Source organism: Bacillus sp. SD127, assembly GCF_058566445.1.
Window position 1 is genome coordinate 2,525,822 of the sequence record NZ_CP191226.1, and the last position, 230,686, is coordinate 2,756,507.

The 230,686-nt window shown below is 43.6% G+C and carries 233 protein-coding genes, 1 pseudogene, 2 riboswitches and 1 other annotated feature (2 of these 237 cut by a window edge); of the genes and pseudogenes, 24 read left to right on the forward strand and 210 right to left on the reverse strand.

Features of this window, described 5'->3' with window-relative positions:
• The 82 genes from dapA to ACQVGS_RS13545 all read right to left on the reverse strand — a co-directional run.
• A protein-coding gene (gene dapA / locus ACQVGS_RS13140) for a 4-hydroxy-tetrahydrodipicolinate synthase (RefSeq protein WP_024121442.1) crosses the window boundary here: on the reverse strand, positions 1-584 show its 5' portion. It extends 289 nt beyond the left edge of the window; the window shows 584 of its 873 coding nt (coding positions 1-584); its start codon is at positions 582-584; its stop codon lies off the left edge, out of view.
• A gap of 30 nt (positions 585-614) precedes the next feature.
• Positions 615-1,829 (reverse strand): aspartate kinase, encoded by a 1,215-nt coding sequence (dapG, locus tag ACQVGS_RS13145; protein ID WP_024121441.1) that lies wholly within the window; start codon positions 1,827-1,829, stop codon positions 615-617.
• Between the two features lie 91 nt (positions 1,830-1,920).
• A complete protein-coding gene (asd, locus tag ACQVGS_RS13150) occupies positions 1,921-2,961 on the reverse strand; it encodes an aspartate-semialdehyde dehydrogenase (protein WP_024121440.1) in 1,041 nt (346 codons plus the stop codon).
• Positions 2,962-3,086: 125 nt separating this feature from the next.
• Positions 3,087-3,689, reverse strand: a complete 603-nt coding sequence (gene dpaB, locus ACQVGS_RS13155; RefSeq protein ID WP_400152210.1) for a dipicolinate synthase subunit B — start codon at positions 3,687-3,689, stop codon at positions 3,087-3,089.
• Positions 3,690-3,691: 2 nt separating this feature from the next.
• Complete coding sequence (dpaA, locus tag ACQVGS_RS13160; RefSeq protein ID WP_024121438.1) at positions 3,692-4,585, reverse strand: dipicolinic acid synthetase subunit A; 894 nt, start codon at positions 4,583-4,585, stop codon at positions 3,692-3,694.
• Positions 4,586-4,776: 191 nt separating this feature from the next.
• On the reverse strand, positions 4,777-5,034 hold the full coding sequence (locus ACQVGS_RS13165; protein WP_024121437.1) for a YlmC/YmxH family sporulation protein: 258 nt from the start codon (positions 5,032-5,034) through the stop codon (positions 4,777-4,779).
• 78 nt (positions 5,035-5,112) lie between these two features.
• Positions 5,113-6,342, reverse strand: a complete 1,230-nt coding sequence (locus tag ACQVGS_RS13170; protein WP_024121436.1) for a M16 family metallopeptidase — start codon at positions 6,340-6,342, stop codon at positions 5,113-5,115.
• Between the two features lie 38 nt (positions 6,343-6,380).
• A complete protein-coding gene (locus tag ACQVGS_RS13175) occupies positions 6,381-7,340 on the reverse strand; it encodes a polysaccharide deacetylase family protein (protein ID WP_024121435.1) in 960 nt (319 codons plus the stop codon).
• A 115-nt stretch (positions 7,341-7,455) separates the two neighbouring features.
• The gene (gene pnp, locus ACQVGS_RS13180) at positions 7,456-9,573 is read right to left on the reverse strand and encodes a polyribonucleotide nucleotidyltransferase (protein ID WP_095713847.1); all 2,118 of its coding nucleotides are present in this window, start codon (positions 9,571-9,573) and stop codon (positions 7,456-7,458) included.
• Positions 9,574-9,746: 173 nt separating this feature from the next.
• Positions 9,747-10,016 (reverse strand): 30S ribosomal protein S15, encoded by a 270-nt coding sequence (gene rpsO, locus ACQVGS_RS13185; protein ID WP_003154182.1) that lies wholly within the window; start codon positions 10,014-10,016, stop codon positions 9,747-9,749.
• 156 nt (positions 10,017-10,172) lie between these two features.
• A complete protein-coding gene (ribF, locus tag ACQVGS_RS13190) occupies positions 10,173-11,123 on the reverse strand; it encodes a bifunctional riboflavin kinase/FAD synthetase (protein WP_106020724.1) in 951 nt (316 codons plus the stop codon).
• An 18-nt stretch (positions 11,124-11,141) separates the two neighbouring features.
• Complete coding sequence (gene truB, locus ACQVGS_RS13195) at positions 11,142-12,071, reverse strand: tRNA pseudouridine(55) synthase TruB (RefSeq protein WP_059335786.1); 930 nt, start codon at positions 12,069-12,071, stop codon at positions 11,142-11,144.
• 84 nt (positions 12,072-12,155) lie between these two features.
• Positions 12,156-12,509: a 30S ribosome-binding factor RbfA gene (rbfA, locus tag ACQVGS_RS13200; protein WP_010334286.1), complete on the reverse strand. Its 354-nt coding sequence runs from the start codon at positions 12,507-12,509 to the stop codon at positions 12,156-12,158.
• A 16-nt stretch (positions 12,510-12,525) separates the two neighbouring features.
• Positions 12,526-12,804, reverse strand: coding sequence for a DUF503 domain-containing protein (locus ACQVGS_RS13205; protein WP_003220950.1), 279 nt, complete (start codon positions 12,802-12,804; stop codon positions 12,526-12,528).
• Positions 12,801-14,951 (reverse strand): translation initiation factor IF-2, encoded by a 2,151-nt coding sequence (gene infB / locus ACQVGS_RS13210; protein WP_024121430.1) that lies wholly within the window; start codon positions 14,949-14,951, stop codon positions 12,801-12,803. The genes ACQVGS_RS13205 and infB overlap by 4 nt, the downstream gene beginning before the upstream one ends.
• A gap of 19 nt (positions 14,952-14,970) precedes the next feature.
• Positions 14,971-15,273, reverse strand: coding sequence for a YlxQ family RNA-binding protein (locus ACQVGS_RS13215; RefSeq protein ID WP_101863326.1), 303 nt, complete (start codon positions 15,271-15,273; stop codon positions 14,971-14,973).
• A gap of 1 nt (position 15,274) precedes the next feature.
• Positions 15,275-15,550, reverse strand: coding sequence for an RNase P modulator RnpM (gene rnpM, locus ACQVGS_RS13220; protein WP_010334283.1), 276 nt, complete (start codon positions 15,548-15,550; stop codon positions 15,275-15,277).
• Between the two features lie 13 nt (positions 15,551-15,563).
• Positions 15,564-16,682, reverse strand: a complete 1,119-nt coding sequence (gene nusA / locus ACQVGS_RS13225; RefSeq protein WP_095713844.1) for a transcription termination factor NusA — start codon at positions 16,680-16,682, stop codon at positions 15,564-15,566.
• A 33-nt stretch (positions 16,683-16,715) separates the two neighbouring features.
• Positions 16,716-17,186: a ribosome maturation factor RimP gene (gene rimP, locus ACQVGS_RS13230; protein WP_024121427.1), complete on the reverse strand. Its 471-nt coding sequence runs from the start codon at positions 17,184-17,186 to the stop codon at positions 16,716-16,718.
• A gap of 332 nt (positions 17,187-17,518) precedes the next feature.
• The gene (locus tag ACQVGS_RS13235) at positions 17,519-21,832 is read right to left on the reverse strand and encodes a PolC-type DNA polymerase III (protein WP_024121426.1); all 4,314 of its coding nucleotides are present in this window, start codon (positions 21,830-21,832) and stop codon (positions 17,519-17,521) included.
• A 107-nt stretch (positions 21,833-21,939) separates the two neighbouring features.
• Positions 21,940-23,634 carry a proline--tRNA ligase gene (gene proS, locus ACQVGS_RS13240; protein ID WP_106020719.1) on the reverse strand — a complete coding sequence of 565 codons (1,695 nt, stop codon included), beginning with the start codon at positions 23,632-23,634 and terminating at the stop codon, positions 21,940-21,942.
• A gap of 32 nt (positions 23,635-23,666) precedes the next feature.
• Positions 23,667-24,935 carry an RIP metalloprotease RseP gene (gene rseP, locus ACQVGS_RS13245; RefSeq protein WP_081638303.1) on the reverse strand — a complete coding sequence of 423 codons (1,269 nt, stop codon included), beginning with the start codon at positions 24,933-24,935 and terminating at the stop codon, positions 23,667-23,669.
• Between the two features lie 6 nt (positions 24,936-24,941).
• A complete protein-coding gene (dxr, locus tag ACQVGS_RS13250; RefSeq protein ID WP_024121423.1) occupies positions 24,942-26,093 on the reverse strand; it encodes a 1-deoxy-D-xylulose-5-phosphate reductoisomerase in 1,152 nt (383 codons plus the stop codon).
• Between the two features lie 60 nt (positions 26,094-26,153).
• Positions 26,154-26,963, reverse strand: a complete 810-nt coding sequence (gene cdsA / locus ACQVGS_RS13255) for a phosphatidate cytidylyltransferase (protein ID WP_081638302.1) — start codon at positions 26,961-26,963, stop codon at positions 26,154-26,156.
• Between the two features lie 3 nt (positions 26,964-26,966).
• On the reverse strand, positions 26,967-27,749 hold the full coding sequence (gene uppS / locus ACQVGS_RS13260) for an undecaprenyl pyrophosphate synthase (RefSeq protein ID WP_024121421.1): 783 nt from the start codon (positions 27,747-27,749) through the stop codon (positions 26,967-26,969).
• Positions 27,750-27,879: 130 nt separating this feature from the next.
• Positions 27,880-28,437 (reverse strand): ribosome recycling factor, encoded by a 558-nt coding sequence (gene frr, locus ACQVGS_RS13265; RefSeq protein WP_024121420.1) that lies wholly within the window; start codon positions 28,435-28,437, stop codon positions 27,880-27,882.
• A 1-nt stretch (position 28,438) separates the two neighbouring features.
• Complete coding sequence (pyrH, locus tag ACQVGS_RS13270) at positions 28,439-29,161, reverse strand: UMP kinase (RefSeq protein WP_010334275.1); 723 nt, start codon at positions 29,159-29,161, stop codon at positions 28,439-28,441.
• A 145-nt stretch (positions 29,162-29,306) separates the two neighbouring features.
• The gene (tsf, locus tag ACQVGS_RS13275) at positions 29,307-30,188 is read right to left on the reverse strand and encodes a translation elongation factor Ts (RefSeq protein ID WP_024121419.1); all 882 of its coding nucleotides are present in this window, start codon (positions 30,186-30,188) and stop codon (positions 29,307-29,309) included.
• Positions 30,189-30,287: 99 nt separating this feature from the next.
• On the reverse strand, positions 30,288-31,028 hold the full coding sequence (rpsB, locus tag ACQVGS_RS13280; protein ID WP_024121418.1) for a 30S ribosomal protein S2: 741 nt from the start codon (positions 31,026-31,028) through the stop codon (positions 30,288-30,290).
• Positions 31,029-31,171: 143 nt separating this feature from the next.
• Positions 31,172-31,675 (reverse strand): Swarming motility protein SwrB, encoded by a 504-nt coding sequence (locus ACQVGS_RS13285; RefSeq protein WP_106020717.1) that lies wholly within the window; start codon positions 31,673-31,675, stop codon positions 31,172-31,174.
• Positions 31,676-31,704: 29 nt separating this feature from the next.
• Positions 31,705-32,469 carry an RNA polymerase sigma-28 factor SigD gene (sigD, locus tag ACQVGS_RS13290; protein WP_010334270.1) on the reverse strand — a complete coding sequence of 255 codons (765 nt, stop codon included), beginning with the start codon at positions 32,467-32,469 and terminating at the stop codon, positions 31,705-31,707.
• A gap of 22 nt (positions 32,470-32,491) precedes the next feature.
• A complete protein-coding gene (gene cheD, locus ACQVGS_RS13295; RefSeq protein WP_106020715.1) occupies positions 32,492-32,992 on the reverse strand; it encodes a chemoreceptor glutamine deamidase CheD in 501 nt (166 codons plus the stop codon).
• On the reverse strand, positions 32,989-33,618 hold the full coding sequence (gene cheC, locus ACQVGS_RS13300) for a CheY-P phosphatase CheC (protein WP_024121415.1): 630 nt from the start codon (positions 33,616-33,618) through the stop codon (positions 32,989-32,991). The genes cheD and cheC overlap by 4 nt, the downstream gene beginning before the upstream one ends.
• Positions 33,619-33,636: 18 nt before the next feature.
• Positions 33,637-34,107: a chemotaxis protein CheW gene (gene cheW / locus ACQVGS_RS13305; protein ID WP_024121414.1), complete on the reverse strand. Its 471-nt coding sequence runs from the start codon at positions 34,105-34,107 to the stop codon at positions 33,637-33,639.
• 21 nt (positions 34,108-34,128) lie between these two features.
• On the reverse strand, positions 34,129-36,141 hold the full coding sequence (gene cheA, locus ACQVGS_RS13310) for a chemotaxis protein CheA (protein ID WP_106020713.1): 2,013 nt from the start codon (positions 36,139-36,141) through the stop codon (positions 34,129-34,131).
• Between the two features lie 5 nt (positions 36,142-36,146).
• The gene (gene cheB, locus ACQVGS_RS13315) at positions 36,147-37,214 is read right to left on the reverse strand and encodes a protein-glutamate O-methylesterase CheB (protein ID WP_106020711.1); all 1,068 of its coding nucleotides are present in this window, start codon (positions 37,212-37,214) and stop codon (positions 36,147-36,149) included.
• Position 37,215: 1 nt separating this feature from the next.
• A complete protein-coding gene (locus ACQVGS_RS13320; RefSeq protein WP_106020709.1) occupies positions 37,216-38,112 on the reverse strand; it encodes a MinD/ParA family protein in 897 nt (298 codons plus the stop codon).
• Entirely contained in the window at positions 38,103-39,200 is a 1,098-nt protein-coding gene (locus ACQVGS_RS13325; RefSeq protein ID WP_101863335.1) for a flagellar biosynthesis protein FlhF, read from the reverse strand. The genes ACQVGS_RS13320 and ACQVGS_RS13325 overlap by 10 nt, the downstream gene beginning before the upstream one ends.
• A complete protein-coding gene (gene flhA, locus ACQVGS_RS13330; RefSeq protein WP_024121409.1) occupies positions 39,200-41,233 on the reverse strand; it encodes a flagellar biosynthesis protein FlhA in 2,034 nt (677 codons plus the stop codon). Before flhA ends, ACQVGS_RS13325 begins: the two co-directional genes overlap by 1 nt.
• A gap of 32 nt (positions 41,234-41,265) precedes the next feature.
• Entirely contained in the window at positions 41,266-42,348 is a 1,083-nt protein-coding gene (gene flhB / locus ACQVGS_RS13335; RefSeq protein WP_024121408.1) for a flagellar biosynthesis protein FlhB, read from the reverse strand.
• Positions 42,348-43,127: a flagellar biosynthetic protein FliR gene (gene fliR, locus ACQVGS_RS13340; RefSeq protein WP_024121407.1), complete on the reverse strand. Its 780-nt coding sequence runs from the start codon at positions 43,125-43,127 to the stop codon at positions 42,348-42,350. The genes flhB and fliR overlap by 1 nt, the downstream gene beginning before the upstream one ends.
• A 7-nt stretch (positions 43,128-43,134) precedes the next feature.
• Positions 43,135-43,404 (reverse strand): flagellar biosynthesis protein FliQ, encoded by a 270-nt coding sequence (gene fliQ, locus ACQVGS_RS13345; RefSeq protein ID WP_010334259.1) that lies wholly within the window; start codon positions 43,402-43,404, stop codon positions 43,135-43,137.
• 14 nt (positions 43,405-43,418) lie between these two features.
• A complete protein-coding gene (gene fliP / locus ACQVGS_RS13350) occupies positions 43,419-44,084 on the reverse strand; it encodes a flagellar type III secretion system pore protein FliP (protein WP_024121406.1) in 666 nt (221 codons plus the stop codon).
• On the reverse strand, positions 44,077-44,736 hold the full coding sequence (gene fliZ / locus ACQVGS_RS13355; RefSeq protein WP_044155883.1) for a flagella biosynthesis regulatory protein FliZ: 660 nt from the start codon (positions 44,734-44,736) through the stop codon (positions 44,077-44,079). Before fliZ ends, fliP begins: the two co-directional genes overlap by 8 nt.
• A gap of 14 nt (positions 44,737-44,750) precedes the next feature.
• Entirely contained in the window at positions 44,751-45,113 is a 363-nt protein-coding gene (gene cheY, locus ACQVGS_RS13360; RefSeq protein WP_010334256.1) for a chemotaxis protein CheY, read from the reverse strand.
• A gap of 27 nt (positions 45,114-45,140) precedes the next feature.
• A complete protein-coding gene (gene fliY, locus ACQVGS_RS13365; protein ID WP_106020705.1) occupies positions 45,141-46,277 on the reverse strand; it encodes a flagellar motor switch phosphatase FliY in 1,137 nt (378 codons plus the stop codon).
• The gene (fliM, locus tag ACQVGS_RS13370; RefSeq protein WP_106020703.1) at positions 46,267-47,265 is read right to left on the reverse strand and encodes a flagellar motor switch protein FliM; all 999 of its coding nucleotides are present in this window, start codon (positions 47,263-47,265) and stop codon (positions 46,267-46,269) included. Before fliM ends, fliY begins: the two co-directional genes overlap by 11 nt.
• A gap of 33 nt (positions 47,266-47,298) precedes the next feature.
• Positions 47,299-47,721 (reverse strand): flagellar basal body-associated protein FliL, encoded by a 423-nt coding sequence (fliL, locus tag ACQVGS_RS13375; RefSeq protein ID WP_024121403.1) that lies wholly within the window; start codon positions 47,719-47,721, stop codon positions 47,299-47,301.
• Complete coding sequence (gene swrD / locus ACQVGS_RS13380) at positions 47,718-47,933, reverse strand: swarming motility protein SwrD (protein ID WP_010334253.1); 216 nt, start codon at positions 47,931-47,933, stop codon at positions 47,718-47,720. Before swrD ends, fliL begins: the two co-directional genes overlap by 4 nt.
• Positions 47,934-47,972: 39 nt before the next feature.
• Positions 47,973-48,767, reverse strand: coding sequence for a flagellar basal body rod protein FlgG (gene flgG, locus ACQVGS_RS13385; RefSeq protein ID WP_024121402.1), 795 nt, complete (start codon positions 48,765-48,767; stop codon positions 47,973-47,975).
• A 21-nt stretch (positions 48,768-48,788) separates the two neighbouring features.
• Positions 48,789-49,214 (reverse strand): flagellar hook assembly protein FlgD, encoded by a 426-nt coding sequence (gene flgD / locus ACQVGS_RS13390; protein ID WP_024121401.1) that lies wholly within the window; start codon positions 49,212-49,214, stop codon positions 48,789-48,791.
• Positions 49,211-50,677 carry a flagellar hook-length control protein FliK gene (locus ACQVGS_RS13395; RefSeq protein ID WP_106020701.1) on the reverse strand — a complete coding sequence of 489 codons (1,467 nt, stop codon included), beginning with the start codon at positions 50,675-50,677 and terminating at the stop codon, positions 49,211-49,213. The genes flgD and ACQVGS_RS13395 overlap by 4 nt, the downstream gene beginning before the upstream one ends.
• A gap of 11 nt (positions 50,678-50,688) precedes the next feature.
• On the reverse strand, positions 50,689-51,303 hold the full coding sequence (locus ACQVGS_RS13400) for a MotE family protein (protein WP_024121399.1): 615 nt from the start codon (positions 51,301-51,303) through the stop codon (positions 50,689-50,691).
• An 11-nt stretch (positions 51,304-51,314) separates the two neighbouring features.
• Positions 51,315-51,758: a flagellar export protein FliJ gene (gene fliJ / locus ACQVGS_RS13405; RefSeq protein ID WP_010334249.1), complete on the reverse strand. Its 444-nt coding sequence runs from the start codon at positions 51,756-51,758 to the stop codon at positions 51,315-51,317.
• Between the two features lie 3 nt (positions 51,759-51,761).
• Positions 51,762-53,078: a flagellar protein export ATPase FliI gene (gene fliI / locus ACQVGS_RS13410; protein ID WP_095713837.1), complete on the reverse strand. Its 1,317-nt coding sequence runs from the start codon at positions 53,076-53,078 to the stop codon at positions 51,762-51,764.
• Positions 53,075-53,827, reverse strand: coding sequence for a flagellar assembly protein FliH (fliH, locus tag ACQVGS_RS13415; RefSeq protein WP_106020699.1), 753 nt, complete (start codon positions 53,825-53,827; stop codon positions 53,075-53,077). Before fliH ends, fliI begins: the two co-directional genes overlap by 4 nt.
• The gene (fliG, locus tag ACQVGS_RS13420) at positions 53,820-54,836 is read right to left on the reverse strand and encodes a flagellar motor switch protein FliG (RefSeq protein ID WP_003231981.1); all 1,017 of its coding nucleotides are present in this window, start codon (positions 54,834-54,836) and stop codon (positions 53,820-53,822) included. Before fliG ends, fliH begins: the two co-directional genes overlap by 8 nt.
• 12 nt (positions 54,837-54,848) lie before the next feature.
• Positions 54,849-56,459: a flagellar basal-body MS-ring/collar protein FliF gene (gene fliF, locus ACQVGS_RS13425; protein ID WP_024121396.1), complete on the reverse strand. Its 1,611-nt coding sequence runs from the start codon at positions 56,457-56,459 to the stop codon at positions 54,849-54,851.
• Between the two features lie 45 nt (positions 56,460-56,504).
• Positions 56,505-56,825, reverse strand: coding sequence for a flagellar hook-basal body complex protein FliE (gene fliE / locus ACQVGS_RS13430; protein ID WP_024121395.1), 321 nt, complete (start codon positions 56,823-56,825; stop codon positions 56,505-56,507).
• A 10-nt stretch (positions 56,826-56,835) separates the two neighbouring features.
• Entirely contained in the window at positions 56,836-57,288 is a 453-nt protein-coding gene (gene flgC, locus ACQVGS_RS13435; RefSeq protein ID WP_044155899.1) for a flagellar basal body rod protein FlgC, read from the reverse strand.
• Positions 57,288-57,677, reverse strand: a complete 390-nt coding sequence (gene flgB, locus ACQVGS_RS13440; protein WP_010334244.1) for a flagellar basal body rod protein FlgB — start codon at positions 57,675-57,677, stop codon at positions 57,288-57,290. Before flgB ends, flgC begins: the two co-directional genes overlap by 1 nt.
• Positions 57,678-58,056: 379 nt before the next feature.
• Entirely contained in the window at positions 58,057-58,836 is a 780-nt protein-coding gene (gene codY / locus ACQVGS_RS13445) for a GTP-sensing pleiotropic transcriptional regulator CodY (RefSeq protein WP_003220850.1), read from the reverse strand.
• A 38-nt stretch (positions 58,837-58,874) separates the two neighbouring features.
• Positions 58,875-60,278 (reverse strand): ATP-dependent protease ATPase subunit HslU, encoded by a 1,404-nt coding sequence (gene hslU, locus ACQVGS_RS13450; RefSeq protein WP_024121393.1) that lies wholly within the window; start codon positions 60,276-60,278, stop codon positions 58,875-58,877.
• 16 nt (positions 60,279-60,294) lie between these two features.
• Positions 60,295-60,840 (reverse strand): ATP-dependent protease subunit ClpQ, encoded by a 546-nt coding sequence (clpQ, locus tag ACQVGS_RS13455; RefSeq protein ID WP_014663962.1) that lies wholly within the window; start codon positions 60,838-60,840, stop codon positions 60,295-60,297.
• 12 nt (positions 60,841-60,852) lie between these two features.
• On the reverse strand, positions 60,853-61,767 hold the full coding sequence (xerC, locus tag ACQVGS_RS13460) for a tyrosine recombinase XerC (RefSeq protein WP_188323730.1): 915 nt from the start codon (positions 61,765-61,767) through the stop codon (positions 60,853-60,855).
• A 67-nt stretch (positions 61,768-61,834) separates the two neighbouring features.
• Positions 61,835-63,142, reverse strand: a complete 1,308-nt coding sequence (gene trmFO / locus ACQVGS_RS13465) for an FADH(2)-oxidizing methylenetetrahydrofolate--tRNA-(uracil(54)-C(5))-methyltransferase TrmFO (RefSeq protein ID WP_151175024.1) — start codon at positions 63,140-63,142, stop codon at positions 61,835-61,837.
• Positions 63,143-63,217: 75 nt separating this feature from the next.
• Positions 63,218-65,293, reverse strand: coding sequence for a type I DNA topoisomerase (gene topA, locus ACQVGS_RS13470; protein WP_188323729.1), 2,076 nt, complete (start codon positions 65,291-65,293; stop codon positions 63,218-63,220).
• Positions 65,294-65,483: 190 nt separating this feature from the next.
• Entirely contained in the window at positions 65,484-66,383 is a 900-nt protein-coding gene (gene dprA / locus ACQVGS_RS13475) for a DNA-processing protein DprA (protein ID WP_188323728.1), read from the reverse strand.
• 60 nt (positions 66,384-66,443) lie between these two features.
• Positions 66,444-67,346, reverse strand: a complete 903-nt coding sequence (sucD, locus tag ACQVGS_RS13480; RefSeq protein ID WP_024121388.1) for a succinate--CoA ligase subunit alpha — start codon at positions 67,344-67,346, stop codon at positions 66,444-66,446.
• Positions 67,347-67,374: 28 nt separating this feature from the next.
• A complete protein-coding gene (gene sucC, locus ACQVGS_RS13485; protein WP_003238568.1) occupies positions 67,375-68,532 on the reverse strand; it encodes an ADP-forming succinate--CoA ligase subunit beta in 1,158 nt (385 codons plus the stop codon).
• A gap of 173 nt (positions 68,533-68,705) precedes the next feature.
• Entirely contained in the window at positions 68,706-68,987 is a 282-nt protein-coding gene (locus ACQVGS_RS13490) for a FlhB-like flagellar biosynthesis protein (RefSeq protein WP_095713833.1), read from the reverse strand.
• Entirely contained in the window at positions 68,984-70,714 is a 1,731-nt protein-coding gene (locus tag ACQVGS_RS13495; protein WP_491830291.1) for a hypothetical protein, read from the reverse strand. Before ACQVGS_RS13495 ends, ACQVGS_RS13490 begins: the two co-directional genes overlap by 4 nt.
• Before the next feature lie 28 nt (positions 70,715-70,742).
• Complete coding sequence (rnhB, locus tag ACQVGS_RS13500; RefSeq protein WP_106022039.1) at positions 70,743-71,510, reverse strand: ribonuclease HII; 768 nt, start codon at positions 71,508-71,510, stop codon at positions 70,743-70,745.
• 70 nt (positions 71,511-71,580) lie between these two features.
• Positions 71,581-72,429, reverse strand: coding sequence for a ribosome biogenesis GTPase YlqF (gene ylqF, locus ACQVGS_RS13505; RefSeq protein ID WP_010334231.1), 849 nt, complete (start codon positions 72,427-72,429; stop codon positions 71,581-71,583).
• A 144-nt stretch (positions 72,430-72,573) separates the two neighbouring features.
• Positions 72,574-72,921: a 50S ribosomal protein L19 gene (gene rplS / locus ACQVGS_RS13510; RefSeq protein ID WP_010334229.1), complete on the reverse strand. Its 348-nt coding sequence runs from the start codon at positions 72,919-72,921 to the stop codon at positions 72,574-72,576.
• A gap of 139 nt (positions 72,922-73,060) precedes the next feature.
• Complete coding sequence (gene trmD, locus ACQVGS_RS13515) at positions 73,061-73,792, reverse strand: tRNA (guanosine(37)-N1)-methyltransferase TrmD (protein WP_024121384.1); 732 nt, start codon at positions 73,790-73,792, stop codon at positions 73,061-73,063.
• Positions 73,789-74,313, reverse strand: coding sequence for a ribosome maturation factor RimM (gene rimM / locus ACQVGS_RS13520; protein WP_044155911.1), 525 nt, complete (start codon positions 74,311-74,313; stop codon positions 73,789-73,791). The genes trmD and rimM overlap by 4 nt, the downstream gene beginning before the upstream one ends.
• A 4-nt stretch (positions 74,314-74,317) precedes the next feature.
• Positions 74,318-74,704 carry a YlqD family protein gene (locus tag ACQVGS_RS13525; protein ID WP_024121382.1) on the reverse strand — a complete coding sequence of 129 codons (387 nt, stop codon included), beginning with the start codon at positions 74,702-74,704 and terminating at the stop codon, positions 74,318-74,320.
• Between the two features lie 121 nt (positions 74,705-74,825).
• Entirely contained in the window at positions 74,826-75,071 is a 246-nt protein-coding gene (locus ACQVGS_RS13530; protein ID WP_024121381.1) for a KH domain-containing protein, read from the reverse strand.
• Positions 75,071-75,343, reverse strand: a complete 273-nt coding sequence (gene rpsP, locus ACQVGS_RS13535; RefSeq protein ID WP_003220815.1) for a 30S ribosomal protein S16 — start codon at positions 75,341-75,343, stop codon at positions 75,071-75,073. The genes ACQVGS_RS13530 and rpsP overlap by 1 nt, the downstream gene beginning before the upstream one ends.
• A gap of 105 nt (positions 75,344-75,448) precedes the next feature.
• On the reverse strand, positions 75,449-76,789 hold the full coding sequence (gene ffh, locus ACQVGS_RS13540; protein ID WP_024121380.1) for a signal recognition particle protein: 1,341 nt from the start codon (positions 76,787-76,789) through the stop codon (positions 75,449-75,451).
• A 13-nt stretch (positions 76,790-76,802) separates the two neighbouring features.
• On the reverse strand, positions 76,803-77,135 hold the full coding sequence (locus ACQVGS_RS13545) for a putative DNA-binding protein (RefSeq protein ID WP_024121379.1): 333 nt from the start codon (positions 77,133-77,135) through the stop codon (positions 76,803-76,805).
• 177 nt (positions 77,136-77,312) lie between these two features.
• On the opposite strand from ACQVGS_RS13545, the gene ACQVGS_RS13550 reads away from it, so the two are divergent.
• Positions 77,313-77,798, forward strand: coding sequence for an Ig-like domain-containing protein (locus tag ACQVGS_RS13550; RefSeq protein ID WP_106020686.1), 486 nt, complete (start codon positions 77,313-77,315; stop codon positions 77,796-77,798).
• Positions 77,799-77,837: 39 nt separating this feature from the next.
• Here the strand turns inward: ACQVGS_RS13550 and ftsY are convergent, their stop codons facing one another.
• The 13 genes from ftsY to ACQVGS_RS13615 all read right to left on the reverse strand — a co-directional run bounded on the left by ftsY (position 77,838) and on the right by ACQVGS_RS13615 (position 92,895).
• On the reverse strand, positions 77,838-78,827 hold the full coding sequence (ftsY, locus tag ACQVGS_RS13555) for a signal recognition particle-docking protein FtsY (protein WP_044155917.1): 990 nt from the start codon (positions 78,825-78,827) through the stop codon (positions 77,838-77,840).
• A gap of 19 nt (positions 78,828-78,846) precedes the next feature.
• Positions 78,847-82,407 (reverse strand): chromosome segregation protein SMC, encoded by a 3,561-nt coding sequence (smc, locus tag ACQVGS_RS13560; RefSeq protein ID WP_095713825.1) that lies wholly within the window; start codon positions 82,405-82,407, stop codon positions 78,847-78,849.
• Between the two features lie 100 nt (positions 82,408-82,507).
• Complete coding sequence (gene rncS / locus ACQVGS_RS13565; protein ID WP_010334220.1) at positions 82,508-83,257, reverse strand: ribonuclease III; 750 nt, start codon at positions 83,255-83,257, stop codon at positions 82,508-82,510.
• A gap of 139 nt (positions 83,258-83,396) precedes the next feature.
• Positions 83,397-83,630 (reverse strand): acyl carrier protein, encoded by a 234-nt coding sequence (gene acpP / locus ACQVGS_RS13570; protein ID WP_003154310.1) that lies wholly within the window; start codon positions 83,628-83,630, stop codon positions 83,397-83,399.
• An 83-nt stretch (positions 83,631-83,713) separates the two neighbouring features.
• Positions 83,714-84,454: a 3-oxoacyl-[acyl-carrier-protein] reductase gene (fabG, locus tag ACQVGS_RS13575; RefSeq protein WP_101863348.1), complete on the reverse strand. Its 741-nt coding sequence runs from the start codon at positions 84,452-84,454 to the stop codon at positions 83,714-83,716.
• Positions 84,447-85,400 carry an ACP S-malonyltransferase gene (gene fabD, locus ACQVGS_RS13580; protein WP_095713824.1) on the reverse strand — a complete coding sequence of 318 codons (954 nt, stop codon included), beginning with the start codon at positions 85,398-85,400 and terminating at the stop codon, positions 84,447-84,449. The genes fabG and fabD overlap by 8 nt, the downstream gene beginning before the upstream one ends.
• An 18-nt stretch (positions 85,401-85,418) precedes the next feature.
• Positions 85,419-86,417, reverse strand: coding sequence for a phosphate acyltransferase PlsX (gene plsX / locus ACQVGS_RS13585; protein WP_024121373.1), 999 nt, complete (start codon positions 86,415-86,417; stop codon positions 85,419-85,421).
• Between the two features lie 13 nt (positions 86,418-86,430).
• On the reverse strand, positions 86,431-86,997 hold the full coding sequence (gene fapR, locus ACQVGS_RS13590) for a transcription factor FapR (RefSeq protein WP_106020684.1): 567 nt from the start codon (positions 86,995-86,997) through the stop codon (positions 86,431-86,433).
• Positions 86,998-87,104: 107 nt separating this feature from the next.
• Positions 87,105-89,153 carry an ATP-dependent DNA helicase RecG gene (gene recG, locus ACQVGS_RS13595; RefSeq protein WP_106020682.1) on the reverse strand — a complete coding sequence of 683 codons (2,049 nt, stop codon included), beginning with the start codon at positions 89,151-89,153 and terminating at the stop codon, positions 87,105-87,107.
• The gene (sdaAA, locus tag ACQVGS_RS13600) at positions 89,131-90,033 is read right to left on the reverse strand and encodes an L-serine ammonia-lyase, iron-sulfur-dependent, subunit alpha (RefSeq protein WP_024121370.1); all 903 of its coding nucleotides are present in this window, start codon (positions 90,031-90,033) and stop codon (positions 89,131-89,133) included. The genes recG and sdaAA overlap by 23 nt, the downstream gene beginning before the upstream one ends.
• A 23-nt stretch (positions 90,034-90,056) precedes the next feature.
• Positions 90,057-90,719 (reverse strand): L-serine ammonia-lyase, iron-sulfur-dependent subunit beta, encoded by a 663-nt coding sequence (sdaAB, locus tag ACQVGS_RS13605; protein WP_024121369.1) that lies wholly within the window; start codon positions 90,717-90,719, stop codon positions 90,057-90,059.
• 139 nt (positions 90,720-90,858) lie between these two features.
• On the reverse strand, positions 90,859-92,517 hold the full coding sequence (locus tag ACQVGS_RS13610) for a DAK2 domain-containing protein (RefSeq protein WP_106020680.1): 1,659 nt from the start codon (positions 92,515-92,517) through the stop codon (positions 90,859-90,861).
• Between the two features lie 15 nt (positions 92,518-92,532).
• Positions 92,533-92,895 carry an Asp23/Gls24 family envelope stress response protein gene (locus tag ACQVGS_RS13615; protein WP_024121367.1) on the reverse strand — a complete coding sequence of 121 codons (363 nt, stop codon included), beginning with the start codon at positions 92,893-92,895 and terminating at the stop codon, positions 92,533-92,535.
• A gap of 278 nt (positions 92,896-93,173) precedes the next feature.
• On the opposite strand from ACQVGS_RS13615, the gene rpmB reads away from it, so the two are divergent.
• On the forward strand, positions 93,174-93,362 hold the full coding sequence (rpmB, locus tag ACQVGS_RS13620; protein ID WP_003221548.1) for a 50S ribosomal protein L28: 189 nt from the start codon (positions 93,174-93,176) through the stop codon (positions 93,360-93,362).
• Positions 93,363-93,433: 71 nt separating this feature from the next.
• On the opposite strand, the gene spoVM is transcribed toward rpmB, so the two are convergent.
• The 17 genes from spoVM to ACQVGS_RS13705 form a co-directional block, all read right to left on the reverse strand.
• Entirely contained in the window at positions 93,434-93,514 is an 81-nt protein-coding gene (spoVM, locus tag ACQVGS_RS13625; RefSeq protein ID WP_003221545.1) for a stage V sporulation protein SpoVM, read from the reverse strand.
• Between the two features lie 83 nt (positions 93,515-93,597).
• Positions 93,598-94,242 carry a thiamine diphosphokinase gene (locus tag ACQVGS_RS13630; RefSeq protein ID WP_101861203.1) on the reverse strand — a complete coding sequence of 215 codons (645 nt, stop codon included), beginning with the start codon at positions 94,240-94,242 and terminating at the stop codon, positions 93,598-93,600.
• A 74-nt stretch (positions 94,243-94,316) separates the two neighbouring features.
• Positions 94,317-94,970 (reverse strand): ribulose-phosphate 3-epimerase, encoded by a 654-nt coding sequence (rpe, locus tag ACQVGS_RS13635; protein ID WP_101861202.1) that lies wholly within the window; start codon positions 94,968-94,970, stop codon positions 94,317-94,319.
• A gap of 3 nt (positions 94,971-94,973) precedes the next feature.
• Positions 94,974-95,876, reverse strand: coding sequence for a ribosome small subunit-dependent GTPase A (gene rsgA / locus ACQVGS_RS13640; RefSeq protein ID WP_024121364.1), 903 nt, complete (start codon positions 95,874-95,876; stop codon positions 94,974-94,976).
• A gap of 14 nt (positions 95,877-95,890) precedes the next feature.
• On the reverse strand, positions 95,891-97,840 hold the full coding sequence (gene pknB, locus ACQVGS_RS13645) for a Stk1 family PASTA domain-containing Ser/Thr kinase (protein WP_095713818.1): 1,950 nt from the start codon (positions 97,838-97,840) through the stop codon (positions 95,891-95,893).
• Entirely contained in the window at positions 97,834-98,598 is a 765-nt protein-coding gene (prpC, locus tag ACQVGS_RS13650) for a protein-serine/threonine phosphatase PrpC (RefSeq protein ID WP_024121362.1), read from the reverse strand. Before prpC ends, pknB begins: the two co-directional genes overlap by 7 nt.
• 6 nt (positions 98,599-98,604) lie before the next feature.
• Positions 98,605-99,696: a dual-specificity RNA methyltransferase RlmN gene (rlmN, locus tag ACQVGS_RS13655; RefSeq protein ID WP_024121361.1), complete on the reverse strand. Its 1,092-nt coding sequence runs from the start codon at positions 99,694-99,696 to the stop codon at positions 98,605-98,607.
• 3 nt (positions 99,697-99,699) lie between these two features.
• Positions 99,700-101,043, reverse strand: coding sequence for a 16S rRNA (cytosine(967)-C(5))-methyltransferase RsmB (gene rsmB, locus ACQVGS_RS13660; protein ID WP_106020676.1), 1,344 nt, complete (start codon positions 101,041-101,043; stop codon positions 99,700-99,702).
• Positions 101,030-101,983 (reverse strand): methionyl-tRNA formyltransferase, encoded by a 954-nt coding sequence (gene fmt, locus ACQVGS_RS13665; RefSeq protein ID WP_024121359.1) that lies wholly within the window; start codon positions 101,981-101,983, stop codon positions 101,030-101,032. The genes rsmB and fmt overlap by 14 nt, the downstream gene beginning before the upstream one ends.
• A gap of 4 nt (positions 101,984-101,987) precedes the next feature.
• Positions 101,988-102,470, reverse strand: a complete 483-nt coding sequence (def, locus tag ACQVGS_RS13670; RefSeq protein WP_101861200.1) for a peptide deformylase — start codon at positions 102,468-102,470, stop codon at positions 101,988-101,990.
• Between the two features lie 26 nt (positions 102,471-102,496).
• A complete protein-coding gene (gene priA / locus ACQVGS_RS13675; protein ID WP_400152247.1) occupies positions 102,497-104,914 on the reverse strand; it encodes a primosomal protein N' in 2,418 nt (805 codons plus the stop codon).
• Positions 104,911-106,131 (reverse strand): bifunctional phosphopantothenoylcysteine decarboxylase/phosphopantothenate--cysteine ligase CoaBC, encoded by a 1,221-nt coding sequence (gene coaBC, locus ACQVGS_RS13680; RefSeq protein WP_024121356.1) that lies wholly within the window; start codon positions 106,129-106,131, stop codon positions 104,911-104,913. Before coaBC ends, priA begins: the two co-directional genes overlap by 4 nt.
• A 78-nt stretch (positions 106,132-106,209) precedes the next feature.
• Entirely contained in the window at positions 106,210-106,413 is a 204-nt protein-coding gene (gene rpoZ, locus ACQVGS_RS13685; protein WP_003221520.1) for a DNA-directed RNA polymerase subunit omega, read from the reverse strand.
• 3 nt (positions 106,414-106,416) lie between these two features.
• Positions 106,417-107,031 (reverse strand): guanylate kinase, encoded by a 615-nt coding sequence (gene gmk / locus ACQVGS_RS13690; protein WP_024121355.1) that lies wholly within the window; start codon positions 107,029-107,031, stop codon positions 106,417-106,419.
• A gap of 7 nt (positions 107,032-107,038) precedes the next feature.
• On the reverse strand, positions 107,039-107,308 hold the full coding sequence (gene remA / locus ACQVGS_RS13695; protein WP_003154355.1) for an extracellular matrix/biofilm regulator RemA: 270 nt from the start codon (positions 107,306-107,308) through the stop codon (positions 107,039-107,041).
• 76 nt (positions 107,309-107,384) lie between these two features.
• Positions 107,385-108,260 (reverse strand): YicC/YloC family endoribonuclease, encoded by an 876-nt coding sequence (locus tag ACQVGS_RS13700; RefSeq protein WP_024121354.1) that lies wholly within the window; start codon positions 108,258-108,260, stop codon positions 107,385-107,387.
• An 84-nt stretch (positions 108,261-108,344) separates the two neighbouring features.
• Complete coding sequence (locus tag ACQVGS_RS13705) at positions 108,345-111,017, reverse strand: calcium-translocating P-type ATPase, SERCA-type (protein WP_255004515.1); 2,673 nt, start codon at positions 111,015-111,017, stop codon at positions 108,345-108,347.
• A 121-nt stretch (positions 111,018-111,138) separates the two neighbouring features.
• Here ACQVGS_RS13705 and rqcH point away from each other — a divergent pair, with 121 nt between their 5' ends.
• Entirely contained in the window at positions 111,139-112,851 is a 1,713-nt protein-coding gene (gene rqcH, locus ACQVGS_RS13710) for a tRNA modification protein RqcH (RefSeq protein WP_106020672.1), read from the forward strand.
• 38 nt (positions 112,852-112,889) lie between these two features.
• On the opposite strand, the gene sirC is transcribed toward rqcH, so the two are convergent.
• The 53 genes from sirC to ACQVGS_RS13975 form a co-directional block, all read right to left on the reverse strand.
• A complete protein-coding gene (sirC, locus tag ACQVGS_RS13715) occupies positions 112,890-113,378 on the reverse strand; it encodes a precorrin-2 dehydrogenase (protein WP_188323804.1) in 489 nt (162 codons plus the stop codon).
• Complete coding sequence (gene sirB / locus ACQVGS_RS13720; RefSeq protein ID WP_101863357.1) at positions 113,359-114,144, reverse strand: sirohydrochlorin chelatase; 786 nt, start codon at positions 114,142-114,144, stop codon at positions 113,359-113,361. The genes sirC and sirB overlap by 20 nt, the downstream gene beginning before the upstream one ends.
• Positions 114,145-114,918: a uroporphyrinogen-III C-methyltransferase gene (gene cobA, locus ACQVGS_RS13725; RefSeq protein WP_103671396.1), complete on the reverse strand. Its 774-nt coding sequence runs from the start codon at positions 114,916-114,918 to the stop codon at positions 114,145-114,147.
• 100 nt (positions 114,919-115,018) lie between these two features.
• Positions 115,019-115,612 carry an adenylyl-sulfate kinase gene (gene cysC, locus ACQVGS_RS13730; RefSeq protein ID WP_103671395.1) on the reverse strand — a complete coding sequence of 198 codons (594 nt, stop codon included), beginning with the start codon at positions 115,610-115,612 and terminating at the stop codon, positions 115,019-115,021.
• 12 nt (positions 115,613-115,624) lie between these two features.
• A complete protein-coding gene (gene sat / locus ACQVGS_RS13735) occupies positions 115,625-116,773 on the reverse strand; it encodes a sulfate adenylyltransferase (protein WP_106020670.1) in 1,149 nt (382 codons plus the stop codon).
• 48 nt (positions 116,774-116,821) lie between these two features.
• A complete protein-coding gene (gene cysP, locus ACQVGS_RS13740) occupies positions 116,822-117,886 on the reverse strand; it encodes a sulfate permease (RefSeq protein WP_024121348.1) in 1,065 nt (354 codons plus the stop codon).
• A gap of 11 nt (positions 117,887-117,897) precedes the next feature.
• Positions 117,898-118,599, reverse strand: coding sequence for a phosphoadenylyl-sulfate reductase (locus ACQVGS_RS13745; RefSeq protein WP_024121347.1), 702 nt, complete (start codon positions 118,597-118,599; stop codon positions 117,898-117,900).
• Positions 118,600-118,757: 158 nt separating this feature from the next.
• Positions 118,758-118,863: riboswitch (SAM riboswitch) on the reverse strand.
• 144 nt (positions 118,864-119,007) lie between these two features.
• Positions 119,008-119,640: an orotate phosphoribosyltransferase gene (gene pyrE, locus ACQVGS_RS13750; protein WP_286109222.1), complete on the reverse strand. Its 633-nt coding sequence runs from the start codon at positions 119,638-119,640 to the stop codon at positions 119,008-119,010.
• Entirely contained in the window at positions 119,637-120,356 is a 720-nt protein-coding gene (gene pyrF, locus ACQVGS_RS13755) for an orotidine-5'-phosphate decarboxylase (protein WP_103671392.1), read from the reverse strand. The genes pyrE and pyrF overlap by 4 nt, the downstream gene beginning before the upstream one ends.
• Positions 120,325-121,260, reverse strand: a complete 936-nt coding sequence (locus ACQVGS_RS13760) for a dihydroorotate dehydrogenase (RefSeq protein ID WP_151175012.1) — start codon at positions 121,258-121,260, stop codon at positions 120,325-120,327. Before ACQVGS_RS13760 ends, pyrF begins: the two co-directional genes overlap by 32 nt.
• On the reverse strand, positions 121,260-122,030 hold the full coding sequence (gene pyrK, locus ACQVGS_RS13765) for a dihydroorotate oxidase B electron transfer subunit (RefSeq protein ID WP_106020667.1): 771 nt from the start codon (positions 122,028-122,030) through the stop codon (positions 121,260-121,262). The genes ACQVGS_RS13760 and pyrK overlap by 1 nt, the downstream gene beginning before the upstream one ends.
• A complete protein-coding gene (gene carB, locus ACQVGS_RS13770; protein ID WP_151175010.1) occupies positions 122,027-125,242 on the reverse strand; it encodes a carbamoyl-phosphate synthase (glutamine-hydrolyzing) large subunit in 3,216 nt (1,071 codons plus the stop codon). The genes pyrK and carB overlap by 4 nt, the downstream gene beginning before the upstream one ends.
• Positions 125,227-126,321 carry a carbamoyl phosphate synthase small subunit gene (locus tag ACQVGS_RS13775; protein ID WP_024121341.1) on the reverse strand — a complete coding sequence of 365 codons (1,095 nt, stop codon included), beginning with the start codon at positions 126,319-126,321 and terminating at the stop codon, positions 125,227-125,229. Before ACQVGS_RS13775 ends, carB begins: the two co-directional genes overlap by 16 nt.
• Complete coding sequence (pyrC, locus tag ACQVGS_RS13780; RefSeq protein WP_101861193.1) at positions 126,318-127,604, reverse strand: dihydroorotase; 1,287 nt, start codon at positions 127,602-127,604, stop codon at positions 126,318-126,320. Before pyrC ends, ACQVGS_RS13775 begins: the two co-directional genes overlap by 4 nt.
• Positions 127,588-128,502, reverse strand: a complete 915-nt coding sequence (locus ACQVGS_RS13785) for an aspartate carbamoyltransferase catalytic subunit (protein WP_254518225.1) — start codon at positions 128,500-128,502, stop codon at positions 127,588-127,590. The genes pyrC and ACQVGS_RS13785 overlap by 17 nt, the downstream gene beginning before the upstream one ends.
• 146 nt (positions 128,503-128,648) lie before the next feature.
• Positions 128,649-129,956, reverse strand: a complete 1,308-nt coding sequence (pyrP, locus tag ACQVGS_RS13790) for a uracil permease PyrP (protein WP_024121339.1) — start codon at positions 129,954-129,956, stop codon at positions 128,649-128,651.
• 174 nt (positions 129,957-130,130) lie between these two features.
• The gene (pyrR, locus tag ACQVGS_RS13795) at positions 130,131-130,676 is read right to left on the reverse strand and encodes a bifunctional pyrimidine operon transcriptional regulator/uracil phosphoribosyltransferase (RefSeq protein WP_024121338.1); all 546 of its coding nucleotides are present in this window, start codon (positions 130,674-130,676) and stop codon (positions 130,131-130,133) included.
• Between the two features lie 183 nt (positions 130,677-130,859).
• Complete coding sequence (locus ACQVGS_RS13800) at positions 130,860-131,771, reverse strand: RluA family pseudouridine synthase (protein ID WP_024121337.1); 912 nt, start codon at positions 131,769-131,771, stop codon at positions 130,860-130,862.
• 1 nt (position 131,772) lies between these two features.
• A complete protein-coding gene (lspA, locus tag ACQVGS_RS13805) occupies positions 131,773-132,237 on the reverse strand; it encodes a signal peptidase II (protein WP_010334181.1) in 465 nt (154 codons plus the stop codon).
• A gap of 110 nt (positions 132,238-132,347) precedes the next feature.
• Positions 132,348-132,722, reverse strand: coding sequence for a sporulation-related RNA polymerase-binding protein YlyA (ylyA, locus tag ACQVGS_RS13810; protein WP_024121336.1), 375 nt, complete (start codon positions 132,720-132,722; stop codon positions 132,348-132,350).
• Between the two features lie 144 nt (positions 132,723-132,866).
• Positions 132,867-135,632 carry an isoleucine--tRNA ligase gene (ileS, locus tag ACQVGS_RS13815; RefSeq protein ID WP_491830292.1) on the reverse strand — a complete coding sequence of 922 codons (2,766 nt, stop codon included), beginning with the start codon at positions 135,630-135,632 and terminating at the stop codon, positions 132,867-132,869.
• A 51-nt stretch (positions 135,633-135,683) separates the two neighbouring features.
• Positions 135,684-135,911 (reverse strand) — a binding site (T-box leader).
• 62 nt (positions 135,912-135,973) lie between these two features.
• Positions 135,974-136,468: a septum site-determining protein DivIVA gene (divIVA, locus tag ACQVGS_RS13820; protein ID WP_010334179.1), complete on the reverse strand. Its 495-nt coding sequence runs from the start codon at positions 136,466-136,468 to the stop codon at positions 135,974-135,976.
• Between the two features lie 94 nt (positions 136,469-136,562).
• Positions 136,563-137,336 carry a YlmH family RNA-binding protein gene (locus tag ACQVGS_RS13825; RefSeq protein ID WP_095713801.1) on the reverse strand — a complete coding sequence of 258 codons (774 nt, stop codon included), beginning with the start codon at positions 137,334-137,336 and terminating at the stop codon, positions 136,563-136,565.
• Between the two features lie 61 nt (positions 137,337-137,397).
• Positions 137,398-137,670, reverse strand: coding sequence for a YggT family protein (locus ACQVGS_RS13830; protein WP_003221463.1), 273 nt, complete (start codon positions 137,668-137,670; stop codon positions 137,398-137,400).
• Between the two features lie 6 nt (positions 137,671-137,676).
• Complete coding sequence (gene sepF / locus ACQVGS_RS13835; protein ID WP_024121333.1) at positions 137,677-138,129, reverse strand: cell division protein SepF; 453 nt, start codon at positions 138,127-138,129, stop codon at positions 137,677-137,679.
• Positions 138,126-138,818: a YggS family pyridoxal phosphate-dependent enzyme gene (locus ACQVGS_RS13840; protein ID WP_127695275.1), complete on the reverse strand. Its 693-nt coding sequence runs from the start codon at positions 138,816-138,818 to the stop codon at positions 138,126-138,128. The genes sepF and ACQVGS_RS13840 overlap by 4 nt, the downstream gene beginning before the upstream one ends.
• A gap of 6 nt (positions 138,819-138,824) precedes the next feature.
• A complete protein-coding gene (gene pgeF / locus ACQVGS_RS13845; protein WP_127695277.1) occupies positions 138,825-139,661 on the reverse strand; it encodes a peptidoglycan editing factor PgeF in 837 nt (278 codons plus the stop codon).
• Between the two features lie 161 nt (positions 139,662-139,822).
• Positions 139,823-140,068 carry a YlmC/YmxH family sporulation protein gene (locus ACQVGS_RS13850; protein WP_010334173.1) on the reverse strand — a complete coding sequence of 82 codons (246 nt, stop codon included), beginning with the start codon at positions 140,066-140,068 and terminating at the stop codon, positions 139,823-139,825.
• 82 nt (positions 140,069-140,150) lie between these two features.
• Entirely contained in the window at positions 140,151-141,431 is a 1,281-nt protein-coding gene (locus ACQVGS_RS13855) for an acetylornithine deacetylase (protein ID WP_491830293.1), read from the reverse strand.
• A gap of 90 nt (positions 141,432-141,521) precedes the next feature.
• Positions 141,522-141,624, reverse strand: a riboswitch (TPP riboswitch).
• 8 nt (positions 141,625-141,632) lie between these two features.
• Positions 141,633-142,427: an ABC transporter ATP-binding protein gene (locus ACQVGS_RS13860; protein ID WP_151175006.1), complete on the reverse strand. Its 795-nt coding sequence runs from the start codon at positions 142,425-142,427 to the stop codon at positions 141,633-141,635.
• A 156-nt stretch (positions 142,428-142,583) separates the two neighbouring features.
• Complete coding sequence (gene sigG / locus ACQVGS_RS13865) at positions 142,584-143,366, reverse strand: RNA polymerase sporulation sigma factor SigG (RefSeq protein ID WP_010334169.1); 783 nt, start codon at positions 143,364-143,366, stop codon at positions 142,584-142,586.
• A gap of 139 nt (positions 143,367-143,505) precedes the next feature.
• Entirely contained in the window at positions 143,506-144,225 is a 720-nt protein-coding gene (gene sigE / locus ACQVGS_RS13870) for an RNA polymerase sporulation sigma factor SigE (protein ID WP_024121327.1), read from the reverse strand.
• 62 nt (positions 144,226-144,287) lie between these two features.
• On the reverse strand, positions 144,288-145,217 hold the full coding sequence (gene spoIIGA, locus ACQVGS_RS13875; protein ID WP_151175204.1) for a sigma-E processing peptidase SpoIIGA: 930 nt from the start codon (positions 145,215-145,217) through the stop codon (positions 144,288-144,290).
• 194 nt (positions 145,218-145,411) lie between these two features.
• Complete coding sequence (locus tag ACQVGS_RS13880) at positions 145,412-149,719, reverse strand: S8 family serine peptidase (RefSeq protein ID WP_400152264.1); 4,308 nt, start codon at positions 149,717-149,719, stop codon at positions 145,412-145,414.
• Between the two features lie 307 nt (positions 149,720-150,026).
• Entirely contained in the window at positions 150,027-151,175 is a 1,149-nt protein-coding gene (gene ftsZ / locus ACQVGS_RS13885; RefSeq protein ID WP_024121324.1) for a cell division protein FtsZ, read from the reverse strand.
• A 35-nt stretch (positions 151,176-151,210) separates the two neighbouring features.
• Positions 151,211-152,533, reverse strand: coding sequence for a cell division protein FtsA (gene ftsA / locus ACQVGS_RS13890; protein WP_127695283.1), 1,323 nt, complete (start codon positions 152,531-152,533; stop codon positions 151,211-151,213).
• 174 nt (positions 152,534-152,707) lie between these two features.
• On the reverse strand, positions 152,708-153,073 hold the full coding sequence (locus ACQVGS_RS13895) for a small basic family protein (RefSeq protein ID WP_010334164.1): 366 nt from the start codon (positions 153,071-153,073) through the stop codon (positions 152,708-152,710).
• 17 nt (positions 153,074-153,090) lie between these two features.
• A complete protein-coding gene (locus ACQVGS_RS13900; protein ID WP_095713794.1) occupies positions 153,091-153,798 on the reverse strand; it encodes a DUF881 domain-containing protein in 708 nt (235 codons plus the stop codon).
• A 21-nt stretch (positions 153,799-153,819) separates the two neighbouring features.
• Positions 153,820-154,515, reverse strand: a complete 696-nt coding sequence (locus tag ACQVGS_RS13905) for a DUF881 domain-containing protein (protein WP_095713793.1) — start codon at positions 154,513-154,515, stop codon at positions 153,820-153,822.
• On the reverse strand, positions 154,512-155,303 hold the full coding sequence (locus ACQVGS_RS13910) for a cell division protein FtsQ/DivIB (RefSeq protein WP_127695285.1): 792 nt from the start codon (positions 155,301-155,303) through the stop codon (positions 154,512-154,514). The genes ACQVGS_RS13905 and ACQVGS_RS13910 overlap by 4 nt, the downstream gene beginning before the upstream one ends.
• Positions 155,304-155,432: 129 nt before the next feature.
• On the reverse strand, positions 155,433-156,344 hold the full coding sequence (gene murB, locus ACQVGS_RS13915) for a UDP-N-acetylmuramate dehydrogenase (protein ID WP_024121317.1): 912 nt from the start codon (positions 156,342-156,344) through the stop codon (positions 155,433-155,435).
• A 31-nt stretch (positions 156,345-156,375) separates the two neighbouring features.
• Positions 156,376-157,467, reverse strand: coding sequence for an undecaprenyldiphospho-muramoylpentapeptide beta-N-acetylglucosaminyltransferase (gene murG / locus ACQVGS_RS13920; protein ID WP_044155976.1), 1,092 nt, complete (start codon positions 157,465-157,467; stop codon positions 156,376-156,378).
• Between the two features lie 123 nt (positions 157,468-157,590).
• Positions 157,591-158,691: a stage V sporulation protein E gene (spoVE, locus tag ACQVGS_RS13925; protein ID WP_003221421.1), complete on the reverse strand. Its 1,101-nt coding sequence runs from the start codon at positions 158,689-158,691 to the stop codon at positions 157,591-157,593.
• Positions 158,692-158,750: 59 nt separating this feature from the next.
• Positions 158,751-160,106, reverse strand: a complete 1,356-nt coding sequence (gene murD, locus ACQVGS_RS13930) for a UDP-N-acetylmuramoyl-L-alanine--D-glutamate ligase (RefSeq protein WP_059292826.1) — start codon at positions 160,104-160,106, stop codon at positions 158,751-158,753.
• Positions 160,107-161,081, reverse strand: coding sequence for a phospho-N-acetylmuramoyl-pentapeptide-transferase (gene mraY, locus ACQVGS_RS13935; RefSeq protein ID WP_024121314.1), 975 nt, complete (start codon positions 161,079-161,081; stop codon positions 160,107-160,109).
• A 111-nt stretch (positions 161,082-161,192) separates the two neighbouring features.
• Complete coding sequence (locus ACQVGS_RS13940; protein ID WP_151175002.1) at positions 161,193-162,677, reverse strand: UDP-N-acetylmuramoyl-L-alanyl-D-glutamate--2,6-diaminopimelate ligase; 1,485 nt, start codon at positions 162,675-162,677, stop codon at positions 161,193-161,195.
• A 174-nt stretch (positions 162,678-162,851) separates the two neighbouring features.
• Entirely contained in the window at positions 162,852-164,792 is a 1,941-nt protein-coding gene (locus ACQVGS_RS13945; protein ID WP_024121311.1) for a stage V sporulation protein D, read from the reverse strand.
• Between the two features lie 125 nt (positions 164,793-164,917).
• Complete coding sequence (gene pbpB / locus ACQVGS_RS13950; RefSeq protein ID WP_440152992.1) at positions 164,918-167,062, reverse strand: penicillin-binding protein 2B; 2,145 nt, start codon at positions 167,060-167,062, stop codon at positions 164,918-164,920.
• Between the two features lie 5 nt (positions 167,063-167,067).
• Entirely contained in the window at positions 167,068-167,421 is a 354-nt protein-coding gene (gene ftsL, locus ACQVGS_RS13955) for a cell division protein FtsL (RefSeq protein ID WP_003232200.1), read from the reverse strand.
• A 39-nt stretch (positions 167,422-167,460) separates the two neighbouring features.
• Positions 167,461-168,396 (reverse strand): 16S rRNA (cytosine(1402)-N(4))-methyltransferase RsmH, encoded by a 936-nt coding sequence (gene rsmH, locus ACQVGS_RS13960; RefSeq protein ID WP_044155985.1) that lies wholly within the window; start codon positions 168,394-168,396, stop codon positions 167,461-167,463.
• A 68-nt stretch (positions 168,397-168,464) separates the two neighbouring features.
• Entirely contained in the window at positions 168,465-168,896 is a 432-nt protein-coding gene (mraZ, locus tag ACQVGS_RS13965; protein ID WP_003221402.1) for a division/cell wall cluster transcriptional repressor MraZ, read from the reverse strand.
• 125 nt (positions 168,897-169,021) lie between these two features.
• Entirely contained in the window at positions 169,022-170,641 is a 1,620-nt protein-coding gene (gene bshC / locus ACQVGS_RS13970; RefSeq protein ID WP_106020657.1) for a bacillithiol biosynthesis cysteine-adding enzyme BshC, read from the reverse strand.
• Between the two features lie 70 nt (positions 170,642-170,711).
• Positions 170,712-171,608, reverse strand: coding sequence for a 2-dehydropantoate 2-reductase (locus ACQVGS_RS13975; protein WP_106020656.1), 897 nt, complete (start codon positions 171,606-171,608; stop codon positions 170,712-170,714).
• Between the two features lie 160 nt (positions 171,609-171,768).
• On the opposite strand from ACQVGS_RS13975, the gene ACQVGS_RS13980 reads away from it, so the two are divergent.
• Positions 171,769-172,251: an N-acetyltransferase gene (locus ACQVGS_RS13980; protein ID WP_127695293.1), complete on the forward strand. Its 483-nt coding sequence runs from the start codon at positions 171,769-171,771 to the stop codon at positions 172,249-172,251.
• A 53-nt stretch (positions 172,252-172,304) separates the two neighbouring features.
• Here the strand turns inward: ACQVGS_RS13980 and gerR are convergent, their stop codons facing one another.
• From gerR to ACQVGS_RS13995, 3 genes are all read right to left on the reverse strand, one after another.
• Positions 172,305-172,886, reverse strand: coding sequence for a sporulation-specific transcriptional regulator GerR (gene gerR, locus ACQVGS_RS13985; protein ID WP_106020655.1), 582 nt, complete (start codon positions 172,884-172,886; stop codon positions 172,305-172,307).
• Positions 172,887-173,030: 144 nt separating this feature from the next.
• Positions 173,031-173,210 carry a 50S ribosomal protein L32 gene (gene rpmF, locus ACQVGS_RS13990; protein ID WP_003154457.1) on the reverse strand — a complete coding sequence of 60 codons (180 nt, stop codon included), beginning with the start codon at positions 173,208-173,210 and terminating at the stop codon, positions 173,031-173,033.
• 21 nt (positions 173,211-173,231) lie between these two features.
• Complete coding sequence (locus ACQVGS_RS13995; protein WP_024121301.1) at positions 173,232-173,750, reverse strand: YceD family protein; 519 nt, start codon at positions 173,748-173,750, stop codon at positions 173,232-173,234.
• A 27-nt stretch (positions 173,751-173,777) separates the two neighbouring features.
• Between ACQVGS_RS13995 and ACQVGS_RS14000 the strand changes: the two are divergent.
• Both ACQVGS_RS14000 and ACQVGS_RS14005 read left to right on the forward strand, forming a co-directional pair.
• Positions 173,778-173,961 (forward strand): annotated as a pseudogene (locus ACQVGS_RS14000) (hypothetical protein).
• Positions 173,958-175,205 (forward strand): nucleotidyltransferase, encoded by a 1,248-nt coding sequence (locus ACQVGS_RS14005; RefSeq protein ID WP_151175001.1) that lies wholly within the window; start codon positions 173,958-173,960, stop codon positions 175,203-175,205. Before ACQVGS_RS14000 ends, ACQVGS_RS14005 begins: the two are co-directional and overlap by 4 nt.
• Positions 175,206-175,263: 58 nt before the next feature.
• Here ACQVGS_RS14005 and ACQVGS_RS14010 read toward each other — a convergent pair.
• The 3 genes from ACQVGS_RS14010 to ACQVGS_RS14020 all read right to left on the reverse strand — a co-directional run bounded on the left by ACQVGS_RS14010 (position 175,264) and on the right by ACQVGS_RS14020 (position 178,322).
• Positions 175,264-176,414, reverse strand: a protein-coding gene (locus ACQVGS_RS14010; protein WP_151175000.1) for an IS3 family transposase whose coding sequence is annotated in 2 segments (ribosomal slippage) — positions 175,264-176,141 and positions 176,141-176,414 — 1,152 coding nt in all. Because the reading frame shifts where the segments join, the coding sequence is not laid out codon by codon here.
• 98 nt (positions 176,415-176,512) lie between these two features.
• Positions 176,513-177,538, reverse strand: a complete 1,026-nt coding sequence (gene ddcP / locus ACQVGS_RS14015) for a protease DdcP (protein ID WP_151174999.1) — start codon at positions 177,536-177,538, stop codon at positions 176,513-176,515.
• A gap of 4 nt (positions 177,539-177,542) precedes the next feature.
• Positions 177,543-178,322 carry a patatin-like phospholipase family protein gene (locus tag ACQVGS_RS14020; RefSeq protein ID WP_024121297.1) on the reverse strand — a complete coding sequence of 260 codons (780 nt, stop codon included), beginning with the start codon at positions 178,320-178,322 and terminating at the stop codon, positions 177,543-177,545.
• A 180-nt stretch (positions 178,323-178,502) separates the two neighbouring features.
• On the opposite strand from ACQVGS_RS14020, the gene ylbJ reads away from it, so the two are divergent.
• On the forward strand, positions 178,503-179,729 hold the full coding sequence (ylbJ, locus tag ACQVGS_RS14025) for a sporulation integral membrane protein YlbJ (RefSeq protein WP_151174998.1): 1,227 nt from the start codon (positions 178,503-178,505) through the stop codon (positions 179,727-179,729).
• A 12-nt stretch (positions 179,730-179,741) separates the two neighbouring features.
• On the opposite strand, the gene coaD is transcribed toward ylbJ, so the two are convergent.
• From coaD to ACQVGS_RS14065, 8 genes are all read right to left on the reverse strand, one after another.
• Complete coding sequence (gene coaD / locus ACQVGS_RS14030; protein WP_044155995.1) at positions 179,742-180,227, reverse strand: pantetheine-phosphate adenylyltransferase; 486 nt, start codon at positions 180,225-180,227, stop codon at positions 179,742-179,744.
• A gap of 1 nt (position 180,228) precedes the next feature.
• Positions 180,229-180,786 carry a 16S rRNA (guanine(966)-N(2))-methyltransferase RsmD gene (gene rsmD, locus ACQVGS_RS14035; RefSeq protein WP_254518220.1) on the reverse strand — a complete coding sequence of 186 codons (558 nt, stop codon included), beginning with the start codon at positions 180,784-180,786 and terminating at the stop codon, positions 180,229-180,231.
• A gap of 323 nt (positions 180,787-181,109) precedes the next feature.
• Positions 181,110-181,382: a YlbG family protein gene (locus tag ACQVGS_RS14040; RefSeq protein WP_024121293.1), complete on the reverse strand. Its 273-nt coding sequence runs from the start codon at positions 181,380-181,382 to the stop codon at positions 181,110-181,112.
• A gap of 54 nt (positions 181,383-181,436) precedes the next feature.
• On the reverse strand, positions 181,437-181,886 hold the full coding sequence (ricF, locus tag ACQVGS_RS14045; RefSeq protein WP_010334140.1) for a regulatory iron-sulfur-containing complex subunit RicF: 450 nt from the start codon (positions 181,884-181,886) through the stop codon (positions 181,437-181,439).
• Between the two features lie 127 nt (positions 181,887-182,013).
• Positions 182,014-182,253, reverse strand: coding sequence for a YlbE-like family protein (locus tag ACQVGS_RS14050; protein WP_024121292.1), 240 nt, complete (start codon positions 182,251-182,253; stop codon positions 182,014-182,016).
• Between the two features lie 15 nt (positions 182,254-182,268).
• Positions 182,269-182,667 carry a YlbD family protein gene (locus ACQVGS_RS14055; RefSeq protein ID WP_101860695.1) on the reverse strand — a complete coding sequence of 133 codons (399 nt, stop codon included), beginning with the start codon at positions 182,665-182,667 and terminating at the stop codon, positions 182,269-182,271.
• A gap of 439 nt (positions 182,668-183,106) precedes the next feature.
• Positions 183,107-184,144 (reverse strand): CAP domain-containing protein, encoded by a 1,038-nt coding sequence (locus ACQVGS_RS14060; RefSeq protein ID WP_101860694.1) that lies wholly within the window; start codon positions 184,142-184,144, stop codon positions 183,107-183,109.
• 85 nt (positions 184,145-184,229) lie between these two features.
• Positions 184,230-184,676, reverse strand: a complete 447-nt coding sequence (locus tag ACQVGS_RS14065) for a CBS domain-containing protein (RefSeq protein ID WP_010334136.1) — start codon at positions 184,674-184,676, stop codon at positions 184,230-184,232.
• A 139-nt stretch (positions 184,677-184,815) separates the two neighbouring features.
• On the opposite strand from ACQVGS_RS14065, the gene ACQVGS_RS14070 reads away from it, so the two are divergent.
• Positions 184,816-185,178: a YugN family protein gene (locus ACQVGS_RS14070; RefSeq protein ID WP_081638298.1), complete on the forward strand. Its 363-nt coding sequence runs from the start codon at positions 184,816-184,818 to the stop codon at positions 185,176-185,178.
• A 33-nt stretch (positions 185,179-185,211) separates the two neighbouring features.
• On the opposite strand, the gene ctaG is transcribed toward ACQVGS_RS14070, so the two are convergent.
• From ctaG to cyoE, 6 genes are all read right to left on the reverse strand, one after another.
• Positions 185,212-186,105, reverse strand: a complete 894-nt coding sequence (gene ctaG / locus ACQVGS_RS14075; protein WP_106020357.1) for a cytochrome c oxidase assembly factor CtaG — start codon at positions 186,103-186,105, stop codon at positions 185,212-185,214.
• 26 nt (positions 186,106-186,131) lie between these two features.
• The gene (gene ctaF / locus ACQVGS_RS14080; protein ID WP_024121287.1) at positions 186,132-186,464 is read right to left on the reverse strand and encodes a cytochrome c oxidase subunit IVB; all 333 of its coding nucleotides are present in this window, start codon (positions 186,462-186,464) and stop codon (positions 186,132-186,134) included.
• Positions 186,465-186,466: 2 nt separating this feature from the next.
• Positions 186,467-187,090 carry a cytochrome c oxidase subunit III gene (gene ctaE, locus ACQVGS_RS14085; RefSeq protein WP_010334132.1) on the reverse strand — a complete coding sequence of 208 codons (624 nt, stop codon included), beginning with the start codon at positions 187,088-187,090 and terminating at the stop codon, positions 186,467-186,469.
• Positions 187,090-188,958, reverse strand: coding sequence for a cytochrome c oxidase subunit I (gene ctaD / locus ACQVGS_RS14090; RefSeq protein WP_127695305.1), 1,869 nt, complete (start codon positions 188,956-188,958; stop codon positions 187,090-187,092). The genes ctaE and ctaD overlap by 1 nt, the downstream gene beginning before the upstream one ends.
• Positions 188,959-188,990: 32 nt before the next feature.
• Complete coding sequence (gene coxB, locus ACQVGS_RS14095) at positions 188,991-190,061, reverse strand: cytochrome c oxidase subunit II (protein ID WP_106020359.1); 1,071 nt, start codon at positions 190,059-190,061, stop codon at positions 188,991-188,993.
• 240 nt (positions 190,062-190,301) lie between these two features.
• The gene (cyoE, locus tag ACQVGS_RS14100; protein ID WP_010334129.1) at positions 190,302-191,219 is read right to left on the reverse strand and encodes a heme o synthase; all 918 of its coding nucleotides are present in this window, start codon (positions 191,217-191,219) and stop codon (positions 190,302-190,304) included.
• A gap of 351 nt (positions 191,220-191,570) precedes the next feature.
• Here cyoE and ctaA point away from each other — a divergent pair, with 351 nt between their 5' ends.
• Positions 191,571-192,491, forward strand: a complete 921-nt coding sequence (gene ctaA / locus ACQVGS_RS14105) for a heme A synthase CtaA (RefSeq protein ID WP_095714822.1) — start codon at positions 191,571-191,573, stop codon at positions 192,489-192,491.
• Positions 192,492-192,908: 417 nt separating this feature from the next.
• Here ctaA and pyc read toward each other — a convergent pair whose 3' ends face one another.
• The 4 genes from pyc to glsA form a co-directional block, all read right to left on the reverse strand.
• Positions 192,909-196,355 (reverse strand): pyruvate carboxylase, encoded by a 3,447-nt coding sequence (gene pyc, locus ACQVGS_RS14110; RefSeq protein WP_105954174.1) that lies wholly within the window; start codon positions 196,353-196,355, stop codon positions 192,909-192,911.
• Positions 196,356-196,429: 74 nt separating this feature from the next.
• Positions 196,430-197,641, reverse strand: coding sequence for an FtsW/RodA/SpoVE family cell cycle protein (locus ACQVGS_RS14115; protein ID WP_106020361.1), 1,212 nt, complete (start codon positions 197,639-197,641; stop codon positions 196,430-196,432).
• Positions 197,642-197,843: 202 nt separating this feature from the next.
• Positions 197,844-198,125: an Fpa/YlaN family protein gene (locus ACQVGS_RS14120; RefSeq protein ID WP_003221339.1), complete on the reverse strand. Its 282-nt coding sequence runs from the start codon at positions 198,123-198,125 to the stop codon at positions 197,844-197,846.
• Between the two features lie 97 nt (positions 198,126-198,222).
• Positions 198,223-199,152 (reverse strand): glutaminase A, encoded by a 930-nt coding sequence (glsA, locus tag ACQVGS_RS14125; protein ID WP_106020362.1) that lies wholly within the window; start codon positions 199,150-199,152, stop codon positions 198,223-198,225.
• 103 nt (positions 199,153-199,255) lie between these two features.
• Between glsA and ACQVGS_RS14130 the strand changes: the two genes are divergently transcribed.
• On the forward strand, positions 199,256-199,741 hold the full coding sequence (locus ACQVGS_RS14130; RefSeq protein WP_103671640.1) for a hypothetical protein: 486 nt from the start codon (positions 199,256-199,258) through the stop codon (positions 199,739-199,741).
• Between the two features lie 4 nt (positions 199,742-199,745).
• Here ACQVGS_RS14130 and ACQVGS_RS14135 read toward each other — a convergent pair whose 3' ends face one another.
• The gene (locus ACQVGS_RS14135) at positions 199,746-201,074 is read right to left on the reverse strand and encodes a PhoH family protein (protein WP_024121278.1); all 1,329 of its coding nucleotides are present in this window, start codon (positions 201,072-201,074) and stop codon (positions 199,746-199,748) included.
• A 157-nt stretch (positions 201,075-201,231) separates the two neighbouring features.
• Between ACQVGS_RS14135 and ACQVGS_RS14140 the strand changes: the two genes are divergently transcribed.
• Complete coding sequence (locus tag ACQVGS_RS14140) at positions 201,232-201,861, forward strand: YhcN/YlaJ family sporulation lipoprotein (RefSeq protein ID WP_101865171.1); 630 nt, start codon at positions 201,232-201,234, stop codon at positions 201,859-201,861.
• An 86-nt stretch (positions 201,862-201,947) separates the two neighbouring features.
• The gene (locus ACQVGS_RS14145; protein WP_081638297.1) at positions 201,948-202,157 is read left to right on the forward strand and encodes a YlaI family protein; all 210 of its coding nucleotides are present in this window, start codon (positions 201,948-201,950) and stop codon (positions 202,155-202,157) included.
• Between the two features lie 58 nt (positions 202,158-202,215).
• On the opposite strand, the gene ACQVGS_RS14150 is transcribed toward ACQVGS_RS14145, so the two are convergent.
• Complete coding sequence (locus tag ACQVGS_RS14150) at positions 202,216-202,533, reverse strand: YlaH-like family protein (protein WP_024121276.1); 318 nt, start codon at positions 202,531-202,533, stop codon at positions 202,216-202,218.
• A gap of 55 nt (positions 202,534-202,588) precedes the next feature.
• A complete protein-coding gene (typA, locus tag ACQVGS_RS14155) occupies positions 202,589-204,427 on the reverse strand; it encodes a translational GTPase TypA (protein ID WP_010334118.1) in 1,839 nt (612 codons plus the stop codon).
• Positions 204,428-204,538: 111 nt separating this feature from the next.
• On the opposite strand from typA, the gene ACQVGS_RS14160 reads away from it, so the two are divergent.
• Positions 204,539-204,727 (forward strand): YlaF family protein, encoded by a 189-nt coding sequence (locus ACQVGS_RS14160; RefSeq protein ID WP_010334117.1) that lies wholly within the window; start codon positions 204,539-204,541, stop codon positions 204,725-204,727.
• A gap of 272 nt (positions 204,728-204,999) precedes the next feature.
• Positions 205,000-205,605 (forward strand): hypothetical protein, encoded by a 606-nt coding sequence (locus ACQVGS_RS14165; protein WP_101860687.1) that lies wholly within the window; start codon positions 205,000-205,002, stop codon positions 205,603-205,605.
• A 44-nt stretch (positions 205,606-205,649) separates the two neighbouring features.
• On the opposite strand, the gene ACQVGS_RS14170 is transcribed toward ACQVGS_RS14165, so the two are convergent.
• From ACQVGS_RS14170 to ACQVGS_RS14185, 4 genes are read right to left on the reverse strand one after another with little or no spacing between them, the layout of a single operon-like run.
• On the reverse strand, positions 205,650-205,943 hold the full coding sequence (locus ACQVGS_RS14170) for a zf-HC2 domain-containing protein (protein ID WP_095714831.1): 294 nt from the start codon (positions 205,941-205,943) through the stop codon (positions 205,650-205,652).
• Entirely contained in the window at positions 205,940-206,461 is a 522-nt protein-coding gene (locus tag ACQVGS_RS14175; RefSeq protein ID WP_255004459.1) for a sigma-70 family RNA polymerase sigma factor, read from the reverse strand. Before ACQVGS_RS14175 ends, ACQVGS_RS14170 begins: the two co-directional genes overlap by 4 nt.
• A complete protein-coding gene (locus tag ACQVGS_RS14180; RefSeq protein ID WP_255004416.1) occupies positions 206,461-206,721 on the reverse strand; it encodes a hypothetical protein in 261 nt (86 codons plus the stop codon). The genes ACQVGS_RS14175 and ACQVGS_RS14180 overlap by 1 nt, the downstream gene beginning before the upstream one ends.
• Positions 206,711-208,651, reverse strand: a complete 1,941-nt coding sequence (locus ACQVGS_RS14185; RefSeq protein ID WP_255004414.1) for a hypothetical protein — start codon at positions 208,649-208,651, stop codon at positions 206,711-206,713. The genes ACQVGS_RS14180 and ACQVGS_RS14185 overlap by 11 nt, the downstream gene beginning before the upstream one ends.
• Positions 208,652-208,939: 288 nt before the next feature.
• Here ACQVGS_RS14185 and ACQVGS_RS14190 point away from each other — a divergent pair, with 288 nt between their 5' ends.
• From ACQVGS_RS14190 to ACQVGS_RS14200, 3 genes are all read left to right on the forward strand, one after another.
• Complete coding sequence (locus ACQVGS_RS14190; RefSeq protein ID WP_095714832.1) at positions 208,940-210,505, forward strand: M4 family metallopeptidase; 1,566 nt, start codon at positions 208,940-208,942, stop codon at positions 210,503-210,505.
• A gap of 338 nt (positions 210,506-210,843) precedes the next feature.
• Positions 210,844-210,942, forward strand: coding sequence for a hypothetical protein (locus ACQVGS_RS14195; RefSeq protein WP_232350979.1), 99 nt, complete (start codon positions 210,844-210,846; stop codon positions 210,940-210,942).
• 232 nt (positions 210,943-211,174) lie between these two features.
• Positions 211,175-212,089 (forward strand): class I SAM-dependent methyltransferase, encoded by a 915-nt coding sequence (locus ACQVGS_RS14200; protein ID WP_254518219.1) that lies wholly within the window; start codon positions 211,175-211,177, stop codon positions 212,087-212,089.
• Between the two features lie 98 nt (positions 212,090-212,187).
• Here ACQVGS_RS14200 and ACQVGS_RS14205 read toward each other — a convergent pair whose 3' ends face one another.
• The 3 genes from ACQVGS_RS14205 to ACQVGS_RS14215 all read right to left on the reverse strand — a co-directional run bounded on the left by ACQVGS_RS14205 (position 212,188) and on the right by ACQVGS_RS14215 (position 213,753).
• Positions 212,188-212,643: a GNAT family N-acetyltransferase gene (locus tag ACQVGS_RS14205; protein ID WP_024121269.1), complete on the reverse strand. Its 456-nt coding sequence runs from the start codon at positions 212,641-212,643 to the stop codon at positions 212,188-212,190.
• On the reverse strand, positions 212,630-213,427 hold the full coding sequence (suhB, locus tag ACQVGS_RS14210) for an inositol-1-monophosphatase (RefSeq protein ID WP_024121268.1): 798 nt from the start codon (positions 213,425-213,427) through the stop codon (positions 212,630-212,632). Before suhB ends, ACQVGS_RS14205 begins: the two co-directional genes overlap by 14 nt.
• Before the next feature lie 137 nt (positions 213,428-213,564).
• Positions 213,565-213,753 carry a YkzI domain-containing protein gene (locus ACQVGS_RS14215; protein ID WP_010334110.1) on the reverse strand — a complete coding sequence of 63 codons (189 nt, stop codon included), beginning with the start codon at positions 213,751-213,753 and terminating at the stop codon, positions 213,565-213,567.
• A gap of 238 nt (positions 213,754-213,991) precedes the next feature.
• Here ACQVGS_RS14215 and ACQVGS_RS14220 point away from each other — a divergent pair, with 238 nt between their 5' ends.
• Positions 213,992-214,630 carry a YktB family protein gene (locus tag ACQVGS_RS14220; RefSeq protein ID WP_188323708.1) on the forward strand — a complete coding sequence of 213 codons (639 nt, stop codon included), beginning with the start codon at positions 213,992-213,994 and terminating at the stop codon, positions 214,628-214,630.
• Between the two features lie 36 nt (positions 214,631-214,666).
• Here the strand turns inward: ACQVGS_RS14220 and ACQVGS_RS14225 are convergent, their stop codons facing one another.
• Positions 214,667-214,933, reverse strand: coding sequence for a UPF0223 family protein (locus tag ACQVGS_RS14225; protein ID WP_024121266.1), 267 nt, complete (start codon positions 214,931-214,933; stop codon positions 214,667-214,669).
• A 185-nt stretch (positions 214,934-215,118) separates the two neighbouring features.
• Between ACQVGS_RS14225 and speA the strand changes: the two genes are divergently transcribed.
• A complete protein-coding gene (speA, locus tag ACQVGS_RS14230) occupies positions 215,119-216,591 on the forward strand; it encodes an arginine decarboxylase (protein WP_254518218.1) in 1,473 nt (490 codons plus the stop codon).
• Between the two features lie 36 nt (positions 216,592-216,627).
• Here the strand turns inward: speA and ACQVGS_RS14235 are convergent, their stop codons facing one another.
• Entirely contained in the window at positions 216,628-216,747 is a 120-nt protein-coding gene (locus ACQVGS_RS14235) for a GapA-binding peptide SR1P (RefSeq protein WP_010334106.1), read from the reverse strand.
• A 431-nt stretch (positions 216,748-217,178) separates the two neighbouring features.
• Between ACQVGS_RS14235 and slp the strand changes: the two genes are divergently transcribed.
• A complete protein-coding gene (gene slp, locus ACQVGS_RS14240) occupies positions 217,179-217,553 on the forward strand; it encodes a peptidoglycan-associated lipoprotein Slp (protein ID WP_024121264.1) in 375 nt (124 codons plus the stop codon).
• Between the two features lie 45 nt (positions 217,554-217,598).
• On the opposite strand, the gene lpdA is transcribed toward slp, so the two are convergent.
• The 5 genes from lpdA to ACQVGS_RS14265 form a co-directional block, all read right to left on the reverse strand.
• The gene (lpdA, locus tag ACQVGS_RS14245) at positions 217,599-219,011 is read right to left on the reverse strand and encodes a dihydrolipoyl dehydrogenase (RefSeq protein WP_044156025.1); all 1,413 of its coding nucleotides are present in this window, start codon (positions 219,009-219,011) and stop codon (positions 217,599-217,601) included.
• Positions 219,012-219,015: 4 nt separating this feature from the next.
• On the reverse strand, positions 219,016-220,344 hold the full coding sequence (gene pdhC / locus ACQVGS_RS14250; RefSeq protein ID WP_024121262.1) for a pyruvate dehydrogenase complex dihydrolipoyllysine-residue acetyltransferase: 1,329 nt from the start codon (positions 220,342-220,344) through the stop codon (positions 219,016-219,018).
• A 114-nt stretch (positions 220,345-220,458) separates the two neighbouring features.
• Entirely contained in the window at positions 220,459-221,436 is a 978-nt protein-coding gene (pdhB, locus tag ACQVGS_RS14255; protein ID WP_014113660.1) for a pyruvate dehydrogenase complex E1 component subunit beta, read from the reverse strand.
• Positions 221,437-221,439: 3 nt separating this feature from the next.
• The gene (pdhA, locus tag ACQVGS_RS14260; RefSeq protein ID WP_024121261.1) at positions 221,440-222,555 is read right to left on the reverse strand and encodes a pyruvate dehydrogenase (acetyl-transferring) E1 component subunit alpha; all 1,116 of its coding nucleotides are present in this window, start codon (positions 222,553-222,555) and stop codon (positions 221,440-221,442) included.
• 408 nt (positions 222,556-222,963) lie between these two features.
• Entirely contained in the window at positions 222,964-223,635 is a 672-nt protein-coding gene (locus tag ACQVGS_RS14265) for a YkyA family protein (protein ID WP_106020366.1), read from the reverse strand.
• A 218-nt stretch (positions 223,636-223,853) separates the two neighbouring features.
• On the opposite strand from ACQVGS_RS14265, the gene ACQVGS_RS14270 reads away from it, so the two are divergent.
• Both ACQVGS_RS14270 and def (ACQVGS_RS14275) read left to right on the forward strand, forming a co-directional pair.
• A complete protein-coding gene (locus tag ACQVGS_RS14270; protein WP_024121259.1) occupies positions 223,854-224,009 on the forward strand; it encodes a YjcZ family sporulation protein in 156 nt (51 codons plus the stop codon).
• A gap of 109 nt (positions 224,010-224,118) precedes the next feature.
• A complete protein-coding gene (gene def, locus ACQVGS_RS14275) occupies positions 224,119-224,673 on the forward strand; it encodes a peptide deformylase (RefSeq protein ID WP_044156028.1) in 555 nt (184 codons plus the stop codon).
• A gap of 41 nt (positions 224,674-224,714) precedes the next feature.
• Here def (ACQVGS_RS14275) and ACQVGS_RS14280 read toward each other — a convergent pair whose 3' ends face one another.
• Positions 224,715-225,488, reverse strand: a complete 774-nt coding sequence (locus tag ACQVGS_RS14280) for a Cof-type HAD-IIB family hydrolase (RefSeq protein WP_106020367.1) — start codon at positions 225,486-225,488, stop codon at positions 224,715-224,717.
• A 381-nt stretch (positions 225,489-225,869) separates the two neighbouring features.
• On the opposite strand from ACQVGS_RS14280, the gene rnpZA reads away from it, so the two are divergent.
• Both rnpZA and rnjA read left to right on the forward strand, forming a co-directional pair.
• The gene (gene rnpZA, locus ACQVGS_RS14285; protein WP_010334097.1) at positions 225,870-226,079 is read left to right on the forward strand and encodes an RNA polymerase subunit omega 1; all 210 of its coding nucleotides are present in this window, start codon (positions 225,870-225,872) and stop codon (positions 226,077-226,079) included.
• 5 nt (positions 226,080-226,084) lie between these two features.
• The gene (gene rnjA, locus ACQVGS_RS14290; RefSeq protein WP_010334096.1) at positions 226,085-227,752 is read left to right on the forward strand and encodes a ribonuclease J1; all 1,668 of its coding nucleotides are present in this window, start codon (positions 226,085-226,087) and stop codon (positions 227,750-227,752) included.
• Between the two features lie 34 nt (positions 227,753-227,786).
• On the opposite strand, the gene ade is transcribed toward rnjA, so the two are convergent.
• The 3 genes from ade to ACQVGS_RS14305 all read right to left on the reverse strand — a co-directional run.
• Positions 227,787-229,520, reverse strand: coding sequence for an adenine deaminase (gene ade, locus ACQVGS_RS14295; RefSeq protein WP_254518216.1), 1,734 nt, complete (start codon positions 229,518-229,520; stop codon positions 227,787-227,789).
• A 156-nt stretch (positions 229,521-229,676) separates the two neighbouring features.
• A complete protein-coding gene (gene ktrC, locus ACQVGS_RS14300; RefSeq protein ID WP_010334094.1) occupies positions 229,677-230,342 on the reverse strand; it encodes a Ktr system potassium transporter KtrC in 666 nt (221 codons plus the stop codon).
• Positions 230,343-230,413: 71 nt separating this feature from the next.
• On the reverse strand, positions 230,414-230,686 hold the 3' portion of the coding sequence (locus tag ACQVGS_RS14305; protein ID WP_106020369.1) for a gamma-glutamylcyclotransferase family protein. 558 nt of this gene lie beyond the right edge of the window; the window shows 273 of its 831 coding nt (coding positions 559-831); its start codon lies off the right edge, out of view — the gene reads right to left on this strand; its stop codon occupies positions 230,414-230,416.

Sequence of the window (230,686 nt, forward strand, 5' to 3'; positions counted from 1 at the left end):
GGAAGCGTCAAGGCGTCATCCCCAGAATAAACGGAGAAATCTTCAGGCGTTTCCGCAACAATTTTTGTAATCGCTTCGAGATCTCCGCTCGCTTCTTTGATCGCAACAACATTCGGAATATCTGCCGCCAACCGGATTGTCGTCTCAGGAGCAAGAGAAGCAACGGTGCGGCCCGGCACATTGTACAGCATAACCGGAAGAGATGTTTCAGAAGCAACAGCTTTAAAATGCTGATACATTCCTTCTTGTGAAGGTTTATTATAATACGGCGTAACAAGCATCACCGCATCTACGCCTGCTTCCTCAGCTTTTTTGGTCAGCTTAATGGAATCTTTCGTATTGTTGCTGCCAGTACCCGCAATGACAGGCACCCGGCCGTTCACTTCTTTGACCGTATATTCAAATAGCGCTATTTTTTCTTCTGTTGAAAGGGTTGGTGATTCTCCTGTTGTTCCCGCTACTACTAAAGAATCTGTTCCGTTTTTCAACAAGTAATCAATCAGTGTAGACAATTTTTGAAAGTCTACATTCCCTTTATTGTCAAAAGGTGTAATCATAGCTGTAGACACATTTCCGAAATTCATTTTTTTCACCTCATCATGATTCAATCACATTTACTTAGAAAGTTCAAACACTTCATGCAAAGCGTTTACAGCAGGAACCATGTCCTCTTCATGGACAAGCACCCAGATGGTCGTGTGGCTGTCCGCCGACTGCAGAATAGGAATCTCTTTCTCTGATAGAGCTGTCACAATTTTAGACGTTACACCCGGGACGCCCATGATACCGGCACCGACCGCCGAAACTTTTGCACAGTTTTTCGTCACCATCGGGTCATAACCCATATCCATTAAGATGCGCTGAGCTGTTTCCGTCTTGTTCCCAGCCACCGTATAAACGATTTCACTAGGTGTAATGTTAAAGAAATCAACGCTGATTCCTGCACTCGCCATCGCTTTAAAAACTTCAGTCTGAACGTTATACTGACCGATTTTTGAAGGCACTTTGAACTGTGTGACATCTTTGACATGGGCAATTCCGGTAATCAGCCGTTCAAAAACATCACTGCCGACATTGGAAGAATGATGTGATGTCACCAATGTGCCTTTATCTTTGGAATATGTTGAGCGGACGCGAATCGGAACCTTAGCCTGCATCGCAATCTCCACAGCTCGCGGATGAATCACTTTCGCTCCCTGGTACGCGAGGTTGCAGATTTCTGTATATGTTACCACAGGAAGCGGTTTCGCGTTTTCCACTACTCTCGGATCAGCAGTCATCACACCTTCAACATCTGTGAAAATATCGATGTATTCAGCGTCAATTGCCGCCCCAAGTGCAGCTGCAGACGTATCGCTGCCCCCTCTTCCGATCGTTGTTGTATCGCCCTTTTCAGTAGCGCCTTGGAATCCTGCGACGACTACTGCGTCATGATTCGCAAGCACACTGAATAAACGCTCCGGTTTCATTTCAAGGATTTTCGCATTTGTATGCTGATCATTCGTTAAGAACCCAGCCTGAGCCCCTGTCAGCGCAGATGCTTTTACACCGTTATCCAGCAGCATGCTCGTAAAGACGACAGAAGAAATCGTCTCTCCGCATGATAAAAGCAGATCCTGCTCTCTCGGGGAAATCGCAGACTGATCGCCGTAAAGCAGTCCCAACAGAGAGTCTGTTGCGTACGGATCACCCTTCCGGCCCATCGCGGAAACGACAACGACAACCTTATATCCTTCACTGATTGCTTCTTTAATGTGCTCTAAAGCCAGTTTACGGCCTTTGTCATCTTTTACAGATGTCCCGCCAAACTTCTGAACAATTATCTTCACTGTTTTCACTCCAAATTATTCGGACGTAACAGAAGAGAGCAGGCTATTTGCGCCTTACTCTCTTCTATTCGTCTTTGGGAAATTCTTTCTTTTATACGAGGTTTAGTTTTTTCAGGCTTTCTGCAATTTGAACAGAGTTCCATGCCGCGCCTTTTAATAGGTTATCAGAAACTACCCATAAATGAAAACCGTTTGCTCTGTCCAAGTCTTTGCGGATGCGGCCTACAAACACATCGTTTTTGCCGACTGCATCGGCAGGCATCGGATAAAGCTGCTGGCTCGGGTCGTCCTGAAGTGTAATGCCAGGAGCTTCTTTTAATAGATTTTTAATATCTTCCACAGTAGCGTCATCTCGGTCTACCTCGATGTAAACGGACTCTGAATGGCCGGTTTCAATCGGAAGTCTCACACATGTAGCCGCTACTTGAAGCTCAGGCATGTGCATGATTTTTTTTGTTTCATTTATCATTTTCATTTCCTCAAACGTATAGCCGTTATCTTGGAATTTATCAATTTGCGGAATCGCATTGAAAGCGATTTGATAGTGTTTTTTATCCCCTTTTACAGGCATAATCTCTGGTTTGATTTCTTCGTTGTTCAAAATCGCCTCTGTTTGGCTGTACAGCTCTTTTACAGCTTCATTTCCCGCTCCTGATACCGCTTGGTAAGTTGATACGATAACTTTGTTTAAGCCGTAAGCTTTGCGGATAGGTTCCAGCGCAGCCACCATTTGAATTGTAGAGCAGTTAGGGTTGGCAATAATGCCGTTGTGTTCGTGCAAGTCTGCCTCGTTAACTTCAGGCACAACAAGCGGTGTATTTTCGTCCATACGGAACGCACTTGTATTATCTATAACAATAGCGCCGCGTTTTACAGCTTCGGGTGCCAATGCCTGTGATACGCTTCCGCCGGCGCTGAACAAAGCAATATTTACCCCTTCAAAGCTTTCAGGAGAAGCTTCCTGTACAGTCAGCTCTTGGCCTTTAAATGTGACTTGGGTACCCGCAGAGCGTTTTGAAGATAGCAATGTAAGTGTGTCCATTTCAAAATTTCTGTCTTCAAGTGTTTTAAGCATTTGTTGTCCTACAGCTCCTGTCGCTCCGACAACAGCTACGTGTAAACCTCTTCCCATCTGTAAAACTCCTTCCGCCAATCAGCTTCATTGAATTGATTTGACTATAATTTTACGTTTTATTTTACCATAGAATATGCGGGTGATGACCGAATTTTTTTGTTTGGGAAAGATTTTCTGTATATTTAGTCATTTCCCAGATAATTATCAACGAGAATTGGTTGAAGCTGCTGATGCATCAGCGCCTTTTCAACGGTTTGAGGAAGCAGATCCATTTTGGCAACCATTGAATTCGGTTTTTTGAAGGGATCGTCTTGCCCAAATGGAATAAAGAAGATATTTTTGGTAGACATGAGCCTCATTAGGTTTGTGCCGTTTAAACCGAGAGCGTCATTTGTTGATATACCGAGAACAACCGGCCGATTGTTTCTGATTGTTGCTTTTGCAGCCATCAGTACAGGGCTGTCTGTCATGGCGTTGGCGAGCTTGCTCATCGAGTTTCCGGTTAAAGGAGCAATTACCATGCAGTCCAGCGGAAGCTTTGGCCCGAGGGGTTCAGCCTTTACAATTGAATCAATTGCCTCATATCCGGTAAGGTCTTCAATCTTTTTAACCCATTCCGCTCCCTCTCCAAAGCGTGTATCAGTCGATTTTACAGTAAATGTGACAACCGGCCGGACTTCCGCTCCTTCATTGACTAGCGTCTCAATTTGCGGAAACACCGCTTCATATGTGCAATGCGAGCCGGTCAGTCCAAATCCGATTCTTTTCCCTTTTAGTGACGACATTCTTATTTCCCCTCCTCAGCATGTAGTTCAGCCAAAAGCTTGCTCAAGACATTGGCGAGGATCTGCCCTGCTGTTTTAGGAGCGACAATCCCCGGCAAACCAGGGGCAAGGAGTGCCTTAATCCCTTGTTTTTCAGCATATTTAAAATCGGTTCCGCCGGGACGTGAAGCCAGATCCAATATTAAGGTTTTCGGTGTCATGCGAGAAAGCACAGTTTGATTCAAAATCATGCTCGGTATGGTATTAATACAAATATCTATATCTTTGACATGCTCTTTGAGTTCATCAGTGTGAAACGGGACGAGCCCCATTTCGGTGATGCGTGCCAGATGCGCTGAACTTCTTGCCCCGACCTTTACATTCGCCCCAAGCGCGGCAAATGTACGGGCGATCGTCATTCCGGTGCGTCCCAGCCCGAGAACCGCCACCTGAGATCCGTGTATCGTATAATCTGTGTGCTGAATGGCCAGCATGATGGTTCCTTCTACTGTCGGAATAGAATTGTATATCGCAATGTCATCCCGCTCAAACAGCTTAACAAGTTTTCTGTTTGCTTGAGCTGCAATGTTTTCTAAATAGGCGTTAGAAATCCCTGAGAAAATGACACAGTGTGCAGGCGTTTGGTCAAGGTGCTCCTGTTTTAAAACAACTTCTTCATTTGAAAATACGGTTGATACGACACCTTCTCCTGTTGTCGCAGACACAGGAAGAATGATACTGTCTATTTGCTGATAAGGAATTTCATCAATGTTGCATTTTACAGCTCCGGTAAAACCGTGATCCAATTGGTCAAAACCGACGAGATAGATGTCAGTCTGCTGTTCAGTGAGTTTTCTAATAATTTCGAGCTGTCTTGCGTCACCGCCGATAACTGCAATTTTCAATCCGGTTAACATGTTAAACGTTCACCTTCTTTGTATATACTGGATCCCTAGCTGTTAAGCTCCCCTTCATCTTATGATCAAAAGGAAATAGCGGTGAATTAAAACATACGCTTTTTTCACACAAAAAAACATCGGCTGACTCAGCCGATGTTTGGATGTTTTCATGAAAGCCCATAACCTGCAGAGTTGGGCCTTTTCTATAGTTACTCTTGGTGAGGAGAAATTTCCTCAGGGACATCTAAAATGATCATATCTGATCCGATCTTTTGAATATGATCCCAGGGGACACGAATGTCTTGACCGTGTTTTCTCAAACCAAACCATTTGACTGTCGGAATGAGGAGCGCTGTGATCTGACCATCCTGTTCATTGATTTCTAAATCGGTCTGACCCAGTACTCCCAGCCGTTCAGCTCTTTTGATGTCGACAATTTCCTTCCCGGATAATTCACTGAGCCGCATCTCTGTCACCCCCTTGTACTATGTATGATCAAAAGGATAAAAAAATGCCTGCCCCGTTTCAGGGCAGGCATTTCGGATTTATGACGGCATATTGCCGGAAGGGCTGATAAGAGCCAGAGAATAGTCATTCGTAAACATTTGTCTGGCAAGACCGTTGACACGTTCTAAGTTTACAGCGTTTAATTCATTAATAATTTCGTCTAATGTTTTGTGTTTTCCGAGCAGCAGTTCATTTTTACCGTTTCGGCTCATTTTGCTGTTCGTGCTTTCTAAGCTCAGCATCAAGCTTCCCTTCATTTGCTCCTTGCTGTTTTCCAGCTCTTTAGGCGTTATGCCGTCGCGCTTTAATGTTGCAAGGGTTTCTTGAATGGTTTCTGACAGCTGCTGAAGCTGATTTGCACCTGTTCCGCCATAAATGGTGAGCATGCCGCTGTCCTCATATGAGCTGTGATAGCTGTAAACAGAATAAGCGAGCCCTTTATCTTCACGAACATCTTGGAACAGGCGGCTGCTCATGCTGCCTCCGAGCACATTATTAAGGACGATCAAATCATAAATTTTTTCATGACCGACTTCCAGCCCTTTAAATCCCAGACATAAATGGGCTTGTTCTGTTTCTTTTTTTCTTGTGAGTTTTTCTGTATGGAATCCGGGCTTCTGTAGACCTGTCGCTTTTCCTTTTGCCTCATATGATCCGAACCATTTTTCTACATCTTTTATAAAGCTTTCTGAAATATTACCCGCTACAGAAATAACGACACGGTCCGGCGTATAATAATCATGCATGTATTGTCTGAGAGAGTCGCCGTTAAAGGAATCAAGCGTTTCTTCTGTGCCTAGAATCGGATAGCCTAAAGAATGATTCCCGTACGTGGCTTTGCTCAGTAAATCATGGACAATATCATCGGGCGCGTCTTCATACATTTTTATTTCTTCGTAAACCACATTTTTTTCTTTTTTCAGCTCGTTTTCATCAAAAGTTGAATGAAAGAACATATCTGCTAATACGTCAAGTGCGTAATTCGCATGCTCATCAAGCACCTTTGCATAATAGCAGGTATATTCCTTTGAGGTAAACGCATTGACCTGACCGCCAATACGATCAAAAGATTCTGCTATCTCACGTGCAGATCTTGTGCTCGTCCCTTTGAAGAACATATGCTCCAAAAAGTGGGAAATCCCATTTATCTCCGGCGTTTCGTGCCGCGAGCCTGTACCAATCCAAACGCCGATCGCGACAGAACGGACTGTCGGGTTATTTTCAAGCACAACTCTTACACCATTTTGACACGTATATCGTTTAATCAAATTTGTTCCTCCTATTCAAAGACTAGCTGCCTGCCCTGTTACTTCAACAGTCTTGTTTCATCCATTAGTTCAGTGACTGTTCCAAGCGCATATCCTTTATCTTTTATCTTTGTAATCAGCGCTTCAAGACTTTCCGCCGTGGGATCGGTCGGATGCATTAAAATCATGGCACCATTATGTATCTTGCTTAACACCCGGGTTTGAAGTGCAGACGGAGCCGGTTTTTGCCAGTCGATTGTATCAACCGTCCACATCACCGTTCCCATATGTTTCTCAGCTGCAATGTCAACAACCGCTTTCCTGAAACTCCCGCTTGGCGGAGCGAACCATTTCGGCTTGACGCCGAGCGTTTTTTCTATTTGCTCATTCGTCTTGTCGAGCTGTTCGGAAATTCTTCCTGTAGTCAGTTTGCTCATATCCGGATGATTGTATGAATGATTTCCGATTTCATGTCCTTTTTCCGCAATCTTTTTAGCCAGCTGTTCATTGTTTTTCACCCAATTGCCTTCCAGAAAAAACGTAGCCTTCACGTTATGCTTTTGAAGGACAGGGAGCATTCTTTCCAAATATTCGTTTCCCCATGCCACATTAATTAAAAAAGCCACCATCGGTTTTTCCGGATTCCCTTTGTAAATAGGCTCTGGCTGAAGAGACTCAAGATGAACGCTTGGTTTTACTTGACTGTACACTAAATCGTTTTCCCGAAACTCACCGTGCTTTTTCATTTTTTTATATGATTTTTCAATATTGACCTTTAAACCATTGTAACCGGGAATGCTTTTCCACACCTTGTCTATTCTTGCATTCTGAGGCTTTACTTCATAATCTGGCGCCTTTTGAAGCAATTCTTCATATAGCGGGTCTTTGGACGCCGAGACGGTCACCGTATCTTGTTTCATTGCCCCTATATAATCAAGTGTGTGCGGATTTTTCATCATCTCGAAAGAAACAAAAAAAAGAAATAGAAAAACGGCAAACGGTACAAATTTTTTGTACATGTTCTGTCCCCCCTCACCTCACATTATGAAGGAGAAGGACAAGGTAGAACCCGCTTGCTTTTTAAAGCGTCAAAATAAAGAAGCCGGGTCTCCCAGGCTCCTTTTATGTTTTCATTTAAGATTTTTGTTCTTCTTTTTCTTTCTCTTCACGGAGCACAGCTTTACGAGACAAGTTGACCCGTCCTTGCTTATCGATTTCAGTAACCTTCACAAGAATCTCGTCTCCGATTTTGACAACATCTTCAACTTTTCCTACGCGCTCAAGCGCAAGCTCTGAAATGTGCACCAAACCGTCTTTTCCGCTGAAAATTTCAACGAAAGCGCCGAACTTTTCAATTCGTTTCACTTTACCTAAGTAAAGCTGGCCGACTTCAACCTCTCTGACGAGGTCTTCGATGATTTTCTTCGCTTTTTGGTTGCTGCTTTCAACTGTCGACGAAATAAAGATTGTGCCATCCTGCTCGATATCAATTTTAACACCGGTCTCTTCGATGATTTTATTGATTTGTTTTCCGCTAGGTCCGATGACATCGCGGATTTTATCAGGATTAATAGCCATTGTTAAAATCTTAGGCGCATATTGAGAAAGCTCTTTTCTTGATTCGCTTAATGTAGCAAGCATACTGTTGAGGATTTCCATTCTTCCTTTTTTCGCCTGCTGAAGCGCTTCTTCAAGAATCTCTCTGGAGAGGCCTTCAATTTTAATGTCCATTTGCAGCGCCGTTACGCCCTTTGCAGTTCCGGCAACTTTAAAGTCCATGTCTCCAAGCGCATCTTCCATACCTTGAATATCAGTCAGAACAGTATAATGTTCGCCTGATTTGACAAGTCCCATTGCAATACCTGCGACTGGTGCTTTAATCGGTACACCGGCATCCATCATCGCAAGTGTGCTTGCACAGATACTTGCCTGAGAAGTAGAACCGTTTGATTCAAGCACTTCAGATACAAGACGGACAGTATAAGGGAAATCTTTTTCAGATGGAATAACAGGCTCAAGCGCACGCTCACCAAGAGCTCCATGTCCGATTTCACGGCGTCCCGGTCCGCGCATCGGTCCAGTTTCCCCGACGCTGAATTGCGGGAAGTTGTAATGATGCATAAACCGTTTCGATTCTTCGACACCTAAACCATCAAGGATTTGCACATCTCCGAGAGCACCTAACGTACAAACGCTGAGAGCCTGGGTCTGTCCTCTTGTGAACAATCCGGAACCGTGTGTTCTCGGCAAGAGGCCAACCTCAGAAGAAAGCGGGCGGATTTGATCGACTCCGCGGCCGTCAGGTCTTACTTTCTCTTCAGTAATAAGGCGGCGCACTTCATTTTTGACAAGCTTGGACAAAATCTGTTTGACTTGTTTGATTGTTTCCTCGTCATGCTCATCATCCTCGAATTTTGCCACAACTGTGTTTTTTACTTCATTAATGGCATCTTCGCGGGCATGCTTTTCATGAACCTGGATTGCTTTCAGCAGATCTTGCTCTGCTAAAGCCTTTACTTTTTCACTCAGCTCTTCATCAATTTCATAAAGCTTAATTTCTGATTTTTCTTTGCCGACAGCTGCAACAATTTCTTCTTGGAATGCAATCAGGCGTTTAATCTCATCATGGCCGAACATAATCGCTTCTAGCATCGTTTCCTCAGGAACTTCGTCTGCCCCTGCTTCCACCATGTTAATTGCATCTTTAGTTCCGGCAACGACAAGATTGATATCACTTTTCTCAAGCTGATCAACCGTCGGGTTAATAACAAATTGATTATCAATGCGTCCGACAGTTACCCCTGCAATCGGTCCTTCAAACGGGATGTCTGATACAGAAAGTGCAAGCGATGAACCGAACATAGCAGCCATTTCTGAAGAGCAGTCTTGATCAACACTCATGACGATGCTGATGACTTGAACTTCATTACGGAATCCATCGGCGAATAAAGGCCGGATCGGACGGTCGATTAAACGGCTCGCCAAAACAGCTTTTTCACTTGGACGTCCTTCTCTTTTAATAAACCCGCCAGGTATTTTACCTACCGCATACAATCTTTCCTCGTAGTTTACAGTAAGCGGGAAGAAATCAAGCGGTTTCGGTTCTTTTGAAGCGGTTGCTGTACTGAGTACTGCTGTATCGCCGTAGCGAACCATAACAGCACCATTTGCCTGTTTGGCAAGCTGGCCGGTTTCAACAGTAAGCGTTCTTCCGGCCCAATCTATGGTAAAGACATGTTTTTCTTGTCCCATACGATTACGAACTCCTCTCTTCGTTGTGTGAAATAATCAATTACTCCTATTATGAACGAAATTGATTGAACATATCAATGTCAAAGTAGTATGTAAAAGGATTTCAATGATTGATTATAAAAATTTTTCGCTTTTATACGATAAAAAAGCGGGAATCCTCCCGCTTTTTACGATTATCGACGTAAGCCTAGTTTGTTAATTAACTCACGGTAACGAGTTACGTCTTTATTACGCAGATACGTAAGAAGATTACGACGCTTACCTACCATTTTAAGAAGACCGCGACGTGAATGGTGGTCTTTCTTGTGAGTACGTAAATGCTCGTTCAAGTTGTTAATTGAATCAGTTAGGATAGCGATCTGAACTTCTGGAGATCCAGTATCAGATTCGTGTGTTTTAAACTCGCTGATGAGTTGGTTTTTACGCTCTTGAGTAATTGCCATCCTGTTTCACCTCCAAATAATATTTAGCCCCAGTTACCTAGCAACCGTCGGTGACTTCGGATTGCCAAGCAAAGGTTTTAAGACTACGAAAACTATCATACTAAAAATCGAGCCTATATGCAAATATTTTAGAATAAAATTTGTGTGCGCTGCATGTTATTTCCGCAAATTGCTGAAATAACGGATCGCTTGCTGCTTATCTTTCTCAATTTGCTCTGTTAATTCTTGAATGCCGTTGAACTTGCGCTCGCTCCGAATTCGTTTATACCATTCAATTTTTATAGCGGCTCCGTATACTTCTTGATCAAAATTAAATAAATTGACCTCAATTGAAGGCTGTTCCGGTCGTTTTTCATAAAACGTCGGCTTATAGCCGATATTGCAAACGCCGTTGTAAATCTCGCCGTTTATTTCCGCCTTGACGGCATATACACCGGTCGGCGGGACAATATAGCTGTTATTCAAGCCGATATTGGCCGTCGGAAACCCGATTGTCCGCCCTCTTTTATCTCCGTGAATGACAATTCCTTTAATAAAGTAGGGCTGTCCAAGCAAGACATTGGCCAGTTCAACGTCTCCGTTTTGAAGTGCAGTCCGAATATAGCTGGAGCTGATTTTTTTATCCTGCTCCGTCAATTTTTCCACCATTGTGCAATCAGCTTTTCCATCTAAATCAACCGGCATCGTTTCCATTGTTCCTTTGCCGTATTTTCCGTACGTAAAATCAAAGCCTGCCACTGCATGCTGTACATTAAGGCCTAAAATATACTGATCAACAAACTGCTTAGGAGTCAGAGAAGCAAACACTTCATTGAATTTAACGACATACAGTATCTCCGTGCCTAATTGTTCAATTTGGCTGATTTTATCTTCAAGAGGGGTAATCAGATCCTTTGGTTCCTGATCCCTGCCCAGCACATGGGAAGGATGGGGGTGAAAGGTCATCACAGCTAATGTCAGATTCTTTTCTTCAGCTGTCTGTTTAGCTGTGCCGATTACCTTTTGATGCCCTAAATGAACGCCGTCAAAATAACCTAACGCCATCACAGACTTTGGCTGCTCCTCTTTTATTAAATGATGCGGATGTGTAATATGTATCGTCTTCACAGAACGGTCACCTTTTTTCTATTGTTCGCTTTTTTGCATCAATACTTTTGCCGGCTTTAACAGCCCGTGTTTTGTAGGATGAGGGAAATAAATCGCCAGACAGCTTCCGGATTCCGTATAGACTGCGAGACGGTCGTCACTTGTCAGATCCGAGAATTGTTCTGGTGTTTCAAGCAAGGCCCCATTTTCTACTTTCTTAGCTAATGTATCACTTATGATCCATTTCGGCAAATGATTGAGCGCACGTTCAATAGAGACTGTATGGTCTGCTACAGTTCCGGACTCGGCTTGAGCTTCCAGCTCTTCAAACGTAAAGCATTCATCAAGAGAAAAGTCACCGGATGCCGTACGGATCAAATGAGACATATGAGCCGGATATCCGAGCTTTTCGCCAATCATAACCGCCAGTGTCCGCACATAGGTTCCTTTTGAACATGTTACTGTAAACCGGAAACTCGCTGTCTCTCCATTATGTTTAACCCCTGTAGTGAGCACAATATCTTCAATGGTAATAAGACGTTTTGGCCGTTCTACTTCAAGTCCCGCTCTTGCATATTCATATAATTTTTTGCCGTTTACCTTTACTGCGGAATACATCGGGGGAATCTGTTCTTGTTGTCCCTTTAAACTGTTTAAAACCTTTTCTACTTCTGCTTCATCAACAGCTTGATCTACTGGCTTTGTTTCAACGGTTTCTCCGGTTTGATCCTCTGTCGTCGTTGAAACACCAAGCGTAATTTCAGCATCATATGTTTTAGACTTCTCAGTTAAATATTCGACAATTTTTGTAGCCCGGCCCACACAAATCGGAAGCACACCTGATACCTCAGGATCAAGCGTTCCCGTATGTCCGACTTTTTTTGTTTTTAGCAGCTTCCGGATCTTCATGACACAATCATGTGATGTCATGCCGACCGGTTTATGTAAAAGGAGAACTCCGTTAACCATATGCCTTTCACTCCTTCTGTTGTGAGGATTTTCTTCAAAACGCAGAAAAGAGGACAGACGACGAACGCCTATCCTCTTCATTTGTTATTCAGACGGGTTCTCTGAATTCAATTGGTGAATCAATGTTTCGATTCGATTTCCGTAATCAATTGATTCATCGAACTCAAATTCAATTTCAGGCGTTTTACGAAGTCTGATGCGGCTGCCGATTTCAGAGCGAATAAACCCTTTCGCCTTAGCAAGCCCTTTCAGTGCTTCCTCCCGTTTTTTCTCGTCTCCGAGAACGGAAATATACACCTTTGCAATTTGTAAATCACCTGATACACGTACATCCGTTACTGTCAGAAAACCAATTCTCGGATCCTTCAGCTTTCGGCTGATAATATCACCGAGTTCTTTTTTCATTTGCTCGCCGACACGGTTTGCTCTCATACTCAATTCAATCACCTCTAAGTTAAAACCACTCTGTTCTAGTGATCGTCCGTTCAATTTCAGGAAAAGAGTCGATAAACGCAAGAACACGCTGCAACTCTTTTTCTGTCTGAACGCGAGAGGAAGAAACAGCGGCAATTCCAAAGCTGGTTCTTTGCCATGTGTCCTGATAGCCAATCTCCGAAATCGAAACATTGAACTTATTTTGAACCCTGGTTAAGATCCGCTTCAGAACGGCGCGCTTTTCTTTTAACGATCCTGCATCATAAATGATGCATTCACATTCCGCAAATCCGATCACGTTCTTTCAATTTCTTGCATGACATACGCTTCAAGGATGTCACCTTCACGAATGTCATTGTATTTCTTAATCGTTATACCACATTCGTAGCCTTGTGAAACTTCTTTCACATCGTCTTTAAAGCGTTTCAGAACGTCCACTTCACCTTCGAAGATTACGACGCCGTCACGAATTAAACGGAGGCCGCTGTCGCGCGTAATCGTTCCTTCAGTAACATATCCTCCGGCAATCGTACCGATTTTAGATACTTTAAATGTTTGGCGCACTTCTACTTGACCAATTACTTTTTCTTCATATTCAGGATCAAGCATACCTTTCATAGCTGCTTCAATCTCGTCGATTACTTTGTAAATAATACGGTGAAGACGAATATCTACGTTTTCAGCTTCAGCCGTACTCTTAGCATTACCGTCCGGTCTCACATTAAACCCGATAACAATTGCATTGGAAGCAGATGCTAAAATAATGTCAGATTCTGTGATTGCACCAACGCCTGTGTGGATGATTTTCACTTTAACGCCTTCAACTTCAATTTTTTGAAGTGCGGCTGTTAAAGCTTCGGCAGATCCTTGAACGTCAGCTTTTACGATGAGGTTGATGTCTTTTACATCACCTTGTTTAATTTGCTCGAATAAGTCGTCAAGACTCAGCTTTGCTTTATCGCTGCGCTGCTCTTCAAGCTGTTTGGAAGCACGGGCTTCTCCAACAGAACGAGCTGTTTTTTCATCTTTAAAGACAAGGAATTGATCTCCCGCTTGAGGCACGTCATTTAGACCGGTAATTTCAACCGGAGTAGACGGTCCCGCTGTTTTCACACGGCGACCAATGTCATTGACCATTGCACGGACACGGCCAAATGTATTGCCGACTACAATCGGATCACCGACATGCAGTGTTCCAGTCTGTACGAGCAATGTCGCAACTGACCCTCTGCCTTTATCAAGTTCCGCTTCAATAACAGTTCCTTTTGCCTGGCGGTTCGGGTTCGCTTTCAGTTCCTCTACCTCACTGACAAGCAAGATCATTTCAACGAGTTCATCAATGCCTTTTCCAGTTAAAGCGGAAAGCGGAACAAAAATCGTTTCTCCGCCCCAAGCTTCAGGCACAAGTCCGTATTCTGTCAGTTCTTGCATCACACGGTCAGGGTTTGCAGCTTCTTTATCAACTTTATTCACAGCAACGATGATCGGTACTTCTGCCGCTTTCGCGTGGTTGATCGCCTCTACTGTTTGCGGCATTACACCGTCATCCGCAGCTACAACCAGGATCGTAATATCGGTTACTTCCGCACCGCGTGCACGCATTGTTGTAAATGCGGCGTGACCCGGGGTATCCAAGAAAGTGATTTTCTTGCCGTTTTCTTCGATTTGGTAGGCTCCGATATGCTGAGTGATTCCGCCAGCTTCTCCTTCAACAACCTTTGTTTTACGGATGCTGTCAAGAAGCGTTGTTTTCCCATGGTCAACGTGACCCATGATTGTAACGACAGGAGGACGAATTTCAAGATCCTCTTCTTTGTCAGGCTCTTCGTATTTCTCTAATTCAGTTTCTTCAAGGACAATAACTTCTTCAGTTTCAACACCGTATTCTGATGCAATCAGTTCGATTGTGTCTTTATCGAGCTCTTGGTTAATGGTTGCCATAACACCAAGAAGCATCAGTTTTTTGATGAGTTCAGAAGGCTCTTTGCCAAGCTCTTCGGCCAGTGCGCCGACTGTTAAAGTGCCTGAGAACGTAATTTTTTCAGGAAGCTCTTTTTTCGGCTTCACAGGCTTTTGCTGATGTTGGTTTCTGTTGTTGTTATTGTTGCGTTTATTTTTTTTGTTGTTGTTATTCTTCTTGTTTTTGTTAAATTGATTATTCTGCACGTCATTCTTCTTTCCGTCTCGAATTTTATTTGGTTGATTTCCAGCAGACTGCTGATTTACCCCTTGCGGCTGTTTGTTTTTGTTCGTTTCCGCAGGCTTTTGAGATTTAACGGCTGCGCCGCCTTTTTTAAATTTGGCATCAAGCTGTTTAATGGCCTTTTCTTCAAGCATGGCCATATGATTATTCACTTCTAAATCCATGTTCTTCAGTGCGGTCAAAATTTCCTTACTTGAAACATTTAACGCTTTTGCATATTCGTATACTCTCATTTTAGCCATTCGTTCACCCCCAAAAATATTAATCGAGCAAGCTGATCAGCTTATTCGCAAAACCTTGGTCAGTGACGGCGACAACGACACGGGATTCTTTACCGATAGAGTGTCCAAGAATCGCGCGATCCGCGACTTTTTTATAAGGAACTTTATAATAATTGCACTTGTCGGTTACTTTCTTTGCTGTGTTAGATGATGCATCCTCTGTAAGCAGGACAAGCTTCGCACGCGCATTCCTGATTTCTTTAATAACCAAGTCCTCGCCTGACACGACCTTACGAGCTCGATTGGCCAGACCCAGCAAGGGAAACCATTCCATTCCAGACATTTTATTTTTTCACCTTTTCCGCCAGTTCCAGCAATTCTTCGAAAATCTGGTCATCGATTTGTGATTGAAATTGATTTTGCAAAGTGTTTTTCTTTTTTGCTGCTAAGATGCACTCTTTATCCAGCGTTAAATAAGCACCCCGCCCGTTCTTTTTCCCGGTCGGATCTACTGAGATTTCGCCTTCTTTTGAACGTACAACTCGGATTAGTTCCTTTTTAGGCTTCATTTCTCCAGTCACTACACACTTGCGTAACGGGATCTTTTTGTGTTTATTCACCTAAGGTCACCTCTTATTCATCCGATTCAGCAATTTCAGGCTCCGTAAAGAGCGGCTCTTCGTCGTCTTCTTCAAGTTCTCTCGGATAGATTCCAAGCTCTCTTGCGTCTGTTTCGCTCTTAATATCAATCTTCCAGCCTGTCAATTTAGCAGCTAAGCGTGCGTTTTGCCCTCTTTTGCCAATCGCCAGAGACAGCTGGTAATCAGGAACAATAACAGTTGTCGCTTTTTCTTCTTCATTCACGATGACATCCAGCACTTTCGAAGGGCTGAGCGCATTCGCGACAAATTCTACAGGATCATTCGACCAGTTGACAATGTCAATTTTTTCACCTTTTAATTCATTGACAATCGCCTGTACACGCTGGCCTTTAGGACCGACGCAAGAGCCCACCGGATCCACATCAGGATCATCAGTGCGAACAGAAATTTTCGAACGGTCGCCTGCTTCTCTGGCAACAGATTTCAGCTCTACAGTTCCATCATAAATTTCCGGCACTTCGATTTCAAATAAACGCTTCAAGAGGCCTGGGTGTGTTCTTGACACATAAATCTGCGGGCCTTTCGTCGTTTTTTCTACTTTTGTGATATACACCTTAATGCGGTCATGAGGCTTATAGCTTTCATTCGGCATTTGTTCATTAACCGGCAGCAAGGCTTCAATTTTGCCCAAAGACACATAGATAAATTTATTGTCCAGGCGCTGGACGATACCAGTCATGATGTCTTCTTCACGGTCAATAAACTCAGAATAGATCACACCGCGTTCAGCTTCGCGCACACGCTGTGTCACGACCTGCTTCGCTGTTTGGGCCGCAATGCGTCCGAAATCCTTAGGCGTTACTTCAATCTCTACAACATCGCCTACCATATATTCCGGGTGGATGCTTTGCGCCTCTTCGATTGAGATCTCCAGTCTTTGATCGTATACCTCATCAACGACATCTTTTCTTGCGAATACACGGATTGTACCTGTTTCACGGTTCAAATCCACCCGTACATTCTGCGCCTGATTAAAATTTCGCTTATAAGCAGAAATTAAAGCAGCTTCGATTGCTTCAATGATAATTTCTTTGCTGATGCCTTTTTCTTTTTCAAGAATGGTGAGAGCATCTAATAATTCACTGCTCATGTTAACGGTCTCCCCCCTTAAAACTTGTATTCATTAGAATGTTACAGCTAATCTTGCGTTAGCTATTTTTTCATACGGAATATCGATCCGTTTCTTTCTTGTTTTGATTGTCATCTCAACTGTCACTGTTTGTCCATCGAATTCAGCCAGCTGTCCTTCAAACACTTTTACGCCGTCAATCGGCTCATAGGTCTTAATGTATACATTTTTCCCAAGTGATTTTTCGAAATCGGCTTTTTTCTTTAATGGACGCTCAGCTCCCGGGGATGAAACCTCAAGAAAGTAATTTTGGCTGATTGGGTCTGCCTCATCAAGCTTCTCGCTTAGAGCTTCGCTTACTTTGGCACATTCCTCAATATCCACACCGTCATCGGAATCAATAAACACGCGAAGGAACCAGCTTTGACCCTCTTTGACAAATTCAATGTCAACGAGTTCGAGCTGAAGGCTGTCTACGATTGGCTGAGCCATTTCTTGAACGGTGTCAGTCACTTTTTTGCTCATGTTCTTCCTCCTTGTGCTGTCGATATCATATTCGTCTCGTCACTCTGCATAAAAACCCTGCTTCAAAAGAGCAGGGGCTTTAAAGTAAACGATGAACATGTCGAGACAAAATTGTCTTGTTCAATACAAAAGAGCGGGTTTCCCCACTCTTTGCCTCGGTAATCGTTAGCATTTCCAATAAAACTATACCATAACCATATTTTTATTGCAAATGGATATACGTTACCTTTACGCTGTTAAGCTGATCACAGGGGCTCTACTCATACGATTGCACTTTTGCCGCTCATGTATGCATAAAAGCCGAATTTCTTAAGAAATTCGGCTTTTATATGCTAAAACAGCGATAATTGGTTTTGATCCGGCAATGACTCCAAACAGCCGTGACGATCTAAATACTCTAAAATCGTTTTTGATACTTTCCCTCTCTTTTGCAAATCTTCTTTTGAGAGAAATTCTCCTTCTTCACGGGCCTTTACAATATTTAGAGCGGCGTTCGTACCTAATCCAGGAATAGAATTAAACGGCGGGATCAGGCTGTTGCCGTCAATAATAAATTCCGTTGCGCTGGAGCGGTATAAATCGACTTTTTGGAATGAATAGCCTCTTTCACACATTTCCAGCGCTAATTCTAATACTGTGAGAAGGTTTTTTTCCTTCGGCGACGCATCAAGCCCTTTGGAGTTGATATCCTCCATTACGGCTTTGATTGCTGTGGAGCCTTTGATCATTGTATCAATATCAAAGTCGTCTGCACGAACCGTAAAATAAGCCGCATAATACAGAAGCGCGTGATGCACTTTAAAGTAAGCTATACGGACCGCCATTAATACATAAGCCGCGGCGTGGGCTTTCGGGAACATGTATTTAATCTTTTTGCAGGAATCGATATACCAGTCTGGGACATTGTTATTTTTCATTTCTTCTTCCCATTCAGGCGTTAAACCTTTTCCTTTACGGACAAATTCCATAATTTTAAACGCCAGTGACGGCTCGAGCCCTTGATAGATTAAATAAACCATAATGTCATCACGGCAGCCGATCACCTCACTCAGCTCACAAATATTATTGTGAATGAGCTCTTGCGCATTGCCGAGCCATACATCTGTTCCGTGAGACAGCCCTGAAATCTGAACGAGCTCAGAAAACGTTGTCGGCTTTGTGTCTTCAAGCATTTGCCGGACAAAGCGGGTTCCGAATTCAGGAATTCCCAGAGTGCCCGTTTTACATCCAATCTGTTCCTGTGTGACACCGAGTGATTCGGTTCCTTGGAAGATTTTCATTACTTCAGGGTCATCTGTCGGAATCGTTTTCGGATCAATTCCGCTTAAATCTTGAAGCATACGGATTACCGTCGGGTCATCGTGCCCCAGAATATCAAGCTTCAGCAGGTTGTCATGAATGGAATGGAAGTCAAAATGAGTCGTTTTCCATTCAGAACCTGTCGCATCTGCCGGAAACTGAATCGGAGAGAAATCATAAATATCCATATAATCCGGAACTACGATAATACCGCCAGGGTGCTGTCCGGTCGTCCGTTTTACACCTGTACAGCCTTGCACAAGCCGGTCGATTTCGGCGCCGCGCATATGGAGATTATTGTCGCCGGCATAGCCTTTTACGTAACCGTAGGCTGTTTTTTCTGCAACCGTGCCGATCGTTCCCGCACGATATACGTTGTCTTCTCCGAACAATACTTTTGTATAATTGTGGGCCTGCGGCTGATATTCCCCTGAGAAGTTCAAATCGATATCAGGTACTTTATCCCCTTTAAATCCCAAGAACGTTTCAAACGGAATATCGTGCCCGTCTTTTTTCAAAGGCGTTCCGCAATGAGGACACATTTTGTCAGGCAGGTCAAAACCTGAACCGACAGATCCGTCATTAAAGAACTCAGAATGCTGGCATTCAGCACATATATAGTGCGGTGGCAGCGGGTTCACCTCTGTGATCTCAGTAAGTGTCGCAACTAATGAAGAACCTACCGATCCCCGTGACCCTACCAGATACCCGTCATCGAGAGATCTCTTTACGAGTTTATGAGAGATCAAATAAATAACAGCAAAGCCGTGGCCGATGATACTTTTCAGTTCTTTTTCAATACGCGCTTCAACGATTTCAGGGAGCTGCTCTCCGTAAATGCTTCGTGCACGCTGATAGCTCATTTCCCTGATCTCTTCATCAGCGCCTTCGATTTTCGGCGTATATAAATCATCTTTAATCGGCTTGATGTCTTCAATTAAAGACGCAACCTTTTGTGTGTTGGTGACAACGATTTCCTTCGCTTTTTCTTCTCCTAAGAAGGAAAAGGCTTCAAGCATTTCATCTGTCGTTCTGAAATGCACTTTCGGGAGTTCGTGTCTGTTCAGCGGATTCGCGCCGCCCTGAGAGGATACTAAAATCTTTCTGTAAATTTTGTCCTCATCATTCAAATAATGAACATTTCCTGTTGCGACAACAGGTTTATTAAGCTTTTCACCGAGTTTGGTGATATTCGTAATGATTTCTTTCAGCGATTTTTCATCGCGAACCAGTTCTAGCTCAAGCAAGTGGCGGTACACCTCAGGCGGTTGAACCTCGAGATAATCGTAGAATGACGCAACATCCTCCACCTCTTCCGGCGACTTTTGCATCATGCCTTCAAAAACCTCTCCTCTGTCGCAAGCTGAACCGATCAGAAGGCCTTCCCTGTATTTCTCAAGCTGAGACCTTGGAATACGCGGCACTCTGTAAAAATAATGAATATGGGAAAGTGAAACGAGCTTAAATAAGTTTTTCAAGCCTGTGCTGTTCACCGCCAGCACTGTTGCATGATACGGTCTTGACCTTTGATAAGCGTTGGACTGACCCATATTTTCATTCAGCTGGTCATGATACTGAATGCCCTTTTCAGCAGCATCCTCCAGCATTTTCAAAAGCAAATAAGCGGTTGCCTCGGTATCGTAGATCGCGCGGTGGTGCTGTGTAAGTTCAATGTTAAACTTTTTACACAGCGTGTTCAGACGGTGATTCTTAAATTCCGGATAAAGAAAACGGCCGAGCTCCAGTGTATCAATGACAGGATTTTTTGCTTTTTCAACTTGGAGAAGCTTTTTGAAAGCAACGTTTAAAAATCCCATATCGAAGCTTGCATTATGGGCGACGAGAATATCATCGCCAATCCATTCTCTGAAATCTCTTATCACGTCTATTACATCCGGCGCGTCGACCAGCATATCATCAGTGATGCCTGTCAGTTCAATGATTGTCGCCGAAAGCGGACGATGCGGGTTGGCAAATGACTCAAACTTATCAATGATCTCCCCGCCTTTCACTTTTACAGCCGCCAGTTCAATAATCGTATCATACACAGCGGAAAGTCCGGTTGTTTCGACGTCAAAAACGACATATGTTTCTTCATCAAGCAAACGGTGTGCGGGATTATAAGCAATCGGCACCCCGTCATCCACGATATTGGCTTCCATTCCGTAAATCATTTTAATTCCATGTTTTTGGGCAGCAGAATACGCATCTGGGAAGGATTGAACGACAGCATGGTCAGTCAAAGCGATCGCCTCATGCCCCCATTTTTTCGCCTGTTCAACAAGCTTTCCGATGCCTGTTACAGCATCCATTTGGCTCATTGGGGAATGCAGATGCAATTCTACCCTTTTTTCTCCTTCAGGCGCCGTGTCTTCACGGTTTTTTGCTTTTATCTCATTTACATCGTTTGCAATCATGACCAGATCTCGGACAAAGGTGTCGTTTTGAATGCTTCCGCGCGCTTTTACCCACATGCCCTTTTTCAGAGACTTCATCAAGGCCGCATCTTCTTTTTCTCTTGCAAACATTTTAATTAAGATACTATTTGTGTAGTCAGTAATTTTGAAGATGCACAGCGTGCGCCCGCTTTTCAGTTCTCTGGTTTCCACATCAAACACATAGCCCTGAACCGTAATTCTCCGTTCCTCGTCCATTATGCTGTCAAGTGTTCTGATTTCCTCGTTATCTTTAATTTGATAGCCGATAACAAGAGGCCCTGAAGGAGCTTGATCTTCATCACTTTCTTTATCTTTCTTCTCCATTTCAATTAAAGCCTGCATCGCCCGTTCTTGATCTTCAGCTAGCTTTTGTTCCCGAAACTTTTGCACTTCTTGATCAGATACAAATATTTCAGCATCAAGCTGAAAATCTGGAAACCCAAATTGACGGTATCCCGCTTGAATCATCGCACTGTATTTGTTCTTAAGAGCAGATGCTTCTGTATCCGTTTTTGTTTTGACAATCAGTTTGTTGCCCTTCAGCTTTGGTTTTTGCTGGCTTAAGAGACTGATAATCGGCGGTGAAATGCCTTGCAGCTCTTCAATGCAGCGTGTCCAGTAATCCTGCACGAGGCCTTCATCAACCTCGGCATCATGCACTTCGATTGAAGACGTCACTTTTGCAATATGGGCAAACGATTGCGTCAGCCTCATGGTTAACATGTCATATATTTGATAAGGCAGCAAAGATTTAAATTTAAAATGAAAATGCCAAGATTTAGATGCTTTGTGTATCGTCAGCTTTTTAATCTCGCCATCTTCAAAGTATGTCATGAAGGTATCATCTGTCATATTAATCTGCTGCAGAAGAATTTGAAACTGCCTTCTGTTTACTGATAACTGTTCCATTAAGACAGTATCCCCCCTAAAAACATCATAAGTGAAGGTACCTCAGGCAATGAGGTACCTTCTATTATTTCTATTTTAACATGTTTTTTGATAAATCGTTATGGTGTTTACTGCTTGCTGATAAAAGCAGATAACTCATCAACAGAAACTTCTGTTGACTCACCTGTTTTGCGGATTTTCACTTCCACAATTCCTTCATCAGCCCGTTTGCCGACAGTAATACGGATTGGAAGACCGATTAGATCCGAGTCAGCAAATTTTACGCCGGCGCGTTCCGCACGATCGTCATACAGCACTTCATAGCCTTTCGCCTTTAAATCAGCGTACAGCTTTTCAGCCAATTCTTTTTGCGCATCGTTTTTGATATTCAGTGCAAGAATATGAAGATCATACGGCGCGACGCTTTTTGGCCATATTAAGCCTTTTTCGTCGTGATGCTGTTCAGCAATAGCAGAAAGGGTTCTGGAAACACCGATTCCGTAACAGCCCATCAGCATTGGCTGTGCTCGTCCGTTTTCATCTAAATATGTCGCATTCATCGCTTCAGAATAACGAGTTCCAAGCTTAAAGACTTGTCCGACTTCGATTCCTTCTGCAAAACGGATCGTGCCTTTGCCGTCTGGTGACGGGTCGCCTTCCTTAATAAAGCGAAGATCGGCAAATTCTTTAATTTGCGCATCGCGGGTTACGTTGACATTTTTATAATGATAATCTCCTTCATTCGCACCGGCAACAGCATTAACCATTGCTTTAACAGCGAAATCTGCATAGACGTCAATCTCTTGATTCACACCGATAGGTCCGACAAAACCAGGCTCTGTTCCAAGCTGCTGAACGACCTCTTCATGAGAAGCAAGTTCCATAACCTCTGCATGCAGGAGATTCTTCACTTTAATATCATTCACTTCGTGATCCCCTCTTACAAGCACCAGAACAAAACGGTCATCCGCTTTAAACAATACCGATTTAATGCAGGCTTCAGCTGAAACCTGTAAAAATGCAGTCAGCTCATCGATCGTTTTCACATTAGGAGTGTGCACTTTTTCTAAAGCGATAGGCTCTTCATTTGAAGTGACTTCCTGATAAAGAACTTCAGCCATTTCGATATTGGCTGCATATTGTGATTCATCAGAGTACGCAATGGTATCCTCTCCGATTTCAGAAAGTGCCATAAATTCATGTGTATCTTTTCCACCCATGGCACCTGAGTCAGCGATAACAGGTCTTACATTAATGCCGCAGCGGGCGAAAACATTAGAATACGCATTGTACATTTTTTGATATGTTTCATCCAAGCTCTCTTCAGAAGCATGGAAAGAATAAGCATCCTTCATAATGAATTCGCGGCCTCTTAATAAACCGAAGCGCGGGCGTTTTTCATCCCTGAATTTAGACTGGATTTGGTACAGAGTCAGAGGGAGACGCTTATAGGATTTAACCTCATCGCGAACGAGTGAAGTGATCACTTCTTCATGCGTTGCCCCTAAAGCAAATTCACGGCCGTGACGGTCTTGAAGTCTCATCAGTTCAGGACCGTACGTATACCATCTGCCTGATTCCTGCCATGTCTCAGCCTGCTGCAGCGCGGGCATAAGCATTTCTACAGCGTCGATTTTTTCCATTTCCTCACGGACGATCTGCTGAATGTTTTGAATAACCTTATACGCAAGAGGCATATAGCTGTATACCCCGCTCGTATTCTGTCTGATAAATCCTGCTCTTAGAAGAAGCTGATGACTTTTCGCTTCGGCATCAGCTGGAACTTCACGGAGCGTAGGAATAAGCGTCAAGCTTTGTCTCATTTCTTCGCACCTCTGATTGATTTACTTTTCATTTACAAAAACAGCCGCTGGATATCGTTCCATGTAACGACCAGCATAAGAAGCATTAGGAAAGCGACTCCGATAAACACCACAAAGGCTTCTTTTTCTCTGTTGATCGGTTTGCCCCGAATGGCTTCTATAAATAGAAACAACAGTCTTCCGCCGTCAAGAGCCGGAATCGGAAGCAGGTTGACGATACCTAGGTTAATACTTAAAAATGCAGCAAACTGGAATAAATTAATGATTCCCGTTTTTGCCACTTGGTCTGTCATATCGTATATGCCGACAGGACCTGAAAGCATATCAATTTTAAATTGTCCTGTCACTAATTTACTGAGATTTGTTAATATCGCTTTTGTAACATCAACAGTTGATGTTGCACCATAAGCAACTGCTGAGAGAACGCCTTTCTCAGTAGGCGCGTAAGAACCAAAGCGGCCGATTGTTTTTTTGTTCTCATCTTTAACGGCTTCCGGAGTAACTGAAATGTGGAGCGTTTTGTTATCTCTTTTTACCTCAACGTCAATTTCTTTTTCCGGGTTTTCTTTTACCGCAGAGACAATGTCGGTCCAGGACCTCATCTTCTCTCCGTTAATGCTTTGAATGTAATCTCCTTCTTTTAGCCCTGCTTCGGCTGCCCGTCCGTTGTCTGTCAGTTGTCCAAGCATAGGCTCATTTGACGGAACACCCTGAATCAGCCCAAGCATCACTAAAATGACATAAGCCAATATGAAATTCATAATCGGACCTGCGGCAATCGCCTTAATTCGCTGCCACACAGGTTTGGAACCAAACTGGCGGTTATACGGCGCGATCTGAACTTCTTCTCCGTCTACAATGAAAAAGGAGGTTTCACTCACACTAAAGCTGGAAAGCTCATCCTCTTTCCCCTGTTCATAGCCGGTGATCTTCATGTCATGCTCTAGGTCCGCCGTTTCCACCTCGATAATTAAAGCATCCGGGTATTTTTCCTTTTGATTGATGATGACTTTTTCAACCTGATCCTCTTTGTTAAAAAGAAGCCCGATCGTGTAGCCAGGTTTCACCTCAATCATTTCCGGATCTTCGCCGGCCATGCGGACAAATCCGCCGACCGGGAGAAGTCTGATCGTATACACCGTTTCATTTTTTTTGAATGAAAAGATTTTTGGACCAAAACCGATCGCAAATTCACGGCACAAAATTCCCGCTCTTTGGGCTAACAACAAATGGCCCAGTTCATGGAAGAAAACGAGCGTTCCGAAAATAATGATAAACGCTATAACTGTATTCACGAACATACCACCTTATGTGAGTATTGAATTGACGTATCCCCGGGTATCTTTGTCCACTTCCTGAATGTCTGCCAAGCTAGGCTTTTGAATAAGCTGATGGCGGTTTAATGCCTTTTCGATACAGTCTTCAATCGCTAAAAACGATATCTTGCCCGCTAAAAAGGCGGCGACAGCCACTTCATTTGCCGCGTTTAGCACAGTCGGCATTGTTCCCCCTATTTTACCTGATTCAAAGGCAAATTGTAAGCAGCGGAACCTGTCAAAGTCAGCTTTCTCAAAATGAAGACTGCCGATTTCCCACAGCTCGAGCCTTTTGGCGTCTGGCAATGGCAATCGGTCGGGATAGGTGAGCGCATATTGAATCGGAACCCTCATATCAGGAGTGCCGAGCTGTGCAATCACACTTTTGTCATGAAACTCTACCATGGAATGGATGATGCTCTCCTTATGTAAGACCACATCGATTTGTTCGTATGGAATATCGAAAAGCCAATGCGCCTCAATCACCTCTAATCCCTTATTCATCATTGTAGCCGAATCAATCGTAATTTTTGCACCCATTGACCAATTCGGGTGCTGTAATGCATCTTCAATTGTAACTGATTCGAGCTGCTCCCGCGTCTTGTCCCGAAAACTTCCGCCGGACGCCGTAATGATAAGGCGATCAATGTTTTTAGCCTGTTCGCCTTGTAGGGCTTGAAAAATGGCTGAATGCTCACTGTCAACGGGCAGCAGCGGAACATTGTATTTCTTAGCATGTTCTTTAACTATATGCCCGGCAGTGACAAGAGTTTCCTTATTTGCAAGCGCAATTGTTTTTTTCTGTTCGATCGCCTTTAACGTAGGGATGAGACCGACACTTCCAAGCAAGGCATTGACAACAATATCGACTTCCTCCATAACTGCCGCTTCAATCAGGCCTTCTTCTCCAAGCCCGATCTGGCAATCAAATGAAAAAGAAACTTGTTTTAATTTGTGATATGTATCCAGATCACCGACAGATACAAACTTCGGCTGAAAGGCCTCTATCATCGGCACGGCCTTATCAATATTTTTGCCGAACGACATAGATACCAGCTGAAATTGGTCTTGGTGCGTACGCAATACGTCAAGAGTCTGTTCGCCGATTGATCCTGTTGCTCCTAAAAGACAAATATTTTTCAAAGTGCCACTACTCCTATTCTTTTTGCTGCATATTCAGTCTCATATTCATATTAGACTTTTTTATGAAAAAAGGGCAAGCAGAAAGTACAAGAAAGGCATGACAAACAAAAAACTGTCAAAACGGTCTAGGACACCGCCATGCCCGGGAAGGATCTTCCCAGAATCCTTTACATCGTAATGTCTTTTCAGAGCGGATTCTACTAAATCCCCAATCTGTCCGAAAACAGACAAAAACAGTGTGATCAAAAGCAGATAGAAGTATGGGATCGGCAGGTTTGCGACAAGCTGAAAAATCGTCGAAAGTACAAGTGCAATGACGATTCCGCCTACAAATCCCTCAACTGTTTTATTAGGGCTGATTTCAGGCCACAATTTTCGTTTCCCAAGCGATTTCCCGACAAAATATGCACCGGAATCAGTCGACCAAATCACGACACAGGCATAAAAAATGTATGTCAGCCCGTGCTGATCAAGGTTTCTGATTTCAATAAAATAATGAAAACACATTCCGATGTAAATCGTTGCAAGGGTAATAAAGCCGACTTCATCAAAGGTAAAAGTGTTCTTCACCAATACTGTGTACGTCAGTAAAATCAGTACTGCGAACAAAGCCGTTTCAATTTTCGAGATACCATTCGCTTCAAAAAAAGAATACTGGCTTGGCATTAAGAACATCCATAACAATAAAAGACTGATCAATCCAGGCAGTGAAACAAGCTTAAGTTTTTTCATCCGCAAAAGCTCAAAAAGTGCTACACTGCCCATTGCATAAACTAATATGGTGAACGGCAAATTCCCGACAATAACTAAAAATAAAAATACAATTGCTGCCAGAACACCTGTCAAAATTCTTTGTTTCATGTCCACCATCCTCTAAATTCCGCCAAACCTCCGGCCCCGTTGCTGATATTCTCCTAACGCCTGCAAGAAATGATTTTCTTTAAAGTCAGGCCACAGAACGTCAGTAAAGACAAATTCACTGTAGGCAACCTGCCAAAGCATAAAGTTGCTTAGTCTAATCTCGCCGCTCGTTCGAATTAAAAGTTCAGGATCCTGCAAAGATTCAGTCATTAAATGATTAGAAAAAAGCGATTCATCAATGTCTTCTATTTTCAAAGAACCATCCTTCACTTTTTCCGCGAGTGTTTTTGCAGCAGTGACAATTTCAGTACGCCCTCCATAGTTGAGAGCAAAATTAAGGATCAGCCCGTCATTTTGCGCCGTATCCTTTACAGCCTTTTCAATCGCTCGCATTGTGTGCGGCGGCAAGGCTGATTCATCTCCTATAATCCGGACCTGCACATTCTCCTCAACAAGTTCCGGTAGATACGTATTTAAAAACTCTTCAGGAAGCTTCATCAAAAAATCAACTTCCATTTTTGGCCGCTTCCAGTTTTCTGTTGAAAATGCGTACAGGGTCAGTACTTTGACACCCAATTCGTTAGCAAGCTTAGTTGTCCTTTTAACCACCTTCATTCCTTCGTGGTGGCCTGCAATTCGGGGGAGAGAGCGTTTTTTAGCCCAACGGCCATTTCCATCCATTATAATGGCGATGTGTTCGGGGATTTCTCCCTTAAGTATGTCTTCTTTTGTATAGCGTTCTAAGTTGGAAGCCGCAGTTTGCTGGTTCTTCCAATTTTTGAGTATGTTGAGCATGAGATTCCTCCGTCACCCAAAAAGGTTGCATTCCCTGCTGATAACTAATGTAATCAACAGTATTAACAAAAAAACCCCCTGTAAACATGAGAGGGTCTTTTCACTATTATCTATTGTACATAGTTTTTCATTAAACTTCCATGATTTCTTTTTCTTTGTCTTTTGTGACACTGTCAATTTTCGACACATATTCATCTGTCAGTTTTTGAACATCTTCATTGGAAGCACGCAGCTCATCTTCAGTGATGTCTCCGTTTTTCTCAAGTTTTTTGAGATCATCGTTCGCATCACGGCGTACATTTCGTACAGCTACTTTTGCGTCTTCAGCATATTTTTTTACAACTTTGACTAATTCTTTACGTCTTTCTTCTGTTAGCGCAGGAATCGCAATGCGAATCATATTGCCGTCGCTCGTTGGCGTTAAGCCTAAATCCGCTTTTAAAATTGCTTTTTCGATATCACCGATTGCTGACTTGTCGTATGGTGTTATGACCAGCATACGAGCTTCAGGCACGTTAATAGAAGACAGCTGATTTAAAGGTGTCTGCGCTCCGTAATATTCAACTGTTACTTTATCTAATAAAGATGGGTTCGCACGGCCTGCGCGTACAGTAGCCAATTCACGCTGATAAGCAGCAATTGCTTTTTCCATTTTTTCTTTCGTTTGTGTTAATACTTCTTTTGACACGTTATTTCCCCCTCACGATCGTTCCGATTGATTCGCCTGTCACGGCGCGTTTAATATTTCCTTCTTCCATAATAGAAAAGACGATTAGCGGAATGTCATTATCCATGCATAAAGATGATGCTGTTGAATCCATCACTTCCAAGCCGTCTTTTAAAACGTCAAGGTAAGAAAGCGATTCATATTTTACAGCTGATTCATCTTTTCTAGGATCAGCATTATACACACCGTCAACATTGTTTTTAGCCATTAAAATAACGTCTGCTTCAATTTCAGCAGCGCGCAGTGCAGCTGTCGTATCAGTTGAGAAATATGGGTTTCCTGTACCCGCAGCAAAAATAACGACACGTTTTTTCTCTAAGTGGCGTATCGCTTTTCTTCTGATATACGGTTCAGCAACTTGTCTCATTTCAATGGATGTTTGCACTCTGGACTGGATTCCGAGTGTTTCCAAGCTGTCTTGAAGAGCAAGCGAGTTCATCACTGTCGCCAGCATCCCCATATAGTCTGCAGTTGCGCGGTCCATGCCCAGGTCACTTCCTGTTTTTCCGCGCCATAAGTTGCCGCCGCCTACTACAACAGCCACTTCGACTTCAAGCTCAGCGATTTCTTTCACTTGCTTTGCAATGGATTGAATGACAGTAGGGTTAATTCCGTTACCCTGTTCCCCTGCCAATGCTTCCCCGCTAAGCTTTAATACGATACGTTTGTATTTTGGTTTTTCCATAATAACCTCCAAGTGTAAACATTGCCGTTTTCTATTATGCAAGAGAAAAAAAGGTTTGTAAATATAGTTTTAAAAATAGGGAACACAAAGTGTGTCCCCTATACTGCCTGAAAAGACGCGACTTGATCGCGACATCTTTTCACCATTATTTTTTCACTTGGTTCATTACTTCTTCAGCAAAGTTTTCTTGACGTTTTTCGATACCTTCGCCAACTTCATAGCGAACGAAAGTTTCAACAGTTGCGTTTTTCGCTGCAACAACTTGTTTCACTTTTTCATCTGGGTTTTTAACGAATGCTTGGTCTAAAAGACAAATTTCTTCGAAGAATTTGTTCAGACGGCCTTCAACCATTTTCGCTACGATGTTTTCAGGTTTTCCTTCTTGAAGAGCTTGCTGAGTTAAGATTTGACGCTCATGGTCTGTTTCTTCTTCTGATACTTGGTCACGAGAAATGTAACGAGGGTTAACCGCAGCAACATGCATTGCGATATCTTTCGCAGTTTCTTCGTCAGTTGTACCGTTAAGAACAGTTAATACGCCGATGCGTCCGCCCATGTGAAGGTAAGCACCGAATGCAGAGCTGTCATCTTTTGTAAGAACAGCAAAGCGGCGAAGCGTGATTTTCTCACCGATTTTAGCAACTGCACTTGTAATGTACTCTTCTACAGTAGAGCCGTTGTCCATTTTTTGGCCCATTGCTTCTTCAACATCTGCAGGAGTGTTTGCAAGAAGGTGGTCAGCCAATGTGTTAAGAAGCTCTACGAAGCCTTCGTTTTTCGCAACGAAATCAGTTTCAGAGTTTACTTCTAAAATAACACCTTTGTTGCCGTCAGTTTTAATAAGAGTTGAACCTTCTGCTGCGATACGGTCAGCTTTTTTCGCTGCTTTTGCAATTCCTTTTTCTCTAAGAAGGTCAATTGCTTTGTCCATATCTCCATCAGTTTCAGTTAAAGCTTTCTTACAATCCATCATACCCGCGCCAGTTTTTTGACGCAGTTCTTTTACTTGCTGTGCAGTAATAGCCATTTGTATTCCTCCTTATATGTTTAAACAAGATATGTATCATGACATTTTTCTTGAAAAAAGGTGATAAAAGGCAGTCCCTCTTATCACCTTTTGAATAGGTTACGCAGTTGTTGTTTCAGTTTCTGGTGCAGTTTCTTCAGCAACTTCCGCTTCTTCTTCGCCTTGCTTCGCTTCTAAGATTGCATCTGCCATTTTAGAAGTTAGAAGTTTAACAGCGCGGATAGCGTCATCGTTCGCAGGAATAACAACATCGATTTCATCAGGGTCACAGTTAGTATCTACAATTCCGATGATAGGGATGTTTAATTTGCGAGCTTCCGCAACAGCGATGCGCTCTTTGCGAGGATCGATGATGAACAATGCATCAGGAAGATCCTTCATTTCTTTAATTCCGCCTAGGAATTTTTCAAGACGCTCTAATTCTTTTTTCAATTGAACGACTTCTTTTTTAGGAAGTACTTCAAACGTACCGTTTTCTTGCATTTTTTCAATGTCTTTAAGACGTTTAATACGTTTTTGGATTGTTTCAAAGTTTGTTAATGTACCGCCCAACCAGCGTTGGTTGACATAGTACATGCCAGAGCGTTGAGCTTCTTCTTTAACAGAATCTTGAGCTTGTTTTTTTGTGCCGACGAAAAGGATTCTTCCGCCTTCAGCAGCAAGATTTTTAGTGAAGTTGTAAGCTTCCTCTACTTTTTTGACTGTTTTTTGAAGGTCAATGATGTAGATTCCGTTACGCTCCGTGAAAATGTAACGCTTCATTTTTGGGTTCCAACGGCGTGTTTGGTGACCGAAGTGAACACCAGCTTCAAGCAATTGCTTCATAGAAATGACTGACATGTTATTTCCTCCTAATATAATGGTTTTTTTCCTCCGCTTAGGTCATTTTTGTGCAGAACTGCCGCCTGCAGCACCCTCTGCATAAATCGTTAAGCGTGTGTATTTAACACCAAGACATAATATAACACAGCTTTATGCGACAATCAAGAATCCTTTACAGCTTTGGAGCGAAATTTTAAAAATAGCTCGATTTCTGTCTTTCCGCTTTTCAATTTCTGAGCAATTTCACCAGCTGAATATCCCTGTTCGTATAATGCCATAACTTCATCTTCAAATGATCGGGCATCGCTGTTTACGTTCTCTTCCGCCCTCTCAACCTCGTTGATCAGACCTTCGATATGCTCGGGAAGAGCGTTGTCTTCTTCCTGAACAGCACCTCGCTCTGAATGTTGTTCAGCCTGCTGATGCTCTTCCTTCTGTTTTTCTTCAGTTTGAACAGAAGGTACATCCAAGTTGTCTATCAACTTCTCATTTTCTTCTTTTAGTTCAAGAAGAAATGCCGCAAGTGTGTTCTCCGTCTCTTCCAGCAGCTTCTTTTGCTGTTTTTCTGTTTCTTTCACAGCTGCGAGCCTCATATACAGGATAATGACAGCGTACAGAAGAACGCCATGAAGCGTGAAGCTTAAAAGCCATAATAGTGTTGACATGTTTTTCACTCGCTAATCATGAGGATTCTTTATTGAATTACTTTTTCAAGCAGATTCTTTAATTTAAATAGTGCCTTTGAATGTATTTGTGATATACGGGACGTAGAAAGATTCAATACCTGTCCGATTTCCGTCAATGTCAATTCCTCTTTATAGAACAAACTGACCACAAGCTGTTCTTTTTCAGAGAGTTCGTGAATTTTGTCCGCAAGCTGCGCAATCAGCTCATCTTTCATGATCTTTTCTTCCGGCGGGACATTTTTGTCATCTCTGATCATGACCTGGATGTTTTCCCCGTCATCCTGATCATGAAGCTTTTCGTCAATTGACAGCAGATTTGCAAAAAAACCTTCATTCATTGTTGACACTACATCCTGTTCCGTCATTCCGAGTTCCTCTGCAATTTCTGCGGGCGATACATTCCGAAGATAGCGCTGTTCAAGCTTTTCAATCGCCGCTTCAACCTTCTTTGTTTTTTCACGCGAGGTTCTGGGCAGCCAATCCTCTTTACGAAGCCCGTCAATAATTGCACCGCGAATTCTAAACGAGGCGTAGGTATCAAATTTTAAGTCCCGGCTGGGGTCAAATTTTTCAAGGGCATCGTATAAACCAAGCATACCAAGGCTCATAAGATCGTCTTTATGCACTGATTTTGGCAGTCCGACAGAAATTCTGCCTACATGATATGTGACAAGCGGCATGTAACGGCGCATTAAATCATCACCGGCCTTAGGATCTTTCCACTCTTTCCAGCGCGACCAAAGCACCTGATCTTCATAATTCAAGGATTGCATTGTTATCCCCCTAATACCTTAATTAAATCGTTTTTTCACCTTGTTTAACAGTTCGAATATGCAGCATACAGGACTTCGGTTCAAATTCTATCGTACGGCCGCTTGAGCCTCCCGTATCTTCACTGATAATCGGAATATTATATAATGACAGCTGTTCCTTTATCGCTAAGACATTTCTCGGTCCGATCTTCATCAAATCATTCGTCATTTTAAATTTAAACATCTCTGATCCGCCGGCAAGCTTTGCTTTTAACGCAAACTTTCGGCAGCCCGCTTCTACCAGCATATCAATCGTAGCTTTTACAGCGGTATCGGCATATTTTGCCCGATTGAGTTCAGCTGTTTTTGATAACGTCGAATCCGGCAGCATGACATGGACAAGCCCCGCCGTTTGCTTTTCTTTATCGTAAAGCACCAGCCCTACACACGACCCTAAGCCAGACGTCCGGATTGAATCCGGGAAGCGGGCGATCTTCACGTCCGCAATCCCAACCTTTACAACAGCAGCCTCAGTTGTATTCATAATGAAGCACCCAAGGCGACAAAGAGCTTTTCAAATGAATCATAGTCCGGCAGCATAAACATATGCGCTTTTAGCTCCTGCTGATGGCTTTGGTCAAAAATTGACGTATCAACAACAATTGCATGTTCCCCAACCTGACTGAGCTCCATCAGACCTTCACTGATGACAGCACCGAACATGTCCAGTGAAACTTCTGGAACACTCGGGTAAAGCTGGAGTTTCGTCAAATCAGCCAATGCCGTTAAATATGATCCTGCTAAAATATTGCCCAGTTCATGCAAAGCGGAAGAACTCATATGATCTTCACCCAGGTTTTCTATATCAAAATCCGGGTTGCCGATCAGCTCTCTGATAAACTGCTCCGCCTGATAAAAAGGCATTATAAAGAACATTGAGCCCGTCAAATCGCCTTCCATTCTTAAAAAGATGCTGGCGACCGGCATTTCTGCTCCGCCGAAAAAGTCTACAAGTTCATCAAACGATAGTAACTTTGCAAACGGGACTTCCATATCAATCTTTCTATTTAACAGCTGGGCCATTGCAGAAGCAGAGTGGCCGGCTCCGATATTGCCGACTTCCCGCAAAATGTCCATCTGCTCTTCTTTGATTCCATTAAAAATACTCATGTCATAACCCCTTTAAGATTAAGCTTGATCGGGCACAGCGGACTGAGATGATTCTTTATCCAAAACCGCATTTGCATCAATAATATTTAAGAGCCTGTTCTCTTGTTTTACAATCTGTTTGATCGACACATACGTGTCTTTTTGAACACTTTCCGGAGCGGATTCTATTTCACTTTCATGAACTGTTATAACATCATTTGCTTCATCCACTATCCAGCCGACTTCAATATCACGATAAGCAATAATGATAATTCGTGTTTCATCGGTAATTTCATACTCAGGCAAGCTGAGACGCTTTCTTAAATCAATAACCGGAGTCACCACGCCGCGCAAATTGATCACTCCGCAAATATAAGGTTCAACGCCTGGCACTCTCGTTGGCTTTTGCCATTTCTCAATTGATTTCACCTGAGTGACAGAAATGGCATATTCTTTGCCATTTACCATAAAGACAATCATTTTTTCGCCTGTTTTAATTTCTGCAGTCATGTGAGACACCTCCTCGTATGGTTAAATAATCAGTGCATTACAATCGATAATGAGCGCTACTTCTCCGTCTCCTAAAATAGTAGCTCCGGAAATTGCAAAGACGTTTGTTAAATAATCTCCGAGTGATTTCAGCACAACTTCCTGCTGGCCAATAAAGGAGTCCACCACAAATGCAGTAGGTTTGTCGCCTTTTTTCACGACAATGATATGGAGCTGTTCCGCATCTTGTCTTGTATCTTCTATTTTAAACTCTTCTTTTAAATAAACGACAGGGACAATATGCCCTCTAAAATCGATTACTTCACGGTCATGCGTTTGCAGAATATCTTTTCTGTCTATAACTGCCGTTTCAATTATAGAAGAAATCGGAATCGCAAATGTCTCTTCTTCCAATTTGATCAGCAGAACTGAAATAATGGACAGTGTAAGCGGAAGCTGAATGCTGAATAGTGATCCTTGTCCTTCTGCAGATTTCACACTGACTGAACCGCCGAGTGACTCGAGTTTATTTTTCACAACATCAAGCCCGACACCCCGCCCGGAAATATCCGAAATTTGATCAGCAGTAGAGAACCCCGGAGCAAATATCAATTCATAAATTTCATTGTCTTCTAAGGTTTCAGCTTCTCTTTCTGTAATGACACCGCGCTCAAGCGCTTTTTCAAGGATTTTTTTGCGATTAAGGCCTGCCCCGTCATCCTCTACTTCAATAAAGACGTGATTTCCGCTGTGATAAGCTTTCAGCACAACTTTTCCAGACTCAGGTTTTCCTTTTTGCAAACGTGTTTCCGGAGACTCAATTCCATGGTCAATACTGTTTCTGATTAAGTGAACGAGCGGATCTCCAATTTCATCAATTACTGTTCGATCGAGTTCTGTTTCCGCACCGATGATGGAGAGTTCGATTTTTTTATTCAGCTCTTTTTGAAGCTGGCGAATCATTCTTGGGAAACGGTTAAAAACAGTTTCAACCGGAACCATTCTCATATTGAGAATAATAGACTGCAAATCGCCGGAAATTCTCGTCATTCGCTCGACTGTTTCAGTCAATTCATTGTGCTCAAGCTCTTTTGCAATCTGCTCAAGACGCCCGCGGTCAATGACAAGCTCTTCAAATAAGTTCATTAAAGAATCAAGCCTGTCGATATTGACACGAATTGTTTTAGACCCGCCTGATGTATGCTTCGACTGTTCATCGTTTTTAGCAGGCTGCTTTGGTTTGTCCTGCCTAACAGGTGCAGCAGCTGGTGTATCCACCTGAGGCTCCTCCGGTTTTTCAGCTGGTTGTAAAGGCGAGCCCTGAATAATTTCAACATGCTCGACCTCTGAAACTCCGTTGATGATCTGTTCAACGTCTTCAGCCGTTTGATTCGTTAAGAAGCACACCTGGAAGTCAGTGCCGAAATCTTCCGTCTCAAGCACTTCCGCACTCGGTATTGTTTTGGCTACTTCTCCGATCTCATTGAGCTTCTCAAAAACCATATATACACGAACCGCTTTTAACATACAGTCTTCTTTCAGAGAAATTGTGATTTCATACCGTTTGAAACCTTGCTCCTCCGCTTCTTCTATCACTGTTCGTTCAAACTCATCATATCCCCAATCAGATGCTGAACCCTTCGCTTCAGCAGGTTCCGCTGAAGCAGCAGTCTCAGCATGCGCACCGTTCACGTCAAGCTTTGCGCTCACTTCAGAGATGTCTCTTTTACCATCCCCGCCGTCAATAATAGACTGAACCATTGCTTCCAGATGATCCAGCGCTTCAAACAAGATATCCATCCAGTCTGATGTAACTGCCATATCTCCGTTTCGAAAAGCATCCAATACGTTTTCAAGCAGATGGGTTAAATGGGCTAAATCCGTATACCCCATCGTTGCGCTCATACCTTTTAATGTATGGGCAGCCCTGAATATATCGTGGACGAGCTGAAGGTCTGTCGGGTCTTTCTCTAAAAGGAGAAGCTTTTCATTACATGTTTGTAAATGTTCTTTACTTTCATCAATAAAGACATCTAAATATTGATTCATATCCATTTGAATCACACCCTCTCTTTTTTCACACAGCTTGTGATGGATGCTGCGATATCTTCCACATGTTTAATTTCATGAATAAGGCCCGCCTTAACGGCTGCTTTCGGCATCCCAAATACAACACAAGATTCTTCAGACTCTGCAATGGTTTTCACATTGCCGGACGCAAGCATGTCCTTAAGACCGGCAGTACCGTCACTTCCCATTCCAGTCATAATGACCGCTACTTTTTCATAGTCTGTAAGTTTGCCGACAGAACGGAACAAGTAGTCTGCTGATGGTTTATGACGGCTTGGCGTATCGTGATTATCAAGAACGATTTTAAGGCCGCCGCTGTTTTTGATAACGGATATGTTTTTTCCCCCCGGAGCTATGTACACACAGCCGTTAAGAGCTGCATCGCCATCTTTTGCTTCCTTTACACGAATGTCAGACAGATGGTTCAGCCGATCAGCCAGAGAAGCAGTAAAGCCTTCAGGCATGTGCTGTACAACGAGTACAGGCGCGTTTAAATCCTTAGGAAGCTTTGGTATCACCTTTTGAAGCGCTCTTGGTCCGCCCGTTGACGTGCCGATACAAACAATATGTCTGCCTGGGCCAGATTTTGACTGACTCAATACAGGCTTAGCGATACGTTTAGGCTCAGGCCGAATGACCGCCGGAGCCGCAGCTTTTTGCTGGCCGGAAAGTCCGGCTGCGATGACCCGCTCAACTAATTGTTCTTTAATTTTGTATAAATCTAAAGATATAGAACCAGATGGCTTTGTGATAAAATCAAAGGCGCCTATCTCTAAACAGTTAATCGTACACTCTTTTCCTTGCTGGGTCTGGCTTGAAACCATAATGACCGGCAGCTGATAAAGCTCAATAATTTTCCGCAGTGTGTCTGTTCCATTCATCACCGGCATTTCGATATCAAGTGTGATAACATCCGGTTTCAGCAATTCTATCTTTTTAAGTGCCTCTTCTCCGTTTCTCGCAGTTCCGATTACTTCTATCTGCTTTTCCTCGGTTAGAAAATCACTTATCATTTTTCTCATAAAAGCCGAATCATCAACTACAAGCACACGAATCAAATTAAGCCCTCCTCATTAAAAAAGAAGATAATTTCTCAATAAATGTCTGTTTTTCTTCTTTGTGTCTAGTTTCTTCTCTTTCAAACAAGGCGTCCGCTAGGAGACGGACTGACCGGCTGGCTTTTGCCTGAGGACTTTTTAATAAAAAAGGAACCTGTTCGACAACTGCTTTGCTCACGATCCCGTCGTCAGGGACTGAACCGGCAAACTGAACCGCTTCGCCTAAAAACATGTGAATGGTCCGGGAAAGGCGGATAAAAGCGTCAAGCCCTTCCTTTTGATCACGGCACCGATTGACAGCTACTTTCATTGAAAGCTGATTTCCTGTCAAAGCTAAATGTTTGACAGCGCTGTATGCATCCATAATGGCTGTAGGCTCCGGGGTTGTTATGATCAAAATGTCTTCTGCTGATAAAATAAAAGGCAGCTGGTCTTTTGATAGGCCCGCCCCCATGTCAAACAGTACATAATCGAACTGACTTAACGCATGAGAAAGCTCATTAGCAAAAAAGGTCCATTTTTTCTGGTCCAGCTGAAACATCACATCCAGCCCAGTTCCGCCAGATATATACCGAAGGCCCTTTGGCCCAGTAGATATGGATTGCATAAAAGGCTTGCGCTCAGTTAGAACGTCAATAATAGTCGCGGAAGACGAGTTTCCCATTAATATATCAATGTTCCCCATTCCGATATCAAGATCAATAAGCAGTACCTTCTTGCCTTTATCCTGCAGCGCAAGAGCCATATTTAAAGTGATGTTGGATTTTCCGACACCGCCCTTGCCGCTGATGACTGCAAGTGTTTTAGCTTTCTGTGCAAAAACAATCGGCAGATCGCGCTCACGCTTCTTCATTTTCGCCCGTAAAGTTGCTGCTTGGTCAAATCTGTTCATCTGCACAGCATCCCTACAAACTCCCGCGGCGAGACTGTCTGTATATCCTCCGGCACATTCTGGCCGTTTGTGATAAATCCGGCGCCTATCTTTGATTCTGCCAGTATACTGAATACAGATCCTAAGGAAGCAGTCTCATCTATTTTCGTAAAAATAAACTGATTGACAGGAACAGATGAAAAACGTCTGACAATTTGTTTCATATCTTCATATTTTGCAGTCGCTGACAAAACGAGAAATGACTGAATGCTGCTTTCAAAAGGAATCGTCTCTTTCAGTTCATCGATATATTGCTGTTCTCTGAAGTTTCTTCCTGCTGTATCGATAAATACATGATCATATTCAGCAAATAATTCTTTCGCCCGCTGAAATTCCTCTTTGGTATAACAGACTTCCAGAGGAGCCTGCAGCAGCTCGGCATATGTTTTCAACTGTTCAACTGCTGCAATCCGGTAAGTATCTGTTGTAATAAAAGCAATTTTTTTCTGTTTTTCAAGCAGAGAAGACGCTGCTAGTTTTGCAAGCGTTGTTGTTTTACCCGCGCCCGTCGAACCAAACAGCACGATATACTTCGAACGAATGGGCTCCTGCCACTTGTCTGCTGGAGGTAGTGCCCCGCACAGTATATCCTGAAGTTTACCGGCCACGTTTTCTTCTGTCAGTCCGCCCGATTCAACAGAGAATCGCAGTATTTTTTTCATAGTACTGGTCTTAATTGATTCATTAACGCCGGTTTCTCCCAAAAGCTGTTCGGCTTTTCTGAGCGGTTCAGGAAGTACGGATTGATATGCTGAAAAATCACCTGGCTCAGATTGAGCCGGAATTTGAGGGATTATCCTCTCCTCTATTTTCGGACTGCTGACAGGAGGTTTTGACGTTTGTTTCGGCTCTGCTGCCTTTTCAGCTGTTTTTTTCTCAAGAAAATCTTGATCCAATACGGCAATCACTTCAACAGCCGGTTTTTTTAAAAGCCCGAACCATTTACGCTTATTGATTTTTTTGGAATTTAGTATAACCGCTTCATTGCCTAGTTCTTTTCTGATAAGCTGTGCCGCTTCTTGCATTGAAGCAGCAGTAAATTTTTTGATTTTCATTAAATATCCACCACTCCAATGCTTTGAACTTCGACATTAGCCTCAAGCTCGTTATAAGAAAGAACAGGAAGATCCGGAAAATATCGTTCCAGAAGCTGTTTCACATACATCCTTACAGGAGGCGAGCAAAGAAGAATTGCAGTCTCTTGCCGTATTGAGAGCTGTTCGGCTTCTTTTGCAACAGAGCGCACAATGCTTTCCGACACATCTGGTTCAAGCGACAAATAGTTCCCATGTTCTGTTTGCTGTACACCGTCAGCAATTGCCTTTTCTACACGGCCGGAACAAGTGATCACTTTTAACACTTCATTTTCTTTGGCAAACTGGGCAGTAATTTGCTTAGCAAGTGCCTGTCTTGTGTACTCTGTCAAAAGATCAGAGTCCGTTGTCAGTTTTCCATAATCGGCAAGCGTTTCAAAAATGGTTACCAAATTGCGGATTGAAACTTTTTCTTTTAACAGTTTAGCCAGCACTTTCTGAATATCTCCGACAGATAATGGATTTGGCGTAACCTCTTCCACCAGGACCGGATACGTTTCTTTCAAATGATCAATAAGCTGTTTCGTCTCCTGTCTGCCGATTAATTCATGAGCATGCTGCTTAATTTTCTCTGTAATATGTGTTGAGACAACTGAAGCCGGATCTACAACTGTATAGCCCAGCATGTCAGCTTCATCCTTCACCGATTCGCCAATCCATTTGGCTGGAAGTCCAAACGACGGTTCTACTGTTTCGATCCCTTCAATCAGGTCGTCTTCAGGCGTAGGCGACATTGCTAGATAATGATCTAGTAATAGCTCGCCTTTTGCTACTTCATTTCCTTTAATTTTCAATCGGTATTCATTAGGCTGCAAAGCGATATTGTCTCTGATACGCACGACAGGAATGACAAGCCCAAGTTCAAGCGCCAGCTGACGGCGAATCATCACAATTCGGTCTAATAAATCCCCGCCCTGATTAGCATCCGCCAGCGGAATCAGACCATAGCCAAACTCGAATTCTATCGGATCTATATGCAGAAGCTGCACAACACTTTCGGGGCTTTTGAGCTCGTCAACTTCAGCCTCTTCCTCAAGAATCTCTTCCACTTCTTCTTTTTCCTTACCTGTTTTAGATAGCGTATAACCGCCAAAAGCAAGCAGCCCTGCAAGCGGCCCTGTTAGGAGAATACCAATTGGAGTAAACAAGCCAAGAAGCAGAATAGTTGCTGCTGTAACATATAAGAGCTTTGGATAAGCGAACAGCTGGCCTGTGATGTCATGACCTAAGTTTCCTTCGGAGGCTGCTCTTGTCACGACAATACCTGTAGCTGTAGAAATTAACAGCGCCGGAATTTGCGATACAATTCCATCTCCTACAGTCAGCATCGTAAAATGAGAGGCTGCCTCTTGTATCGCCATGCCTTGCTGCAGCATACCGATAATGATTCCGAAAATGATATTGATCATCACAATAATAATTCCGGCAATTGCATCACCTTTCACAAATTTGCTGGCACCGTCCATCGCACCGTAAAAGTCTGCTTCTCGAGCTACTTTTTCACGGCGGTGTTTCGCTTCCTGTTCGTTAATCATGCCTGCGTTTAAATCAGCATCAATACTCATCTGCTTCCCTGGCATTGCATCAAGCGTAAATCTTGCCGCAACCTCGGAAACACGTTCCGCGCCCTTTGTGATGACGATAAACTGAATAATAATTAAGATAATAAATACAACAAGTCCGACTAAAACATTTCCGCCGACAACGAAGTTACCGAAGGTCTCAACAACCTTCCCTCCTTCGCCGTGCGAAAGGATCGAACGCGTCGTTGACACATTCAAGCCCAGACGAAATAAGGTCAAAAGCAGCAGCAGTGACGGAAAAATCGAAAACTGCAGCGGTTCTTGCATATTCATTGTGGTGAGAAGCACGATCAACGCAAGAGAAATATTAATAATGATCAAAATACTTAACAGCCATGGAGGAAATGGTATCACCAGCATTGCCACAATGAGGACAACACTTATTAAAACGGATAAATCTCTTGTTGACATGCTGTTTTTTCTCTCCTTTTGAATCGTAAAATTCAATTTACTTTTTGTTTCGTTTTAAATACGTAAGCCAAGATTTCTGCCAAGACTTTAAAAAACTCTTCCGGTACTGCCTGGTCAATTTCAACCTGATCATATAACGCACGGGCAAGCGGCCTGTTTTCTACCATCATGACATCATGCTCTTTAGCTATCTTCCTTATTTTTAATGCAAGGTGGTCAACACCTTTTGCAACAATGTATGGCGCGTCCATTTTTTCTTCGTCATATTTAAGTGCGATCGCATAGTGAGTCGGGTTTGTGATGATGACATCAGCTTTCGGCACTTCCTGCATCATCCGCCTCATCGCCATTTCCCGCTGTCGTTGCTTAATTTTAGACTTAATAATCGGATCTCCCTCAGATTTTTTGTACTCATCTTTTATATCCTGCTTTGACATTTTGATATTTTTCTCATAGTCAAATCTCTGATACAAATAATCGAGTCCGGCAAGAATCAACAAAGCCCCTGCTCCGCTCAGCCCCATCCACAGGGTGAGTTTTGAAACAAAGGAAAGTGCTTCTTCAGGTGTCAGAAGCGGAAGGCGGAGAATTTCTCCATAGTGCATCCAAAGCACAACAAACGCCGCAAACCCTACAACAGCAATTTTCAGTATCGATTTAAGCAGCTCTACAATCGCCCTCATGCTGTATATCCGTTTAAAGCCTTTTATCGGGTCCAATTTTTCAAGCTTAGGCTGGATCACTTCCGTAGAAAATAAAAATCCCACCTGCATATAGTTGCTTACAACTCCTGCAACAAGGGCAACAAGCAGAATCGGAGCAAGTACAATGCCAGTATCCTTTAATAAGCTGATAAACAGGATATGCACATTTGATTCTGAGAGCTTCATTGTGAGTGACTCCGTGTAAAATGTCTCTATAAATGACAGCAGCCTGTCTCTCATATACGGGCCGATCGCAATAAACGAAAGGAAGATGACTAATAATGAAACGGCGGTATTCACATCAGAGCTTTTTGCAACCTGCCCTTTTTTTCTAGTATCCTTCCGTTTTTTCGGAGTGGCTTTCTCTGTTTTTTCTCCCGCAAAAAATTGGAGGTCAATTCTTAGCTTCATTAAGAAACACCGACCAATGCTAAAAGATTCCGCATCGTTTCAATCGTTAAGCCGAAAACATTCCGAACAACGACGAAGATAACGGACATACATACGATGAGCATGATAAAACTGACGGCAATCTTTAAAGGCAGACCGACGACAAATACATTTAATTGCGGAACTGTCCGGGCCACGATGCCTAATGCAAGATCCACAAGAAACAAACTGGCCACAACCGGCGCCGACATTTGAAATGCGATAATAAACATTGCATTAAAGCTTTTGGCGATAAGATAAGCAAACTTTTCATCGCCAAAATTCGGAAATGCCTGATCAACCGAAATATACTGAAAGCTGTAGTAAATACCGTCCAGCAGCAAATGATGCGCATTGACACTCAGCATAAACAAAAGAGCCATCGTATAGATAAACTGGCCGATCAATGGACTCTGTGCGCCCGTTTGCGGATCGATAACGTTCGCAATTGAAAAACCCATCTGAAAATCAATAAATGAACCGGCTATCTGAACGGCAGCAATCATCATATAAGCAATCAAACCAAGACACAGACCCACCAAAGCTTCTTTAAACGCCAGCAGCATATATTGCTCGTCAACCTCCAAAGACGGAGGTTTATCAATCGTGCTGAAGCAAATGACTGCAAGAAAAAAAGCAAATCCGATACGATGAACAGCCGGAACGTTTCTGTGGCCGTATAGCGGAACCGTTACAAAAAAAGCAGAGATTCTAATAAAAACCAATAAAAAAGCAGGAAATAAATCAATAATCGAATTCATCACTGTATTACCCTGCAAAACGATTTAAATTAGAAAACAGCTCTGTTGTGAACGAAAGGATGGTCGACAGCATCCATGGCCCGAAAAAAATCAGTGCCAAGAGGACTGCCACGATTTTGGGAATAAACGCCAAAGTCTGTTCCTGGATTTGAGTTGTCGCCTGAAAGATGCTGACGATTAATCCGACCAATAAAGCGATCGCAAGCAGAGGCGCGCTGATCATCAGCGTTACATATACGGCTTTTTCCGCCATAGAAATTACAAATTCTGAATTCACGTTTAGCACCTACCCTAAAAGCTCTGAAGCAAAGATTTCACAATTAAATACCAGCCGTCTACTAAAACAAAAAGTAAAATTTTAAAGGGCAGAGAAATCATAACTGGAGGGAGCATCATCATCCCCATTGACATCAGAACGCTCGCCACTACCATATCAATAATTAAAAAGGGGATAAAAATCATAAAGCCTATTTGAAACGCTGTTTTGAGCTCCGAAATGGCAAAAGCGGGAACCATCGTTGTAAGAGGAATATCTTTTAATGATTCGGGTTTATCCATTTTCGCGTAATTCATAAACAGTGCCAAATCCTTCTGCCTTGTGTGCTTACTCATAAATTCTTTAATCGGTTCCTCAGCTTTTGTATACGCTTCGTCCAAACTGATTTTATTGTCCATCAATGGTGTCAGCGCTTCTTTATTAATCTCTGAAAAAGTAGGAGCCATAATAAAAAATGTTAAAAATAGCGCAAGGCCGATAAGGACCTGGTTGGGCGGCATTGATTGCGTCGCCAGTGAAGTTCTGACAAACGACAGAACGATGACGATGCGGGTAAAACAAGTCATAAGAATCAATATTCCAGGCGCCACTGAAAATACAGTTAACAATAATAGTAATTTAACAGTTGAACTGACGTTACCCGGATCGCTAGAACTGAAAATATTTATAAACTCATTCATGATGACGTGGGCCTTTCTTTTTTCCTTCTGAACGGTTTTGTTTTAGCTCTTCAAGCTGCTCTTTTAATGCTTTTGAAAATGAAGGCAGCTTTTGCTGCGGCTGATTCTCAGAACCCTTTAGGGGTTTGACAAGCTTTTGCCACTCTATTTTGCTTGACATCGCCTCTTCATGCTGGCTGAGTATGACTTCGATTTCCTTTTCATCCTCAATTTCTTTAAGGAGCTGGATCGTCTCTCCTACCCCAACGACGAGAACACTGTTGCCGACTTTAATCAATTGGATAGATCGGTTTTGGCCAACCGATGTTCCGCCGATATTTTCAACATATTGAAAAGGCTTTAGCAGCCGGTTTCTTTTGTTCATAAGCTTAACAAGCCCGTAAATCAGCGCGATGACAAACAATAAAGCGAAAATCATTTTCACAAAATCAAAAGCTGAAACAGAAGGAGCAGCAGCTCCCTCCGTCTCATCAGCAGTTTGTGTCGTTTTTTCTTTCTTTTGCTCTGGCTTATCTGCGGTCTTTTCCTCTTTCTTTTGAAACCATTCGTTTACAGTTGAATCATCAGATGCCGCCGCATCAGCAGCAAGCGGATGCACACTGAATAAAATGAAAAAACATATAAAAGCAATGAAACATTGACTCTTTTTCAACAGTCGTACACCCTTTAGCTTAATGTTTTGTTGATTGCTTCAAGTACACGGTCCGCCTGGAAAGGTTTCACGATAAAATCCTTAGCACCGGCTTGAATAGCATCGATAACCATTGATTGCTGTCCCATGGCAGAACACATAATGATTTTAGCTTGAGCATCAATTTGTTTAATTTCTTTTAGTGCAGTAATACCGTCCATTTCTGGCATTGTGATATCCATTGTAACTAAGTCAGGAGAATGCTCTTTAAATTTTTCTACAGCCTGAGCGCCATTTTCGGCTTCTGCCACTACGTCAAAACCGTTTTTTACCAAAATATCTTTGATCATCATTCTCATAAATGCTGCGTCATCTACAATTAAAATTCTATGTGCCATAATTTTTTTCTCTCTCCTCGTGTTTCTTTATTTTAAATTATTAATGCGTTCTGCCTGGCTTAATATGTCAGTGACCCTTACTCCGAAGTTTTCCTCAATGACCACGACTTCGCCTTTGGCGACGATACGCTGATTCACTAAAATATCTACCGGCTCACCGGCTAATTTATCAAGCTCAATAATACTTCCGGCTGAAAGTTCTAAAATTTCTTTTACGCTTCTTTTCGTTCTGCCGAGTTCAACAGTGATCGAAAGCGGGATATCCAAAAGCATATCCAGATTGTTTATAGGAGCTTGTGAGCTCTCATTTGGATCAAATGATGAAAATTCCACTGGTGAAACTTGAACAGGCGCGGCTTTCTTCGGTTTCCCCTGCCTTTTAGCCGGCGCTTGCTGCTGCGGTTCGTTCCGCGGCTCGGGCATCACAGGCTCTTTCGGCTGTTCATATGTAACCTCAGGCTCCGGCGTTGTTTCTTCAGCTGGACTTTCCTCCGTGTTCATAAGGCTCGAGATCAAATCTTTAGCAAATGTCAGCGGATATAGCTGCATGATGTTAGAGTCTATTAACTCGCCCACCTTCAAGCGGAAAGAAACTTTAACCAGCATTTCATCAGCAGGAATACGGTCTGTTCCTTTTTCTTCATTTACATCAAGCAGTTCTACACGCGGGGGTGAAATATCAATTTTTTTACTGAATACAGTAGACATTGACGTTGCTGCCGACCCCATCATTTGGTTCATCGCTTCTTGAACCGCGCTCAAATGGATCTCTCCAAGTGAAGGATCTGCACCTTTCCCGTCTCCCCCGATCATTAGGTCCGCAATAATCGCCGCGTCACTTTGTTCGACGACTAGCAGGTTGCTGCCGCTGAAACCTTCCGTATAATTCACTTCAATTGCAACATACGGTTCAGGAAACGCATCACTGATTTTGCTTCTTGGGATGACAGTTACGTTTGGAGTCGTAATATCAACTTTTTGATTTAAAAGCGTGGATAAAGCTGTCGCTGAACTGCCGAATGAAATATTTCCGATTTCACCGATCGCATCACGCTCCATGTCCGATAAGTCATGCACTTCCGTAGCCTCAGGCTCGTCAGGTGTGCTGCTCGTGCCGTTAAGAAGCGCGTCAATCTCATCTTGAGATAATCTGTTATTCTCCATCTTGTTCACCTCTTATGTCGTGGTCTAAAATTTGCACTGCCTGTTTTCGATTCACCCGGCCGGCTTGTCCTAAAAATTTCGGCTTATCTCCGACCAATACAGTAAGAGGATCTGTTACTGATTTGTCCAAAGTTATGCAGTCTCCGACTTCTAAACTTAAAAACTCTTCTATTGTCAGTTCAGATGTGCCGAGTTCGGCCACGACAGGTATTTGTGCTGTCATGATACGTTTTTCAAGCGACTTTGTTTCCTCAGGTTTCGGTTCATTTCTTTCTGATTGCATCCAATAATGGACCGAAAGCTTTGGTATGAGCGGCTCGAGGACGATATGCGGGATACAAAGATTAATGACACCGCTGATTTCGCCGATTTGGGTGTTGAGTGAAATAACAACAACCGTTTCATTAGGAGATACCATCTGAACAAATTGCGGATTCACTTCAAACTCAGTCATTTCGGGTTCAATATCAGCAATGGACTGCCAAGCTTCTTTATAATTTCCCAGTGCATTTTCAAATAAATTAGAAATAATTCTTGTTTCAATTTCTGTTAAACTATCAACCTTATTATGACTGATCCCGATGCCCCCCATCACACGATCCATCATCGTATAGGCAATTGTCGGGTTAACCTCCATCATAATTCTGCCTTCCATCGGATGGACATCGAATAAATTCAGGATCGTCATATTCGGTATGGATCGGATAAATTCCTCGTATGGAACCTGATCAACAGAGCTGACCGATATATGGATATATGTTCTGAGCTGAGCAGAAAAGTGAGTTGTAAGAAGTCTTGCAAAATTGTCATGAATTCTTGTTAAACTGCGGATTTGGTCTTTAGAAAACCGCAGCGCGCGTTTGAAATCATAAACCTTTACTTTTTTCTCTTTTTCTTCTTTTTTCAGCTCTTCAGCATCCATTTCACCCGTTGATATTGCAGAAAGCAGTGCATCTATTTCATTTTGGGAGAGAACTTCTCCTGACATTTTCCTCACCTCCGTATTCTGTCAAATTATGCTTTATTGCAGATTAAAAGAGGTAATATACACTTTTTCTACTTTTCCTTCTTGGAGGTAGCTATTTACTTTATCTTTTAGTTCCTTCTTAAAGGTTTCTTTTCCCTTGTCTCCCTCAATCTCATCAGCATTCGTATCAGCCAGCAGTGATATAACAGCATCTTTCACTTGAAAATCACGTTTTTCAAGCTCTTCTTTTGATTTATCAGAGTCAGTTTCAAGTTTAATCGCTAAGCGAATAATGTTATCGGACTTTAAATTCGTTGTGATTTCTGCTACATCAACAGAAGATGCAACGATTTCATCAATACTTCGTTTTGCCTCACTTTTTTCGGACTTTCCGCCTAAAACAAAATAAGCCGCCGCCCCGAGAGCACCAATTACGATAAGAATAATTAGTAAAATGATCAATAATTTTTTCTTCATTCCGGTTCCTCTATTCCATGGTCCATTGAAAATATTTGTATTTTTTGATAGAAAGACACAATCTTCTCCAGAACAGCTTCTTCATCTTCTTTTACTACAAACTTCTTACCGTTCGACAGTGTGATTGTAGTATCCGGAAAGCATTCAATCTGTTCAATAAATAACGCATTCAGCGTAAAGGGCTGCCCATTTAAACGGGTTACTTTAATCATAAAACAGCGGAGAAGCGATTACTCGCCTCCCCTCCCTCCTTAACGTTTAAGGTTAACCAGCTCTTGAAGGATTTCATCCGATGTTGTAATAATCTTGGAGTTTGATTGGAACCCGCGCTGAGCAACAATCATTTCAGTAAACTCGTCTGTTAAATCAACGTTAGACATTTCTATAAATCCTGACTTCAAGGCACCTGTACCGCCATCACCAGGCTGATTAGCTGCACTAGCAGTTCCAGAGTTCAAAGATTCACGATACAAGTTGCTTCCGATTTTATCTAAACCGTCACTGTTTGCAAAAGTAACAATCCCGATCTGACCGCCATCTTGTGGTTTACCGCCAGCATCAACAATTGACACTTTTCCATCAGATCCGATACTAAAGCTTTGAGCATCTAGAGGAATTTTTATTGTTCCTCCCGTCATATTTAACACATGGTAGCCGTCACCAGTCACCAATGTTCCAGTATTATCTAAATAGAAGTTTCCGGCTCTTGTGTAAGCCGTTCCATCACCTGTATCGATTTGAAAATAACCGTCTCCGTCAATCGCTAAATCAAGCGTTCTTCCTGTGCTTTGTGTCGCGCTTGTTGAATGGATGGTATCAATTGTGCCAGATGATGAACCTAAACCGATCTGCTTAGAGTTTGTTCCGCCGATTGTTGCACCAGCAGCAGAACCGCCGGCAATCGTTTGACTCACCATATCTTTAAAGGTAACCCGGCTCTTTTTGAATCCCACTGTATTTACGTTGGCAATATTATTGCCGATAACATCAAGTTTTGTTTGAAAGTTTTTCATACCGCTGATTCCAGAATAAAGTGAACGTAACATAATATATTCCCCCAGATGTTTTTATTTAGAAGATTGTCCCACAGACATGACATTCGCCGGACTGATCTCAGTCCCATCATCAAGAACAAGATAATAATTTCCTTTAGAATGTTTAACAGAGCTTACTGTGCCTGTTTTATCTGTTGCACTTTTACCATCAGTCCAAGATACTTCTTTTCCCATCCAATCAACATACGTTGTAAACGGATCTTGGTTTTCAACGAATTTAGTCATCGTCGTATTCAGATTCATCATCTGTTCCAGGCTTGAAAAAGTCGCCATCTGGCTGATAAATTCTTTGTCATCAACCGGATTAAGCGGATCTTGGTTTTGGACTTGAGTCATTAATATTTTTAAAAACTCGTCTTTTCCCAGGCTGCTGTTGCTTGCAGCGGCAGTGCTGCTTGTTTTTTCAGGCAATTTATATTCTGAGCTTATTGATGTCATTCTTCTTCCTCCAATTCAACCATTGACACTTCATCAAGCAAGTCGCCAAACTCGTTTGATTGCTTTTTCTGTCTTTGCTGCTTCTGTCCCTCTTGCTGCTGTTTCTGTTCATCAGCAAGCTGGCCATATATCGGCTGGTCTCCGCTTTGAATCGGCAATGTAAAACGGTCTACTTGGACAGCCATATTCGGCAGTGATTGCTTCAGCTGAGGCAAATGTTGTTCGAGCAGCTCTTTTGCAGATTGGCTGGATGCAATGATTTTACTCTGGAACATTCCATTTTCATTTGTCAGCTTAATTGTGACAAATCCTAAATGTTCAGGGTTCAGCCGAATTGTAAAACTGCCGGTTGACCTCCCAAAGGGTGTATATTTCATCTGCTTCCATGCACTGATCACTTGATCAGCAACCGTTTTCGTTTCGGCTGCATGCAAATCAGATGAGAGCTGCAAATCAAGTGTCTGAACTCCTCCGGTGCTCCGGTAGCCTGAAAACATCATTTGAATTCCTGACTTACTATCTATAGGCTGAATACTTACAGAGGAATCTGCCGCACTTTTATTACCTGACGTCAGAGTGTCCGGCGAAAGGGCACGTTTTCCGACCTCTAGTGACGATTCGGATGATTTCGATAACAAGAAAGCTTTCAGCTGACTTTCAGCTATATTCCATTCCTTCGTCCCTTTTTGAGGAAGCACTGACATCTGTTCCATTAAGCTTTGAAAACTTTTCAGCTCTGACTTTGACATCGTATAAAGCTTTGAACTTGACTCGTCTTTTGTAAATATCTGCTGTTTAAGATCCTGAATAAGCTGTTCCGATATGCCCTTTTTATCTAATGCCGAAAGAAATTCATCTCCATTTTTGTAGACAGTATGGGCTTGATGATCACGGTCAGTCATTTTATTTCCTTCTAAAAGCTGACTGATAAGCATTTGGATATGAATAAGCGTTTTATCATCTTCTGCTGATGCCTCATTTTCCTGAACTTCTTGCTCTCTGTCAGACTTGAGTTCATCAGTAGCGGCATCACCAGCTGAATTCTTTGCAGTCAGAGCAGTTTTCTCTTCAGAAATGGTTTTGTCTGCAAGTATTTGCCCCATGTACAGTTGATCAGTTACGTCAGCCAATTTTAATTCAACTGCTTGCAGCAGATTCTGTAACATTTGCTGAGCGGATTCATCCAGCTGCTTTCCTGTTAGTTTACTTAACGTTTGCAGAAGATCGGCTTTTTCCTTGTCTTGATTTTCAGGAGTTGCATTTAGCCAATCACTGATCTTTTTACATGCATCTTTTAAAAGCTGATCGTCAGTCAGAGTCCCATTTCCTTGTGATGAAGGTTCTTTCGAGCCGGCTTCAGACATAAGCCAATTTTGAAAAACTCCCTGGCTATTTTTGATTGTTTTAGCAGCTGTCCCTGCTGTAGTTTGCAGCCGAGGTCCGGCTAATTCAAGCAGCTTCACCTTTATTCCCCCTATTCTTGGCTGGCAGCAATTTTTTCTGTATATGTTGCCGCTTGCTCAGGAGTCATTTTTGCCAAAATTTCAGCAAGCTGCTTTTTGCTCAGTCCATTCAATATTTTCAGCGCTTCTTTCTCCTTTAATTGGGCAATGATTTTGGCAGCCTTTCCGCTGTCCATGCTTTTATAAACACTGATGACTTTATCATCAGAAGCTTTATCAGAACTTGATGAATCTTCTGTGTTATCCTTCGGTGTCTTTTTTTGGTCTTCCGCTGTTTTTTCAAGAGAACGAATCTTTTGATTCAGCCTGTCTATTTCAGATTTGCTTGTATCCAAATCCTTATTCAATATACTGATCTCACTTTTTTGATCCTTAATGGTTTTTTCCAGAGCCGCCGTATTACTGTTATTCTTAGCTGTTGATGATGTATCTTTTTTATCTTCGGTCTCAGGAACCAATTCTTTAAGAACTGGCGTTTTGGCTGCAGCTTCCTGTATCGGCTTTAAGACATTGACACCAGCCGCCCAGAGAACAATCCCCCCTGCTATAAGCAGAAATATCAGCGGAAGGATAATGATCAGCAAAACCGATCGGAACTTACCTGATTCTTTCTTTTTGCCGGACATTACATTCGCTCCTAATGGCCTTGAATCATAAACTGCTTGATCGAAATATCGTCCATTTCTTTCATCTCTGCAGCTTTGTCTTCAAGAGCAAACATTTTAAACTGTTTTTCACGCATCTTTTCAAACTTCTTCACTTCAATATTTTTTTCTGTTAACACTTCTTGCTTTTGGTTCATTTGATTCCTTTTCATAATGACGAGCTTTTGGTAGTGATAAATGGTGTTTTCAAGATTTGAGACAAATTGCTGATAATGCCTCATCTCTTGAACGCTCATCCCGCTTTTCAGTTTGTTTTCTTTATTTTGCTCAAGCAATTCCTTTTTGCTCATATTCTCATATAGTTTCTCCGCTACAGTTTCAAATTCAGAAACTGATTGCTGATACTCAGACAAAGACTGGTCTTTTTCGTTCTCTTTTAGTTCCAGCAGCTTTTGGAATCTAAATTGATAGGCCACGTTCTATTCCTCATTTCCTGTCAAACTAGTTAATGCAGCAATGCTTTCTTCCAATGATGCTGATTCTTCTGTTCCCTGCTTCAGAAATTGAATAAGCTGCGGATAAAATTGTATCGCCTCATCAATTTCTCTTGAGGACCCTCTTTTGTAAGCTCCAATATTAATGAGATCTTCAGAATTTTGATACGTTGATAAAAGTTCACGGAATTTATTCGCTGCGTCTAAGTGCTGTTTTGTCGAGATGTTTGACATCACCCTGCTGATGCTTTTTAACACATTGACGGCAGGAAACTGGCCTTTATTAGCAAGAGCCCTGTCTAACACAATGTGTCCGTCTAAGATTCCGCGAACAGTATCAGCAATAGGCTCATTCATGTCATCCCCGTCGACTAACACTGTATAAAACGCTGTGATTGTTCCATGTTCATTTGCACCTGTTCTCTCTAGTAAACGAGGTAAAATAGCGAACACAGAGGGTGTATATCCTTTTGTCGTCGGGGGCTCTCCAGCGGCAAGTCCGATCTCCCTCTGAGCCATCGCCACCCTTGTGACAGAATCCATCATAAACATGACATTTTGCCCTTTATCACGAAAGTACTCAGCAATGGCTGTCGCCGTATAAGCGGCTTTCAACCTCGTTAATGCAGGCTGGTCTGAGGTAGCAACAACTACAATTGACCGCTTCAGACCCTCTGCTCCCAAGTCTTTTTCAATAAACTCCCGAACCTCTCGACCGCGTTCTCCGACGAGTGCAATTACGTTCAAATCAGCTTCGGTCTGTTTAGCGATCATTCCCATTAATGTGCTTTTCCCGACGCCGCTTCCTGCGAAAATACCAATCCGCTGGCCTTTTCCGACAGTCAGCAGACTGTCAATAGACCTGACTCCAACACCCATTTTTTCCCGGATAGGCGGGCGTTTCATCGGGTTAGGAGGTGATTGCTCCGTCGATACAGGCGAAAGTCCTTTCGGCAAAAGTTTTCCGTCGAGCGGTTCGCCAAACGCATCAATGACTTGTCCGATCAGACCGGCTCCTACCTTTACACGAAGAGATTCACCGGTGGCTTCAACAATGCTCCCGGGGGCAATGCTAGCGGCCTCTAAATAGGGCATTAACAAAATATTTTCTTCCTGAAATCCAACAACTTCAGCTTTGATGACTTTTCCTGATTGACCTTTTGCATAAATCAGGCACAGGTCGCCTATTGAGCTTGCCGGCCCCTTTGATTCGATCATCAGGCCGATCACCCGTTTCACTTTTCCATAACGCTTATACGAGTCTGTCATTTCTATGCAATCTATCAGACTCTGTGTCTTCATTGATCCGCACCTGCTTCCAGTGCTGTAAGGAGCTTATGCTTCAGTTGCACCAGCTGGGTATCAATGCTTGCATCCACTCTTCCAAAAGGAGTTTCTATATAGCATGATCCTTTTTCAGCTTTTTCATCGGCGTATAAACCCAGCCGGCATTCTTTGTAAAGAAGCTGCTGGATTTCGTCTTTATGCTGAAAAACTGTTTCATAGTAATAAGGGTCCACATATATTGATATATCGTCATATTCCTTTACTTCGTTTACCACCTGTTTCACAAGCAGGATAAAGGCCTCTTTATCATCAGATTTTTGCTGCCATACTTTTTTAGCTAACGCAACGGCAAGCTCAACGATTTCTCCGGAGGCATCTTCAAGCTTATCCTCTACAGCTTTTCTGGACATCTCTGTTATGCTGTTTGCCTGATCGATCAGCTCAGCATACTGTTGCAAGGCTTCAGCTCTCCCTAATGCCACACCTTGTTCGAAACCATCTGTTTTCGCTTCTTCAATAAGCTGCTGTTTTTCAGCCGCCCAATCATTTTTTTCCTTTTCAATTTGACGGCGGATGTCTTCCATCTGGCTGTTCGCTCGCTCGGAAATCCGATCAGCTTCTTCTTTGATCCGGGCCATTAACGCTTCCGGATTTTCTTCAGTCTGTAAAAGATGTGAATGATCGATCCGAACCTCTTGTAAAGAAAGCTTTCTTCTTTCCTGCTGTGGGGAAAAAGATGATTCTTGTTTAATGATATTAGACAATAATATCGTCTCCTCCGCCTCTTGCTATAACAATTTCACCGGCTTCTTCAAGCTTTCTGACGATGCTTACAATTCTTGATTGAGCCTCTTCTACATCCTTCAAACGTACAGGGCCCATAAATTCCATTTCTTCTTTGAATGTTTCAACCATACGCTGTGACATATTGTTGAATACAATTTCTTTGACTTCCTCGCTTGCCACCTTTAATGAAAGGAGCAGATCGTCGTTTTCAACATCGCGTATAACCCGCTGAATTGCTCGGTTATCAAGGGTAACAATATCCTCAAAGACAAACATCCGCTTCTTGATTTCTTCAGCAAGATCAGGATCCTGAATTTCTAAGGAATCCAATATCGTCTTTTCTGTTCCTCTGTCTACACCGTTTAACACTTCAACAACAGCTTCGATTCCGCCGGTTTGTGTATAATCCTGAGTAAATGCGGAGGATAATTTCTGTTCCAGAATCCGTTCTACTTCATTAATAATTTCAGGTGACGTTCTGTCCATTACCGCAATCCTTCTTGCGACTTCTGCCTGTACCTCAGGATTCAGCTCGGATAAAATTTGTCCGGCCTGCACAGGGTCAAGGTAAGACAAGATTAAAGCCATCGTTTGCGGATGCTCTTGTTGGATAAAATTTAAAATTTGTTCAGGCTCTGCTTTTCTGGCAAAGTCAAATGGTTTAACTTGCAGAGAAGAAGTCAGCCTGTTTAGTATGTTTTCAGCCTTATCTTCTCCCAGCGCCTTCTCAAGAACTTGTCTGGCATAGCTTAATCCGCCCTGAGAAATATAATCCTGGGCAATCGCTATATTATGAAATTCCTCTATAATTTCATCCTTTTTTTGATGATCGACACTTCTAACTCCTGATATTTCAAGGGTAAGCCTTTCAATTTCTTCATCGGTTAAATGCTTATATACAGAAGCTGACACATCTAAACCTAAGGAAATCATGAGAATGGCTGCTTTTTGTTTTCCTGTAAGCTTGTCTTGATCACGTCTCGCCATTTCTAATCCCTCCTAATCCTCGGCCAGCCAGCTTCTCAGCAGTTTTGCAAAGTCTTCAGGCTTATCTTTCGCCATCTTTTCAAGCTGTTTTCGTCTGACTGTTTCCTCTGTTTCATTTTCCTCTTCATTAATATCAGGCAAATTGATAGGCTCCTGAGGCACTTCGTACGTGTATTCCTCAAATTCATCCTCTTGAACGCGTTTCTTTCTGATAAACATAATGATCAGAATGATGATAACTGCGATCAATACGCCCCCTACGATATATACCCACATTGGGATACCGGAGGATTTTTCTGTATCAGTATCCAGACTTACTTTTCCGTCAAAAGGCTGAACGGAGACAACAATTTTATTATTGATATCTTCATCAGAAAGGTTCTGGTTCTGTGTTTCATCCTTATCCAATGATGTTCTGACAACAGTTGAAAGGATTTTTTGTATATCATCCTGTCTTTCAGTTGATAGCGACGCTGTGTTTTTGGCATCAGGCGGCTCTACCATTACTTGAATCCCTAAATCCCTTACCTTATAAGGGCTTTCAGCTATTTCTTTATGGATTCGATTAACCTCGTAATTGATTTTATTACTGCTTTTTTCGTAGTTCCCACTTTCGGTATTTTCACCGTCAGCTTGATAGTTTGTTACATCTTCATCACCGGTTCCGGCAGTTCCGCCATTAGCTGCGCCGTCTCCCTGATATGTTTCCGATACTTTTTCAGCACTGACCGCGATGCCTTCCATGTTTTCTTTGTCAACAGGCTCGACGATGTCTTCTGTGCGATTTTCTTTTGTAAAGTCAATATCAGCCGTGACAGAAACAACAACTTTGTCCTGCCCCATCATCGTTCCAAGCAATGACTGAACATGTTTTTGAATGTCTTTTTCAACTTGGGATTTAACTCCCTGCTGCGAAGAATAACTATCAGCGTAGGACCCTGAACCGCTGTCTGTTTTGTCATAGTATGTAGAGTTCTGGTCCATGATGACGATGTTATCTTCTTTTAAGTTCGGCACACTTTTTGATACCAGATGATATAATCCGTTGATCTGGCTTTGGTCCAGAGTGTAGCCAGGCTGAGTCTGCAGGACGATTGAAGCAGATGCTGCTGATTGCTCTTCACCGACAAAGACAGCGTCTTTCGGAAGGTTAATCATTACTTTTGAATTTTTGATACCGTCCATTTCATTAATCAGATTGGATAGTTCCGTTTGTGTGGCTTTGACTTTCACCATATCAAATTCATTATCTGTTAAACCAAAGCCGGCGTTCTGTCCAAAAAATGAGTAATCAATTGATCCGGTTTTAGGAAGCCCTTCTGCCGCCAGCTGAACTTTCAGTGAATCAACCTGATCTTCCGGAACCTTAATGACCGTACCGCCATTTGAAAGTTCGCTAGGCACTTTTTTCGCATCCAATTCCTCTTTGATCTGTCCGGCTTCTTCAGCTGACAAATCTTTGTACAGCGGCGCCATTTTCTGATTAGAAGAAAAAATACTGATAATAATGGCAAGAATGATAATTGCCGCTAAAGCACTAATCATTAAAACCTTTTGTAATTTAGATCTATTTTTCCAAAACTCACTCGTTTTGTTTTTCATTTGCATTAGAGTACGATTCATGTTAACCCCCGGTCATTCCACTCTTTCTCTTTCTCGTCAGACCCCCTACATTTGCATTCTCATAATCTCCTGATATGCTTCCACAGCTTTGTTGCGGAACTCAGTTGCAGCAGTCAGAGAGATGCTTGCTTTTTGAGCGGCGATCATGACCTCATCAAGATTCACATCTTTTCCTGCAGCCAAGGCATTAGTCATATTGTCAGAAGCTACTTGGGACTCATTTAACGAACTTATAGAGTTTTTTAAAAGCTCCGAAAAGCTTGTTTGATTTGAAGAGTCTGTTTTTTGGCTATTGTTTAATTGATTTGTTGCATTTTGAGTGTTTTGAGTATTTTGAACCTGAAAAGGAGAAATTGCATTGATCACATTCATCACCTTACTTTCCGATTTCTAGAGCCTTCATCAGCATTCCCTTTGAGGCATTCATCGCTGTGACATTGGCCTCATATGATCTCGTACTGCTGACAAGGTCTACCATTTCTTTTAATGGATCAACATTCGGCTTTTGCACATATCCTTCAGCGTTTGCATCAGGGTCAGTCGGATCATAGACCAGATTAAAATCAGAGTTATCTTCAGTGATTTTTGTAACCTTTACCCCATTTCCGACATTGCCGCTTCCGCTCATTTTAGAATTCAAAATCGACGAGAACGATTCACCTTTTGACTGAAGCGAAACCATTTTCCTTCTGTAAGGCACCCACTCACCGTTTACCTGCTTGGCTCTTGTCGTATCCATATTCGCCAAGTTAGACGATACAACATCCATTCTGAGGCGCTGAGCTGTTAAAGCTGATGCTGAAACATTTAAGCTTTGAAAAGCTGTCATTATTTTCCTCCTGTTAGCACGGTCTTCAGAGAATTGAATTTGCCGTTCATTCTTTCAACTAAAGCTTGATAGTTAATCTGATTTTCAGCTAGTTCTGTCATCTCTTTGTCAACGTCAACGTTATTTCCGTTTTGCTGATAAGATGTATCTCCGCTCGTTACAATTGAATAATTTGAATCAGCATCAGAAAAATCAACATGCCGATAGTCCGTTTTTATAGATTCGAGACGAGAGGATTCTTGATCTAATAAATTTTGGAAAGAGACTTTTTTTGCCTTATAGTTCGGTGTATCTATATTAGCAATATTATTAGTTATGACTTTTTGCTTAATATTCGCTCTGCCCAAGGCATTTTCAAGATTTTGTATCGTTCCAGAAAATAAGCTCAAATCCACTTACCTCCATTTCAGTTTTTTTCACCCTCAATATCCTTGTCGAGATTTGTAAAACCATATGCTTATTGTAAGAAATAACAGGCATAAAGTCTATGAAGTTCGTGTAAAAAAATGTCCTCATATATATCTATTTTACAACTAGGTACATAGTCCTAGATTATTTGAACTACGTTTTTTACATTGATATAAGGCTGAAAATAGCTGAATTTCTGTATTTTCCCCATTTATTTCGTCATTTTTCTGTTTTTATGAAGAAAATAATAAACTTTATTAAAATTATTACAAAGAAAGACTTTTCGCCCAGGAAATAAAGCTTATTGATTTCCTTTATTTGAATAAAAAAAGAACCCCTTTTAAGAGGTTCTTCTATTCATTAATGGGATTTCAGATTTTCTAATTCAATCAGGAATTTGTTGTTGAGCACTTTAATATAAGTACCCTTCATTCCTAATGATCTTGACTCAATTACACCGGCGCTTTCAAGCTTTCTGAGTGCGTTAACAATAACTGAGCGGGTAATGCCGACACGGTCTGCAATCTTACTTGCAACAAGGAGACCTTCGTTTCCGTCAAGCTCTTCAAAGATGTGTTCAATTGCTTCAAGCTCACTATAAGAAAGAGAGCTGATTGCCATTTGTACTACTGCTTTGCTTCTTGCTTCTTCTTCAATTTCTTCTGCTTTTTCTCTCAGAATTTCCATTCCGACAACTGTAGCGCCGTATTCAGCAAGTATTAAATCATCATCATTAAATTGATCCTGTAAACGTGAAAGAATGAGTGTACCTAATCTTTCTCCGCCTCCGATGATCGGCACAATTGTTGTTAAACCAGCTTGGAACAAGTCTCTGTTTTCAACAGGGAAAGCAGTATACTCACTGTTGATATCCAGGTTAGAAGATGTTTCAGGGACGTTGAACAGATTCTTCGTATATTCCTCTGGGAATTGGCGATCTTCAAGCATTTTTTTCATACGGTCATTTTCAATTTGCTGGTTGATAGAGTAGCCGAGCAGTTTTCCTCTGCGGCTCACAACGAAAATATTGGAATCAATTACATCCCGAAGCGTTTCCGCCATTTCTTTAAAGTTAACCGGTTTCCCTGCCGCAGCTTGCAGCATGGAGTTAATAATTCTTGTTTTTTGTAATAAAGCCATGATAAATGATCCTCCTAAACATTCCTCTTATTAAATTTTCACAATATAAATTGACTTAAATCTTTGTTTTTAGCTATCGTTCCGAGCTTTTCTTCCACATACTGCGGTGTAATCGTTATGTTCTCCATTGTTACATCCGGAGCTTCAAAAGAGAGATCTTCTAACAGACGTTCGAGTATTGTATGAAGGCGTCTCGCACCGATATTATCTGTTTCCTGGTTCACATGATAGGCGACTTCAGCAATCTTATGAATAGCTTCGTCAGAAAATTCAAGAGATATACCCTCTGTCTGCAATAATGCCTGATATTGTTTCAAGAGCGCGTTATCGGGTTCAACTAAAATTCTCACGAAATCGTCAACCGTCAGTTTGCTCAGTTCTACACGAATTGGAAAACGCCCTTGCAGTTCAGGAATCAGATCAGACGGTTTGGCCATATGAAATGCTCCCGCTGCAATAAACAATACATGGTCTGTTTTAACAGAACCGTATTTAGTGACAACGGTAGAACCCTCAACGATTGGGAGAATATCACGCTGAACACCTTCTCTTGATACATCAGCTGAAGATGACGCGCCACCGTTTTTTGCAATCTTATCAATCTCGTCGATAAAGATAATTCCGCTCTCTTCTGCCCGATGGACAGCTTCCTGGCTGACTTCATCCATATCGATGAGTTTGCTTGCCTCTTCATTCGTCAGGACTTTTCTGGCTTCTCTGACTGTCATTTTACGGCGTTTCTTTTTCTTGGGCATCAATCCGCTCAGTGCATCCTGCATATTCATGCCCATCTGCTCCATACCCGAGCCCTGCAGCATGTCAAACATAGAAGGCTGCTGCTCTTCAACTTCTACAGTAACATAGTGGTCTTCAAGCTCTCCTAATGCCAGCTGATGAGCCATGCGTTTTCTTTTTTCTTCAATGTTTGCTTCTTCCTGGCTTTCCGTTTCGTCCTCGCCGTTTGGCTGGCTGCCGCCGAAAAACATTTCAAACGGGTTTTTAACGCCTGATTGTTTTTTCTTCCCTGGGACTAGCAGGCGAACAATGCGTTTGTTAGCATTTTCTTCTGCCTGCTCCTTCACTTCGTTGATTTTTTCTTCCTTTATAAGACGAACAGAAGTTTCCACAAGGTCTCTGACCATTGATTCAACGTCTCTGCCTACATAGCCGACTTCTGTAAATTTTGTTGCTTCAATTTTGATAAATGGCGCACCAGAAAGCTTAGCGATTCGTCTGGCAATTTCAGTTTTCCCTACCCCGGTAGGCCCCATCATTAAAATGTTTTTCGGAACGACCTCGTCTTTCAGCTTTTCATCCAGGAGACTTCTTCTATAGCGGTTTCTTAATGCCACGGCGACAGCTTTTTTCGCGTTTTGCTGACCGACGATGTATTGGTCTAACCGATCTACAATCTGTCTTGGTGTTAACGGTTTTTTTTCCATGCGCCTCAAGTCCTTTCTATTCAAGCTCTTCCAGTATGATTTGATCGTTCGTGTATACACAAATTTCGCCTGCTGTTTCCAGCGCAGCTCTAGCAATCTCACTTGCAGTCATGCTCTCCCCGGCATGCTTTTTCAGCGCTCTTCCGGCTGCCAAAGCGTAATTGCCGCCTGATCCAATTGCCAGAATGCCGTCATCCGGCTCGATAACCTCACCAGTTCCCGATACGAGAAGCAAGGTATCTTGATTCATAACGATCAGCATGGCTTCAAGCTTTCTAAGCACTTTGTCGCTTCGCCATTCCTTTGCAAGCTCAACAGCAGCCCGTTTTAAGTTGCCATTATATTCTTCAAGTTTCGCTTCGAACTTTTCGAATAGAGTGAAAGCGTCTGCAACAGATCCCGCAAATCCTGCGAGAACCTTGCCGTTAAACAGTTTTCTTACTTTTCTCGCAGTATGTTTCATTACAACAGCCTGACCAAATGTAACTTGACCGTCTCCGGACATTGCGCTTCTTCCCTTATGCTGTACTGCAAAGATTGTGGTCGCATGAAAAGATGACATAAAGGGCCTCCTTTAATTTTTCTTAAAAGCTCTTGGATGGTGAGACATATATGTGTTTCTCAACATTTCCTTCGAAACGTGCGTGTATATCTGTGTCGAAGACAGATTGGAATGCCCGAGCAGTTCTTGAACGCTCCTCAAATCTGCTCCTTCGTTTAATAGATGAGTGGCGAACGTATGTCGAAGCATATGCGGATGGATATGTAAAGTGCCGGACGCTTTTTTGACAAGCCCGCTTAAAATGTGCCTAATGCCTCGGGCTGTAAGCGGTCCGCCTCTTTGATTCACGAATAATTGATCATGAGGTTCTTTTGCTTTTTTCAGCAAGCACTGTCTTCCGCTATTCATATATAACTCCAACGCTTCGCGGGCGTAAGACCCAAAAGGGATATAACGCTGCTTCTTGCCTTTCCCGTGAACAAGCACTGTATCCATAAATAAATCAAGATCGTGAACACTTATGGAAGAGCATTCACTGACCCTCATTCCGGTGGCATAGAGAAGCTCTAATAGCGCTTGATCCCTCATGCCGGTCGGCTGGCTTATATCTGAAACTTCAAACAGTTCCTCAAGCTCTTTTTGATATAGAAACTTCGGTATCCGTTTCTCTTGTTTCGGCAGATGAACAAGCTGGAACGGGTTATCATCAATTAGCTTTTCTCGCATCAGAAATTTGTAAAAGCTTCTCAATGCAGAAATTTTTTTGCTGATTGTTCTTCTCGATAAACCTTTTTCATAGGCTTCGGTCAAAAAAATTCTAGTATCTTGATATGCAACTTCTTCAAATCCATTTATACCTTGAACGCGCAGGAAAGTCTCGAATTCTTCAATTGAATCCACATAATTCACAATAGTATATTGTGAATAATTTTTTTCAATTTGTAAATATTCAACGAATAACTTTACGAAATTCTTAACATTCTCCATGCCAAATACCTCCCCAGGAAGGGCTTTTAAATGGTATCACAAATCGCGATCAAGTTGCAATCAATACCTATATTGTTTTCGAAATTGTTTGAATTGTCTCGATCGCCCGATTTGCGTACTGTTCATTACGCTCTTTTTTATTTTTAATTTTAACAGGCAAATCTTTCAAAAGCCCAAAGTTTGCATTCATCGGCTGGAAGTTCTTCTGGTTTGTTGTTGTAATATAGTGAGCCATACTGCCTATTGCTGTTTCCTGAGGAAAAGTGACAAGCTCTTCTCCTAAAACAAGTTTAGCCGCATTAATACCTGCTACAAGCCCAGAAGCAGCCGATTCCACATATCCTTCTACTCCCGTCATTTGTCCTGCGAAGAACAAATCGTTCCGTTTTTTAAATTGGTAAGTCGGCTTTAACAAGCTTGGAGAATTAATGAATGTATTTCTGTGCATAACACCGTATCTGACGATTTCCACATTTTCAAGTCCGGGAATCAATTTGAGGACTTCCTTTTGGTCTCCCCATTTTAAATGAGTTTGGAATCCTACAATATTATAGAGAGTTCCCGCCGCATCATCCTGTCTGAGCTGAACGACTGCATATGGACGTTTTCCGGTAACAGGATGCTCTAATCCCACTGGCTTCATCGGTCCGAAAAGCATTGTTTTCTTTCCTCGTTTTGCCATTACTTCAATCGGCATGCAGCCCTCAAAGAAAATCTCTTTTTCAAACTCTTTTAACGGCACAGTTTCCGCTGATGTCAAAGCTTCATGAAAACGGTCAAACTCTTCTTCTGTCATCGGACAGTTTAGATAAGCCGCTTCTCCTTTGTCATAACGGGATTTCAAATACACTTTATCCATATCAAGGCTTTCTTTCTCTACGATAGGCGCAGCTGCATCATAGAAGTATAAATAGTCCTCTCCAGTAAGCTCTTTTAACTGTGCAGACAATGATTCTGAAGTTAACGGACCAGTTGCGATAATCGTTGGTCCTTCAGGTATTTCTGTTACTTCTTCATTAACGACGGTAACATTGGGATGGTTTTTCACCCGGTTTGTCACACTTGCCGCAAATTCATGCCGGTCTACCGCGAGTGCGCCGCCGGCAGGCACTGAGCATTCGTCAGCCGCAGCAATAATTGCTGAATCAAGCGCACGCATTTCTTCTTTTAGTACACCTACAGCGTTAGCAAGTGTATTGGAGCGTAAAGAGTTGCTGCATACCAGTTCTGCAAATTTATCAGTATGATGGGCAGGCGTCTGTTTGACTGGGCGCATTTCATATAATCTGACTTGAATCCCCCGTTTGGCAAGCTGCCACGCCGCTTCACTGCCTGCGAGTCCGGCTCCGATTACATTCACTGTTTGTTGGTTCATCTTTCACATCTCCTAGTTTATTATTCATTGCTTTCTTTTAACACACAAAGAAGGTGAGCAAGACCCTGCTCACCGCTACTTCTGTGGTTCTTCCTTATAATCGCATTCCACGCATTGGACTTGTATGCCTTTTTTGAGCTTTTTCTCAACAAGCATTTTTCCGCATTTCGGACATTTTCGTTCAATTGGTTTGTCCCAGGAAACGAATTCACAGTCCGGATAACGGTCACAGCCGTAAAAAATCCGTTTCTTTTTCGATTTTCGTTCAACAATATTTCCTTCTCCGCAGCTCGGACACTTCACACCGATTTGTTTGACAATCGGCTTTGTATTCCGGCAATCGGGGAAATTGGAGCAAGCTAAGAATTTACCGTATCGGCCCATTTTATACACCATAGGAGAACTGCACAATTCACAATCTTCTCCGGCATATTCCGGTTCAATTTCTACTTCCTTCATTTCTGATTCGGCTTTTTTCACACGCTTTTCAAAATCGGTATAGAAGTTATCAATAATCTGTACCCATTCTATATTGCCTTCCTCAACATTATCAAGGTCTTTTTCCATTTTTGCCGTAAACTCAACGTTAATGATTTCAGGGAAAAATTCCATGATCAGCTCAAGCACGATCTGCCCTAATTCTGTGGGAACAAATCGTTTATTATCCAAACCAACGTACCCGCGCCGCTGAATCGTATCAAGCGTCGGAGCATAAGTGGAAGGACGGCCGATCCCGAGTTCTTCAAGCGTTTTAACCAAACGGGCCTCAGTATAGCGCGGAGGCGGCTGGGTAAAATGCTGTTCCGGTTCTATGTCCTTAGATAAAACAGTGTCTCCCTCTTGCAAGTCAGGCAGCATCCGGTCTTTTTCTTCCAATTGATCGTCTTTGCCTTCAACATACACTTTCATAAAGCCGGAAAACTTGACTTTACTTCCGTTTGCACGAAAAGTCAAACCGTTGTTTGTCAAATCAACACTCATTGTATCTAAGACAGCAGATGCCATTTGGCTGGCAACAAAACGTTCCCAAATTAATTTATACAGTCTCAGCTGATCTCTGCCAAGGACTGCTTTTAATTCGCTTGGTTTTCTGAGAACCGACGTCGGGCGGATCGCTTCGTGGGCATCCTGAGCATTTTCATTCTTTTTAGCGGGCTTTCTTTTGCCGCCTAAGTACTCTTTTCCGTACGTTTGATCAATAAACGCTGCCGCTTCATCAACTGCTGTATTGGAAATGCGGGTTGAATCCGTTCTCATATATGTGATCAGACCGACAGTTCCTTCTTTTCCAAGATCAATTCCTTCATATAATTGCTGCGCAATCATCATCGTTTTCTTCGCTCTGAAATTGAGCTTACGCGCTGCTTCCTGCTGAAGGGTGGAAGTTGTAAATGGCAAGGCCGGATTACGTTTACGTTCCTTTTTAGTTACTTTTTCAACTGTATACTTATTGCCTTTGAGCTGAGAAAGTATGTCCTTTACATCCGCTTCACTCTTTAAAGGGAGTTTTTTGCCGTTTTTACCGAAAAAGCCCGCTTCAAACGTCTCCTGTCCTTTTAAGAACGTGCCGTCTATTGTCCAATATTCCTCTGGCTTAAAGTCGTTAATTTCCTTTTCACGATCAATAATTAAACGGAGGGCAACAGATTGAACACGGCCAGCGCTGAGTCCCTTTTTGACTTTTTTCCAAAGGATTGGGCTGATTTTATATCCGACGAGCCTGTCTAATATACGTCTCGCCTGCTGTGCATCCACCAAATCCATATTGATCATGCGGGGATGCTTAAATGATTCTTTAATTGCATCTTTCGTAATTTCGTTAAACACAACACGGCAGTCTGAATGAAGATCTAAATCAAGGCTGTGGGCCAAGTGCCATGCAATCGCTTCCCCTTCTCTGTCGGGGTCGGCTGCGAGATAAACTTTTTTAGCTTTTTTGGCAGCCGTTTTCAGCTCTTTTAGTACCGGACCTTTACCTCGAATGGTTATATATTTCGGTTCGAAATTTTGTTCTATGTCAACTCCCATTTGACTTTTTGGAAGATCCCGGACATGTCCCATTGATGCTTTCACTTTATATTTTTTACCTAAGTAACGTTCAATCGTTTTCGCCTTAGCGGGCGATTCCACGATGACTAGATAATCAGACATTTTCATCCCCCTCAAGAGGTGTTCTCTCTCTTCAAGTATTTCAAATTTTATTTTATATTTGCAGCTGTCTTTATTTGGCTTTCAACATTTCATTCTTTATGATGAACGTCATTATTTAAATAGAAAACAATATGCAACTTTAAATCCTCACTATTATTAAATATTACAATGCTGTTTGTCAAACGATAATTCAAAAGGGTTCCGTATATTGAACGTTTTTCTCAGGAAGCTCTGCATAAATATCCTCTGCTGACCATATGGCTTTAGCCCCCTCTTGAATCAATTTTATAGGACCTCCGGCGTAAGGATCAAATACAGAACCGGGTACGGCAAATACTTCTCTCCCTTGTTCCAGCGCTTGGTATGCGGTAATCAAAGAACCGCTTTTTTCTTTGCCCTGCACAACAATAATGCCCTCACTTAACCCGCTGATGATACGGTTTCTCATAGGGAAATGCCATTTTTGGGGTTTGGTTTCAGGTGGATGCTCTGACAGAACAAGATGGTGTTTAGCCATGTGTTCTGCTAATTGAAGATTTTCTCGAGGATAAATGTTCTGAAATCCGCCTGCGATGACTCCGATTGTCCGCCCCTTCGCCTTAATACTTGCAGCATGGGACAATCCGTCAATCCCAGACGCCAGCCCGCTGACAATCACCCACTTTTTATGGCAAAGCTCTATTGTAAGATGATTGACAACCCGGATTCCATAGGCTGTCGGATGTCTCGTACCTACAATTCCTATTTTTCTCCCTTGAGAAAGAAGGGATATATCACCTTTTGCAAACAGCACGGGAGGCGGATCATAAATGGTTTTCAGCCAGAATGGATATTGATCTGAGGATATTGGGATGACTTTAATGCCTTGCTGTTGATATACAGAGAGTAAATGCTGAAGTTTTGGATATTGTTCTTCTATTTTATTTTTTAGTGCCGCAGCCTTTACTTTGCCGCGCGAAGCTGTTTCTAATGCACATGAAGGATTTGACAGTGACAATGACGGATCAGCTTTCCACCATTTTAATAGAAGAGACGGGGATAGTAATTGGTTGATTCTGCAAGTGATTAAACAGGCAGCGGCCTGATCCAATATGAGAACCTCCTTTTAACAGCAAAAGCAGGAACAGCCAAGATGGCTGTCCCTTCTCTATTAATGAGTTTTGCACGTTTCAAATAAATTCTTTTCTTTCAACACTTTAATTAATGTTTCTCCCATGACAGAAGGTGTCTCTGCAACTTCGATTCCGCATTCATTAAGTGTTTTGATTTTTTCATCAGCCGTGCCTTTTCCGCCGGAAATGATGGCGCCTGCATGCCCCATGCGCTTCCCTGGAGGTGCTGTTTTACCGCCAATGAATCCGACTACCGGTTTTGTCATGTTGGCTTTTACCCACTCAGCAGCTTCCTCTTCAGCTGTGCCGCCGATTTCGCCGATCATGATGACAGCGTGTGTTTCAGGATCTTCGTTAAACGCTTTTAAAACGTCAATGAAGTTGGTTCCATTTACAGGATCGCCGCCGATCCCAACGGCTGTAGACTGTCCTACACCCGCTTCTGACAGCTGATGTACTGCTTCGTATGTTAATGTTCCTGAACGCGAAACAACGCCTACATGACCCTTTTTATGGATATATCCGGGCATAATGCCGATTTTACATTCATCAGGCGTGATGACGCCAGGACAGTTCGGTCCTATTAATCTCGTTTTCTTGCCTTCCATGAAGCGTTTCACTTTTACCATATCTAAAACCGGGATATGCTCTGTGATGCAAATGACCAGATCAAGCTCCGCATCTACCGCTTCCATAATTGCATCAGCTGCAAACGGTGCCGGAACATAGATAACAGACGCATTTGCGCCAGTCGTATGAACTGCATCAGCCACTGTATTAAATACAGGTACCCCTTCCACTTCAGTTCCGCCTTTTCCAGGTGTCACACCGCCCACGATATTTGTGCCGTATTCAAGCATCTGCTTCGTATGGAATAAAGCGGTAGAACCTGTAATCCCTTGTACAATAACTCTTGTATCTTTATTGATAAAAACACTCATTATTTGGTCCCCTGCCTTTCATTCTTTCCTATACTAAAGATACGATTTTCTGCGCGCCGTCAGCCATGGATTCCGCAGATGTAATATTTAATCCTGATTCACTAAGGATTTTCTTCCCTAGATCCACGTTTGTTCCTTCAAGACGGACGACAAGCGGCAATGTTAAACCGACTTGTCTTGTCGCTTCAACAACCCCTTCTGCGATGACATCACATTTCATAATGCCTCCGAAAATGTTGACGAAAATCCCTTTAACATTTTGATCAGAAAGAATGATTTTAAATGCTTCCGTGACTTTTTCTGCGGTTGCGCCGCCCCCGACATCAAGGAAGTTGGCCGGTTCTCCTCCATAATGTTTAATGATATCCATCGTGGACATTGCTAGTCCAGCGCCGTTTACCATGCATCCGATATTTCCATCAAGGGAAATGTAGCTCAGATCGTATTTAGACGCTTCAATTTCTTTTGGATCTTCTTCGTCCAAATCTCTGTATTCCATAATATCTTTTTGTCTGTATAATGCGTTGCTGTCAAAATTTAATTTCGCATCAAGCGCCATCACATTCCCGTCTCCAGTTACAACGAGAGGATTGATTTCGGCGATTGAGCAGTCTTTCTCAACAAACGCTTTGTATAGTCCAAGCATAAATTTAGCAGCTTTCCCCACAAGCTCTTTTGGAATATTGATAGCGAATGCAATTTCTCTAGCTTGATAGCCTTGGAGGCCAACAGCCGGATCAATGACAGCCTTTTTGATTTTTTCCGGTGTTTTCTCTGCTACTTCTTCAATTTCTGTTCCGCCTTCTTCAGAGGCCATCAGAACAATTCTTGAAGTGGCACGGTCAAGCACTAATCCCACATAGTATTCCTTTTTAATATCGCAGCCTTCTTCAATAAGTAAGCGTTTTATTACTTGCCCGTCCGGACCTGTCTGATGCGTAACGAGGGTCTTACCTAAAAGTTCTTCGGCATACGCTTTTACTTCGTCTAATGATTTTGCTATTTTTACCCCACCAGCTTTGCCTCGACCGCCAGCATGAATTTGAGCCTTTACGACATAAACTGAGCTGGATAAGCTCTTTGCTTTTTCAACTGCTTCTTCTGCTGTAAAAGCCACTTTACCTTCAGGAACAGATACCCCATATTTTCTGAGGACTTCTTTTCCCTGGTACTCATGGATATTCATTTCCCATCCTCCTAACTTATGTAACAAAACTAAAAATAGACTGCGCTTTCATTCTATATAATACTGGAAGAATTGTCTAGAGTTCGATGCAAAATCTTAAAATCCTTCTAAACATTCAAACTTTTATTTTATTAAAAACATAAATTTCAAGCGGAGAATGGGGAATATTTTAGCTATTTTTTATTTTTTACACTTTCGTCCAATCTGTAAATGAAAGAAAAAATCTCGGCTACTGTTTCATAAAGTGCTTCCGGGATCTGGTCATCTACAGTCAAATGGCGCATTAATTCGACAAGGGTCCGATCTTCTTGGATCGGGACCCCCGCCTTTTTAGCTTCTTTGATAATGTTGTCAGCAACATGGCCCTTCCCGGTTGCAATTACTCTTGGCGCCTTGTCTATTTTTTCGTCATAATGGAGAGCTATGGCTTTTCTTAAAGGCGTTTGCTCGTTCATATTTTCACATCCACTCCCTGATCACTGATGCTTGTTATGTATTGATCAATTGTAGCCTTTTCATCAGATTGAAGGCGTTTTTTAGCGTTAACTCCTGAAAGACTGTAGCCCATTTCTTTGAGCGATTGCTTGAGGGCGGGCACCATCGGATCGATTGCCGGCTGAAGTTCAAAGTCCGTCTCAATTGTAATCGTCATGACTTGCTGCTGTATCAGGCAGTCAACAACTGTTTCTTTTAACGTATCTAATTGCAGTAAAAACAAGAGCCGGCAATGGGAAGGATCGAGCTTTCCATCCGCTTCTTTTTGTCCTTTAAACAGAACAGTCATGTCCTGAACCCCCGATTTTGAAAACATCGGAAATGACATCACAATTTGGCTGTAGGAAGGATGATCCTGCTGCATGAGAAGCTGACCGTTTAATTTATGGAAGAGCTGATCCGCTTCCTGTTTGACAGGTTCCGCTAACTCATGTGACGCTCTGGCAGCATGAAGAGCCATCTTAACTGATTGAATATCATCGGGCAGCACTGCGGCACCTTGTTCAAACGCTTTAATAAAAGCAAGCTCATCTCGAGCGCCTATTGCCATTTTCACTTTGGATAAGAAGGAAAGAACATCTGCCTTATCCGCCAAATTAGGAGCTGTCTGCTGAACAGCCTTTAAAAACACTTCTGCTTCTTGATCCGTGACTTGCGCGGCCTGCAAAGCAGATGCTGCTGACTCAGGCTTATTTTGACTAGAGGAAACAACAGCCTTTATCCAATTCGCTGCTTCTTTTACGATTGGATTGCCGTTTTTATCCGCAGCTTCCGTCAGTGTGGCCAGCAGCCTTCCTGCCTCTTTCATTGGAATGTCTGAGACAGTTTTAGCGGCACCGTCTCGTGTGTTTCGCTGCTGCTCCTGCGGGTTTGCAGGCGCCCAGTCTGCCTTTCCTGCGGAGCCGTCTGCTGCGCTAAGCTCCCGGCTTCCAGCTGTACTGACTGAAGAGGCAGATCTGTTATGATCCGTTAACAAGATAAGCTTCTCGATAAGACGTTCTGCATGGACATCTGTTTCGCTATTAAAAAGTGCCGTAACGGCTTCTTTTAGCTTTGTCAGCGCCTGGCTCGTCTGAGGATTTTGATGAATAGCCTGAATCAGCTGAGATAAGTGCTGATGGAGCGGTACAGGCGATTTGACAGCATGAACTCCGCTCAAAACATCGGGGTGAACGGGAAGATCCCGCTTTAAGGCAAATAAAACTGTTTCGATGGCTTTTTTTGTGTCTGTCGCAGGCAGCGTGTCCATCCAGCGGACGGCTGTTTTGATATCATTTTCTGTGATGGGTGTTTTGCTTTTCAGCATTGCGCCTGCCAGCATAAGGGATGCGTTTGACGGCTTCACTGAAATAGCGTTCAGAAGCTTGCCCGCAGCATCCTGAATGGTTTTGGGATTTTGGTCAAAGCTTTGAACAACCTGGAGACGGCCTGTCTGTTCCGCTGTTTTTTTTTCGTAGGAAAACCAGTAATACGCCTGAGGACGAAGCTGGGTTTCAAGTTTGCCTTGAATCGTTTGATTCCCTACTTGGATCAGTGCATGCTGGTCCCCTAATAAACGAAGCACTTTTCCTAAAAGGAGACGCTTTACGGTATTTGATTCGTCGGGTGTATTTGATGTTTCCTGCGGAGCTGCAGTGTTTCCAAAAAGGTTTTTGAGCGCCTGCTGTACATCATTTCGTATGTTCATTTCAAAAGGTGCCTCCTTGTCCATTAGATTATCTGTAAGATTGAACAGGAGCGAAAGTTTTCCGGTGCAAGTCGGTCGGTCCATAAGCTGCGAGCGCTTCAAGATGCTCTTTTGTCCCATAGCCTTTATTTTTTTCAAAGCCGTACTGCGGATACTTTTCGGCATATGCGCTCATCATCCGGTCTCTCGTTACTTTCGCAATACACGCACCTGCTGCGATAGACACGCTTTTGGCATCACCTTTTATAATTGAAGACTGAGACGTATCGAGCGGCAGTGTCATCGCGTCAACGAGCAAATAATCGGGTGTATCGGACAAATCGCGGATTGCTTCGACCATTGCCAATTTTGAGGCTTCATAAATATTGATCTCATCAATAACAGCTGCTTCTACAATTCCTATACCGACTGCCACAGCTTCTTTCATAATGAGATCGTAATATTCCTCACGCTTTTTTTCTGTAAGCTTTTTTGAGTCTGTGAGCCCAAGTATTTCGCATTTCTCAGGAAGGATGACTGCGCTGGCGACAACCGGCCCTGCCAATGGGCCCCGGCCTACTTCGTCTACTCCTGCAATAAAACGAAACCCCTTGTTTCTCGCAAGCCTTTCATAGGAGGTCATATTCACCCACTGTTCTTTTAGCGCTTTTTCCTTTGCGTTCTTTTTCAGCCATTGCTCTACAAGCGCTTGTACGCTTTTTCTCGGATCATTTTCACACTGGGCAAGAAATGGGTCCTGGTCATCTCTTACCTCTTGCAGACGGTCTCTAATGTCTTTTACGGTTAATGTATTCACTTTCTCTTCTCCCTTACTGTATGTATCGGTCCTGTCAGGAAAAAATAAAGACCCGCATTTCTGCGCGTCTTTACATCGTCGGCTGTTCGAATGACAGCCTCCCGAACTTTTCTGTGCGGATATCACGAATGATCACTTCAGTCGTTTTATCGTAGTTAATAAGCCCACCGCTCATGAGGCAGCCGCGTTTTTCACCTATTGCATCAAACAGCTCCGCGATGTCTTCGGGTATCTCATCGAGCCCGTAGCGTTCTTTAAGCCGTTCAGGATAATGTTCTTCGAGAAAACGGAGGCCAAACACGGCAACATCCTGAAGATTGATAATCGAGTCTTTAATAGCCCCTGTGACTGCCAGCCTCAATCCGACAAGCTCGTCCTCAAATTTAGGCCATAAAATCCCCGGAGTGTCTAAAAGCTCTAATTCTTTTCCGACTTTGACCCATTGCTGAGATGTTGTGATACCCGGTCTGTCTCCGGTTTTCGCAATGTTTTTCTTTGCCAGCCGGTTGATAAGCGTTGATTTTCCGACGTTCGGAATGCCGATGATCAGCGCCCGGATCGCTCTTGGCTTTACACCTTTTGCTCTCATCCGGTCAAATTTCTCCTGCAGGATATCTTTTGAAGCCGGAACGATTTGATTTAATCCTTGGCCATTTACAGAATTAATAGACAGAGAGCGGATTCCTTGGTTCTCAAAGTGCTCTTTCCACTGCTGTGTGACTGCCGCATCTGCTTTGTCAGCTTTATTTAACAGCATAATTCTCGGCTTATTTTTCAAGATGTCTTCAATCATTGGGTTTCTTGATGACATCGGGATTCTGGCATCTACCAGTTCATATACAATATCGATTAATTTTAATTTTTCGGTTACTTCCCGTCTTGCCTTTGCCATATGGCCAGGGAACCATTGGATTGTCATGTGACACGAACACCGCCTTTATCTTCTAAGTGTGCAAGATTCTTAGTTGTTCTTTATGTATTTTACGATGCCTGACCGGCATTTTCAAATTCTGTATAAAAAAAGAGCTTGTTACTGGTAACAAGCTCTTTTCGTTCGTTATCATTATCGTCTGATTTCTTTAATACGAGCCGCTTTTCCGCGAAGTTCACGCAGGTAGTAAAGCTTAGCACGGCGTACTTTACCGTAACGTACAACTTCGATTTTCGCGATTTTTGGTGTGTGTACAGGGAAAGTACGTTCAACGCCAACACCGTAAGAAATCTTACGAACTGTGAACGTTTCGCTGATTCCACCACCACGACGCTTAATCACAACACCTTCAAAGATCTGGATACGCTCACGGTTACCCTCAACAACTTTTACGTGTACACGTAAAGTGTCACCAGGACGGAACGTAGGAAGATCAGTACGAAGCTGTTCTTTTGTGATATCTTCAATTAGTTTTTGCATCGTTTTCAACTCCTTCCAACAGATGCTCTTGGCCTCAAAACCCGGCACAGCGGAACATCGTTTTCAAGCTTTCAACGGATAAGCCCGTTCAAGCCACAAGTAGTATCTTATCACAATTTCATAGCCTATGCAATAAAATCTATTCTTTTTCCCATTCAGAAATCCATTTTCTTTCTTGCTCTGTAAGCGGATAGTCTTTCAGAAGATCCGGGCGTCTTAAATAGGTTCTTCTGATCGATTCTTTATTCCGCCATTCTTTGATTTTAGCATGGTTTCCTGATAGAAGTGTTTCAGGCACTTTTAAACCTTTATAATCTGCCGGTCTTGTATAATGCGGATGCTCCAAGAGCCCCGTACTGAACGAATCCTCTATGTGGGAAGCCTCTTTGCCAAGCACACCCGGAAGCAGCCTGACGACACTGTCAGCAATCATCATCGCAGGCAGCTCACCGCCTGTCAGAACGAAGTCGCCAATTGATATTTCATCTGTCACCAAATGCTCGCGGATTCGCTCATCATAGCCTTCATAATGACCGCAGATAAACAGCAAATGCTCTTCCTTTGCCAATTCCTCGGCTTTTTTTTGAGTGAAACGCTCACCTTGCGGGCAGACGAGGATAACGCGCGGCGGACTGTCGGCTTTTGAGGCCAGATCCTCAACCGCGTCAAAAACAGGCTGAGGCTTCAGAACCATACCTGCTCCGCCACCGTAAGGATAATCATCCACTGTATTATGCTTGTTATCAGAATACTCCCGGAAATTGACGATCTGGAACTGCACTGCTTCTTTTTCTTGGGCTTTTTGAAGAATGGATGAACCGAGCACCCCTTCAAACATTTCAGGAAACAGCGTCAAAAAATCGATTTTCATTCGTCTATTAATCCTTCCATGAGTTGAATCTCAATTTTCTTTTCGCTGACATCAATCTGTTTAACGACTGATTCAATGTAAGGGATCAGCGCGTCTTTTTTACCTTTACGCCCGATTACCCATACATCATTGGCTCCCGGTGTTAAAATTTCTTTCACCTTTCCGATCAGTTCGCCTTCTTCGGTAAAAACTTCACAGCCGATAATTTCGTGGAAATAAAATTCTCCTTCATTCAGCTCACCCAAATCCTCTTCAGGAACTTTGATGATGGCGTTTTTCAGTTCCTCTACTTCATTCAGGCTTTGTCTTTCTTTAAACTGCAGCAGATGAAATTGCTTATGCAGCCTGTACGTGTTTACCGTTACTTCTATCGGTTCTTGGCGTCCGTCCATAAACAAATACAGCGTGTTGCCCGGCTTGTACCGTTCTTCGGCAAAATCCGTTTTTGAAATGACCCGCACCTCGCCTTTAATTCCGTGGGTATTTACAATTTTACCGACATTAAACCATCGCTTTGTCATATGATCACCTCTGGCGAATTTCAATTACTGTTCCGTCTTTTATGACGATGGTGTTTGCTGCTGTTTTCTCATGCCAGTCATCTCCGACTTCAATGGTCAGCAGCGCATCGATTTCCTTTTCTTTCATTTCACTGCCAAGCGGTAATGTATGTACTTGGGTAATTTGAAAATCGATCATTTTCATATTATCTTTTCGTTTTTCTATTGCCTTTTTAAATTGTTCAATTACATCTGGGTTCTGCTGTTCTTTTTCATGTTTTCTAAGCTGAAAATAGAGCTGGCTGCATTCTCGTTCAAGCATTTGCTTCTTTTCTGTGAAAGTAGATAAAAGCTTTTCTTTGCTGCGCTCGGTTAAGACTTGCATAACGGCTACACGGTGAATAATCTGCATCGCACCAAGCTCCCTGCTTTTAAAACTTTTTCAAGACCAGACTTTTCTATCTTGTCTTATCTTCTATCAGTTTACCCGTTTTTTGCGTGTAAAAAAAGGGGAGGTGCCGGCCCTCTCCCTTTTAGTCAAATATTTCAAATTGAACTTTCTTAGAAGACTGTGCGCCAGCTGCAAATACAGCTGTTCGAATCGCTTTTGCAGTCCGGCCTTGCTTCCCGATAACTTTACCGGTATCTGACTTATGAACAGATAAGCGCAGCGCAATCTTTTGATCGGTTTCTTCTCTTATGACCCGAATGTCATCTGGATGATCAACAAGCGGCGTCACAATCGTGACAATCAAATCTTCCAAGTGTTGATCAGTCATTACTTGCCTTGTTTAGCGTTGTGGAATTTTTCCATGATTCCTTGGCTAGAGAACAAGTTGCGAACTGTATCAGATGGTTTCGCTCCAGTTTGAAGCCATTTAAGAGCAAGCTCTTCATCGATTTTTACTTCCGCTGGTTTTGCAACCGGGTTGTAAGTGCCGACTGTTTCGATGAAACGGCCGTCACGCGGTGAACGAGAATCTGCTACAACAATACGATAGAAAGGAGATTTTTTTGCTCCCATACGTTTTAAACGAATTTTTACTGCCATTTTACTAGCACCTCCGAAAATATTTCAACAAGATAGTATATTAACAATGATAAAAGTGTTTGTAAAGTGTTTTTTCTTAACAACGGTTTTATCATGTATAACCGATTACATAAAAGGTAACTTAAATCCTTTTTTCTTTCCTTTTGACATGTTTGTCATCTGCTTCATCATTTTTTTCATTTCGTCAAACTGCTTAAGCAGACGGTTGACTTCCTGTACGGACGTCCCGCTTCCTTTCGCAATCCGCTTGCGCCGGCTGGCATTAATGATATCCGGCTGTTCTTTTTCAAGAACAGTCATCGATTTAATGATCGCTTCCACATGATTCAGCTGCTTTTCATCAACTTGAATATTTTTCAAGCCTTTCATCTTACCTGCACCCGGCATCATTTGCAGAAGCTCATCCAGAGGCCCCATGTTTCTGACCTGTCCGAGCTGCTCCAGAAAATCATCCAATGTGAAGCTCATTGTTCTCATTTTTTGTTCCAGCTCTTTGGCCTTGTCTTCATCGACGGTTGCCTGAGCTTTTTCAATCAATGTTAACACGTCACCCATGCCGAGAATCCTTGATGCCATGCGTTCAGGATGGAATGCTTCTAATGCATCAAGTTTTTCGCCTAAACCGGCGAATTTAATCGGCGTGTTTGTCACCGCACGAATGGAAAGTGCAGCACCCCCGCGCGTGTCTCCATCAAGCTTCGTTAACACAACACCGGTTAAACCGAGCTGTTCGTTAAAGCTTTTGGCTACATTCACGGCATCCTGCCCGGTCATTGAATCGACAACCAGAAAAATTTCTTCCGGATTCGCGATTTCTTTCACTTGGGTCAGTTCATCCATAAGCTCATGGTCGATATGCAAACGGCCTGCTGTATCCAAAATGACATAATCATAGTGTTCTTCCTTGGCTTTTTCGATAGCCTGCTTGGCTATTTCTACAGGGCTGACCTGATCGCCAAGGGAAAAAACAGGCATGTCGAGCTGCTTGCCTAGCGTTTCCAGCTGCTTGATTGCAGCAGGACGGTAAATATCGGCAGCAACCAGCATCGGTTTGCGATTATGCTTTTTGCGCAGCAGATTTGCAAGCTTACCGCTCGTTGTCGTTTTACCGGCACCCTGGAGACCAACCATCATAATAACAGTCGGCGGCCGCTTCGCGACGGCAATTTTGCTTTCTTCGCCGCCCATCAGCTCTGTCAGTTCCTCTTTAACGACTTTAATGACCTGCTGGCCGGGCGTCAGGCTTTTCATGACGTCTTGGCCTACAGCCCGTTCACTTACTTTTTTCACAAAATCCTTTACTACTTTAAAGTTAACGTCAGCCTCAAGCAGCGCAAGACGAACTTCACGCATCATTTCTTTTACATCTTGTTCGCTGACTTTCCCTTTTCCGCGGATTTTAGAAATCGTCTGCTGCAGTCGGTCGGCTAATCCTTCAAATGCCATAGTTTGCCGCCTCCTAATCTAATTTCTCAAGCGCTTCAATCAGAGCTGTAATTTCTTCCTCTTCTTTAGTACCGGAAGCAAGCTCCTTCAGCTTATTAAACATCTCTTTACGCTCCTGAAACTTTTTCAAAAGGAGCAGCTTTTCTTCATATTGTTCAAGCATCGCTTCTGTTCGTTTGATGTTATCATAAACAGCTTGTCTTGAAACCTCATACTCTTCGGCTATTTCGCCAAGGGAGAAATCGTCCAAATAATAAAGCGACATATAGCTCTTCTGTTTAGACGTCAACAACGACTGATAAAAATCAAACAGATAATTCATTCTCGTTGTCTTTTCGAGCGACATATGAGCTCTCCCCTTTGTTAAGTCAAATCCCTTTACGATAACTTAGTTTACATGGTTTTAATGTGAGTGTCAAGTTTTTATCTTGTCAAAGCAATGATCACTTTTTCCAATATTAACTAAAAATCTTCTAATTTATTCCGATATTGTATATGAACCCCACTTTAAAGGAGGATTCTCATGAAAAAAATCTGTTTGTTGGTTATGTTATGCTTGGCTGCCGTGTTACCATTTATTTTTCCAGCCCAGCAAGCAGCTGCAGCCGGAGCCCCTTATAGGGCCTCCATCTCAAATATTAGCACGGACGGAGGCGTGTACGGCAAAATCAATTACGGACAGGGCCAATTTTGGCGAGTCAAGTACAATATTACGATAAGCGGTACATTGCTCGACGAAAATGGAGCGCCAGTGCCAAACACACCAGTCAGCTTCGAAGCAGATACAAAAGTCGGGAATACAACACAGACAGCTGCGGGAACAACTGATGAAAACGGAAAGTTTAACGTTCCAATGTATTTAGGACCTGCTGCTGGATACTACACGTATTACACATCTGTTTCCGTTCATTACTATGACATTATTCCATTCAGGGTTTATTCAGGTGATGCGAGATTGCTATCCACTGATAACAGCCTTTATCATTTCGCCTATCAAGTGAGACGATAACAAAACAGCCCCCAATGCTTTTGGGGGCTGTCTGTCTTTTTAATCCTCCGCTTTTTCCACTAAATCTGAAAAGAGCCCGTATACGTAAGATTCAGCGTCAAACTCCTGAAGATCATCAACTTTTTCTCCTAAGCCGACTAATTTAACCGGAATATGAAGCTCGTTGCGAATCGCAAGGACAATGCCGCCTTTTGCAGTGCCGTCAAGCTTTGTTAAAGCAATTCCTGTAACGTTTGTTGCTTTAGAGAACTCCTTCGCCTGTGCCATTGCGTTTTGTCCAGTCGTGGCATCAAGGGCGAGCAGGACCTCATGAGGCGCTTCGGGCACTTCTCTTTCGATAACGCGCTTCACCTTTTCGAGCTCCTTCATCAGGTTTACCTTATTTTGAAGACGCCCTGCCGTATCACAAATCAATACATCTGCTTCTCTCGCTTTGGCAGCGTGAACAGCATCATAGATGACAGCCGCAGGATCGCTGCCGGCCGCCTGCTTAATGACAGGCACACCCGTACGTTCTCCCCATACTTCAAGCTGTTCAATCGCTCCTGCTCTGAAAGTGTCTCCGGCAGCGAGTACAACAGACTTTCCTTCTTGCTTTAGTTTATGAGCAAGCTTTCCGATCGTTGTCGTTTTGCCGACTCCATTTACGCCGACCAGGAGAATGACATTTAAACGCCCTTCCTGAATGTTCAGCTCAGAAATTTGTTCGTCTCCGCTGTTATAAATCTCCACCAGCTTTTCAGAAATAACAGACTGCACTTCCTGCGGATCTTGAATATTTCTGCGCTTCACTTCTTTCTTGAGCTCGTCTATCAGCTCCATAACCGTTGTAAAACCGACATCAGCACTGATCAGAACCTCTTCAAGCTCTTCGAAGAAGTCCTCATCAATTTTACGGTAACGGGACACGAGATCATTCACTTTGTTTTGAAAGGAGTTTCTCGTCTTTTCAAGGCCGTCCTTAAACTTTTCAGATACGGAATCTGTCTGCTTTGTGATTTTCTCTTTTAATTTTTTAAAAAAACTCATCTTATAACCTCTTTCCTCGTTACTGAACGAATTCTTTTGTCTCTTCCAGCTTCACTGAGATGACCTTAGAAACACCTGATTCCGGCATTGTCACGCCGTAAAGCACATCGGCTTCCTCCATAGTGCCTTTTCTGTGGGTAATCACAATAAACTGGGTATCGGCGCTGTATTTTTTCAAATACTGCGCAAACCGGAACACATTTGCTTCGTCAAGCGCTGCTTCTACCTCGTCAAGAACACAAAACGGCACAGGGCGCACCTTTAAAATTGAGAATAAAAGCGCAATAGCAGTAAGCGCACGCTCTCCGCCAGACAAAAGGTTTAAGTTTTGCAGTTTTTTTCCCGGCGGCTGCGCGATAATTTCTACCCCGGAATGCAGCAGATCATTCGGATCGGTAAGCCTTAATTCCGCTCGTCCTCCTCCGAATAAGGAGCGGAAGACTTGATCAAAGTGTGAGCGGATTTGAACGAATGTGTCGTTAAAGCGTTTCGTCATCTCTTCGTCCATTTCCTCAATCACTTGGAACAGGGTATTTTTTGCTTCTGTTAAATCTTCTTTTTGCTCTGACAAGAATTGATAGCGTTCGTTAACCCTCTCAAACTCATCTATGCTTCCGAGGTTTACCGTCCCAAGCTCTTCTATTGCGAGTTTAATCAGCTTCACGCGCTTTCGTGCTTCCTCAGGATCTGTTTCAAGCTGATATTTCTCTTTAGCTCCCTCAAAGGACAAGCTGTATTCTTCCCGCAAGTATTGCAGCAAATTATCAAGCTCGACTTCCATTCGGCCTAGTTTTACTTCTTCGTCTTTTAAGAGCGTTGTTTTTTGTTTATACAGGCGCTTCATTTCTTTCAGCTCACGCTCATACGTATCAAGCCCCTGCTGAAGTTTGATCCTCTGGTCACGCCTTAACGCAATCAATTCAATTGTTTTTGTTTTGTCATTCAATTTATGTTTCGCGGCCTCTTCCAGTTTTTCTTCGCCGCTTGTGCTTGATGACATTTCTGACGTTAAGAAGCTTAGGTCCTCTTTCGTCTCTTTTAAAGCAAGCTCTGTTTCTTGGAGCTCTTTCTTTAATCTAGCGAGGTTGTCCTCTTCGCTCTTACATGCTTGCTCTTTTTTCGCTGCTGCGATCTTCAGCTCAGTCAGCTCATTGGAGAGAGACTCTTTTGTAGAGGACTGTGTCTGTTTTTGTTTTGTCAGTCTATCAATATCCTCTTCAAGCTGTTTCATCTTTTCGGATACGGAAGAAAGCTTTTCTTCCAGCTCGCGTTTGCGCGCTTTCTTCTCTTGATCGCTTTCTGACAGAGCTGATTTTTCCTGATCATAGAGCTCTAAGTGAGTATTGATATTCTTCTCAGCGACTTGAAGCTCATACAGCTGGCCTTTCACATCCTGCTGCTTTACTCTTAAGCCTTCCCCGGCCTCTCTTAATTCAGCCAGTTTTTTCTCCATCTCCTGAATGGATTGCTTAAGGGTTTTGACCTCTTGTTCAAGCTGCGCTGTTTTTTCTTCCATCTCAGCGAGCCGCTGGGTGACATCCTCTAGTTCCCGGCTTCTTCCTAGCAGGGAGTTGTTTTTCTTTTTAACGGCGCCCCCCGTCATTGAACCTCCAGGATTCACGACATCGCCCTCGAGAGTAACAATACGGTAACGGTGTCCAAGCAGCTTCGCAAGCTCATTTGCACCTTTTAAATGCTCTGTAATCAGAACGGTGCCAAGCAGGTTTTGAATGATACGGCGATACGCCGGATCAAATGTGACAAGATCACTGGCAACCCCGAGAAATGACGGGTGCTGCTCCGCAGTTGCCGCGTCTCTGCTTTGAAGCTGACGGTCTTTGATGACAGAAAGCGGCAGAAATGTCGCCCGGCCGAACGAATTTTGTTTCAAATATTGAATCGCTTTACGTGCGGACTGTTCATCATCGGTCACGACATGCTGTGCTGAAGCTCCGAGTGCGATTTCAATGGCCGTTTCATACTTTTGTTCTGTTGAAATCAGCTCAAGGACTGCCCCGCGAATACCGCCAAGCCGCTCTTTCGCTTTCAGCACCTCTTTAACACCTTGATAAAAGCCGGAGAAATCTCCCTGCATCGTCTCAAGCATGTCTTTTTTCGATCTCGCCTGCTGGACGTATTGGTATGCTTGGTAAAGAGCAGATTCATTTTTCTCATATTGACGCTTTTTCTGCTCGTATTTGACCTGCATTTCACGATACGCGCCGACTTGGCTGTGAATCTCCTGCTCTATGCGCGCAAACTCGGTTTCACACGCAGCTTTTTGGGCGGAAATATCGCGCCGTTCCTGCAGATGCTTTTCATTATTATCAGCTAGCCTCTGCTGGGTAACGGCTGATTGGGACATCTGGTCATCAAGCAGCTGGAGCTCATTGCGAATCGACGCCTGGCTGTTTAACAGCTCAAAGTAATCGCTTTTCAGCTGTTCAATTTTCTCTTCGACATTTTCATTATGAAGACTGAGAGCCTGCTGCTTTTCCTTCACCTGTGCTTTTAAATCTTTCACTTCTGTCTGAAGCGTTTCGAAAACAGCTTCCTGCTTCGCAAGATCTTCTTTCAGCACAGCTTCTTTTTGCTGAAACTGTACGATGGCTTCTTCAAGCTGCTCTCGGTTTTGCACAGCGTTTTTTTTGCGTTCTTTCAGTACTTCTTTGCGCCCTTCCAGCTTTTCAAGCTCCTCACTTGTCACAAGTAAGACTTGCTGGAGCTCGTCCACTGATTCATCGAGGGCTTGAATTTTGTCTCGAGCATCTTCAATTTTCGCTTCTTTTGCTGAAATAGCAGACGATTCAGCAAGCTCTTCTTCCTTAGCGGCTTGCACTTTCTCCTGAAGGCTTGACCATTTGGCGTGCAGCTCTTCAATATCGTAAGCGGTCAGCGCAATTTCAACGTGCTCAAGCTCTTTCTTTTTCTCCAGGTAGTCTTTCGCGATTGAGGCCTGTATTTTAAGAGGTTCAACCTGGCCTTCCAGCTCATGTAATATATCTTCTACCCGGTTTAAATTATCCTGGGTTTCAAACAGCTTGTTTTCTGCTTTTTTCTTTCTCGTTTTGTATTTGAGCACCCCTGCTGCTTCTTCAAAGATACTGCGGCGATCCTCCGCTTTGCTGCTCAGGATTTCTTCCACTTTCCCTTGGCTGATAATCGAAAATGCTTCTTTTCCAAGTCCTGAGTCCATAAATAAATCAATAATATCTTTTAAGCGGCACGGCTGATTGTTAATTAAAAATTCACTCTCGCCAGATCTGTACACACGTCTTGTGACACTGACCTCATGGAAGTCAATCGGCAAAAAATGATCGTCATTATCAAGCGTAAGTGTAACTTCGGCAAGATTTAACCGTTTTCTCGAATCACTGCCGGCAAAAATAATATCTTCCATTTTCCCGCCGCGAAGGGAACGTGCAGATTGTTCTCCAAGAACCCAGCGAATAGCGTCTGTGATATTGCTTTTTCCGCTTCCGTTCGGGCCGACAACCGCAGTGACGCCTTTTACAAAATCAACGGAAATCCGTTCTGCAAATGATTTAAATCCTATAACGTCTAAACGTTTGAGGAACATAGCGATCCTCCTTATGTAATAAGTATTTCAATTTTATCATAAACATGGATGAAATAAGACGGCAAACATACTGAAATCCCCCTTATAACTTAGGGGGATTTTATTGTTTCGTATGGTGTTTTTGCAATTTAGCTAGAGCTTCCTGAGCAGCGTGCTGTTCGGCTTCTTTCTTTGAACGGCCGTTTCCGACTCCGAGTGGTTCACCTTTTAGAGATACGATGGCTTCGAATTCACGGTTATGGGCAGGTCCTTTTTCGTTGGATATTTTATACTCCAGCGAGCCCTTGCCGTCCCGCTGCACGTATTCCTGCAGCTGGCTTTTAAAATCCATCACATGAGAAAAAGCACCATCGTTTATTTTAGGGAACACATAGACTTTTAAGAAACTTTCGACCGGCTCTAATCCCTGGTCAAGATACAAGGCTCCGATAAATGCTTCGAAGACATCCGCCAAAAGTGCAGGGCGTTTTCTGCCGCCCGTCATTTCCTCGCCTTTCCCTAATAGGACAAGATCGCCGAATGACAGTTCGTGAGCCAATGAAACGAGAGACGGTTCGCATACAATCGCGGCTCTCAATTTCGTCAAATCTCCTTCACTCATAGCCGGATACTTGGCAAATAAGAATCTGGAGATCGTCAGTTCCAAAACAGCGTCACCTAAAAATTCAAGCCTTTCATTATCTTCATACGGCTTTTTCCGATGCTCATTCACATAAGATGAATGTGTAAATGCTTGATACAAAAGCTTTTCATTTTGAAAGTGAACCGAGATCCGTTCTTGAAACTCTTTAAATTGTTCTATTTTTTTATAGAACTTTTTCTTATCTTTATAATGTGAGTGTTTTGACATAGTAACCTCCATAGGCACATCAGGTTCACCGCGCTTCTCTGACTAAACCGGATACAGCGCGCGTAAAAGCGGCATGCTGTAATAACTGCACGAATAAAGGGCTAAAGCCCCGCGTTTCGGCGGGACTTTTAGCATCAGCTTATTGCTGGTTTTGTATGTAGTTCACAGCGTCGCCGACTGTTGCAATCTTTTCAGCATCTTCGTCAGAAATTTCCATATCAAACTCGTCTTCAAGTTCCATAACAAGCTCAACTACATCCAGGGAATCAGCACCTAAGTCTTCCTTGAAAGAAGCTTCAAGTTTGACGTCTGCTTCATCAACGCCAAGGCGATCTACGATGATTTTCGTTACACGCTCTAATGTATCTGCCATAGCAATTCACCTCCCCTCAAGTATTATAGTGGATTCGTTTTTAAAAAACTAGAGTAACTATGATGAAATTTTCGAGAAAAAACTTACATTACCATTCCGCCGTCAATATGAAGCGTCTGGCCTGTCATGTAACGCGCTCCCTCTGAAGCAAGAAACGTGACGACGCTGCTGACATCGCCGGGATCGCCAAAGCGAGCGAGCGGAATTTGTTTCAGCATTTCATCTTGAACGTCTTTAGCAAGTTTATCTGTCATATCAGTTGAGATAAATCCAGGCGCAATCGCATTAACTGTGATGTTGCGGCTTGCGAGCTCTTTAGCTGAAGATTTTGTTAAGCCGATCACACCTGCTTTTGCAGCCACGTAGTTGGCTTGTCCAGGATTTCCGCTGACGCCGACGATAGACGATACGTTAATAATCCGGCCTGAACGCTGCTTCATCATTTGTCTTGTGACAGCTTTCGTGCAGTTGAAAACACCCTTCAGGTTAATGTTAATGACATCATCCCACTCATCTTCTTTCATCCTCATGATGAGATTGTCTTTTGTAATTCCGGCGTTGTTCACTAGAATGTCAATCGTAGAGAAAACAGAAATCGCTTCTTTTATCATGTTTTGTACATCTTCAAGATTTGATACATCGGCTTTGACAGCAATCGCTTTTCTGCCCATTGATTTGATTTCATCTACGACTTCATTTGCTTTCGCTTCGCTGCCTGAGTAGTTAACGACAACGTTTGCACCGTTTTTGGCCAAGTCAAGGGCGATTGAACGGCCGATTCCGCGGGATGCGCCAGTGACAACAGCTGTTTTTTCATTAAGCATTCTCATTCTCCTCCTTAAGCGTTTGAATTGCCAGTTCAATCGTTTCCGGGTCTGATACGGCAATGGTTTTTAAGCGTCTGTTTACTTTTTTCACAAGGCCTGAAAGCACTTTGCCGGGACCGATTTCAATAAACGTCGTAACACCCTCTGCGATCAGCTTGTTAACAGTTTCCTCAAAACGAACCGGGGAGTACAGCTGCTCAATGAGTTTCTCTTTAATGTCTGCCTTATCTGTCATCACATCTGCAGAAACATTTGAGATCACCGGCACGTCTGCGTCTTTCAGTTCACAGGAGTCCAAGACTTCCTTCAGCTTATCAGCAGCAGGCTTCATCAGTTCAGAATGGAACGGACCGCTTACGTCAAGCGGAATCGCACGTTTAGCACCGTTCTCTTTTGCCTGTTCAGATGCAAGCTCTACTCCTTTTGCCGTTCCGGAAATAACGATTTGTCCGGGACAGTTGAGGTTGGCAAGCTGCACAAGGTGGCCATCCTCAGTGACTTTATCGGTTACTTGTTTCAATGCGTCGGCATCCATGCCGAGAATGGCAGCCATCGCTCCTTCTCCGGCCGGCACCGCTTCGTTCATGAACTCACCGCGTTTTCTGACAGTATAAACAGCGTCTTTAAAGCTCATTGCGCCAGCCGCCACCAGTGCAGAATATTCTCCAAGGCTGTGTCCGGCTGTGAAATCAGGTGTAATGCCTGATTCTTTAAATTTTTCAAGCACAGCCATGCTAGTCGTCAGCAAAGCAGGCTGCGCATTGTATGTAAGGGTTAATTCTTTGGCATCACCTTCAAAAATCAGTGAGCTGAGCTTTGTTTCCAATGTTTCGTCCGCTTCATCGAACAGACGTTTTGCAGCTGGAACCTGATCATAAAGCTCTTTCCCCATGCCGATAAATTGAGATCCCTGACCAGGGAATAAAAATGCAATCTTACTCATGATGTAAAAACCTCCAGACTATTCATCTGTTTTTTCTTCTTTTACTTCTTCCTGAATGAGCGCAGCCATGTTTTGGCTGACCATCTCTCTGGCTTGGCGGATCGCATGGTAAACCGCACGGGCATCAGAAGAGCCGTGTGCCTTGATTACCGGCGCTTTCAAACCGAAAAGACTTGCTCCGCCGTATTCGGAATAATCCATTTTCATTTTCATTTCCTTCATCTTCGGCTTCAGCACAGCGGCCGCAAGCTTAGATGTAAAGTTTGACGTGAGCGCTTCTTTCATCATTTTAAAAATGGACATCGCAGAGCCTTCAAGCGTTTTGAGTGTAACATTCCCGGTAAATCCGTCCGTTACTACGACATCTGCTACATCGTCTAAAAGGTCCCGTGCTTCCACGTTTCCGATAAAGTTGATGTTTGCCTCTTTTAATAATTGGAACGTCTGCTTCGTCAATTCGTTTCCTTTTTTATCTTCTGTTCCGACATTCAAAAGTCCGACTCTCGGTGAAGTCACGCCTCGGACTTGCTGGGAATAAACAGAACCCATAATGGCGTATTGAACGAGATGCTCAGGCTTGGCATCTACATTGGCGCCGACATCAAGGAGCAGAAATCCGCCGCCTGATACAGTCGGCAGTGTCGGTGCAAGCGCAGGGCGGTCAATTCCTTTAATTCTTCCCACAATAAACAGGCCGGCTGTCATTAGCGCGCCGGTATTTCCTGCTGAAATGCAGGCGTCAGCTCTGCCTTCTGCAACTTCCTGCGCCATCAGGACCATAGAGGAGTTCTTTTTTCTCCGCACGGCGCGGACCGGTTCGTCCGTAGGCTCAATCACTTCATCTGCGTGCAGCACCGTGATGCGGTCTGATGATGTTGTTAAATACGATTCTATTGTTGTCTTGTCACCGACAAGTGTAATATGAAGATCATCAAATGACTCTATACCCTTCATAACTCCGTCAATAACAGCTTTGGGAGCGTGGTCTCCTCCCATTGCATCTACAGCTATTCTCATGCATGCTCCACCTTTATGAATGTTTTGAACGGTACATGTCAAAGCGTCCAGAAAAAACAATTTCCTCTGCAACATAGCTGTTTACTTCGACAACCGTTCTTCCTTTTTCTTTCTCAACCGCCGTCACTTTCGCTTTCGCAACGACGCGCTCACCCTGCTTTACCTGCCTGGTAAAGCGGATATCTGCACTTGCAGTCAGCGCCAGTTCGTCATCTATAATTGCAACGGCCAAAGAATTCGCCTGAGCAAATAAATGATGTCCTCTTGCAATCTGATTCCGGCTGAATACATGCTCCTGTTTTATTTCTAAAATAGAAATCGCCTGATCATCCAGCTCAAGGTCAATAATTTCTCCGATGACTTCGTCTAGTGACAGGGACTTCACTTCATCTTCAAGCGTTTTCTCTGCCACGTTCTTAATTCTTTCTCTCAGCTCCGGTATGGAAAGCTCCAAGCGGTCCAAACGAATCGTCTGAATGCTTACTCCGAATTTTCCCGCTAATTCTTCATCTGTAATAAATGGGGTTGCTTTGATCGTCTGCTGAAGTAATTCCTGGCGTTCTTTCTTATTTCTTCTCATATCTAAACACCATCCGGCAAATTAAGACTAGGTACTAATAGTAGTATATAATTTCATAGATTGGAATGCAATGATTGTTTCTGGCTGAACACCAAAAACTTCTTACCTCAGCTCAATTTTTCCCCGTCCATGACTCCGCTTTTCAGCAAATGCTCTCTTAGCGCCCCATATTCAGGGTCGTTCCAGAACGCTTCCGAAGCCACCAGATTTGCAGCGTCCTGCCTTGCCGTTTCAAGCGCTCTGTAATCATGAACCATGTCCGCCACCTTAAAATCAGGCATTCCGCTTTGTTTTTTTCCAAAGAAATCTCCCGGGCCTCTCAGTTCCAAATCCTTTTCAGACAGTTCAAAGCCGTTATTGGTTTCCGACATGATTCTCATCCGTTCTTTTCCTGTTTCTGATTTCGGATCAGCCATAAGAATGCAGTAGGACTGGTGCTCGCCGCGGCCTACACGGCCGCGCAGCTGGTGAAGCTGGGACAAACCAAAGCGATCGGCGTCGTAAATGACCATAATCGTTGCATTCGGGACATTCACTCCGACTTCAACAACAGTGGTTGATACGAGAATTTGACACGTATTCGCGCTGAATTCCCTCATCACCTGATCTTTTTCATCGGAATGCAGTTTTCCGTGCATAAGACCGACGTTCCATTTTCCACGGAAAACCTCAGAAAGCATATTGTATACATCTATAGCGTTTTGCACATCAAGCTTGTCTGATTCTTCGATCAGCGGACAGATAATATACGCCTGTCTGCCCTGCTTTAATTCTTTTTCGACGAATGCCAGAATGCGGTCCAGCATGTCATGTTTCACCCAATAAGTCTCGATTTGTTTTCGCCCCGCCGGCATCTCATCAATGACGGAGACATCCATTTCACCGAAAACAGTAATCGCCAGGGTTCTCGGAATCGGAGTGGCTGTCATAAAGAGAACATCGGGATCCTGCCCTTTGTTCCGAAGCTTCTTCCGCTGTTCAACTCCAAATCGGTGCTGCTCATCCGTGATGACAAGACTTAGCGCTTTAAACTCGACCTCATCCTGGATTAAAGCATGGGTTCCTACAAGAATATCAATCTCTCCCGCAGCAAGCCGCTCAAGCAATTCCCTTCGGCGCTTCCCTTTTACAGAGCTTGTCAGAAGGGCAACATTGACATCCCACTTTTCAAACAGTGAAACAAGGGAATCAGCATGCTGTTCAGCAAGAATTTCTGTCGGAACCATAAGCGCTCCCTGATATCCGGATAAAATGGCCGCATAAAGCGCGATGGCAGCGACTGCCGTTTTTCCTGATCCGACGTCTCCTTGAAGAAGACGGTTCATTCTGTATGGGGAGGACATGTCTGCTGTTATTTCGCGGAGCACGCGGGACTGGGCGTTGGTGAGAGGAAATGGGAGGCTTTTGACAAATGTCATGAGTTCTTCGTTTGAAAAACGCTGCCGTATCCCTTGTGACTGCTCTCTTTCCGCCTTTCGGAACGCCTGCATTTTCAACTGAAATAATAAAAATTCTTCGTAAACGAATCGGCGTCTGGCCAGCTTTAATGCTTCTCTTGTTTCTGGCTGGTGCATCGCTTTTAACGCTTGATGATAGTCCGGCAGCTTATAGCGAACTTTAAGATTTTCCGGGAGAGGATCAGGTATTGAGTCCGCATATTGGGTCAGCCCGTGCTGAATAAAACGTCTCATCATTTTGACGGTGACATTTTCTTTCACGGAATAAACTGGTTCAATGCTTTTATCCTCTTGATGCGGCCCATTTTTTAATTCCTGAACGGAAATGGTCTGACGGTGCTTGTCCCATTTACCGGAAATCGTCACAACAGAGCCCAGCGAAAGCTTTTTCTTTAAATAAGGACGGTTAAAACAAATGGCAGTGATTAAATAATGGCCGACAAGAAGGCGAAATGTCAGCCTGTTTCGTTTTTTTCCGTAATAGGTAAGAGAAGGCTCTGAATGAACCTTCCCTTCAACTGTGACTCTTTCATCATGCTGTACTTCTTCTAAATCCCTCAGCTCGTAGTCATCATAGCGATATGGGAAATAATTCAGAAGATCAGAAATGTCATAAATACCGAGTTCATTTAATGTTTTTTCTGTTTCCGGCCCAATGCCCTTAATGTTGGCTATACTAGTTTGCTGATGTTGTTTCACTTGAACCCAGCGCTCCTCCGAATATTTTTTTCTCTAATTCTCTTCCCGTCGGTGTGGCCGCTAAACCGCCCTGGCCTGTTTCTCTAAGGGCAGTGGGCATCGTTTGGCCGATTTTATACATCGCATCGATGACCTCGTCACATGGAATCCGGCTTGTAATGCCTGCTAATGCCATATCAGCAGCAATCATCGCGTTTGATGCGCCCATTGCATTCCGCTTCACACAAGGCACTTCAACAAGGCCCGCAACAGGATCACACACAAGGCCGAGCATATTTTTTAATGTAATGGCCATGGCCTCCGCACTTTGCTCAGGTGTTCCGCCTGCCATTTCAACAATTGCCGCAGCTGCCATGCCCGAGGCAGATCCTACCTCTGCCTGACACCCGCCGGCAGCACCGGAAATACTTGCATTATTTGCTACGACAAATCCGAAAGCTCCGGCCGTAAATAAAAAGCGGATCATTTGTTCTCTTGTCGGGTTCAGTTTTTCTTTCACGGCAAATAACGTACCCGGCACTACACCTGCAGATCCGGCTGTCGGTGTCGCACAGATTGTTCCCATGGCGGCATTCACTTCATTTGTTGCCACAGCTTTCGATACCGCGTCTAAAATCAGCGCTCCCGACAGGCTTTTTCCAGATCGAATGTAGGCCTGTAATTTAACGGCATCCCCGCCTGTTAAGCCCGTTTGACTCGTAACCCCTTCAAGCCCTTTCTGAACCGCCGCTTCCATAACAGTCAGATTGTGATCCATCTGCTGAAAAATTTCTTCTTTTGTTTTTTCTGTTACTTCCATCTCTTGAGCGATCATGATGTCAGAGATGGACATTTGCTTTTCTTTCGTTATCTCAATTAATTCTTTTACATTACGAAACATAACTGGCTCCTCCTGACCCTTCGCTAGTCAGCAATCTTTGTCACTTGAATAATGTTCGGCAGCTTCGACAGCTCATCGAGAACATCATCGTCAATATTTTGATCCACTTCTATTGTCATCAGCGCAAGCTGACCAATATCCTTGCGGGCGACTTCCATATGGCCGACGTTGATTGAGAATTTCGCAAGGACATTGGCAACTCCTGCAATGGTGCCAAACTTGTCATTATGGACAACTAGAATGGCAGGGTGGTTTCCAGACAGACGGAGCTCAAAGCCGTTTAATTCTGTGATTTCAATTTTTCCTCCGCCTATCGAAATTCCCGTCAGTTCAAGTTCTCCCTTTTCATCAGAAATGCTGATTCGAGCTGTGTTCGGGTGAACCGGAACAGCGTCTTCGACTCGAAACTCTATATCAATTCCTTTATCTTCTGCAATTTGTATAGCGGTTTTAATCCGTTCGTCAAATGTATCAAAATCGAGCAGACCGCCGATGATTGCCACATCTGTGCCGTGACCCTTATATGTTTCAGCAAAAGAGCCGTAAAAGGACACAACGATGCGCTCAGGCTCTCTGCCAAATAAACTTCTGGCCACTCTCCCAATTCTCGCCGCTCCTGCTGTATGCGAACTGGACGGACCGATCATAACCGGGCCGATAATATCAAAAACGCTTCTGTATTTCATGCTATTCCTCCTTATGAATCAGAGCTTATAAGCGGCTTTGCTTCTAGACTAATTGATCGGATATAAAATGGCAAGCGGGCGCGTTACAGCGCTGCCGCACTTAAAAGCAGACATAAGAATAGAAGGGCGAATCGCCCTTCTATTCTGCAGAAACTATATACGAATACAGCGGCTGTTTTCCGTTGTGGATTTCAACCTCAATCTCTTCGTACTTGTCGTTGAGAAACGCTTCAAGCTCTTCAGCTTCTTCTTGAGACGCATCCTCTCCATAAAGAATGGTGACAATTTCGTCCTCTTCTCCGATCATCTCTGACAAGAGCATTTTTGCAGCACCCAGCTGATCTTCAGCACTGCCGATAATCGTTCCATTCAGAATTCCCATAAAGTCGCCTTTTTTTATGTCTTGTCCGTCAATATGAGTATCCCTGACTGAGTATGTCACCTGTCCGCTTTTTACTTGCTGAATGGCACTTAGCATATTGGCTTCATTTGCTTCAGGCTCTTGATCCGGATTAAATGCCAGCAGCGCTGACATCCCTTGCGGAACCGTTTTGGCAGGAATGACAAAAACTTTATCGCCTATCACACTTGCGGCTTGATTGGCAGCCATGATAATGTTGGAGTTATTCGGTAAGATAAACACAGTGTCTGCATTTACAGATCTTACAGCATCGACAATATCCTCAGTGCTTGGATTCATCGTCTGGCCGCCTTCAATCACAACGGAAGCGCCAATGCTTTTGAATAAATCAGAAATGCCTTCTCCCATCGCAACAGTCACAATGCCGTACGGCTGCTTTGCCGTTTTCTCGCTGTGAGCAGGCTCGCTGTCCTGGCTGATGATGGAAGTGTGCTGCTCTCTCATGTTTTCAATTTTGATTTTTATTAATTCACCGTAATTTTGAGCGTAGTTTAACACGTTTCCCGGCTCTTCAGCATGAATATGAACCTTCGCCAGAGACTCGTCTGCAATAACCAAAAGAGAATCACCAAATTGGCTGAGGTCATTTCTGAATGTGCCTTCATCAAATTCTCTTTTATTCTGATCGAGCCTTACCATCACTTCTGTACAGAAACCGAATTCAATATCATCTGTATTCATCATGCTCTGCGCGCTCTTATGATGCTCTGCGCTGACCATGTCATCAAGTGACGGAAGAACGGTTTTCTCAGGAACGGTCTCTCCTTTTAATGAAGCGAGGAAACCTTCATACACACAAAGCAGGCCTTTGCCTCCGCTGTCAACAACTCCTACTTCCTTCAGGACAGGCAGCAATTCCGGTGTCCGGTTTAAGGATGCCACAGCTTCCTTTGTCACCGATGTCATCAGCGCAATGATATCGGTTTCTTTTTCCGCCAGGGCCACCGCTTGTTTCGCAGCATCTTTTGCAACTGTTAAGATGGTGCCCTCCACAGGCTTCATGACTGCTTTGTAAGCCATATCGACACCGGCTTGCAGCGCGGCGGCAAACTCTTTTGCATTAATTTCTTTTTTTGTTTCAATGCTTTTACTGAATCCTCGGAACAATTGAGACAGGATGACTCCTGAATTCCCTCTTGCCCCCATGAGCAATCCTTTAGATAACGCGGAACCCACTTTACCGATATTACTTGTCTCCAAATGCTCCACTTCTCTTGCCCCGGAAGTCATTGACAGGTTCATGTTTGTTCCCGTATCACCGTCCGGCACCGGAAACACGTTGAGCGCGTCAACCGCACTCGCGTTTTGCGACAGATTCTGTGCACCTGCAAGAATCATCTCGGCAAAGGTTCTGCCGTCTAATGTTCTGATAGACAATCCTACTCCTCCTAACTACGGGTTCGTCACTCGTACGCCTTGGACATAAATATTGACAGAGTCCACTGCAAGTCCGACTGTTTGATTTACTGTGTACTTTACTTTTGTTTGGACGTTATGTGCCACTTCAGAAATTTTTGTGCCGTAGCTGACAATGATATACATGTCAATATGTATCTGTTCTGCTTCTTGGCGAACTTGAACACCTCTGCTGAAATTCTCTTTCCGAAGGATTTCAGTCAGTCCGTCTTTAATTTGGTTTTTAGAGGCCATTCCAACGATGCCGTAACAGTCAATCGCAGCGCCGCCGGCAACCATTGCAATGACTTCATTCGATATATCAATCTGCCCGTATTTCGTTCTTAATTCAATGGACACACTAGTTCCTCCTTCGAATGCATAGAGTTACAGCTATTCTACTATATGAATTCCATTATGAAAAGAAAAGACGCGACAAACGCTGCACGTCTCTTTACATATACTATAGCGCCGCTGTTTGTGCAAGATGTCAAGTGAATTTTCTTGAAAGATGATGAAACAATAGTTGCAAACGTTTTTTAGCTGTGGTAAATTATTTAAAGTATCCATATCGAAAGCATCTAAGAACATATGAAAGTGAAAAAGTAGATGTTTTGTGCAAGTGAGGAGGGAAACAAATGGCACGTAAATGCGTTATCACAGGTAAAAAAACAACAGCTGGGAATAACCGTTCTCACGCAATGAACGCTTCTAAGCGCACTTGGGGCGCGAATCTTCAAAAGGTTCGTATCCTTGTGAACGGAAAACCTAAAAAAGTATATGTATCTGCTCGAGCTTTGAAATCCGGTAAAGTTGAGCGTGTATAACAAAATGAACGCCTGCCCTGATATGTGGCAGGCGTTTTTATGTGGTGAAAGGGGGCTTGAACCCCTGGGCTTTAATCTTTTCTAAATGAGCCCAGCATCGCCCGGACAATTCCTCCTAAAAACTTCGGCAATTTAATGGTGTAAAATTTCATTTTTGTCCCCTCCTATAAGTCCCGTAACCGCCTGTTCATCGCTTTAAGGTTCATTAATTTCAACAAATGAGTGAAAGCAGAAGCTAATCCGTGCTTCTTATCATTATTAATATGCCTTTCGCAAACGAAAAAGTACCTCGTGAATGAATGAGTTCGTTACTAATACATAGTGTTGAACCAAGCGTAATATGACACTTATTTAGCGGATATTTAAAACCGATGAGAGTCAGCTCATCCACTTCTTCTGTAAATGGGATGAAGGAGATATACCGTTTGTTTTGATCGATAAGAAGAGAATATTCGCCTGGAGAGAACATCTGAATATCATTCTGTTTGTCTATAAGCTTCATTTTCGAATTTGTTTTTACTCCCCTGTACAGCAGCTGAATATTTCCTAAAAAGTGATCTGCTCTGCCTCCCGTAATACCGAAGATCTGAATGACATCCGGCTGCTTTTCCAGGGCCCAATCAAGAGCGAGGTCTAAATCAGTTTGATCTTTTTCTGCCTGGTACACATGGAGAGCGGGCGCGGCTTTTTCGATTTGCCGGCGTTCCTGCTCCGTAATGCTGTCAAAATCTCCGAAGGCTTCATCAGGAATGATGCCGGCATCTAAAAGCGTGACTGTGCCCTTGTCAACCCCGACCCAGATCGTGTGATCAGCCGTATAACCAGTCAGGTCAGGGATCAAATCTTTTGGGCCTCCCGCAACGATATTGATTTTTCTCATCTCTTTTTCCTTTCTGCTTCTGGGTACAGGAAAAAGAGCTCGGGCTAAATGCGCCCGGCTCTTTCTCCTGCTGCTTATTTGCTTCCTCTTATCTCAGAAATAGCTTTTTCGCGGTCAGTTTGGCCATAAACAGCAGAACCGGCAACAAGTAAATTTGCGCCCGCTTCGATGACTAGCGGGGCTGTTTCTTTGTTGACGCCGCCGTCTACTTCAATTAGCAGATCATGTTTCCCTTTTTCCTCTGCCATTCGTTTCACTTCTTTTATTTTCGGAAGAACAGAATGAATAAATTTCTGTCCGCCAAATCCAGGGTTCACCGTCATTAAGAGAACGAGATCAAGTTCTTCAAAAATATGCTCAATTACTTGAACAGGTGTATGCGGATTCAGGACAACGCCAGCTTTTACACCCTGCTCTTTCATAAGCTGGATTGTCCGGTGAAGGTGCGGACAGGCTTCGGCATGTACAGACAGGATATCTGCTCCAGCTTTTGCGAAAGCCGGTATATAACGATCCGGCTCTTCAATCATTAAATGTACATCCAGGGGCAGTTTCGTCACCGGACGAATGGCTTCTACAATCAGCGGCCCAATCGTAATATTCGGGACAAAATGGCCGTCCATGACATCAACATGAATGTAATCGGCTCCGCCTTTTTCTACATCTTGAATCTCTTTGCCTAAAGCGGCAAAATCAGCGGAAAGAATAGAAGGTGCAATCTTTACCATGATCTAATACCTCGGCTTTCTGTCTTTGATCTCTGTAATAAATTCAACATAATGGTCGTAGCGGTACTGCTTTAATTCCCCTTCTTCAACAGCTTGTTTGACTGCACATTTCGGCTCTTTCAAATGCAAACACCCTCTGAATTTGCATGATGCGCTTTTTTCTCTGATGTCAGGGAAGGTGTAGCCCAGCTCTCCTTCTTCTATGTCTGTAAACTCAAGAGAGCTGAAACCCGGCGTATCCGCAACCAGACCTCCGGACGTGTGAATGAGCTCCACATGGCGGGTTGTGTGCTTCCCGCGGCCTAAATGCTCGGAAATCTCGTTTGTTCTCAAACCCAGCTCGGGACTGATCGCGTTGAGAAGCGAGGATTTTCCAACCCCAGACTGACCGGCAAAGACCGTTGTTTTGCCGCGGAAATGCGGGATGATCTCCGTTAAACTGTCTTGGTCCTTTGAAGAGGTAAGATACACGTCATAGCCAATATTCCGGTAGTCTTCAGCATACGCTTGAATGAGCTTTTGTGTATGTTGATCTTCAATTAAATCCATTTTTGTAATACAAATAATCGGCTGGATGTCATTCGCTTCTACGAGAACCAAGAAACGGTCGAGCAATGCTGTGCTGAAAGATGGCTGCATCGCCGAGAAAACAAGCACCGCTTGATCAACGTTGCAGATCGGCGGCCTGATAAGTTCATTGGTTCTTTCTTTAATCTCCAGAAGATATCCTTCTTTATTATTTTCAGCTTGATAAACAACATAATCACCGACCAAAGGGGTGATTTTATTTTTTCTGAAAATGCCTCTTCCTCTGCATTGTATAACTTTTCCGTTATTTGAATCCTCTGATTCATCCAGTACGTAATAAAAGCCGCTAAGCGCTTTAATAATTTTGCCCTCAGGCATATTTTCCCTCCTTGTTATTCATCTTTCGGATACTCAATTGTTTTGTAGCTGACGACTTTATTATTTACCATCACTTGATAGTACCCTTTTTGGCCAGGTTCAATCTTCAGTTCGATCGTCCGTTCTACGGGCTCTTTAATCTTAAAATGTTCGTAAGTGTCAGAAATGCTGTGGTCCGCGTCGTCAATCGCGATTTGCACCTCCAGCTCGTCCCCTTCGTTTTCAGGCTCATATGGAATCTTGACTTTTTCTTTCACTGTTTTCGCCGGTTTTTTCTCAGGTCCGAGAGAAAATGTCACTTCGACCTCATTTCCCGGCTTTAGCGCCGTTCCCGCTGCCGGTTTTTGTTTGACAACCTGTCCTTCCGGAACGTCATCTGAGTACGCTTCTTTTTCCACCAGCTTGAGCCCGTTATCTTCCAGATATCCTGAGGCTGCTTCTTTACTGTATGTTTTTAAATCTCTGAGCGTAATATCTTCCGGCCCGATGCTGACTGTGAGCTTAACTTGATCTTCGTCCGGCACAAGTTCGGTCCCTGCTGACGGATTCTGGTCTATGACAGTGCCGGCGTCTTTCTCATCATTATTTACTTCATCCACCGTTACATTTTTAAAGCCCTGTTCCTTTAACACTTTTTTTGCCTTGTCGACTGATTGGTCCGTCACATCACCGATCTGCTTTTTTGCTTTACCTGTACTCTTATAAAGCGTAACCGTTGCTCCTTCTTTAACAGTGGACTCGGCTTTAGGATCGGTTTTGACCATCAGGCCTTCTTCGATCTTCTCATCTGAGATTTCCAAAACGTCTGAATCTACCTGCAAGCCTTCTTTTTCTAGAAGATCTGCCGCTTTCTCATATTCCATCCCTGCTACATCGGGTATTTTGACATCCTTAGGCATAAAAAGAGAAGGAAAAACAGTGACGGCGAGAACTCCTGCCGTGATAAAAATCAGGCATATGGTGAGCAAAATCCACGGCCATTTTTTTCTCTTAGCTTTTTTCTTCGTTTGGTTTTCTTGAGGAAATGTCATGTCAGCTTCGGTTTCATTAGAAGCTTTCGCAAGCTCTGCATCCTTAATAATCGGAATCGCTTTCGTCATTTCTTCATCATCTTGAATCGTAAATTTCTTTTCGTTGAGCCTGTCCGCGTCAAAAGCTGTTCGAATATCTTCTTCCATATCTTCAGCAGTTTCATAGCGATGAAAAGGATCTTTGGCGGTTGCCTTTAATATGATGTTTTCAACGCTTTGGGGTACTGAGGGATTCCACCTTTTCGCTGAAGGGGTTTCAGCCTGAAGATGCTTTAAGGCGATGCTGACAGCCGATTCTCCATCAAACGGGATTCGGCCGGTTAACAGCTCAAATAAGACAATCCCAAGTGCATAAATATCTGATTTTTTTGTGGCCAGACCGCCCCGCGCCTGTTCGGGGGATAAATAATGGACTGAGCCCAGCACAGAATTGGTGTGGGTGATTGTTGTCGAAGTCAGTGCAGTCGCAATTCCAAAATCCGTTACTTTGATATTGCCCATATGGTCGATCAAAATGTTATGCGGTTTAATATCCCTGTGGACAATATGATTTTGGTGGGCATGGGCAATGGCTGAGACAATTTGCTCCATGATGCTGAGCGCTTCTTTGGGGTGAAGCGGCCCATTTGCTGTTATGTATTCTTTTAGCGTCATGCCCTCTACGTATTCCATGACAATATAGTAAATGTCATCTTCCTCGCCCAAATCATAAATGCTGACAATATTCGGGTGATCAAGGCTTGATGCCGATTGGGCTTCTCTTCGGAAACGCCTGATAAACTCATTGTCATTCACATAGTCAAACCGCAGGATTTTGATTGCGACTTCACGATCAAGAATAATGTCCTCAGCTAAATAAACGTTGGCCATTCCCCCGCCGCCTATGGCACGGAGAATCTGGTAACGCCCGCTGATTCGCTTGCCGATTAGCACTGATCTTCACCCTCTTCAACATGTAAAGCAAGCTCAAGCAAAACTGCTGTAATATTGTCTTCCCCGCCATTCTCATTGGCTTTGTCCACAAGCAGGTTTACTTTTTCCTGAGGAGCTGAATCGCTTTGCAGGATGTCTTTTAATTCAGTGACTTCCACTTTATTCGTCAGTCCATCAGAACATAAAAGGAGTTTGTCTCCGGGTTCAATTTCGAAAGAACGTGCGTCAATACTGACAGATTGATCTGTTCCGAGCGCCTTCGTCAGCACATTTTTGCGCGGATGATGCTCAGCATCTTCTCTGGAGATTTCACCGGTGCGAACCAGTTCATTCACAAGAGAATGATCCTCTGTCACCTGAACGAAAAGATCGTCCTGAAGCAAATAGCATCTGCTGTCGCCTATATGAGCAACGGAAACCGTTTTGCCTGTAAAAAGAGCGCATACAATGGTTGTTCCCATGCCTTGGCATTCTTCGTGCGCTTGGGCATGATCGTAAATCTTGCTGTTTACCGCGAGAATCTGTTCAATGAGCCACTCTTCACACTCTGACGGCGCCGCAGGAACCGTATCTGCCTCATTCCATTTCTCTCCCATGGCTTTCACAGCCATCTTGCTTGCAACATCTCCAGCAAGATGGCCGCCCATGCCATCAGCGACAACCGCTAATACAAAATCGTCTTTCCCCTTAAAAATACCCGCATCATCTTCATTATGCTGGCGGATTTTCCCTGTATCTGTTTTTAAGGCTGTTAACAACCCTCATCACCTCGTCTCGTCTTGACGCTCCTTCGCGCGAAGCTGACCGCAGGCTGCGTCAATGTCATGGCCTTGCTCTCTTCGGATCGTGACATTTACTCCGCGGGATTTCAGCGTTTTCTCAAAAGCAAAAATCTGCTCGCGCGGTGTGCGGACGTAATCCCGTTCAGGCACATAGTTTACCGGAATCAAGTTCACGTGGCATTTTACGCCTTCCAGCAAGTCTGCAAGCTCTTCAGCGTGCTCGACCTGATCATTTACGCCGCCGAACAGACCATATTCAAAGCTGATCCGGCGTCCTGTTTTATTAATGTAATATTTAACGGCTTCCATTAAATCAGGCAGCTTGTACGCTCTGTTAATCGGCATCAAACGGCTTCTGATTTCTGTATTTGGCGCGTGCAGAGAAATCGCAAAGTTAATCTGCATTTGCTGATCAGCGAATTCGTAAATTTTCGGGATGATTCCGCTTGTAGAAACAGTAATATGGCGGGCTCCTATATTCAGTCCCTTATCATGGTTAATGATTTTTAAGAAGGCAAGCATTTCGTTAAAGTTATCAAATGGTTCGCCAATTCCCATGATGACGACAGAGCTGACGCGTTCATCCGTTTCATCCAGCGCTTTTTGAACTTTCACCACTTGAGCGACAATTTCGCCCGCTTCAAGATTTCGTTTTAAGCCGCCGAGCGTTGATGCGCAGAATGTGCAGCCAATGCGGCAGCCGACTTGTGTCGTTACACATACAGAATTACCATACTCGTGTCTCATTAAAACGGTTTCGATTGTATAACCGTCGTGAAGCTCGAATAAAAACTTCATCGTACCATCTTGAGAAGTTTGTTTAACTGCTGTTTTCAGCGTCGTTAATACGAAATGAGTGTTTAATTTCTCACGCAGATCCTTTGACAGGTTTGTCATTTCGTCAAAAGAAGATACTCGTTTTTCGTAAAGCCATTCAAAAATCTGTGCCGCGCGGAACGGTTTCTCTCCGTTGTCTGTCAGCCATTGTTTGATTTCGTCTAATTCAAAAGAATAAATTGAAGGACGCTCTGTCCGCAATTCTTTTCTGATCTTTGTTTTTTTAAGTTCTGTCATTGCTTATCCCTTCTTTCTCATGCTGCAAATAAAGAAACCATCTGTTCCGAAATAATGCGGAAGGATTTGAAGCCTCCCATCCCGAACAAAGGGTCTCGCCTTTTCGGGCAGCCGCTTTTCAAGAGACAAATCGGGTTCAAAATCAGGATGTTCTTGTATAAACGCATGGATAACTTCTTCATTTTCTGTCCGATCCATTGTACACGTACTGTAGACAAGAGTGCCACCTTTTTTTACTAATGGCGCAATTTCCCTTAAGATAGACAGCTGGATTTCAGCAAGCCGGGAGCTGTCATTCGGGGTTTTGGTGTACTTCATATCCGGCTTTCTTCTGATCACGCCAAAGCCTGAGCATGGAGCGTCAACCAAAATACGGTCAAACTGTACACTTTTAAACGTTTCTCCCGCTTTTCTCGCGTCCATTGTTTTCGCATCAATAATGGAAAGGCCAAGCCGTTCTGACGCTTCTTTGATCAGCTTCACTTTATGTTTGTGAAGGTCAAGCGATGTCACACTTCCCTTGTTCTCCATTAATTCAGCGATATGGGCTGACTTTCCGCCCGGCGCCGCGCACGCATCAAGCACCGTTTCACCTGGCTTAGGGTCAAGGGCCCGGGCAACCAGCATGGAGCTTTCATCCTGGATGGACACTTCACCGGTCTGGAAGAAGTGAGTTCCGGCGATTGTTCCCTTTACAAGCTTCACAGCATCCTCGGCGAGATCGCCTTTTTCTGCTTCGATTCCTTCAGCTGCCATTTGATCAAGTATCTCCGCTCTGTCTGTTTTCATTTGATTGACACGCAGCGTTTGCTTAGGCGGAATGAGATGAATGCGGCAAATCTTTTCAGCCGCATCAAATCCGTATGCGTCTGCCCACTCTTTCACGAGCCATTCGGGATGGCTTGTTTCTGTCGCAAGCCGGAGAACAGGATCTTCGATGGCGTCAAAGGAAGGGACTCCTTCGCGCTGAATAGAGCGAAGCACGCCGTTGACAAATGAGGCAATGCCTTTATGCCCGCGGTTTTTAGCAATCTCTACCGCTTCATGGATGACTGCCCGGTCCGGGATTTTTTCTAAATATTCCATTTGATATAGGGACAGGCGGAGAAGCTGGATAACCCACGGCTTCACCTTTTGCGGCTTGTTGATAAACGGCTTGAGCATATAATCCAGCGCGATTTTGTTTTGCAATGTACCGTACACTAGTTCAGTCAAAAGCCCCCGGTCCTGATCGCTCAGTTTATTGGATTTAATAACCGATTTCAGGAGCAGGTTACTGTATGACTGATTTTGTTCTAATTTGACCAGCGCCTCCAGCGCAATATCACGAACGCTATTTGTTTTCATTGTGCACTCCTAACATATCACCTGTCTCAACATGAGCGCCACGGACGAAGTCTTCGCCTCGCATGCGTTTTTTGCCGGCAGGCTGCAGCTCTGTTAATAACAGTGCCGTATCGTTTCCTGTGGCCACGATAATTCCTTCTTTTTCAATAGCAATGACTGTGCCGGGCTCGGCTTTTGCCGGCGCCGCTGTTTTCTTGGCCGCCCACACTTTCAGGTTTTGTCCATTTAAAGTCGTATAGGCAACAGGCCATGGGTTTAAACCTCGAACTTGATTATAAAGCTCTTCTCCTGCTCTGGACCAGTCAATCAGCTCTTGTTCTCTTTTAATGTTTGGCGCATACGTCGCTTTCTCGTCATCCTGCTTTTCAGGTGATATGTCGCCGGCTATAACTTGAGGAACTGTTTCAGACAGAAGCTTCGCGCCAGCAACGCTTAATTTATCGTGCAGGGTTCCGACATTGTCGGTTTCTTCAATGTCTACTTCCACTTTAGAAATCATATCGCCTGCATCTAATTTTTCCACCATGTACATAATGGTAACTCCGGTTTTTTTCTTTCCTTGGAGAATGGAATAATGGATAGGAGCCCCGCCTCTCAGTTCAGGCAAAAGAGACGCATGGACATTAATGCATCCGTACTTAGGGCTGTCGAGTAGCTCTTTAGGCAGAATTTGCCCAAACGCTGCCGTCACAATAAGATCCGGTTGTAACGCCAGCACCTTTTCTATTTCTTCTGTCAGTCTGACTTTCTCAGGCTGAAGAACCGGGATGCCGTGACGTAAAGCTTCTTCCTTTACAGGCGGAGGCGTGAGCACTTTTTTTCTGCCCTTCGGACGGTCAGGCTGCGTGACGACCCCCACTACTTCATATCCGTCATCTATCAGGGTTCTTAAAACAGGAACTGAAAAATCGGGTGTTCCCATAAACACGATTCTCGTCATCAAATCATCCTTCCATATCCGCTAGTTCATCTTCTGTATAATATTTGCTTATTTTTGATGTGAACAGCACGCCGTCCAAGTGGTCCATTTCATGCTGCACGGCTCTCGCGAAAAAGCCCCTTGCTTCAAGAATAAACGGTTTTCCCTGACGGTTATACGCCCGCACTTTCACATAATCGGCACGCGTGACATCTCCGTAGACGCCGGGAAAACTCAAGCATCCTTCAACTCCGGTTTGCTCGCCGCTTTGTTCAAGAATTTCCGGATTCACAAGGTCAATTCTGCCGCTTTCTTCTCCGATATCAACAACAGCCGCTCTTTTTAAAATACCGATCTGCGGCGCTGCCAGTCCGACTCCATCCATTTCGAGCATGGTATCGTACATATCATCAAGCAGTTTTTTTATCTTTTTATCAAAAACAGTCACGGTTTCCGCGGGCGTTTCCAAAACCTCCGCGGGATGTGTGACGACCTTTTTTACTGCCAATTCATTACCCTCCAAGACGTGAGATCTTACATCATCATATAAGGATTCATATCAATTGAAATCATTACATGTTTTTGTTCAATTTCGCGTTTATAATGTTCCAGTATCTTCTTCAATAAAGCTGATATCTGGGTTTCCTGTTTGTATTTTATCACGCATTGATAACGATATCTATCTTTGATCCTGGCGATCGGCGATGCGCTTGGACCAAGTATTTTCGTATCTGCCCCGCAGTTTGCTTTCAGAAAGTGTGCGATTTTCTCAGCGGTTACAGCCGCTTTTGCCACTTCCTCGTGAGAAACCGTCACAAGAGCCAAATAGTAATACGGCGGGTAGGATTGCTCCCTCCTGTGCGCCATTTCATGCTGATAAAACGTTTCATAATCATGCGTTTTCGTCAGCTGGATGCTGTAATGGGACGGTGTGTACGTTTGAATGATGACATTGCCGGGTTTTTCATGTCTTCCCGCGCGGCCGCTGACTTGTGTTAGCAGCTGAAACGTTTTTTCGGCAGATCTGAAATCAGGAATGTGCAGTGTTGTGTCAGCGCTTAAGACTCCGACAAGTGTCACATTCGGAAAATCAAGCCCTTTCGCAATCATTTGCGTTCCAAGAAGAATATCTGCTTTGCCTTCTCCGAAAGCAGACAATAATTTTTCATGGGCACCTTTCCGAGAGGTCGTATCAACATCCATCCGTATGACTCTTGCATGTGGCAGCACCTTTGTTAATTCTTCTTCCACTCTTTGTGTTCCCGTTCCGAAAAAACGGATATGATCGCTCCCGCATTCAGGACAAGTATGCGGAACAGGCTCTTCATGTCCGCAATAATGGCATTTCATCCTCTGGCCGGAACGGTGATACGTCATGGAAATGTCGCAGTGAGGGCATTGCGGGACATATCCGCAGTCCCTGCACATCACAAATGAGGAATAGCCCCTTTTATTTAAAAACAGCACAGCCTGTTCACCCTTGGCAATGGTTTCTTCAAGCTTTTCCATCAATTCTATTGAAAACATAGAGCGATTGCCGTTTCTGAGCTCCTCTCTCATATCCACAAGCGAAACCTCAGGCATCACTTGGTGATTGACGCGGTGTTTCAGCGAAAGCAGCTCGTACACTCCTTTTTGCGCCCGTGCATATGACTCTAACGTCGGTGTAGCACTACCTAACACAACCGGACAGCGATGGTGCTCCGCCCTCTTGATCGCTACTTCTTTCGCATGGTATCGCGGCATTTCCTCTTGTTTATAGGACGATTCATGCTCCTCATCGATGATAATCATCCCGAGATTTTCAAACGGGGCAAAAATAGCGGACCTCGCGCCAACGACAAGCCGTACTTCCTTGCGGTGGATTTTGCGCCACTCGTCATACTTTTCACCAGTGGATAACCCGCTGTGCATCACGGCTACCTGAGAGCCGAAGCGCCCTTTAAAGCGATGAACCATTTGCGGCGTTAACGATATTTCCGGTACAAGTACAATGGCTTCTTTTCCTTTCGCAAGCACTTTTTCAATCGACTGGAGATAAATTTCCGTTTTGCCGCTTCCTGTCACCCCGTGCAGGAGAAACACTTGATGTTCATTGTTATCTAACGTCCGGCGTATCGGCTGAAAGGCCGCGCTCTGCTCGTCTGTCAGCGGCAGAGGTTCTGTTTTTTTGAACATTTTGTCCTGATAGGGGTCTCTGTAAACCTCTTCATAGGTTTCTTTCAGAAGCCCCTTTTGGATCAGGGTCTTGATGGTGGCTGAGCTTGTGTCTGTTTTTTTGCACAGGTCCGCAGCAGGTATTTTCGTGCCTTCCGGTTCTGTCATGAAAAAGTGCAGGATCGCCTGCTGTTTAGCCGCTTGTCGGGATAAACCCTCAGCCTGCTTGGAGAGCTCTTCTTTACCGGCATTGGCCTGAATATACCTGACCATTTTTTTGTTCGCTTTTTGCGCCACTTTATAAGTTACATCGATATGGCCTTTTTGAACCTGCTTCTGGATGATTTTCAGCGTATCGTGATCAGGTATATCGGAATACAGCAAGCTCTTTGTTTCAGAAAACAGCCGTTCTACCTGCGGCGGGATATCCGCACCTTCCGCAATCTTCAGCTCTTTTTCATATTTTGCCTTTAATGCGGCAGGCAGCATCGCTTGAAGCGCCGTAATCTTAAAAGACAGCGTTTTGTCTGACAGCCATGAAGACAAATTCATCAGCTCTTCTGTCAAAACAGGCGTAAGATCTAATAAATCCTCCACTTCTTTGACAGATTTACCTGAGAGATCAGACGTATCTTTGACAGCTGTCACAAACCCTTGAATTTTACGGGGGCCAAACGGAACAATGACCCTCATTCCCGTTTTGATCATACCTTTAAGATGGTCTGGGATTTTGTAATCAAACGGCCTGTCTATATTTTTGGTGCTGACATCAACGATGACTTCGGCAAAATTCATGAGTGCTCTCCGGTTTGTTTTAAGAGGGCTGCGACTTCTCCAAGAATGTCAAACGAAACATCGAGCTTAGACATCTTCGGCAGCTCGCGTTTGCGCCCGCCTTTGAAAAAGAGCGTCACAATATTCGTATCAGCACCAAAACCGGCCCCTGCCGCTTTCACATCATTCGCCACAATCATGTCAAGATTTTTGGCAGAAAGCTTTTTGCGGGCGTAATGTTCCACATCTTGTGTCTCAGCAGCAAAACCGACTAACAGCTGATGCTGTTTTTTCTCGCCCAATTCTTTTAAGATGTCGACTGTTCTTTTTAATTCAAGGGTCATTCCGCCGTCTTGTTTTTTCATTTTTTGGTCAAATACTGTTTTTGGCGTAAAATCGGCAACAGCAGCTGTTTTTATGACGACGTCGCTTCTCTCATACACAGAGAGCACCGCATCGCGCATGTCCGCAGCCGATTGGACAGGGATAAACTGAGAAAGCCCTTTAGGGACATCAAGAGAAACCGGCCCTGAGATCAAGGTCACGTTTGCACCAAGCCGCACCGCAGCCTCAGCTAATGCGTATCCCATTTTACCCGTCGATTTATTCGTGAAAAAACGCACAGGATCAACTGCCTCCCGTGTCGGGCCTGCTGTGATCACCACTTGTTTGCCTTCTAAAGGCGCGTCTTTTTCTTCTGCAAAATGCTTTGCCGCAAGCTTCACGATGTTTTCGGGTTCTTCCAATCTTCCTTTTCCAACGTAACCGCATGCTAAATAGCCCTCGCTCGGTTCAATAAAACGAAAACCATCCTGATAAAGGACAGAAATATTGCGTTTGACTGCCGGATGGTCATACATATGCACATTCATGGCGGGCGCAATCCATACCGGCGCTGTTGCCGCTAATAAGGTTGTTGTCAGCATATCATCAGCAATGCCGTTGGCCAGTTTTCCAATCACATTGGCCGTAGCCGGCGCAACAATAATCAGGTCGGCCCAGTCAGCTGCGTCTATATGAGAGATGACGTTTGGATTTTGTTCTTTAAATGTATCTGTATATACTTCATGGCGGCTCAATGCCTGAAATGTCAGCGGTGAAACGAACTGGCACGCAGATTCAGTCATAATGACTTTAACATTTGCCCCTGCCTGCACCAGCTTGCTTGTCAGCGCACAGGCTTTATAAACAGCGATGCCTCCGCTCACGCAAAGTAACACATTTCGATTGTTCAGCAATGACTTCTCCCCCTCTGCAATTTAAAACAGCACGGAAAAAAATAACAACCTACATGATATAGGTTGCTACTTGTGCTACTATTCGCGGTCTTCCTTTTCAAACGAAAGCAGGCCTGCATCAATTTCTTCTAAAGCTTTGCCTACATATTTGTGTGAAATCGTATGTTCAATCATCTGGTCTTTTTTGATTTGCATTTCACGCGCGCGTCTAGCAGAAACGGTTACGAGCGTGTATTTCGAATCCAATTTATTCATTAATGAGTCAATTGACGGATCTAACATCAGTTATTCAACCTCCAGCATTTTCTTATATCTTGGTGCAACGCGCTCACGCTTCAAATGTTCAGCGAGAACGATTGCTTTGATTTTGTCGCAAGCCGTTTCGACATTATCATTTTCTACGACGTAATCATATGCGTCCATCATTTCGATCTCAGCTTTTGCGGCTTTCATGCGATTTTCAATCAGAGCATCTGTTTCCGTTCCTCTTGTCACAATTCTGTTCTTCAGTTCAGAAAGACTCGGAGGCGCAAGGAAAATAAACAGACCTTCCGGGAAAGCATTTCTCACTTGAAGAGCGCCTTGAACTTCGATTTCTAAAAAGACGTCTTTTCCTTCTTGGAGCGTCTGTTCAACATAATCGACAGGAGTGCCGTAATAATTGCCGACATATTCTGCCCATTCAAGCAGTTTATTGTTTGCAATCATTTGCTCAAATTCTTCTCTCGTTTTGAAAAAATAATCGACTCCGTTCACTTCGCCCTCTCGCGGGTTTCTCGTTGTTACTGAAATCGAATACTCGAATTTTGTGTCTTCTTGCGAAAAAATCGCTTGCCGAACCGTTCCTTTACCAACTCCTGAGGGACCTGAGAGAACGATTAATAACCCTCTTTCTTTCATGCGGCAATTATCCCTGCCCTTCATCCATAATTTCTTCTTTAACAGAAAGTCTGTGTGCAACTGTCTCAGGCTGGACGGCAGATAAGATAATGTGATCACTATCCATGACGACAACTGCACGGGTTCTTCGTCCGTATGTAGCGTCAATTAGCATTCCGCGGTCTCTTGCATCCTGGATCATCCGTTTGATTGGCGCAGACTCCGGGCTGACAATCGAAATCATCCGATTGGCGGAGATAATATTGCCAAATCCGATATTAATCAGTTTAATCGTCATCTTCTACGTTCCCCCTGTAAAATAGACGTCTCTAGTTTAGCCTAGCAAGTCCGTCTGTAAACAATACGCACAGTCACTATTCTATATTTTGCACTTGTTCTTTTATTTTTTCAATAGAACTTTTCATTTCGACGACAAGCTTTGTGATCTGGTGATCATTTGCTTTTGAGCCGATTGTATTTGCTTCCCGATTCAGCTCCTGGACAAGAAAGTCGAGTTTGCGCCCGACAGCTCCGCCTTCAGCTAATATATCACGAAACTGAGCGAAGTGGCTCTTCAGTCTTGTAATCTCTTCTGTAATATCAGAACGATCTGCAAAAATAGCGCATTCTGTAACAAGCCGGCTCTCGTCCAACACGTCTTCGGTCCATTCCTTTATTCTGGCGTACAGCCGTTCCCTGTAACGAGATACCGCATCGGCTGCCAAAGATTCGGTCTTTTCGGCCAGCTCTTCAAGCTGATCAATATGCATCAGACAGTCTTTGGCTAAAAGCAGCCCCTCTTTTTCGCGCATCTCACAGAGTCCTTTTACAGCTTCCTCTGCAGCAGCTGTTATTAACTCCTCAAGCTTTTCATTTTGAGTCTGTTCCTCATGAATCTGGACGACATGATCAAGCTTGAAGAAGTCCATGACATCAGGCTCTGCGGACAATTGATATCGCTTTTTCATATCCTCTGCAGCTGCGACAAACTCATCGAGAAGCGGCCAATCAATGTCAAGCCTTCTCTCTACAAGCATATCACTGTCAACGGAGACGAAAAGCTCAATTCTTCCGCGCTGTATGTACTGCAGAATCGTCTGTTTCAGCTTATCTTCTAAATATAGCAAAGGCCTTGGCAAACGAGCGTTCACTTCTTTAAACCTGTAATTCACAGATTTAAGTTCAACGCTTACAGAGAGATCATCTTGTGTTTTGCTTGCACTGCCGAAGCCTGTCATACTTCGTATCATAAATAAAACACCCAATTTCTTCCCTGTTCTCAAAATAAAAGGGCAATAGACATGCTATTACCCCTAAGATTATATCATATGAATTTATTTTTTTCTTGTCAAAAGTGACCCCGCCAGCAAAAAAGTAGGGATGGCCGACATGCCGATGACCAGCATCCAGTCTCCCGGCGTGATGGCAACCGTATGGAAAATCGGCTGAAGCGGCGGATAGTAAATGACCACCAGCATCAGTAAAATCGATGACAATACAGCGCCGATCAGATACAAGTTTTCAAACGGATTTCTGGAAAAAACGGACGTTTCGCTCCGGCAGTCAAATACGTGAATGAGCTGAGCCAGCACCAACGTCGCAAACGCAATTGTCTGCGCATAAGACAAATTCTCAGGATTGCGGTGATACACGATGATAAAAGCCAAAATCGTGGCAGCACCGATTAAAAATCCTCTGGAGACCACCTTCCATCCAAGCTTGCGGGCAAACACCCCTTCTTTCGGGTGACGCGGCTTCCGCTTCATAACGTCTCCTTCCGGCTGATCCATGCCGAGCGCCATTGCCGGCAATCCATCTGTCACCAAGTTGACCCACAAAATCTGAATCGGCACGAGCGGCAAAGGAAGGGCAAGCAGCATGGCGAAAAGCATGACCAGAATTTCTCCTACGTTAGAAGCCAGCAGGTATCGGATAAATTTTCTAATATTTTCATAGATGTTTCTGCCTTCTTTTATCGCTGATTTAATGGTTGCAAAATTATCATCTACGAGAATGAGGGATGATGCTTCCTTCGCCACATCCGTTCCTGTAATACCCATGGCAACGCCGATGTCAGCCTGTTTGATAGCCGGCGCGTCATTGACGCCGTCTCCTGTCATTGCAACGATATGTCCGTTTTCCTGATACGCTTTAACAATTTTCAATTTATGCTCAGGGGAAACGCGGGCAAACACATACACATCCTCCACTACGTCAGAAAGCTCTTCTTGCGAAAGCTCATTCAGCATCTGGCCGTCCATGATTTTTCCGCTTTTCGGGAGGAGGCGCAAATCTTTCGCTATAGCTTTTGCTGTCTCAACATGATCCCCTGTAATCATGACAGTCTTAATTCCCGCTTCACGGCATTCTTTAATCGCCTGTCTGACTTCAGGGCGCGGCGGATCTATGATGCCTGAAAGGCCAAGCATTGTCAGGTCTTTTTCCGCCTGCTCCATTGACGGTGTTTCCCCTGCTTTTACCGGTCTATAGGCAACCGCAATCGTTCGGAGCGCCTGGGAAGCCAGTTGCCGTAATACTGCCTCTGTTTCTGCTTTTCTCTCATTTGAGAAAGGAGCGGCAGAGCCGTCATAATAAATACGGGCAGACCGCTGCATCAGGACATCCGGCGCGCCTTTCGTAATGATATAGCGCTTTCTGTCCTGATCCTCTACAATGACAGTCATCATTTTTCGTGCTGAATCAAACGGAAACTCCTCAATCACCCGGTAATGGGATTCCACAAACTCCTTTGAAAAGCCGCCTTTTCTTGCCGCAGTGAGCAGCGCTCCCTCTGTCGGATCTCCGTCAAGCACATAGTCACCGTTTCTATTCTCAATATTCGAGTTGTTACAAAGCGCTCCGAATAACAGCATTTGCTCCAGCGGCTTATGCTCATTCACACTGACCTCTTTATCGTTCAGTGTGAAGCCTCCTTTCGGATCGTAGCCCGTGCCCGACACTCTCCACGTTTTCCCTCCGGACCATACATGTGTGACCGTCATTTTGTTTTGCGTCATTGTTCCTGTTTTGTCTGAACAAATAATAGAGGCACACCCAAGCGTCTCAACCGCGGGAAGCTTTCTCACGATTGATTTTTGCTTGATCATACGCTGTACACCCAATGACAGCGCTACTGTCACAATGGCTGGCAGCCCTTCTGGAATGGCGGCTACCGCTAGCGAAACACCGGCTAAAAACATACTGTACAGATCGTGTCCTTGGATCACGCCGACAGCGACAACAAGTACAGTGAGCAGCAAAGCGACAACAATTAAAATTTTCCCGAGCTGCTCGAGCCTTCTTTGCAGCGGGGTTGACATAGTTCCCGCCGATTCAAGCATGTCAGCGATTTTCCCCATAGCCGTGTTCATTCCTGTACCGACGACAACACCGACACCGCTGCCGCGGGTGACGATGGTTCCCATAAAGGCCATATTCGTAATATCCCCCAGCGACACATCGGGTTTTTTCAATTTATCCGCATGTTTCACAACCGGGATTGACTCTCCGGTTAACGCTGATTCTTCAATTTCCAGGCTTTTCGCTTCGACAATCCGGACATCTGCTCCAATCCGGTCGCCGCTTGTAAACTTCACAATGTCGCCCGGCACCAGTTCTTTAGAAGGGATCTTTGTCCAGCTTCCTTCCCTGAGCGCCATCACATGAGGAGTTGACAGCTCTTTTAATGCCTGAAGAGATTGCTCTGCACGCCGTTCTTGAAAGAACCCAAGTATGCCATTCACAAACACAATCGCAATAATCGCAACCGCGTCCACATATTCACCAAGAAACCCTGAAATTAATGTTGCCGCAAGCAGCACAAGCACCATGAAATCTTTAAACTGCGCCAAAAACAAGATAAGCGCTGATGTTTTTTTCCCTTCTTGAAGCTCGTTTGGCCCATGCTTGTCGAGGCGTTTTTTCACCTCTTTTTCAGTTAATCCTTGTTTCATGGACGTATTTGTTGCCTCTAATAAATCTGTTTGTCCCATTTCATGAAACTTCATTCCGCTCGTCCACTCCCCTGCTCTCTTATAGAGATATCACTCTATAAGCATGCTTATTCTGACTCGTCCCATTTCATGCTATAATTATCGAATGCAGGAAGAATGAGAGGGTGTATTATATATGTCGTTTGATGGCATGTTTACATACGGAATGACACACGAACTGAACGAGCGAATAATGGGCGGACGGATCACGAAAGTCCATCAGCCTTATAAGCACGATGTGATTTTTCACATCCGCGCCAATGGAAAAAACCAAAAGCTTTTATTATCGGCACACCCAAGCTATTCACGGGTGCATATCACGGCACAAACGTATGAAAACCCGAGTGAACCGCCGATGTTTTGCATGCTGCTAAGAAAGCATATTGAAGGCGGATTTATTGAAAAAATTGAACAGGCGGGCCTTGACCGCATTATGATTTTTCATATTAAAAGCCGTAATGAAATCGGCGATGAAACGCATCGAAAGCTTTATGTCGAAATTATGGGCCGCCACAGCAATATCATTCTGACGGACGGAGAGGAAAATGCGATCATCGACGGGCTGAAACATCTATCACCGTCAATGAACAGCTATCGCACCGTACTGCCGGGCTACGATTATAAGCTTCCGCCGGCCCAGGACAAGATCTCACCGCTAGAAGCGACTGAAGATGACATGTTGCGTCATCTCAGTTTTCAAGAAGGACGGCTAGATAAACAAATTGTTGACCATTTTTCCGGTGTTTCTCCGCTCTTCGCAAAAGAAGCTGTCCACAGAGCGGGCCTTGCCAACAAAGTGACACTGCCAAAAGCGTTGCTGGAGCTCTTTGCAGAGGTAAGGGAGCACCGTTTCAACCCTAACATTACGACTGTTAACGGGAAGGAATATTTTTATCTGCTGGAGCTAACTCACCTTAAAGGAGAAGCACGCCGATTCGATTCATTAAGTGAGCTGCTGGACCGTTTTTATTTCGGAAAAGCTGAGCGGGACCGGGTTAAACAGCAGGCTCAGGATCTTGAGCGGTTCGTTGTGAATGAACGGAAAAAGAACGCCAACAAAATCAAAAAACTAGAAAAAACACTGGAGTATTCGGAAAACGCTAAGGAATTTCAGCTTTACGGGGAGCTGCTGACTGCGAATTTATATATGATGAAAAAAGGCGACAAGCAGGCTGAAGTCATCAACTACTATGATGAGGAAAATCCGACAATCGCTATCCCGCTGAATCCGAACAAGACGCCTTCAGAGAATGCACAGGCCTATTTCACTAAGTATCAGAAGGCGAAAAACTCAGTTGCCGTTGTCGAAGAACAAATCAGGCTGGCTAAGCAAGAAATTGAATACTTCGACCAGCTGATTCAGCAGCTGTCGTCCGCTTCTCCGCGTGATATCAGTGAAATCAGAGAAGAGCTTGTGGAGGGGAAATATTTACGTCCTAAGCAGCAAAAAGGGCAGAAAAAACAAAAACAGAACAACCCTGTTTTAGAAACATACGAATCCTCTTCCGGTCACACTATTTTAGTCGGCAAAAACAACCGTCAAAACGAGTATTTAACGACCAAAGCAGCTGCCAGAGACGACATATGGCTTCACACGAAGGATATCCCGGGCTCCCATGTTGTCATCAGAAGCAGCGAGCCGGATGAACAAACAATTATTGAAGCCGCCACAATTGCAGCTTATTTTTCAAAAGCAAAAGATTCAAGTTCTGTGCCTGTTGATTATACAAAAATCAGGCACGTCAAAAAGCCGAACGGCGCAAAGCCCGGATTCGTGACTTATGACAGCCAGCATACCGTCTTTGTCACGCCTGATGCGGATACTGTCATAAGGCTGAAAAAAAGCTGATTCATATAAAGAAAAGCCAGAGCAGCAACTGCTCTGGCTTATTTATTTCTTCTGATCTGATAAAGCCTGTCTACTTCGCTGACAAAGTGGCCGTCAATGAGCACGTCCACTTTTTCAGCAAGTTCCTTCGTATGCTTTGGACTGGCTCCGTTTGTCGAAACAGAAACCGTAACATGCCCTCTTTTTACGATTTTCGGCATGTACACATTGCCCAGCTCAGCGTCACTGGCACAGTTGACAAGCTGGGAAGGCGATGCATTTTGCGCAATTTCTTTATTCACAGCGGCGTCATCCGTCGCGGCAATAATCAAAAAAGCATCGAGATAATCCTCTTTCTCAATCTTCCGGCTCAGCCACTTGATTTGGCGATTGTCTGCCATCTGCCTGATTTCCGGTTCCGCAACCGGACTGACAAGCGTAATATCCGCTCCCTCAGAAAGCACCGTTTTTAACCTTCTGAGCGCAATACTGCCGCCTCCTGCGATCACAACCTTTTTCTTCTGCAAACTAATGTGAAGCGGGAGCATATGAGCCTCCGTCAAAATTAAATTGCCCCTCATGGTTGTCAGCAGTTTCTTTCACACGATGTAAAAATGCCTTTTTCACATGCGGGTGGAAACCGATATAGGAAGAGAGGTAGACATTTGAATTTTCGGCCTTCAATTTCTGGACCTCACGTTCAATCTCATTCATCAGCATCCCGGTAAACAGCAAATACGGAACAATAAAGGTCGTCACGCCGTCATCTTTTTTCAGCTCAGAAAAAACCTCTTTGTAATTGGGACCGCATGCTGTCATAAAACATGGAATCACTTCCTTGACGGGCATGATGTTTTGGAGCAATCCGGCAATGCCGGTAACGTCTCTTTTTACATCTGGATCTGAGCTTCCCCTGCCGATGAGCACAACCTTGGCGTTTTCGTACGGAACGCCTATGTCTTTAACACGATGATAGACAGCTTTGACAACTTCTTCGTCAATCCCAATCGGACTTCCGTATGAGATATGGACTGAAGGATACCGGGATGCGGCACGGGCAATTTCTTCCGGAATATCATGTTTTGCATGAGCAGCCGTTAAAAGAAGCAGAGGCACCACTGCGATATGAGTGGCGCCTTGCTTCACACATGCTTCAAACCCTGTCTCAATTGCCGGCTCCTGCAACTCTAAAAAACTGATTTCCTGAACAGGGGCAGAGATGTGCGCTTTGCATCCTTCCAAAAATGCAGCGGCCTCTTGCTGAGCCTTTTTTACCCGGCTGCCGTGGCCGACATATAAAATCGCTTGTTTCATTTACAACGCCTCGCTTAAATCTTGTTTTTTCAGCTCAGATTCAAACCATTCCAGCTTATAGTGATAATTTACAACATTTCCAACAACAATTAAACTCGGATTTTTAATGTCTTCTTTTTTCACCGTTTCTGAAAGGGTGTCAACTGTACAAAAAACAGATTTTTGCTTGTCCGTTGTTCCCCAATGAATAAACGCTGCCGGAGTAGAACCGTCCCGGCCGTTTTCCAGGAGTTTTTTTTCGATCTGCTGCACATTTTTAATGCCCATATAGATGACAAGTGTATCAATCCCTGTGGCCAGCGCTTTCCACTTTTCCTCAAAATCCTCTTCTTTTTTATAATGCCCCGTTACAAAAGCCACGTTAGAGCCCGCGTCCCGATGAGTGACAGGAATCCCGGCATAAGCAGCCGCCGCGATTCCCGATGTGATACCGGGGACAATTTCAAACGGAATGCTATTTTCAGAAAGGCATTCCGCTTCTTCCCCTCCTCTGCCGAACACAAATGGGTCTCCGCCTTTCAATCTGACAACGGTTTTCCCTTTTTGCGCATACTTCACAAGAAACCGATTGATGGTTTCCTGCTTCATTGTATGAAAATCTGGAAGCTTCCCGCAGTAGATCAGGTCCGCCTGCTCCTTGGCATAATGCAAAATCTCTTTATTTACTAATCTGTCATATAGGATTACATCAGCTTTTTCAATGGCTTTCAGCGCTTTAATTGTCAGCAGATCAGGATCTCCGGGACCCGCTCCTACAATATATACTTTCCCCATCGTCTTTCCCCCGATCTATTCGAGTTCTTCCAGAACGTTCGCTGTGATGTTGTTCTTGTTTGCATTTTCGGCATCTGAGAAGAACACAGCTGAGCGGCGTTTAGCTCAGTTGCTGCTTTACAAACTCGATCAGCTGATTTTTGCACTCTTCACGATCATATTGTCCTGAGTCAAGGACGAGCTCAGGAGCTTCCGGTTCTTCATATGGAGAATCAATGCCTGTGAAGAACGGAATTTCTCCGTTTCTTGCTTTTTTGTAGAGCCCTTTTGGATCTCTTTGTTCACAAATATCGAGGTCGCATTTAATATAAACTTCGTTAAATTCGCCTGCTTCCACAAGCTGGCGAACCTGGTCTCTGTCCTCACGGAAAGGAGAGATAAAAGCAGTAATGACAATGGTGCCCTGCTGCACAAAAAGTTTCGCTACCTCTCCGATTCGGCGGATGTTTTCTTTTCGGTCTTCATCAGAAAAACCGAGATCTTTATTTAAACCGTGGCGAATGTTGTCACCATCCAGCACAATAACTTGGTAGCCTTGCACAAAAAGTTCTCTCGCAGCAGCATTGGCAATGGTTGATTTGCCTGATCCGCTTAAGCCCGTCAGCCAGAGAATGGAGCTTTTATGCTTGTTTTTTTTCTGATACTCTTCTTTTGTAATAGAGGCTTCATGCCATACGATATCGCGATTTGTCACTGCCAGTCCCCCTTAAGAAACGCCTGCTTCTTCTTTTTTCTTCATGCCTTTGATTAACACCTCTACAACTTCTGCGCGGCTGAATTCTGCAGGCGGCAGTACACCGTCTCTCAGCATCCCTCTTACCTTGGTGCCTGATAAAATCACGTGGTGCTCTCTGCCATGCGGACACGTTTTCGCTGTTCCCATATTTCCGCATTTTTCGCAGAAGAAGCTGTGCTCGAATTTCAGCGGTGTAATGCCGAGTTCTTCAGGTTTAAATGTGTCAAACAGCTCCTGGGCTTCGTACGTGCCGTAATAGTCACCGACACCGGCGTGATCGCGGCCGACAATGAAATGCGTGCAGCCGTAGTTTTTTCTGACAAGCGCATGGAAAATCGCTTCTCTCGGACCGGCATAACGCATTGCAGCCAAGAAAACGCCAAGGAAGACACGGTCTTTCGGGTAATAGTTGTCAAGAAGCACTTGATAGCTTTCCATCCGGACATCAGCGGGGATGTCATCAGATTTTGTTTCGCCGACAAGCGGGTTTAAAAACAAACCGTCCACTGTCTCAAGAGCCGTTTTTTGAATATATTCATGCGCTCTGTGAACAGGATTTCTCGTTTGGAAACCGACAATTGTTTCCCAGCCTTTTTCTGCAAACTGGCGTCTTGTTTCCGTCGGTTCAAATGTAAACTCAGGGAATTGTTTGGAAGCTTTTTTAATCAGTGTGATCGGACCGCCGACATATGTATCACCGCGGCTGAACAGCTTTTTTACCCCCGGATGAGCCTGATCATCCGTTTTATACACGTTAACAGCTTCTTTTTGTTTGTCAGGCACGTATAAGTCTTCGATTTGGATAACGCCGTATGTTTCTCCGTCATACGTTAATTTTACTGTTTCGCCGACTGACAGTTCGGCTGCTTTTTGTGCATCTACCGGCAGCGTGATCGGAATAGACCATACAACACCAGAAGCAAGACGCATGTTTTCAACAACAGATACGTAATCTTTCTCATTAAAGAAGCCTTCGATCGGGCTGTATCCTCCGATTCCGATCAATTCCAGGTCGGCAAAAGAAATCAAATCAAGTTCAATTTCTTTCTGAATGCCGCTTACCTCATATGACTCATTTACTCGGTTTACCAGTTTTCCTCCATGTGGTGCTAAGCTCATAATATTCATTTCCTCCTAGTTAACAGATAAAATAACTCAGATTAATAGTTAGATTCCCCCGCCTTGATCGTGGACAGAGCGTCTCTCTTTACGAATGGCTTTTGTCAGGCTGACGGCACCGCCTGCCGCTAAAAGCACACTTACCATGATAAAGATTGAATAATAATCCGCCTTTAAAAACATAGATACAAGCAGATAGGAGATGGATAAAGATAAAAACGGCGACACGATCCATACTTTCAGCATCGTTTGAACGACCTGTTTATGAAATACGTTTGGTCCGTTTTTCGCCATGCCTATTCCGATAATAGACGATGACGTTACTTGCGCCAAGGGCACCGGCATTCCAAATATAGAACTGATGATCACCAGCCCTGCTCCTGTTCCGGATAGGAGAATGCCTTCCCCTTTTGAAAACCGCGTGATTTTCTTCCCGTTTGTTTCTAACACCCTGCGGCCTAATATCAGTGCGCCCAGGGCTACAAAAACTCCCCCATACAGGGTTCCTTTCGCTACATCCAGTACGCCGGCAGCCACTAACGGTCCAACAGCATTCGCTACATTGTTCATGCCCGCAGAAAATGCTTCAAAAAAACCAGCGCATAGCAAAAGGATGCCAAGGATGTTTTGTTTACGGGAAGACGTAATTTCGATTTTAAAATAACGAAACAGCTTTGCTACAAAAAATGTAAAACCAAAAGCGAACAGCGGAACGAAAATCCAAAATGAAACAATAATCAGAAGATTGTTTACAAACAATACTTTGTACGCAACGCCCACACCGACAACCGCCCCGACCGTGACTTCACTTGTCGATAAAGGAATGCCGAGCAGATTAGCTGTAAAAAGCGACAGTGCAGCAGCCCCGATAATGATGCAAACAATCGTCAGCGTGATCGTCTGTTCCGGGATAATCCCAGAGCTGATGGTTTTCACAACTTCGCCCCCGCCAATGACAGCCCCGGCCAGAACACCAACGGCACATATGATCAAAGCGTAGGTTTTCTTTTTGACGGCCCCAGAGCCGTAAGCAACTCCCATTGAAGCTGCAGCGCCGCTTGCGCCAATATTCACTGCGAAAAACAAGCTAAATAAAATAGCGGCTAATTCCATTTTGCAGCTCCTTATTCATGCAGTCCGCATTCTGTTTTCGCCATACCGTTCCATCTGCCTGAGCGCAGGTCCTCTGCGGTAAATGCAGGTGACGTACAAGGCGCGCAGCCGATACTTGGATACCCTTGATCGTGGAGCGGATTGTAGTCCAGCTCATTCCGAGAGGTGTATCTCCAAATGTCTTTCCAAGTCCAATGGATAAGCGGGCAAACTTTTACTGATTTGAATTTCTCATCTTTGTTTAAGAAATTCGTATTGGCACGGCTTGGCCCTTGGTCGCGGCGCAGGCCGGAAAGCCATGCCGGGTGGCCGGAAAGCGCCTCTCTTAAAGGAACGATCTTTCTGAGATAGCAGCATTGGTTCGGCTCTCTTTCCCACAGTTTATCACCATGTTCTTCCGCCTGTTCCTCAAGAGTAAGGTTCGGTTTCTTCAGGATGATATTGAGGCCGGGATAGCGCTCTTTCACGCGTTCTATCGTTTCATAGGTTTCTTTAAAATGAAGCCCTGTATCGAGAAATACAATCTCTGCGTCTTTTTTCACTTTATAGATTAAGTCAATCAGAACGATTCCTTCAATTCCGAAACTGCAGGCATAAACAAGCTGATTGCCGTAATGGCCGTAAGCCCATTTTAAAACTGACAGCGCCCCTTTATAAGGATCGTCCTCCGGAAATGTAATCGTTGGTTCTTCCCAATTATCGTACGTTAACATTTCTTCTTTCCTCCTTTCGGAGACAAACAAACAGTAGCTTTCTGCCGGTTGTCTTTCCCAATTGTAATGTGATGCGGCTGCTGTTATCTCCGTAAACAGCCCCTCTTAAAATAAAAAACTTTCAATCCGGCGGAAAGAAAGACAGGAACTGCATGTAGCCCTTATCTTTCAAAATGGAATACATTTTGCTGGAAGTAGCACCTTACACATTGTGCAGGTTGCCGGGCTTCATAGGACCAGTCCCTCAGCCGCTCTTGATAAGTTTTTCAGATTTGTAGTAAATTTTAGCACAATTCTAACATAAGTCAACCCGAGTTTTTTTATAGGATTAATAAAAAAACAGACCCAAGGGCCTGTTTTCAATCGTGGCAAGGCATTAAAGCCCTTCACAATACTGAAATTTATTTTTTAATTTTTAAACCAATCTTTTGACTCGGGATTAGTTTTCCATATTTGCAGCTTCTTCAGGTCATCTGAATGAATATTTCCATTCTCAAGTGCAACCTCTGTCAGTGTGTCATAATCAGTTAACGAGTAGTATGGAAGATCAGCCTCAGCAAACGCTTCCTGCGCTTTAGGAAGTCCATACGTAAAGATTGATACCACACCAAGCACTTCACAGCCAGCGGTTTTCAGAGCTGCTGCAGCTTCGAGTACGCTGCCCCCTGTGGAAATTAAATCTTCTATGACAACTGTTTTTTGGCCTTTTTGAACTGCACCTTCAATTTGATTGCCTTTTCCATGTGCTTTCGGTTTGCTTCTCACATAACACATCGGCAGGTTCAAACGGTCAGCCGCCAATGCCGCATGAGGGATACCTGCTGTCGCTGTTCCTGCGATCATTTCAGCTTTCGGGAAATGCTCTTGGATAAGCTTGCTGATGCCTGCAGCAACATCATTTCTTACCTCTGGGAAAGAAAGGGTAAGGCGATTGTCACAGTAAATTGGGGATAATATGCCGCTCGCCCATGTAAACGGCTCATTCGGGCGTAAAAATACAGCTTGAATGTCTAATAGATGTTTTGCGATGATTTGTTTCATTGTTTGATTCCCTCCCATTCGAGTTTGACAGCTTCATAGGCTTTTAGCGGATTTGCAGCTTTTGTAATAGAGCGTCCCACAACAATTGCTGATGACCCTTTTTCTCTTGCTATAGAAGGCGTTGCAACGCGGACTTGATCATTCGCAGTGTCTGCTGACATACGGATACCCGGGGTCACCGTCAAAAACGACGGCGACACTGCTTCGTAAATGGCTTTCGCTTCATGAACAGAGCACACCACTCCATCAAGTCCGCTATTCTCCGCCAGTTTGCTGTAGTGTACAACCGTGTCGATGAGAGGCTTTCTGATCAGCAGCTCATCCTTCACCATTTGTTCAGATGTGCTTGTCAGCTGGGTTACCGCAATAAGTGACGGACGTTGTTTTCCTGCCGGCGTGCCTTCCTCTAAGCCTTCCAAGGCTGCTTCCATCATTTTTTTGCCTCCGGCTGCGTGAACATTGACGAGATCGACTCCAAGGCAGGCAAGCCGCTTCATTGCTTTATTCACCGTGGTCGGAATGTCATGTAGCTTTAAATCTAAAAAGATCTCACAGTTTCTTTCTTTTAATTGTGCAATGATAGCCGGGCCTTCTTGATAAAAAAGCTCCATTCCAACCTTCACAAATAACGGTTCCTTGTGAAAAGGCGCTAAAAACGACAGTGTTTCTTCAGCTGATGCAAAATCAAGCGCGATGATGGGCAGGTTGTTTTTCATGATTCCAGCTCCTTCCGATGCATTCTTCAACAGATTCATAGCCGTATTGGCGTAAAACAGCTGGGAGCTGCTCAATGATGTCAGGGCATGCGAAAGGATTCACGAAGTTTGCTGTTCCGACAGCAACCGCACTTGCTCCAGCCAGAAGAAATTCCAATGCGTCTTCGGCCGTCTGAACGCCTCCCATCCCGATAATCGGAATGCTGACAGCCTGGCTGACCTCATACACCATGCGGATGGCAACAGGCTTTACAGCAGGACCCGAAAGCCCTCCAGTTTTATTGGCTAATATTGGCTTTCCTGATTTTAAATCGAGCCTCATGCCGATTAATGTGTTGATCATCGTTAGACCATCCGCACCCGCTTCTTCGATCGCTACCGCAATTTCTGTGATGTTTGCCACATTCGGAGAAAGCTTCACATATACAGGCACATCTGACACTTTTTTAACAGCCTTCGTCAAATCAGCAGCCATGGCAGGATTTGTGCCAAAAGCAATTCCGCCTGTTTTGACGTTCGGACAGGAAATGTTCAATTCAAGCGCATGGACATTAGGCGCTTTGCTGATAAGTTCTGCTACTTCAACATAATCCTCGACCTGTGAACCGGCGACATTGGCAATAATAGGCGTATCAAATTGCTCAAGCCATGGTAGCTCATTTTCTAAGACGCTTTCCAGCCCTGGATTTTGCAGACCGATCGCATTGAGCATACCAGCGCCAGTCTCAGCTACCCTAGGCGTCGGATTCCCGAAGCGGGGCTCCTTTGTCGTAGCTTTGATCATGATTGCTCCGAGACAAGACAAATCATAAAAACGCGCAAACTCTTTTCCAAAACCGAAGCAGCCTGATGCGGGAATGATCGGATTTTTCAAATCCAGACCCGGCAATTTCACCTCTAGCATTACAGCGCCACCTCCTGAGCTTTAAATACAGGTCCGTCAAGACATACCTTTACATAGGATGTCTCACTTTCGTTTGTATGGCACACACAGGCGAAGCATGCACCAATACCGCAGCCCATTCGTTCTTCCATGGAAATGTAAACCTCTTTGTGGGCGTATTCTTGTTTGAGCGCCTTTAGCATCGGTGTCGGCCCGCAGCTGAGGAGAATGTCAAATTCAAGATTTTTTTGTTTGATGACATCTGTGACAAACCCGGTTTCCCCGTAGCTTCCGTCAGCTGTTGCTACATATGTGTCGCCGTACTGTCGGCATTCTTTTTCGTAAAAAACATCCTTTGCCGATTGGAATCCTAAAACGTGTATGACCTTTACGCCTTTTTCCTTTAAACGTTTCGACAGTTCTTGGAGAGGCGGGACTCCTACACCGCCTCCTACCAGCAAAGCCGTCTTTCCGGGTTGGACTTCATCTACTGGAAAGCCATTGCCCAAAGGCCCGAGGACATCTACGAGATCTCCCTTCTGCTTCAGCGACAAGAGTCTTGTTCCTTCCCCATCTACTCGATAAATCATGGTGACTTCATTTTTTTCAAAGTTAACATCAGCAATGCTGATTGGTCTTCGCAAAAGAGGCGTAACCGCTTCGCTCACTTTCAGGTGAAGGAACTGTCCCGGGACAGTAAACCCTTGGACAAGCTCCCCTTTTAGAACCATTTGATACACCCGGTCTGCAATTTGCTGGTTAGCACACACCGTCAAATTCGCTTTTTTCATATAGTGATTGCCGCCTCCTGATTTGTGTTGATTGCCGGCATTTGATCGGCACGGAACGTCATGCTTTCCAGCACCCGCAAAATGGCTTCTGCCGTATCTAAAGATGTTAAGCAGGCAACACCGTTTTCTACTGATTCACGTCTGATTCTAAATCCGTCTCTTGCCGGCTGCTTTCCTTTTGTCAGCGTATTGATGACAAACTGGGCTTCTCCGTTTCTGATCACATCAAGCAAGTTCGGGCCGTCCTGGCCGATTTTTCCGACGACCTTCGCTGGAATTGACGCTTCCTTGAGATACCCTGCCGTTCCTTCGGTCGCTAAAATGTTATACCCGATCGCATGGAATCGTTTAGCAATGGCAAGCCCTTCTTCTTTGTCCTTATCAGCCACTGTTAAAAGCACGGAACCGTAGTTTGGGATTTGAATGCCTGAAGCTATCAGGGCTTTATAGAGGGCCTTTTCAAGGGTTGAATCTTTGCCCATGACCTCACCAGTTGATTTCATTTCAGGCCCTAACGTAATGTCCACTCTTCTCAGCTTCGCGAAGGAGAAGACCGGTGCTTTTACAAATACGCCCTGCTGTTCAGGCTGCAGACCTTCATTGTAGCCAAACTCAGCCAGCTTTTGCCCGAGAATGACTTTTGTCGCGAGGTTCGCCATCGGGATGCCCGTGATCTTGCTTAAGAACGGCACCGTTCTGCTTGATCTCGGATTGACTTCAAGCACGTATACCTCACCTTGTGACAGGACGAATTGAATGTTGAGCAAGCCGACAATGTTCAGCCCTTTCGCAAGTGCGATCGTATATTGTTCAATTTTTTTCTTAATGTCTTCCGTCAGAGACTGCGGCGGATAGACCGCGATGGAGTCTCCGGAGTGCACGCCCGCACGCTCAATGTGCTCCATGATTCCCGGAATGACAACGGTTTGGCCGTCAGACACCGCATCCACTTCGATTTCTTTCCCAGTCAGATATCTGTCAATTAAGACTGGATGCTGCGGATTGATTTTGACTGCGTTTTTCATATAATGGAGCAGCTCTTCCTCATGATAGACAATTTCCATGGCCCGTCCGCCAAGCACATATGAAGGGCGCACCAGTACCGGATAGCCGATGTTGCTTGCGATGTTTACCGCCTGATCAACCGATGTCGCAGTTTTGCCAAGCGGCTGCGGCACTTGAAGTTCTTCCAGCGCCTGTTCAAACTTATCCCGGTCTTCCGCACGGTCTAAATCTTCTAATGACGTTCCAAGGATTTTGACTCCGCGTGCAGAAAGTTCGTCAGCAAGGTTGATTGCAGTTTGTCCGCCAAATTGCACGACAACGCCCATCGGCTGTTCGAGGTCAATGATATGCATGACATCTTCGATCGTAAGCGGTTCAAAGTACAGCTTGTCTGAGATACTGAAATCGGTCGACACGGTTTCCGGGTTATTATTGACGATAATTGCCTCATAGCCTGCTTGTTTAATTGCCCATACGGAGTGAACTGTAGCGTAGTCAAATTCAACCCCCTGTCCGATTCGAATCGGACCGGAGCCAAGTACGATCACGCTTTTCTTATCTGTAACAACAGATTCATTTTCTTCTTCATATGTGCTGTAGAAGTATGGCGTTTCTGATTCGAATTCCGCCGCGCACGTATCCACCATTTTAAATACCGGTGCGATTCCCGCTTGTTTTCTCATGCTGTAAAGCTCAGATTCTTTCATTTTCCACTCGCGGCTGATGTACTTATCAGAAAATCCGAGTTCTTTTGCCCGTCTCAGCACATCTGTATCGCCCGCATTTGCTTTCAGCTCTTTTTCAAACTGAACGATTCCGAACAGCTTATGCAGGAAAAAGAGGTCGATGGCAGAGAATTCATGAAGCTGCTCAACTGTGTAGCCCCTTCTGTACGCTTCAGCCAGGTAGAATAAACGCTCGTCTCCGGCTTTTTTAATCCGCTTCTCGAGAAGCTCATCTGAAATATCAGCGGCATCTTTTAATTCAAGATGATACACATCAGCTTCCAGTGAACGCACAGCTTTCAGCAGCGATTCTTCAAGCGTGCGGCCAATCGCCATTACCTCTCCCGTCGCTTTCATCTGAGTGCCGAGCCTTCTGTTTGCTGATTCAAACTTATCAAATGGCCAGCGCGGTATTTTAGATACGACATAGTCCAGCGCTGGTTCAAACGCTGCGTATGTCTTACCTGTCACCGGATTCATCATCTCGTCTAATGAAAGGCCGACGGCGATTTTAGCTGCGAGCTTTGCGATCGGATAGCCTGTCGCTTTTGATGCAAGGGCAGATGAACGGCTGACACGCGGGTTCACTTCAATGATGTAGTATTGGAAGCTGTCTGGATCTAAAGCGAGCTGTACGTTACATCCGCCTTCAATTCCAAGCGCACGGATCAGTTTTAAAGATACATTCCGCAGGAGCTGATATTCCCGGTCGCTGAGCGTTTGGCTCGGTGCGACGACAATACTGTCTCCTGTATGGATTCCGACCGGATCAATGTTCTCCATATTACAAACGACAATCGCATGATCTTGGCTGTCTCTCATGACTTCGTATTCGATTTCTTTGTAGCCGGCAATGCTTTTTTCAAGCAAACATTGGTGAACCGGGCTTAATTTTAAGCCGTTTTCAACAATTTCTTTCAGCTCGGCTTCAGTGGAGCAAATCCCTCCGCCTGTGCCGCCTAATGTATATGCAGGGCGGACAATGACAGGAAATCCGATTTGGCTGACGAAATTCTCGGCTTCTTCTAGCGAGTGAATGATCTCACTTTCAGGGACGGGTTCATTCAGCTCATTCATTAATGTTCTGAACAAGTCACGGTCCTCAGCTTGCTGGATTGCAGACAGCTTTGTGCCGAGCACCTCAACGCCGCACTCCTCCAGCACACCTTGCTCAGAAAGCTCAACCGCAAGATTCAAGCCTGTTTGCCCGCCGAGTGTAGGAAGAATGGCGTCAGGACGCTCTTTTCTGATGATCCGTGTCAGAAATTCAGATGTCAGCGGTTCGATGTAAACCCGGTCAGCCATTTCTGTATCGGTCATGATCGTCGCCGGGTTTGAGTTGACAAGAATAACCTCATAGCCTTCTTCTTTTAATGCAAGGCAGGCTTGAGTTCCCGCATAATCAAATTCAGCTGCCTGACCGATGATAATTGGTCCTGACCCAATTACTAAAATTTTGTTAATGTCTACGCGTTTTGGCATACCGCTTCCCCTTCTTTCTCTGTTGTTTCGATCATTTCGATAAATCTGTCAAATAGATGATTAGCGTCCTCAGGACCGGGTGATGCTTCCGGATGATATTGAACCGTAAATGCCGGCAGTGTTTTGTGTTTCAGCCCTTCAATCGTATCGTCGTTTATCGCGATGTGTGTGACTTCAAGCTCTGTTTCATTTATAGATGAAACTGTATATCCATGGTTTTGGGATGTTAAGGCAACTTTTCCGGTTGCAAGCTCTTTTACCGGATGGTTAGAGCCCCTGTGACCGAATTTCATTTTTTCAGTATCGGCTCCGCACGCCAGCGCAAATAACTGGTGGCCGAGACAAATTCCGAATAATGGCACTTTTCCAAGAACACCTTTTATCATTTCAATTGCTTCAGGCACATCTTTCGGGTCGCCAGGTCCGTTAGAAAGCATGATGCCGTCTGGCTTCAGCTGAAGGACTTCTTCTGCTGTTACATTGTAAGGCACAACAATGACGTCACATTTCCGTTTGTTCAGCTCTCTTAAAATACCGTGCTTCATGCCAAAGTCCACCAAGACAATGCGTTTGCCTCTTCCCGGACTAGGATATGCTGTTTTGGCTGACACTTGGGATACTTGATTTCTCGGCAGTTCAGTTTCGTTCAGTCTTTTCAGTACTGCTTCGATATCTTCATCAGGTGAGGCAAACGTTCCTTTTAGCGCGCCGGCCGTGCGGATCATTCTCGTCAGCTTTCTCGTATCAATTCCTTGCAGTCCAGGAATGTTTTTCATTTTTAAATACTCATCCAATGTGTAAGCTGAACGCCAGTTGGAAGGCAGTTCACATAATTCTTTTACAACCAATCCTTTAACAAAAGGCGTAATGGATTCAAAGTCATCACGGTTAATCCCGTAATTTCCGATAAGCGGATATGTTAACGTAACGATCTGCCCGCAATAAGAAGGGTCTGACAAAATTTCCTGATAACCAGTCATACCGGTATTGAAAACGACTTCTCCCATGCTGTGCTCCAAGCTCCCGAAGGCTTTTCCCTCAAATACCGCTCCGTTTTCCAGTACTAATCGTCTTTTCATTTCACAAGTCTCCCTTCTTCATAAGCAAGCGTTCCTGCTGCAATTGTAGCGACTGGCCAGCCGCTGCAGTTAAGGCCGTTAAATGGTGTGTTTTTACCTTTAGATAAGAATGTTTCTTTGTCTATAACTGCTTCTCTTTCCAGGTCGATTAACGTGATGTCAGCTGCTTGTCCCGTTTTCAGTGTTCCATATGGGAGACCAAACGCTTCGCAAGGCTTGATTGTCATATAATCAATCAGCTGTTTCAGCGTCCAGCTGCCGTTTTTAACAAAATGTGTGTAAAGAAGCGGGAACGCTGTTTCCAAACCGACAATTCCGAACGGCGCCAGCTTCATTTCTGTGTTTTTCTCTTCTTCTGTATGCGGCGCGTGGTCGGTTGCTATAAAGTCGATCGTTCCGTCTAAAAGTCCTTCAATCAGCGCTTCTCTATCCTCCGCACCGCGCAGCGGCGGGTTCATTTTATAGTTTGTGTCGAGCCCGGGAATGTCTTCATCACAAAGCAGTAAATGGTGAGGTGAAACTTCTGCTGTGACCCGAATTCCCGCTTTTTTCGCATCACGCACGACTCTCACAGATTCTTTCGTGCTGATATGGCATACATGGTAATGGCAGTTTGCCGCCTCAGCCAGTAACACGTCACGGGCAATATGAACCGATTCACACACAGAAGGAATGCCGTTAAGCCCGTTCGCTTTTGAAAACGTCCCCTCATGGACGCTGCCTCCGTAAATTAAGGAGTTATCCTCGCAATGTGCGACAATCGCTTTGTCAATCGCGGCTGCGCGTTTCATTGCTTCATACATCATTCCTGCTGTCTGTATACCGACGCCGTCATCTGTAAATGCAAATGCCCCAGCTTCTTTTAATGCTTCAAAGTTTGTCATCTCATCGCCAATTTGTCTGATCGTAATAGATGCATAAGGAAGGACTCTGACGCATGATGTTTCTTTAATGCGGTTTTGCACCCATTCCATCTGCTCCTTCGTATCAGGAACCGGCCGTGTATTCGGCATTGCTGCTACTGTTGTATAACCGCCGCGCGCCGCCGCTTTTGCGCCGGTTTCAATGGTTTCTTTTTTCTCTCCGCCAGGCTCTCTAAAGTGTACATGGAGGTCAACAAAGCCCGGTGACACGAGCAATCCTTTCGCGTCAATCACCGTTTCTCCATCTGCTGCATCAAGCTTGCCGATTTCTGAGATGACCTCTCCTGTCACCCGAATATCCTGTTCTGTTTTTTCACCATTTTCGTTAAGTATCCAGCCGTTTTTAATGAGATATGACATACGCTGCTTCTCCTCTTTTCGCATTGGTTTGTAAGGCTCGCTGTAACACTGCCATTCTGATAAATACGCCATTTTGCATTTGTTTGAAGATTCTTGATTTTCCACTTTCTACTAAGCTGTGATCAATCTCCACTCCTCTGTTCACAGGCGCCGGGTGCATAATAATCGCATGCTGCTTCATACGTTGAGCCCGTTCTACAGTCAAGCCGAATTCATTTAAATAGCCTTCATGGCTGACAGCTGACTGATGTCTTTCATTTTGAATACGCAGCAGCATGACAACATCCGAAGTCTCTACTGCTTTATCCATTGAGACATACGCGCCAAACGTATTTTCTTCATCCTGCCATTCCGGCGGACCGGAAAACAGAACGCGGGCACCGAGTCTTGTCAACACTTCAGCATTAGACCTCGCGACTCTGCTGTGCTTAATGTCGCCGTGAATGGAGACGGTAAGGCCTTTGAACGTATTGAATTCTTCATTGATTGTCATTAAATCAAGCAATGATTGTGTGGGATGCTGGCCGCACCCGTCTCCCGCATTCAGAATCGGGATATTTACATGTCCGACAAGCTCTTTGTAGTACTCATCCTCACTGTTTCTGATGACACACACGTCAACACCGATTGATTCGAGCGTTCGAATTGTGTCATATAAGGTTTCGCCTTTTTGTACGCTGGTGCTTGTTCCGTCGAGATTCAGGACATTCATGCCCAGTTTCTTTTCAGCTACCTCAAAGCTGAATCGTGTTCTGGTGCTTGGTTCAAAAAACAGATTCGCTGCAAATTTACCTGTCAGCTGATGGTCTGTTTTTCCGTTTTTGAGGTCTTGCGCAGTTTGAAGCAAATCTTTGATTTCCCCAGTGCTGAGTTCACTCATCGTCGTTAAATGCTTCATTTTCTTTCTCCTCTCATTTCAACTTGTTTAAGGCTGAAAAAACCCCGGTCTTGGATAGACTCGGGGTACGGTTAAATAGAGGAGCAGCGTGAAGCTTTCTTCTCTTTATAACCCTTCCAAGCCTCTCTGGACTTTCATTAAAAGGTTTAAATATGATGTTGTTCGGATGTGTCTGCCTGCTCTTCCTTCGCTTGTGGAAGAATCAGGTTTAAGATGACACCTACAATTGCCGCAAGCGCCATGCCTGACACTTGGAATCCTCCTTCAGACACCTGAATAAAAGCGCCGCCTACGCCGATTACAAGGATGACTGATGTGATGATGAGGTTTCTGTTATTTTCATAATCAATTTTGTTGTCAATCAGCATTCTCAAGCCGCTTGAAGCGATGATGCCGAACAGCAGGAAGGAAACGCCTCCCATAACCGCTGACGGGACTGAACTGATAAGCGCAGATATTTTGCCGATGAAGCCGAAGCAAAGGGCAATCACTGCCGCGCCTCCGATAACAAAGACGCTGAACACTCTCGTAATGGCCAGTACGCCAATGTTTTCTCCATAAGTTGTTGTAGGCGGGCCGCCAATCAAGGAAGCAAGGATTGTGGCCGCGCTGTCGCCCATTATCGAGCGATGGAGACCCGGTTTTTTAATGAAGTCTTGTCCTACAACTTTGCTCAGCACCATCTGGTGGCCGATATGCTCTGACATGGTAACAAATGCGACAGGGACCATTGCTGCGGCGATGCCAAGTGTCACTGACGGCGTATAATCTTTAAACGGGATGATAAATTCAGGGACTGCAAACCATTTCGCGTCAAGCACCGGCTGGAAGTTGACAATTCCTTGAGTCAAGGCAAACAAGTATCCGCCGATGATTCCGATCAAGACCGGGATTAAGCTTAAGAAGCCCCGCAAGAAAATCGCGCAAATGATCGTGATCGCTAAAGTGACACCTGCAACACTGAAATGTTTTAAGCTGTAAACCAGCTCACTGGCATTCGGATCAGCATACATGGCCATATTTACCGCTGTGCCGGCCAGACCCAGTCCAATGACGATAATAACCGGACCTACGACGACAGGCGGGAGAAGCTTCATCAGCCAGCCTGTTCCGAGCTGTCTGATCAGCAAGGCAATCAGCCCGTACACAAGCCCTGCCAGAAACGCACCAACCATTGCCGCTCCGGGTCCGCCGGTCGCTTTTACCAAGATGATCGGAGAAATAAAGGCAAAGGATGAACCGAGATACGCTGGTATTTGTCCTTTCGTGATCAGAAGGTAAGCAAGTGTTCCGATACCGCTCGTCACCAATGCAACAGCAGGACTCATTCCGACCAGCTTCGGAACCAAAATCGTTGAGCCAAACATCGCAAATAAATGCTGCAGGCTGAACGAAACCCAAGAGAAAGGTTTCGGGATTTCCCTGACTCCTAAATTAACTTTTTTCTTACTCATGATGATTTTCCCCCTGATTGATGACTTTTCATATTAGGATGACTTAATAACTGTATAAAAAAACCTCTTTGCTGTTTTTACGCAAAGAGGCATACAAAGACCGGCCGCATACTTTCGGGGCTTCGCTGTGCACCTCTTTGCAACCTCTCTGGATTACTTTAAAAAGGTGATACATTATTCATTTTCATAAATGGCGACGAGATCGTTTTTGTCAACCTCATCAAGCTGAACCATAACCTTTTCAGCTTTTGAAGTCGGGATGTTTTTCCCGATGTAATCTGCTCGGATCGGCAGTTCTCTGTGTCCTCTGTCAACAAGCACAGCCAGTTGAATTGAGGAAGGTCTGCCTACATCGACAAGGGCGTCCATTGCGGCTCTGACCGTTCTTCCTGTGTAAAGAACATCATCTACGACAATTACTTTTTGATCTGTGATGTCTACCGGTATATCTGCACCTTTCACGAGCGGTTCTTCATTGCTCGTTTTTTTGGATAGATCGTCTCTGTAAAGGGTGATATCAATTTCTCCAACCGTTACAGGATTCCCTTCAATCTGTTCTATCCGTTCGGCGAGGCGTTTTGCCAAGTAAATACCTCTTGTCTTGATACCGACAAGGATGCAGTTGTTCATCCCTTTATTGCGTTCAATCATTTCGTGAGCAATTCTGGTCAGCGCACGTCTGATTGCCTGTTCGTCGAGAATGACAGCTTTTTGATTCATTATGTGACACCTCACAGTTCATTTAGAAGAAAAAACCCCTCTTGCCATTGGCAGAGAGGGGTTTTAGGACAAGATGCGTGCATATACACGTATCCCGTCAATCCGTTATCCTTCTCAGCCTCTCTGGACTGTTTTAAAGAATCTATTCAGCTTCGTTTATTATTTCAGAAAAGAGATGCCCTGTCAACGGGTTTTTCTCAGATTTTCGATTAAAGCAGACATATCATCAGGAAGCGGTGCCTCAAATTCGATATATTCGTCAGTGCGCGGATGCTGAAAACCTAAAATTCCGGCATGAAGCGCCTGTCCGTTAAAATCGATCGTTTTTCTCGGCCCGTATTTCGGATCTCCTGCTAACGGGAATCCGATATACTTCATATGCACACGGATTTGGTGCGTTCTTCCTGTTTCAAGCTGGCATTCCACAAGCGTAAATTCCTGGAAGCGGTCAAGAACATGAAAATGAGTGACGGCGTTTTTTCCATCACGTGTTACAGTCATGCTTTGCCGATCTTTCTTATCCCGCCCGATCGGCGCATCAATTGTACCATCATCGTGAGAAATAAGCCCATGGACAACTGCCGTATATTTCCGCGTAACCGTTTTGTTGACCAATTGGTTTACAAGTGACTCGTGCGCCATATCATTCTTCGCCACCATTAATAAGCCAGACGTGTCCTTATCGATTCTGTGGACGATCCCCGGACGCATCACGCCATTTATTCCGGATAGGTCCGTACAATGAGCCATAAGGCCGTTTACAAGTGTACCCGTAAGATGCCCGGGAGCTGGGTGCACAACCATTCCGCGAGGTTTATTGACGACCAGCACATCCTGATCTTCATAGTAAATATCCAGATCCATAGGTTCTGCCAGCACGTCGAGCGCTTCAGGCTCAGGCACAGTGACAGTCACCTGATCCCCCGGCTGAATTTTATAATTCGATTTTACAGGGCTTCCGTTCACGACAACTTGTCCGTCCTTCACCCATAGCTGCACCTGGGTTCTCGACCAACCATTTTCAGTCGATGCCAGAAATTTATCAATCCGCTCACTTTTTTGTTCTTCTGAAGCGGTTATGTCAAATTGATTCATGCTATTGCTCCTTCTTCTTTTTCCCGCTGTCCAACAGCATTTGTATAAATAAAAGCATTACGCCGACACATAATGAAGAGTCCGCGATATTAAAAATCGGGTAATTGTAATTGACGATAATGACATGGATAAAATCCACCACTTCCTGTCTGACAGCCCGATCGATAAAATTGCCGATGGCGCCGCCAAGCATGAGTCCAAGGGAAACACCAAGAAGCTTTTGCCCTTTCGTATAACGCTGTATGTAATAAACAATACCAATAATGACTGCAGTTGTGATGAGGTAGAAAAACCACATCTGACCGGCTAATATCCCCCACGCCGCACCCGTATTGCGATGGGAGGTGATATAGAATACCTGATCAATGATCGGTATGCTTTGTCCAAGTTCCATGTTCTTGACGACAAGCCATTTTGTCAGTTGATCAGCTGCGATAATAAGTAGTGCGATAACGTAATACAGCACAAACGTTCCTCCATTATACGGTTACTTTAGTCCATTATGCATTTTATCAATAAAAAGCACTGGAGTAAAGAAATATCAGCCTCTATACAGACTTAATCGGAGAGGCGCTGTTATTCATACAGCGCCTGATCATATTCAATATCAGTTGATTTCCACAGAGGAAGTGTTTTTTTTTCAAATTGGACTGAATACAGAAAATCATTTGCTGTTCGCGCTGTCGGCAGCACAGCCAGCTTTGAAAGAGGAATGGGAGCTCCAGTTTCTTCACAGTATCCGAATGTGCCGTCCTCAATTTTCGACAATGCGAGAAGAACGTCTTGAAGCTCTTCTTTAATATGATAGATCAGAGTTGCTTTTTGTTTATGATTGATTGCTGCTTGCGGGCTTGTTGAAACCTGAAAGCAAGAATACTCAAATAATCTCGACTGTAATTCTTCTTTCATCAGAAGAAGTTCCGTATAAATTGCGGTCAGTTGATCATTCATTCATCACAACTCCTGCTCTTAACGTAATACCTATATTGTTACCTGTGAATGATGATCTAAAGCCCATAAGATTTTTCCTGCCATTCTAAACGATGTCACTCTTGGCACAAAAAAAGGCCCGGCTTTTGCGCCGGGCTCTTTTCATTAGTTCTGATAATACTTTTCAACGATTTCAGCGTTGCGCTGTGACAATGTAGGATATTTCGGGTTCGCACCTACATCTTTAGAAATCACACGGGATCTCTCACACATTTCGCCTTCAGCTTTCTCGACAGCGATTTTCCCTGTCTCAAAGCTTTGCGCATCGTTTGGCGCTTCATTTTCTTCGCTGATGGTTAATTCAGAAACAATAAACAGCTGAGAAAGATTTTCTTTAATAGAAGCTAATAGCTCTTTGTTTTCTTTATTCGGATACAATTTCAGGCTTGCTTCCAATGATTTACCAATGATTTTTTCATTTCGCGCTGTTTCTAACGCTTTTAGCACATCATCACGAAGAGACATAAAACGGTCAAACTTATCTTCTGTCGCTTCGCTGTTTGGAACCGCAATCGTTTCCGGCATGTCTGTCAGCTGAACGCTCTGCTCGTCAACGAATGTTAAGTGAGACCATAATTCGTCAGCGGTATGAGGCAGAATCGGTGCTGTAAGCTTCACTAACGCAAGCAGCGTTTCGTAGAATACAGTCTGCATGCTGCGTCTATCCGGATGATCCGCATGCTCAATGTATACAATATCCTTAGCGAAATCCAGATAGAATGAGCTTAATTCAATTGTACAGAAATTATGGATGCTGTGATACACAACCGCAAATTCGTACTCGTCATACGCTTTTTTCACTTTATCAATCAGTTTGTTTAGCTTAATCAGCATGTACTGATCGACTTCACGAAGATCTTCAACAGCCACCGCATTTGTTTTTGGATCAAAATCGAACAGGTTGCCGTGAAGGAAACGGAACGTGTTGCGGATTTTACGGTATACTTCAGCAACCTGCTTCAGAATCGCATCAGACACGCGAACATCCGCCTGGTAGTCAACAGAAGACACCCATAATCTCAAAATGTCGGCGCCAAGCTGTTTCATGACTTTTGCTGGAACGACGACGTTACCGATGGATTTACTCATTTTGCGTCCTTCTCCATCCAGTGCAAACCCATGGCTGAGCACACCTTTATATGGCGCTTTTCCTGTTACGGCTACTGCTGTTGATAGAGATGAGTTAAACCAGCCCCGGTATTGGTCAGAGCCTTCAAGGTATAAATCAGCCGGCCGAACGAGATCCTCGCGTTCTTCAAGCACCGCTTGGTGGGAAGAACCAGAATCAAACCAAACATCCATGATGTCCTGTTCTTTTGTAAAAGTGCCGTTCGGGCTTCCAGGATGCGTAAAGCCTTCCGGAAGAAGATCCTTCGCTTCTTTTTCAAACCAAATGTTTGAGCCATGTTGTCTAAACAATTCTGAAACGTGCTCAATCGTTTCATCTGTGATGATTGGCTCGCCGTTTTCAGCATAAAATACCGGAATCGGCACACCCCATGCACGCTGTCTGGAAATACACCAGTCTCCGCGGTCACGAACCATGTTGTGCAAACGCTGCTCGCCCCATTCAGGAACCCATTTGGTTTCTTTAATGGCATCCAGCAGGTCTGATCTGAAATCTTTAATAGACGCAAACCATTGCGCAGTTGCTCTGAAAATGGTTGGTTTCTTTGTTCTCCAATCGTGCGGATAGGAGTGTGTAATGAATTCAAGCTTCACGAGTGCGCCTTTTTCTTCGAGCTGCTGTGTGATCACTTTGTTTGCATCATCATAGAACATACCTTCAAAGCCAGGAGCTTCGCTTGTCATCACACCTTTTTCATCAACCGGACAAAGGACGTCTAAGCCGTATTTTTGGCCAATGATAAAGTCATCTTCCCCATGTCCCGGTGCTGTATGAACACAGCCTGTTCCGGCGTCAGTTGTCACGTGATCGCCAAGCATAACGAGTGAATCTCTGCCGTATAGCGGATGTTCAGCGATAATATTTTCGAGATCTTTCCCTTTGATCGTTCTTGTCACTTCATACTGCTCAAAGCCGCATGCAGAAGCTACAGCTTCAACCAGTGCACTTGCTACAACAAAGCGATCATCACCGACTGCAATCACGCTGTATTCCAGATCAGGATGAACTGAAATGCCGAGGTTTGCAGGAATCGTCCAAGGCGTTGTTGTCCAAATGATGATGCGCTCGCCATTTTCAAGCACGCCTTTTCCGTCTTTTACGCCAAAAGCAACGTAAATAGATGCTGAGCGTTTGTCTTGATATTCGATTTCCGCTTCAGCTAAAGCAGACTCACTTGAAGGTGACCAGTTAACCGGTTTAAGGCCTTTATAAATATAGCCTCGTTTTGCCATTTCACCGAAAACGCGGATTTGCTGCGCTTCATATTCCGGTTTCAGTGTCACATATGGATTTTCCCAGTCGCCGCGGACTCCAAGACGCTTGAATTGCTCACGCTGACCCTCAATTTGCTTCCATGCATATTCTTCGCATAGCTTGCGGAATTCAGCTACTGACATTTCTTTGCGGTTCACTTTTTTGTTTTTTGTAAGAGCTGTTTCAATCGGCAACCCGTGTGTATCCCAGCCCGGTACATACGGTGCGTTGTACCCGCTCATTGATTTGTAGCGGACGATGAAGTCCTTTAAAATTTTGTTAAGCGCGTGGCCCATGTGGATATCGCCGTTTGCGTACGGAGGTCCGTCATGTAAAACAAATTTAGGGCGGTCTTTCGTCCGTTCCTGTACTAGACTGTAGATATCCTGCTCCTCCCATTTCTTTTGCATGTCAGGCTCACGGTTTGGCAAGTTGCCTCGCATCGGAAAATCTGTTTTCGGCATTAAGAGCGTGTCTTTGTAATCCATTTTCATTCCTCCACCAATTTTTTCAGAAAATAAAAAAAGCCCTCTCATCCCATAAGGGACGAGAAAGCTTATCTCGCGGTACCACCCTTTTAGAAAAAGCCAGGCTTACGCTTTTTCCTCTCGAGCATCGTAACGTGATGAACGTCCTAACCTACTGTGAGTTCAGAAAGGAAACTTAAGGGCTGATCTACATGATTCCGGCCATCCCGGACTTTCACCATCTCCGGGTCGCTATGAAGGCATGATGGAAACATGACTGTCCCTTTCAACCGTCTTTTCATCTGAATTTATGAACGTATTATATTCGACAAGCTAAGAAAATGTCAAGGTAATCAGAGAATTTATTCCTTTTCCTCAAACACAGCGTCGACTTCATACTCAAGCAAATGATCCCAATCATCATTTTTCAGAAGATCAAGCTGCGCTTCAATCAGCATTTGGAAACGTGTTCTGAACACTTTAGACTGTTTTTTCAGCTCTTCGATTTCCATTGCGATTTTTCTTGATTTCGATAAAGATTCGTTGATGATGCGATCAGCGTTTTTCTCCGCTTCCCGAACAATCAGCTTTGCTTCCTTTTGAGAATTGCGCTTTACGTCCTCAGCTGCTTCTTGGGCAACCAGAATGGATTTATTCAGCGTTTCTTCAATGTTGGCAAAGTGTCCGATTCTTTCATCGAGCTCATTGACTTTCGCTTCAAGCTCTGTTTTTTTACGGAGAACAATTTCGTAATCTTTTCTGACTTGACTCAGAAATTCATTTACCTCGTCTTCATCATATCCGCGAAAACTTTTTGTAAACGTCTTGTTGTGAATATCATTCGGCGTTAATGGCATGATGCCACCTCCATTTTTTACATTTCAGTACGGTTATCTAGTTCACATTATAAAACAAATTTCGCACAGATGGAGAAAAAAACTGAAAAACCGACTATTTTTGTCGTTCAAACGTGACTCTCCACTTGTCTTTTTTGGTTTTCCCTTCGATTTTTGTCAGGCTGCAGCGGCCAAAGCCCCTGATAGAGAGCATATCCCCTTCAGCAACCTGGTAAGAAGGGTCTTCAACAACCTTCCAGTTCACTTTTACGAGACCGTTTTTCACCAGCGTTTGTGATTTCTGGCGTGATTGCCTGCTCATAGAGGCGCAGACCGCGTCAAGCCTTAAAGAAGAAACGGTGTCATCTCTTATTTCGACATCTCGTGCAGGAATTTCAAGGTCTGACAAGTCAATTTTCTCAAGCTTGACTGCAGCTTTTCCGGCTTGGGTAAGCTGAGCCGCAACAAAATCGGCTGTATCAGCTGAGACAATGATTTGCACCGCCGTCTCTGAAAACACTAAATCGCCAAACTTTTGCCGCTTCAGACCGATTCCCATTAACGAACCAAGGAGAGACCGGTGATCAACCGTCACAAATTTTTCAGCATAGCGAACGTCAAACGCCTGAAGCTCAAAATCCGATTCTTCCGGCGTAATGTACTCAGGATATAAAATGGCCCGTTTTCGCTCCGCTCTGTCATAGCCGCCGGAAAAAGCCAGTCCTACATCTGCCTGTCCCGTGACCGCAGCGAGAATGACCTGCTCCCGGGGATCTAAAAAGTCGGTCAGCTTCATCCGGTACTGTTCCTGGACAATTCTTTTCCATTCGAGCGCCTGATCGATAAAGGCACGCTCTTCTTTTCTGAAGTGCTGATAAATATCGCTCATCGTCTTTCCCTTCTATGTAAAGAGGCTTGGCTGCTGCCAAGCCCCCTATCAAACTGTCACCTTAAAACGCAATCATGCGATAAAGCCCCCACAAGCCGGTTGTTGCAAACCGCAGCACAAGAATGGCTACGATTGGCGAGATATCCAGCATTGCAATTGGAGGGATGATTTTTCTGAATGGCTCGAGATATGGTTCACAGATCGACGCTAAAAACCGTCCGACTGCTGTTTCCCTCGTACTCGGCACCCATGACATAAAAATATATATGATCAGGGCAAATGAGTATATTGTAATTAATAAGCTTAAAACCGAAAAAACTTGATAAAGGATCATCTCGCTTTACCACCTCTGATCGTCTTCAGATATGAGCTCAGAAATTGTGCCTGAAACATCTACGTTGTCAGGCGTGCATAGGAAAATATCTGAACCGATTCTTTGGATATCGCCGCCAATGGCATAAACGGTGCCGCTTAAAAAGTCAACAATCCGTTTCGCCTGGTCATGCTGTATCCGCTGAAGATTGACGACAACTGCCCGCCTGTTCTTCAGATGGTCGGCTATTTCCTGCGCCTCCGCATAAACGCGCGGCTCACTCAACACCACTTTAGAGGATTTCTGAACACTTTGCAAGCTTACTACATTCTGTTTGGCTGCTGGTTTACCAGCATTATAAGCAGGTTTTTCTTTTTGTTCCTGTTCTTCATGAGAATCCCGCTCAGTTTCAATATATTCGTATTCGTATTCTTCTTCATCCATTGAGAAAAAGTTTTTCAGTTTATTTTTCATACTCATTGCTGTACACCCCCTGTTTCATTTCCGACTAACGATGAGCCGATTCTAATATAAGTAGCCCCTTCTTCAATCGCGATTTCAAAATCATTTGACATGCCCATCGACAGTTCTGTACATGGAGCGTTCGGCTGTTTCAGCTCTTGAACCTGATCACGAAGTTCTCTAAGCGTTCGGAAACAGCTTCTAATCTCATCTTGGTCATCAGTCAGTGGAGCCATTGTCATCAGTCCGGCCACAACAATGTTGTCAAAGCCGGAAAGCTCCTGTATGAATGGTATCACTTCTTCTTTATTCATGCCGTGTTTAGAGGGCTCAAGCGAGGTATTGACCTGCACAAAGCATTGGACAGCACCTTCAGCCCGTTTTTCAATTTCTTTCGCTAATGAAAGCCGGTCCAGGGAATGAATATAGGAAACTGAATTGACGACAGCTTTTACTTTTCTTGATTGAAGGCTGCCGATAAAATGCCATTCCGGATTTCCTTTAATGATTTCCTGTTTGCGAAGCAGTTCGGCGTCCCGGTTCTCTCCGAGGCACTTGATGCCCGCATCGACCGCCTCCTGTGCTCTTTCAGGCGACACATATTTTGTGACTGCAATAACCGTAACTTCATCGGATCTGCGGCCCGATCTGTTACATGCTTCGTTTATTCGTTCGTTTATATGTCGTAAATGATCAACAACACGCAAGATCTTTTATGCCTCCTTCATTCCGATAAAGGACATCATCCGTCCTGTTTTCCCCTGATCTCGCCGATGGGAAAAGAAAAGTGACGGCTCACTTTCCGTACATAAACCGCTGACAGAAATCTGCTCATTTGCCAAACCGCTGTCAATCAGTATGAGTCGGTTCAGCTCTTTCAGGTCAAGCTGATACTGCCCCTGCCCCGCCTGATTCACGGCGCGATCTGCTGAAAACGGCAATGCGCGGACAGCATTCATCACACGGTCATCTACCGTATAGCGCGCACCGCAGATAGACGGTCCGACAACAGCGTATATATCAGAAAGCTTCGAGCCCTCCTGTTCGGTCCATTGCTTCACCATTTCTCTGCCAATCTGTTTGACCGTGCCTTTCCATCCGGCATGAGCGATCCCGACAAGCGATTTCACCGGATCGAAAAAGAATAGGGGCACACAATCAGCAAAGCATAATGCCAAAAATACATTTTTATCATTTGTATAGAGCCCGTCTGTTGCTTTAAAAGCTGAGTGATACTCACGGGCGCCTTTTCCCCTATCCCTCTGCGTCACTTTTTGGACGCGATTGTCGTGTGTCTGGTCAGCAAATACCCAAGACTGCAAATCAATATTAAACATATCGGCTATATATTCACGATTTTTAACCACATCTGCATCTTTGTCATGAACGTGCAATCCTGTATTTAACGACTCAAAAGGTTTTTGACTGACACCGCCGTTTTTCGTAGTAAATCCGGCAATGACTTCTGCATCGTTTTGATTCGTTTGTTTCCAGTCTTGTATCATGAGTGTCGAGGGGGTGGTGAGACTGAATGGGTGATATGTATTCATGATGATCCAACCTTTCGACAAACATTTATAAGGCGTAATTTCCCACTTATTTTACCACATCTTTCTGCATTCGTTTAGCGCCGATTTACATATTTCATAAATGAAATGTGCCGGAAGAGTTCAGACTTCCGGCATTTGACAATCAGCAGCAAAAAAGCAGGTTAAGCGTGGGATTCACTTAATCGGACTAAAATGACATCTTCTCCGATTTTAACTATATTTCGCCAAGGAATGACCATTTCCTCTTCCTTTCCAAAAAAACCGAGAACTTTTCCATTTCCCCCTAGTATAATCGCCTGAATTTTTCCTGTGGTGACATTGATATCAATATCACCGATGCTCCCTAATTTTTTTCCGTTAGAGACATTGACGACATCCTTTACTTGAAATTCTGAAATGCTGATCATCCCATCACGTCCTTTTTCGGTCCTTTTTTCTAGTATATGAACGGGCGGGCTGAACCTTGTCAGCAAGGAGAAATTTTCATGATCATTGTTCTTTTTTGCGGCTGCACCAGCTTATGATGAACGTGAGCATGATTTTCGTATAATCTACGAGCTGCTCAATCGATACCTCTTCATTAACGGCATGAGCATTATATAAATCGCCCGGTCCGTATATTACGCTTGGAATACCGGCATGATAAAGCCATCCACCATCGGTTACGGTTTGAGATACGTCAATGACCGGGCGTTCCCGTTTGATCTCCTCGTGTGACGCCGTAAGGGCTAAAACGCCGGGATGAGCCGGATCAACTTCCAAGGCCGGAAAAATTTCTCCTCTTTCTTCAATCATTGAAGAGCCTCCCCATTTGAAGACAGGACGGTTTTCCCTCAGCCAAATATCACTGTCACTCAGCCTGTTGATGTAATCTTCTATTTCAGCAGCCACTTCTTCATGCGTTTCATTGGGATAAAAATGGACGGTAATCCATAATCGGCACTCATCCGCTATAAAGGCCGCATGTCTGCCTCCTTCTATAACAGCGGGATTAATTGTGTTTGTACCGGGGGTAAAGCCAGGATAGCTTTTCATAATGGCCCAATGTCGCTCCAGCTCACCGAGTCCAGAAATGATTTTTGCCATTTTTTCGATTGCGCTCGCCCCGAAGGTTCCTCCGCCAGCGTGGATCATATTCCGTCTTGTTCCATCGTGAAACGTTTGACTGCTTTTCATTTCGATCCAGCCTGTAATCACTCCGCCTTGACCTTGAATATGCATATCGCTCGTATCCGCCACAACTGCAAAGTCTGCGTGATAGCCCTTTTTGCAGCATTCAAGCGTGCCGGCCTCTCCGACTTCCTCCCCGATGACCGATTGCAGAATCAAATCGCCCGGGAGCTCAACGCCCGCTTCACGAATCAGCTTTAAAGCAAACAGCACACAGGCCATTCCGCCTTTCATATCTGAAGCGCCCCGGCCGATTAAGAAACCGTTTTTCTCACTGGGACAAAATGGGTCATGCACCCAGTCCTCGCCCTCTTTTACCTCTGCCACATCGACATGCCCATTGATGATTAAACTTTGATAGGCTGCTGAATTTGTTCCCTTTAAAACACCCACAACATTGGGATCTCCTGGATAAACGTCCCATTTGTCGATGGAAAACCCCCGTTCAAGCAAAAACTGTGCAATCCATGTTTGGATGCTGTCTGTATTTCTCGCAGGCGGCGCCGGTGTTTTAAAAGAAATCAGCGTTTTCGCAAGCTCAATGAGCTCGTCTTTTTGTTCTTCCGCTTTTTTCAGTAAAGATTCTACTTGATCAATCATGTTATCCGCTCCTATTTTTAATAGAAAAAAGCCGTTTCATATTCATGAAACGGCTTAATAAAGAAAGCAGAGTGCAAGCTGCTGCATTCTCCGCTTTTTTCACCGCTTCCCTCCGCTGGTATGATCCAGATCAGGTCAATAAGGGTTGAGACAAGCGTCTCTCTCAGCTTCGAAAGCACCCCCAGGATGAATCGTATGTTGTTATGCATTTGTTACCGGCTCAGCTCTTGTTAAAAACGGACGATCCTGATTCCATAATACACGGATCGGCGTATCAAAAAAAGAAGAAAGTGATTCGTCTGTCAGCATGTCTTTCATGTGTCCTGACCTAAAGACTTCTCCCTTTTTTAACAAGAGGGCTTTATCAAAAATCGGCAAAATTTCTTCCGCATGATGCGTAACATAAAGAATAGACGGCGCATTTTCCCTGCTTGCAATGTGCGTAATCGTATCTAACAGTTTTTCCCGGGCAATAAAATCAAGTCCTGTAACTGGTTCGTCCAGTATAAGCAGCTCCGGATCAGCCATTAGCGCTCTTGCGATTAAAGCTCTTTGTTTCTCTCCTTGAGAAAGAGTTTCGTAGCGGCGGTCGGCATAATCAATGGCTCCTAAGTCCTCGAGCAGGGCAATCGCTTTTTCTCTGATTTCCGCACTTGGTGTTTCATACAAGCCAATCGAAGCATATGCCCCGCTCAGAGCAATTTCAAAAGCTGAATCTGCCGGATACAATTTTTGCTGAAGACCCGCTGAGACAAGGCCGATTTTTCGTCTGAGTTTATCTCCCAGCTCCGTTTTTCCGAATACATGACCAAGCACCTGCATCTCGCCTGTTGTCGGAAAATAGTAAGAGCATAGCATATTTAACAGCGCAGTCTTCCCTGCTCCATTTAATCCGTAAAGCACCCAGTTCTCCTTTTCTTCTACTTTCCAATGAATATCCTTTAGTATCCATTTTCCATTCCGTTTTAGTGAGACATTGTCAAGCTGCAAAATCATTGTGGTCCTCCTCTTTCCAAACCGAATAATTGTTTTAATTTTCACAAAACTGTGTACGGACTAGGATACCTTACTTTTTCGAAAACGTAAACCGCCCGCTTCTAAATAGAAAAGCCTTTAAAACAATTTCTGTTTTAAAGGCTTTCCACGTCCATGCTATTGATGAATATTCTTATTCATTTGTTTGATTGCTGCCTTTTCCAGTCTGGACACCTGTGCTTGAGAAATCCCGATTTCTTCGGCTACTTCCATTTGCGTTTTTCCTTGGAAGAACCGTTTTCTTAAAATCATTTTTTCCCTCTCGTTCAGCCTTCTCATGCCCTCTTTCAAAGCCAGCTCTTCAATCCATTGTGTATCTTTGTTGCGTTCATCACTGATTTGATCCATGACATAAATCGGATCTCCGCCGTCATTGTAGATCGGTTCAAAAAGAGATACCGGATCTTGAATGGCGTCGAGTGCAAACACAATTTCTTCGTGCGGTACTTCAAGAACTTTGGCGATATCCTCTGCCGTCGGCTCCTTGCTTGTCTCACTGATTAACCGTTCTCTTACCTGGAGTGCCTTATATGCGATATCCCTAAGTGATCTCGAGACACGTATCGGGTTATTATCGCGTAAATACCTGCGGATCTCTCCGATAATCATAGGTACAGCGTATGTTGAAAACTTAACATTGTGGCTTAGATCAAAATTATCTATGGATTTCATTAGTCCGATGCAGCCGACTTGAAATAAGTCATCAACATACTCCCCTCTGTTATTAAATCTTTGAATGACACTTAAGACAAGACGCAAGTTCCCGTTTACAAGCTTTTCTCTGGCTGAATCATCACCTTCGTCCTGCAATTGCCTAAACAGCTTTCTCATTTCTTCATTCTTGAGTACGGGTAATTTGGAGGTATCCACCCCGCAGATTTCGACTTTATTTCTCGACACTTTTTTCCCTCCCTACAGGAGCTGCTGTACAACGTTAAGTATCTCCTCGGGTGGGAAAAATATGCACTGCACTCAAACCGAAAAATAGTCATAATTGGGAAATCCTTGTAGAATCAAGGGATTAACCCGCAAAAATTTTTTACACCATTTTGTTGAATTCTTTTCGCAATCTTTTAATGATTCTTTTTTCCAGACGGGAAATATAGGATTGGGAAATCCCCATCATATCCGCAACATCCTTTTGGGTCTTTTCCTCTTCGCCGACGAGCCCAAAACGCAGTTCCATGATTTGTTTCTCCCTCTCATTTAACTGTTCGAGCGCTTTTTTTAGAAGCTTTTTATCTACATTTGCTTCAATGTCCTTTGTGATGATGTCGTCATCCGTGCCCAGCACATCAGAAAGCAGAAGCTCATTGCCGTCCCAATCAATATTAAGCGGTTCATCAAAAGAAACTTCTGAACGGATTTTGTTGTTTCTCCTTAAATACATCAGGATTTCATTCTCGATACAGCGAGAGGCATATGTAGCCAGCTTGATTTTCTTTTCCGGATTGAAGGTATTCACAGCTTTGATTAATCCAATGGTGCCGATGCTGATTAAATCTTCAATATTAATTCCCGTGTTTTCAAATTTCCGTGCGATATAGACGACAAGCCGCAGGTTGCGTTCGATCAAAATAGCGCGGGCCGCCTGGTCGCCGCTTGGGAGCTTCATTAATAGAACCTGCTCCTCGTCTTTTGATAATGGCGGCGGCAAAGCTTCACTCCCTCCTATGTAATACACTTCATCGCTTTTTAAGCCCAGTTTCATCAGCAGCTTATACCAGAGGTGCGTCAACCGCAATTTAAGTTTTTTCATCTTCCTCTCCCTTCTAAATGTCACGTCTTATGAGTATGATAAGTAACGGACATTTGCGAACATTAGGATACGTGCTTAATGGCCTTTCCGGACAGCATTTTCGGATGAATAATCGCGTCAAAATCTCCATCTGCCGACAGCTTTGACGTGCTGATGCCGATTAAGCATTTATCCGCGGAAATCATTTCATCTTTTGTCATAATCGTTACATGATCCGGTTTGATACATAATAAAAATTGATGCTGCTGGCCTACTCCCCGATATGGGATCAGCCTCATTTTATCTAAAAAACGAAACGAATCATCAAGCTGTTCAATCGCTTCCATCGGGTCTGCATTTCGGATAATCACCGTTTCAGCCTCTCCGAAAATTGGTTCAAGCTTATCAATGTGAAGAATCATGACCGGCGTTTTTGTGAGCGGATCATACAGCTGGTTGCCGGAATCCACCAGGCCTCTTGCGTGCAGTGTTTGGCCGCCCAGGTCCGCCTGTACCCTGACTCGTTCCTCATATTGAATGTTTTTTGTTTCAATATCTTCGATTCTTCTCTTGGAAAAAAACCATAATGCGGGAAAGCCAGCCACGATAAACATCCAGCTGATCGGGTCGCCAAATCCGGTTTGATTGGTGATCATGACACCGTTTCTGACAATAGAGTTTGACTGCAGCAATGAATGTGCTCCGATTATTCCCCCTCCCATTAGAAAAGTAGCAAAATAAAAGGAAAACAAATTTTGAAAGAAATAGCGAAACCGCTTAAAACCGAATGTCACGAGCACAATGACAACCGAAAAAGCGAGCTTTCCGGCCGGGTTCTCAACGATCGGCGAGAAAGGAGTAAACATCAAAAGGACAATACTTGACCCGATAAACGCGCCGCCTATCAATCTTCTTTTTTTTACATGGCGTTTCAAAATAAAAGCCGTCAGTAAAAGCAACAGTGCGTCAAAACAAAAGTTTAACAGCCAAATGACATCTAAATAGATTTTCACACCTGACCCCTTTCTTTCTTGCATCACGCTGTTCCCCTTCTTGTTTCATAAGTATAAAGCAAGCTCTGTGGGAAAGTCTGTCAATTAATGTTGAGAGGCCCATACAATTTTTCAGGGATAACTGCTTAATTTGTCGAGGGAATAAATGAGAGTATATAGAAAAAAAGCTGCCAAGAGCGGCAGCTTTCTTACACTTACTTTTCAGTATTGATATAAAGTTTTCCATTCGCTGTTTTTCTGGTTTCATTGCCGTAACCGTCTCGAACGATAACCTCTACTTTAGCTCCGTTTGCTTTAATAGAAGAAGTTGCTGTCCAGTAGCCTTCATATCGTCCCGGAGAAATTTCTCTTAACTGCAGCTCGGTAGCGTTTTGTACATTCGCTCTTGTATTTGTGAGCGGCAGGCGAATGACAAACGTTGCATCTGCACCTTTCGCGCTTGAAAAAGCGATTTTGACCGATTCACCGGCTTTTAAGGTTTTGTCCTCACCAGGAATCAGTCCGGTAATGACTGGCTGGTCAAAATTCACATCGACGACAGCTTTTTTCGTCGTTTTGTTGCCTGCTAAGTCAGTGGCTGTCACCTTTACTTCGTTGCTTCCGTTTTCCAAAAGGATACGGGCAGAGTAGGAACCGTCTGTGACCGTGGCTTTTTTGCCATTAACCTTTACTTCTTTCAAGTTGTCATCTGAAACAGTGCCTTTAACAGTCAGCGCTTCTTTATTGATTTTCTCGCCATCCTTTGGATTGTCGAGCGTCAGTTCAGGCTTGTCTTGATCAAGTGTGACCGTGACAGGACTTGAAGCATCTGTCGTTCCGGAGTCTGTTGATGCAGCCGCTGTCAGCTTGTTTTCCCCTTTACTGAGTGAAACTCCTGCCTCGAACGTGCCATCTTCGGCAGTTTTCGTTTCCCCTGCTTCTTTATCACCATTATAAAGGGTTACAGTCGTCCCCGGAGATGCCTTTCCTTTTACCGTGACGTTCTCCTTATTGGTGTATGCTTTATCTTCAGGAGAAGTAATGACAGGTACGGCAGCTTCATAATCGACTAACGCGCGAATCATATAGTTGCCGTCTTCTTTATCTCCTTTTTGCCATGTTCCGCTAACATACTGCCAGTTGCGATCTGAGTACTGCCCGGTTTCATCCATTGCCAAGCCTGGTGAATATGGATCGGGTTTTGACTGGATATATACAAGATAAAAGTCTTTATCGACCATAATCCCCTTCGAGCTGAGATCGACTTTCGTCCATTCGCCATTACGAAGAGCTTCCGCGTTATATGGTCCAGCAATTTTTTTGCCGGGTGCTCCATCTTTCCCTGTAGCATCGTAAACCTCGACCTTAAACTCTGTGCCGCCAGGATCAGGGAACTCCGTATCCCAGAATCTGAATAGCCCTCCTGTCAGCATGCCTTTTTCCTTGCCGTCAGCAAGTGACATTTTAACCGCCCATCCGTTTCCGGCCGCGAAATAGGAATTTGCATTCTCCGCTGTTCCGTCATCGTATCCGATCTCGCCTGGATAACCGACGAAAGGCTTCAGCACAGTTTCTTTCGTGATATCACCTTTTAAATCAACGGAAAATTCATCACTGTAATAGCCCGGTGCAGCCACTTTAATGGTGTAAGAGCCCTCGTAGGCCTCAAGTGTATATTCTCCTTTGTCGTTTGTAGTTGCCGGTTCAACAGCGGCATCCTCGATAACATAGACGGAAGCGCCTTTTACCGGCTCTCCTGTTGTTTTATTGATGACAGTGCCTTTTAATGTGCCTTTCTTTATTTCTTCTAACGTAAAATTAGCTTGGGTTGTCTGATCTGCCTGCAAAGACACTTTTTGCGTTTTTGATTGATAGCCGTAAGCTTCTGCCATAAGCGTGTAGTCTCCTGCTTTATGCGTCAGCTTGTACTGTCCGGTTGATTGGTCTGAATAGGTTGATTTTCCTGTTTCAACCACACTGACCTGTGCTCTGAGCGGCAATGCTTGCGGCTGCATATCAGCACTATGTTTTGTTTTGGCAGCTGTATTTGTTGATGGCTTAGCCTTTTTTGGATTAACCGCTTTTTTCTTTTGCTTTTCTGCCGGTTTTTGTACGCCCAGCTTATTCTTTTTGGCTGTTTTCCCGGAAGATTTGTCTGAAAGCTGAACATCATCAACGTACCAGCCCTCTTTTGCAATGCTTTCATCAGACTGAAGGTTAAACATCACTCGAATGTTTTGGCCTCTGTATGCGGATAAATTAATTTCTTCGCTGGTCCAGTTTGAAGTCTTTCCGTTATAGACCCCTGCCTGCTCCCAATTCGTTTCGCCTTCCGGTAAAACAAAAACGTAGCCATAATCAAAATCATTTTCCAGGTTGTGCCAGCTTTTAAATTGAAGAAACAGGCCGCCTGAATCAGGCACGTCAATTGGAGGCATAGTGAGATTCATATTCGCTCCATTGGCATAATTTCCAGTCAGGTTTGTCCCATATACTTTTTCTCCTGATGCAGCTGCATTAGGGCCTGATTCCGGAACTCCCCACTCCCAGTTATTATTTGTTCCGCTCGTAAGCCAGCCGCCTGGTTCTGTTTCAAAATCCTGCTTGTATCCAACAGTGATGCTAGGTTTCACGGTTACATCATATATGTCAGATTCGACAACATGGCCGCCAAAATCCTGAATGATCCACTTATAGCTTAATGCGGTCCCCTTTATACTTGGGATTTCCGCCTGGTACGTTCCTTTCAGATGATCTCCGCTGATTCGTTTAGCTTTGACCTCGTTCCATTCGCCTTGATCCAGCTTATAGGACAATTTCACGGATGTCACACTCACATTGTCTTCAGCTGTCAAGGTAAGCGGAAGGCTGGCACCTTCATAAGCTTCATTTACTTTCTCATGCTGATAGCCAGGCAGCTCCTCATCTTCCCCATCGACAGAAACTTGCCCTTCTGCTTTTCCTAAACCGTCTGTAACCGCTGATACGGCATCAAAAGCATTCACCAAACCATGACCGTATCCGTTATTCGGAGAGTCAGGGAATGTAGAATCCGTTAATGGCTCAGCCGTGCTTGTCAATATATCCTCCATCTCATCGACAGAAAGTGAGGCGTCTGCCTGCTTCAATAGCGCAGCAACAGCAGAAACATGCGGTCCTGCCATCGACGTGCCATCCCAACCGTCTTCATATGTCTGGCCGGGAACTGAAGACCGGATGTTTACGCCTGGAGCAGAAATTTCCGGCTTTGTTTCATCGTATGGCGACGGTCCCTGGAGTGAAAAATCGCCAAGCTTTTTGTTAATATCAGTCGCTCCGGTCGCAAACGCTTCCGGATAATTGGCAGGATTCGCAATAGAACCAGGTCCTCCCGGGTTAAAGAGGTCAGCATTTCCCGCAGAGAATTCCGGGAAAATGTCGGCCGCCCGCCACGCATTGACCATATCTCTGTACCATTCATCAAGGCCGGAGCCCCCGCCCCAAGAATTATTGACGACATCCGGAGCCATTTCCGGATGAGGGTTGCCCTCTGCGTCCTTTGGAGCTAAAATCCATTCACCAGCCTCCAAAATGTCAGCGTCTGTCCCGCCATCTTCAGAAAACGCCTTAACAGCAATCCATTTTGCGCCAGGTGCGACACCAATTTGATTCGTGCCATCAGGCTCAGAGCCAACCATTGTACCTGTTACATGAGTGCCGTGATCAAGATCATCGTATGGACTTGACTCGTTCGCTACAGCATCAAACCAGTTCATGTCATGATCAGGCTCATTGGGGCTTTCCGGATGAAACCCGCGATATTTTTCTTTTAATGCAGGGTGTTCCCATTCAACCCCGGTATCAATGGAGGCGACAACCGTACCCGTTCCGTCATAGCCAAGCTCCCAAGCCTTCGGTGCGTCTATTTGGTCTACATTCCATTCTACACCGTCAGTTGCTTTTATCGCTTTTTGTGCTTTTTTCATATTGAATGGGGAAGCGGATGACTTAAAAAGCTGCCGTTTTTCATTCGGAAGCACCTTTTCTACTTCAGGGAACTGCGCCACTTTCTCCATGACTTCTTTTGAAGCATGTACAGCAATTCCATTTACCACATAATAGGAGTGAATATCATCGGCGTTCCCTTTATTTTTCTGGCTGTTTAAATATTTCAAGACGTCTTTCTGAGCTTCATCAGCTGTCACTTTTAACGAAGACACGACGGCCGAACGCTTTTGATATTCCGTTTTAGCAGCGGTCAGCTTTTTAGATTTCGCTTTTTTGACAGCTGATTTTGCTGCTTTTTGGGTATCAGCTTGATCTTTAAATTTGATCAGAAAGGTAGTTTTTTCTTCTTTTTTAAAGCTTTTCTTTAATGAGCTGGAAATCTTGTTTTGAATCGATTCAGAAGATTGAAGCTCCTGTTTTACAGAAGAAGCAGCGCCTTTGCTGCTTGCCCCGGCTGCACCCGGAAACAGCAGTGAACTGACGACAACTGTACTCAAAACAGAACTGATCAGTCTGTTTTTCGTTTGTTTCCTCATTTTTTATCCCCCTTTTTTAAACCACTTTGTAAAAAAATGTCGTCCCTCCTTTAACATTCAATTTGTTTGTCAAAGCTTCGTTGTACGTTAACTGTAGACAATCTCAATTACAGATATTGTCGTTTTCTGTCATCTTATTTCCATATAAATGAAAATGATGATATGGTCATGAAATATCAGTAGGTATAATAGGTTGATTTGTTGTTATGTGTAGGAAGACATAGTGCAAAAGACATAATATATGAATGGAAATGGTTGAGGAAAAAATAAAAAAAGGACAAAATCGAAAACGATTTTGTCCTTTCAATTAGCCGCGTTTATTGCGGTTTCTTAAGAATGTCGGAATATCTAGCGTATCGTCAGCCGGCTGTGAGGTTTGACGGCTGACTGTGTTTTGATGCTGCGGTTCCTCTCGTTTCGGCTCACGTTTTGGAGCACTCTGATTATGTGATTTGATGTTCTGGTTTAATGATGGACGCTGGGGTTTCGTAACATCTTTCTCCTGTTCGATAAAACCAGTGGCAATTACCGTAACCACAATCTCGTCTTTAAGATTTTCGTTAATAACAGAACCGAAAATCATGTTTACATCCTGATCAGATGCAGAAGCGACAATGTCTGCTGCTTCCTGAACTTCATAAAGGCTCAGATTTGTTCCGCCAGTAATGTTCATTAAGACGCCTTGCGCGCCATCAATTGCTGCTTCAAGAAGCGGACTGGAAATGGCTTTTTTCGCAGCTTCTGCAGCACGGTTTTCTCCAGTCGCAATACCAATACCCATTAAAGCAGATCCTTTGTTTGACATGATCGTTTTCACATCAGCAAAGTCTAGGTTAATGAGACCAGGAGTAGCGATCAGGTCAGAAATACCTTGAACCCCCTGACGGAGTACGTTATCAGCTTCACGGAATGCTTCAAGCATCGGCGTGTTTTTATCAACAATTTCAAGAATACGGTCGTTCGGGATCACAATCAGCGTGTCCACCGCTTCTTTCATTGCAGAAATTCCGCCCGCCGCCTGCAGCTGTCTTTTGCGACCTTCGAACGTAAACGGTCTTGTAACGACTCCGACTGTTAATGCTCCTAAATCTTTTGCGATTTGCGCAATAACCGGTGCGGCACCTGTTCCTGTTCCGCCTCCCATACCAGCTGTTACGAATACCATGTCAGCGCCTTTTAGCGCTTCTTCAATCTGCTCCTTGCTTTCCTCTGCGGCTTTTTTCCCGACTTCCGGATTCGCACCTGCTCCCAATCCTCTAGTCAGCTTTGCGCCGATTTGCATTTTCACTTCCGCTTTTGACAGGTTAAGAGCTTGAGCGTCCGTATTTACCGCGATGTACTCTACTCCTTGCACTTCATTCTCAATCATTCGGTTGACCGCGTTGTTACCGCCGCCTCCTACTCCGATTACTTTAATTGATGCTAAGCCGTCTATGTTTGTTTCGAACTCCAACATGCTAAATCCTCCTAATCTGCCGAATGACTATCTATCTATTCCCAAAACATGCTTAATAGTTTTTTCATTTTGCTCTGTTTGTTATGTTCGGCTTGTGTTTTTTGTTTTCCTTTTGGCCGTTGCTGCATCTCATTTTGGTGATGATGCTGCTCTTGTTCCTCTGCTGATGAGACGGCGATTTCCTGTATCGCTTCTTCAGGCATCTTGAAGCCAATTTTTCTGCCTTGAATTCTTGCATTCCGGCAGGCGAATTGAATCATGCCAACTGCCGTCATATACTGAGGATCTCTTACACCGATATAATTCGGACTCGCCACTCTGACATTGTTTTGCAGCACATCCTGCGCTAGTGACATGGTACCAGGCATTGCTGCTTGTCCCCCTGTCAGCACGAAGCCTCCCGGCAGATCGCTAATTCCCATATTGCGAAGTTCTTCTGAAGCAATCTCAAGAATTTCTTCGACTCTTGCTTCTATGATATTCGCTGCTTCCTGCTGTGTAAATGTTTGTTTTTGATTGGTGCCTATAACGGTTACCTCAAATACTTCATCTTCTGAAGCCTCGTTATAGTAGGCATGTCCAAATTGTTTTTTCACACGTTCCGCTTCTTCTGTGGACGTTCTCAATCCGATGGAGATATCTTTGGTGATATTTTCGCCTCCGAGAGGAATGACACGGGTAGAAGTCAGGTGTCCGTTCTGGAACACGGCAATGGTGGTTGACCCTCCGCCTATATCAATGAGAGCCACACCGAGATTTTTCTCATCCTTTGACAAAGCAGCAGAACCGGCTGCCAGCGGCTGTAGACAAATATCAGTTATTTCAACACCGGCTCTTTCAACGCAGCGAAGCAAGTTATGTAATATTGTTTTTGAACCGGTGATCAGTGTGCCCTCTACTTCTAAACGCACACCTAGCATTTTTTTCGGGTCGGTAATTTCATCTCTTCCATCTACGATAAATTGTTTAGGAATGACGTCGACTATCAGCTGTTCATGCGGTATTGAAACAACCTGAGCCGCTTCCATGACGCGGCGGACATCTTCTACTTGAATTTCTTTATTTTCACTGGAAACTGCTACAACACCGTTTGTATCTTGAATATTGATATAATTTCCATTAACGCCGACAATAGCTTTTCTAAGCGGAAAACCTACCATTCTTTCAGCTTGGTCAAACGCTTTTCTTATAGAATGAACGGTCTCATCTATATCAACGATTGAGCCTTTTTTCAACCCTTCAGACGGTACATTTCCCACACCGATAATATTTAGGGAATCATCTGTCATTTCTCCGACGATCACTTTTGTATTGGACGTACCGATGTCAAGACTGACGTAAAGTTCATTGTTGTTCATTCTATGGCACCTCCTCACATTTCGATCATTTCTATTCTATTATTTGGGGAACAACAATACAATGAATGTGGCTTTACAAGTGTGTAACAAAAAATAACAACGGAATATTCCTTATGTGCTTTTCACATTTTATGTTTATTGAAAATATTCGTTATATCCTATGTATATCCTCTTTTATATCACATTTTTTTTATTTTTTTTAGAAAGAGTCCACTTTGTTAGTAGATTTCTTCTTATAACGGCTATATTCTGAAATAACCTGACTCCAAATGCGAATATACCTGCTAAATACAAGTCTACACCAAGATGGACTCCCAGAAAAGCTAAACTTATTGCCAATATAATATTAAAAAAGAAACCGGAAACAAATACCATTTCATCATATGTACCTTGTAAATGCGCCCTGATTCCGCCGATTAGAGTATCAAGTGCAGCAAGCACCGCAAGTGATAAATAATTTGAGTATTCACTCGGTATCGTTAAGTTTGTCATCAATCCGATCGTTATTCCGAGCACGAGTCCAAGCACGGGCAGCCACATGACAATTCTCCTCCCTTTTAGTCTTTCAGCGGTTTTAGCTGTTGTACGTCCACTGCTCTGTCATAAGCTTTTAAAGTCAGGCTGCTGTCAGATTTACCTGCTTTTAACGCTACATTTTCAGAAGCAAAGATATCCTCTAAATCGGACCCCTTTACCCTGCTGTACAGCTTGTCCGGATCTTCAGCAAGCACTTTTACTGTTAAAGGATAATCATCAAGGCTGTATCCGTCTATTTTTGTTGTGCCGTTTATGTCCCGTATCACTGAAGAATTCACAACTCTTCGCTCATTTATTGAGATATGCTCAGCACCATAGGAGTTGAGTTCATTGATCAGCTTCTTTAGTAAATCCGGCGGTGGATTTTTGATCGCCTCTCCAGTTACGCTTTCAGAAAAAAGCGGAGAAAGGGTGATGACAATTCCGCTACCTGTTATATCGGTCATGCCGGCTGTTTTTTTTAAGGTTTGTAATGTATTATTGAGCGCTGTTTCTTTTGTCAATTCTTTGTTTTGCGTATAGGTATTCAGCAATTTATCATACTTTTTAATTTCAGCCAGCAGCTCTTCCTGCTTCTTCTGCTCTGATGTAAGCTCTTCTCTTATATCCCACATATCTCTTGTATCTCGGACTTGTGGATGCTTTAAAGAATTAAATTGAACAGATATCATAAGGCCGAATATAACCATAAGCACGCTGATGCTAATGAAGGAACGCTTTATTTTCAATCACTTCACCCGCTTTTCCAGTCATTCCTTCGTTTTCAGAATGGGTTCCATTTGTACATTTTTCTTTTTTTCTGCAGTAACAGAAATATGATCCATAGAAAGCTGATCGATCAGGCCTCCTGCTATATTTAACGAAGGAAGCAGGACATCAGGATCTCCGATGGCAGAAACGACAAACGGGGCGGGGTGCTGCACCCCGTCCACCGTTACGACCGGCCCGTTGCACTTGATGTAGGAATCATGGGTCAGCCGCTGGCCGTTGACGGAGACGGCTGCCGCACCAGATATATACAGTTCATTTATGACTTGAAAGAGATGGCTTTCGTGAACGATGTAGCTGTTCACGTTCTCTCCTTCCGGTATGTAAGAAGCATCTTCCAAAGTCACTTGAACGCCCTCTCCTTGTACACCGACTTCCCCAATATACATTCTGTACTTTTCTACATCTTCCAGGACGTTATAGTATTCTGTTTTTTCGTTCTTCATCTTATTTTCAGTCTGACGGACTTTGTTCTGCTTTTGATACAGTTCTTTTTCAAGGTCCTTGTTTTCTTTCTCTTGTTTCAGCAGTTCATCCCGCAGGGCATATTCTTTTTTCCATTCTTCCGTCTCTGTCATGCTTTTGTGGTTTTCTCTTGTCGTCTGAAAAGAAAAAGAAATTAAAAAGCCGGCGATAAGCATAATCAAAGAAAGAAGGACGGCTGATTTGCCCCTCAATTTTCATCTTCCTTTTTGGCAGACGAATCGCTTTTTCCAAACTCCTCAAAATAGGTTGCAACTTCTAAATGAATAATCCCTTTTTTACTGCCGCTGAGCTGTGAAATAATAGAAGGATACGTTTTCATTCGGTCTGCAAAGGTTTTGATGGATGCAGTGACGACATACCCGTCGTTCATATATAATTTAATCCGGTTTTGATCCATTTTGACAGGAGTATAATACACTTCTGAAATCGATTGTTTTATAGAATTTGACAAAGCATCGAGCTGCTTGGCCATCTGAACACGTTTTTTAGCGTCTGTCCAATTCACCAAAATCGGTCCCGCATCATCCGGCGTTACTTCGTCTGGCAAAACTGAACCGTTTTCAAGGACTTCATAATACACATTGTCTTTTTCTAAATAAGCAATCGCTTTATATTCTTCGATCGCAATGTTGATTTTATTAGGAAGGGATTTGCTGATTTCTGCTTTTTTTACTAATTTATTTTGCTGAATCTTTTTTGCTGTTTTTTTCTTATCCAGACTCCAAAATTCAGTATCTCCGCTTTTGATATCGGAAAGAACAATAATTTCCTTTTTGGAAACATTCTCATTGCCGGTAACAGAGATTGATGAAATTTTACTGATCGGTGTCTGCAGATACACGATGATCAGCACCATCATAAAAAAGAGCATAATAAATGAAATAAGCCGGCGGTTTGCCTTCTGTTTTCTCTGCTCTTTAATTTTAGGGATCCGCTCTTCAATATTTACGATTTTTTCTCGGTCATGCCCCGGATTCATTGCCTGTTCACCTCATTCAAATGAAACAGCCTTAAAAGTCTGCCTATTCCAAAACAAACGGCATACTATGATGCCGTTTGTCGTTTGCTTACAGTATATCATATGAACAGCTTCAGTTCAGAACTTGAATCAGCGATTTTCACCGATGATTTCAACCTCTGTGTGCATCTCAATCTCGTATTTTTCACGGATCGTCTTTTTCACATGGTCGATCAGATCAAGCACATCTTTTGCTGATGCTCCGCCCGCATTGACGATAAAGTTCCCGTGCATTTCCGATATTTTCGCACCGCCGATTTGATATCCTTTTAAGCCTGCTTTTTCCACTAGATTGCCGGCATGGTTCGGAAGCGGGTTTCTGAATATGCTTCCTGCACAAGGGCTTGAATACGGCTGTGTATTCTTTCTGTAGTCTTTATTGCTTTGCATTTGCTGAACGATTGATTCTTTATCCTTTTGTTCAAGCTGCAGAACGGCTTCAAGACAAACACCAGGGCGTTTCTTTTGCAATACGGACGTTCTGTAGGTGAATTCCATCTCCTCATTTGTCAGCCACTCGATCGTGCCGTCTTCAAATAAAATATGCGCTTTGACAAGGATCTTACTCATATCAGACCCGTGAGCGCCTGCATTCATATAGACAGCTCCTCCGACGGATCCCGGAATTCCGGCAGCGAATTCTAATCCCGACAAGCCTTTTTTGCTCAACGATGTAGCAAGACGCACGACTGAATAACCGCCACCGACAGTGACTTGTTCCCCGTCAAGCTCCAAGTGGTCAAGACCCGCGCCCAGCTTGATGACCACGCCTCTGATTCCTTCATCTAATACAAGAAGGTTTGACCCGCGGCCGATGACTGTCCACTTTACTTCATATTTTTTCACAACATCCATGATGTCCTTGACAGCATCTACACTGCTTGGAATGACCAATACATCCGCAGGACCGCCGATTTTCATTGTTGTATGATTTGCGAGCGGTTCATTTGCAAGCACCTTGCCGACTTCGCGTTCTTTTAATTCTTGTATCACTTTCTCCATCGTAAACCTCCGCATTCCATTTGCTTTTCTATTATTTTTTCAAATCTTCGAGTACGCTGTATAAACGGGCAGCCGCATCAGGAACACCGAGTGACTTTGTCCGTTCGCTCATATCCTTTAATGTTTGTTCATCAAGCACAATCCGGTCAAGCGCTTCAATCAGCTTTTCCCCGCTGAGTTCTGTTTCTTTCAACACAATCGCAGCATCATGCTGACCGAGAGATCGCGCATTGACCTCCTGGTGATTCGCCGTTACGTACGGACTTGGAATCAGCACACTTGGGATTCCTAGTGCCGTAATTTCCGCAATGGTCGTCGCACCCGCTCTTGCTACAATCACATCAATTGCCTTTAAATATTCTGGCATCTGATGAAGAAACGGTTTTGTGACCATATTGTCAGCTGCACCCTTGTTTTTCAGCTCAGTCATTACTTTCTCATAGTGAACCTCGCCCGTAATATACAGTACTTGATACGCTCTTGATTTCAGCGCATCCTGCATATCAATGACCGCTCGGTTAATCGGTGCGGCGCCTCTGCTTCCGCCGAAGATTAATACGGTTTTTTTCTCTTCAGAGAGTCCGAATTCAGCCATTGAGCGGCCCGTCTTTATTGAGACGACCTCAGAGGCTCTCGGGTTTCCCGTAAATACAACTTTCTCACTTGGAAAATGTGATTTTGCTTCCTCAAAACATATTGCTACTTTATTAACATATTTTGAAAGAAACTTATTGGTGATGCCCGGCAGGCTGTTTTGTTCATGAACGATACTCGGAATCCCCATTTTTGCAGCCGCGTATACAACCGGCCCGCACACATAACCGCCCGTTCCAATCACGGCATCCGGCTTAAATTCCGCTAAATACGATTTGCTTTTTTTAACGCCCTTTAGAAAACGCATCACCGTTTTTACGTTTTCAAATGAAAGCTTTCTTTTAAAACCTGTAATTTCAATGGAACGAAACGGTATATTTTCCCGTTCTACAATTTTTTTCTCTAATCCGTTTTCTGTTCCGATATATAAAAATTCCGTATCAGGATGGCGGCGCTGCACCTCTTTGATAAAGGCAAGCGCAGGATAAATGTGTCCCCCTGTGCCGCCTCCGCTTATTGCAATTCGCATAACTCTTCCCCCAGTCTCAGTTTCTCTATAACATAACGATAACCCTGTTTTTATGGACAGGGTTATCGCTTCAATTGTTTCCCAGCTTCCTGTTTCATAGGATCGCTTTACTAATAACATTCATTAATACCTCGAGTACCGGCTCACGTTCAGCAGCACACCCACAGCCATCAGCATCAGAGTCAATGATGAACCTCCGTAGCTTAGAAACGGCAGCGTGATGCCAGTTACCGGAATAAGGCCCGTCACAACGCCGATATTGATCATAACTTGGATCGCGATCATTGAAATAATCCCCACAGCCACAAAGCTGCCATATAGATCTGGTGCACCGAGCGCGATCCTGATTCCTCTCCACAGCAACACGCTGAACAGAAGCAAAATAAGCGATCCGCCGATAAATCCAAGCTCCTCTGACAAGATGGCGAAAATAAAGTCCGTTTGCGGCTCAGGCAGATAAAAGAATTTCTGTCTGCTTTGGCCAAGCCCCATTCCGAACAATCCCCCAGGCCCTACCGCATATAGCGATTGAATGATTTGAAAGCCGCTGCCGAGCGGATCTTCCCATGGATTTAAGTAAGAGGTAATCCGTTTAATCCGGTATGGAGCCGACAGTACGAGCCCGACAAATCCGCTCAGGCCGATCAGCCCGAGAAAGACGAAATGGGCGATTCGCGCACCGGCTACAAAAATCATGACAATACAAGTACCGACCATTACCGTTCCTGTTCCGAGATCAGGCTGGCACATAATAATCAAAAATGCGGAAAACACGATGCCGAGCGCCGGGACAAATCCACGTCTGAATGATGTAATGTTTTTTTGCTTTTCAGAGAGAAATTTAGCAAGGAATGCTATCATCGCAAGCTTCATAAACTCTGAAGGCTGTATGCTGAATGCGCCGACTCCGATCCAGCTTCTTGAGCCGTTCCGCACCATGCCTACGCCTGGTATTAAAACAAGCACCAGCAAGAAAAAACAGATAACCATCAGCAATTTAGACCATGTCCGCCATGTCCAATAATCAACATTCATAATAAAGAACATGGCAATAACTCCGATGCCCGCAAACAGCAGCTGCCGTTTCGCGAAAAAGAATGAGTCGTCAAATTTATAATCCGCCCATACCGCACTCGCACTGTACACCATAATTAATCCAATTGTTAATAATAATAACGTAATGATGACCAATAACAAATCAGGCGATGTTTTTTTAGTAGTCAAATCAATCGACACCCCAAGCTTAAAGTCATTAGGGCTGCCGATTTCTCCAAGACAAGCCCTTACTTAAGCATATGCACGGCGTCTATAAACATGTCACCGCGTTCTTCAAATGTTTTGAATTGATCCCAGCTCGCACACGCAGGTGAGAGCAGAATGACATCTCCTTCATTTGAGAGCGCAAACGCCGCAGATACTGCTTGTTCAACATTATCGACACGTTTGACATGTTGTATTCCCAGCTCATTTCCGAGCTGTTCGAGTTTCGGTGCTGTCTGTCCGAATGTAAGCACCGCTTTGACATGCTTCATGTAAGGCTTTAAGTCGTCAAAGCCGTTTCCGCGATCCAGTCCGCCTGCAAGCAGGATGACTGGTTTTTCAAAAGCCGAAAGCGCCTTGCTTGTCGCCAAAACGTTTGTTGCTTTGCTGTCATTATAAAACTTACGGTTCTTCACCGTTGTGACATACTGGAGACGGTGCTTGACGCCGGTAAAGCTTGTCAGCACTTTTTTGATGGCCTCGTTGGACGCTCCAGCCGTTTTCACTGCCGCAATCGCGGCTAAAATGTTCTCCAGATTATGCGCACCTGGCAGCACAACCTCTTCCAGAGGAAGAATAGCTTCGCCGCTGTACATAATCATGCCGTCTTTTACATAAGCGCCGTGTTCAAGCTGTTTGCGTACTGAAAAAGGAACAATTCCGGCTTCTCCGGCTTCAGCCAGGCGCACGACTGTTTCATCATCCTGATTGACAATTGCTTTATCTGAAGCTTTCTGATGCAGATACACTTTCTGTTTCGCTTTTTCATAGTTTTCTCTCGTATGATGATAATCCAGATGGGCATCAAACACGTTTAAAATCAGGCTGATTTCAGGCCTGAAGTCGTGCGTTCCCATCAGCTGAAATGACGAAAGTTCCGTTACGATCCATTCATCTCCATCAGCGTGATAGGCAACCTCACTTGCGACTGTACCGATGTTTCCGGCGATCAGCGCCTTTTGAGAGTCTGCCTTCAGCATTTCATAAATCAGCGTTGTCGTTGTCGTTTTTCCATTCGATCCGGTAATCCCGATAAATTTGGCATTAGTCAGATGGTAGGCAAGCTCAATTTCTGTCCAAATCGGGATGCCTCTTTTTTCTGCTTCCTGAACCATAATATTTTCATATGGAATTCCCGGGTTTTTGATCAGTACAGTAATCTGATGCTGATCGAACAGAGAAACAGGGTGCTCTCCGCAGACAACTTCGACCCCTTTTTCAGAAAGTTTCTGGGCTGGTTCGTTCTCATCAAAAGGCTTTTGGTCGTTGACTGTAACATAAACACCTTTTTCATGAAGAATAGACGCCGCCGCAAACCCGCTTTTCGCGAGCCCAAGGACTAAAAAATGCTGATTTTGCAAAAATAGATCGTTTTCCACTTATAACCACACCTCGATGTAAATTCCTAATACGGCAAGCAAAAGTCCCGCAGCCCAAAATGTTACAACAACTCTCCATTCAGACCACCCGACAAGCTCATAATGGTGGTGAAGCGGACTCATTTTAAAGATTCGTTTACCTGTCGTTTTAAAGCTGATGACCTGCAGAATAACGGATAATGTCTCAATGACGAATACACCGCCGATAATGACCAGCAGGATTTCTAATTTCGTTAAAATGGCAATGGTGACGATTGCTCCTCCCAATGCAAGTGATCCTGTATCTCCCATAAACACTTTGGCTGGATGCGCATTGAATACCAGGAAGCCCAGCACCGCTCCGACAACCGCGACTGAGAAAATAGCAACATCATATTGGGATTGATTCCAAGCCAGGATGGCAAAGGCGCCAAAAGCAATAGCTGCCGTCCCTGATAATAAACCGTCAAGACCGTCAGTCAGGTTGACGGCGTTTGATCCGCCGACAAGCATAAATAGCACAAGGATAAAGTAAGCCCATCCAAGATCAAATGACAGATCAGTCCCAGGAATGCGGATATCCGTCGCAAAATTGTAGTAATGATACACCGCATAAAACACAATTGCGATGATAATTTGTCCGATCAGTTTTTGCTTTGACGTCAGACCAAGATTTCGTTTCATTACGACTTTGATGTAATCATCCAAAAAGCCGAGTAAACCGTAACCGATCGTGACAAACAGCAGCAGGAACATTTCCGGACTTATTTCTGAAAACTTCTGTGTCATCACAATAGTTGTCACAATGATAGACAGTATGATCATGACTCCGCCCATTGTCGGTGTCCCTGATTTTTTCTGGTGTGATTTCGGTCCTTCTTCTCTAATACTCTGGCCGAATTTTAATCTTCTTAAAAACGGAATAAGAATCGGAGAGAGCAGAACACTGATTAAAAAACCCATTAAAATTGTAAACAGAATGACTTGCTCAAGCATTGTCCTTTTCTCCTCCTGTTTCTTTCAAACGACATACGTAGTTATCATATTCATGTTTTTTTTCCATATGAAAAATCTTTTCAAGCTCCATCATTCAATAACATCTCTTTCCTATGAATTCGTCTTATTTTTATTCAGTTCGACAATCGCTCTTGCCGCCACTTCGGCATCGTCAAAGTCAAAGGTTTCGTTCCCAATCTGCTGATAGGTTTCATGGCCTTTCCCGGCAATGAGGACAACGTCGCCTTTTTTGGCGTTGGCAATGGCAAAGAAGATCGCCTGCTCGCGATTTGCAATGCTGTGGTAGTATTCGTTCTCTACCCCTGCTTCCATATCTCTTAAAATGGCACGCGGATCTTCGCTTCTTGGATTATCTGACGTGAAAATCGGTTCGTCAGCCAGCTCAACAGCGATTTTCGCCATTTTCGGGCGTTTCGTCTTATCTCTGTCTCCGCCGCAGCCGACAACAACAAAAAGCTTTCCTTCCGCCATGTCTTTGCATGTCTTCAGCACGTTTTCAAGGCTGTCCGGCGTATGCGCGTAATCAACAATAACCGGAAATTCCTGCTGCTGATTAACCAGTTCAAAACGGCCTCTTACGCCATGCAATTCTTCCACGGCTTCTGTGATGGTTTCAAACGGAATGCCTGCCGCAATACATGTCGTAACAGCCGCGAGCACGTTATACACGTTAAACTGTCCAACGAGCGACATCGTGATGTGCTTAGTGCCTTTGTTCGTCACCAGTTCAAAACTTGTGCCCTGTGCAGTAGTTTTGATATCTTTCGCCATTACATCAGCATTGTTTTTAATTCCATATGTAGAAATATGTGCCGCAGTCACCTTTTCAAAATAAGCGCTTGCCTCATCATCCGCGTTTAAAACAGCCCGTTTTGGATTTTCATGGTTGAATGCCCCGCCAAGCTGAGAAAACAGCAGGCTTTTTGCCTGTCGGTACTCATCCATCGTTTTGTGATAGTCAAGGTGATCCTGTGTTAAGTTCGTAAACACGGCAATGTCATAATCACAGCCGTGAACCCGTCCCAGTGACAAAGCGTGAGAAGAAACCTCCATGATGGCCGTGTCGACATGCTTGTCATTCATTTTTTTAAATGTTTGCTGCAACGTGACGCTTTCCGGTGTCGTGTTTTTAACAGGAAGTGTTTCGTCATCGATTTTAATGTACATCGTGCCGATTAAGCCTGTTCGTTTCCCCGCTTTTTTGAGAATCTCATCAACCATATGGGTCGTTGATGTTTTTCCGTTTGTGCCCGTTATTCCGATCAGCTGCAGTTTCTTTGTCGGCTGTCCGTAAAACGCATCAGACAAAACGCTGAGCGCCCGCAGTGACTGCCGGACAATGATGACAGGCACATCCACATCGAGCTCCTTTTCAGCCACAATAGCCGCTGCGCCGTTTTCAACTGCTTTTTGCGCAAAATCATGGCCATCTACCGTATACCCTTTTACACATACAAAAAGACTCCCTTTCTTTACTTCCCTGGAGTCCATCTCAATTGAAGTTATTTCAGGGTCTTGTGAGTCATTTACAGAAGGTTCGGTTGTTAAGTATGTAAGCAGCTTTGTAAGTTTCATCGTATCAAACCTCTCAACATTCTATTCGTTCTTTTTATCATTGAAGTCACATCAAATGATGTGATAATGACTTTTAAGCATACAGTTCATATTTTAGCGTAAAAAAAAGGATACATCCAGCTAATCTTGAAAGATATCAGCATTTTTCTGCAATAAAATAATAGGCAGCCCGAATCAATCGGCTGCCTCCTTTTCATCTTCTTCAGTCAAATAAACACGTATCTTAGAGCCCTCTTTTACTTTTGTTCCTGCAGCTGGTGATTGTTTGACGATTTTGCTTCCTTTTCCGGAAGCATCTATATTCAGATTCACCAAGAGTGACTCAAGATCTGAGACAGACATCCCTACAACATTCGGAACTTCTATTGTTTTTGTGTCGTTCCATTGGTATTTTTTTTCGATTTGATTTTTCCTAGGCTTAACACCAAGCTCCGGTAGGCTGTCTCTCATAATACTTCCCACAATAGGCGCTGCAACGGTTCCGCCAAACTGAATCGTGCCTTTCGGGTTATCCACCGCGACATAGACGACAAGACTCGGGTCGTCAGCCGGAGCGAAACCGATAAATGATACAATGTGGTTGTTTTCGAGGTATTTTCCATCTTTAACCTTTTGTGCTGTTCCTGTTTTTCCGCCGACACGATAGCCTTCGACAAACGCATTGCGTCCGGTGCCTTCTGCAACGACGCTTTCTAAAGCATAGCGGATTTGTTTTGATGTTTCCTTAGAAATGACTTGTTTCTTGGCGATTGGCGATTGTTTTTTGACAGTTTTTTTGGTGACCGGATCAAGCCACTCTTTTGCTATATAAGGTGTGTAGAGCGTGCCGCCGTTAACAGCGGCAGAAACGGCTGCAACCTGCTGAATCGGCGTGACGGATACTCCCTGTCCGAAGGCGGTTGTCGCTTGCTCAACCGGGCCTACTCTGTCAAGCGGAAATAAAATCCCTGTTCCTTCCCCCTGCAGGTCAATCCCGGTTTTTTGGCCAAATCCAAAGCCTTTTATATATTTGAATAGCTTTTCTTTGCCCAATCTCTCGCCCAATTCAACGAAGCCGGGGTTACAGGAGTTTTGCACAACTTCAAGGTACGTTTGCAGCCCGTGGCCGCCCCTTTTCCAACAGCGCAGTCTTGCTCCGTCTACTTCTGCATGCCCTTTATCATAAAATTGGTCACGTTTCAGGTTGACTTTCTGCTCCTCCAGAGCCGCCGCAAGTGTAATAATCTTAAAGGTAGAACCCGGCTCGTATGTGCTCCATACAGGGAGATTCCGATTGTAAACGGACGGGTCAACAGATTGGTAATCAGCCGGATCAAAGTCAGGTCTGCTTGCCATTCCAAGTATTTCTCCGTTTTTCGGATTCATTGCGACTGCAATCATACCGTCTGGATGATATTTAGCTTCAGCATTATCAAGCTCTCGTTCCATTATGGTTTGCACCTTCGAATCCACAGTCAGCTTCATATCGAGTCCATCCTTAGGAGGCGTGTAGTCATCCGCTTCATCGGGCATTTTCTTCCCTTTGGCATCTGTATAAAACTTAACAGAGCCTTTTTCTCCTTTTAAATCATCATCATAATAGGCTTCAAGCCCAAGAAGTCCTTGGTTATCAATACCGGCAAACCCAAGCACATGAGATAAAAAGCTGCCGAACGGATAATGGCGGATACTATCCTCCGCTACATACACCCCTTTTAAATCGAGCGCTTTGATTTCTTTTGCCTTCTCATTTGAAATTTTTCTCCCTTCTGGCGTAATCTTTTCTATCGATGCTTTTTTCGTAACGTGCTTATATACTTTTTCTTCAGACATATTTAATACCGCAGCCAGCTGTTTGCTCGTTTTCAGCGGATTCTGGACTTGGCGCGGCACGACAAATACGGTCGGTGCACTTTTATTTGTGGCAAGCTTAACGCCGTTCCGATCAAGGATCTCTCCCCGTTCCGGCTCAAACGGCAGGTTCCGGCTCCAAGAATCCTTCGCCAGAGAAGTCAGTTTCTCTCCCATGACAAACTGAACATACCCCAGCCTTGTATCAATGATCAGAAATACGATCACTCCAAAAAGCAAAACAAATAATAAACGTTTTCTAACCGTTACATTCGAGACGCGCAAGGCACCGTTCACTCCTTATTTAGGCTTGTTTCATTTTATGCCTGCGTATGGACAGGTAGAACGGTGCTCCTCTTTGGAGATATAAAAAAAGAAAGCTCACCCGACGGGGTAAGCTTTCTTTCTATTTAATCAGGATTCTTAAACTTCACCTTAATCACAGTTCCGTCTTTTATTTCTTTGTCCTTCTTAACGCTTTGGCTCACAGCGTAACCTTGTCCGCTCACTTCAATATGAATTCCTGCCAAATCGCCGTATTGAAGAACCTCTCTTCTCGACCAGCCTGTCATATCAGGCATTTTAATTTTGCCCCCCGTTTTCAGGAAAACCTTCTGATTGGTCAAAACTTCCTCACCCGCTTTTGGATATTGCTCTTTTACTGCAATATCACTTCCGATCACAATCGGTGTGAGGTTTTCGTCTTTCGCTTTCTTTTGAGCACCTGTTACAGTTTGATCTGTTAAGTCAGGCATCGCCTGCGCTTTCGTTTCTTCCTTATTTGAATCAGACGTTTCAGTCGGTTCAATGTTCAGGTAGTGCAGGCTGTTTTTCATTGTTGGGTTGAAGATTTCAGATACTGGATTAGAACCTGTTTCATCATTTTCTAATTGCGGCTGCTGCACTGCAACATAGATCAGCAGCTCAGGATCATCTTTAGGCGCCATTCCCATTACGGAAAATACGTAATTATCGCGTCCAGATAGATAACCGTTCTGTCCGGCAATTTGCGCTGTTCCGGTTTTAACAGCCACATCAAAACCTTCAATTTTATATGGCTGTCCAGTACCAATATCAGAGGTAACGACATCACCTAAAATATTACGAACCTTTTTAGCGGTATCCGCAGAAATTGGGGTACCGGCGGACTGAGGTTTATTTTGATAAATGGTTTTTTTCTTGTCAGGGTCAACAATATGGTCTATGACATAGGGTTTCATCATTTTACCGTCATTTGCTATCGCAGTTGCAGCCTGCAGCTGTTGAATTGGTGTAACAGCAGAGGCTTGGCCATATGCAGTCGATGCTTTGTCAAATTCATATTTAAAATTGATTTTACTTGATGCTTCACCCGGCAAGTCAATGCCTGTTTTTTGATAGAAATTGAACTTATGAAGATACTCATTAAACCGGGAATAGCCCAATTTTTCATTAGCCAGTTTGGCAAAAGCAACATTTGAAGACCTTACAACACCGTCATGATATGTTGTTGGCCCCCAGCCTACACCATCATTATGGTCCCTTACAGGTTCTCCGCCAACTATATATGTTCCGGACTTGTACTTTTCATTGCCGTTATACACATTCTCCTGTATGGCAGCAGCGAGTGTGAAAATCTTCATCGTTGACCCGGGCTCATACGCATATGAAATCAAATCGTTATAGTAATTCGTCACATCACGCGTATTCGGGTCAAAACTTGGACGCTGACCCATTGCTAACACTTTGCCCGTTTTCGGATCAACAACTGCGGCCATGACTTTTTTCGGTTTATACTTTTCCGCCACTTTTGTCATACTGTCTTCTAAAAAGGTTTGAATTTTCTGATCAATGGTTAAATATACATTGTCACCATTTTTTGGCGCTGTAATTTTATTTTTGCTGTTCGGGAGCTCCCAGCCGGATTTGTCACTTTCATATGTTACGTATCCGTCCCGCTCCTTCAAATACTGATCCAGCACTTTTTCTAAGCCCATCGCGCCCGTAATTTCATTTGTTTTTTGGTCAACCTCGGCATAGCCGATTAAGTTGGACGCAAATATGCCGTTCGGATAGTACCGCTTTGTATCACGCAAAAATGAAATTCCCGGAAGTTTCAGCTTTTCGATTTTCTGTTTTTGGGAATAGGTAATATCCCGGCCTGCTGATCCGAACTCAACTTGTTTTGCACCCTTCTTATTTAAGATATCAAGGATTTCAGCCTTGTCCAAATCTATCACTTTAGACAGTTCTTCCGCTGTTTTTTCCTTGTTCTGGACATGCTGCGGATGCTTTTTGTCAGTTGTCATTTTTTCATCAAGAACAGCGATCAGCTTATACGTAGCTGTATCCTCAGCAATCACTTTTCCATTTCTGTCTAAAATGGAGCCCCGGCTCGCTTCGATTGTCCGTTTCTTTTCATGCTGCTCTGTCGCTTTTGTCGCAAGCACTTCACCGTCGGCTTTTCCGGTTATTTGAATATATGCCATTCTCCCAAGGATGACAAAGAAAAAGAGAGCGAAACAAATACTTAGAATCGCTGCTCCTCTGTTCATAAATTTATTCTTTTTTGGCATTTGAATCATTCCTGTATGTTTTTCACTTTTTTATCTTTTAAATTCAAGCCGTTCTTTTTCGCAATATCCATAATGCGCTGCGGCTTGCTTAAATCAGCAACGCTTTTTTCGAGGTCACCAATCTGCTTGTTTTCGGAAGAAATTTGCTCTTCAAGCTTTTGCACCTCTATATTTGTTTGGTAAGCCGCATATGCCTTCGATACGATCAAAAGCGATACGCTCAGCACTGCCGCAGCGAAGAGGACGAGAAGCACCTTTTCTCCGAGTGTAATGGAAGCCCTTTTCTTGACAATCACTTTTTTCTCAGGACTGATCGCATGCCGTTGCTGTTTCTCTGGTTGATAAGCTAAATTGCTCATAGGCTGATGACCTCCTTTTAAGTTTGCGTTCGCGTATTGTTATTTTCTTTTTTCAGCAATTCGAAGCTTCGCAGAACGAGCACGATTGTTTTCTGCCAACTCTTCTTCAGATGCCGTGATCGGTTTTCTTGTGATAAGCTTGAGCTCCGGTTCAAACTCTTCCGGTATAACAGGAAGACCCGGAGGAAGTTCCGGAAGTGACGACTTCTCTTTAAACGTAGATTTACAAATTCTGTCCTCAAGTGAGTGGAAGGTAATCACTGATACCCTGCCCCCCGGCTTTAACACGTCAATTGCTTGCTCCAAAGCCTCTTCAAAAACCTTCAGTTCATCGTTCACAGCAATTCTGATTGCCTGAAACACGCGTTTTGCGGGATGTCCTCCGCTCCTTCTGGCCGGAGCGGGAATCGCGTCTTTTATTAGATCGACCAGTTGGCCCGTAGTTTGAATAGGAGATTTGCTTCTTGCCTCCTCAATTTTTCTGGCGATCTGTTTGCTGAACTTCTCTTCACCGTATTTAAAGAAAATACGGACAAGATCCTCATAGCGCCACTCATTTACGACCTCTTTCGCCGTAAGCGTGGCCGACTGGTCCATCCTCATGTCCAAAGGTGCGTCATGATGGTAACTGAATCCTCTTTCCGGTGTATCCAGCTGCGGGGAAGACACCCCTAAATCAAATAAAATACCGTCTACTTCAGTAATGCCGTGTTCATGTAAACATTCTTTTAAATACCTAAAGTTGCTTTTAATCAGAATAAGCTGTCCTTGATAATCGGACAACGCTTCTTCTGCATGCTGTAATGCCGTGTCATCTTGGTCAAAAGCGATTAAACGCCCTTTCTCTGATAACTGCTGTAATAAATATGTACTGTGCCCAGCTCCGCCGAGTGTGCAGTCTACATATGTACCGTCCGGTTTAATATTTAGGCCGTCAACGGTTTCACGAAGAAGTACTGTCTTGTGTTGAAACATTTGTGTTGGTCCCACCTTTTATCAGGATGAATTGAAATTGTTTTTAGAGTGTTATACACGAAGATTCATTATATATCAAACCCAATCATGTTTTCAGCAATTTCAGCGAATGAATCTTCTTGCTCTTCTGTGTATTGTTCCCAAATTACTTTACTCCACAATTCAATTCGATTCGAAACCCCGATAACAACACATTCTTTTTCCAGTTTTGCGTAATTCAATAGAGATGATGCGATATTCACCCTGCCCTGCTTGTCCAGTTCGCATTCTGTCGCACCTGAAAAGAAAAAACGGGTAAATGCGCGGGCATCTTTTTTTGTGAGAGGAAGAGCTTTTAATTTCTCTTCAATCTGTTTCCACTCGTGCATAGGGTAACCGAAGAGACATTGATCAAGTCCTCTTGTCAGCACAAACTGCTCACCGAGGCCTTCTCTGAATTTAGCGGGTACGATCATGCGGCCTTTCGCATCGATTGTATGCTGGTATTCACCCATAAACATGATCTTTTGCCCCACTTTCTCTCCTTAACTCACCACTATCCACCACTTCTCTCCACAACTTCATTTTACACTGTTTATACATAAAAAAAAACCCTGAACTATTCAGGGTTCTTTAAAACTTTATTTCAAAGTTTGACAACTTGATGTTGATTTTGAAAAGAAAATGGCAGATTCTTGAATGATGTGAAGAATTTTGGACCGTACCTGTTTAAATAATACATGATATTCCAAATTCGCTCTTGCGGTGCGAGCAGCGGTTTAATGCTATTTTGGATTCTCTCATAATCCCTTAAGACATAGCCTTCTTTTTCTTCAATTCGTTTTGTCACTGTACGCTCTAAAAACTGAAGCTGATCCTGAATAAACGCCGCGTTCTTCAGGAGCAAAGGCTCCATGCTCTGATCAACCTTAAGCGCCTCCTGCCGGACGGTTTTATGAATCGCTTCAATCTGGTTTTTCGCTTGCTCAATCACCGCGGTAAACTCTTCCGGAATCTGGTGTTCAAAGTATTTTTCTTTTTGGTTTTCCGTCCCGCCTTCTATCGCCTCTTGTAATGATATCTTTCGTTCAACCAGTTTTTTCTCAATATGGCGCTCGACTATCGTGATGTTCAGCCTCGGCATAACAGGAGGCATTTTAAAGCCCATCACTGCAAAAGCCTGTTTGAGCTCACCCCAATAGTTGATTTCACCGGGGCCCGCGATAAATGCCAAGGTAGGAATCAAAAATTCCTGCATTAACGGTCTGGTTACAACATTATTGCTGAAGCGTTCAGGATGTTCTTCTATATGCGTATAAAGTTCATCCATCGACCATGCCAGATCAAGCTCCTTAATCACAAAGCGGCCGTTGTCCTTCTCAATTAAAAAGCGTTCCTCTTCATATTCATAAAACAGATTTGCCTGCTCTTTTCCAGACTCGATAATCGGCTTGTAGCCCGCTCCGCGCATGAAGTCCTGCTGTTTAGAAACAGCGTGTGCAAGTTCATCATTGTCACGGAGGATCTTTTGGAACATGGCGGTTTCCAGCTTTTTAATTCCCGGGTCTCCGGAATTTAACAATACTAAGCCTTCCTCTTGAAACAGATCCGCAATCAGCTGTTCAAAGAAATCAGTAAACGTAACAGATTCCCTTAAACATCGTTTCACATGTTCTAGAAGTGTGTTCGTATGGTCTGTTTCTTCAAAAGCCGCAAACACGTCGTCTATCCATGCGGCGCATTTTTCTTGGTCAAGCGGTGTGTTGGCGGCAGATGACTTTTTCCAGTAAGACTGCGGAAGCTTTTTCTTCACCGGACCGCTTTCTTCTAACGTGTGGACAAAATTAATTTCATCCAAATCATGGTCTTCTCCGGCAACCCAAAAGATCGGTACAACAGGCACTTGCAGCTGTTCTTCCTTTTCCTTTGCTAAAACAATAATTGAGATGATTTTATGTATGGTGTAAAGCGGTCCTGTTAAAAGCCCTGCCTGCTGTCCGCCGACAACAGCAACACTTGACGGATCCTTCAGCTTCTCAATAGAATGCTGCATGGCGCTTGAGCCGAATTTGTTGTGATAAGAGGATAAATAGGCTGTCAATTCCTCTCTTGCGAAAACCCGCGAGGATAAATCTTTCAGTCTTTCTTGCCACATATCCTTATGATGAATGCTGTAATCAAAAAAAGAAGACATTTCTTCTTTACCATCTATATAGTGCTGTACAAACACATTCTGATTTTTGATGGAAAGTTCAGTTAGCTGCATCTTCTAGAACTTCCTTTCTCCAATAAATAGTTAGTTATCCGAAACGAGTATAGCATGTTACCAGAAAAGCTCAAAAGACTTTGTTTGGGTTTCGCTCCAAAGCTTTGATGCTGCCATGTAAAAACGCAAGGTGAACAGCGTCGCGGCCTTGAAGCTGTGCTTCTTTCAGCAAATATCCGAGGATGGCGTCAGCCTCCGTCTGCCGTCCGGCGGCCACATCGACCAGCATGGAAGAGCGATTGTCTTTCGTTTGCTCACAAACTGCACGTACACGCTCCCAGGCCGCCTCTTCATCTTCCAGCCGCAAAATGCTGCACGCCTCTTGAAAAACGAGCTTCATATAAGAAAAATAAGCAGGCACAGTCAACAGCTCTCCATTTTTCACACGCAGAAGCGCAGTTAACGGATTGATGCAGGCGTTTACGATCAGCTTGCCCGTCAGCAGGCGATACCAATCCATCTCATAGCGAATTGGGAATTCGGAATGGTTATGCTGAAGCACCGCGTTCAGGAGATCTGGTTCAGCTTGCTTGAACGCGCTCCATTTTATCGCACCAATGCCTGTATGTTCAACGGCTGTATCCGATTTCCTTACAGCACCGTGCTCAACAACCCCAACATAAACGGAATGGTCAGCACCCCAGTCTTTAAGGCCGTGTATATGGTCCATACCGTTTTGCAAAAATAAAATATTTGTTTTTTTGATTCGTTCAAGCATCGGGAAAACAGTCTGAAGCTGATGCTGTTTCACTGTCACGACAAGAAGGTCAAAACATGAATCAATAGCTGTGCCCGCGCTGCAATGAGCATTGAACGCTTTTCCGGCTTTATAAAGCTGAATCCCTTCCGATTGAATCGCTGCGGCCTGTTCATCCCGCCTTGTCAAAACAGTCACCTCATGATCCAAAGATAAATAATAGGCACATAAAAGACCGACGGAGCCCCCGCCGATAATTCCAATTTTCATGATGTCACACCCAATTTAACATTTACGTATTATCATAGCAGAAGTATGAAAAAAATACTTCACAGAGATTTCAAAACACTTAAATTAAAGTTTAAATATTTGGATTTTTTAAATAAAGCGTTTACAATATATGTAGAGAACAACAAAGGGGGAGATTGGTTTGATTAAAGTAGAACGTCTGCTCGTCAACTATAAAACGCTTGATGAATTCAAGAAATTCAAAGAATACGGTATACAAGAGCTCTCAATGCTTGAAGATCTTCAAGATAATATCATTGAAAATGACAGCACTTCGCCTTTTTATGGGATTTATTTCGGGGATAAACTGGTAGCGCGAATGAGTCTGTATCAAGTCAATGGCAAATCAAATCCTTACTTCGACCAACATCAGGATTACTTAGAGCTTTGGAAGCTTGAGGTCCTTCCAGGTTATCAAAACAGGGGCTACGGTACAGCATTGGTTGAATTCGCCAAATCATTCAGAATGCCGATTCGAACAAATTCTCGGATTAAATCAGCAGAGTTTTTTAGTAAAATGAACTTTGAACCAGTCAAATATGACATGGCGCGGGACAAAGGGGAAAACCCGCTCATCTGGCATCCGGATATGGATGGTGAAATGACACCGGGTGAATCAGCATAAACATGAAACAACCGGCCTTTGATGACTCTAGGGCCGGTTCATTTGAGGGTTCATTACGTTTCTTGAGCTGTTTTTTTCAGTCTCCCGTCTTCCTTCGAAACAACCATTTTTCTGGCTCGATCCATAATATCGATCAGTGCCTTGTAGTCCTCTTCTGTCATCTCCAGCTGGTTTCTCAATGTTTGGTTTTCACTCCGTAAATCCTCAAGTTCTTTTTGCAGCGACTGAATTTGCTCCTTCATTTTTTCCTTTTCAAAGTGGAATTCTTGCGCGGACGGCGCCTCTTTAAACTGTTCGAGAAACTCAATCACATCCTGAATGGACAAATCTCTTTTCCCCTCTGAAGCTGCCGGGGCTGCCTGCTTGACGGAATTCGGCATATTGACGGAATGAACCCCGATTTGTTTCCTAAGTTCTTTCCGCTGTTTTTTTGCCAGTTCTATGCCTGATTGATATTGCTTTCTCACATAAGAGTTCCACCTGAATCCGCAGGCAGCGGCTGTTCTGGTCAGTGCCCTTCCGACCTCCTCAAAGGCAGAAAGCTGTGTTCCGCCCTCGCGAATATGACGAAGCACTACTTCTGCCAGCAGCAAATCCTCATCCTGTGTCCAAGCATCTTGTCTTGTAATGGTCAAATCAATCTCCCTCCATGTCAGCTTATTTATCTCATACATATGCCGGTAATAGATTAGATAGACTATTTGCACTCACAAATTTTCTGCAAGCTGACAGGAAGAAAAAAAGAAAAAGCGCAGGGTTTTCACCCTGCGCTTTTCTTATTAGTTACTTTTTACATTTATGTCTTTGCCGTTGTATGATCCGCATGCTTTGCATACACGGTGAGACAATTTCATCTCTCCGCATGACGGACATTCTGTCATACCAGGTACATTAAGTTTGAAATGTGTACGGCGCAATCTTTTTTTCATTTTAGAAGTTCTTCTAAAAGGTACAGCCATTATTCCCACCTCCTTAAAGAGTTAAGATTCATCATCTTGTTTTAAGAGCTTTTCAAGGGCTGCAAGTCTCGGATCGACTTTGTTCTTCTTGTCTTCCTCTGAAATGACTTGCCAGTCCTTTCCTTCTTGAGGAGCAGCTCCTTTTTCTTGTTCAGATTCACAAAAGATTTGCATAGGGATTTCTAAAAGAATTTCTTCTTTCACGATCGGAGTTAAGTCGATAGTATCGTCCTCAACAGTGTGAACGTCATCATCTTCTATATCATCCGTCTGATGAAATATAAACAGTTCTTTTGTCGAAATTGTAAATGGATACGGAACATCAACGAGTGTTCTTGAGCATGGCAAAATCATTTCGCCCGAGATCGTAAAATCAAACGAAACCTGCTTAGATTTGATATCCGCTCTGCCTTTCACCCTTACAGGAGAAATGCGGCGAATGTCAGAATTCAGCTTTGTCAGCTCATGTAACTCAACTGTCTCATCAAACTCAAAACTCGGTTTTTTCATTTGATGCAACTGATAAATCGTCCATTTCATTTGTATCACCTCAGGAAAGCAACAAACATGATTATAGCTTTTAAGAATGTTTTTGTCAATATTTTTTCTTTACAGCATAATGCTGCCAGCCAAGCATCGTTGACAGCTGAATATACTATGCATACACTTAAATCAAAAAAGACGTAAGAGTTTTCAATTGCAAATGTACCATACGTTTTTAAACATAGCAAGAAAGGCGGAAAAAATATGAAAGCTGTCGGATTGGTGGTTGAGTACAATCCCTTTCATAACGGACATCTTTATCATGCCCAAACAGCCAAGCGGCAAACCGGATGTGACACGGCTGTTGCGGTGATGAGCGGACATTTTCTGCAGCGCGGGGAGCCTGCGGTTGTATCCAAATGGGCCCGCACAAAAATGGCGCTTCAAAGCGAAGTCGACCTCGTAATCGAACTGCCTTATCTTTACGCGGTGCAAAAAGCGGAGATTTTTGCACACGGCAGCGTCTCCACTTTGAACAAACTGGGATGCGAGGCACTGTTTTTCGGGAGTGAGAACGGACAGATTGAGCCGTTTTTAGAAACCGCAAAGGTAATGGATGAGCATAAAGATTCGTTTGATCAATGTATCAAAGAAGAGCTTAAAAAGGGTGCCAGTTATCCATCAGCTGCTGCTATCGCCTTCAAATCGATTTTACATACAGAAAACGGACTTGATATGTCGAAGCCGAACAATATTTTGGGGTACAATTATGTGAAATCGATTCTTTCCGGCGGATATGAAATGAAACCCTATACGACATCGAGAATCTCCTCGGATTATCATGATGCCGACCTTCCTGATGAAGACAGCCATATCGCCAGCGCAACCAGCATCAGAAAAGCCCTGATTGAAAAGCCTTTTGAAGACTGCGTTACGTTTCTTCCCGCAGCAGCTGCACGGGAATTAGCGAATTACCGCAAGTCTTTCGGGCTGTGGCATACACCAGAAAGCTATTTTTCTTACTTGAAATATAGTCTTTCGACTCTCACAGCCTTAGAATTACAGCAAATATACGAGGTTGAGGAAGGGCTGGAGAACAGAATCCTCCGTTCAATCAGAAAAGCCAGCTCCTATCAGGAATTTATGGAGTTTCTGAAAACAAAGCGATATACGTGGACGAGGCTTCAGCGGATGAGTACACACATTTTAACGAGAACGAAAAAACAGGAGATTCACCGTCTGCTCAATGTCGAGGAGGTGCCTTATATCAGACTACTTGGGATGACGAAAAAAGGACAGGCCTTTTTATCAGAAAAGAAAAAGGAGCTGTCCGTTCCGCTTGTCAGCAAGCTGGCCTCCTTTTCCCACCCTGCTCTCGATCTGGATATTAAAGCAAGCAGAATCTACAGCCTTGCGATAGAAGAACCCCTTAGAACCGAGTTTGATTTACAAGAATACGGACATGCCCCAATACGATATGACGAGGATGAACACCGTTTTTTGAGCATATAAAAAAGCACCTGGATAGGGGGACTGACCCCCGTTTTTGAGACAGGGATCAAAACACCTTTTATACAGCCAATTGCCGATAGCTTATCGGTGATTGGCTGTTTAGTTTCGTTTGAATACGAATGTTGTTATAATAATAAATGTATTCTTTGACAGTGCGTTCTACGATGGCGGTCGTGGTTCGATTAATGCTGTTAAGATAGAACGTTTCAGACTTTAGTGAGGAATGAAACGATTCGATGGAGGCATTATCAGCGGGCATCCCTTTGCGGGACATGCTCATGGTAATGCCTTTTGTTTTAACAGCTTTCTGGTACTCATAAGATGTATACACAGATCCTTGGTCACTATGTAACACGCAGTTCTGAGGCAGTGTTGGCAGTTGCTCAAGTGTGTTTAAGACAAAGTCTGTGTCCTGCTTATCTCCAATCGTGAAAGCAATTACTTCTCCATTGTATACATCCAATATACTGGAAAGGTACAATTGTTTCTGTCCATAAGGTAAATACGTGATATCCGTTACTAGTTTTTCAAGAGGATGATCGGACTGAAAGTTCCGATCTAATATATTATCAACCACGGCATATGGCTGCCCATTCTTCTTGCGCTTTTTCACCTTAACCCGGCACTGCCACTGATTTTTTTGCATGATACGCTGAACCGTTTTATGGTTAATACGCATTTCCTTTTTTAATATAGCTGTAATTTTTCGATATTCATATCGATACTTGTGCTCTCGGCACAACGTGCCGATTTGTTTTTCCAAATGGCGCTTGGGATGATCTTTCATCAGGTTCTTCTTCCAACGATAATAAGACGCTCGTGAGATACCTAAATGAACACAGATATTCTGTACGGTCATTGTGCCGTGCAATACTTCTACAAGTTCGACTGACGTTTGGCTATCAACTTCCTTTCCAATTCGTTGTACTTTTTTAAAACTTCATTTTGTTGTCTCAGATAACGGTTCTCTGCCTGCAGTTTCTCTAATTCGGAAGAATACTCTGGACCTTTTCCGTAAGTGTATTGCTTACCAACAGGCTGTTCAAATCGATGTGTATCCCCAGCTTTATGCCATCTAACCCATATTTGAACCTGCGTCTTATTCCTGATATTCAATTCCTGCATGATCTCTTTCATAGGCACGCCTGCCAATCTCATTTCTACAGCCTTCTGTTTGACTTCAATCGGATAACTCATTCTTGTTCCCATACAAAAAACACCTCCAAGTCTTATTTCGGATAACAACTATCCGTTTTCAAACTTGAAGGTGTTTTTTATTTGTCTCATCTTATGGGGTCAGTCCCATATCAGGTGCTTTTCGCTTTCAGCTTATTCAAATAATCAATCGCATCCTGCATCGTATCAACAGGCACGATCTTCATGTCCGAATCAATGTCTTTCGCTGTTTTTACTGCATTTTTGTAATCAGAATTGCTGGCGCCGTTTTGATTCGGAGCGAAGAAAATGTCTTTGCCGGCTTTGTCTGCGGCAACAACTTTTTGGTCAATGCCGCCGATCGGGCCGACTTTCCCGTCAACATCAATCGTTCCGGTGCCTGCAATGTCGTAGCCTTTTGTTTCATCTGTTTTTGTCAGCTGATTATAGATTTCAAGCGACATCATTAATCCCGCTGACGGGCCGCCGATATTTTCGATTTCGAAATCAATATCAGGCTTTACCTTGACGTTTCTGTCCGTATACAGCGAAACCCCGATTCCGGCACGGCCAGGCTCATCAGGAAATTGTTTTAACGCAAGGGTGACCGTCTTATCTTTTTCTTCTCTTTCGATTTTTAACTTTACTTTATCCCCGGCTTTTTTGCTGCTGATATAATCGATCAGCTTTTCAGCAGACTGATAGTTTTTTCCGTCCGCACTGATGATTTTATCGCCGACTTCTATTTTCCCTTTCGCCGGCATGTTTTCGACAACTGAGCTTGCGTAGATGCCGTTAAAGGAATAGCTTACTTTTTTTCCTGCTTTTTGATATGCGGCGATGACGGCATTTTCTTGTGAGCTTTTCATCATTTGCAGCTGCCGTTTCATATATTCCTTATCTGATTCGCCTTCTTCCTTGATGCTTTCATCAGGAACAATTTCATAATAGGGGTGCATTTTAGCCCATGCGTATGTAAATGGATTAGCCGGTCCCACTTTGACAGTCATTAAGGACAGACTCCCTGTTTCCGAGTAGCCCCCCTCCACTTTTATCAGTGAGCCGAGCTCTGTCGCTTCTCCCGGTTTTGTAATATAGTATGGCAGTTTTATAAATGATACAACGGCAATCAGTATGAGGATGACAAGCATCCAGCTGAAATGTTTTTTACGTAGCAAGTTATTAGCCCTCCCAATTCTCTATTTCTTTTTTTATCTGGCTGATCATTCGGTTTGTTGCCTCCTCGCCTGCCGATATCATTTCATCAATATTGGCAAACGAGCTGGAGCTGTATGTTTCAAGAGAAGGGCGAATCATGATATCAGCGGCAATCGTCTGATGTCGCACCAATTCATTTTGGAGTATATCCATACTTTGCATGATTACATCAAAAATATGCGCCGCCTTTTCGGTTTTCCGAACCCTGGAGACATCTGAAGCGATGATAATGTCAGCCCCCATATCTTTTACAACAGAAACCGGAATACGGTCGACCACCGCGCCGTCTACGAGAAGCCGTCCGTCCAGCTTCTGCGGAATAAAAATGCCTGGTATGCTGATGCTTGCCCGAACCGCATCTGACACTGATCCTTTGCGGAAAACAATCTTTTCTCCTGTCTGCAGATCACACGCGACAATTCCAAGAGGGATTTTGAGTTCCTCAATCGGTTTGCCGAATGTATAAGCATGCACGAGCTGCCTGACACGGTCACCTCTCAAAAAACCGAGTTTCGGTACCGTATAATCAGCATAGAGCCGCCGTTTGAAAGCCTTGGCGACTTTTTTCATCGTTTCCACGTCATGCCCCGCGGCATAGAAGCTGCCGACCAAAGCGCCCATACTGCTCCCCGCAATCATATCCACATCAATTTGGTGCTTATGTAAACTGGAAAGCACGCCGAGATGAGCAAGTCCTCTGGCGCCTCCCGATCCTAACGCTAACCCGATTTTAGGTTTGGCCAACATGTTAACCTCCTGCCCGAATTCCCTGTATACGGAATTCTATGGTCTAAACTGAACCCCTATGCTCGTATATTAGTACAAAGGGTCAAGAGGACAGGTACTGCTTGGCCGTTTCGAGTCATACCATATTTTATCATGATATACATGTCATTGTGCATTTTTAGCGTCGGGGAGGTAAGAATGAACTTGTCGAAGATTCATACACTTTTGATTGCTGCGTTTTTTATTTTTTTAACAGCGACTGTCATCTCACATCCGCAGGCCTCATTCGAAGCCTCTAAAACCGGGCTGTCCATGTGGTGGGAGGTCGTATTTCCGTCTTTGCTGCCGTTTTTCATACTGTCTGAGCTATTAATCGGCTTTGGTATTGTAAGGTTTGTCGGTGTTCTGCTTGAGCCTTTTATGCGCCCTATTTTCCGCGTGCCGGGTGTCGGCGGCTTCGTTCTGGCCATGGGCATGGCATCAGGGAACCCCGCGGGCGCAAAACTGACGGCAAGGCTGCGGCAGGAAAAACAGATTTCAAGAGTAGAAGCAGAACGGCTTGCTTCCTTCACCAATTCATCCAACCCGCTCTTTATTTTTGGAGCTGTCGCCGTCGGCTTTTTTCAGAATGCGTCATTAGGTATTTTATTAGCATCTGCACACTATTTGGGTAATTTGGCTGTCGGTTTAACGATGCGCTCCTACGGGCGTAAAGAAGAGCGCCAGCTCATGAGAAATAAAACCATATCTTTGCCTTCTATCAAAGATGCTTTACATGCGCTTCACACCGCAAGGCTTGCGGAAAAACGGCCTTTAGGAAAAATTTTAGGCGACGCTGTAACCTCATCCGTTCAAACGCTTCTAATGGTAGGCGGCTTTATTATTTTGTTTTCTGTCTTTAATCGTTTGTTATCCGTCGTACAGCTGACCGACATTCTCTCTATTGTTACAAAAGGCGCACTGACCTTGTTTCAGCTTCCCGCTCAATTGGACATTCCTCTATTATCAGGAATGTTTGAAATCACATTAGGAAGCAAGCTTGTCAGCGAGACAGATGTCTCCCTTTTGCAAAAAGCTGTTGTTGTCAGCTTTATCCTCGGATTCAGCGGCTTTTCCGTTCAGGCTCAGGTGGCAGGCATTTTATCAGAGACGGACATCAGATTTAAACCATTCTTTATCGCGCGTGTGCTGCAAGGCATTTATGCCGCCGTTTTTGTCATTCTGTTATGGAAACCTCTTTACACCGCGTGGAATGACCATGATCAGTACGTTTTTAAATCTCTTGATACAGGTAAGCTGCCGACAGCTCTTATCAGCGGATGGAATCTGCTTGTAGAGATTGGCCCTGCTGTCACGTTATGTGCACTGTTTACGTACATTTTCATTTTTTCTTACAGACTGACAAACGGTACAAAAAAAGGATGAGCTTAAAAACACTCATCCTTGCCTGAATTTTTTCTGAAGCGCCTTCTCGACTTCCGGAGGTACAAATTCTGACACCGCACCTTTATACTTTGCCACTTCTTTTACTATGCTTGAGCTTAAGAAAGAATATTGGTTATTTGTCATCATAAAAAAGGTTTCAATTGATTCATCAAGCACACGGTTTACGGATGTTCCCTGCATCTCGTACTCAAAATCAGACACCGCTCTCAAGCCTCTTAAAATGGCTTTTGCATTTTTTCTTTTTGCATAATCAATTAACAGCCCTTGTGACGTTTCAACTGTTATGTTCGGAATGTCTTTTGTCACTTCTCTCAAAAGCTCACAGCGTTCTTCTACACTGAATAACGGCTTTTTTGAAGAATTGTTCAGCACACACACATACACTTGATCAAATATATTGGCCCCGCGTTTAATGATATCCAGATGCCCGTAGGTCACCGGATCAAAACTGCCGGGACAGACAGCTATACTCGTCACATCACAACCCCCTCTTTTTATAGATCGCCACCCCTGTCAGGCCGTAGGTTTCTTTCCTTGTTATCACTAGATCACCTACTGCTTCGGGAAGCTCGACGTCTTTGTCATGCTCTGCGACGATAAAGCCGCCATCCTCCAGCATTTGTTGTTCGTCTATCACACTTAAGAGCGCCTTCAGTTTTTGTTCCTTATACGGAGGATCAAGAAAAATCCCGTGAAAGCCCGCTTCTCTTTTCGCAGCTGCTTGCAAAGCACGTTCCGCATCATTACGGTACACATCTGCATATGCTGTAAGCTCTAATGTTTTCAAGTTCGATTTCACCGTTTGAATCGCTTTAAAATCACGGTCAACAAATACACAATGGTCAAATCCTCGTGAAAGCGCTTCAATACCAAGACCTCCGCTTCCTGCGAATAAGTCAAGTCCCCTGCCCCCATCAAAATAAGGGCCAATCATATTGAAAATGGATTCCTTCACTTTATCGGTTGTCGGTCTCGTTGATGTTCCCGGCACTGCCTTTAGTGAACGGCCTTTTTTTGATCCAGAAATTACTCTCATGTTCCACACCACTTTTTCTAAAAGCTATTTTGTTTCCTTGTTCGGCCGGACGCCGTTATGTATAAGAAAAAAACCAATCCTATCTTATCATAAAGCATTCTTTCAAACAATGAGCGCTAATCTTCATATACAAGTGTATAAGCGGAATGATCATTGTCCATACTATAAGCAACAGCATCCAGAGGATGTTGTTGCCAACCGCGGAGAAGACTTACGTTTCCCCATAAGTTCTTCCTCCGGTTTCTCCTCTCCCTTTGCCTTCTCCTTAACTTGTTAAGGAATAGAAGGACCCCGCAGAAACCTGCGGGGATTTTTTTATACAGCTATATTCCGATTTTATAATCATATTCTTTTGCTTTATCAAGCTTTGACTCAAATTCCAATTTTAAAAACGGTTTATATGAAGGCTCAACTTTCTTAACAAAAGAATAAGATGAGATCTTGTCCATTGTTTTTTCAATTTGGCCCATATCACAATACAGCACGACATATTTTAAGCGTTTTGACACATAATGCACATTTCCGAACTTTCTCAGCATTTTGCTTTGCTTTAAAGAATGAAGATACACAATCATGCCTTGGCGTCTATTCTCCAATACATTCACCTGCCTGATTTCTCTTATATGTAAAAGACGAGACGGCCAGTCTCGTCATGACACTTTGCATCCGCAGCCGCCGCCTGATCCGCAGCCGCCTCCGCATGAAGACAAACCGTCAAAATAAGGATTCCCAGTCGGAACTTTAATATGCTCTGAGACAGCTGTCCCAATTTCAACGCTGATTTCATCAAGAATAGACTGCAGTTCCGTCTCTGCTTTTTTGAAGTCGGCCACCTTATCGTTCAGGTCGAGCTCCCGTTTGATCTCCCTCATTTTTCGGGATATTTCTCTATAGTCAGGATGATATTTGCCAAAACGCTGCACATCCTCATATTGCTCTTTTATTTTGATAAAAGAACGAATAATCCGCCCTGCCTCTTCATCTTCCTGGAGACGCTTGTAACAATTGCGGTAGTTCTCAGCCGTCTCCGACTGCAGAATCATCTCGGCAAGCTGCTGAGCTTCACTTTGAAGCCGCACGGATTCCATCGTCGCATACATAGCACGCACCTCCAGTTGTTAGTTTACCATGAAACCAGCCAATTGGAAAATGCTTAGCCGCACTTAAAAATGAAGTTGTAAAAGCCTCCCTAGTTTACACAATGAAAAAGACCCATTTTCGGGTCTTTTAATCTTTTGTCCGCATTGCCTGGAACATTTGCATCATCATTTGCGCCATTTGAATCCCGTTCGTAAATTGATTCACCCGATGCGGAATGGTTTTTTCGTAAAAATTCATCATCTCAAGCTGAAATGAAGCCAAGTCATCCGGCTTTCTCGCAAGCCTCCGGTACCATATCGGCTGTTCTCTTAAGAATCGTTTTCGTTCTTTATCTGCTAAAATAAATTCCTGAACGTCTTTGCGCATATAAGCTCTCCTTTATTAATCCTTCCGAAAAGAAAAAGGATGCTGTCCGGGTCCTGGCTGAGATTGCTTCTGTCCGCTTCCGGAAAATGTGTTGAGAAGGCTTTGCAACGATGAGATCGATTGGCTCATTTTATTGATCTGTTCATTCATTTGATTGACATCCATCTTTTTCACAGCTGTAACCATTTTAGAAACAAAATCATTTTTTTCTGATGTTTCGGGTACCGCTTCTGCGGCTTCCTCCGGTTCTCTGTACGGGTCCCAAATTGGGTCTTTCTCTCCGAAAAGGACCCAATTTTCGTACACGTCCTGCCAGCTTCTTTGTTCTTTGCGCACTTCTTTAATCAGCTTGGGATGTTTTTTAACGAATTGTTTAAAGTCATTAATTGAATGATTGGCATGTTGATTGGCCACAATCCTCACCCCCTCCGAAAAATATACCTACTACAATGTATCGGTTTGTAAGCCAATGTGTTCGCCTAATATTCATCGAAAAATCTTTTTCTCGTAAAACAAGAAGCGCGGAACAACAGAAGCTTCCTCCCCCGATAAAGCCGGGGCCTTAATTGTTCCTGAAATCAAGATTCCTGCCTTTTGTAAATGTTTGGGATGCCGCATTCCAAAGCCCATCAGAACAAGATCCTTAATCGCCCCCGGCCGATCTTAAAGTCTCCTCATCAAAAAAGAGCCGGACAGCAACACGTTGATCCAGCTTCAGCTCCTTAAAAGTTCATTTTTTTGGTAATGTCACTCACAGTATCCATTGAGAAAGCTTCGTCTGCTGCAATCACCTTGTTCTAAAGCCTTTGCAGAAACAATAAAAAGCCGCAGAACCTGTCGTCCGCGGCTGATTTCAGCGTTTAATAAAGTTTTGAGTGTAATACTTCCGGTCTACACCGACGCCAAGGTGCGTGTAGTCTGAATGTAGAAGCGCTTTTCGATGGCCTTCACTATTCAGCCAGCCTTCTACAGCAGCCGGACCGTCCACATAATTGTACGCGATATTTTCTCCCGCTTGCTCAAAGTCGACATCCCCTTTTTCTAAGCGGTCCTTCAGCGTGCCGTATTTCTTCGATACATGGGAGAAATAGTTGTTTTCTTTCATATCCTCACTGTGGCCAAAAGCCACTTCGGCCGTCGGCTGATCCCACTCAAGCTTAGCTAACCCATGTTTGACACGAATAACATTGGTCAAATCAAGTATTTGCTTTTCACTCGTTGATTGGATCTCTTTCCACTTATCTTCCGTAACGGTTTGCGGTTCTACTAACTCACCGCGGTACACTACCTCATAAGGTCTTTGCTTGACAAAGGTTTGCGAATCAAACGCCCTGATGCTGGATAGCTTCCCTTCAAATTTGTCCATATACAGCTGGACGTACATCTTCCCTACTTTTACAGTCGGTCTGGTATTGATGTCCTCTTCAGAAAACTCAAACCGATAGGAATTTCCTTTATACTCTACATTTACAAACGGAGCCACCTGAGTTGTCTTAAATACTTCTCCCGTTGACTCACCGATTTTGAAGGGCTTTGCGTTAATATCATTTCCCGCCGCAAATAATGTGACCACTTTATTGTGCAGCATCCCGATTTGCACATACTGGTCTTTTCCCTGATTGTAAACCCACCATTCGTAATCATAAGCCGAGGGGTCAATACGTTCCGGTTCCCCAAGTTTTTTCTTTACATCGTCGGCGGATTTGCCCATAAAGGACAATAATCCTGAAGTCGGCATATGTATTCGTTTGCCGCTTGCCGCTTCCTCGTTAGAGACTTGAGGTTCGCTGTCATTTGATTTTTTTTCAGGAACAGCCCCATATTGAATAAACAGAACATAAGTTCCGCAAATAATCAAGAGGATAACCATGGCTCTTAATATATTTTTCAATCTATCACCCCCGTGATGTGAATTGCATGTCTTGCCTTATTTTTCATTACAATACAGCCTATTTAACATGTCAAAGATTTATGTGTTAATGCAAAAAGCCTTGCTCTCTGTTTTCGTCCTCTGAAATATCTGATAAAGCACTGCCGGCACGTTCATTTGTTTGTTCAGATAAGGAAAGATCGCCAAGCGTGACAATACCAGTCAGCTTGTTGTTTTTGGTTACAGGTATGCGCCTGAGCTGATGGGATGCCATTAAATGAAGAACCTCATCAACTGGCGCGTCCTCTTCAACACTGACAGGTTTTTCAGTCATAGCGTCAGTGATTTTTTGCGAGTTTGGCCTTTTTGAGGCGATGCCTCTTAACACCAGATCACGATCGGTTACGATACCGACCAGTGTTTCTCCATCCTCATCAACTACCGGAATGGCTCCTACATCCGCGTCTTTCATCTTTACCGCAGCTTCATATACATTATCTAATACCGTGCAATATTGCAAGTCAGCTGTCATCAGATCTTTTATTTTTGTCATCCGTAAAACCTCCTTTTATCTAGTGATATTTTCGTCAAATTTTCATTTTTGCATACTTTCAAAAGAAGAAGATTCATTGAAAGTTTAACGCTTTCATACTATGATTGTCAGGAAAGGTAATTTTTATAAGGAGGGGTCAGTGTTGAAGTTTACTGATAGCGGACTTGAAGGGGTAAAGGCTGAGCTCAGCCTCTTGGACGATTTGATGGAAAGCAAGGGACTCATCAGAGCCGGTCAATGGGATTATGAAAGAGTGACCTATGACAGAAAGTTTTCGACGATTGAGGGAACGTTTTACCTGCGGGTTCAAGGCATTGCGACAGAGGGCGATGTCGGAAGCGGCCGCGCCGTTATTCAATTAATGCCCCCTCTATTAGGAAAACACTATTACCCGCACGGAGTGGAATACGGAGAAACAGAAGAATTCCCAGTGCAGGTTGTGACCAAAAGCAAGGCACTCATCCAGGACATCTCCGACATGCTGAAAACAGTTCAAATGTAATAAAAAAGGTACAGCCGATTGCCGCTGTACCTTTTATGATATCGTCTGCTGAATATAAGGCGGCTCCTCCTGTCCATCCTTTTCCCTTTCCTTCTTCACCCATTGGAAAAAGACAATAGCCAAAAAAGCGCCGTACACAATTTCCTGAATGATTTTCATCATAACTGCCCCGAGTTGCTGATCCTCTAACAAAGGAAGTGTGTTAAACATTTCCGGTCCTGTTAACGGAACCTGTCCCAGCATATCCGCAGGAACACAAAGCTTCATGGCTTCCGCCCAGGCAGACGGATCGGTATAAGTGGCATATAAGGGCATGCCGCTAAACATGATCAGTGCACAAGCAGGCGTGAGCAGCATACCGTCCGCCATAATATAGCCCAGCTTCATCAGGCCGCTGAGCTGCGGGAGCCGAGCCACCTTGTGTACGAGCGGCCACCACATAAAAAACGCTAACACGAAGATCAGCCAAGTCATTAACGCATGGTAAAGCGTATCCGTTTTGACAGTATCAAATATTAGCGGCACATGATATAGAGAAAAAATGCCGTTAAATAAAAGCAATGCAATTAAAGGTGTAGAGAAAAATGTAAAAAACGGCTTAATGGCAGGCCGAAAAATCATTTTTTCCCAGGCCCATGCGGGAATTCCTGCGATTAATAAAGGCGGAACCACTAAATACAAAACAGCCATCTGCACCATATGGGCGCTGAACATAATATGTCCGAGCAGATCAACCGGGCTTCCTTCGGCTGCATATAAAAACAGCATCGCCGACAGAAAACAGGCCATTTCTTTACCCGTGATACGGTCAGGCTTTGAAGTCAACCGCCTGTAAAAAAAGATGTAAAGCACCGTGATGCCTAAAAGGATACAAAAAAGATAAGGGCTCCACATGGCGCGAAACCCAAACACGTCTAACTGATTCATGTCTTCACCTCCGGCGGCTGCTCAAATTACCACCATATAATTGTAACAAACGCAAGCACCGTAATGAACGCGACAAACATGCCTGAATACAGAAACAATGCCGGCGCTTCATGCCCTTTCTGATTCATATGCATGAAGTAATACAGCTGAAATATCACTTGAATAGCCGCGAGCAGTATAATGAAAGGAATCGTAAACCAGCTGCCGATGCCGTCTGTTGCCACAGTCAGAAATGCAACGAGCGTAAGGCCGATCATCAGGCCAAAAGACATGACTTGATATTTCATCTCCTGAGCATGCTTCTTTTTCTTATATTCAAGGTCGCTGCTGATATGTCCTCTGCTTTTTTTATCGACCATGTTTATCCCACCATCCCCATTAAATATACAACGGTAAAGATAAAGACCCACACGACATCAATAAAATGCCAGTAAAGACTGGCCACGTAAAACTTAGGTGCTGTATATAAACTTAAGCCCCTCTTTGCATTGCGGATCATCAGCGTACTGATCCACAAAAGGCCAAACGCCACGTGTGCACCATGTGTGCCGACAAGCGTATAAAACGATGAGCCAAGCGCCGAGCTTGTGATGGTAAAGCCAAACTCATGTGTGTAATGCTTAAATTCATAAATTTCCAAGCCTAAAAATCCCGCACCCAATAACAAGGTAATTCCCAGCCAGAGCTGCATTTTGCCAAATGAAAAGTTTTTCATATGGTACATCGCATACACACTCGTTAAACTGCTCGTTAATAAGAGCATTGTGGCGATAAAAACGAGTGTGACATCAAACATTTCTGTTGTAGGCGGGTCACCGGCGTTTGAATTCCGTAGTGCAAGAAAAGTGGCGAAGAGAGACGCGAACAAAACAGTCTCTCCCCCAAGAAAAAGCCAAAATCCTAAAAATTTATTTTTCCCTTCCAGTGTTGCTTTTTCGGGAGAAGCTGGAAAGGTCTCTGCGGTGAATTTTTCTTCAATTTGCATTACGCCTTCACCCCTTTATCATCGTTCGGCAGTTCCTCTTTGTGAATATGATAACCGTGATCATCAATCAATGAACGGAGCAGCATTGTAAAAAATGTGATGCCAAGTCCGATAAAGATCACCGGCAGGCCCCAAGCGTGCTCGGTTCTATACAAGAGACCAAAGGCAGCGACAAAGAGACCGAAGGAAATGATCAGCGGCAGAATTGAACCGTTTGGCATATGGATATCATCAACCGGTTCAGCCGGTGTCATAGATTTGTGTCCCGCCTGCTTCTCGATCCACAGCGGGTCAAGCCCTCTGACAAATGGAAGCTGTTTAAAGTTATATTCAGGCGGCGGTGACGAAACAGCCCATTCAAGCGTACGTCCGTCATGCCATGGATCACTTCCGACATATTCGCCCTTCACCGAAGTCCATATGACATTGACAAGCAGGAGGATAACTGCTGCTGCCATAAAAAACGCCCCGATTGTACTGATCAAGTTGCCGGTTTCAAGGCCCTGGCCTGGCAAGAAGGTATACACACGGCGCGGCATTCCCATTAAACCGACAAAGTGCTGGATGAAAAAAGTAAGATGGAAACCGATAAAAAACAAAACAAATGAAATTTTCCCCATTGTTTCATGCAGAATTTTACCAAACATTTTCGGCCACCAGAAATGAACACCGGCTAATAGCCCGAATACGACTCCGCCTATAATGACATAGTGAAAGTGCGCCACCACAAAATACGTATCATGGAACTGGTAATCTGCAGCTGCCGCAGCCAGCATGACACCTGTCACACCGCCAAGCACAAAGGATGGGATAAATGAGACGGCATACAGCATGGCCGTCGTGTACTTCACATTTCCTCCCCAAATCGTCAGCAGCCAGTTAAATATCTTAATCCCGGTCGGGATCGCGATCGCCATTGTAGCAACTGCAAAGATTGCGTTCGCAATCGGTCCGAGACCTGTCGTAAACATGTGGTGCACCCAAACCATAAAGCCAAGAAAACCGATAAGCACGATCGCAAAAACCATTGAAGAATATCCAAACAATCGCTTTCTGGAAAACACAGGGATGACCTCTGAGAAAATGCCGAAAGCAGGCAAAATCAGAATATAAACCTCCGGATGTCCGAATATCCAAAATAAATGCTCCCAAATAATCGTGTTACCGCCAAGCTCAGGATTAAAGAAATTTGTGCCGAACAGCCGATCCAGCATCATAAGAGCCAAGCCAACCGTAAGCGGCGGAAACGCAAACAAAATTAATGCCGACGCCACAAATGTCGTCCATGTAAACAAAGGCAGCCTCATGTACGTCATGCCGGGAGCCCTCATGTTAATAATCGTGGCCAAAAAGTTAATCCCGGCTATCAGCGTCCCCAGTCCGGATATTTGCAGGCCAAGGACGAAAAAGTCTATGCCGTGCCCTTTTGAATGAAGCGAAAGCGAGGCATATGACGTCCAGCCCGCATCTGGCGCTCCTCCCAAAAACCAGCTTAAGTTTAAGAAAATGCCCCCGAAAAAGAAGAGCCAAAAACCAAGCGAATTTAAAAATGGAAACGAAACATCCCGCGCTCCGATCTGCAATGGAACAACCGCATTCATCAAAGCAAATAAAAGCGGCATCGCAGCCAAAAAGATCATTGTCGTCCCGTGCATCGTCATCACTTCATTGTACGCTTGAGCACTGAGAAAAGCATTTTCCGGCTTTGCAAGCTGGATTCTGATAAACATCGCTTCAATTCCCCCGACAAGAAAGAAGAATCCCCCTGCGATTAAATAAAGTATCGCGATTTTTTTATGGTCCACCGTCGTCAAATAATCCCAAAGCATAGATCCGCGCGTCCGCTTTTCTGTAAGCGCATTCAACATATGTGACCTCCCCCAATATCTCCCTTTCTTCCCTACTTGCTTTCTGCTTTCAAGCCTTTTAAGTATTCATAAAGCGCGTCCATTTCACTGTCTGAAAGCTTCGGATATGTTCCTGTCATTTTGTTCCCTGGCTTTATGCTCTCAGGGTCTTTCAGCCAGGCTTTCACATTTTCTTCATTCGCATCCTTCACCCCTGCCACTTTTGTCCTTTCACCGAAAGTAGCAAGGTTTGGCGCCGTTCTTGCTGCCTCTGCACGCTTATCATTTGGCTCGACCGCATGACAGCTCAGGCAGTTCTTCTCTTTGAACAGGTCTTCCCCCTGCTTAGCCAAATCACTTTCTGCTGCCGTCTTATAGTTTTTCATATCTTTTGTCCATGACTGGAATTCTTTCGCAGAAAGCGCCTTTACTTTAAAATCCATGAGTGCGTGTGAAGGCCCGCAAAGCTCAGCGCACTTTCCAAAGAACGTATCTCCCGCCTCTTTGCTGCGTTTTGAATCGAAGGTTAAGAAGAACGTATTTTCGTTATCAGTATTGGTATCAATTTTTCCTCCTGCTGAAGGAATCCAGAAAGAATGTTTTACATCAGAGGCTTTTAAACTGAAATAAACCCGCTGGTCTGTCGGTACGATCAGCTCCTGGCTTGTGATAATGCCGTAATCAGGATACTCGAACTCCCACCAATACAAATTTGCTCTGACATTGACAACGAGAGCATCCTCGGCTTTGCGGTTTTTCTTATCCATAGGTGATGTATCTGCGAGTTCAAGCGTATATAATACGACAGGGATAACAAGAATGATGAGCAGCAAAATAGGGATCACTGTCCATGTGATTTCTAAAAATTTATTCCCTTCCACCTGTTTTGGTATCGTGTTCTCCCCAACCCGCGACCTTCTGAATCTCACAATCACATAAAAGAAGATAACAGATACGACTGCTACGACAACAACCATAATCAATGTACTGAGCACTGTCAGGTCATACTGTTTATCAGCCACCTCGCCAGCAGGCTTGAGCGTGGATAAAAAAGGTTTTCCACATCCGCTTAACAGAAGCGGCACTAAGGCTAATAATGAGATAAGACGCCAATGCTTTACCATTTCACCCAACCCCTTTTCTGGTCAATACAACGGCGGAGAATAGATTGATTCTTAACGCAATCCAGTCCGCCTCCCAATAAAGCACTTACATTTCCTCTTCTCTTAAATTATGAGTTTTTTTACTCAAAATGCCATCTATGTATAAAAGTAAAGCCGCCTGATTAAACAAAAGGTCAAGGCGGCATTTACTAGTTGTCATCGTTTATTTTGAAGCGATAAAACAAGCAATGTATCTATTTTTTAGAAAAGCGTAAAGACAACCATTGCAACGAAATAGATTGTCATGTAATTCAGTGAGTAAACGAACATCATCGTCGCCCACTTCATGATATTTTTTGAACGGAAGCCCATCAAGCCAAGAATCAGCCAGCCGATATTTAACAGCAATCCGAGAATCACAATCGGAAGACCGAGGCTTCCTAAAAAGAATGGAAGCGGCATCAGGCACGCAACCCATACAATAATTTGTCTTTTCGTTACTTCAAATCCGTATACGACAGGAAGCATTGGAATATTCGCGGCTCTGTAGTCCTCAGTTTTCTTAATGGCAAGCGATAAGAAGTGAGGAATCTGCCAAATGAATAAAATCATAAATAATACCCATGCCACGACGCCGATATTTCCTTCTACTGCCGTCCATCCAATCAGAGGCGGCACCGCTCCGGAAACACTTCCTACTACTGTGTTAATCGTATAGCGGCGTTTCGTCCACATTGTGTACAGGACAACATAAGTAAATACTCCGATAAAACCAATAACAGCAGCCATCACAGTGGTCATCAGCAGCATGATCAATCCTAAAGCAACAAGCAAAATTCCAGACCATAATGCCTGATTCGGCTGAATTTTACCCGTAACCGTCGGTCTTACTTTTGTACGCTCCATGATATGGTCAATGTCCCGGTCATACCAGTTATTGATCGCACAGGACCCCGCAATAATCAAAGATGATCCAAATAAAGTAAGAAGAACGGTGTTTATATTGCCTAAAAAGCTTAAACCGGAAATATGAAAAGCAAGCCACATTCCAGTAAAAGTTGTGATGAGATTAGAATTTACGATCCCTATTTTAATGAGGGACAGAAAATCTTTCCATGCCGTTGTTTCTTCAATTTGTCCGTCTATAGCTGTATCATTTAAGATTCTGGAGTTAGCCATAACGTAAACCTCCCTTACAAACCTAACGCAGGTTTATAATAACCTGCAACTCTATCATACAAGATAACAACTTGTAAAAAAACATCCTATTAAATATTAAACGAGAAACAGGAATTTATTTGTGAACTTTTTATGAATTTTACCAAAGATGAAGGCAAACGCCAATTCGATAATGCGTTTACCTTATTTCTATCAGACCCGGCATGAATAATCAAGTATACATTTCCAGAAGTCGTGATTCTATTATATTTTTGTGAACAAAGGGCTCTAAGAATTGCCACAAAACACATATTCGCTTACACTTGGTACGTATAAAAAATTGCAGCAGTTTGTTAAGAAGGTGGATATTGTATGAATAAAGCATTAAAAGCTCTCGGTGTTTTGACAACATTTGTGATGCTTATTGTTTTAATCGGGGGAGCCCTCGTTACAAAAACAGGTTCCGGCCAAGGATGCGGCAGACAGTGGCCGCTGTGCCACGGGCGCTTCTTCCCTGAACTGAATCCCGCTTCTATTATTGAATGGAGCCACAGATTCGCAAGCGGCATCTCAATTATTCTTGTATTAAGCCTTGCCTTTTGGTCATGGAGAAAAATCACACCTGTTTTCCGTGAAACAACGTTTCTCGCTATCATGTCCATTATCTTTTTGTTTCTTCAGGCACTGCTTGGTGCGTTGGCTGTCGTGTTCGGTTCAAACGCGCTTATTATGGCGCTTCATTTTGGGATTTCACTAATTTCTTTTGCGTCTGTTTTAATATTAACTTTGCTTATATTTGAAGCTGATAAATCAGCCAGAAAACTGGTCAAACCGCTTCAAATCGGCAAGAAAATGCAATTTCACATGATAGGTATTTTGATATATTCCTATATCGTTGTGTATACTGGCGCATACGTAAGACATACAGAATCCAGTCTGGCGTGTCCTGATGTGCCGCTGTGCAGCAGGCTGAACAATGGACTTCCGACCCAATTTCACGAATGGGTGCAAATGGGGCACAGAGCTGCAGCCTTGCTCCTGTTTGTATGGATCATCGTTGCCGCTGTTCATGCGATTACTTCCTATAAAGAACAAAAGCAAATCTTTTGGGGCTGGATTTCGTGTCTTATTTTTATCACGTTACAGGCACTGTCCGGCATTATGATCGTGTATTCTGAACTGGCGCTGGGCTTTGCGCTTGCGCACTCATTTTTTATTGCCTGCCTGTTTGGGGTTTTATGCTACTTCTTATTATTGATTGCACGTTTTCGTTACGAATCAAGACGGGTATAAGACATAAGACACAAGACCAAAGCTCTTATACGCTTTGGTCTTTTTTATCATTCCATTTCGGCAGCTTCATATAATTCAACTTTCGGTTTGCATACTGAACTTGATGATTTATATAAGGTTTGGATAATCTCGGGCGATGATGTATTCTAAACGCGCTGCTCAATCGATGTTTGGGACAGGATTTTAATTAAAATAACTTTTCCTCAAGAAGTCAATTCATTCTCACCAGAAAAGAAGCCGTAATTATACCAAGCTTATTAAGCATCAGCTTTTCTCATTCCTGCACCCGCGAGCAGACAACCAATGCGTCCTTCACACACGTTTGAAACAGCCCCCGCTCGTTGCAGCAGCTGCACGTTCATATCTCGTTCCTCACTAAAAAAGAGTGTATATCAAATGATATACACTCTTTTTTGATTATGCTTTTTCAATTTCGAGAAGCAGATCTCCCGTTTGGATCGGCTCTCCATTTTTCACATGAATCTGTTTGATTGTTCCTGAGAATGGCGCCTGAACCGTTGTTTCCATTTTCATGGCTTCGTTGATCATCAAATGATCACCTTTATCAACTTTGGCACCCGCTTCTGTCAGTACCTTGATAACAGTTCCAGGCATAGAAGCTGCAATATGACTTGGATTTGTACGGTCTGCTTTTAATCTTTCCTGAACGGAAGACTTAATGCTTTCGTCCTTTATGACCACTTCACGCGGCTGACCGTTCAGTTCGAAATAGATCACACGAGTTGCATCCGGCTGAGGTTCACCGATTGAAATTAGTTTGACGATCAGCGTTTTCCCGCGTTCAATTTCCACTTCTATTTCTTCGCCTAATGTCATGCCATAGAAGAAGGTCGGAGTATCTAATACCGAAATATTTCCATAGCTTTCAGCAGTTTTTACATAATCAGAGAAGACTTTGGGATAAAGTGCGTACGCCAAAGCATCCTGGTCTGAGATCTCCAGGTTATGCTGCTCTTTAAACTCCTGTTTGATCGCTTCAAAGGATACCGGCTCAAGCAGTTCTCCCGGTCTCACTGTGATCGGCTCCTGCCCTTTTAAAATGAGCTTTTGAAGTTTTTCCGGGAATCCGCCATGAGGCTGTCCAATATTTCCTTTGAAAAGCTCAATAACAGAGTCAGGGAAATCTAATGATTCGCCTTTTTCGTAAATGTCCTTTTCAGTCAGGTTATTTTGCACCATGTACAGCGCCATATCCCCGACTACTTTAGAGGAAGGCGTAACCTTCACGATATCACCGAACATATCATTTACTCGTCTGTACATCTCTTTGACTTCGTTCCAGCGATCGCCCAGGCCTACTCCCTTCGCCTGCTGCTGCAGGTTACTGTATTGGCCTCCAGGCATTTCATGCTCATAAATTTCAGTATGCGGAGACTTCATCCCGCTTTCAAATTCACTATAATATTTACGAACTGATTCCCAATACTGGGATAGTAATTCCACGCCTTGCACGTTCATTTCCGGACGGCGGGAGTTGCCTTCCATCGCATGGTAAAATCCGCTCGCGCTAGGCTGCGATGTTAAGCCAGCCATTGAGCTGACCGCCACGTCTACGATATCAACGCCTGCTTCTACTGCTTTTGCATACATATAAATTCCGTTGCCGCTCGTATCATGCGTATGAAGGTGAACCGGAATATTGATCGTTTCTTTCAACGCAGACACCAGCTCATATGCAGCTTGCGGTTTTAACAGACCTGCCATATCTTTAATTCCGAGAATATGGGCCCCTGCAGCCTCAAGCTCCTTCGCCATAGATGTATAGTAAGCGAGATCATATTTTGTACGGGTTTTATCAAGAATATCACCTGTATAACAAATTGCCGCTTCAGCCACTTTACCTGAATCCCGAACGGCATCGATGGCTAACGTCATCCCTTTTACCCAGTTTAAGCTGTCAAAAATACGGAAAACATCAATACCGGATTGAGCGGATTGCTTCACAAATTCTTTAATCACATTATCCGGATAATTCGTATAGCCGACAGCGTTTGAGGAGCGAAGCAGCATCTGGAACAGCGTATTCGGCACTTCCTTGCGGAGATCCTCCAGACGCTTCCATGGATCTTCCTTCAGGAAGCGGTAAGCTACATCGAAGGTCGCGCCTCCCCACATTTCCATGCTGAACAGCTCCGGCCATAACGCAGCCGTCGGATTAGCGATTTTTTTCAAATCATGCGATCTGAATCTAGTCGCAAGTAAAGACTGATGGGCATCCCGGAATGTTGTATCAGTTAATAGAACAGATTTCTGTTCCTTAACCCAATTTGCAAGCCCTTCAGCGCCTTTTTCATCTAGAATCTGTTTTGTTCCTCTTGCAGGCTGCTGATCAACGTCGACTTTTACAGCTAACGGCTTGTCAAACGCCGGTTTTTCTTTTTTGCCGATTCCAGGGAAACCATTCACTGTCACATTCCCAATATAAGTAAGCATTTTTGTTCCGCGGTCTTTCTGCTTAGGGAAATTAAACAACTCAGGCGTTGTATCAATGAAAGACGTATCATATTGTCCTGTCAGAAACTTTTCATGCTTTGCGACATTTTCAAGGAACGGAATGTTTGTTTTAATTCCTCTGATTCTAAACTCCTGAAGGTTTCGAACCATTTTGGCCGCCGCCTGTTCAAACGTTAAAGCCCAAGTTGAAAGCTTAACGAGCAGTGAATCGTAATATGGCGTAATAACGGCGCCTTGGAAGCTGTTTCCTGTATCAAGACGAACACCAAAGCCTCCGCCTGAACGGTAAGCCATGATTTTCCCTGTGTCAGGCATAAAATCATTTTGCGGATCTTCAGTCGTTACCCGTGACTGAATCGCATAGCCGATTGTAAAAATGTCCTTCTGCTCCGGAATGTTGACTTTTTTGCTATGTAGGCTGTGGCCTTGGGCAACAAGTATCTGTGTCTGCACAATATCAACACCGGTAATCATTTCCGTAATTGTATGTTCAACTTGAACACGCGGATTTACTTCTATAAAATAAAACTCGTTGTTCGCGACAAGGAATTCAACCGTACCAGCATTTATATAGTTCACGTTTTTAGCAAGCGCAACCGCAGCTTCACAAATTTGATCTCTCAATTCAGTTGACAGCGAAACGCTCGGCGCTACTTCGATTACCTTTTGGTGGCGTCTTTGAACAGAACAATCCCGTTCAAATAGATGAATCACGTTTCCCTGATTGTCTCCGATAACCTGGACCTCAATATGCTTAGGGTTTTCAATCAGTTTCTCTACATATACTTCATCATTGCCAAAGGCTGCTTTTGCCTCTGATTTCGCACGTTCATATGCTTCTTTGACTTCACTTTCACTTCTGACAATTCTCATGCCGCGGCCGCCGCCGCCAAGCGAAGCTTTAATAATAATCGGATAACCGTGAGTTTGTCCGAATTGTTCGACTGCTTCAAGCGTTTCTGCAGGGCCGTCGCTTCCTGGTATTACAGGAATTCCGGCTTTTTCCGCCTGCTCACGCGCTTTTACCTTATCACCAAACATATCTAAATGTTCAGAAGTCGGACCAATGAACACGATGCCTTCTTCTTCACAGCGCCTTGCGAAATGTATATTTTCAGATAAGAAACCATATCCCGGGTGGATCGCATCCACCTTGTTTCTTTTCGCAATATCAATAATACCTTCAATATCCAGGTAGGCATCAATTGGTTTTTTTCCTTCGCCAACCAGGTACGCTTCATCGGCTTTGTAACGATGATAGGAACCGGAATCTTCTTTTGAATAAACCGCAACTGTACGAACATTCAATTCTGTACAAGCGCGGAATATACGGATTGCAATTTCTCCCCTGTTTGCTACTAACACTTTTTGTATCGATTGCTGTGACAAACTTTTTTCCCCCTTACCCGAATGGAATATAATCTATCATATCGGAATATCCTTCACGTGTACACACTTGTTTTTTACAGATAAACAGTTTTTTCAAGCTGCTTCTTTTTCATTCCCTTTGGCGCCAAGGACTCTCTCTTTTTCTTATTCTCTGAATATTTCACAAACATGCTGATATTGATTAATATCCCCATGCTTCCCAATAATAGAAGTAAAGAAGAGCCTCCGTAGCTGATAAATGGCAGCGTAACACCCGTAATCGGAATTAGCCCGCTGACACCGCCAAGGTTAATAAACGATTGTACGGCAATCATGCTAGAAATGCCGATTGCCAGAAGACTTCCAAACGGGTCCTCGCATTTTCTCGCAATATAGAAACCTTTTAATACGATAAAGCCCAGCAGGAAAACAACAAACAATACCCCAAAAATGCCAAGTTCTTCAGCAATAACGGCCATGATAAAGTCAGTATGGGATTCTGGAAGATACCCGTATTTTTGGATACTTTCACCGAGTCCGAGACCGAATATACCGCCCGACCCAATCGCATAATAAGAATTGATCACTTGCAAACCAGATGAATCCGCATATTTAAAGGGATCTTCCAGACTCTCAAAACGAGCTAAACGCCCTTTAGTTAAAATGTCATCCTTATTTAAATAAATAAGCGGGCTGACCAGGATTAAAACAATTCCGCCCAGCAAAACAAGCCTTGCCAGCGTCTTTCCGCTGAAACCAGAGCACAAAATCATACACGTTGCGATTATGGCGATAATCATCGCTGTACCAAAATCAGGCTGCATGGCAATTAAACCGCAAATAATAACCGTCATCACCACAGGAGGCGCAACTCCCGTTAACAGGTGATCAATATAGCTTTGTTTTTTTGCATATACAGCTGCTAGATATAAAATGACCACCAGCTTGACAAATTCACCCGGCTGGATACTCATTCCGCCGATTTTAAACCAGCTTTGCGCATTTCCGGCAACATGCCCGAATACAAACAGTGAGATAAGCGCAAACACAGAAGCAAGCAGCATTACCTTTTGAAACTTTTGATGAGCCAGTGCTTTGTAAGGAAACACGGCCATAACAATAAAAAGGATTCCTCCTGCAATTAAAGCAAACAGCTGCCGCATGAAAAAATAATTACTGCTCACCCCATACCGAGAAACAGCCGTAATCATACTTGAGCTGTACACCATCACTAAACCGAATCCGCATAGTAAAACAATTGCGAATATCAGTGAGTAATCATAAGATTTTAGCATTTTTTTTAACATAACATCCTCTTCCCTGCTTCCAACTTCCATTACCTATGGTTTTTATGTATTTATATTTTTTATTTTACTACAATTTATCAAACGACACGAAGATTCTCTATACGATTCGGATGAAATGCACAAAAAGAGACCGTCATTAACGGTGAAAAAAGCAAGCGGTTATAAAAAAACCCAAACTGTTAATTAGTTTGAGTTTTATCATTTATTTACCTGTAAACGCGTCGTGCAAAGCAGACAATTCGCGTTCTAATGTGTATAAAAGGTCTTTTCCATCTTTTTCGTCAACCAATCCCAGGCGGACAGCAAAATCGATTTCCCTCGAAAGTCCGAACATTTGAGTATCTAATACCTCTTCATATAGAGGACATTGAGGCATCGTTAAGTTATCCATTTGTACTCGGATCAGCTTCAAAATCTTCTCAGCGTCAACTTTCAGTAGCTCAAAAGCTTTTTGCCGATGGTCGACTATCATCTCTGAAGCCAAAAGTATCCCTCCGTTCCCCAGGCGAGTACCTAATTCTTCTATTTATCATAAAGGGTATCAGCAGAAAATGCAAGAGGATTTAAACAGATGACATAAATTAAAAAATACTCAGCTTGTACGTTTCAGACATTATTTTCAAAAGCTTTACACCTGCAATGCTGTTCCCTTTTTCATCCAAAGCCGGGCCGAAAATGCCGATGCCAAAATCATAGGGTGAAATGCCCATAATCCCTCCTGATACTCCGCTTTTCGCAGGAATTCCGACCTTAATCGCAAATTCACCGCTTGCATTATACATTCCGCAGGTGACCATAAACGTCTTGCAAATTCTCGCGACATCATTCGAAATGACTTGTTCTCCTGTTTCCGGGTGCCTGCCGTTGAGCGCAAACACAGCCCCGATTTTTGCTAAATCAAGACTGTTCATCTCAATCGCACATTGCTTCGTATATAAATCCATTACTGCTTCCACATCATCCTCAAAAATCCCGTACTGCTTCATATAATAACACATCGCCCGATTAATCATAGATGTGCTGTATTCAGACTCAGCTACGTCCCGGCAGTAGGTGATGCCTTGGTTGTTTGTCAATTTTCTGATGAAAGAAAGCAGATAATCGAGTCTCTCTTTAGACGTTTGTCCTTTCAACAAGCTGGTGACAACCAATGCTCCGGCATTTATCATAGGATTTAGCGGTTTGCTCGGATTCACGGTTTCAAGCTTAATGATTGAATTAAACGGATCACCGGTCGGCTCCTGTCCGACATAACTGAAGACTCTGTCCTTGCCGTATTCCATTAACACAAGGGCAAGCGAGAGCACTTTCGATATACTTTGAAGAGTAAATGTTTTTTCTACGTCACCCGCTGACAGACAAGTATTATTTGAATAATAAATCGCTACTGAAAGATCGTGCTGATCAGCTTTTGCTAAAGCGGGAATATAGCTGGCCACCGCTCCCTTGCCTGTCACCTTTTTCGCTTCTTTCACTAACGCTTCCAGCTCGTCATTATGCCGGCATACCATGCGACCACCCTCGCTCCCTGAGCATCTCAATACATATAATTTGTTACACAAAGTGACAATTCATGCGAAAACTTTTATAATTTTGAGAGAAGGGGGTTATACCATGAGCGTTATACAAGTAAAAGGCAATGTTACATATCCGATTACGATTGATCCTAGCGTATGGATTTTTGATGATCGCAAATTTTCATTTGACCGTAAAGGGGACGGCCAAGAAATCAATTTTCATACGGCTGAGAATGAATCTGGCCTTGACACTGAACGTGTTATTAGAGAAGGACGGATTGCGCCGCCTACATTAAAGACGGAAAAACAATTTGAGAAACAAAAACTGATGAACGGCAGCTTCGCAATGAAATTGGGAAATGTGCTGAAAAATGCCGAGCCGCTCAGCTCTGCATCACAATGTGTATTTATTACAAGTTCCGGTAAAGCCGCTGTTCCTCTTGAAACCGCGCTGAACAGTATTGTCCATTTCAGCCAGGCAGGCAAGCCGATTCAGGAAGGCGGCCCAGTTCATATTTATTTTGAAGATCCAGTTGATCACGAACAGCCAATCACCAATATAAAAGAGATCGACATCATTTAAATCGTCACAGCAAGTCAGCGGCAAGCTGGGCAAGCCCGGATCTCTCACCTTTTAAAAGCTTCACACTGCCGGAGATAGGTTGTCCTTTAAACCGCTCAACAACATATGCCAGACCATTATTCAGACTGTCTAAATATGGGTGATCAATCTGTTCAGGATCGCCCATTAAGACAATTTTACTGCCTTCTCCCACTCTTGTAAGAAGTGTTTTCACTTCATGCCTGGTCAAATTTTGCGCTTCATCAATGATTATAAATTGATCAGGAATGCTTCTCCCTCTGATATACGTCAGCGCCTCTACCTGGATCGAACCGATCCCCGCCAAAATCGCCTCGAGCTCTCCCGGTTTCTTGGCATTAAACAGAAACTCTAAGTTATCAAAAATCGGCTGCATCCAAGGCTTTAGCTTCTCCTCTTTTTCACCCGGTAAGTATCCGATATCCTTGCCGACAGGAACAATCGGCCTTGCCACGACCAGCTTCTTATATATCCCTAAATCTTCTGTCTGTAAAAGCCCCGCTGCCAAAGCAAGCAACGTTTTCCCGGTTCCGGCTTTTCCGATCAGCGTCACCAGCGGAATATCTTCTCGCAGCAAAAGCTCTAACGCCATTGTCTGCTGAACATTTCTCGGCCTGATTCCCCATACGTGTTCATCATCAAACACAAGTCTTTTTAGGACCGTGCCCGTTTTATCCGCAATACCGACGGCAGAGGACGACCCTCCTAATTCATCCTTCATTAAGGCAAACTGGTTTGGGTAAAATGCATGCTGCTTCATATCCTGAACTGAAATTTGTTTTTTTCCGTAAAAAGAGCTAAATAGCTGCTGGTTTATATATAAATCCTTATATCCGCTGTACATTTCATCATTGTCCACAACCCTGTCATTTAAGAAATCTTCAGCAAGAAGGCCGATGGCATCCGCTTTGACTCTGACTAATACATCCTTGCTGACAAGGATCACAGGCCTGCCGTCTTCCTTCGTCTCTTCTTCAAGGCTTAAGTTTTTAGCAACGGCTAATATACGATTATCATTCGTTTTTTCGATAAAAATTTCTTGAAGCTGGTGAAAGGAACGGTGGTTTAATTCAATTCTGAGCGTTCCCCCCGTATCAAGCGGAACCTTCTCATGCAGCCTCCCCTTCAGTCTTAGCGCGTCTATCAGCTTAGATACGTGCCTCGCATTCCTCCCAACTTCGTCCATATATCGTTTCTTGGAATCAACCTCTTCTAAAACGACAGCAGGGATGACAACTTCATTTTCTTCAAAAGAAAAAATAGCGTTAGGATCCTGTAATAACACATTCGTATCTAACACATAAATTTTACTCAAGTCTCAGCCTCCTGATATAAGGGTGGTCAAAGTTCTTCCTGCTTCTCTTACGATGAAAAAGGTGAACGCCTGCTAAAATATATGTTTTTGTGAATAAAGATAGAAGGTTAATTCAACAATAAAATTAATGAATGCATTTCAAGGAGGGAAACCGCAAGTGCGAATTCTTTTCATTATCATACAGCTCACACTCATTTTGTCCGCCTGCGCTGTTCAACAGGGAAGACAGGAGCAAAATATTGAAAAAGAATCAACAAGACAGCAGGAAACAAAACCGATTCACGTAAAGGACACATCTCAGGAAACAAAAGACAATGGAACTAGAACTGATATTGCCAAGCATCTTGTCGGCGTTGCGGAAAAAGTGCCGGATGTCAAGGATGCGACAGCTATTGTGCTTGGAGGATATGCTGTAGTAGGAATTGACGTCGACGATAACCTGGATAGAAGCAAAGTCGAAACCATCAAATACTCTGTGGCACAGGCTTTAAAAAATGATCGGCACGGCGCCAATGCAGTTGTGGTTGCTGATCCTGATACCGTCAGCCGTCTCAATGAAATGGGACGAGAGATCAGTGAAGGCCGTCCTGTTACGGGGATTTTAGATGAACTGGCCGCGATTGTCGGCCGGGTGCTTCCGGAAGTGCCTAACGATGTGATTGACGATGAAGATGAACCGCAAACCAAGCAGCAAAACGATCAATTAAACAGAAAGCAAGAGAAGGAAATGGAAACGGAACAAAACGATCAATCTGATCATCATATGAAAAAGAATAATAATGATTAAGCTAGAGCCCTTTCGGCTTTAGCTTTTTCTTATTTTGGACAGCATCTGATCCATGATATAATGCATATTAGAGTGAAAGAGGTGATATGATGAGGGTCCAATGTTCCATTTGCGATAAAATTGAAACGATTGATGATGAAACCCTGATCGCGAAACGGCTGAGAAACCGTCCGATCCATACATATATGTGCCAGGAATGCCATGACCGAATTGCAAAAAAAACAGAAGAACGGCTGAAAACCGGAAAGTTTACATTTCACCCGGGACAGCAGAAGAAAGAAAAAGTTAAAAAATAAAGCGGCAGCTATTCATACAGAATACAAAAAAAGACTCAGCGAGATGCTGAGTCTTTTTTCATGATTTTGCGGACTGTTCCTTTTTCGACTGATACAGCCGAATTTTGTAAATGATTAAAATCAATGCAGCGACGACCAATCCCTCTGCCACAGGCAAAAATACACCGAGAAAAGTCAAAACAGTGCAGCCTAAAGCCAGAAATAAGTACACCACTGCTGATTTTAATACCGGAAGCCGTTTTGCAAATCCAAGCTTAAACACAATAACAGCTAAAACAAAAATGGTGCCATACAGCAGCCACATGCCTGCTGCTGGCTGCCGGTCCACTTGATATAGAGCGGCGAAGAACGACAGGCGTTCGCTTACGTCATTCAAAAAGATTCCCTCCCCTGCAGCGTACGGGTTCTATCTTTTCAAATTCTGCAAGGGATTAAGACAATCCTGCTGTTTTTTTCTTTTTAGCCGCTTTTTCACGTTCGTTTTTATTAAGGATTTTCTTTCTTAAACGGATGGATTCAGGCGTTACTTCGCAGTATTCATCTTCGTTTAAGTACTCTAAAGATTCTTCAAGAGACATGATGCGCGCTTTTTTAATTGTTGTTGTTTGATCTTTTGTTGCAGAGCGGACGTTTGTCTGCTGTTTCATTTTGCTGACATTGACAACAAGGTCGTTGTCACGGTTATGCTCTCCGACAATCATTCCTTCATAAACTTCAGTACCAGGTTCAACAAAGATCACACCGCGGTCTTCAATCCCTTGAATTCCGTAAGATGTCGCTTTTCCGTTTTCCATTGACACAAGCACACCTTGACGGCGTCCGCCGACTTGGCCCGCCTGCATCGGCTGGTAACTGTCAAACGTATGGTTCAGGATACCGAAGCCGCGTGTTAATGACAGGAACTCTGTTGAGTAACCGATCAATCCGCGGGAAGGCACTGTAAAGATTAAACGGACTTGGCCGTTACCGTTGTTAATCATATCGATCATTTCACCTTTACGCGCTCCCATTGATTCCATTACAGAGCCTGTATGCTCTTCCGGAACATCAATTTGCACGCGCTCTACAGGCTCACAGCGTACACCGTCAATTTCTTTGATGATAACTTCAGGTTTTGACACTTGAAGCTCATAGCCTTCACGGCGCATGTTTTCAATTAAAATAGACAGGTGAAGCTCACCGCGGCCGGAAACCACCCAAGCATCTGGAGAAGCTGTAGGCTCGACACGCAAGCTGACATCAGTCTGCAGCTGTGACTGAAGGCGCTCTTCAATTTTACGGGCTGTCACATATTTCCCTTCACGGCCGGCAAACGGGCTGTTATTCACGACAAATGTCATTTGAAGTGTCGGTTCATCAATACGAAGCACCGGAAGCGGTTCTTGATGCTCTACAGGACAAACTGTTTCACCGACGTTGATATCTTCCATACCGGAAACCGCAACGAGGTCTCCCGCTTTTGCTTCTTCAATTTCCACCCGTTTTAAGCCTTGGAAACCAAAGATTTTTGTCACACGGAATGATTTAGCTGTACCGTCAAGCTTCATAAGAGAAACCTGCTGACCGACTTTCATCGTACCGCGGAAAACACGTCCGATTCCGATACGGCCTACATAGTCGTTATAATCAAGAAGTGCAACTTGGAATTGAAGCGGCTCATCTGCATTCTCAACAGGTGCCGGAACATGCTTAATAATCGTTTCATATAAAGCTTCCATGTTTTCATCTTGCTGCTTAGGGTCAAGGCTCGCTGTTCCATTAATCGCGGAAGCATATACCACCGGGAATTCGAGCTGTTCTTCATTTGCGTCAAGCTCGATGAACAGGTCAAGAACCTCATCGATAACTTCTTCAGGACGTGCGAAATCACGGTCGATTTTGTTCACAACAACAACCGGGTTCAAGTTTTGCTCAAGAGCTTTCTTCAGAACGAAGCGAGTTTGAGGCATGCAGCCTTCATATGCGTCAACGACAAGCAGTACGCCGTCAACCATTTTCATAATCCGTTCTACCTCTCCCCCAAAGTCTGCGTGTCCAGGGGTATCCAAAATATTGATGCGTGTATCTTTATAGTTAATCGCAGTATTTTTCGCCAAAATTGTAATGCCGCGTTCGCGTTCAAGATCGTTTGAGTCCATTGCGCGTTCAGCAACTTGTTCGTTGGCACGGAATGTACCAGCCTGGTGTAAAAGCTGATCGACTAGAGTCGTTTTCCCATGGTCAACGTGGGCAATAATCGCGATGTTGCGAAGATCATTTCGAAGTTTCACTTTTTCATCTCCTAAAAAAATTAGATAACTTTCATATTATACCACACATCCTCTTTAAAAGCGTCACGTTTTTCTGTAAACTTATTATAAGACGTAAAAGGGGATGGAAATATGAAAAAAATGAATTGGCTTTTATTATTATTTGCATTTGCAGCGGTTTTCAGCATAATGCTGATCGGCGTCTTTATCGCCGAAAAAAGCGCGTGGGGCATTATCGCCAGCATTGTGCTCGTTTGCGCCGTTATGGGAAGCGGATTTACGTTAAAAAAGAAAATGCGTGAGCAAGGATTACTCGATTAAAAGCTTATCCTTGCTAAAGACATTGTAATCAAAAACACCGCAAATGAATGCGGTGTTTTTTCGTTGCGTAAGGCTTATCTCCCCTGTTTCCTAGGCGGGAAGAAGCAAAACAACATCCATTCATGGACAATCGTTCTAAATATGACACTTTTAACCAAACAAAAGTGGTTCGACATTGATATACACAAACTACCATAAAGCCTATTTTCCTCACACCAGCCTCTCCCTATAATGGGATTTGTACCACAATTCACAAAAGGGAGAGACGAAACATGAAGAAACCATTTGTAAAAAAAGCCATACTTACAACTGCCGCACTGACCTCAGCCACCCTGCTTACTTTCGGACCCGATGCCGCAAGCGCAAAAACAGTTAGTCACAGCACACCTGCTTTGCAGGAGACAATCACAAATGAAGACCTGAATACATTTTTCGATTTATTAAATCAATGTATATATGAAAAAGACGGGGTTTATTATTTTGACAGTGAAAAAGCTGTCGAGTTAGGAATGACACAAGAAGAGGCTCAAATCATTGCAAAATTGTGGGAATCGACATCTGAATTCTTCGATATTGTTTCACAATGTGTGTATGTTGAAGACGGCAGCTACAAATTTGATACAGAAAAAGCTGTTGAGCTCGGCTTCACAGAAAAAGAAGCACTCGCGCTTGACCAATTTTTCGCCGCTGTTTCCCTTAAAATTCATATTCTGCAGGCATCCATTGTTTCAGAAGATGGAGCGTACAGCTTTGATAAAGATGCAGCTTTAGAAGCTGGTGCGACACCGGAGCAGGCTGATTTTTATGAAAAGCTCTTCGGTGCACTGTCTCAAGAACAGCTTGCAGCCATCTACCAAATGCTTCATCCGCAAGCTTAATGTAAGAAAAGCGCTTGTCCGTAAATCCGGCAAGCGCTTTTCCTTTATATCAGCAGTTTGATGATCAGCATCACAGCAAACACAGCTCCAAACCAGAAGGCTGCTTTAATAATCAGCAAACCATAGTATCTTTGTTTAAAACGGATTTCTTCTTCAGGCAGAAAAGCATCTTGAGGGGGCTGTTCATCTTTAAACTCAAAAGGCTCAGACATCTGTTCAAACATTTCTCTGCAGCTGCGGCAGGTGTTCATATGCTTTTCAATGAAGTTTTCCGTTTCTTTTTTGCAATCACCTTCAATATACAGAGGGAGAAGGTCTCTTACTAGAAAGCAGATCATATCCGCTCCTCCTCTCTTCTTTTCGTCATGTTTTTCTTGAGCTCTAATCTAGCCCGGTGAAGAGTGGTTTTCACTTTCGAAAGGCTCCAGCCTAAGATTTCGGCGATTTCCTCATAAGAAAGCTCTTGAAATTCTCTTAAAATCAAAACGGATTGGTGCTGATCCTTTAGCTGCAGGAGCTCTTGCCACAACGTATCACTTTTAACCGTCCGCGAAAGATACTGTTCAGGCTGTTCATAAATCGTTTGCTTCAGTCCTTCATTTAAGCTGATATCAGTAAATTGGTATTTAACTTCCCTTCGGTACCAATTAATAAATGTATGGTGTGCAATCGTATACAGCCACGTTCTGATGGAGGAGTGCCCTTTAAATGAAGCAAGCCCGTTAAAGGCTTTCACAAAAGTGTCCTGTGCTAAATCCTTGGCTGTTTCGAGTTGATGAGTTCTCCGGAATAGATAATTCAAAATCTCCTGGTAATACTGTCGATACAAATTCTCAATCGAATCCTTCTGTTTCATTAAAAATAAAACCACACCGTCATCCAAATGGCCAATAAAATGAAACAGATATACATGGAAGACATATATACTTTCATATGTCTGATTTGGCTCTCATCTTCAGTTCTCTTTGAACAAGATTCACTCTTTAAGCCTTCCGCATTTTTTTGATATAACGGCTCATGCTGTTTCATCCATTCCATTGATTCATCCTCTAGCTCTCTTTCTTTATATAGGTCGTATAAATCTAAAAACACAGACTCTTTTTCTCTATGATTCATAAAGACTTTTCACCTCTTGAGATTCTCCATCCACCACATAAGCATCATGACGATTTGAGCCGAACGGCTGAATAATGATCAGCCATGCATAATGGCGTTCATTCCCTCTTTGAACGATAATCGGACGCATGCGTTTTTTGTAAATGACATCCTTATATACAGAAGCTACTTTTTCATAAGCCAATTTGCCATCACGATACGTATACGGGAATGAATTATCGGGTGTATCGTTGTAAACATAAACGTTTAGCAACCCTTGATCTTCAAAAAACTCATATGTTTTAGAGGAATCAGAATACACCACCTTATCACTCTGCCTGCTTTTTTTCTTTATTTCTGATCCATCCGCTTCGAAGACCGATAACATCTGCTGCAGCTGCTGACTGTTTGTCAGTGAACTTTTTCTTTTAATTGGAAGTGAAAGACTTTGCAAATTGCCGGTTTCAGCCTCGAAGGACAAAACCATTCCTTCTTTTGTTTCAACCCGCACCAGGCTTCCAAGCAGGCTGTTACTTTCAATATCTGTAATTTGATAAGGCTGTTGAGGTATTTTCAAAGCTGTAAACATTTCCTTCACTTTGTTGTGTATGTCTTGTTCTGTGATATGAACATGCCGAAGGGAATCAAGCTGATAAATTGAAGGGTCTTCACTAAAGCCCATTAAGGTTTCCTTTTCCCAATAACATACTGTGCCATCATCATCGTTATCTTTTTTATGAAATTGATTTTTGAGGAATATACGAACGGCTGTCTGACCGTCTTCTTTAGATACTTTTGTTTCGATATGATCCTTACTTAACACTCGTCCGTGTCGCTCAAGAAAAGCGATTGACTTTCGTACGTATTCCTGATCAGCCAGCGTTTTCCCATGTGCCTTTTTCAAGTACTGATAATTACGTATCATCTGGGATACTTCATCAACCTCTGCCTCATAGCTCATGCTTTTAAATGAGTAGAAATAATGCACATCCATATTTGTATTGTGTAAAAATAATGTTTCATCCGTCGGAAAAAATGACTTTAAAATCTGTTCCGCTTTTTCAGATGAAATGTGTTCTCCTACAAAATTGAATGTATCAGTGACATTTGCTGGCTTTGATATAGCAAAAGCAACCGTTCCTAAGTTATATATCGGATTTAAGAGCAAAATAAACATCACAATGACAGCGATCGTCAGCCTCTTCTTAATACGCACATAAGCTTTACCTGACTTTTGGAACAGATGATAACTCATCAAAAACCCCGCCATTGTCAAATAAATCGTATACGGCATTGTAGCACCATAGTCAATCGAAATGTGTTCGGGATATGGCACAAGCAGCAGTACAAGGAGTCCGACAATCAGCGAATAAAATAAACCTAATAAAATCTTATTTGTTCTCCAATACAGTTTGAAAAATAGCACATTCAATACAATAGGAAGAACGATCATTAAAAACAGAGAGCCGTATACAATCGGCTCGATCTCATCAGGATATTGCTTCCAATACGAAAAGAGACTGAATACCATCTGCACAATCGGCAAGCTGACAACAGCCAGATCAAACGTAAAAAACATCCCTTTTCCGCCATGATCACGAAGCATTAACATATAATGAAAAGCCGTCAGCAGCACATACCCGTATAAGAAAAAATGCAGCAGCGGCAGCAGTTCATTCCCCTCATCCCTTAAATAAGCGCTGGTAAAGTTCGTTACCTGCACCTGATGAACAAGTTCAACAGACACGCCCGCCAGCAAAACAACCCGTAATAATACTCCAGCCAAAAACAATGTATGGCACCGATTGATTTTCGGGTGATATGCAAATATATACAGTGCTGCAAGGGCAACAATTGACCATTGAATCAGCAAAGTGCTTTGCCTGCTCAAAATAAAATAACGTTCAAAATGCAATACATAATGACTGAATAAATCAAACACGAACAACAATCCTTTACTTCTTATTAAGGCCTCATCCGGTTAGACAAGCCGCTTGTTAAAAAGTTTCAATAAAAACCAAAAATTTCTCATCTCCCCTTCGATATAAAGACGACATAACTCTTGCAATTCATCCATCACATGACACTTGACTCATCTTGATATTATTCAACAAAAATAAACACAGGACAATTCTATCAATTTTGTCTAGTTATGTTAGTTTTTGTTGAGAATACCAGATTGCTCGTTTAATATAACGATATAAAGATTTTTCAGTATTTTCAAAAAGGGGGATTTATTGTGGGTTTAGGTAAGAAATTGTCCGTCGTTGTCGCTGCTTCGTTTATGAGTTTATCAATCGGCCTTCCGGGTGTTCAGGCTGCTGAGAATGACCAGCTTAAGGAGAATCAAACAAACTTTCTCCCTAAAAGCGCCATTGCACAAACAGAGCTCTCTGCTCCAAATGACAAAGCTGTCAAACAGTTTTTGAAAAAGAACAGCAAAGTGTTTAAAGGCGATCCCGCCAAAAGACTGAAACTTGTGGAAAGCACAACTGACGCTCTTGGGTACAAGCACTTTCGATATGTGCCCGTCATTAACGGAGTGCCTATTAAAGATTCACAAGTGATCGTTCACGTCGATAAATCTGACAATGTCTATGCGATCAATGGAGAATTGCACAATCAGTCTGCTTCAAAAACAGAAAACAGCCAAAAGGTATCCTCTGACAAAGCACTGGCACTCGCTTTTAAAGCCATTGGCAAATCACCTGACGCCGTTTCTAACGGAAGCGCAAAAAACAGCGATAAAGCAGAGTTAAAAGCGGTAGAAACAGAGGACGGCGGTTATCGTCTGGCTTACGATGTCACGATTCGCTATATCGAACCTGAACCTGCTAACTGGGAAGTCTTAGTGGATGCCGAATCAGGCACCATTTTAAAACAGCAAAATAAAGTAGAACATGCAGCCGCAACAGGATCAGGGACAACACTAAAAGGCGCAACAGTTCCTCTGAATATTTCTTATGAAAGCGGCAAATATGTTTTAAGAGATCTGTCAAAACCAACCGGCACTCAAATTATCACGTATGATTTACAAAACAGACAAAGCCGCCTTCCGGGAACACTTGTCTCAAGTACAACAAATAAATTCACAACTTCATCACAGCGCGCAGCTGTAGATGCCCACTATAACCTGGGTAAAGTGTACGATTATTTTTACTCTACGTTTAAACGAAACAGCTATGACAACAAAGGCAGTAAAATCGTTTCTTCTGTTCACTACGGCAGCCGTTATAATAACGCCGCTTGGACAGGGGATCAAATGATTTACGGTGATGGAGACGGCTCCTTCTTCTCCCCGCTTTCCGGCTCATTGGATGTGACGGCGCATGAAATGACACACGGTGTCACTCAAGAAACAGCCAACCTTGTCTATGAAAACCAGCCTGGGGCATTAAACGAGTCGTTCTCTGATGTATTCGGTTATTTCACTGATACAGAAGACTGGGATATCGGTGAAGACATTACGGTCAGCCAGCCGGCTCTCCGCAGTTTGTCCAATCCGACAAAATATGACCAGCCTGACAATTACGCCAACTATCAAAACCTTCCGAATACAGATGAAGGCGATTACGGCGGTGTACACATAAACAGCGGAATTCCAAACAAAGCCGCTTATAATACCATTACAAGCCTAGGCATATCTAAATCACAGCAGATTTATTACCGTGCGTTAACAACGTACCTTACGCCTTATTCCACTTTCAAAGATGCGAAGGCCGCCCTCATTCAGTCTGCCCGTGACCTTTATGGCTCAACTGATGCCGCAAAAGTTGAAGCAGCCTGGAAAGCCGTCGGTTTGTAATTTCTAAATGAAAAGCCTGAGATATCTCAGGCTTTTTCTTGATTTTCAAGTTTGTTTAAAAATCAGCAGCTGTTTCATGATAGCCGTACATATGACCACCTTGCCTCTGAACAAATCGCAGACAGTGTAAATACAAACTCGGTCATTATCCGCCAAATCAGCCGATTGTTAAAAAAATCGGGCTTCATCGATGTCAAAAGAGATTGTTGAAGAAGGTGAGCTTTTCCACACTCATGAAAACTCTCATCCCGACTGCTGGACCCGAACAAATAAACTTCAGGTTCTAGAGCTAGGCCCAAGCCGCTTATGTTCATCGCGAGGCGACTCCGCTTCTCATTATGTGCGGTGATCAGGATGACGTTGTTCTGTATAAGCATAGCGCTGATTTATACAGGGCACTTACAAAAGCAGGTCATGATGAGTTATGTATAAAGTAAAAGGTGCCGGACATATCGGTTTACCCAAGACCATACACTTCGTATTGTAAAAACATTCTTTCATTCCCATTTAAACAGCCAAAAATTGAATAGAAGAATCTTACTCTTCCAACCTCAAATACATTGACAAAATTTTTTATTTATGCTATAATTTACTATTAGTATATTTGTGTGTATAATAAGGTTCTCCTGGCCAGGGGAATCTTATTTTTGTTTATCAGGAGGACATGGTATGAGGGAAAATGAGTCCAGTTTAACAGCTTTAATATCAGCATTTAGCCGAGCCTATCACAGTCAATATGATACACCTAAAATTTTTGACGATTATATCGCCAAACACCTTATTTCTGAAAAAGAGTTTTCCGACATTAGTCAAAATATGATACAATGCATACAGTTTTTCAATAAAGATATTGCCCGAAAGTTTCAAGATGACCCAGAAGAGATACTAAAGTGGATTACACAAGTCCAGCTTTCCCCTACGCCCTTAGCTCGAGCAGCATATTGTGAGAAAGTATTTCGCAACGAAGTGGTGCTGGGAGCAAAACAGTATGTCATTCTTGGCGCCGGGTTAGATACATTCTGCTTCCGGCATCCAGAGCTGGAAGACAGCTTAGACATATTTGAAATTGATTACCCGGCTACACAGCAATTGAAAAAGAAAAGACTGGATGATGCAAGGCTTACTATTCCAGCGAATCTTCATTTGGTTCCTATGGACTTTACCAAAACGTTTTCATATCAGCCTCTCTTAAATGAAGGCTTTGATAACCAAAAAACGTTCTTCAGCCTTTTAGGCGTTTCTTATTATTTGACGAAAGAAGAGAATAAAAGCCTGCTTAACCAATTATTTGCCCATGTCCCCTCCGGAAGCTCTATCGTTTTTGATTACGCAGACGAAACGCTCTTTGAAACAAAAGGAAAGTCTAATAGAGTTGAACATATGGTGAAAATGGCTTCAGCAAGCGGTGAACCGATGAAATCGTGTTTTACTTATCTTGAAATCGAAAAAGCATTAGATTCAGCTGGTTTACTCATCTATGAACATGTAACACCAGCCGAAATCAATGACCTTTTCTTCAAGAAACGAACGGATTATTTGTCAGCGTTTGAAACCATTCATTATATACATGCCGTAAAAAAATAACCCCCCTGGTTCTTCACCAGGCTCGCCTCTCAATCGACGGTGAAGGATTGGGAGGTTTTTTGCGCATGAAAATAAGCTGCCGTCATATATACGGCAGCTTAAACTAAAGGCTTTACCATGATTATGTACGGCTTATCTGCCTCATCTTTCTCCGTCTTGAGCTGTTCAAAGCCGCATTGGCTCAAAAACAGTATCCATTCATTCCGGTCAATCGGAACCGCTGTAAATAGTGCTCTATGTTTGTCTTGAAGCGATTGGCCGATCTGTTCAATGATCTTCCTAGCATGTCCCTTTCTTTCTTCAGCAGGATCAACCAGCACTGTTCCCAGCCATGGCTTTCCGTTTGAAGGAGCCCATTCGAGATGATAGCTGACGGCAACAGGCAGACCGTCTTTTTCCCAAACAAGCCATGATCCGTTATACATCGAATAGGAGATCATATAGCTTTCTGCATCTTTTTCCCCAAACTCTTCCTTTTTCCAAACAGGATGAGCCTCCGCAATTTCCTCTAACCAACTGAGGTCATCCTGTTCAAATGGTCTATTTTTCAGCATGAAGATACTCTTCAAATATTGTTTTATGTATAGATGGGTTTCCGGCCAGCACACAGTGATTCTCTAAAAAGGTGAACGGTTCTCCTTCAGTCGTTGTATAAATGCCCCCTACTTCGTTTAACAGCACACAGCCGGCTGCGTAATCCCAAGGAGCAAGCCGCATCGTAATGTAAGCGTCAATTCTTCCCGCAGCGACGTTTGCCAGTTCTAGAGCGGCAGAGCCATAGGAGCGTGTTCCTCTCACCCTTTTTACAAGCGGTGCCAGCACACCCGGGTCAATTCTTCTGTTTTCCGTCACCCATGTCGCATTAATGGCTAGAATCGCTTCTTCAATAACGGTTTCCTTTAAAGGAGACAGCTTCGTTTCATTCATATAAGCACCTTTACCGCTAAACGCGTGATACAGTTCATCATGCACCACATCGTAAATTAAACCGATTTTGCCAATTCCATTTTCAAAAATACCGATTGAAATTGCAAAATTTCTTTGCTGGTGCACAAAATTCATCGTGCCGTCAATCGGATCGATAATCCAGACGACACCTTCCAACGAGTGAAGTTCGTCTCCTTGTCCTTCTTCTCCGAGTATGCGATGCCCCGGAAAGGTTTCTTGGATGCGGTCAATAAAAAACTTTTCCGTTTCCTTGTCAATATTTGTGACTAAATCATTCGGATTTGATTTTGTTTCAATTGTCAGGCTTTCGTGCATCGACTGTTTAATTCTTGCGCCTGCTTCTTTTATCCATTTCTTTGCAGTCTCATCAATTTCCGTCCAATTTGTCATTCATGCGTACCTCTTTTCTATGTAGACCTTTATTTTATAGGATACTGATAACGGCGGTGAAAAAGCAAGGAAAATGAAAATTATGCCTTCTCACGTAAAAACGAACCATTCACGCGGTTCGTTTTTACTATAGCTTTTTACCCGTTGAGGCGAATCCATTCTTTTCTGAGACGTTCAAGTTTGTTTTTGCTTAGCTCAATTTGTTCGTCATTTTCCTTTTGCATTGCCTCATAAAGGGTTGCCAATTCATAATCAACCTCTAGTCTCCAGACAGCTACACGGTTGTTTTTCTCTTCCCTAAATCCCTCTTTCACAACTTGCCTCATTGTCTTTCGCCCCTTCCAGAGATCATTTGTTTTAAAAAAGCATCCCATTTTGCCATTCAACAATGATACTTCTTATATCCTATGATTCTTCTATTTACCTGTAACATGATTCTGAAAATTGTGTGTTTACCTATTCGTTTATTACCACATTCCCCCTCTCTTCAAACGCGTGCTCATCTTTTTGCTGCGCGTTCTAACTGTGATAAAATATGTATACTTAGCATGAAGGAGGAAAATCATGACACAAATGCGTTTTACTGAAGAAGACTTTAACACATTTACAATAGACGGCTTAGACCCACGCATGGAGGTGTTAAAAGAGCGGGTTCGTCCGAAGCTGACTGCTTTAGGCGAGCACTTTGCCCCGACATTATCCGCTTTAACCGGAGATGAAATGTTTCCCCATGTGGCCAAGCATGCAAGGAGATCAGTCAACCCTCCTGCAGACAGCTGGGTGGCATTCGCAAACAGCAAAAGAGGCTATAAAAAACTGCCGCATTTTCAAATCGGCTTGTGGGAGAGCCATGTTTTTGTATGGTTCGCGATCATTTATGAGTCCCCTATAAAAGAAGAATACGGCAAATTGCTTGAAGCGAATCAAGACAGCGTTACAAATCACATTCCAGACAGCTTTGTTTGGTCTGCGGATCACACAAAACCAGGGGTCCATAAGCAGTCAGAAATGGGCAAGGAACAACTCAAAACATTGTTTGAACGGTTGCAGACAATAAAGAAAGCCGAGCTGTTATGCGGCATTCAGCTTCAAAAAGAAGAGGTGCTGAAGATGAATAACCAAGAATTCCTTCAGCGAATCGATGATGCCTTCCAGCAGCTTGCATTTCTGTACCGCTTAACCCAAAAAGTATCACAAGCATAAAAAAGAGCCGGGACCTTTCATCCGGCTCTTTTCCTTTTACATCTTAATCTTTGCCTGGTCAGATTCCTTCGCCTGCTTGACCGTACGATAAGGAGAGTATGTACTTTGTTCCTCAAATTCGCCGCACAGCTTTTTTTCTTCAGCTTTTCCCGGCACAATTTCTTTGAATCGCCGATACGTCTTAAGCAGCTCTTCACGGTCGGCTCCCTTTTCATAAGCCAGCTCAACCTGCTGGAAAAATGCAATCACATCCACTGCTTCTTCGGTTGTCCAATCTTCATTCATCGGATATTGGTATTCCATTTTCTTCACTCCTTATAGATTCGCTTTCCTTTTACAAAAAGCATCTTCATTTGATCATAAATTGTTCTTTACATTCTTTCAAGTTCATAATATAATTCATTTGTTTTACGTCTAAAAAACGGTTGAGAAACTGATTTTAATACACACTAATATGCATAGGTATTACTACAAAGGTGGGAAAACAATTGTCGCAACATGAAACACCCTTATTCACAGGCCTGAAAAAGCACGCAAGCAGACAGCCTGTTCAATTCCACATTCCCGGCCATAAAAAAGGGGCAGGAATGGATCCAGAGTTCAGACAATTTATCGGTGAAAACGCGTTAAGTATAGATTTGATTAATATTGAACCATTAGATGACCTGCATGCGCCTAAAGGCATTATTAAAGAAGCGCAGGATTTGGCGGCCGAAGCTTTCGGAGCGGATCACACCTTTTTTTCTGTTCAGGGAACAAGCGGCGCAATCATGACAATGGTGATGGCTGTCTGCGGACCTGGAGATAAAATCATCATTCCAAGAAATGTGCACAAATCCATTATGTCAGCTATTGTATTTTCCGGAGCTGTCCCAATCTTTATTCATCCTGAAATTGACAATGAACTGGGCATCTCTCACGGCATTACACTTGAATCCGCTAAACGGGCGCTGCATGAACATCCTGATGCCAAAGGGCTTCTTGTGATCAACCCGACATATTTCGGAGTAGCTGCTGATTTAAAAAGCATCGTAGAACTAGCCCACTCCTTTGATGTGCCGGTTCTGGTCGATGAAGCACACGGCGTTCATATTCATTTTCACGACCAATTTCCGCTTTCAGCGATGCAGGCAGGTGCAGACATGGCTGCGACAAGTGTGCATAAGCTAGGCGGATCACTGACACAAAGCTCTATTCTAAACATGAAAGAAGGCCTTGTTTCTAAAGACAGAGTGCAATCGATACTCAGCATGCTGACAACCACGTCTACTTCTTATTTGCTTCTAGCCTCTTTGGACGTGGCCAGAAAACGGCTTGCGACAGAAGGCTATCAGCTTGCTGAAGAAACGTTGAAGCTTGCTAATCAGACGAGAGAACGTCTGAACCAAATTGACGGCATTTACTGTGTCGGCTCTGAAATTCTCGGTTCTAAAGCGGCTTACAATTATGACCCGACAAAATTAATTATTTCAGTTAAAAACCTGGGGCTCACAGGACATGATGTCGAGAAGTGGCTGCGGGAATCCTTTAATATTGAAGTAGAGCTTTCAGATCTGTACAACATTTTGTGTATCTTCACACCTGGTGACAGCCAGAACGATGCAGATCGCCTTGTGGAAGCTTTAAAAGAGATAGCGCGTCAAATGTCAGCAAATGATGTTACGCATAAACAGACAAAGGTACTGCTTCCAGAAATCCCATTACTGGCGATGACGCCGCGTGACGCTTTCTATGCAAATACAGAAGTTGTTCCATTAAAAGAAGCAGCAGGACGGATTATCGCTGAATTTGTGATGGTGTATCCTCCTGGAATTCCTATCTTTATCCCGGGCGAGATTATTACAGAAGAAAACATCAGCTACATCTTCAAAAACATTGATGCCGGACTTCCAGTTCAAGGACCGGAGGATTCTACTTTGAGCATGATTCGAGTCATAAAAGAGCAAAAAGCTATTCAATAAATACAAAAAGCATGCGGCTAAGCCGCATGCTTTTTCTTACTCTTCATCAAGAGGACACTGACATTGTCCGCAGCATGTTCCGTATAACGTTGTAACCTTCTCATCCTCGAAGTAATGAATGGCTTCGTTACAATCTTGGCAAACAATCGTACCCATCTCTCATTCCCCATTTCTTTTAATTTTGAAAACGCTTAATTTCTTTTGTTGGTATTATATTAATATGTCACATTTAAAATGTCAACAATAAACTGTATAACACATTTATTTCAAAAACTTTTAATGTAACATGTTTTTTCTTTTCGGTTCCATGAATTATCATCTTCTTAACAAACGCTTTCATTCGATACATATGCTGAAAAGACATTGTGATTTCATGTTTTCGCGAACTTTTTTTGAATAGTGTAACGAAATTGCAAATGATTCGCGATGAATAATGTGTGCGTTCAGAGTATTCGGTTTAAAGAGATGTTATCTCTCTTTAAAAACGGTTTCAATTATATAACAATTAGGTAACAAGAAGCAGATGACGCGGTTACTCGTGATAAACTAAAACTAGTTTACTATGGTTTATACAGAGGAGAAGATAGATGCGATATCGCGCGGTATTTCCCATACTGATGATAGTATTTGCTTTATCGGGCTGCACCCTTTCCACAATCAATCCAATTAAAAAAAGCCGAATTGACAGCATTCATCATACTCAAATCCTATTTTTTTCTGATGAAAATCAAATTGATCAAGAGGCGTCATATTATGATGCTCTGCTAGATTTAGAAAAGGATTATCCTGATCAAATAGATAAAATGAAGGTATACGATAACAGAAAAGGCTGGGAAGATGAAATCGAAACCGTCCCTACTCTCATGGTAGTTGATCAGCGGCATGTCGTTGTGAAAATAGAGGGATGTGTGAAAAAGAAAGAAGACATCATTAAACCATTACAGCATGTACTGTCTAAATAAATAAAACAGCCCCCGCTTACGGGGCTGTTTTTTATGTCATCTCTATTATTTTACGATGTGAATCGGGCTTCCGATTGCCACTTCAGCAGCTTCCATTGTGATTTCACCCAATGTTGGATGTGCATGAATTGTCATAGCAATATCTTCAGCAGTCATGCCGCCTTCGATAGCTAAACTTAATTCAGAAATCATGTCAGAAGCGCTTGCGCCGGCGATTTGCGCACCGATTACAAGGCCATCCTCTTTACGAGTGATCAGCTTCATGAAGCCGTCAGTTTCGTTAAGAGAAAGCGCGCGGCCGTTTGCTGCAAATGGGAATTTAGCAGCAACAATGTCAAGGCCTTCTTCTTTCGCTTGTGCTTCAGTGTAACCGACTGATGCAAGCTCAGGCTCAGAGAAGACAACCGCAGGAATACCAAGGTAATCGATTTCTGCAGGCTCTCCAGCGATCGCTTCTGCAGCAATCTTACCTTCGTAAGATGCTTTGTGAGCAAGCGGCGGTCCTTCAATGATATCACCGATTGCATAGATGTTAGGTACGTTCGTGCGGCACTGTTTGTCAGTTTTGATAACACCGCGGTCAGTCATTTCAATACCGACTTGCTCAAGACCAAGTTCATCAGTATTTGGACGGCGTCCGACAGTAATCAGTACGTAATCAGCATCAACAGTTTTTTCTTCACCTTTTACTTCGAAAGTGACTGTTACGCCGTCAGCTTTTTCTTCAACGCCTTTAGCCATCGCGTTTGTATGGATTTCAACGTTGCCTTTTTTCTTCAGTCTGCGAGTTACAAGGGAACTCATTTGTTTTTCGAAGCCTGGAAGAATTTCATCTCCGCCTTCAAGAATAACAAGCTCAGTGCCGAAGTTTGCATACGCAGTTCCAAGCTCAGTTCCGATGTATCCGCCGCCGATAACAACAAGCTTTTTAGGAATTTCTTTAAGAGCCAAAGCACCTGTTGAATTTAGGACACGCTCAGTATATTTGAAGTTTGGCAATTCGATAGGACGAGAACCAGTCGCAATGATTGCGTTTTTGAACGTGTATGTTTGAGCAGAATTCTCATCCATTACACGAACTGAATTGCTGTCTACAAAGTAAGCTTCGCCTTTTACTACATCTACTTTGTTGCCTTTAAGAAGACCTGCTACACCGCCAGTAAGCTTGTTAACAACAGAAGTTTTCCACTCTTGAACTTTTGTGAAATCAACTGTTACGTTCTCAGCAGTGATTCCCATGTCATCAGAATGCTTAGCATTCTCATAACGGTGGCCAGCATTGATCAGCGCTTTTGAAGGGATACATCCAACGTTCAGACAAACGCCTCCAAGAGTTGCTTTTTCAACGACTGTTACTTTTTGTCCAAGCTGTGCAGCGCGGATGGCAGCTACATAGCCGCCAGGTCCCGCACCAATTACAAGAGTATCTGTTTCAATAGGGAAATCTCCTACTACCATAACATTACGCCTCCATTAAAATTAATTGTGGATCGTTCAGTAAACGCTTGATGTGATTTAGTGCATTTTGCGCAGTCGCTCCGTCGATCATACGGTGGTCGAAGCTGAGAGAAAGAGCTAAGACTGGAGCTGCTACGATTTCGCCATCACGAACAATCGCTTTTTCTGCAATGCGTCCGATACCAAGAATCGCAACTTCTGGATGGTTGATAACCGGAGTGAACCATTGTCCGCCGGCTGAACCGATGTTTGTAATTGTGCAAGATGCGCCTTTCATTTCAGCTGGAGCAAGCTTGCCTTCACGAGCTTTTGTTGCAAGGCTGTTGATCTCATCAGAAATTTCAAAGATCGCTTTACGGTCTGCATTTTTTACAACTGGCACAAGCAAGCCTTTTTCAGTGTCAGCAGCAATACCGATGTTGAAGTAATGTTTTTGGATTACTTCATCTGTTTTATCGTCAATTGACGTGTTTAAAACAGGGAATTTTTTCAGTGCAGATGTAAGAGCTTTTACAACGTAAGGCAAGTATGTCAGCTTGATGCCTTGATCAGCAGCAACCTGTTTGAACTGTTTACGATGTGCAACAAGGTTTGTTACGTCCACTTCGTCCATTAGTGTTACATGAGGAGCAGTATGTTTAGAGTTAACCATCGCTTTTGCAATTGCTTTACGGATACCACTCATTTTTTCGCGAGTTTCTGGGAATTCACCCTCTGGAGCCGGTGCAGCAGCCGGTTTAGCAGCTGTTTCTTGAGGTGCAGCCGTTTCTTGCGGCGCAGCTTCTTGCGCTCCTCCGTTTACAAAGCTGTCGATATCTTCTTTCACAACACGTCCGTTGTTGCCTGAACCTGTTACTTTACGGATATCTACGCCTTTTTCACGAGCGTATTTACGTACAGAAGGCATAGCGATCACGCGTTTGTTCGGGTCAACTTCAGCTTGATCCTGCTGTCCTGCACCAGTTTCTTTAGCAGGCTCTTCAGCACGCTCTTCTTTCGCAACATCTTGTCCAGCTTCACCAGTAGACTGAACTTGTGCTTCAGTTTTTGCGTCGCCAGACTCATCGCTGCCTTTAAATTGAAGGTCTTCGTAACCAGGTGCATCAAACGTAATGATCGTTTGTCCAACAGTTGCAACCGTTCCCTCTTCAACTTTTAATTCTAATACTTTTCCTTTAACAGGTGAAGGAATTTCTACTACTGCTTTATCATTTTGGACTTCCGCCAGTACATCATCTTCGTCAACCTCATCGTTAGGCTTGACAAACCATTTTACGATTTCGCCTTCGTGGATACCTTCCCCGATATCTGGAAGTTTAAATTCAAATGCCACAGTTCTCGACCTCCTAGTTTGATTAAGCAATTTTAAAGTTTACAACGTAAGCATTGAAAACAGATATATAATAGAGGGAAAACGTTCATCTTCCCTCTCGATTATGCAGTTTGATTAAAATTCAAGTACTTTTCTTGCTGTTTCAAGAACATCTTTATGGTTTGGAAGCCATACGCTCTCCGCTTGAGAGAAAGGAAATACTGTATCAGGCGCAGCCACGCGAAGTACAGGTGCTTCCAAGCTCAAGATCGCACGGTCATTAATTTCTGCTACTACGTTTGCAGCAATACCGGCTTGTTTTTGTGCCTCTTGAACAACAATCGCGCGTCCTGTTTTTTCTACAGATGCGATGATTGTATCAATGTCAAGCGGGCTTACAGTGCGAAGGTCGACAACTTCAGCAGAAATGCCGTCTTTTTCAAGCTCCTCGGCAGCTTTTAATGATTCATGAACCATTGCGCCGTAAGTGATGATTGAAAGGTCAGTACCTTCACGTTTTACGTCAGCTTTGCCAAGCTCAATTGTGTATTCTTCTTCAGGAACTTCCTGACGGAAAGAACGGTAAAGCTTCATGTGCTCTAAGAAAACAACAGGATCGTTGTCTCTGATCGCAGAAATCAAAAGTCCTTTGGCATCGTAAGGAGTTGATGGAATAACAACTTTGATACCAGGCTGTTGTGCAACAAGACCTTCTAAGCTGTCAGCGTGAAGCTCAGGAGTATGAACACCGCCGCCGAACGGAGAACGAATGGTTACAGGTGAAGTCCAGCGTCCGCCAGAACGGTAACGCATACGAGCCATTTGGCCAGAAACTGAATCCATTACTTCGTAAACAAATCCAAAGAATTGGATTTCCATTACCGGACGGAAGCCGTTTAAGCCTAAACCAAGGGCAAGACCGCCGATACCAGATTCAGCAAGTGGCGTGTCAAACACACGGTCTTCACCGAATTCTTTTTGCAATCCTTCTGTCGCACGGAATACGCCGCCGTTAACACCAACGTCTTCTCCGAAAACTAAGACATTTTCGTCATTTTTCAGTTCTGTGCGTAACGCATCCGTGATTGCTTGAATCATTGTCATTTGCGCCATGGCTTACTTCGACTCCTTCTGTGTATAAATTTCAAATTGCTCCTCAAGGTTATGAGGCATTTTTTCAAACATGATTTTCATTAAATCAGTTACTTTTTGCTTAGGCTCAGCATCCGCTTTTTTGATCGCCTGCTTAATTTCTTCTTTTGCATCCTCGATTACTTTTGTTTCTTCTTCTTCAGACCATAGGCCTTTGTTTTCAAGGAACGCACGGAAGCGTACAAGCGGATCTTTTTGCTCCCACTCGTTTTCGATTTCTTTTGTGCGATATTTAGTCGGATCGTCACCAGCCATTGTGTGCGGGCCATAACGGAATGTCAGTGTTTCAATCAGTGTCGGGCCTTCGCCGTTAATCGCGCGTTCGCGTGCTTCAGCAGTTGCAGCGTATACAGCAAGCGGATCCATTCCGTCTACTTGTACACCCACAATACCGGCAGCTACTGCTTTTTGTGCAATTGTGCCTGCTGCAGATTGTTTTTCAACTGGAGTTGAAATCGCGTAGCGGTTGTTTTGTACAACGAAGATCGCAGGTGCTTTATAAGCGCCGGCAAAGTTAATTCCTTCGTAGAAGTCCCCTTGTGAAGCTCCGCCGTCACCAGTATAAGTGATTGCGACAGCTTTCTTACCGCGTTTTTTAAGACCTAGCGCAACACCGGCCGTTTGAATGTATTGAGCACCGATAATGATTTGTGGAGAAAGGGCATTCACATCATCAGGCATTTGGTTTCCTCGGAAATGTCCGCGAGAGAACAGGAACGCTTGATATAATGGAAGGCCGTGCCAGATTAACTGAGGCACATCACGGTATCCCGGAAGAACGAAGTCTTCTTTTTCAAGCGCGAAATGTGTAGCAATCTGAGAAGCTTCTTGGCCCGCAGTAGGAGCGTAGAATCCGAGACGTCCTTGACGGTTTAATGAGATAGAGCGCTGATCAAGCACACGCGTAAATACCATGCGGCGCATAAGCTCTTTCAATTGATCATCAGTTAAATCAGGCATCGCCGCTTCATTCACGACTTCTCCCTTTTCATTTAAAATTTGGAACGTTTCGAACTGCTTTTTAATGGCATCAAATTGCTTCTTACTATCAACGATTACTTTTTTCGTTTTTGCAGCCATACTAAAGTCACCTCTTCCTTTCTTTTAAACAGTCATTAGACGTGCATTCCTTTTATACATACAAACTTAGGGTACCCTAAAGTATCAGCAGTAAGTCGTATATATTTTAGCCGATCCCCAGTTTGCCGAAACCATTTATGTAGGATAGTTACACTCTGCTTTGAACTGTATTATTTCGAAGTTGTAAAAAACTAATACAACACCGCTTAACATGGATTAGTTTACACCATATAAAGAAGAACCGTCAATCGTTTTCATCGCTGATTTTCAATAAATGTATTCGCTTTACATTTTCTATAAAAAAACAGATGCAGCCTGTACCTCAAACTGTACTAGTATAACCTATCACACTGTACTACAATAGAAATTTAAATTTTGAATAGAATTTTAAAAAAGAGCTGATCATAGTCAGCTCTTTTTTATATGATAGCCTGCGGCGTCATATAAATCTTCGCGGGCTTTATTATATTTCTCCGTTTGCACATCAAATTCGCCGCTTTGTTTAAGGACTTTTTTATAAGAAGCATTCGCTTTTTCGATCTGCTGATCAAGCTTATCCAGCGTCAAGTCTTTGTCTTTCAGCAGCTTATACAGTTTTTTATCAAGTTTAATGGCTTTTTCATATTCTTCAGACATAGAGCTGTATGCAGCATATCTTTTTTTCATATGATCTGCCGCAGTCTCGGCCTTTGCCTTGATGTGTTTATCCTTAATATTTTCTGCGGATGTTTTGGCTTCCTCAAATTCTGATTCGGATTTTTCGATGCTCTCATTTTCAAGCTTCAGATGTTCTTCGCGTTTATTTACATTCTCAAGCGCTTCGTCTGATAATGAAACGATTTTTTTATAATCATCCATATTGAGCTTGATGACATCATTGTAGAGAGCATGTTCTTTTTTCTCTAATTCCTCGAGCGTTTTCTGTTCTTCTTGAAACGGTTTTTCTAGATCAGCGACTTTTTCTAATGAGTCATGAAGTGAATCCAGCGGATCCTGTCCCACGCACCCTGTTAATAGTAAAGTCACAGCGCAAAAGGCTCCGATTTTCACACCGTGGCGCCGTTTTATTCCGTCTTTCACGTTAAATCCCCCAATCTTGACAATTTCTACTATAGAATCCATAGAGATATTTGACAATAGCCAGGTGGTTATCGCATGGCTTGCTGAGCAAAAAATCAAATCTAAATCGTCAAAAATCAGGACAGATGACCATACAACTTTTTTGTTTTTACATAGGTTATTGTAGACGCTATGCCTACTACAAGGCTCTGGCGTAATTAAAAGAGGAGGTTATGTTCATGTACGGTTATGGATATGGTTACGGCGGAGGCTGCTGCAGTTATGGTTACGGATATGGCGGAGCAGGATATGGCCGCACATTTGCGTTAATCGTTGTTTTATTCATTCTGTTAATCATTGTTGGAGCTGCTTATTTAGGCGGAGGCTGTTGCTAATTACACAGTAAAACACTGACCAGCCATTTACGGCTGGTCATTCGTTTCGTTGCACCTTTACGAAGAAATCCGATATAATTTACATATTAAGCTTTAGGAGTGAAGTTTCTTGATTACTATGGAAAACATCGTGCGCGACGGCCACCCTGCCTTAAGAGAGACAGCAGAGCCTGTCGGGCTGCCTGCCACAGAAGAAGAAAAACAGCAGCTGGCAGATATGATTGAATTCGTAAAAAACAGCCAAAATCCGGAATTAGCTGAAAAATACAATCTGCGCCCCGGCGTAGGACTTGCGGCACCTCAAATTAATATTAATAAACGGATGATCGCAGTCCATGCAGAAGATGCTTCCGGGAAGTTATACAGCTATGCATTGTTTAACCCGAAGATCGTCAGCCATTCCGTTGAAAGAAGCTATTTAACAAGCGGTGAAGGCTGCCTGTCAGTTGATGAGGCAATTCCCGGCTATGTTCCGCGCTACGCTCGTATCAGAGTGAAAGGAACAACACTGGAGGGAGAACAAATAGACATTCGTTTAAAAGGATTTCCGGCGATTGTATTTCAGCATGAAATCGACCATTTAAATGGCGTTATGTTTTATGATCATATCGATAAAGAAAATCCATTTAAAGAACCTGAAAACGCGATGGCGATTGACCGCTAAAAGAAAATATGCGGCTGACACTATAAGTGCCAGCCGCTTTTTTATTTTAGCAGGCCTAATTCTTTGACAGCATAAGCAATTCCATCCTCGTCTACAGGCTTTGTTACAAAATCCGCAACTTCTTTTAATTCAGGAACGGCATTCCCCATGGCAACGCCTGTTCCGACAAACTGAATCATTTGCAGATCATTTAATCCGTCACCGAAGGCATATGTATCTCTGATATCAAACGGAAGGCGCTCGATTACTTTTTTAATCCCCTCCGCCTTTGATCCGCCGCGCGGCAGCACATCAGTCGAAAGCTCATGCCAGCGTACAAGATCGAATTCTGGAAAAGCCCCATAAATTTTTTCTTCTTCATCCTGGCAAAACAACAGAAGCTGAAAAATTTCTTTTCCTTCATAAAAGAGGTCATCGGTTTCAGGATAGTCGGTTTTCAGGCTGCCGATTCCCTCCAAGACATGAGGATGGTCAGCAACAGTCGCTTTCATTGTATCTTCAGCCATAAACACAACCGGGTGGCTTCCTTCTCCCGCCTGCTTTAACAATCTTCTGATTGCCTCTTCAGGCAGCGGATTCTTATAAATCACTTCATTTTCAAAGACGACATACTGACCGTTGTAGGAAATAAATGAGTGAATGCCTAACTCCTCTAAAATCGGCTTCACCAGAAACGGGGACCGCCCGCTGGCGATAAACACATGGTGCCCCTGCCTTTGAAGCTCCGCTACCGTTTTTCTTGTGCTTTCCGGTATCTTTTTGTCGTGATCATATATCGTGCCGTCAATATCGAAAAAAATTAATTTTGAGTCCATCGTTATTCCCCTTTATCGTCTAAATCTGCAATTCCCACACTCATCATACAAAAAGATTTCAGTTCAGCAAACTATTTCCCTCAAAAACAAAATAAAATTCCATTAATATCCACGAAAAGTCCGTGCTAAACTCCGTATACTATTTGTATAAAACAGCCTTGGACAAGTATCAATCGAAGGAGGGACCGCGTTATGCTTCGGAAGTTAAAAAAGAAACTCAGAAGACAATGGAACGGAATGCTCCGCAGGAGAGCCATTGCCTGATAAGGGATCTGTCCCTTTTTGAAAGGTCCTTATTTTGCTCAAGACTTTCCTTATATTCCGTTTTCGAATATAATAGAATAAGCGAGTCTAACATACGGCATTTAAGGAGAGATTTGGATGATTTATAAGGTATTTTATCAAAAAAAAGCTGAGGAAGTACCTGTTCGGGAAAAAACAGATTCACTTTATATTGAAGGCGTATCAGAGCGTGACGTCAGAACGAAACTGAAAGACAAGAAATTTAATATTGAATTTATCACACCTGTTGACGGTGCTTTTTTAGAATATGAGCAACAGAGTGAAAATTTTAAAGTATTGGAGTTATGAGCGGTATGAAATTTGTAAAAAACGATCAAACTGCTGTTTTCGCCCTCGGAGGACTGGGCGAAATCGGTAAAAATACGTATGCGGTGCAGTTTCAGGATGAAATTGTGCTGATTGACGCGGGGATCAAGTTTCCCGAGGACGAACTGCTCGGTATTGATTACGTCATTCCCGATTACACGTATTTAGTTAAAAACGAAGATAAAATTAAAGGGCTTTTTATCACTCACGGGCACGAAGACCATATCGGCGGCATCCCGTACCTGCTTAGACAAGTCAATATTCCCGTTTACGGCGGTAAACTCGCGATCGGCTTACTTCGGAATAAACTTGAAGAGCACGGATTATTAAGACAGACTAAGCTTAACATCATCGGTGAGGATGATATCGTAAAATTTCGCAAAACGGCTGTGTCATTCTTTAGAACAACACACAGTATTCCGGATTCCTACGGTATTGTTGTAAAAACGCCGCCCGGAAACATCGTACATACTGGAGATTTCAAATTCGACTTTACTCCAGTCGGCGAGCCGGCAAACTTAACGAAAATGGCCGAAATCGGCAAAGAAGGCGTTCTGTGCCTCCTTTCAGACAGCACAAACAGTGAAAACCCCGAGTTCACTATGTCTGAACGCCGTGTCGGAGAAAGCATTCATGACATTTTCCGCAAGGTGGACGGCCGAGTTATCTTCGCTACATTTGCGTCGAATATTCACCGCTTGCAGCAGGTAATTGAGGCTGCTGTATTAAATGGAAGAAAAGTTGCCGTATTTGGACGCAGTATGGAATCGGCTATCGAAATCGGACAAACTCTCGGCTATATTAACTGTCCTAAAAATACGTTTATTGAACATAATGAAATCAATCGCATTCCTGCCAATAAAGTAACGATCCTGTGTACAGGAAGCCAAGGGGAACCGATGGCGGCTTTATCCAGAATTGCAAACGGCACACACCGGCAGATTTCAATCAATCCTGGAGATACAGTCGTATTTTCTTCATCCCCTATCCCGGGCAACACAATCAGCGTGAGCCGCACAATTAACCAGCTGTATCGTGCGGGGGCCGAGGTTATTCACGGACCTCTTAATGATATCCATACATCCGGTCACGGCGGACAGGAAGAACAAAAGCTGATGCTTCGTTTAATCAAGCCTAAATTCTTCATGCCGATTCACGGTGAGTACAGAATGCAAAAGATGCATGTCAAGCTTGCGACAGATTGCGGCATCCCTGAAGAAAACTGCTTTATCATGGATAACGGTGAAGTATTGGCGCTTAAAGGCGATGAAGCTTCAGTTGCCGGTAAAATCCCATCCGGTTCAGTATATATCGACGGTAGCGGTATCGGTGATATTGGAAATATCGTGCTTCGCGACCGCAGAATTCTTTCTGAAGAAGGTCTTGTGATCGTCGTTGTCAGCATAGATATGGATGACTTTAAGATTTCAGCGGGCCCTGACTTGATTTCCAGAGGGTTTGTTTACATGAGAGAATCAGGTGATTTGATCAATGACGCCCAGGAGCTCATTTCAAACCACTTGCAAAAAGTCATGGAACGAAAAACCACTCAATGGTCAGAAATCAAAAATGAGATCACGGATACGCTTGCTCCGTTCTTATATGAAAAAACGAAACGCCGCCCAATGATCCTTCCGATCATTATGGAGGTTTAAAAAAAAGATGCACTCACTTAGGAGTGCATCTTTTTTATTGCAGTGCTATATGCTGAAATGACTTTACATCAAACAACCCTGTTGTCGTCATTTTGATGTCAGGAATGACAGGCAAAGCCAAAAATGAAAGCGTCAAAAATGGGTTAAACCGGTCTTTGAAACCGATGAATGAGAGCTTTTCATGAAGCGTCATTAAGCTTTGATTCACCAATTCTGCAGATTGGTCGGATAATAACCCCGCAATCGGCAGAGGAACCGAGTGAAGTTCTTCCCCGTCTTTTATAACTGTTAATCCGCCGCCAATTTCCTGCAGCTTATTTACTGCGGCTGCGATATCGGTGTCATTTGTCCCCACGGCAATGATATTATGCGAATCGTGTGAAATCGTTGTTGCAATCGCCCCGCTTTTCAAACCAAATCCTTTCACAATACCAAGTCCCGTTTCGTTTAATCCCTTATGCCGTTCCACGACTGCAATCTTTAACAAGTCAAGATCGATATCAGGCTGAAAAATGGGTGCTTCCGGAGCCGGAACACTCACCAGGCGTGTTTCAAGCTGATTTGGTATGATTTGAATGACATTCATCTGCTGCTGGGGATCAATTGGCATATGAAAATCCTGTTCGGAAAGAGGAGCAGCAAGGTTAACGGAATGAAGCAGCGTCAGGTCTGGTGTTAGCGTATGAGCTTGCGCCTGACAGACTGCTTTATTATCTTCAGCAACAGTTTGTCCTTTTACCAACGTCTTTGTGACAGTGACATTTTCCACATCTGAAATAAAGAGCAAATCGGCGTCAAATCCCGGAGCAACCGCTCCCTTTGTATCTAGTCCGTAGCATTCCGCTGCATTCAGGCTTCCTAATTGGTATGCCAAAAACGGATCGAGACCTGCTTGAATAGCCATTTTCACCTGATGATTCACACTTCCCTCTGACAATAAATCATCTACGTGTTTATCATCAGTACAGAAGAAGAAACGGCGCGCATTCTTTTCATTAACAGCCGGCAGCACTTTCATTGTGTTTTTGGCGACTGACCCTTCTCGCATCATGACGTACATTCCTCTTCTGATACGATCCAGCGCTTCTTCCTTCGTCGTTACCTCATGATCAGTCAAGACAAAAGCGGTTCTGTATATATTGATGAGATCAGTTGACAAGCCTGCTAAATGTCCGTCAATCCGTTTCCCCGCGCTCCGGGCATCAAACAGCTTATTAACCATGTCTGCTTCACCCTGCTCAACCGATACATAATCCATCACTTCAGCCAGACCCAATACCTCCTTCTCTTCGTAAAATGGCTTCAAATCGGCCGCCCGAAGTACCGCACCGGATCGCTCAAAGCTGGCGGCAGGCACACTGGAGGGAAGCATAAAATGGATATTCAGCGGTGTTTGGCGAGCCTGTTCAATCATAAATTTGATCCCTTCCTGACCGGACACGTTCGCTATTTCATGCGGATCGGTAATGATGGTCGTCACGCCATTCGGCAATACGGCTTTTGCAAACTCGATCGGTGTCACCATTGATGACTCAATATGTACATGACCATCAATAAATCCCGGCACAATGACTTGCCCCTCTGCATCAATGGTTTCTTCACCTTCATACTGGCCGAGGCCTACAATAACTCCGTCTGTTATCGCAATATCTTCATAAATCCACTGATGATTATATACGTCCATGATTTTCCCGTTCTTAATGACGATGTCAGCTTTTTGTCTGCGGGCTGAAGCATTCAGCCTTTTGACCAGCGCTTCTTTATTCAAATGGCCCCCTCCTCTTTTTTATTTATATGGTACAATATGCTATCGGAACGCTTATCCGTAGTCAATAAAATTTTAGTAAATTGGCGCTTAGTTCATTAAAGTTGTTATATTCTGATAATATGAAAAAACCGCCCCTAAGGACGGCTTATATTTCTTCTATTTCGTATGAAGAACTCTTTTCTCAAAACGTGAAATATCCGTAACCGATCCAATGACGATGAGAATATCTTCTTGATGTATCACTTCAGTCGCAAGCGGCGACACGATGACTTCCTTGCCCCTTTTAATCGCTACAATATTAATACCGTATTTCGCCCGTATATCTAAATCGAGAAGAGTGTTTCCGGCAAGACGGCTGTTGGCCACGATCTCGACAAGACTATGCTCTTCTGACAGCTCCAAATAATCAAGTACATTGTTGGAAACGATATTATGCGCAATTCTTTTTGCCATATCACGTTCCGGGTGGACAATGTGATCCGCGCCGATTTTGGACAGCACTTTTTCATGATAATCGTTCTGAGCCTTAACTGTAATCGTATTGACACCCAGTTCTTTGAGGATCAGAGTTGTTAATATACTCGCCTGAATATTTTCACCGATCGCAACAATGACGTGGTCAAAATTCCTCAAACCTAAATTTTTCAGAACAGATTCGTCGGTCGAGTCTCCGATGACGGCATGTGATGCAATCTTGGCATACTCGTTGACTTTATCTTCATCAATATCCATCGCCATGACCTCGACGCCCTCTTCGCTCAATGCTTTGCATATACTTCCACCAAAACGGCCGAGACCAATTACGGCAAATTCTTTTTTCATAGTGGTGCTCCTTTACCTAACATCATATTGATCAAATTTTAACATATTCTTTTGAAGCAGTGTTAATTTCATCAACCTTTTGGCAGCGAATTCATATGCTGCTTAAGCCGTTCAGTAAAGCCCGGGGTCAAATAAAGCTCCGCTCCCCGTTCAATCTCGATTTGATAATGCTGAGGAGGTGCTGTTTCTGCTTCTTTTCGGAGGACGAGAAAGGTTAAACAATCGGTATAGAGCTTTCCCCCTGCTTCAACGTCTACAAATGCCGGCCGATAGGTAAGAGATTCAACCCCTTCCCTTTTATACAAATAGGTGACAGCTGAAAAAGGAAGACGATACAGAACCCC

Coding starts and splice junctions, on each gene's coding strand:
- ricF (WP_010334140.1), bottom strand. CDS start 181,886: ATGTATGCGACGATGGAATCCGTGCGGCTTCAAAGTGAAGCTCAGCAG.
- smc (WP_095713825.1), bottom strand. CDS start 82,407: ATGTTCCTCAAACGTTTAGACGTTATAGGATTTAAATCATTTGCAGAA.
- ACQVGS_RS13830 (WP_003221463.1), bottom strand. CDS start 137,670: ATGATCCTTTATCAAGTTTTTTCGGTTTTAAGCTTATTAATTACAATA.
- fapR (WP_106020684.1), bottom strand. CDS start 86,997: ATGAGAAGAAATAAGAAAGAACGCCAGGAATTACTTCAGCAGACGATC.
- ylqF (WP_010334231.1), bottom strand. CDS start 72,429: ATGACAATCCAATGGTTCCCTGGCCATATGGCAAAGGCAAGACGGGAA.
- truB (WP_059335786.1), bottom strand. CDS start 12,071: ATGGTTAACGGAGTTCTCCTTTTACATAAACCGGTCGGCATGACATCA.
- carB (WP_151175010.1), bottom strand. CDS start 125,242: ATGCCAAAACGCGTAGACATTAACAAAATTTTAGTAATTGGGTCAGGA.
- tsf (WP_024121419.1), bottom strand. CDS start 30,188: ATGGCTATTACTGCACAGCAAGTAAAAGAACTGCGTCAAAAAACTGGC.
- fliI (WP_095713837.1), bottom strand. CDS start 53,078: ATGAAGACACAGAGTCTGATAGATTGCATAGAAATGACAGACTCGTAT.
- gmk (WP_024121355.1), bottom strand. CDS start 107,031: ATGAAAGAAAGAGGGTTATTAATCGTTCTCTCAGGTCCCTCAGGAGTT.
- rsmH (WP_044155985.1), bottom strand. CDS start 168,396: ATGTTTCAACACAAGACAGTACTTCTTCGTGAAACCGTTGACGGCCTA.
- rplS (WP_010334229.1), bottom strand. CDS start 72,921: ATGCAAAAACTAATTGAAGATATCACAAAAGAACAGCTTCGTACTGAT.
- ACQVGS_RS13175 (WP_024121435.1), bottom strand. CDS start 7,340: ATGTACAAAAAATTTGTACCGTTTGCCGTTTTTCTATTTCTTTTTTTT.
- ACQVGS_RS13550 (WP_106020686.1), top strand. CDS start 77,313: ATGAAAAAAATCTGTTTGTTGGTTATGTTATGCTTGGCTGCCGTGTTA.
- cheD (WP_106020715.1), bottom strand. CDS start 32,992: ATGAATACAACTGAGGCTGCTGTTGTAAAGGTTGGGATTGCGGACGTG.
- cheA (WP_106020713.1), bottom strand. CDS start 36,141: ATGGATATGAATCAATATTTAGATGTCTTTATTGATGAAAGTAAAGAA.
- ACQVGS_RS13825 (WP_095713801.1), bottom strand. CDS start 137,336: ATGAGCGATATTTATCAGCACTTCAGAAAAGAAGAGCGTGCCTTTATC.
- ACQVGS_RS14050 (WP_024121292.1), bottom strand. CDS start 182,253: ATGCGCAAAGACGTTCAGGAATTTATTTTAGCAGATAAAGAACGAAAA.
- dpaB (WP_400152210.1), bottom strand. CDS start 3,689: ATGTCGTCACTAAAAGGGAAAAGAATCGGATTTGGACTGACCGGCTCG.
- plsX (WP_024121373.1), bottom strand. CDS start 86,417: ATGAGAATAGCTGTAGATGCAATGGGAGGAGACCACGCTCCCAAAGCT.
- trmFO (WP_151175024.1), bottom strand. CDS start 63,142: ATGAACCAACAAACAGTGAATGTAATCGGAGCCGGACTCGCAGGCAGT.
- cheY (WP_010334256.1), bottom strand. CDS start 45,113: ATGGCACATAGAATTTTAATTGTAGATGACGCAGCATTTATGAGAATG.
- sdaAB (WP_024121369.1), bottom strand. CDS start 90,719: ATGAAATACAGAAGCGTTTTTGATATTATCGGCCCGGTTATGATCGGT.
- cobA (WP_103671396.1), bottom strand. CDS start 114,918: ATGGGGAAAGTATATATTGTAGGAGCGGGTCCCGGAGATCCTGATCTG.
- murB (WP_024121317.1), bottom strand. CDS start 156,344: ATGGAGAAAGTGATACAAGAATTAAAAGAACGCGAAGTCGGCAAGGTG.
- ktrC (WP_010334094.1), bottom strand. CDS start 230,342: ATGAAAAAAGAATTTGCCGTAATTGGTCTCGGCCGTTTTGGTGGAAGT.
- ACQVGS_RS14130 (WP_103671640.1), top strand. CDS start 199,256: ATGAGCGTTATACAAGTAAAAGGCAATGTTACATATCCGATTACGATT.
- ffh (WP_024121380.1), bottom strand. CDS start 76,789: ATGGCATTTGAAGGATTAGCCGACCGACTGCAGCAGACGATTTCTAAA.
- pdhB (WP_014113660.1), bottom strand. CDS start 221,436: ATGGCGCAAATGACAATGATTCAAGCAATCACGGATGCGTTACGCACA.
- rpsP (WP_003220815.1), bottom strand. CDS start 75,343: ATGGCAGTAAAAATTCGTTTAAAACGTATGGGAGCAAAAAAATCTCCT.
- rsmD (WP_254518220.1), bottom strand. CDS start 180,786: ATGAGAGTAATTTCTGGATCAAAAAAAGGCCGTTCACTAAAGGCAGTG.
- ACQVGS_RS14235 (WP_010334106.1), bottom strand. CDS start 216,747: ATGGGTACGATTGTTTGCCAAGATTGTAACGAAGCCATTCATTACTTC.
- rseP (WP_081638303.1), bottom strand. CDS start 24,935: ATGTTCGTGAATACAGTTATAGCGTTTATCATTATTTTCGGAACGCTC.
- ACQVGS_RS13745 (WP_024121347.1), bottom strand. CDS start 118,599: ATGTTAACGTACGATAATTGGGAAGAACCAACGATTACATTTCCGGAG.
- fabD (WP_095713824.1), bottom strand. CDS start 85,400: ATGAGTAAGATTGCATTTTTATTCCCTGGTCAGGGATCTCAATTTATC.
- uppS (WP_024121421.1), bottom strand. CDS start 27,749: ATGCTCAACATACTCAAAAATTGGAAGAACCAGCAAACTGCGGCTTCC.
- ACQVGS_RS14005 (WP_151175001.1), top strand. CDS start 173,958: ATGAAAGCTGTCGGATTGGTGGTTGAGTACAATCCCTTTCATAACGGA.
- suhB (WP_024121268.1), bottom strand. CDS start 213,427: ATGACAAATTGGACGGAAATTGATGAGACTGCAAAGAAATGGATAAAA.
- glsA (WP_106020362.1), bottom strand. CDS start 199,152: ATGGTATGCCGGCATAATGACGAGCTGGAAGCGTTAGTGAAAGAAGCG.
- dpaA (WP_024121438.1), bottom strand. CDS start 4,585: ATGTTAACCGGATTGAAAATTGCAGTTATCGGCGGTGACGCAAGACAG.
- ileS (WP_491830292.1), bottom strand. CDS start 135,632: ATGGATTACAAAGACACGCTCTTAATGCCGAAAACAGATTTTCCGATG.
- ACQVGS_RS14115 (WP_106020361.1), bottom strand. CDS start 197,641: ATGTTAAAAAAAATGCTAAAATCTTATGATTACTCACTGATATTCGCA.
- murG (WP_044155976.1), bottom strand. CDS start 157,467: ATGCGAATTGCAATAAGCGGAGGCGGCACAGGGGGACACATTTATCCT.
- sat (WP_106020670.1), bottom strand. CDS start 116,773: ATGAGCTTAGCACCACATGGAGGAAAACTGGTAAACCGAGTAAATGAG.
- coxB (WP_106020359.1), bottom strand. CDS start 190,061: ATGGTAAAGCATTGGCGTCTTATCTCATTATTAGCCTTAGTGCCGCTT.
- flhB (WP_024121408.1), bottom strand. CDS start 42,348: ATGAAGCTAAGAATTGACCTCCAATTTTTTGCGGGAGAAAAAACAGAG.
- pyrH (WP_010334275.1), bottom strand. CDS start 29,161: ATGGAAAAACCAAAATACAAACGTATCGTATTAAAGCTTAGCGGGGAA.
- ACQVGS_RS13530 (WP_024121381.1), bottom strand. CDS start 75,071: ATGACTGATCAACACTTGGAAGATTTGATTGTCACGATTGTGACGCCG.
- pyrE (WP_286109222.1), bottom strand. CDS start 119,640: ATGAAACAAATCATCGCAAAACATCTATTAGACATTCAAGCTGTATTT.
- rncS (WP_010334220.1), bottom strand. CDS start 83,257: ATGTCAAAACACTCACATTATAAAGATAAGAAAAAGTTCTATAAAAAA.
- ftsZ (WP_024121324.1), bottom strand. CDS start 151,175: ATGTTGGAGTTCGAAACAAACATAGACGGCTTAGCATCAATTAAAGTA.
- pgeF (WP_127695277.1), bottom strand. CDS start 139,661: ATGAATACATATCACCCATTCAGTCTCACCACCCCCTCGACACTCATG.
- rnpZA (WP_010334097.1), top strand. CDS start 225,870: ATGATTTATAAGGTATTTTATCAAAAAAAAGCTGAGGAAGTACCTGTT.
- ACQVGS_RS13545 (WP_024121379.1), bottom strand. CDS start 77,135: ATGTCGCTCGAAAAGACAACGAGAATGAATTATCTGTTTGATTTTTAT.
- rpoZ (WP_003221520.1), bottom strand. CDS start 106,413: ATGTTAGATCCGTCAATTGACTCATTAATGAATAAATTGGATTCGAAA.
- asd (WP_024121440.1), bottom strand. CDS start 2,961: ATGGGAAGAGGTTTACACGTAGCTGTTGTCGGAGCGACAGGAGCTGTA.
- fliF (WP_024121396.1), bottom strand. CDS start 56,459: ATGAATCGTACTCTAATGCAAATGAAAAACAAAACGAGTGAGTTTTGG.
- topA (WP_188323729.1), bottom strand. CDS start 65,293: ATGTCTGATTATCTAGTCATCGTGGAATCGCCCGCTAAGGCGAAAACG.
- ACQVGS_RS13705 (WP_255004515.1), bottom strand. CDS start 111,017: ATGAAGTTTCATGAAATGGGACAAACAGATTTATTAGAGGCAACAAAT.
- ACQVGS_RS13940 (WP_151175002.1), bottom strand. CDS start 162,677: ATGAAACTTACAAAGCTGCTTACATACTTAACAACCGAACCTTCTGTA.
- ACQVGS_RS14170 (WP_095714831.1), bottom strand. CDS start 205,943: ATGATCTGCTTTCTAGTAAGAGACCTTCTCCCTCTGTATATTGAAGGT.
- proS (WP_106020719.1), bottom strand. CDS start 23,634: ATGAGACAAAGCTTGACGCTTATTCCTACGCTCCGTGAAGTTCCAGCT.
- rpmF (WP_003154457.1), bottom strand. CDS start 173,210: ATGGCTGTACCTTTTAGAAGAACTTCTAAAATGAAAAAAAGATTGCGC.
- ACQVGS_RS13630 (WP_101861203.1), bottom strand. CDS start 94,242: ATGAGAAAAATCAATATCGTTGCGGGAGGCCCAAAAGATTTGATCCCT.
- sucD (WP_024121388.1), bottom strand. CDS start 67,346: ATGAGTGTTTTTATCAATAAAGATACAAGAGTTATTGTACAAGGGATT.
- pdhA (WP_024121261.1), bottom strand. CDS start 222,555: ATGGCTGCAAAAACGAAAAAAGTAATCGTTGATAGTAAGAAGCAATTT.
- nusA (WP_095713844.1), bottom strand. CDS start 16,682: ATGAGCAGTGAATTATTAGATGCTCTCACCATTCTTGAAAAAGAAAAA.
- sigE (WP_024121327.1), bottom strand. CDS start 144,225: ATGAAAAAACTTAAATTGCGGTTGACGCACCTCTGGTATAAGCTGCTG.
- cyoE (WP_010334129.1), bottom strand. CDS start 191,219: ATGGCTAACTCCAGAATCTTAAATGATACAGCTATAGACGGACAAATT.
- flgC (WP_044155899.1), bottom strand. CDS start 57,288: ATGACAGCTTTTCAAAGCTTAAATGTTTCAGCATCAGCTTTAACAGCT.
- slp (WP_024121264.1), top strand. CDS start 217,179: ATGCGATATCGCGCGGTATTTCCCATACTGATGATAGTATTTGCTTTA.
- ACQVGS_RS13165 (WP_024121437.1), bottom strand. CDS start 5,034: ATGCGGCTCAGTGAATTATCCGGGAAGGAAATTGTCGACATCAAAAGA.
- ACQVGS_RS13325 (WP_101863335.1), bottom strand. CDS start 39,200: ATGAAAATCAAAAAATTTACTGCTGCTTCAATGCAAGAAGCGGCACAG.
- sirC (WP_188323804.1), bottom strand. CDS start 113,378: ATGCTCCCGCTTCACATTAGTTTGCAGAAGAAAAAGGTTGTGATCGCA.
- ACQVGS_RS13995 (WP_024121301.1), bottom strand. CDS start 173,750: ATGAAATGGACGATTTATCAGTTGCATCAAATGAAAAAACCGAGTTTT.
- rimM (WP_044155911.1), bottom strand. CDS start 74,313: ATGACAAAGCGATGGTTTAATGTCGGTAAAATTGTAAATACCCACGGA.
- priA (WP_400152247.1), bottom strand. CDS start 104,914: ATGAATTTTGCCGAAGTCATCGTTGATGTCAGCACCAAAAATATAGAC.
- ftsL (WP_003232200.1), bottom strand. CDS start 167,421: ATGAGCAATTTAGCTTATCAACCAGAGAAACAGCAACGGCATGCGATC.
- rimP (WP_024121427.1), bottom strand. CDS start 17,186: ATGAGCAAAAAAGTGACTGACACCGTTCAAGAAATGGCTCAGCCAATC.
- ACQVGS_RS13975 (WP_106020656.1), bottom strand. CDS start 171,608: ATGAAAATTGGAATTATCGGCGGGGGCTCCGTCGGTCTTTTATGTGCC.
- hslU (WP_024121393.1), bottom strand. CDS start 60,278: ATGGAAAAAAAACCGTTAACACCAAGACAGATTGTAGATCGGTTAGAC.
- fabG (WP_101863348.1), bottom strand. CDS start 84,454: ATGCTTAATGAAAAAACAGCTGTTGTCACTGGCGCATCCCGCGGAATC.
- fmt (WP_024121359.1), bottom strand. CDS start 101,983: ATGACGAGAATCGTGTTTATGGGAACACCCGATTTTTCAGTTCCTGTT.
- pyrC (WP_101861193.1), bottom strand. CDS start 127,604: ATGTCATATCTCATTAAAAACGGCTGGATACTTAACGAAAATGGTGAA.
- sucC (WP_003238568.1), bottom strand. CDS start 68,532: ATGAATATCCATGAGTACCAGGGAAAAGAAGTCCTCAGAAAATATGGG.
- cdsA (WP_081638302.1), bottom strand. CDS start 26,963: ATGGTGGACATGAAACAAAGAATTTTGACAGGTGTTCTGGCAGCAATT.
- flgG (WP_024121402.1), bottom strand. CDS start 48,767: ATGTTACGTTCACTTTATTCTGGAATCAGCGGTATGAAAAACTTTCAA.
- pyrF (WP_103671392.1), bottom strand. CDS start 120,356: ATGAAAAACAACCTGCCCATCATCGCGCTTGATTTTGCATCAGCTGAA.
- ACQVGS_RS14180 (WP_255004416.1), bottom strand. CDS start 206,721: ATGAATCATAGAGAAAAAGAGTCTGTGTTTTTAGATTTATACGACCTA.
- xerC (WP_188323730.1), bottom strand. CDS start 61,767: ATGGAGAATGTTAAGAATTTCGTAAAGTTATTCGTTGAATATTTACAA.
- ACQVGS_RS13895 (WP_010334164.1), bottom strand. CDS start 153,073: ATGTGGCTGCCCGTGCTTGGACTCGTGCTCGGAATAACGATCGGATTG.
- mraZ (WP_003221402.1), bottom strand. CDS start 168,896: ATGTTTATGGGTGAATACCAGCATACAATCGATGCGAAAGGCCGCATG.
- rlmN (WP_024121361.1), bottom strand. CDS start 99,696: ATGACAGAACTTAAAAAAACAAAGATCAGAAAAGAATTGCGGACAGAG.
- acpP (WP_003154310.1), bottom strand. CDS start 83,630: ATGGCAGATACATTAGAGCGTGTAACGAAAATCATCGTAGATCGCCTT.
- pnp (WP_095713847.1), bottom strand. CDS start 9,573: ATGGGACAAGAAAAACATGTCTTTACCATAGATTGGGCCGGAAGAACG.
- ACQVGS_RS13215 (WP_101863326.1), bottom strand. CDS start 15,273: ATGTCTGGAATGGAATGGTTTCCCTTGCTGGGTCTGGCCAATCGAGCT.
- pyrR (WP_024121338.1), bottom strand. CDS start 130,676: ATGAATCAAAAAGCTGTCATTCTCGACGAACAGGCAATCAGACGTGCG.
- codY (WP_003220850.1), bottom strand. CDS start 58,836: ATGGCTTTATTACAAAAAACAAGAATTATTAACTCCATGCTGCAAGCT.
- fliL (WP_024121403.1), bottom strand. CDS start 47,721: ATGAAGAAAAAATTATTGATCATTTTACTAATTATTCTTATCGTAATT.
- ctaG (WP_106020357.1), bottom strand. CDS start 186,105: ATGAATCAGTTAGACGTGTTTGGGTTTCGCGCCATGTGGAGCCCTTAT.
- pbpB (WP_440152992.1), bottom strand. CDS start 167,062: ATGCCAAAAAAGAATAAATTTATGAACAGAGGAGCAGCGATTCTAAGT.
- ACQVGS_RS14225 (WP_024121266.1), bottom strand. CDS start 214,933: ATGGAATACCAATATCCGATGAATGAAGATTGGACAACCGAAGAAGCA.
- ACQVGS_RS13495 (WP_491830291.1), bottom strand. CDS start 70,714: ATGAACATACGAAATGATGTACAGCAGGCGCTCAAAAACCTTTTTGGA.
- bshC (WP_106020657.1), bottom strand. CDS start 170,641: ATGCAGCTAACTGAACTTTCCATCAAAAATCAGAATGTGTTTGTACAG.
- ftsY (WP_044155917.1), bottom strand. CDS start 78,827: ATGAGTTTTTTTAAAAAATTAAAAGAGAAAATCACAAAGCAGACAGAT.
- cheW (WP_024121414.1), bottom strand. CDS start 34,107: ATGACTGCAGAAATTAAAACAGGCGAAAAAATGATTGTCTTTATGGTA.
- clpQ (WP_014663962.1), bottom strand. CDS start 60,840: ATGTCATCTTTTCATGCGACCACAATCTTTGCAGTACAGCATAAGGGA.
- ctaA (WP_095714822.1), top strand. CDS start 191,571: ATGAATAAAGCATTAAAAGCTCTCGGTGTTTTGACAACATTTGTGATG.
- ACQVGS_RS14195 (WP_232350979.1), top strand. CDS start 210,844: ATGTGCGGTGATCAGGATGACGTTGTTCTGTATAAGCATAGCGCTGAT.
- ACQVGS_RS13775 (WP_024121341.1), bottom strand. CDS start 126,321: ATGAAAAGACGATTAGTACTGGAAAACGGAGCGGTATTTGAGGGAAAA.
- swrD (WP_010334253.1), bottom strand. CDS start 47,933: ATGATTAAAGTAACCCGTTTAAATGGGCAGCCCTTTACGCTGAATGCG.
- sdaAA (WP_024121370.1), bottom strand. CDS start 90,033: ATGTTTCGTAATGTAAAAGAATTAATTGAGATAACGAAAGAAAAGCAA.
- sigD (WP_010334270.1), bottom strand. CDS start 32,469: ATGCAATCCTTGAATTATGAAGATCAGGTGCTTTGGTCGCGCTGGAAA.
- spoVM (WP_003221545.1), bottom strand. CDS start 93,514: ATGAAATTTTACACCATTAAATTGCCGAAGTTTTTAGGAGGAATTGTC.
- rqcH (WP_106020672.1), top strand. CDS start 111,139: ATGTCGTTTGATGGCATGTTTACATACGGAATGACACACGAACTGAAC.
- fliR (WP_024121407.1), bottom strand. CDS start 43,127: ATGAATTCGATTATTGATTTATTTCCTGCTTTTTTATTGGTTTTTATT.
- ACQVGS_RS14280 (WP_106020367.1), bottom strand. CDS start 225,488: ATGGACTCAAAATTAATTTTTTTCGATATTGACGGCACGATATATGAT.
- rsmB (WP_106020676.1), bottom strand. CDS start 101,043: ATGAAAACAAATAGCGTTCGTGATATTGCGCTGGAGGCGCTGGTCAAA.
- cysP (WP_024121348.1), bottom strand. CDS start 117,886: ATGGAATTAGCCGCTATTTTATTTAGCTTGTTTTTCGCAGTGAATATT.
- ACQVGS_RS14160 (WP_010334117.1), top strand. CDS start 204,539: ATGAAAAAAATGAATTGGCTTTTATTATTATTTGCATTTGCAGCGGTT.
- ctaE (WP_010334132.1), bottom strand. CDS start 187,090: ATGCAAATTGAAGAAAAATTCACCGCAGAGACCTTTCCAGCTTCTCCC.
- ACQVGS_RS14200 (WP_254518219.1), top strand. CDS start 211,175: ATGAGGGAAAATGAGTCCAGTTTAACAGCTTTAATATCAGCATTTAGC.
- ACQVGS_RS13490 (WP_095713833.1), bottom strand. CDS start 68,987: ATGAACGAGCAAACGCCTTTAAGAAAAGCCATAGCTCTCCATTATGAC.
- ylyA (WP_024121336.1), bottom strand. CDS start 132,722: ATGAATGATCAACTGACCGCAATTTATACGGAACTTCTTCTGATGAAA.
- ctaF (WP_024121287.1), bottom strand. CDS start 186,464: ATGGTCGATAAAAAAAGCAGAGGACATATCAGCAGCGACCTTGAATAT.
- ACQVGS_RS13700 (WP_024121354.1), bottom strand. CDS start 108,260: ATGATACGAAGTATGACAGGCTTCGGCAGTGCAAGCAAAACACAAGAT.
- fliM (WP_106020703.1), bottom strand. CDS start 47,265: ATGTCAGGAGAAGTTCTCTCCCAAAATGAAATAGATGCACTGCTTTCT.
- trmD (WP_024121384.1), bottom strand. CDS start 73,792: ATGAAAATCGATTTTTTGACGCTGTTTCCTGAAATGTTTGAAGGGGTG.
- ACQVGS_RS13880 (WP_400152264.1), bottom strand. CDS start 149,719: ATGAGGAAACAAACGAAAAACAGACTGATCAGTTCTGTTTTGAGTACA.
- ACQVGS_RS14165 (WP_101860687.1), top strand. CDS start 205,000: ATGAAGAAACCATTTGTAAAAAAAGCCATACTTACAACTGCCGCACTG.
- lpdA (WP_044156025.1), bottom strand. CDS start 219,011: ATGGTAGTAGGAGATTTCCCTATTGAAACAGATACTCTTGTAATTGGT.
- ACQVGS_RS13235 (WP_024121426.1), bottom strand. CDS start 21,832: ATGGAACAGTTATCAGTAAACAGAAGGCAGTTTCAAATTCTTCTGCAG.
- infB (WP_024121430.1), bottom strand. CDS start 14,951: ATGGCTAAAATGAGAGTATACGAATATGCAAAAGCGTTAAATGTTTCA.
- fliP (WP_024121406.1), bottom strand. CDS start 44,084: ATGAATGAGTTTATAAATATTTTCAGTTCTAGCGATCCGGGTAACGTC.
- ACQVGS_RS13760 (WP_151175012.1), bottom strand. CDS start 121,260: ATGCTAGAGGTGAAATTGCCGGGTCTGGATTTGAAAAATCCGATCATT.
- ftsA (WP_127695283.1), bottom strand. CDS start 152,533: ATGAACAACAATGAACTTTACGTCAGTCTTGACATCGGTACGTCCAAT.
- pyrK (WP_106020667.1), bottom strand. CDS start 122,030: ATGAAAAAAGCGAATTTGACGGTGTGTGCTAACCAGCAAATTGCAGAC.
- sirB (WP_101863357.1), bottom strand. CDS start 114,144: ATGAAACAAGCGATTTTATATGTCGGCCACGGCAGCCGGGTAAAAAAG.
- flgD (WP_024121401.1), bottom strand. CDS start 49,214: ATGACATCAATAAGCTCAGAATATAAATTGCCTGAAAAAACAAGCAGC.
- pyrP (WP_024121339.1), bottom strand. CDS start 129,956: ATGAGTAAGAAAAAAGTTAATTTAGGAGTCAGGGAAATCCCGAAACCT.
- ACQVGS_RS14220 (WP_188323708.1), top strand. CDS start 213,992: ATGACACAAATGCGTTTTACTGAAGAAGACTTTAACACATTTACAATA.
- rnjA (WP_010334096.1), top strand. CDS start 226,085: ATGAAATTTGTAAAAAACGATCAAACTGCTGTTTTCGCCCTCGGAGGA.
- rsgA (WP_024121364.1), bottom strand. CDS start 95,876: ATGCCTGAGGGCAAAATTATTAAAGCGCTTAGCGGCTTTTATTACGTA.
- rpsB (WP_024121418.1), bottom strand. CDS start 31,028: ATGTCAGTCATTTCTATGAAGCAATTGCTTGAAGCTGGTGTTCACTTC.
- rpe (WP_101861202.1), bottom strand. CDS start 94,970: ATGGTAAAGATTGCACCTTCTATTCTTTCCGCTGATTTTGCCGCTTTA.
- ctaD (WP_127695305.1), bottom strand. CDS start 188,958: ATGTTGAATGCGCTTACAGAAAAGCGGACGCGCGGATCTATGCTTTGG.
- ACQVGS_RS14270 (WP_024121259.1), top strand. CDS start 223,854: ATGTACGGTTATGGATATGGTTACGGCGGAGGCTGCTGCAGTTATGGT.
- ACQVGS_RS14065 (WP_010334136.1), bottom strand. CDS start 184,676: ATGACAAAAATAAAAGATCTGATGACAGCTGACTTGCAATATTGCACG.
- ACQVGS_RS13910 (WP_127695285.1), bottom strand. CDS start 155,303: ATGAATCCGGGGCATGACCGAGAAAAAATCGTAAATATTGAAGAGCGG.
- fliY (WP_106020705.1), bottom strand. CDS start 46,277: ATGGAGAATAACAGATTATCTCAAGATGAGATTGACGCGCTTCTTAAC.
- ACQVGS_RS13285 (WP_106020717.1), bottom strand. CDS start 31,675: ATGTCAACACTATTATGGCTTTTAAGCTTCACGCTTCATGGCGTTCTT.
- ACQVGS_RS13850 (WP_010334173.1), bottom strand. CDS start 140,068: ATGATCAGCATTTCAGAATTTCAAGTAAAGGATGTCGTCAATGTCTCT.
- ACQVGS_RS14145 (WP_081638297.1), top strand. CDS start 201,948: ATGATGAGGGTCCAATGTTCCATTTGCGATAAAATTGAAACGATTGAT.
- rpsO (WP_003154182.1), bottom strand. CDS start 10,016: ATGGCAATTACTCAAGAGCGTAAAAACCAACTCATCAGCGAGTTTAAA.
- mraY (WP_024121314.1), bottom strand. CDS start 161,081: ATGCTTGAGCAAGTCATTCTGTTTACAATTTTAATGGGTTTTTTAATC.
- divIVA (WP_010334179.1), bottom strand. CDS start 136,468: ATGCCATTAACGCCGAATGATATTCACAACAAGACGTTTACAAAAAGT.
- fliG (WP_003231981.1), bottom strand. CDS start 54,836: ATGGCGAGACGTGATCAAGACAAGCTTACAGGAAAACAAAAAGCAGCC.
- flhA (WP_024121409.1), bottom strand. CDS start 41,233: ATGTCAACAAGAGATTTATCCGTTTTAATAAGTGTTGTCCTCATTGTG.
- ylbJ (WP_151174998.1), top strand. CDS start 178,503: ATGAACTTGTCGAAGATTCATACACTTTTGATTGCTGCGTTTTTTATT.
- ACQVGS_RS13800 (WP_024121337.1), bottom strand. CDS start 131,771: ATGAATCAATTTGACATAACCGCTTCAGAAGAACAAAAAAGTGAGCGG.
- sepF (WP_024121333.1), bottom strand. CDS start 138,129: ATGAGTATGAAAAATAAACTGAAAAACTTTTTCTCAATGGATGAAGAA.
- ACQVGS_RS14215 (WP_010334110.1), bottom strand. CDS start 213,753: ATGAGGCAAGTTGTGAAAGAGGGATTTAGGGAAGAGAAAAACAACCGT.
- rpmB (WP_003221548.1), top strand. CDS start 93,174: ATGGCACGTAAATGCGTTATCACAGGTAAAAAAACAACAGCTGGGAAT.
- ACQVGS_RS14175 (WP_255004459.1), bottom strand. CDS start 206,461: ATGAAACAGAAGGATTCGATTGAGAATTTGTATCGACAGTATTACCAG.
- ACQVGS_RS13860 (WP_151175006.1), bottom strand. CDS start 142,427: ATGATTTTGCAGCTTGACAATGTCTCACTAAAACGGAATGGAAAATGG.
- ACQVGS_RS13785 (WP_254518225.1), bottom strand. CDS start 128,502: ATGAAGCATTTAACGACGATGAGTGAACTCAGCACTGGGGAAATCAAA.
- ACQVGS_RS13855 (WP_491830293.1), bottom strand. CDS start 141,431: ATGATTGATCAAGTAGAATCTTTACTGAAAAAAGCGGAAGAACAAAAA.
- cheC (WP_024121415.1), bottom strand. CDS start 33,618: ATGAGTATTTTTAATGGAATCAAAGAAGAGCAGATGGACATTTTGCGG.
- ACQVGS_RS13525 (WP_024121382.1), bottom strand. CDS start 74,704: ATGCAGATTATTCACCGTGTAGCCGTTATGCAAGTCTTAACCGAGCGC.
- remA (WP_003154355.1), bottom strand. CDS start 107,308: ATGACGATTAAACTGATTAATATCGGATTTGGCAATATTATCTCCGCC.
- ACQVGS_RS13400 (WP_024121399.1), bottom strand. CDS start 51,303: ATGTCCGGCAAAAAGAAAGAATCAGGTAAGTTCCGATCGGTTTTGCTG.
- ACQVGS_RS14205 (WP_024121269.1), bottom strand. CDS start 212,643: ATGCTGAAAAATAGACCATTTGAACAGGATGACCTCAGTTGGTTAGAG.